The sequence below is a fragment of the Curtobacterium sp. 22159 genome (genome assembly GCF_052045775.1).
In the GTDB taxonomy this organism is placed as follows: Bacteria; Actinomycetota; Actinomycetes; order Actinomycetales; family Microbacteriaceae; genus Curtobacterium.
This window is the reverse complement of sequence record NZ_JBQEPN010000001.1, coordinates 253,577-431,884: the sequence shown is the minus strand read 5'-3', so window position 1 is coordinate 431,884 and position 178,308 is coordinate 253,577. Positions and strand designations below refer to the sequence as shown.

Sequence of the window (178,308 nt, the reverse complement as noted above, 5' to 3'; positions counted from 1 at the left end):
CATCGACTCAGCAGCCGGCGTGTCAATCCGCTGATCCTGCACCACACCCGGGTCCGAATCCTTGAGGGTGACGCGGTGCTCACCGGCCACCATGGACTCGCCCTGAGGCGTGTACTCGGTGAGGAGACGGTACGCGACGCCGAAGTTGAGTTCGTCGCCGAGCTTGCTCCACTTGCCGTCGCGGTCTGCGAAGGCGTCGATGATCGTGCGTCCGGTCTCGGTCTTGATGACCACACGCGACTCAGGCTCGGCAGTACCCGCGAACTCGATCCGCTTGGACGGCGTGTCGACGGTGGAGCCGTTCGCCGGGGTCTCGATCACGAGCGGCGCAATGTTCGACTGGCCCGGATTCACGACCACCTTCGAAGTCGTGGTGTTCGCGCCCTTCGACTTCTGGGTCGCCTCGATGGTGTTCTCACCCTTGCTGATGGTGACGGCCTTGTTCCACTTGCCGTCCTCGCTCACGGTCTCAGGCTTGCCCGCAGTACCGTTGACGGACACCACGACCTCGGAGCCCGGCTCGCCCGTACCCTGGACGGTGATCGGGGACTCGTCCTGCTCCGACTCGTTCACAGGCGACGAGATCTCGACTGCCTTGCCATAGTCGAGGCTCACGGACTTCGTGGACTCAGTCCCGTCGTCCGCGGTCTGCTTCACGGTCAGGGTGTACTCGCCGCCCGAGTCCGGGGCGTCGATCTCGACCGAGTAGTTGCCCTCGGCGTCGGTCGTCGTCGAGGCAACCTCCTTGCCGTCGGGGTCAACGATCGAGATCGCCGAGTCGGGCTTGCCCCTCCCAGAGATCACGGACTTGTCGTCGCGACCGTCCTGAAACGTCCATTCGGCCGAGAACGGCTTGATCGCTTCATGCTCACCTGCAAGCGGAACGCCCTCAACGCCAGCCTTGAACCCCGTGTGCTTGCCGACGATAGCCGGAGCTGGTGGAACACAGCTCTGGCCGACGCCGTGAGCAGTGCAAGTGTACGACGTTCCCGGGATGTTGCTTTCACCAATTCCGACGATCTTGCCCTTGAAGGTCAGATAGCCCTCCGAATACCCGAAGTGCGCGCCACAGTTGGCTCCGCCTGGGGTGAGAATTGTCGCCCCGATCGGGGAATTAGGCACATACGTTACCCAGTGCCCCTGCCCCACTGTTCCGCTGTACCATGTCTTGGTCGGTCCCGCCTCGGGAGCCACGCAGTAGCCGCCATTCTTGAGGGCGAATCGTCCGTCACCCCGACCCGAGTCAATGACTTCGTAAGTGGAGCGCGAGGCCGCTTCCTCCAACGTTGTGTAGTAGCCGACGGCATTCGAGTCCGACTTACTCACAATCTGGGAGAAGTAGCTCGGGATTGCGTATCTCGAACCGACCTTGAACACCAGCTGCATCGAACCAAGTGACTGGCCGGCTCGAGGAACGGCCGGTTCGGCTGCGCTTGCGGAAGTGGAACCGAAGGAAAGGCCGGAGGCGAGGGTCGCGACGGCGAGCGCCGACGCACCCAGGCCTTTCGCGATACGGGTCTTCTTGTTCTTGCTCATGGTTGGGTTCCCTTTCAAGGGGATCGGGGCCGCGTGCGTTTCGTCAGAGCGATCGGGTCGCCCGCGGCTCGCGGTCATCTTCTTGGCGGGTGAACCCCGCTGCACAACCAACATATCAAGTATCAACCTGAAATACAACTCTGTGCGATAGAAACCTTCTTGAGCCGTTCTGACGCAACTTTCAGCTCCCTGGGTTGACGCGCCTCCAGTCCGGAGTAGAGTTGAGTCCATCGGACGCAAGTCCGCAGACTTCCGCACCACGCGCCGCAACCGGCGCACCCTGACAGAAGGAGCACCACACATGGGACGTGCAGTAGGCATCGACCTCGGCACCACCAACTCGGTCGTCAGCGTTCTCGAGGGTGGCGAGCCCACCGTCATCGCGAACGCCGAGGGCATGCGGACCACCCCGTCGATCGTCGCGTTCACCAAGGACGGCGAGGTCCTCGTCGGCGAGACCGCGAAGCGTCAGGCGGTCACCAACGTCGACCGGACCATCGCGTCGGTCAAGCGCCACATCGGTACCGACTGGAAGGTCGAGATCGACGGTAAGCAGTACACCCCGCAGGAGATCTCGGCCCGCACCCTGGGCAAGCTCAAGCGCGACGCCGAGCAGTACCTCGGTGAAGACGTCACCGACGCGGTCATCACTGTGCCGGCGTACTTCAACGACGCCGAGCGCCAGGCCACGAAGGACGCCGGCGAGATCGCGGGCCTCAACGTCCTCCGCATCATCAACGAGCCGACCGCTGCCGCGCTCGCGTACGGCCTCGACAAGGGCAAGGAAGACGAGCTCATCCTGGTCTTCGACCTCGGTGGCGGTACCTTCGACGTCTCACTGCTCGAGGTGGGCAAGGACGACGACTTCTCCACGATCCAGGTCCGTGCGACCGCGGGTGACAACCGCCTCGGTGGTGACGACTGGGACCAGCGGATCGTCGACTACCTCGTCAAGAAGTTCAAGGACGAGCACGGCGTCGACCTCTCCACGGACAAGATCGCGAAGCAGCGCCTCAAGGAGGCCGCTGAGCAGGCGAAGAAGGAGCTCTCGTCGCAGATGTCGGCGAGCATCCAGCTCCCCTACCTGACGCTCACGGCCGACGGCCCGCTCAACCTCGACGAGACGATCTCGCGCGCACAGTTCGAGCAGATGACCTCCGACCTGCTCGACCGCACGAAGAAGCCCTTCAACGACGTCATCAAGGAAGCGGGTGTGTCGGTCAACGACATCTCGCACGTGGTACTCGTCGGTGGTTCGACCCGCATGCCCGCCGTGGCCGAGGTCGTCAAGAGCCTGACCGGTGGCAAGCAGCCGAACCAGGGCGTCAACCCGGACGAGGTCGTGGCCGTCGGTGCCGCTCTGCAGGCCGGTGTCCTGAAGGGCGAGCGCAAGGACGTCCTCCTCATCGACGTCACGCCGCTGTCGCTCGGCATCGAGACCAAGGGCGGCCTGATGACGAAGCTCATCGACCGCAACACCGCGATCCCGACCAAGCGGAGCGAGACCTTCACGACCGCTGACGACAACCAGCCGTCGGTCGCGATCCAGGTCTTCCAGGGCGAGCGCGAGTTCACCCGCGACAACAAGCCGCTCGGCACCTTCGAGCTGACCGGCATCGCCCCGGCTCCCCGTGGCGTGCCCCAGGTCGAGGTCACCTTCGACATCGACGCGAACGGCATCGTGCACGTGTCCGCGAAGGACAAGGGCACCGGCAAGGAGCAGTCGATGGTCATCTCCGGCGGCTCGTCGCTGCCGAAGGAGGACATCGAGCGCATGGTCCGCGAAGCCGAGGAGCACGCGGCCGAGGACAAGGCCCGCCGCGAGGCGAACGAGCGTCGCAACCAGGCCGAGCAGCTCGTCTACTCGATCGAGAAGCTCATCAAGGAGAACGACGACAAGCTCCCCGCGGACGTCAAGTCCGAGGTCCAGGGCGACGTCGACTCGCTGAAGTCCGCGCTCGCGGGTGAGGACGAGGACGCCGTCAAGGCCGCCTTCGACAAGCTCAACGAGTCGCAGGGCAAGCTCGGTCAGGCGATCTACTCGCAGCAGGACGCGGGCGCCGCGGCCGGTGGCGAGCAGGCCGCTGGTGAGCAGCCGGCGGACGACGAGGACATCGTCGACGCCGAGGTCGTGGACGACGAGGACGACAAGGACAAGAAGTAACGATGACGGATCCCAAGGACAACGTGCCGAACGAGGACGAGCCCCAGGTCGAGGGCGACGCCACCAACGCACAGCAGCCCGAGGACCTCATCGAGGCGGAGGGGCCGGACGTCGAGGTACCGACCGACGGCCCCGCCGCCGGCGGCCCCGAGTCAGACCTCTCCCCGGAGGACCAGGCACTGCTCGACGACGCGGCACGCGGGATGGCCGAGGACAAGCTGTCCCAGGCCGACCGCGACCTCGTCGCCGAGATGCGCGCGGACATGCTACGTGCGCAGGCCGAGCTGGTGAACTTCCGGAAGCGCGTCGAGCGTGACCGCGAGGCCAACCGCGAGGTCGCCATCGCCGAGGTCGTCCGTGCCCTCCTGCCCGCACTCGACGACCTCACCCGGGCGGAAGCCCACGGTGACCTCGCCGAGGGCCCCATGCAGGTGATCGCGCAGAAGATCCGCGGCGGGTTCGACCGGTTCAAGCTCGTGCAGATCGGCGAGAAGGGCGAGTCCTTCGACCCGAACATCCACGAAGCGATCGTGCAGCTCCCCACTCCGGGCGCCACCGGCCAGACCGTGGCGGACGTCGTCGAGCCGGGCTACAAGCTCGGTGAGCGTGTCCTCCGTGCGGCCAAGGTCGCCGTGGCGGTCCCGGCCTGATCCGCGACAGGAGGTAGGTGATCCATGGCCAGTCAGGACTGGTTCGACAAGGACTTCTACAAGGTCCTCGGGGTCTCCAAGGACGCCTCCGACGCCGAGCTGAAGAAGACGTACCGGAAGCTCGCGCGGCAGTACCACCCGGACTCCAACCCGGGTGACGCCGCCGCCGAGAACCGCTTCAAGGAGATCAGCGAGGCGTACTCCGTGCTCTCCGACAAGGAGCAGCGTCAGGAGTACGACCAGGTCCGCGCCATGGGCTCGGGCGCCCGCTTCACCGCGGGTGGCCCGGGCCAGGGCGGCGGCTTCGAGGACGTCTTCGGCGGCATGTTCGGCCAGGGCGGCGGGCAGCGTGTCCGCTTCGGTCAGGGCGGCGGCGGCGCGGGCGGCTTCGAGGACATCCTCGGCGGCATGTTCGGCGGTGGTGGTGGCTTCGGTCAGTCCAGCGGCGGGTACCGCGGCTTCGGCGGACCGACGAAGGGCCGCGACGTCACCGCGACGACGACGCTCGACTTCACGACCGCGATCGCCGGCGACACCGTCAAGCTCTCGCAGGGCAACGGCCGGCCGGTGAACGTCCGCATCCCAGCGGGCGTGGCCGACGGCCAGAAGATCCGGCTGCGTGGGCGGGGCGAACCCTCGCCCGACGGCGGCGAGGCCGGTGACCTCGTGGTCACCGTCACCGTCCGCAAGCACCCGGTGTTCGAGCGCGACGGGCAGAACCTCCGTGTGGACGTCCCCGTGACGTTCGTGGAGGCGGCGCTCGGCGCCACCATCCAGGTCCCCACCCTCGGTGGCGATCCGGTCAAGCTGAAGGTCGCGCCCGGTACGCCGTCGGGTCGCGTCCTCCGCGTCAAGGGGCGCGGCGTCACGACCAAGAACGGGACAGGCGACCTGCTCGCCACCGTGCAGGTCGCGGTGCCGTCGCACCTGTCGGACAAGCAGCGCGAGGCCGTCGAGGCGCTCGCGGCCACCCTGCCCGACGAAGACCCCCGCGAGGACCTCCTCGCCAAGGCACGCAGCTAGCGCTGCTTGCTGAAGAACCAGCCTGGGCCCACGCCGCCGGTACCCGCCCGTCGCGAAGCGGCGGGCGGGCCGTGCCGGTGGGGAGAGGCGCGGCGCGGCTTCCTGACGGACGCCCGCCGCGCCTCCAGTCTGGTTCCCGGACCACGCGAACGACGGAAAGGAACACGCCATGACCGACATGGACGAGAACTCGCCCGTCTTCGCCATCGCGATGGCGGCGGAGCTCGCCGAGATGCACCCGCAGACGCTGCGGCAGTACGACCGGCTCGGCCTGGTCGTGCCTGGGCGTACACGCGGCGGCTCGCGCCGCTACTCGATGCGCGACGTCGCGCAGCTGCGCGAGATCGCGCGGCTCGGCTCCGAGGGTGTCTCCCTCGAGGGCATCCGTCGGGTGCTCGAGCTCGAGAACGAGAACCGGGCGCTGCGCGCTCGGGTGAGCGAGCTCGAGACGGCGCTGGCCGACCAACTCATCAACCGGCCGGGCGCGCGCGTGTTCGCGGCGACGGCGTCGGGTGCCGCGATCTCGCTGAAGGCCGGGTCCAGGCCGCAGCGGAACACGCAGATCGTGCTGTACCGCGGGCCGCGCTGAGGCTCCCGACCGCGGACGCTCGGTACGCTGGCGCGATGCCACCGGACTTCGCCGACTTCTTCCGCCGTCGCGACGACGATGCGCCGGACCTCATCGCGATCGACGGCACCGACCGTTTCATCCTCGACGAGGCACCTCACGTGCACGGCGACGCGCTCCGGCAGCCCGGCGAGGTCGCGGTGGTCGACGACCGCCACGGCGTCCTGACGCTCGGTGCGATCACCGTGCACGGTGCCTCCGACGTGCGGGTCGTGCAGGACTCCCTGGTCGGTGTCCGTGCGCTCGAGGCCAACGCGGGCACGTTCGGCCGCCGAGGGTTCCACCACCCCGAGTCGCTGGAGCAGGCGTTCCGTGACGTCCGACTGGTGCTGCTGCGGCTGTCGAAGTCGAACGACCGCCTCGACGAGGTCGCCCGGGCAGTGGCGCGGTGGGCTGCGCCGGACGTCGTCCTGCTCTGCGGTGGCGTCTCGAAGCACATGAACCTGTCGCAGAACGACGTCCTCCGCCGGTACTTCGGTGAGGTCACGGCCTCACGGGGACGGGGGAAGTCGCGGTTGCTCATCGCGCAGGACCCGTTGCGCGCCTCTGCCACCCGGGCGGACACGATGAACCCGTGGCCGCGGTCCGTGCACGTCGACGAGCTCGGCATGACCCTCGTCGCGCACGGCGGCGTGTTCGCCGGCACCTCGCTCGACCAGGGCACGCGGGTGCTGCTCGGCGTCATGGACGACGCGGTCCCGACCGCGCGCACCGCGGTGGACCTCGGCTGCGGCAACGGTGTGATCGCCACGGCGATCGCGCTTCGTCGACCGTCGCTCAAGGTGATCGCGACCGACGTCTCAGCCATCGCGGTCGCCTCCACCCGCGCGACCGCGGCGGCCAACGGAGTCGCCGACCGCGTCACCGTCGTCCGCACGGACGCGGGCGACGAGCTCGCCGAGGGGTCCGCGCAGCTCGTGCTCTGCAACCCACCGTTCCACGCGGACACCACGGTGACCACCGACGCGGCCGAGGCGATGTTCCGGAACGCCGCCACGATCCTCCAGTCCGGCGGTGAACTCTGGTGTGTCTGGAACTCCCACCTGCGGTACCGGGGCGCACTGGAGCGGAGCGTCGGCACGACGCGTGAGGTCGTCCGGACGCCCCGCTTCACGGTGACGGCGTCGCGCGTTCCCTGACTCCTCAGCGGCGGTCGATGACGACGTACTCGACGATGTGGGTGTCCGGACCGGGCGCACACGGTTCGGCGCTGCAAATGACGAAACCGGTGCAACCGGCGGCCGTCTGCTCCAGCTCGACGTAGAGCGCGAGCAGCGCCGTGCCGGGTTTCCGGGGCATGAGGAACACCGCGGGCGCGTTCGGCTTCGGCTCGGAGAACGTGACCCGCACCAGTCGTTTCGAGGCCTTCGTCGAGAGACGCCACCAGACCTCGCCGAGCAGATCCGTGCCGGGGCCGCGCTTCGAGAGCTCGGCCCAGCCGCCTGACCCGATCGTCGCGTCGGGTGGGGTGACGGTCGGTGCCGTCGTCCCGGCGACGCCACCGGGAACCCGCACGGAAGTGCCGAGCTCCAGAGTGCGTTCGACGATCACGTCACGGGCGACATCGAGGTCTCGCGTGACGGAGAAGTCGCCGGCTGCTGTGGTCGCCCAGTACCGCAGCGCTACGTCGTCCGTCCTGTTGTCGACCACGCGTTCGACGCCGTTCTGGGTGCGGAACGAACAGCCGAGCACGACGGCGTCGAACGCGAACGACTCGTCGATCACGACACCGGGCGCGACGCAGTACGCGAACCGGACGCCGGTCGCGTTGAAGCCGCGACCAGAACCCGTCACGAGGATCGCAGCGGTCCGTACGGCAGAACCGCTGTGCTGGTGGAACTGCCCGCCGACGATCATGACACCGCCCTGTTGGTCGCGGACGTCGCCGCCCGGACCCGAGGCGACCGTGGCACCGGCGGGAGCGCGCTGGGCATAGCGCAGCATCGGCGCCGGAGCACCGACCAACTGCGGCGCCAGGAACGTGAGCGCACGCACGTTGCCGATGTCGACGAGCGGACCGCGGTTCAGCTCGGCGCCCGGGGTGTCGAGGGTCGACTCCACGTGGATGCCGACGAAGGTCAGGTTCGACGCCCAGTCCTGCGTGAGGTCGTCGCCCGCCCCGATCGCGAGGGCGGTGTTCCCCGAGCGCTCGATCGTGAGACTGTCGAACACGGCGAAGTTCGTGGCTCCGTCCATAGGCGAGCCGATGCGCATCGCCGGAAGGGTGTCCGTGCCGCAGAGATCCACGAACACGGTGTCCCACCGCGCGTTGTTGAGCGAGAGCACATCGATCCCCACCCCGCGGAACCGGATGACCCGGACATCGCGGAGCTGCGCCTCGAATCCCCCCTCGACCGCGATGCCCGTGCGGGCGGCCCAACTGCTGCGGTCCATCGTCGCGCCCGGAGTACGGAAGTTCCGGCCGTCGACGACGAGCCCGTCGAGGACCGCACCGCCCGGGGTCGCCGGGCCGACGAGCGTGACGAGCGGCGCCGTCGAGGCTGTGCCCACGGTCGGGACGATCGAGACTCCGCCGTACGCGCCGGCTCGAGGGTAGCGGGAGAGGCCCCCGCCCACCCCGATGAGCCGGACCTGCGCGGGAACGCGCAGTTCGTCGACAGCGTAGATGCCCGGCGGGAACAGGACGGCGCGGGGCACGGCCTCCGCGTTCGCCCAATCCATCGCTCGGCGAAGCGCATCCGTGTCGTCGTGTCCGTCACCGGCGGCACCGAAGTCGGAGACCGATCGGATCACGTCCGGCTCGGTGGCGCTCGCAGCTGACGCGGATCCGGCCGCGACGAACGCACCCAGCACTCCGGATGCCCCGCCAGCGATCCAGGACCGGCGCGTGGTCTCTCTCGACATGCGGCAAGCATGACACCGTGGCGAGACTGGCGCGCATCATTTGTATTTCACATTGTCATTTCATGTGTTATCTTGGAGGGGCCGGAGTGACCGGCCCCGACCGACAGGAGTCCTCATGAAGAAGCTCATCGCTGCCTCGATCACCGCTGCCGCCGCCGTCGCCCTGCTCGCGGGTTGCTCGAACTCCACCCCCGAGGACGCGACGACCGCGACCGCGACGCCCGAGCGCACGAAGTCCGCCGCCGCAGCGAGCAACACCTGCGAGGACGGCGTCCTGACCGTGACCGATTCGAAGGCCGCGAAGCAGGCGCTCAAGCAGGGCTGCGACACCGTCTACCTGCTCACGAGCGGCGTCGACCTGCAGCTCGGCGCCGTCAAGTCGCTCGGTATCGAGGGCAGCGACAACACCGTCGAGGTGGAGTCGCTCGACTCGATCTCCATCCTCGGCACGAAGAACACCGTGCAGCACGGTGGCGCGGCGCCGAAGGCGGACAACGTGCAGGACGGCAACACCATCACCGCCAAGTGAGCCCGAGCGGGGCCGGATCACCCGAACCCGGCCCCGCTTCCCCGTAGCACCCTCGGAACTCCTGGTCAGGAAGGCGTCCCATGCTCGGCATCGCGATCCTCATCGCTGCCCTCGGTCTCGCGCTCGTCTCGCTGCGGAACCTGCTCGTCCCGCTGGTGGGAGCGATCATCAGCTTCGTCGCGATCCCCGAGGTGAGCGTCTGGTCGATGCCGCTCCCGGTCGTGGGCGGCGTGAACGTCGGCGTGCTCGTGATCATCCTGACAGCGGCGACGCAAGTCGTGTTCCGGCTCACACGGTACGTCGCGGACGTCCTCGCGGCGCCGGTGATCTGGATCGCGCTCTCGGTCTGGATCGTCGGGGGCACCATCACCAACTTCCTCGCTGGGATCCCAGCCCCCGGCGCATGGCTCGAACTCGTCCTCGCACCGCCGCTCGCGTACCTCCTGCTCCAACGTCTCGTCGCCGAGTCCCCAGCAGCACCGCGGTCCCTCGCGCGCATCATCGTGGCCGTCGCCGCTGCAGAGGCGCTCCTCGCCCTCACGATCTGGGCGGGAGCGTTCCCCCAGCCGTTCGCCGACGCACACGCGACATTCAGCTACTGGTGGGACCCGGAGTTCACCAGGGCGCTCGGCACCCTCGACCATCCGCTCGCCCTCGCCGGGTTCATGCTCGTGGCCACACCGCTCCTGCTGACAGTCCGTCGCAACGCCCTCGTGATCGCGCTCGGCGCCCTGTTCCTCGCCACCATCGCCGCGGCCGAGTCCCGGGGCGCGCTCCTGCTCGCCGCTGTGGCGTTCGTCGTGGTCCTGGTACGGCGGCGGGTCTCCTTCGTCACCACGCTCGCCCTCGTCGGCACGGCTGCCGCCGCGGTCGTCGCGGTGCTGTCCGCCGCTCCCGAGCTGGTGAGCGGGCTGACCGAGAAGCTCTCGGATGACAACGGATCGGCCAATGCCCGAGTCCTCGGGCTGGCGGCCGGGCTGCCGAGCACGCTCGAGAACCCGGTCGTGGGCGGCGGCCAGGGAACGGCGTTCGCGACCTCGCAGGAGATCGGGCTCGGCACGAGCTTCGAGAACCCGACGGTCATGACCGCCCTCGATTGGGGGCTGGCCGGCACGGTGGCGTTCACCCTCGCGCAGCTGCTCGCGATCCGACGGGGCTTCCGTCGCGGCGGCGTCGGCGGGAGCGCGTCGGCCGGGCTCGTGCTCGCGCTGTACCTGCAGACCTACAGCTCGTACGCACTGCCGTCCGGCACGTCGATGCTGTTCTGGCTCGTGCTGGGACTCGCCCTGACGCCACGGACCGGACCGGCGTCGGACGGACACACCACGACGTGCCCCCGACCCCTCCGCACCTTGACGACGGGAGCACTCTGATGCACCGCAGTGTCCGCGACACCTTGACGAACTTCGCCGGCAACGCCTTCGCACCGCTCGCCGCGCTGGCCACCGCGCCGATCCTGGCGTCCGGACTGGGCGTCGTCGGACGGGGTGAGGTCGCCGGAGCCACCGCGCCGCTGCTCCTCGCCGTGAGCCTGGCGTCGCTGGGGTTGCCTTCCGCCGTCAACCACTGGGTCGCCCGGCACGCCGCCCACACCCGGCGTGTCGTCGGCCTCGCCCTCGCCGTGAGCGCCGCGGTCGGCGTTGCACTGACCGTGGCGATCACCTCGGTGAGTCGTGCCGTCGCGGACGGCGACGGCGTCGTGGCCGGGCTGATCGGCCTGGCGTCGGTCGCACTCGTGCCCAACCTGGCTGCCGCACTCCTGCAGGCGGTTGCCGCAGGTCGGCACGCCTGGCGTCTCGTCGCAGCAGAGCGTTTCGTCACGAACGGCCTGCGATTGGCAGCCCTCCTCGCCGCGGCACTGACCGGCACTCTCTCCGGAGAGTTCGCCGTGCTGGTCATCGCGCTGTCGCCGATCGTCGGGGCGACCCTCTACCTGCCGCTCCTCCGCCGGAGCGTGGATGCGCCTCCGGCGGAGCGTGCAAGCGCCCGCGCCGTCCTGTCGTACGGAGGCCGCGTCTGGTTCGGGGCGCTCGCGGGGATCGTCCTGACCCGCCTCGACCAGGTCCTCCTGCTACCGCTCGCCGGTGCGACCGCGCTCGGCCTCTACGCCGTCGCCGTCAGCCTCAGCGACATCCCCCTCGTGGTCGCGAACGCCGTGCGCGAGGTGACCTTCTCACGGCAGAGCACGACCACCGATCACGCCGCCCTCGCGCGGACCTCCCGTCTGACCGGGCTCGCCGTCCTGGTGGCGTGCGCCGCGGTCGCCGGAGTGCTGCCGTGGTTCATCCCGACGCTGTTCGGCCCGGAGTTCGCCCCGGCGACGACGGTCACCCTCGTCCTCCTGCTCGGCTGCGCGGTGAGCGTACCCGGGTCCCTCGCCGGCGTCGCGCTGGCGGCTGCCGGCCGCCCAGGGCTCCGAAGCACCTCGATCGCCCTCGCCGCGGTGTGCAACCTCGCCCTGCTGCTGGTGCTCACCGGACCACTCGGGGTGCACGGCGCGGCGCTGGCGACGCTCGGCGGCACCGTGGTGTCGAACGGGTTGAACCTCGTGTTCGCACGCCGCACCGTGGGCATCCGTCTCTCGACGTTCGTCGGGCTGCGCAAGTCCGACCTCGCACCGATCCGAGCGCTCCTCCCACACCTGCGGAGCGCGAACCCGTGACGCAATCGCTGTCGTGTGTTATGTTATATATGACAACTCGAACCTGAAGGGCACATGATGGACTTCCACGAATTCGTCCGCGTCATGCGCACGCGCTGGCTCAGCATCGCGTCGGTGCTCGGATTCGGCATCGCCGCGGCGGTCGCGGTGACCCTGCTCACCCCGGTGACGTACTCGGCGAAGACGTCGCTGTACATCTCCGTGCAGGGCTCCACCGGTACGGCGAGCGAGGTCGGTCAGGGCAACAGCGCGGCGCAGCAGAAGACGCGGTCGTACGCCAACGTCGTCCGGAGCGCTCGGGTACTCGACCCCGTCATCGACGAGTTCGACCTCGATGTCACGCCGGCGTCGCTCGCACGGCGGATCACGGCGGGTACGCAGCAGAACACGGTGCTGCTCACGGTCGCGGTGACCGACACCGACCCCGCGATGGCGGCGAAGCTCGCGAACGCGATCGGTGCGAGCTTCACGAAGGTCGTCTCCGAGAGCCTCGAGAAGCCGGTGAGCGGCGGCGACAGCCTCGTCCGGATCGAGACGACCGACCCCGCCACGGTGCCCGGCGCACCGAGCGGCCCCAGGAAGAGCGTGAACCTCGCCCTCGGACTCGCGGGCGGCGCGATCGGAGGCGTCGCCCTCGCCCTGCTCCGCAACGCCGTCGACACCCGGATCCGCCGCACGAGCGACATCGAGACGATCACCACCGCCCCGGTCCTCGGCGAGATCGCGTTCGACACGAAGGCCGCGTCCGAGCCGCTGATCGTGCACTCCGACCCGCGCAGTACCCGCTCCGAGGCGTTCCGCGGCCTCCGCACGAACCTGCTGTTCGTCGACCCGGACGCCCACCACGGGAAGACCCTCGTCGTGACCTCCGCGATGCCGAGCGAGGGCAAGACGACCACCACCGCGAACCTCGCGCTGACCCTCGCCGAGAACGGCGCTCGGGTGGCGCTGGTGGACGCAGACCTCCGTCGCCCGCGCATCGCCGACGTCATGGGGATCGAGGGCGCGGTGGGGCTCAGTGACCTGCTCATCGCCCGCGCCGAGATCGAGGACGTCGTGCAACCCTGGGGCACGGGGGCGCTCTCGGTCATCCCGGCAGGCGCGACGCCGCCGAACCCGAGCGAGTTGCTCGGCTCCCAGGCGATGCGGGCACTGATCGAAGAGCTGGAGACCCGGTTCGACCACGTCCTCATCGACTCGCCGCCGCTGCTGCCCGTCACCGACGCGGCCATCCTCAGCAAGCTCACCGCTGGAGCGATCGTCGTGACCGCCGCCGGCAAGTCCCGTCGCCCGCAGCTCACCCGCGCGCTCGAGGTCCTGGACGGACTCGACGCCCGGATCCTCGGGATCGTCGCCACCATGGTGCAGCGGAAGAACGCCGGCTCGTACGGGTACGGCTACGGCTACGGGTACGGCGAGACCGCGGCACCCGTGGCGCCCAACGACGATTCCGGTGCGAAGCCCGGGCGCCGCGCCAAGGCAGCAACCGCTCGCTGACGTCCGCCCAGCTCGCCTCCATCGCACCGATATCCTCGGACGGTGCGATGGAGTCGAGTGGGTTGGCCTGCGGTCGGGTACGTCTCACTCGAGGACATCGACGGCTACCCCGAGTACCTCGCACGGCTGCTCTCCGACGCGCCTCCCACCGTGGCGGCGCTCGCGTCCGTACGGTGGAGCGATGCCAGGGTCGCCGAGTGGTACACCGAGGACTCCGGTCGCCACGATGCGGCGGGTGTCGACGGGACGACGACGCAGACCGTGCACGCGGTCGTCATCGTCCGCAACGACGAGGTGCTCGACACGGCGGACGGCCTCTGGCGCCGCTGGAACCACGCGCGCGTCACGCTCCGCTTCGACCGCGCCGTGACCGAACCGGCCGATGTCGGAGAGCTGGACCTGCTCGCCGGTGACGTGCAGGTCTCCCGCGGCGAGATCGCCCACATGGACGCCGACGTCTGGGAACTGCGCCTGCTGTTCTCGCCGACCGGCGAACTCGCCGTGCACTTCCGCGACGTGTCGGTGCAGGTGCACACCGTCGCCGAGGAAGAGTGGGCGCGCCTGGAACACCGAGATCCCCACGGGTGGGCTGGCCCGGTACCGGATGGCTGGGTCGAGTGGGCCACGCCCGCCGTCCGCGCCGCGGCCCACGGCGACGTCGGAGGGCTCTCGCTCGCGCTCGACGGCATCGGAGTCGATCCCACGGACATCGACGAGCTCGATCCCCGCTGGGGGTTCGCGCCCGTGCACGCAGCGGCGTGGTTCGACCGGCGCGCGGTCACCGAGGCGCTGCTGGAGCGCGGAGCGTCCGTCGACCTCCAGGACGTCGAGGGCCGGACCGCGCTCGACCTGGCCCGGGAGCGCGGATCGGATCGGGTCGCGGAAATACTCCTGGCGCTCCAGGTGTAGTACTTGATATTCTGGTGAGGTGCAGCAGCGATCACCGGAACTCGACGGCCTCCGCGGTCTCGCCGTGGTCCTCGTCGTCGTCTCACACGTGTCGAACAGCTTGTCCCTGTTCGGAGGGATGGTCGGGGTCACGATGTTCTTCGTGCTCTCGGGCTTCCTCATCACGCGCAACCTGTTGCGGGAGCACGAGCGGAGCGGGCGGATCGACCTGTGGCGCTTCGCGGGCCGACGCCTCGCCCGACTCGCGCCGGCACTCGTGGTCGTCGTGCTCGTCGGGGTGACGCTCGCGGTGACGACTGCCGACCCCTGGGCGACGACGCTGCCGGCGGTGACCGTGTGGTTCGTGGCACCGATCGCCAACGTCGCTTCCGTCAGCGGCATCGACCTCGGTCCGTTCGAACACTTCTGGTCGCTCGCGGTCGAGGAGCAGTTCTACCTGGCGTGGCCAGTCCTCCTGCTGGTCGCGCTCCCTCGCCTGCGCGCGACGACCGCGCTGCGGTTCGTCATCGGCGTGACGGCGCTGGCGTTGGCGTGGCGGGCGTTCGCGAACGTCGCCGGGGCTCCCGCCTGGGCCACGCATGGTCTCGACACGAGCGCGTACGCACTGCTGCTCGGCGCTTCGGTCGCGTTCGTCCGGCGCCGGACGGTCGCGCAGTTGCCCTCGTGGACCGGTCTCGCCGCGGTCGTGGTCTGCGTGGGGCTGGCGGTCGGGCCGTCACTGTCCGCGATCGTGACCGCCGAACGCCTCGGCGTGTGGGTCGAACCGGTCACGGCGATGCTGACGGTGGTGGTCCTGCTCGCGGCCCCGGCGCGCCTCGGTGTCCTGCGGCTGGGGCTCCTGCGGTGGTTCGGCACGATCTCGTACGGGCTCTACCTGTGGCACTTCGTCCTGTTGACGGTCGCGCCGGGTGGCAGCGCGTCATCCGGCGTCCAACGGATCGCCGTTGCCGCCGTGAGCGTCGGCATCGCGGCGACGTCGTGGTACGCCCTCGAGCGGCCGGTGCTCCGCAGTGCGGCGCGGCGGACTGCGCTGCGCGCGTCGCCCGCTGGCACCGCGCCTCCAGTTCGTCAGTCGGCCGCGCCTCAGACGGTGAGCGCGTTCGCCGCAGCGACCCGCCCGTACCAGCGCGCCGAGTCCTTCGGCGTCCGGGCGAACGTCACCGGGTCCCACGACACGAGCCCGAACGTCGGACGGAACCCGGACGCCCACTCGTAGTTGTCGAGCAGGGACCAGTGCTGGTAGCCGAGGACCTCGATGCCGTCCTCGATGCAGGCGTGGATGCCCTCGAGGGCGCCCTGCGTGTAGGCGACCCGGCGGGAGTCGTCGGCGGTGGCGATGCCGTTCTCGGTGATCATGAGCGGCACGTGTCCGGAGAGCTCCCACGCGCTGCGGAGCCCGTCAGCGGAGGCGCCGGGGTAGAACTCCCACCCGGTCAGCGTGGTCTCGACGTCGTCGGCAACCGGCAGTGGGCCGTTCGGTCCGATGAAGGTGCGGGTGTACGCCTGGACGCCGAGGAAGTCGTCACCGGCGGCCTGCTCGAGGTACCAGTCGTCGCGCGGGTAGCCGTACTCGCGGAGCATCTCCTCGGAGCCGGGCTCGCCGTTCGGCTTGAACGCCTGTGTCGCGATGGTCCAGCCGGACTGCAGGCCGGACACCTGGGACAGGACCTCACGGGAGCGCTTGTGCGACGCGAGCAGGGCGTCCGCGACGCCGAGGTCCGGGTTCGGCAGGCCGTACGCGACCAGGTTCGACGCGTCCTCGCCGCCCGCGAGCATCGCCGCGATGTTCGGTTCGTTGATCGTGCAGACGTAGCGCACACCGTCCTGCACCACGGGGAGCGCGGCCTCGGTGTAGCGGGCGAACAGGTCGGCGGCGTCGGGGGCACGCCAGAAGCCGTCGCGCTCGAACCAGCGCGGCACGGTGAAGTGCATGAGGGTCACGATCGGCTCGACGCCGAACTCGTGGCAGGCCTCGACCATGCGCCGGTAGTGGTCGATCTCCGCGCGGCTGACGAACCCGCGCTCGGGCTCGATGCGCGCCCACTCGATGCTGAACCGGTAGGAGTTCAGGCCGAGGTCGGCGGCGATGCGGATGTCCTCGCGGTAGCGGTGGTAGCTGTCCGCGGCGTCGCCGGAGGGTTCGACGATGGTGGTGTCGGGCTCGTGCTCGTGCACCCACCAGTTCGAGTTGACGTTGTTGCCCTCGATCTGGTGCGCGGCGGTGGCGGCACCCCAGAGGAAGCCCTTCGGGAAGTCGAGCGTGGTGATGATGGGTCCTTTCAGTGCGCCGGCGTCAGTGCGCCGACAGGAAGTCGTCGAACAGCGCGAGGGTCGCGGCAGGGTTCTCGACGTGGGGTCCGTGGTAGCTCGTGGGGATCACCTCGTACCGGGCTCCCGTGTCGACGGCCATCTGCCGCTGCCACGGGATCGGCCACGCGCCGTCCCACTCGCCGTGCGCGACGAGGACGGGGAGGCCGGTGGCGCGGAGTTCGGCGGAGGAGTCGGTGTGGTCCTCGAGGATGTGTCCGCCGGCGACGACGCTGAGCGGGCTCGTGGCGTCGAAACGGTCGCGGACCATGCGGACGTCGTCGGGCAGTTCGTCGTCGGGACGGCCCGCCCAGAGTGGGTTCGTCGCATCGAAGAGCTGCCGGAGGTTCCCGCCCGTGTCGTGCAGGATCGTCAGCTCGGCGACCTTGCGGTAGGGCCAGCCGTACGGGCCGGAGCAGAACTGCACGACGTCGCGGAAGGACGACGGGGACGCGATTGCCGCCGCGCGGGCGATCACCCCGCCGAGCGAGTGCCCGATGAGGTGGACGGGCGCCCCGTCGTCGAGCAGGGCGGCGACCCGGACGACGTCGGCCGCTTCCTCGTCGAGGGTGTAGTCGGACGGGTCGCCGGGGGCTGCGGAGTCCGCCTGGCCGCGGCGGCTGATCGCCACTGCGGTCCATCCGGCGTCGCGGAGCAGGGGCATGAAGGTGCGCCAGTCCTCCTTCGAGCCGGTGTACCCGGGGACGATGAGGACGGTGCCCTTCGACTCCCCCGCGGGGACGACGCGGTAGGCGGTGAGTCGTCCGACGGGGAGGTCGATGCCGACGACGTCGACGCCCTCGGGCGTCGGGAGGTGACCGAAGGGAGCAACGGGCGGGAACGTCATGCGAGCAGTGTCCGCCGCGGGTTCGGCACCGCGTCCAGCAGCGCGACCGTGTAGTCGTCCTGCGGGTGCTGCAGCACCTCGGCCGTGTGGCCCCGTTCGACCACGGCGCCGTCGTGCAGCACCATGATGTCGTCCGTGATGAGGCGGGCGCTCAGCAGGTCGTGCGTGATGTACAGGAGCGAGACGCCCCACTGCTCGCGCAGGTCCTCGAGCAGGGCGAGCACGCCGGCGCGGAGCGTCACGTCGAGCATCGAGACGGGCTCGTCGGCGATGATCACCTGCGGGTCGGACGCCAGTGCACGGGCGATGACGACACGCTGCCGCTGCCCGCCGGACAGCTGGTGCGGGAGCTTCTGCGCGAACTGCTCGACGGGTGTCAGGCCCACGGTCTCCAGGAGTTCGAGCACCCGGCGCCGCGCGTCCTTCCCGCGCAGCCCGGTGTAGTTCACCACCGGGCGGGTGAGGATGTACTCCACGGTGTGCAGCGGGTTGAGCGCCGCGTACGGGTCCTGGAACACCATCTGCACCTCGGAGCGCAGGTCCTTCAGCCCGCGCCGGCCGAGGCGAGCGACGTCGGTGTCACCGAACCGGACGGAGCCGGAGGTCGGCTTCTCGACACCGGTGAGCATCTTCGCGATCGTCGACTTGCCGGAGCCCGACTGACCGACGAGGGCGAGCGACTGCCCGGGCTCGAGGGTGAACGAGACGTCGCGGACGGCCTGCACGGGCTGTTCGCCGCGACGCGGTGCCGGGTACGTCTTCACGAGGTGGTCGACGACGATCGGGTTGCGTGCCGCCGACCGCGACCGCGAGCCGACGGTCGCGAATGACGACGTCGTCTCCTGGCGTGAGGCGGAGCGCTGCGATCGATCCGGGAAGCCGGGCAAGGAGACGACCGAAGCGCGCGGGTCCGCGTAGTGCGACAGCAGCATCTTCGTGTAGTCGTCCTGCGGGTCACGCAGGATGTCCTTCGAGCCGCCGTCCTCGACGATGCGTCCCTCGTGCATGACGAGCACGCGCTCGGTGGCCTCGAGCACGATGCCGAGGTCGTGGCTGATGAGGATGGCGGTGAAGCCCTCGGACTGCTGCAGCTCGATGATGGTGTCCATCACGGCGTGCTGCACGAGGACGTCGAGCGCGGTGGTCGGCTCGTCGAAGACCATGAGGCGCGGTTCGAGCGAGAGCGCCAGGGCGATGGACACACGCTGGCGCATGCCGCCGGACAGTTCGCCGGGGTAGCGCGCGAGCATGGCGGTCGGCAGCTTCACCTTCTCGATGAGCTCCTGCATCCGTGCGTCCCACCGGTCGCGCGGCACGTGGCCGTGCGCCCGGAAGACGTCCACGAAGTGGTTCCGGATGGTCCGGACCGGGTTGAGGGCGTTCATGCCCGACTGCAGCACCATGGCGAAGCCACCCTGACGCTGCTGGCGGAGCTCCTCCTCGCCGAGGTCACGGATGTCGTGGCCGCCGAAGAAGATGTTGCCGCCGTTCGTCCGGGCCGGCGGCTTCTGCAGCCGCGTGAGCGCGTAACCGAGCGTCGACTTGCCGGAGCCGGACTCGCCGACCAGGCCGACGAACTCGCCCTTGCGCAGGCTGAACGACACGTGGTCGACCGCCTGCACGGCCTCCTGGCCGGCCGACTCGTAGACCACGGACAGGTCGCGGACGTCGAGCAGGACGTCGCCCTGGCCCGTACCGGACGGGAGGCGCGGGTCGGCGCCGCCACGCGCCTCCAGGCCGTCGGTGGTTGCGCCGCTCATGCGGTGACCTCCTTGCGCTTGCGGCGCGCGCCCTCGCGCAGCCGCGGGTTGGACACGGCGTCGACGCCGAAGTTGATCAGGGTGAGGCTCATCGCCAGGAGGGCGATGCAGAGACCGGGGGCGAACAGCAGGATCCACTGACCGGTGAGCAGCGCGTTGGAGTTCTGCGCCCAGTAGAGGATCGTGCCCCAGCTGACGATGGACGAGTCGCCGAGTCCGAGGAACTCGAGGCCCGCCTCGGCGAGGATCGCGCTCGTCGCCGCGCCGAAGAACGAGCCGACGATGAGGCTCGTCATGTTCGGCAGGATCTCGCGGAAGACGATGCGGGTCGCGCCGTCCCCGGAGAACTGCGCCGCCGTCACGAAGTCCCGGCCGCGGAGCGACTGCGTCTGGCTGCGGAGGACGCGGGCACCCCACGCCCAGCCGGTCACGACGATGACCGCGATGATGACCGCGATCCCGCCGTTCTGCAGGTAGGCCGCGATGACGATCATGAGCGGGAGCCCGGGGATGACGAGGAAGAGGTTCACGATGAACCCGATGACCTCGGCGATCCACCCGCGGACGTAGCCCCAGCTGAGACCGATCGCGACGGCGACGAGCGTGGACAGGAAGCCGGCGACGGCCCCGACGAGCACCGAGATCCGGGCGCCGTAGATGATCTGCGACAGGACGTCCTCGCCCGCGGCGGTGGTGCCCATCCAGTGGTCGGCGGTGGCGTCGGCGCTCCGGGGGAAGCCGTTCTGGCTCGCCCCGTAGGGCGCCAGCAGCGGGGCGAGGATCGCCACGAGGACGAACACGGCGAGGATGATGATGCCGATCCGGGCCTTCGTGTTCGACCAGACCACGCCGAACTGGCGGGCGGCGGCGAGCCACTTCGAGGGAGCTGCTTGCTCTTGGGTGCGTACTGCGATGGTGGCGTTGTTCGTCATCGGCGCGTCCTCGGGTCCAGGACGCCGTAGAGGACGTCCACGATGAAGTTGGCGATGAGCACCGACACGGTGATCATCAGGAAGAGGGCCTGCATGAGCGGGTAGTCCTGCCCGATCACGGCGTTGAACAGCAGGTAGCCGATGCCCGGGTAGCCGAACACCTGCTCCACCAGGACTGAGCCGCCGACCACGCCGCCGAGCGCCAGCCCGAAGCCGGTCAGGTTCGGCAGGATCGCGTTCCGCGCGGCGTACCGGATCGCCACGGTGCGTCCGCGGAGTCCGTTCGCCTCGGCGAAGGTCACGTAGTCGTCACCGAGGGTGTTGATCATCGCGTTGCGCATGCCGATGATCCAGCCGCCGAGGCTCGTCACCAGGATCGTGACGGCGGGCAGGACCGCGTGCTGCAGGGCGTCACCGAGGAACGCTCCGTTGAACCCCGGTGTGCTCGTCGCCGAGTAGGCGCCGGTCGTGGGGAACCAGTGCAGCACGTAGCCGAGGAAGAACAGCAGCAGGAGCGCGGTCCAGAAGTACGGGAACGTCGACATGAACGAGCCCGACAGGGTGGGAAGCGAGTCGAGCCAGGTGCCGCGCTTCCACGCTGCGCCGACGCCGATCAGGGTGCCGAGGACGAACGCGATGATCGTGACCAGGCCGACGAGGATCAGCGTGTACGGCAGGGCCTTCGAGACGAGGTCGCCGACCGGCTGCGGGTAGAAGGTGTAGCTCGTCCCGAAGTCGAGCGTGATGACCTGGTGCAGGTAGCTGACGTACTGGTCCCAGAGGTTGCCACTGGGGACGCCGAGCTGCGCCTCGATCGCCTTCTTGGTGGCGTCGGTGACCGGGCCGTTCTGGCTCAGCTTCGCGAGCGCCGCGTCGGTCGGGCTGCCGGGCATGAGCCGCGGCAGCACGAAGTTCAACGTGACCGCCGCCCAGAGCGTCAGGACGAAGAGGACGAGTTTCTGGAGGATGTACTTCACTTCGCCTCCTCCTGTTCCTTGAGGATCTTGCGTCCCGCGTCACTGTCGCGCAGCCGGAGCTTCGAGAAGATGAGCAGCGGTGCCGAGTCGTAGTTCTGCGGTGCCATGTACGGGTCGTCCGCGCTCGGCCAGCCGACGAACTTGCCGGTGTTGAACAGGCCCCAGAGCCCGCCGTAGTACATGCCGATCACGGGGAGGTCGTCGTAGACGATCTCCTGCAGCTGGTCGAGGATCTCCTGCTGCCGGGCCGTGTCGGTCGTCGCCTTGTACTCGTCGAGGAGCTTCTGCGTGTCGGCGTCCTTGTACCGCTCGTAGTTGTTCACCGTCGACTTGCCGACCGGCTGGTAGAAGTCGCTGCTGAGCAGGGAGTTGAACGCCTGGTAGACGTCGCCGTTGCCCATGCCGCCCATCGCCATGTCGAACTGGCCGTTGTTGATGTTCTGCTGGTACCCGGCCGGCTGCGGTGCCTGGATGGTCACCTTGACCCCGATGGCGGTGAGGTTCCGCTGGACCTCCTGCGCGGCACGGAGCCAGTCCGAGTACCCGTTGGCGGTCATGATCTTGATCTCGAGCTGCTTGCCGTCCTTGACGAGCTTGCCGCCCTGCTGCGTGTAGCCGGACTTCGCGAAGCTGGCGAGCGCTGCCTTGGTGTCCTGCGTGACGACACCCTTGTTCGGGATGTCCTGGTTCACGTACCGCTCCTGGTTCGGCAGGATCAGCCCGGTCTGCGCGGCCGCCTTGAGGTTGCCCTCGGTCGCGGTCTCGGCGATGTCGTCGCGGTTCAGCGCGAGCGAGATGCCTCGGCGGACGTTGACGTCGTTGTACGGGGCCTTCGTGAGGTTCGGGATGAGGCCGATCACGCCGCCCGGCGGGAACCAGTACGTGTTCGTCTTCGACGCCGCGCCCCAGGTGCCCTTCACGTCCGAGATGAACGAGTACGCCCAGTCGTAGCCGCGGGTGACGGTGTCGAGCTGCGTGTTCGTGGCCGGGAGGATGAGGTGCTTGATGGCGATCTTGTCGGCTTGCCAGTACCGCGGGTTCTTGTCCATCGAGTACTGCTGGTCGGTGTAGTTGCCGAGCACGAACGGACCGGTGCCGACGGGGTTCGGGTCACGCCAGGTCGTCGGGTCCTTGACCTTCCCCCAGTGCTGCTCACCGAGGATGTACGTCTGCCCGATGATCGTGAGGCTCGGGACGTCCTCCGACTTGAGGTGGAAGACGACGTGCTCGCCGTGCCGCTCGATGGTGTCGATGTGCTGCCAGGCACCCTTGACGTCCATCGCGGGGAACTTCTTGAGCAGGTCGAACGTGAAGACGACGTCCTTGGCGGTGAACGGTGAGCCGTCGGACCACTGCACGCCGCTGCGGATCGTCATGTCGATCGTCTTCGCGTCCGGCTGGGTCCACGAGCTCGCGAGCCACGGGTTGCGCTTGCCGTCGAGGGGGTTCACCTCGATGAGCGGCTCGTACATCCACTTGCTCGCGGTGCGGGCGTTGGCGATGTACGGGTTGAAGTTGCGGTCGCACAGCGGGTTGCCGTGGTCCGCGTTGATGAGCATCGTGTCCTTGCCGATGCTCGGGTCCGGTTGGGACCGGACCTGGATGCTGCAGCCGGTGGCCGCGAGGGCCACGACCGCGATGCCGGCGATGGCCGCGATGAGACGGCCACGCCGACCCCGGCGGGTGCCCGGGGTGCGCTGTGGGGGAAGCGTCATTGCTCGGTCGACCTCCGTGTCGAGTCGGTACGGACACAATGTATGCGCTTACATCGCGGTGTGCAAGCCGAGGTTTGTGTGTCGGGGCGGAGCACTGCGCCGTGGCGCGGGGACGAGGGCGCGTCGAGGTTGCACGACACGCCGCGTGCGTATCGCCGGCGGCGCACGACGTGCCGCCCGGCGTCACCGAGCGTGACGTTTCTGGCACGCTCGGCGCGCGGGGCCACCGCGGCTACAGGGACGGCGGGCAGCTCTCGCGCAGGAGCACCTCGACCGGCAGGCGCGTCGCCCTCGGCGGACCCTCACGCCGGTCGAGCCGGTCGACGATCGCCCGGACCGCAGCGCGCCCGAGTTCCCCCATCGGCTGGTGGACGGTCGTCAGCGGCGGCACCGAGAACCGTCCCGCGTCGATGCCGTCGAAGCCGGTGACCACGAGGTCCTCCGGCACCCGGACCCCGCGGGACGTCGCGGCGTCGAGCACGCCGAGCGCCGACTGGTCGTTCGAGCAGACGATCGCCCGCGGCACCGTCCCACCGTCGAACAGCTGCGACGCGAGCTCCCGCGCCCGCACCCGGCCGAAGTCACCGTGCACGACCCGGACCGACGACGCCGGGACGCCGTGGTCCTCGAGCGCCCGGCGGAACCCGGCGGCGCGCTCCATGTCGTCCGGCGAGTCGATCGGCCCGGCGAGGTACGCGAGCGACCGGATGCCGAGCCGCCCGATGACGTGCGAGGCGAGCGTCCGCATGCCCGCGGCGTTGTCGACGCTCACGGAGTCGAAGCCGTGCGAGCGCCGGTCGTCGGCGAGCACGACGACCGGGATGCGCCGGGCGACGTGCTCGAGCAGGTCGTCCGGGACCGTCTGCGCGAGCACGGCGAGGCCGTCCACGCGTCCGGCGACGTCGTTGACGATGACGTCCCGGGAGGAGCCGCGACCGGCGGCGACCATGAGCGCCAGGCCGCGCTGCCACGCCTCCGTCTCGGCACCGCGCAGCACCTCGTCGAAGTACAGGTTGGACGAGAACGGCTGGGTGACGTGCCGCCGGTCGTCGACCACGCGGACGCCGCCGTCGGTGACGAGGTCCGGCCGCTCGTCGGGCACGACGTCGAACCCGGGCAGCAGCAGGCCCACCACGCCCGTGCGCTTGCCCGCGAGCGCCCGCGCGTTGCCGGACGGCACGTACCCGAGACTCCGGATGGCCGCCTGGACGCGGTCCCTCGTGCCCTCGCGCACGGCGTCGGGCGTGCGCAGCACCCGCGAGACGGTGGCGATGGAGACGCCCGCCTCGGACGCGACGTCGTAGACCGTGGGAGGAGCGGTGCGCTGCTCGGCCAAGCCGTGCCTCCCGTCCGACGTCCGCTGCCTGCGTGCCGCGAGCCGCGCGGCCGGACCATCCTACGTACCGTGCGCGCCGGGACTCCTTCACGTGTGACGCGACCCCTTGCGCGCTCCGGACCGGCAGGGCCACACTGTCACGACCTCAGTACGTCCCGTGAGGAAGCGCACCGGCGGGCGGGTGCCCGCGCCGACCACGATGCCCACACGCAGGGGAAGGACGACACCATGTCGCAGTCGACCCGTTCCGGCAGGAAGTCCGCACAGCGGCTCACGAGTGACGAGCAGGAGGTCAAGGACGCACTGCTCGACCACTCGGACGGCAGCACGGCGTGGATCTTCGACCAGCTCGACGCCGCCGAGGACCGCGCGACGCCGTAGGCGGCCGTGGCGGCGTCGGCCGTTCCGCGCGATCAACCGGTCCCCGTCAGCGGGTCACCTCAGCGCTCGGTGCTCCCCACGATCGCCATGCCGGCACCGCGCAGCCGTCGTCGCTCCTGTGCGATCCACGCCAGGAGCCGGTCGTTGGTGCCCGCCACGTGCGCGGCCAGCAGCTCCGCCGCACGGTCACCGTCGCCGTCCCGCACCGCGTCGATGATGGCGCTGTGCTCCGCCCACGCGGCGTCGCGGGCCTCGGGCGTGCGCACCTCGATCCAGCGCGTCCGCTCCAAGCGGGTGAGCGCGTCGGCGATGGCGTCGGTGACGAACCGGTTGCCGCCGAGCGCGGCGAGGTCGAGGTGGAACGTGGAACCCATGCGGATGCCGGCCTGACGGTCGGGCGTCGGGCGGAGGGTGTCGAGGTGCGCCCGGACCTCGTCGAGCTGCTCGGCGGAGGCCCGCTCGACGGCGAGCCGTGCGGCCGCGGGCTCGAGGATCCCGCGGAGTTCGGCGAGCGAGGCGATCTCGTCGAGGTCGATGGGCGTGACCGTCCACGCTCGGCCCTCGTGCAGGATGAGCCCCTCGCGCTCGAGCCGCGAGAGCGCAGCCCGGACGGGCGTGCGGGAGGCGTGGAACCGCGCCTCGAGGCCGCGCTCGGAGATGCGCTCGCCGGGAGCGATCTCCAGCGTGAGGATCGCTGCCCGAAGGTTGTCGTAGAGCTGGCTCGTCTGCGACACGGGCGCTGGTTCGGTCGTCTCGGTCACGGCCATCGAGCCTAGTCGGGCTGGACCGTCGATGGTATACCGTTTTGGTATACCAATCAGTTCCAGCACCGAACGAACCCGGACGGCTCCCGTGACCACACCTCCCCGCGCCTGGACGATGCTCGGCCTCGGCGTCGCCGCCCAGGCCACGGGCACCCTCGTCGTGTCCGCACCCGCACTGCTCATCCCGTACCTCCACGCGCACGGCACCTCGCTGCCCGTCGCCGGCCTGCTCGCCGCCGCCCCCACGTTCGGCATGGTCCTCACGCTCATCGCCTGGGGCGCGATCACCGACCGGGTGGGTGAGCGCGTCGTCATCGCCGGCGGTCTCGTGCTCACCACGCTGGCGGTGGTGGGGGCGTGGGCCGCCGCCGGGAACCCGGTGCTGCTCGGGCTCGCGTTCCTCGCCGGCGGCATGACGAGCGCCTCGACGAACGCCGCGAGCGGACGGGTGGTCGTCGGCTGGTTCCCGAAGGAGCGGCGCGGACTCGCCATGGGCATCCGGCAGATGTCGCAGCCGCTCGGGGTGACGCTCGCGGCCGTCACGGTCCCGCAGCTGGCCGAGGCGGACGGCATCCGGGCGTCCCTCGTGCTGCCGATCGTGCTCTGCGCGGTGCTCGCGGCGCTCTGCGCGGTCGGCATCGTCAACCCGCCCCGTCCGGCGCGCGCCGACGCCCCGGCCGAGCACGTCGAGAACCCCTACCGGACGAACGGCTTCCTCTGGCGCATCCACGCGGTGTCCGTCCTGCTGGTCGTCCCCCAGTTCACCCTGTCCACGTACGGCCTGGTCTGGCTCGTCGGCCTCGGCTGGTCGACGGCGTCGGCGGGACTGCTCGTCGGGGTGTCCCAGTTCGTCGGCGCGGTCGGCAGGATCCTCGTCGGCGTCTGGAGTGACCGGGTCGCGTCCCGCGTCGGTCCCCTGCGCGTCGTCGCGGTGAGCGCCGCGGTCGTCATGGGCCTGCTCGCCCTCGTCGACGCCACGCACCTCGCCGCGGCCGCGGTGTTCCTCGTGATCGCGACGAGTGTGACGGTCGCCGACAACGGCCTGGCGTACACGTCCGTCGCCGAGGCAGCGGGGCCGTTCTGGTCCGGGCGCGCGCTCGGGGCGCAGAACACGGGTCAGTTCATCGCGGCGAGCGCCGTCGGGCCCGGCGTCGGGGCGCTCGTCGGGGCGGTCGGGTTCGCCGCGTCGTTCTCGATCGTGGGCGTCCTGCCGCTGCTGGCGCTGCCCCTGGTGCCCCGGCGGGACCGCTCGCACGACTGACGCCCGGAGGCCGACGGGCCCGGTGACGGACGGGAGGCGCGGTGGGGGTCGGCACCGTGCCTCCCGTCCGTCGTCGCAGACGGATCAGGCGGGAACGGCCGGCCCGACCGGCCAGCGGAGCAGCGCCGCGGCGGCTGTGCCGCCCGGCAGGGACGCCGCGTTGACGAGCACGAGCTCCGCGTCCGTGAGCACCGCTGCACGCACCAGGGCGCAGACCGCGGGCACGGCACCGATCACGGGCGTCCCGGCGGCCTGTTCCGGTGCCGTCGCCACCCACGGGGCCCCGGCGAGCGCGAGCAGGGTGCGGTCCCCCACGGCGACGGCGTCGAGCGCGACGACGGCCCCCTGCGCCTGCTGCAGCGCCGAGACGACCGACCCGAGCCCGGTGACCGCGAGTTTGTCACCGCGCCCGACGTGGGTGCGCAGCAGGTCCTCGAGGTCGTGCCGACGGGTGGCGACGACGCGGGCGAGCGCGGTCTCGACGTGCTCGACGAACGCCTGCTTCGAGGCGGTGTCGGCCCGCGGGTCACCGGGGAAGACCGAGGTGAGCGCTCGGGCCTCGGTGGACAGCGCCTTGACGAGCAGCTCCCGCGCCGTGATGTCCCCCGCGACCACGATGAGGCCCGGGCGGAGGGTCCGCACGGCCTCGTCCACGGCGGCGGCGACCTCGGCGGAGTTCTGCTTCCAGATCTCCTCGGTGTGCGCCTGCCAGTGCGGCTGCTTCCAGCCGGTGCCCGCCTTGGCGTAGTGCAGGGTGTCGTTGCGACCCTGGACGTGCTGCTCCTCCGGCGCGACCGGTGCGTGTCCGAGCCGGTAGGCGCGGAAGGCGCCGCCCTCCTTCCCGGCGTGCACGACCAGGAAGGGCAGGTCGACGGGGCGGTGGGCGACGAGTGGGACGAGGTCCGGCACGGCGCCGACGCCGACCGACTCCGGGCCGTGCAGGTGGCCCGGGAGGACCTCGCTCAGCACCACCTCGCCGTCGTGGACGAGCACGTACCGGGTCACCGGGGACGGCACGCCGGGCTCCTGCTCGAACTCCCCCGCGACCAGGTCGACGACGTCCTCGACAGCACCCTGGGCCCGGAGCGCCTCCTGGACGCCGCGGAGCTTCAGCGCTGCCTGCCGTCGGGGGTCCTCCACGTTGCCGGAGACGTCGGCGTACGCCCAGGCCCAGGTCCCACCGCCCTCCAGCCGCTGTCCCAGGATCTCGTGCAGTTCGCTCGTCGCGTTGGTCGACGTCATGGCAGCTCCTCTCGGACGGTCGCCGAGGCTGTCACGGACCCCGGCGTTTCGTGTTCGCCCACACTCCACCTCCCGGCCGGGTGGTGTCCGCGGCGCGGAGCGAACACCCAGGCCTCGGGAGGCGACGGCGCTCGGATGTGTGGTTGGGTGGAGCGAACCCCGCTCGACGACGAACCGGAGTCCTGGCAATGGCGCCATCCCCAGAACGACCGTCCATCTCCCGACGACGACTGCTGGGCTTCGGCATCGGCGCGGTGGCGAGCGGTGTGCTCGCCGGCTGCGCGGTGCCGGGCTCGACGAACGTGAACAAGGCCGCCGTCATCCCCGCCGCCGCGAGCGGCCAGAAGGTCGAGCTGACCTACTGGGCGTGGCTGAAGGACCTGCAGAAGGTCTGCGACGTCTGGAACGCGGACCACCCGGACATCCAGGTCACCGCGAACTGGATCCCCGGCGGGACGGCGGGCGGCTACCAGAAGATGTACTCCGCGCTCGCGGCGGGCGGTGGCCCCGACATCGGCCAGGTGGAGCTCCGGCAGGTCCCCGAGTTCATGCTCGCGAACGGCCTGGTCGACCTCGCCCGTTACGGCGCGAAGGACGTCGAGTCGAGGTACGACGACGCCGCGTGGGCCCAGGTCTCGTTCGTCGACGGCGTGTACGGGATCCCCCAGGACACCGGCCCGATGGGGTTCTACTACCAGACCGCGCTGCTCGAACGGGCCGGCGGCGAACCGCCTCAGACCTGGGACGAGTGGCGAGCCCTCGCCGAGAAGGTGCGGGCGACGGGCTCGCAGAACTACCTCGAGGTCTTCCCCGTCTCCGACGCCTCCCCCTTCGCCGCGTACGCGCAGCAGGCCGGCGCCCGCTGGTTCCGCACCGACGGCGACGAGTGGGTGGTCGACCTCACCGACGAGAAGACGCTCATGGTCGCCGAGTTCTTCGACGGGGTGATCGACGAGAAGCTGGTCGACACGAGCGCCGGCGCCTACTCCCCCGGGTGGTACGCCGCGGCCGCCAGCGGCAGGATCGCTGCCGTCACGAGCGCGAGCTGGGGTGACGCCCTCATCGAGAGCGTGCAGGGCGGCGAGGGCAAGTGGAAGGTCGCGCCGATGCAGCGGTGGGGCGACACGGGCTTCGGGTCCAGTGCGATCGGCGGCTCGACGGCCGCGGTCCTGGCCAACTCCCAGCACCCGAAGGAGGCGCTCGAGTTCATCACCTGGATGACCACCTCGAAGGAGGGCATCGACGCGATGATCGAGCACTGCGGCATCGGGTGGTCCCCCGCGAAGGACTACATCGGCGCACAGCGGGAGAAGCCGAGCAAGTGGTTCTCGGGCCAGGACTACAACGAGGACGTGTTCGCCCCGGCGGCGAAGGAGCAGAACGTCGACTGGTCCTGGTCGCCCGTGACGCAGTCGGCGTTCACGAGTCTGCAGAACCAGTTCCGCCGCAAGCTCACCAGCGGGCTGAAGCTCACGGACGCGGTGGAGCTCGCGCAGCGGGAGATCGTCCAGTCCTTCAGGGACAAGGGCCTCAGCGTGAGGACGGCACGATGACCACGACCACCCGGAACGGCACCACGGGCTTCCGCACGAGCACCAAGGCCACGAGCGCCCAGAAGCGCGCCCCGTGGATCCTGCTCGCACCCTTCCTGGCACTGTTCGTCCTGACGTTCATCATCCCGATCATCAGCGCGCTGTTCCAGAGCTTCACGACCGTCGACCGGCAGGGTCTGTTCGGCGAGGACGGCGTCACGGGACGCTTCGCCGGGTTCGACAACTACGTCACGGCACTGAACGACAGCGGTTTCGTCGCCTCGATCGGCCGCATGCTGCTGTTCGGCGTCGTGCAGGTCCCGGTGATGATCATCGCGTGCACGATCCTCGCGCTGCTGCTCGAGTCGGCGAGCGCTCGCTGGCCGGGGTTCTTCCGAGCGGTGTACTTCATGCCGTACGGCGTCCCCGGGGTCATCGCGACGATCCTCTGGTCGTTCCTGTACGTCCCCGGGCTGTCGCCGATCGTGTCGCTGCTGCAGTCGATCGGGTTGCAGCCGGACTTCCTCGGCGCGAACAGCGTGCTGTGGTCGATCGCGAACATCGTCACGTGGACGTACACCGGCTACAACATGCTCATCATCGTGGCGCAGCTGAAGTCGATCCCCGGCGAGGTCTACGAGGCCGCGAAGGTCGACGGCGCCAACGCGTTCCAGGTCGCGTGGCGGATCCAGATCCCGCTCATCGCCCCGGCCCTCGTGCTCACGACGGTGTTCTCCATCATCGGCACCCTGCAGCTCTTCGCGGAGCCGCAGATCCTGTCCACCGTCGCGCCCGCCATCGACACCGAGTACACGCCGAACTACGCCGCGTACACGAACGCGTTCGCCTTCAACGAGTACGGGGTCGCGAGCGCGCAGGCGGTGATCATCGCGCTGGCCGCGTTCATCCTGTCGTTCGCGTTCCTGGCGCTGACGAACCGGCCGCCGAAGGACGAGCGGGACCGCCGCAAGCGTGCGAAGCAGGACGGCCTGGAGGTGCGGCGTGCGCTCGAGACGCGCGCCACCCCCGGACAGGCGGCCACCGATCGTGCCGCGCCGCGCCTCCCGGCCGGTGCGGATCTGCAGCACGGGACGAAGGGGGCGGACGCATGAGCAGCGAAGCCATCGAGGCACCGGCCACCGCCAGGACGGCCGTGCCGGTGGACACCACGTCGATCAGCGCGCACGAGCGTCGGAAGCTGGACCGGTCCCCCGGCTCGCAGATCGTCGTGACCGGCATCCTCGTCGTCGTCGCGCTGTACTTCCTCGTGCCCCTGTACTGGGTCGTGATCGCCGCGACGAAGACGACCGGCGCACTGTTCTCCACGAACGGCTTCTGGTTCGGCGGAGAGTTCGCGCTGTTCAGCAACCTGCAGCAGGTGTTCACCTACGACGGCGGGATCTTCGTCCGGTGGATCGCGAACAGCGTGCTCTACTCGGGCGTCGGCGCGGTCCTGGCGACCTACTTCGCCGCCGCCGGCGGGTACGCGCTCGCCAAGTACGAGTTCCGCGGACGCCAGGTCGTGTTCGGCACGATCCTCGGCGGTGTGCTCGTGCCGGGCACCGCGACGGCGCTGCCGCTGTTCCTGCTGTTCTCGACGCTCGGGCTGACCGACACGTACTGGAGCGTCCTCATCCCGAGCCTCGTCTCGCCGTTCGGCCTGTTCCTCTGCCGCGTGTACGCCGCCGCGTCCGTCGACACGGCGCTCCTCGAACAGGCGCGGATCGACGGCGCGGGCGAGCTCCGGATCTTCCACACGGTCGTGCTGCGGCAGATGACGCCCGCACTCGTCACGGTCTTCCTGTTCCAGGTCGTCGGCATCTGGAACAACTTCTTCCTGCCGCTCATCATGCTGGCCGACCAGAAGCTCTACCCGATCACACTGGGACTGAACAACTGGCGCTCGCAGGTGGACCGGTTGCCGGAGTTCTACCAGCTCACCACCGGCGGGGTGCTCGTCTCGGTCATCCCGCTCGTCGTCGCCATCATCGTCCTGCAGCGCTTCTGGCGCGGGGGCCTCACGGAAGGATCGGTCAAGGGTTGACCACCACCGCACTGTCGTCCGCCGCTCTCGCCTCGACCGCGCCCGGATCGGACAGCCGACTCGCTCCACGGGCGTGGCTGCACACCGATGCGCCGTCGCTGTCCCTCGACGGGGAGTGGGACTTCCGCTGGTCGCCCGTGGCGGACGTGCCGCCACCCGGGCCGGACGACGAGTGGGGCACCATCCCGGTGCCCGCGCACTGGGTCCTGCACGGCCACGGGGCGCCGAGCTACACGAACCTGCAGTACCCGTTCCCGATCGACCCGCCGAACCCGCCCGAGGAGAACCCGACGGGCGACTACCGGCGCACCTTCGACCTGCCGTCGTCGTTCGACGCCGCCGCCCGGGTCCTGCTGCGGTTCGACGGGGTGGAGTCGCACTTCCGGGTGTGGTTGAACGGGTCCGAGGTCGGGTGGGCGACGGGCTCACGCCTCGCCACCGAGTTCGACGTGACGTCGCTGCTCCGGCCCGGCACGAACGAGCTCCGGGTCCGGGTGCACCAGTGGTCGGCGGCCTCGTACCTCGAGGACCAGGACCAGTGGTGGCTGCCCGGCATCTTCCGTGACGTGACCCTGCTCGCCCGGCCGACGGCGCCCGTCGACGACGTGTTCGTCCGCGCCGGCTGGACCTCGACGCTCGGCTCCGCTGCGACGGCGGGGACGGCGGCCTCCGGTCGACCGTCCACCGGCACGGGCACGATCTCGTTCCCGACGCTCGACGCCGTCTTCCCGGTGCGGTTCGCCGTCCCCTCGCTCGGGGTGGACGTGCTGTGGCACACACCCGACGAGGTCACCCCGATCGAGGTGGAGGGCGTCGAGCCGTGGAGCGCCGAGCTGCCGCGGCTGTACGACGCCACGGTGTCGACCGGTACGGCCGCCGGAGGCCGCGACGGCGGCGAGACCGTGTCCCTGCGCCTCGGCTTCCGGAGCATCGAGATCGTCGGCGACCGGTTCCTGGTGAACGGCGAACGGGTCGTCTTCCACGGGGTGAACCGCCACGAGACACACCCCGAGCGCGGACGCGTGTTCGACGAGGCGCACGCGCGGGCGGACATGGCCCTCATGAAGCGCAGCAACGTCAACGCGATCCGGACGTCGCACTACCCGCCGCACCCGCGCGTGCTCGACCTCGCCGACGAGCTCGGGTTCTGGGTCGTCCTGGAGTGCGACCTCGAGACCCACGGGTTCGTCTTCACCGACTGGGTCGGCAACCCCTCCGACGACCCGGCATGGCGGGACGCCTACCTCGACCGGATCGCGCGGACGGTCGAGCGGGACAAGAACCACGCCTCGATCGTGATGTGGTCCCTCGGCAACGAGTCCGGGACCGGCCGGAACCTCGCCGCGATGGCGCAGTGGGTGCACGACCGCGACGTCGAGCGCCCGGTGCACTACGAGGGCGACTACACGGGCGAGTACACCGACGTGTACTCGCGGATGTACCCGACGCTGCAGGAGACCGAGTCGATCGGGGGCGGCCCGGCGACGCCCCTGCTCGGGTGCGGCCCGGCCGAGGCGGCACGGCAGCGATCGAAGCCGTTCATCCACTGCGAGTACGTCCACGCGATGGGCAACGGGCCCGGACAGATCGCCGAGTACGAAGCCCTCGTGGAGCGGTACCCGCGACTGCACGGCGGGTTCGTGTGGGAATGGCGCGACCACGGCCTCCTCACCCACACGCCCGACGGCACGGCCTTCTACGGCTACGGCGGCGACTTCGGCGAGGTGGTCCACGACGGGAACTTCGTCATGGACGGCCTCGTGCTGCCCGACGACACCCCGACACCCGGACTCGCCGAGTTCGCGGCCGTCGTGGCGCCGATCCGGATGTCGCTCTCCGACACCACGCTGCTCATCGAGAACCGGTACCACTCGGCCTCGACCGCCGGACTGCGGTTCTGCTGGACGCTGACGCGGAACGGCGTCGTCGAGTCCTCGGGTCGGCTGGCGCCGGGGGTCATCGCCGCTCGCGCATCGGCGACGGTGCCCGTGCCCGACGCCGTGCTCGAGGCGGCGCGATCCGCCGACCTCGCCGCCGAACGCCTCGCCCCGGGCGACGAACTGTGGTTCGACGTCACCGCGGAGCTGGCGGGCCCGACCGCCTGGGCGGACACCGGCCACGTCGTCGCACGCACCCAGCGGCTCGTGGCGAGCCGCGCGGCGGAGGTGCCCCGCGCCTCCCGGCAGACCTGGGACGGCGACCGCCTCGGCGACGGGGTCTTCACGGCCCGCGGCGACCTGGTCAGCCTGAAGGGCCACGAGGTCGCCGGTCCCCGACTCGAACTCTGGCGGGCGCCGACCGACAACGACCGGCTCGCGTCGCAGGGCGGCTACGAGACGGCGGACCCGGTCCTCACGCAGGGCGTCGGGGACCCGGACGCCCCGGCATCCGCGGTGCGCTGGACGGAGCGCGGACTCGACCGGCTCACGCACCGGCTCGTGGACGTCACCCGGACGGACCACGGGCTCGTGCAGCGCGTGCGCGTCGCCGCGGCGAACAGCGGATGGGGCGTCGACGTCACGCACCGGTGGACCCTGACCGACGCGGGACTGCAGCTCCAGACCGACGCCGTGCCGTTCGGGGCGTGGGACGTCACCTGGCCGCGCATCGGCGTGCGGTTCGACCTGCCCGTGTCGTTGCTCGACGAGACCGCGACGTGGTTCGGTACGGGGCCACTCGAGTCGTACGCGGACTCGTCGCAGGCGGCCCGCGTCGGCAGGTTCAGCGCACCGTTGCGTGCACTGTCCGTCGACTACTCCAGGCCGCAGGAGACCGGGCACCGACCGGACCTGCGGGAACTGTCGGTCGGCCCGTTCACGGTCAGCACGGTCGGAGCGCACCGGGCGGGCTTCACGCTCTCGCCCTGGACGGCCCAGCAGATCGGCCGCGCCGGACACCCGCACGAGCTGCCCGTGCCGGACCACACGTACCTGTACCTCGACGCGGCGCAGCACGGGCTCGGGTCCAGGGCGTGCGGGCTCGACGTGCTACCGGAACACCAGCTGTGGCCGCGGGCGTTCTCGTGGAGCGTGGTGCTCGGGTAGGCGACGGTGGCGGCGGGGCCGCCCGCTCGGAACCACGAATGCGACGTCGAACCAACGCACGTGGCCGGTTCGACGTCGCATCCGTGGTTCGTCCGGAGTGCTGGCAGCGGGCGCGAGTGCCGGCAGCGGCGCGAGTGCCGCAGCGGGCGCCTACTCCGCCGAGAGCGCGCGCAGCGCCTCCGGGTCGCTCGCCTCGAGGAACTCCGTCAGCCGCTCGGGCTCGCCGGCCTCCCCGATCGCCTCGGCCGCCCGCCGCAGCGCGAACAGCGCCCGGAGCACCCCGCGGTTCGGCTCGTGCGACCACGGCACGGGACCGGTACCGCGCCACCCCGCCCTGCGGAGGGCGTCGAGCCCGCGGTGGTACCCCACCCGGGCGTACGCGTAGGACTCCAGCGTCGCACCGCGAGCCCAGGCCTCGTCGGCGAAGAGCGCCCACGCCAGGCTCGACGCCGGATGCGACACCACCACGCTGGCGACGGGTGCGTCCGCGGCGAGCGCGGCGGTCACCTCCGGCTCGGCGGGCAGGAGCGTCTCGGGGTTCGCGGTCGGGTTCGGCAGCAGGTTCTCCGGCATGCCACCAGCCTGTCATCCCTTGCGGGCGTCCGCAGCCCGGGTTAGCGTGGGGGTCACCTCGTCGTCACCACGAGGCCCCGGGGCGGGACGACCGACCGGCGGATCGGGTGGCGGTCACGGGGGCTCCCCGACGGAAGCGGACGCATTGCAGTCGATCACCGGATCAGCTCAGCCCACGCGCTGACACCGTGATCGTCGCGCCCCGTCGGGCGCTCCGCCGCACCACGGCGGCTCCGGTGTCGTGCGCCCAGCATCGAACACCGGGGAGGCACCCGTATGCCCATCAGTCCGTCCGTCGTCCTGAACGACGTGAGCTTCACCTGGCCCGACGGCACCGTCGCGCTCAGCCACCTCACCACCGCCTTCGGTCGCGGCCGTACCGGCCTGGTCGGGAGGAACGGTGCCGGCAAGTCCACGCTCGTCCGGCTCGTCACCGGTCGCCTCCACCCCACGTCGGGCACCATCACGACGTCCGGCCCGGTCGACCACCTGCCGCAACGCCTGCAGTCCGGGAACGACGACACGGTCGCCGACCTGCTCGGCATCCGGCCCACGCTCACGGCGCTGCGGGCGATCCTCGGCGGGGACGCCACACCGGAGCACTTCGACGCGGTCGGCGACGACTGGGACCTCGAGGAGCGTGCCGCCGCTGCCCTCGACGGCATCGGCCTCGGGATCGGTGGGGACCTCGAGCGTCCGGCGGGCACGCTGTCCGGCGGTCAGGCGGTCCTCGTCGCCGTCGCGGGCATCCGTCTGCGCGGGTTGCCGATCGCGGTCCTCGACGAACCCACGAACAACCTGGACCGCCGGGGCCGTGCGCTGCTGGTCGAGATGATCGACGACTGGCGTGGCACCCTCGTCGTGGTCAGCCACGACCGGGAGCTCCTCGAACACGTCGACGAGGTGGCGGAACTGCGGGCCGGGAGCATGACCGTGTTCGGCGGGACCTACAGCGCCTTCGAGGAGCACCTCGCCGTGCAGCAGGCGGCCGTGGAACGCGAGGTCCGCGTCGCCGAGCAGCGGTACCGCACCGAGAAGCGGCAGCGCATCGAGGCCGAGACGAAGATCGCACGGCGGGCCAAGGCGGGTGAGAAGGCCGCCCGGTCGATGCCGAAGATCCTGGCGAACGAAGCGCGGAAGAAGGCGCAGGAGACCGCGGGACGCCTCCGGGCCGGGTACGCCGACGACGAGGCGGCAGCGCTCGACACCAAGCGGGAGGCGCAACTGCGGCTCCGGGACGACGAGTCCATCCACGTGACGCTGCCCGACCCGCAGGTGCCGGCATCCAGGCAGATCGCGACGGTCACGGTCCGCGACCGGGAGACGATCGTGCAGGGACCGGAGCGCATCGCCGTCACCGGGGACAACGGTGTCGGCAAGACGACGCTGCTCGAACAGCTCGTCGAAGCGGCCTCGGCCCGGGCGCACCCGCTCCCGGGGACGGGCGCCGTCCCGCACGTGGACCGGATCGGGTACCTGCCGCAGCGGAAGGACTCGCTCGACGACCAGGCGTCGGTGCTCGACAACGTCCGTCGTGCCGCACCCCACGTCGCGCCGGCGGAGGTGCGGAACCGGCTCGCGAGGTTCCTCGTCCGCGGTGACACGGTCGATCGTCCGGCCGGGTCATTGTCGGGCGGCGAACGGTTCCGGGTGGCGCTGGCGACCCTGGTGCTGGCGGACCCGCCCCCGCAGCTCCTGGTGCTCGACGAGCCGACGAACGACCTCGACCTGACGAGCGTCGACCAGCTTGTGGACGCGCTCCGCGCCTACCGGGGTGCCCTCGTGGTGGTCAGCCACGACGAGACGTTCCTCGACCGCCTCGACCTCACCGTCCGGATCGAGCTGCGGTAGCCCCGGACGTCAGCGCCGTCGGGTCGGCCGGATCGCGAGCGACTCGACGGTGCCCCGCTCCGGCAGGTCGACCACGGTGCGGACGGCCGCGGCGACGTCCTCCGGGGCGAGGTAGTACGCGGTGTCGTACTCCTCGCCGAGCTTCGCGGTGAGCGCCCGCTGCATGTCCGAGTCCGTCCGGCCGGGGTGCACGCTCGACACCCGCACGCCGTTCGCCCGTTCCTCCTCGCGCAGCGCGTCCGCGAAGGCCCGGAGCGCGAACTTCGACGCCGCGTACACGCCACCCCCGGGCCCGGAGTGGAACCCGGAACCGCTGTTGATCGGGACGACGATCCCCCGCGCCGCGCGGAGGGCGGGGAGCGCCCGGCGGGTGAGCTCGGCGACCGCGAAGACGTTGGTGGCGAAGACCTGCTCCCACACGTCGCGCGGCGTCTCGGCGATGGTCGTGCCTTGTTCGACGCCCGCGGAGTGCACGAGGACATCGAGCCGATCGGGCAGCGGCGGGACCTCCCCCGCCCCCAGGTCGCCGACGAACGGCGCGGCGCTCGGCAATTCGGACACCAGGGCGTCGACGGCCTCCGCGTCCCGGCCGCCGACGAGGACGTGGTGCGTCCGCCCCAGGTCACGCGCGATGGCCCGGCCGATCCCGCGGGTGGCCCCGGTGACGAGTGCGGTGGGCAGGCTGACGGGAGGCGCGGTGTCGGTCATGCGCACCAGCCTACGGACGCGGCGGGGCGGGGCGGCACCGCGCCTCCTGGACCGTCAGCGGAGGCCTGAGGCCCGACGGCGACGTCGACGGACCGCCCACACGGATGCCGTGCCCGCGAGCACGAGCGCGACGATCACGACGGCCGCCCACGGTGAACCGGCGAGCGCGGCGACGACCGCCCAGAACAGCGCGATCCCGATCGTGGCCGAGACGACGGCCCACGCGACGCAGCCCGGCACCATAGCGGCCGTGTAGCGCCACCAGGGCACACGCGCGACGCCGGCCGCGGCGTTCACGATCGTCTGCAGTCCGACCGTCAGGAAGCTCACGGTCACGACCGGCAGGCCCCAGCGGGCGAGGAGCGCCGACCCCCGTCGCACCGCGGCGGAGTCGAGCCACCGGCCCCACCGCGAACGCGACGCCCCCGCCGCCGCGCCCCGTGCTGCCCAGTACGTCGCCTGCGCGCGGCAGAACACCACGACGAAGAGGGCGAGGACGAGCCACCCGAACGGGAGCCCTTCGAGGAAGGACGGCACGGCCGAACCGTACCGAGGCCGCCCGGGAGGACGCCGTCAGTGGTCGTCAGTCGCGGTCCGCGTCCTGCCGGATCCGGATGCCCTCGAGCACGTCCTTCGCGCGCTTCTCGTCCTGCTTCTCGATCTGGCGGGTGTCGCGCTCCGGGAGCTGGATGTCCTCCTCGGCCCGGATACCGGCCTGCAGTTCGCGGCCGCGTTCGATCTCGGCGTCGAACTCCGCACCGAACAGCAGCGCGTTGTTCGTGATCCAGATCCACAGCAGGAACACGATCACCCCACCCAGCGAGCCGTACGTGGCGTTGTAGTTCGAGAAGTTCCCGACGTAGAACCCGAAGCCGACGCTCGCGATGATCCAGATGAGCAGCGCCAGGATCGAGCCGCCGCTGACCCAGGTGAACTTCGGCTGCTTCACGTTCGGCGACCAGTAGTAGAGCACCGCGACGACGATGATCGCGATCGCCAGCAGGATCGGCCACTGCACGATCGACAGCACCGTCACGGCGACGTCGCCCAGCCCGATGACGTCGCCGAAGCTCCGGGCGAGCGGACCCGAGACGAGCACGAGCAGACCGATCACGAGCAGGATCACGGTCGCGAGCGTCACGCCGAGCATGGTCGGGCGGAGCTTCCAGATCGGACGGCCCTCGCGGACGTTGTAGATCCGGTTCATCGCGCGGCCGAACGCTCCCACGTAGCCGGACGCCGACCACAGTGCGCCGACGATACCGACGATGAACGTGACCGGCGCCGCGGGCGAGCGGACGAGCCCTTCGATCGGCCCGCGGAGGAGGTCCACGACCTGCTTCGAACCGATGTTGCCGATGATGTCGAGCAGCGTCTTGATCGTGTTGTCCGCCTGGCCGACGAGGCCGAGGATCGACACCACGGCGAGCAGACCGGGGAAGAGCGCGAGCACTGAGTAGTACGTCAGGCTCGCCGCGAGGTCGGTGCACTGGTCGCTCGAGAACTCCCGCAACGTCTTCTTGAGCGTGTAGACGAGCGTGGGCTTCTTGAGGTCGGTCGGGTTGTCCGGCTTCCGGGAGTCGTCCGGTGCGGGCTTCTGGTCGTCGCTGGACATCGGTCAGATCCTCTTCGCTCGCTTGGCCGCCTGCTTGCGGGCCTTCTTCGCCTGCTTCGCGACCTTCGCCAGGCGTGCGTCGCGGGCCTTGCGCTCCTGCAGCACCGGGTTGCCCTTGTCCTCCTTGCGGCTGAACGCGGGGACGCCCTTGGCCTTCCCGTCCTTGCCCGGCTTCACCGGCTTGAACACCGGGACGGGCGCCGGGGTGAGCAGCGCGTCGAACCGTGCCGCGGGCGAGTGGCGGATGCGGACGCCGACGACGATCGCGGCGATGCCCGTCGCCGCCGTCACGCCGAGCGCCACCAGCGGAGTCGGGTCGCGGTGCCAGCGCTGCCGGGCCTTCGCGATCGCGAGTCGTGTGCGCGCGGGCACGTCCGCGCGTCGCCGGAGCTCGGTGACGGTGTCGGTCATGCGCTCCCGCGTGCGGACGTTGGCGAGTTCGAGCTCGGGCAGACTGTCCTTGGCCATGCTTCGTGCCTACCAGGGCGAGTCCGTCCCCGTGCCCAGCCGGAGGCGCCTACCGTGCGCGTCATGCTCTTCCGGGACGCCGCCGAGGGGATCCACCGCCTCGAGATCGCACACACCAACACGTACCTCGTCGAGACCGGCGACCAGCTACTGGTGGTCGACGCCGGGCTCCCCGCCGCGTGGCCGCACCTGCTCCTCGCCGTGCACGACCTCGGGTACACGCCCGACCGGGTCGAGGCACTGCTGCTCACGCACGGGCACTTCGACCACGTCGGGACGGCGGCGCGGATGCATCGGGAGTGGGGCACGCCGGTGTACGTACACCCCGGCGATCGGCACCTCGCAGCGAACCCGTACTCGTACCGGCCGCAGACCAACCGGTTCGGGTTCGTCGCGGTGCACCCGGGCGGGCTGCGTCCGCTCGGTCGGATGCTCCTCGCCGGTGCCGCCACGGTGTCCGGCGTCGACGAGACCCTGCCGCTCGAGTCCCGCGGGGACGTACCCGGATCCCCGTGGATCATCGAGACCCCCGGGCACACCGACGGGCACGTGGCACTGCACTTCGCCGACCGGGACGCCGTCATCGTCGGGGACGCCCTCGTGACGCTCGATCCGTACACGGGCGGGATCGGGCCCCGGGTCGTCGCACCCGCCGCGACGTCGGACATGTCCACCGCGGTCGCGTCGCTCGACCGGCTCGTCGACACCGAGGCGCGGCACGTGCTGCCGGGCCACGGGCCGGGGTGGTCGCTGGGCGTCCGTGCGGCGGTCGCGCAGGCGCGGCGCGCTGCTGGCGCGGCCTGAGCGGCGCGCGCTTCTTCGCGGCTCGCGACAGCTCACGCGGCTGCCGGCGCGCGAACTTTCGCGCCTCGCGACACTTCACGCGAGCGTGGCCGCGTGAAGTGTCGGCCAGCACGAAAGGTCGCCGCGCGCGGCGAGCGGACGGGGGCGAGACTCGGGCAGGGCGACAACCCTCGGGCGCGCAGCCGCGAAATGTGTCGCCCAAGGCGAGACTCGGGGCCGCGCCGGCTCCGCGGGTTCTTTCGCGCCTCGCGACACTTCACGCGCGCATAGCCACGTGAACTGTCGCTGAGCGCGAAACGTCACCACGCGCGGTCGGGAGGCGCGGTTCGGCCCCGCTCCGCGCCTCCCGGCTGCCGCGATCTTTCGCGCCTCGCGACAGCGCGAAAGGTCGCTCCGCGCGGCCAGTGGCGGGGGCGAGACTCGAGCTGGGCGACAACCCTCGGGCGCGCGGTCGCGAGAAGTGTCGCCCGACGCGAGACTCGGGGCCGCGCAAGCGTTGGCTGCGGCGGTCAGGCGGGGACGACGACGTCCTCGGGGAGCCCGGACGCGGCGGACCGCCCGGCCGCCTCCATGAGCGCGAGGCTCCGCAGGTTGTCCCGGCCGCTCGTCTCCGGCCCCGGGCCGCCCTGCACCGACCGCGCGAACGCCTGCAGCCCGCCCTGCCGGTCCGTGTGCGGCAGGGTCGGCAGCTCGACGGGCACGGCCTCGTCGTCCTGCGTCCGCCGAACGGTCACCCGGTCACCCGCGACGGCGTTCGGCTCGCCCGAGCGGCTCGTGAACCAGACCTCGCCGTCCTCGCCCTGGATGCTCCACTCGCCGGCCCACGCCGTCCGGGGTGCCCGCGAGAGCCAGCTGCCGCGGTAGCTCACCACAAGGCCGCCCTCGAGTTCGATGAGCATCGACGCGACGGCCTCGTCCTGGTACTTGCTGAACGACGGGTACGACGCCCGGGCGTAGACGCGCACGGCCTCGCGACCCGTGACCATCCGGATGAGGTCGAAGTGGTGGATCGCCATGTCGTTGATCATCGCGTGCGGGAAGCGGTAGTGCGGGTGCTCCTCGAAGGCGAGGTCGTTGTCCCACTGCCGGAAGTCGATGTCGATCGACGCGAGCTCACCGACCGCGTCCGCCTCGAGCAGTTCCTGCACCACCCGCGGCGCCGGGTACCAGCGGTAGTTCTGGCTCACCTGCAGCACGAGGCCGAGCTCCTCGGCGCGACGGACCGCGACGAGCGCCTCCTCCGTGCTGTTCGCGAAGGGCTTCTCGACGAGCACGTGCTTGCCGGCCTCGAGCGCCTCGAGTGCGAGCGGGACGTGTGTCACGGCGGGCGCGGTGATGACGACCGCGTCGGCCTCGACTCCGGCGAGCGCCTCGGAGAGCGACGCGAAGGCGGTGGATGCGGGCAGGCCGAGGTCGGTGCGAACGGCCTCCAGGGTCTCCGGGACCGGGTCGACGATCCCGACCACCTCCACTTCGGTGACCTCCGGGATGGCGGTGCGGGCCCAGTTGCCGCCCCATCCTCCGAGACCGACGTGGATGATCCGGACCGTCATGCGTGCACTCCTTCGTGACCGACGCCACGACACCCGTGGCCAGCGCGCCACGACTCCCGCGGCGCGTGCCTCCAGTCTGTCAGCGCCGACCGACAGCCGTCGGACCGGCGCCGCGCGCCGCTCAGCGGGTGAACGCGTAGGCGATGAGGGCCATCGTGACGAGGAACCCGGCGAGGTAGTTGATCCAGAGGAAGCGCTTCCAGCCCGCGTTCGCCGCCTCGGCCCCGGCGTCCGTGACGTTCCACCACGGCAGCACGTTCAGCGCGTACGGCACCACGATGACGGCCGCGATCGGTCCGGGGAAGGACGAGAACAGCAGCACGACCCCCGCGACGAGGTAGGCGACGAACGCCAGTCGCACCGTGGCCCGCGCACCGATCACGGTCGCGACCGAACCGATGCCCCCGGCCCGGTCGGCGAGGACGTCCTGCACGGCCCCGAACGCGTGCGAGGCCACACCCCACAGGAAGAACGCGACGCACACCGCCACGAGCTGCGGCGTCCAGTGCGGTCCGGCGAGCCCCAGGCCGTAGACCGCCGGTGACACGAAGTGGGTCGACGAGGTGAGCGAGTCGAGGAAGGGTTTCTCCTTGAACCGCAGCCCCGGGGCCGAGTACGCGATGACCGCGAAGACGCTCACCGCCAGGACGAGCCACGACCACGGTCCGTTGCCGCTCAGCGCGCCGAGCACGACGAGCGCGACGAGGAACGGCACGTTCGTGACGACGACCGCCCAGAGCGTGGTGCGGTGCACGCTCCGGTCGAGCAGCGCCCCCTCGACCCCGCCCTTCCGCGGGTTCCGCAGGTCCGACTCGTAGTCGAAGACGTCGTTGATGCCGTACATCGCCAGGTTGTACGGCACGAGGAAGTACACGACCCCGACGACGAAGGCGACGATCGAGAACCCGTCACCCGCTCCGAGCAGGTACGCGGCGCCGAACGGGTAGGCGGTGTTCACCCAGCTGATCGGGCGGGACGACACGAACAGGGCGCGCAGGGTCGAGGGCCGGGAGGCGGTGCTCGCGTTCACTGGGTGTCCTCCGTGGGTGCAGGGGTCGGGTCGGGCGCGGGGCGCGTCCCGCCTCGGCTGCGGCCGGCAGCACGGCTCCGGCTGCCGGTCCGGTCGAACAGGACCCAGAGGCTCGGGAGCAGCACGATCGCGGCGATCGAGTACGCGAGGTCCTCCACCGGGATCGCCCCGATCTTCGCACCGCTGATCAGCGCCGGGTCGTACGCCACGATGCGCAGCGTGACGATCACGTTGTCGAACACGATCGTCATGACGAGCAGCGCGATCCCGGCGACGAGCCCCGAGAGGAGCGCGACGCGGCGCCCGGTCGACACCCGACGACCTCGGGAACGGGCGCGACGGGCGGACACGACCCCGGCGAGGAGTGCCACGACGGCGACGGCCGCGAAGAACGGGAGCGCGAGCAGCGCGTACGTCCAGCTCACCGTCGCCCCCAGCCGGGCCACCGCAGGCGCCGCGCGACGAGCGGCCGCACGAATCCGACCAGGTTCATCGTGGTGTAGCAGAGCAGCAGGAGGAAGAAGAGCTCCTCCACCGGGACGTCGGGCGCGAGGAGCACGCCGGAGAGCAGGTTCTGCGGCCCGATGAAGAAGATGCCGAGTGCGACGCCGAGCGCGTCCCAGAGCAGGAAGAACGCGACGCCGGTGACCATGACGGCGGCCGCACGCCACGGTGCCCGCCAGAAGAACAACCGGAAGCGGGCGTCCAGCACCGTCATGCCGACGAGTGACACCAGCAGCCCGGCGAGGTACAGCCCCGGCATCAGACGGAGGAGCCCTGCGGCGAGGGCGCGGGCAGCGGTGTCGGCAGGGGCTCGGTGCTCGTGTCCCCGTGGATGCGCTTGAGCAGGACCTCGGCGCTGATGAGGCACATCGGCAGACCGATCCCCGGGATCGTCGAGGCGCCGGCGTAGTACAGCCCGTCGACCTTCGCCGACGCGTTCTTCTCGCGGAAGAACGCGCTCTGCTTCAAGGTGTGCGCCGGCCCGAGCATCGAGCCGTTCCACGCGTTGTAGTCGTCGGCGAAGTCCCTCGGGCCGATGGTCCGGCGGACCCGGATCCGGTCGCGGAGGTCGGGCACCCCGGCACGCTCGGCGACGACGTCGATCGCACGGTCGGCGATCCGCTCGACCTCGTAGTCGCCGGCACCGTCGATGCCCCCCTTGCCGATGGACAGGTCGGCGGGCAGGGGCACGAGGAGGAAGAGGTTGCTCGTCCCCGGCGGCGCCACGGTCGGGTCGGTCTCCGACGGCGCGCAGACGTAGATCGACGCGGGGTCGGGGACGTGCCGGTCGGCTCCGAAGATGGCGCCGAAGTTCGCCTTCCAGTCCTCGGTGAACACGAGGGTGTGGTGCAGCAGTCCGGGCACCGGGCCGTCGACCCCGAGGTAGACGAGCACCGCGCTCGGCCCCGGGTCCCGCTTCTCCCAGTGCGCCGCCGGGTAGGTCCGGTGTTCCTTGTCGAGCAGCTGCAGCTCGGTGTGGCGGAGGTCGGCGGCGCTGACGACGAGGTCGGCGGGCGCGGTGTGCTGAACACCCCGGCGGTCGCGGTGGACGACGCCGGTGACGTGCCCGTCCTCGACGACGATCCGCTCGACCTTCGCGCCGGCGATGATCTTCGCTCCCGCACGTCGGGCGACGCGCTCGACGGCGCCGATCACCTCGGTGATGCCGCCCTTCGGGTAGAGCACGCCGTCGGCGAGGTCGAGGTGGCTCATGAGGTGGTACATGCTCGGCGCTGCGTAGGGGCTGGTGCCGAGGAACACCGCCGGGTACCCGAGCACCTGCCACAGTCGGCGGTCGCGGACGGTCGACTCGGCGAACGTGGAGAGCGGTTCGAGCAGGAGCCGCGCGAGCTTCGGCAGTCGACGGAGGACGTCCGGCGCCGCGAGCTTCGTGAGGTCCTGGAACGTCGTGTAGAGGAAGCGGCGGACCGCCATCGCGTAGGTGTCCTCCGCCGAGTCCAGGTACTTCCGGAGCTTCCGGCCGGCCCCGGGCTCGACGGACTCGAACAGTGCGATGTTGGCCTCGCGGTCGGCGCGGAGGTCGATGGGCTCGTCGTGCCCCTCGCTGTACACGCGGTACCCGGGGTCCAGCCGGACGAGGTCGAGTTCGGCGTCGGCGGAGGTGCCGAGCAGCTGGAAGAAGTGGTCGAACACCTCGGGCATGAGGTACCAGCTCGGTCCGGTGTCGAACCGGAAGCCGTCCCGTTCCCACGACCCGGCGCGTCCGCCGAGCTGCTTCCGCTGCTCGAGGACCGTCACCGAGAAGCCGTCCCGGGCGAGCAGGGCGGCCGACGCGAGGCCGCTGATGCCGCCGCCGATGACGACGGCGCGACGGGCGGGCACCTTGCGCTTCGAGGTGGGCGCCTTCGGACTGGAGGCGCGGGGCGGGGTCACGCCGCGCCTCCCGTCCGCTGGTGGGTCGCGCGGGACCGCAACGGCGCGCCGCCGGCGAGCACCTGCGCGGCCAGGCGCGCCTTCACCGCGTTCGGCACGCGCACCCGCGTGGTGACCAGGCGGTCCGCCGGTGTCGCGGCGATGCGGTCGTTGAGCTCCTGGAACAGCGCGTGCGCGAGCCCCACGGCGTTCCGCGCGTCCGCGGGCAGCAGGCGCACCGTCCGGGCGGCGCGGTCCAGGTCCGATCGGACGTCGGCGACGAGCCGGTCCTTCGTGGCCTCGTCGAACGAACGGATGTCCACTCCCGGGAAGTACGAGCGTCCGAGGACCTCGAAGTCGGCGTGCAGGTCGCGCAGGAAGTTCACCTTCTGGAAGGCCGCGCCCAGTGCCCGCGCCCCGTCGACGAGCACGGCCTCGTCGAACGTGGGCCGACCGGCGCGGTACACGAAGGCACGGAGGCACATGAGGCCGACGACCTCGGCCGAGCCGTGGACGTACTCCGCGAACGACGCGTCGTCGTGCTCGGTGCGCTCGAGGTCCATCCGCATGGACCTGAAGAACGGCTTCGTCAGCTCCGCACCGAAGCCGGTGACCCGGGCGGTGCGGGCGAACGCGTGCACGACCGGGTTCACGGAGAACCCGAGCGCCATCGCGCGCTCGGTGTCGGCCTCGAGCTCGTCGAGCACCGTCCGCGCGAGGACGTGGTCGAGCCCGGCCTCGGTGGCCGGACCGTCGACGACCTCGTCGGCGACGCGGACGAGGGCGTACACGTTCCGGATGTGCTCACGGGTGTCCTTCGCGAGCAGTCGGCTCGCGAGCCCGAACGACGTCGAGTACCGGTCGATGACGACACCGGAGGCCGCTTCGGCCGTGTCGTCGTAGAGCGGGAGCCGTCCGGGCCGATCGGGCCGGGCGGTGTGGGTCTGGGTCAACGGACGCGCTCCACGAGTTCGGTCACGAGGGCCTCCAGGCGGTCGGCGAGGTCGTACGGGAGTCCGGCGAGCTCGGCGCGGGCGAGGGATGCGTGTTCGGCGATCCGGGACTCGGCGGCCGCACGCGCACCACAGCTGACCAGGTTCGCACGGAGTTCGGCCGCCCGCTCCTCGGTGAGGTCCGGGTCGCCGAGGTACGGCGCGATCTCGGGCCAGCAGTCGGTGGTCGCCGCGTGGGCGATGAGCATGGTGCGCTTGCCCTCGCGGAGGTCCCCGAGCACGCTCTTGCCCGTCGTGCCCTCGTCGCCGAACACGCCGAGCAGGTCGTCGACGATCTGGTAGGCGATGCCGATCTCCCGCCCGAAGGCTCCGAGGGCCGTCACCACCGGTTCCGCGGCGCCGGCGAGGACGGCACCGGACTGCAGCGGTGCCTCGAACGAGTACACGCTCGTCTTCGCGCGCTCCATCCGCAGGACCTCGTCGACCGTCGGCATCACCCCGAGGGCGAGGTCGACGTCGGTCATCTCCCCTGCCGCGCTCGCGAACACGGCCTCGTCGAGCAGTTCGAGGAGCCGGGCTCGCCGCTCCCCCGTCACGCCGGCGGCCTCGATGAACCGGGGTGCCGCGGCGAGCGCGAGGTCCCCCGCGATGACGGCGGCGCTCATGCCCCGGTGCTCGGCGGTCGGCAGCGGCAGTCCGTCGGTCGTGCCCGTGTCGCGGAAGGACCCGGCGACGTTCGGCTGGCCGCGGCGGGACCAGTCGCGGTCGATGACGTCGTCGTGCACGACGAGCGCCGTGTGCAGCAGCTCGTACGCGGCCCCGACGTGCGCCGCGGCATGGGCGTCGGACCCGCCGAGGCCGGCGTAGGCGGTGAGGACCATGCGGGGACGGAAGCGCTTCCCGCCCATGCTCGCCTTGCGGAGCACGCGCCAGAGTTCCTCCGACGGACGGCCGTACCGCTCCGCACGGGCCGAGGACACGGCGAAGAAGCGCTCGAGGCAGTCGTCGACGAGCGCGAGGTCGATGTGCGCCACGGTGGCCGCTTCCTCGCTCATTGGCCTAACCTATCGAGGCAGATGAGCGCATTCCCGGAAACCGTGGTGCTTCTGGCCGACGACCGTACCCCGATCGGCACAGCGGACAAGTTCACGGTGCACACAGACCACACGCCCCTCCACCTGGCCTTCTCGTGCCACGTGCGGAACACGGACGGCGAGGTCCTCGTGACCCGTCGTGCGCTGTCGAAGAAGACGTGGCCGGGGGTGTGGACCAACACGTTCTGCGGTCACCCGGGCCCGGACGAGTCGTTCGAGGACGCCATCGCGCGCCGCGCCTCCCGCGAACTCGGCATCACCGTCCGTGACGTCGAGCTCGTCCTGCCGGACTTCCGGTACCGCGCGGTCGACGCCTCGGGCATCGTCGAGAACGAGGTGTGCCCGGTGTACCGGGCGGTCACGGACGACGTTCCGGCCCCCGCGGACGACGAGGTCGCCGAGTACGCGTGGGTGTCGGAGGACGCGCTCCGCGAGGCCGTCGCCGGCGCGCCGTTCGCGTGGAGTCCGTGGCTCGGCTGGCAGCTCGCCGAGCTGTCGGCAGCGGGCCTGCACGTCACCCGCTGAGGCGGTCCGGGCAGCGCGCTTCCAGGGCGCAGCATCGACAATGGTCGCTATGACCACGACGGAACGCGATGTCGCGCACGGGGTGCTCGAGGCGCTCCGCGACGACCCGGTGATCGCCAGCGTGAAGGACGCCTCCGCCCTCGACGAGGTGCTCGCATCGGACCGCGGCGTCGTGTTCGTCCTCTACGGCAGTGTGCTCGACATCGTCGAGATCGTGGACCGGGCGAAGGACGCCGGCAAGACGGTCCTCGTCGACGTCGACCTGCTCGACGGGTTCGCCGCGCGGGACGTCGTCGTCACCTGGCTGGCGGAGCACACGCGGGCGGACGGCGTGCTCTCCACCAAGTCCAACCTCATCCGCGCGGCCAAGCGCGCCGGACTCGTGGCGGTGCAGCGGTTCTTCCTCGTGGACTCGTTCTCGTACCACCAGCTCCCCCGCGTGGTCGAACAGGCCCGCCCGGACGCGATCGAGATCCTGCCCGGGTGCATGCCGCGCGTGATCACGTGGCTCCGCGACGACACCACCGTGCCGGTCATCGCCGGTGGCCTGGTGTGCGACAAGGCGGACGTGGTGGCCGCGCTCGGCGCCGGTGCGGTCGCGGTGGCGTCCTCCAACCGTGACGTCTGGGGCATGTAAGGACGTTCACTTGGCCCCGCCCGGTCGCAGGGGTAGTGTCGGTCGTCGGCTGCACGTGGCAGCCCACGGACGAACAGAAGGGCAGGTGAGGCGCGATGTCGGGTGACCATCCTCGATCGGGCCGTCGGTTCCTGCCCTGCCGGACCGGCACGCCCGCTTCCTGATCCCCGCCGCCCCCGACCGGGCGGTTCGCGCCTGCCTGCTCCCGACCACGAGGAGCACGCACATGGCACTGATCGACAACGCCGTCTACGTCGGAGGACGTCGCGTCGAGTCCGGGTCGACCCTGTCGCTGCCGGCACGGGGCGACCTCGCGTGGATCGGACTCCTCCGCCCGGACCCGTCGGAGCTCGAGACGGTCGCGGCCGAGTTCGACCTGCACGAGAACGCGGTGGAGGACGCCCGCAAGGGTCACCAGCGCGCCAAGCTCGAGCGCTACGGGGACACGCTGTTCCTGGTGCTCCGCCCGGCGTGGTTCGACAACCGTGCCGAAGCGGTCGAGTTCGGCGAGGTGCACCTCTTCGTCGGCGACCGGTTCGTGGTGAGCGTCCGGCACGCCGAGCGTCCGGACCTCGCCGCGCTGCGTTCCCGGGTGGAGGCAGACCCCGGGTTCCTCGCCAAGGGCTCCGAGGCGGTGACCGCCGCCGTGCTGGACGAGGTGGTCGACGGCTACGCCCCGGTCGTCGAGGTGCTGCAGGACCAGATCGACGCCATCGAGGACCAGCTGTTCGCCGGGCAGGTGGACCCGGGCGTCTCGAAGCGCATCTACCAGCTCCTCAGCGAGGTGCTCGCCTTCCAGCGCGCGACGACCCCGGTGCCGGCGATGGTGAACGGCCTGTTGCGCGGCGCCGACAAGTACGGCGTCGACGACGAGGTCCAGCACCGGCTGCGGAACGTGCTCGACCACGCCCTCCGCGTCACCGAGCGCGTGGACTCCTTCCGCGCCCTGCTCGAGAACGCACTGACGCTCCACTCCACGCTCGTCACCCAGGAGCAGAACGAGGCCATGCGCCGGATGACCAGCGCCAGCCTCGCCCAGGGTGAGGAGAGCCGGCAGCTCGCACGCGCGGCGCACCGGCAGGGCGAGGAGGTCAAGAAGATCTCCTCGTGGGCGGCGATCCTGTTCGCGCCCGGCCTCATCGCGGGCGTGTACGGGATGAACTTCGACGACATGCCGGAGCTGCACTGGAAGTACGGCTACCCGGCGGCGATCGTCGGCATGGTCCTGCTCATGACGATCCTGTGGGCCTGGTTCCGCAAGCGGAACTGGCTGTAGCCGCGACCGCCTGGAGGCGCGTCACCGGTCTCGTGGACCGGCACCGCGCCTCCAGGCGGTCACCTCGGACCGTGTCGGTCAGCCGACGATCGCGGCGGTCCGCCGGTACACCTCGTCGGTGTGCGTCGTGACGTCGGCGTGCACCGCGCGCAACGCGTCGTAGACGGGCGCCGTCCCCGGGTCCGGCGCGAACCGGTCGCGCTCGACGACCATGGCCGCCACGGCGGCGCCGAACGAGGGGTGCACCCCCGTCGCGACCGCTGCGCAGATCGCCGCACCGCGGCCCGCCGCGCTGTCACCGACCACCCGGATGGTCGGCGCCTGGAAGACGTCCGCCATCACCTGCATCATGAGGTCGGAGGAGGACCCGCCTCCCGAGACCACGACCCGCTCGTAGCGCGTGCCGAGCTCCGCACCCATCGCGTCGCCCCGCTCGCGCATCGTCATCGCGATCCCCTCGAGGATCGACCGGTACACGTGGGCGCGACCCTGCCGACCGTCGAAGCCGAGGATCGAGCCCTTCCGGAAGCGGGCCTCGGCCGGCGCGAGCCAGTCGAGCACGGTCAGCAGGCCGTCCGACCCGGCGGGGACCGTGGCTGCCTCCCGGTTGAGCCGGTCCTCGACGCGCTCGCCGGAGGCCTCCGCCGCGGCCGCCGCCTCCGGACCGAGCAGGTCGCGGAACCAGCTCACCGTCCACATCCCGCGCCGGATCCCGCCGGACTCGTACAGGTACGTGCCGGGCTCCGAGCCGAAGTTCGTCCAGAAGTCGGAGGCGTCCCGGATGTTCCGGTCGCCCACGGACATGCCCGCGATGTACGTCCCGAGGGACACCAGCAGCGTGGAGGGGTCGAGCAGCCCGCAGCCGAGCGCCTCCACGGCCTTGTCGTTCGCCGTCGCGACCACCGGTAGGCCGACCGGCAGACCCGTGGCCAGCGCGGCCTCGGGCGTGACCGTCCCGAGACGCTCCCCGGGGTCGACGAGCTCGAACAACTGGTCGCGGCGCATGCCGGTCGCGGCATACGCCTGCTCGTCCGTGCTCCAGCGCCACGTGTCGGTGTCCATCGGCCACACGCCCTGGTAGTTCGCCGCGGTGTCCCGGAAGGTGCCGGTCAGTCGGTGCGTGACGTAGCCGGACGACGTCGTCACGTAGGCGACGTCGTCGTGCTCGGCCACGAACGGGGCGCCGACGCGGGCGTCCATCCAGCTGAGCACCGGCTGCGCGAGCGAACCGTCGGCCCGCAGCACCGCCCGGCAGAACCGGATCGTGCAGAGCCCCACGCCGACGATCTCGGACGGGTCCCCGGGGAACGCCGCCATCGCCGTCCGGCACGCTGCGGCGATCGAGTCCCAGATGTCGTCGTCGGGATGCTCGACCACGCCGGGGGCCGGGGTGTGGTTCGGGCGGAGCGGCACCCGACCCTCGGCGACGACGCCGCCCCACTCGTCGAAGACGGTGACCTTCGACGACTGCGAGCCGTTGTCGATGCCGACGAGGTACCGCGTCACGGTCGGGCGTTCCCGAACTGCGTGTCCGGGTCGGCGGCGGCCGGCTGGATCGCTCCGGCGGCGGGGAACACCGTGCCCTTGTTCATGATGCCCTTCGGGTCGAACTGCGCCTTGAGCCCCGCCATGATCGCGAAGGCCGAACCGTGCTCCTCCTCGACCCACGGCGTGCGGTACTTGCCCACACCGTGGTGGTGGACCATCGAGCCGCCGTGGCGGAGCGCTTCCTCGACGATGATCGCGTTGAGGGGGATGTGGTACTTCTCGATCTCCTCCTCCGGCGAGCAGTCGATCCGGTAGTCGTAGACGAAGTACATGTTCGTGCCGGTCTGGTAGCTGTGCGACGAGTGGCCGCCCAGCATCGTGAGGTCGTCGGCGTACGGGTACTCCTCGCGGATGCGCCGCATGACGGCGTCGTACACGTCGCCGACGGCGGACCAGTCGGCGGAGACCTCGGTCGTGTAACCGAGCTGTCGGTCGCGGAGCATGACCTGCTTCTCGGCGTCGATCTTGTCCTGACCCCAGTTGAGGTTGTCGAACCACGCCTCGATCAGTGCCGGGTCGACCTTCTCGTGCTCGTGCTGGTCGAGGACGCGCTGGATCTCCGCGCTCGTCGCCCGGACGATGCCGGCCGGCCCCTCGGCGACGAACACCACGACGCACTTGCCCTTCGAGAAGTGGGAGAAGTGCTGGTTCGCGTCCTCCGGCGAGTACAGGCGGACGACGCTCGGCTTGAAGCCGTTCACGATCACCTCGCGGAGGATCGCGATCCCGGTGCGCATGTCGTCGACGAGGGCACCGTGGAACTCGTTGTTCTCCGGCTGGTACTTGAAGACCTTCACCGTGACCTCGGTGATGACGCAGAGCGCACCCTCGTTGCCGATGACGACGTGGCGGATGTCCGGACCGGCGGAACGTCGCGGGACGGCCTTGATGCGACGGACCGCGCCGCCCGGGAACACGGCCTCGAGCCCGACGACCATGTCCTCGATCGCACCGTAGAGCGTGGAGAACTGCCCGATCGAACGGGTGGCGACGAGGCCGCCGTACTGGGCGAGCGGCTTCGACTGCGGCGAGTGGCCGGTCGTCAGCCCCTGCTCGCGGAGCTGGTCCTCGAGGCGCTGGAGCGGCACGCCGGCCTGCACCGTCACCTGCATGTTCTCCTCGTCGATCCGCAGCACGGCGTCCATCCGGGAGCAGTCGAGGACGATCGTGTCGACGACGCTCGTCTCGAGGCCGCCCTCGGTGCCGGTGCGTCCCGTCCGCGGGACGATGTTGACGAGGTTGTCGTTCGCGAACGCGAGGACCGCGGCGACGTCCTCGGTGGACTCGGCGTTGACGATGGCGACCGGGGTCGGGGCGTCGTAGATGCCGTGCACCGACTGGTACTTCTTGAACCGGTCGACGCTGGCGTCCTTGAGGTGCTGGTCGTCCGTGTCGATCTGGTCGGGGCGGACGATGTCGGCGAGACGCTGCAGGATCTCGGCCCGGTCGAGGGTGGCGATCGAGTCGATCATGATGTGAGCCCTTCGTTGGTGTGTTTCTTGCTCTGGTCTTGGGGTGTGCTGCCTGGAGGCGCGGGGCGCGGCCGCCCCGCGCCTGGTGTCCGTGACGTGGCCGGGTCTACCGCACGAGGTACCCGCCGTCGACGGTCAGCGTGTGGCCGTTGACGTAGTCCGAGGCCCGGGACGCGAGGAAGACCGTCGCCCCCATCAGGTCGGCGACGTCGCCCCAGCGGCCCGCCGGGATGTGGTCGAGCACGCGCTGGTTCGTCTCCGGGTTCGACCGGGTCTGCTCCGTGATCTTCGTGGCGAAGTAGCCCGGTGCGATCGCGTTGACCTGCACGTTGTGCTGGGCGAGCTCGTCGCAGTACGCCTTCGTGAACCCGACGATGCCGTGCTTCGTCGCCGCGTAGGCGGGCGACCACTGGCCGCCGAGGAACGCGAACAACGACGCGATGTTGATGATCTTCCCGGAGCCCTGGGCGACGAAGTGCTTCGCGACCGCGTGCCCGAGGGCGAACGGTGCCGTGAGGTTCACCGCGATCATCGGGTCCCACTTGGCGCGGTCGAACGCCTCGACGTCGTCGAGGAGGCAGATGCCCGCGGAGTTCACGAGGACGTCGACCCCGCCGAGCCGCTCGGTGCAGGCGTCGACGATGCGGGCCGGGGCGTCGTCCGCGGTGAGGTCGACCTCGAGGAACTCGTAGCGGCGCCCCTCGGCCTCGACGAGCGCCCGGGTGGTCCCGTCGTCGTCGACCACGCTCGGCACGAACACGTCGGCGCCGGCCTTGGCGAGGGCGAGGGAGAAGGCCTGCCCGAGGCCGGAGTTGCCGCCGGTGACGATCGCCCGCTTGCCGGCGAGGGAGAACAGGTCCATCGAGAAGTCACGGATGTCCATGGGGGTGGGTTCCTTTCGTGGGAGGGGCGGGGATCAGGCGGCGACGACGACGTCGGCTGCCTCGCGGCGACGCACCTCGCGCCGGCGGATCCGCATGGTCAGGGTGGTGAGCAAGATGCCGAGGAGGGCTGCGCCGAGCAAGACGGCGAACATCGTCGTGAACCCACCACCCTGCTCCGGCACGCCGTTCGACGGGTCGCCGACCCACCAGGCGCCCAGGGCGGGCAGGAAGGCGTCCGGCAGGTAGGCGATGCCCGATGCCAGGCCGATCACACCACCGCGCTGGGCGAGCGGGACCTCGACCTCGCCGACCTGGGCCCAGTAGATGCCGCGGGAGGTGAACACCGCGACGCACATCACGATCATCAGTGCGACCGCGACCCAGACGAGCGCGGGGTCGTGCGGCAGGACCAGGAACCCCACCGCACTGACGGCGGCGACGACGAACGCCCAGCGGAGGAACGCGGGGGACGACTTCGTCCACCGATCGACGAGCACGCCGCCGGCCGGGCCACCCACGATCTGGAAGACGTAGGTGCGGATCACGCCGATGGCGCCGAGCAGCACGACCGGCACCGCGAAGCCGTCCTGCAGCAGCGGCGTGAGGTACCCGAGCAGCGTGTAGAAGCAGTACATGAGCATGATCGAGAACCCGATCAGCCACGTGTACTTGTTCCGTGCCGCCGCGGCGAGCTCCCGGAGCGACACGGCCTGCCGCTCGACCTGCCCGAGCGCCGCGCGGTCGGTGCGGACGACGAACAGCACGAGCACCGCGAACACGAGGCAGAGCACGCCGTAGATCCGCATCACCCAGAGCACCCCGCTCGAGTCCGCGATGGCGGCGGCGACGATCCCGGCACCGATGAACCCGACGATCGTCGAGGTGATGCCGCGGACGCCCTCGAGCCAACCGAACAGCTTGCCCTGCTCGTCCGCCGACCCGAGCATCGAGATGAGCTTCACCAGCGACGACCAGTACAGGCCCATCCCGAGCACGGCCATGAGCACGTGTGCGATCACGACCCCGGTCTCGTCCGGCACCGTCGACAGCCACAGGTCGACGAGTCCCATCCCGGCGAGGGCGACCACGATGAGGGCCTTCGGGGAGAACTTGTCGGCGAACCACCCGCCGCAGAAGTACATGAGCACGGCGACCGCGCCGAACACCGAGGTGATCTCGCCGTAGCGCTGGATCGACAGGTCGAGTGCGTGCGCGGTGTCGGCGAGGAACACGAACCGGATGTAGGCGACCTGGAAGATCGCGCCGCCGGTCATGGACAGGACGATGAAGCTCGTCAGTCTGCGTGCCTTGGTCAAGACCACTCCTTCGTGGTGGTGGGGGAGAACGTGGTGGGGGGACAAAAAAAACAGCGACACCCCAGCGCTGGTGCGCTGCGGGTGCCGCTGTTCTCTGAGGTCTGGAGCGACTGCCGCCCCGAGAGGGCGGCCGATCTGCAGTTGTGCGTTCCGGCTCGGGTGACGTGCCGGATACGACGTGAACCGTAGCCGATCGAGCCGAGGAGGACAACTCAGCTGGCGCGCATGTCGACGACGTGCATAATGATCTGGCTCGGAATGTGAACGTGCACATCGGCGTGCCACGGCCCCGGGCAGGAACGAGTAGCAATGGCGTCGACGCGGGCACAGCAACCGCGGTCGCCCAGCATCCGCGACGTCGCGCGGGTGGCAGGCGTGTCGCACCAGACGGTGTCGCGGGTGCTCAACAACTCGGACGCGATCCGGGCGGAGACCAGGGACCGTGTCCTCGCGGCCATGGAGCAGCTGCAGTACCGGCCGAACCGTGCTGCCCGCGCGCTGGTCACCAGCCGGACGCACACGATCGGCGTGCTCACCGCCCGTCGGGCGCACTACGGTCCGGCCGTCGCGCTCCAGGCCATCGAGGACGCGGCGATGGCACGCGGCTACTCGGTCACGACGGCCAACATCACCGATGCGACGGACGCCGCGGTGCGCCAGGGCCTCGGGCACCTGCTCGACCTCGACGTCGAGGGCATCGTGGTGATCGCGCCCCAGCAGCGGGTGTTCGACCTCATCGAGGAACTCGGGATCCGCACGCCGTACGTCACCATGCGCTCGAGCGTCGGCGAGGACCCGACCGCCCTGTGGGTGGACCAGATGGAGGGCGCTCGGCTCGCCACCGCCCACCTGCTCGACCTCGGCCACGAGTACGTCCGGCACATCGCGGGACCGCAGGACTGGATCGAGGCGGACGCCCGCATGCAGGGCTTCCTCCGCGAGATGTCCGATCGGGACATGCCCGTCGTGCCGCCGATCCTCGGCGACTGGACGGCGGACTTCGGCTACCACGCCGGCCGGGAGCTCCTGCGGTGGCGGGACTGCACTGCGATCTTCTGCTCGAACGACCAGATGGCCCTCGGGGTCATGCACGCGGCACGCTCGTACGGCCTCGACGTGCCCGGTGACCTCTCCGTGGTGGGCTACGACGACATCCCCGAGGCGAAGCACTTCTGGCCGCCGCTCACCACGGTGCAGGTGGACTTCGCCGAGCTCGGGCGGCGGTGCGTGGACCTCCTGCTCCCGAGCGAGGACGAACTGCTCCGGCCGATCGACATCGTGCCGCAGCTCGTCGTGCGCGGGTCCACGGGAGCCCCGCGGAAGCGCTGACGCGCCGCTGGCCGTCCGCGCCTCCCGTCCCGCCCTGGCCGCCCGCCCTTCTGGTCGCACGACTGGCCGCTCACCTCTCCGCCCGGCGGCATGTCGTGCGACCGGAACGACCGCGGGCGGCGCGTCGTGCGACCGGAACGACCGCAGGCGGCACGTCGCGCGACCGGAAGGGGCACGGGAACCCGCGGACGTCCACGCCGCGCGGCGCCCACCACCCCAACGTGGGGGGCGTCCCGGAGGCAGTTCCGCCGGATCACGCGGGCCGTTACGAAAACGCGACCAATCCGAATTGACAGCCGCGCCGATCCCGTGCGTAGTATTACCTCCGTTCCGCCGATGTGAACGGTCACATGCACCGTCACCGAGCAGGACACCGGACGCGACAACGAAGTCCACACAGCCCTTGTGTGCCTTCGGTGCCGCAGCAGAACCACCCGAACAACTGCCGCAACGACAGCGGCAGAAGGAGATGCACCGTGGCGTCAACCCCGATCGACACCGGACTCGAGACCCGGTCGATCACCGCACCCGAGACGATCCTCGAGATGCGCTCGATCACCAAGGAGTTCCCTGGTGTCAAGGCGCTGTCCGACGTCTCGCTCAGCGTCCGTGCCGGCGAGATCCACGCGATCTGCGGCGAGAACGGCGCCGGCAAGTCGACCCTCATGAAGGTCCTCTCCGGCGTGTACCCGTACGGCACGTACGACGGCGAGATCGTCTACGAAGGCGAAGAGGTCCGGTTCAAGGACATCAAGCAGTCCGAGCAGGCCGGCATCGTCATCATCCACCAGGAACTCGCGCTCATCCCCGAGCTCTCGATCACCGAGAACCTGTTCCTCGGCAACGAGCCGTCGAAGTTCGGCGTGATCGACTGGACGAGCGCCCAGCTGCGTGCGCAGGACCTCCTCGCCCGCGTCGGCCTCGACGAGGACCCGGACACCCAGATCAAGAACATCGGTGTCGGCAAGCAGCAGCTCGTCGAGATCGCGAAGGCCCTGCACAAGGACGTCAAGCTCCTCATCCTCGACGAGCCGACCGCGGCCCTGAACGAGAACGACTCCCAGCACCTCCTCGACCTCATCGTCGGGCTGAAGGCGAAGGGCATCTCGAGCATCATCATCAGCCACAAGCTGAACGAGATCGAGCAGATCGCCGACGAGATCACGATCATCCGTGACGGCAAGACGATCGAGACGCTGAACGTCAAGGGCGACGGCGTCAACGAGGACCGCATCATCCGCGGGATGGTCGGCCGTTCGCTCGAGTCCCGCTTCCCGGACCGCACCCCGAAGATCGGCGAGACGTTCTTCGAGGTCCGTGACTGGACGGTGCAGCACCCGCTCGACGCCTCGCGTCTGGTCTGCAAGGGCTCGACCTTCCACGTGCGCCGCGGCGAGATCGTCGGCTTCGCGGGCCTGATGGGCGCCGGACGCACCGAGCTCGCGATGAGCATCTTCGGTCGGTCCTACGGCAACTGGCTCGGCGGACAGATCATCAAGGACGGCCGCGAGATCAAGGTCACGAACGTCCAGCAGGCCATCGACAACGGCATCGGCTACGTCTCCGAGGACCGCAAGGCCCTCGGCCTCAACCTGCTCGACTCGGTGAAGCGCTCGACGGTGTCCGCCGACCTGCAGAAGATCTCGAAGGCCGGCGTCGTCGACTCCCTCGAGGAGTACGACGTCGCCGAGAAGTACCGCAAGCTGCTCCGCACCAAGGTGCCCTCGGTCGAGGAGAACGTCGGCAAGCTCTCCGGCGGGAACCAGCAGAAGGTCGTCCTGTCGAAGTGGATGTTCACCGACCCCGACGTCCTCATCCTCGACGAGCCCACCCGCGGCATCGACGTGGGTGCGAAGTTCGAGATCTACGGCATCATCCAGCAGCTCGCGGCACAGGGGAAGGGCATCATCCTCATCTCCTCCGAGCTCCCCGAACTCCTCGGCCTCTCCGACCGGATCTACACGATCTTCGAGGGCCAGATCACCGCCGACGTCCCCGCGGACCAGGCCGACCCAGAAACCCTCATGCGCAGCATGACCTCCGCGCGGAAGGGCGCACTCGTCTCATGAAGAACCTGAAACTGCTCTTCGGCAAGGGCAACAGCATCGGCCAGTACGGCATGATCATCGCGTTGATCGCGATCCTGATCATCTTCTCGATCGCCACGAACGGGCTCATCCTCGAGCCCACGAACATCATCAACGTCTTCCTGCAGTACTCCTACATCCTCATCCTCGCGCTGGGGATGGTGATGGTGATCATCGCCGGCCACATCGACCTGTCGGTCGGTTCGGTCGCGGCGTTCACGGGCATCATCGTGGCGCAGTCGATGTCGGTGTGGCACTTCCCGGTCTGGCTCGCGATCGTCCTCGGCCTCGCCGTCGGCGCCGCGGTCGGTGCCTGGCAGGGCTTCTGGGTCGCGTTCGTGAAGGTCCCGGCGTTCATCGTCACGCTCGCCGGCCAGCTCATCTTCCGCGGTGCGAACCAGATCATCGGCAACTCGACCTCCGTCCCGGTCCCGGACGGCTACCAGCCGATCGGCGCCGGCTACCTCGGTGACTTCGGTCCGGACTTCGGGTTCTCGAACGGCACGCTGATCCTCGGCCTCGTCACCTGCCTGGTCCTCATCTTCATGGAGGCCCGCGGTCGCCAGCGTCGCAAGAAGATGCAGGCGGAGCTCGTCCCGCTCTGGGTCTCGGTCGTCCGCACCGGCGTGCTCGTGCTCGTCACCCTCGTCGCCACGTACCTCTTCGCCGCCGGTCCCGCCGGCACGTCGATCCCGATCGTCGCGATCATCCTCGGTGTCCTGACGATCATCTACGGCTTCATCACCAAGAACACGATCTTCGGTCGCCAGGTCTACGCGGTCGGCGGCAACGCGAACGCTGCGGTCCTCTCCGGCGTCAGCGCCCGCAAGGTCAACTTCTTCGTCATGATGAACATGTCGGTCCTCGCCGCGGTCGCCGGTATGGTGTTCGTCGGCTACTCGGGTGCCTCCGGCCCCGCGGACGGCACCGGCTGGGAGCTCGACGCGATCGCCGCCGTGTTCGTCGGTGGCGCCGCGGTCGCGGGTGGCATCGGCACGATCTCCGGCTCCATCGTCGGTGGTCTCGTGATGGCGCTCCTGTCGAACGGTCTGTCGCTGATCGGCCTCGAGTCGAACCGCGTCCAGATCATCCGCGGTCTGGTCCTGCTCGTGGCCGTCGCCTTCGACGTCTACTCGAAGTCGCAGGGACGCCCGTCGCTCATCGGCGGCATGATGCGCCAGTTCCAGAAGAAGGACACGGAGCAGAACACGGTGGCAGCGGCACAGCCCCGCTCCATCGAGGACCAGCCCGAGAAGGTCAACTCCCACTAAGACGTCGCGCCCGGTGGGCACCATCCACCGGGCGCACGAACCCCCACCACCAACAGCACCACTCCTCAACGAAGAGAAAGCAATCTCATGCGCAAGAAGCTCATCGCCGGCATCGGCCTGGCACTCGTCGCGGGCCTCGCCCTCAGCGGCTGCTCGGCTCGCGGCACCGACTCGGGCTCCGGCTCGGAGATCAAGAAGGGCGCCCTCATCGGTGTCGCCCTCCCGGCGAAGACCTCGCAGAACTGGGTGCTCGCGGGCGCCGCGTTCAAGAAGTCGATCGAGGACGCCGGCTTCAAGGCCGACATCCAGTACGCCAACGCCGGCAACCCGGTTCCGGACCAGCAGGGCCAGATCCAGTCGATGGTCACCAAGGGTGCCAAGGCGATCATCATCGGCGCCGCCGACGGTTCGCAGCTCGGCACGCAGGTCGCCGCGGCGAAGAAGTCCGGCGCGACCGTCATCGCCTGGGACCGCAACATCCTGAACACGAAGAACGTCGACTACTACGTCGCGTTCAACAACTTCAAGGTCGGCCAGCTGCAGGCGCAGGCCCTCCTCGACGGCATGAAGGCCAAGAAGTCGAGCGGCCCGTACAACATCGAGCTCTTCGCCGGTTCGCCGGACGACGCCAACGCCTCCGTGTTCTTCAACGGTGCGATGAGCGTCCTCCAGCCGAAGATCGACGACGGCACGCTCAAGGTCGTCTCCGGTCAGACGAAGTTCTCGCAGGTCACCACGCAGGGCTGGCTCGCGCAGAACGCCCAGTCGCGCATGACCGACATCCTGACGAAGTCGTACACGAGCGCCCAGCTCGACGGTGTGCTGTCGCCGAACGACACGCTCGCCCGTGCGATCCTCACCGCGACGAAGGCGGCCGGCAAGCCGAACCCCGTCGTCACCGGTCAGGACTCGGAGACCGCGTCGATCCCGCTCATCATGAACGGCACGCAGTACTCGACGATCTACAAGAACACCACGGAAGAGGCCCAGGCAGCCATCGACCTCGTGTCCGACCTCGCCGACGGCAAGACCCCGAAGACGACCAAGGACAAGAACAACGACAACGGCACGAAGGTCGTCCCGGCCGTCGAGCTGACGCCGATCCTCGTCACCAAGGAGAACGCGGTCGAGGCCTACAAGGGCAACGACACCCTCGAGGCGCTCGCCAAGAAGGGCTGATCTCCCCAGCACCACGAAGGGCCCCGTCTCGCTCCGGCGAGACGGGGCCCTTCCGCGTTCCGGGCGTCCACGGAGACGGACGGGAGGCGCGGGCCGGCCGGCACCGCGCCTGCCGTACGTCACGCGCTCACGTTCCCGGCGCCTCCCGTGTCGGCCGCCCGTCCGGTCCGGTGCGCGGCCCGCAGCCGGTGCACGGCCTCGCAGAGGGACGGCACGTCCACCCGCGCCGTCCCCAGGACCACCGCTGGTGTGGTGTCGAAGTAGCGCCGGGTCAACCGCTCCCCCAGGAGCGACACCCGGGACCACGGGATGCCCGGCTCCGCCGAGGTGACCGCGCTCGGCAGCATCCGGACCGCCTCGCCGATCTCGACGAGCCGCATCCGGACGGCGTCGTACACGAGGTCCTCCGGCAGGGCGTCGTCGTCGACGTACCGCTGGATCACCCCGCACGCACGGATGACGTCGTCGAGCCGGTCCCCGACGTCACGACTCACAGCGGGACCGCGTCCCGGACCGCGTCCGCACCCATGCCCGCCGCGTCCACGACGTCGACCCGGACCCCGAGGAGATACTCGGCGCCGTCCTGGATCCGCATGAGCGCGAAGATCCCGAGCCCCGGAGCCAGGTCGACCATGAGGTCCACGTCGCTCGCCGGGCCGTCCTCGCCCCGGGCGACGCTGCCGAACAGCCGGGGGTTCCGGCCGCCGAACCGGTGCACGATCGCGAGGAGCTCCCCGCGCGCGGCCGCCACCCGATCGCGGAGCGGAGGCGGTTCCTCGACGGGGTGCAGGTCGATCGCGGTCGTGAACCCCGCAGCGAGCAGGAGCCGCTGCAGCGCGGCGAGCGACGGCTCACGGCGGCCGTTCTCGTAGGTGCTGATGACGCTCTGCGTGACGCCGGCCCGGTCGGCGAGCTGCACCTGGGTGAGCTCGGCGCGGAGGCGGGCGTCACGGATGAGGCCGGCCGCCGACACTGGCGGTGCGGGCCGAGGGAGAACTGCGGACATGCGGCCACGATACACAGAATGCGACATTTGACGAGGCACATCTGACGATTCGCAGCGCCCGTCCGCGGAGATTGCGGAGCGCGATATCGCTCCGCGGCTATGACCGGCGGGACACGTCCGTCCGCAGGAAGTTCTGCGCCGAGCGGGACGGCGTCGGCCCGCGCTGGCCCTGGTACCGCGACTGGTACTCCGCCGACCCGTACGGCTTGTCCGCGGGGCTGGACAGCTGGAAGAAGCACAGCTGCCCGATCTTCATGCCCGGCCAGAGCTTGATCGGCAGGGTCGCCACGTTCGAGAGCTCGAGGGTGACGTGCCCCGAGAAGCCCGGGTCGATGAAGCCGGCGGTCGAGTGGGTGAGCAGGCCGAGACGACCGAGCGAGCTCTTCCCCTCGAGCCGGGCCGCGATGTCGTCGGGCAGGGTCACGACCTCGTACGTCGAGCCGAGCACGAACTCACCCGGGTGCAGCACGAACGCCTCGTCCGCGTCGGTCTCGACCAGGCGCGTCAGGTCGGGCTGGTCGACGGCCGGGTCGATGTGCGGGTACTTGTGGTTGTCGAACAACCGGAAGAACTTGTCGAGGCGGACGTCGATGCTCGAGGGCTGGACGAGCGAGGCGTCGTACGGGTCGAGCCCGATCCGGCCCTCGGCGAGCTGGGCGGTGATGTCGCGGTCGGAGAGCAGCACGCCGAGCAGCCTAGCGGCCCGGCGCCCGCGTCGATAAGCTGCGAGGCTGCCCGGCGTCGGGCGGCGCGATCGCGACGAGGGGGACCACCATGACCGCGTACACCGTGCACGAGCTCACCGTCCCGGCGACGATGGACGACGACCCGGTGGCGGTGCAGGCCTTCCGCGACTGGCTGCGGGTGTCCGACGCGGCCGAGGTCGCCGTGCACGGGCTCACCGAGCTGTCCTGGCGCCCCGAGGAGTACCTCCCGCTGTGCCACGAACCCGGCGCCCCGAGCCGACTGTTCGTCGTGCGCGACGACGCCGGCACCGTCGTGGCGTCCGGCTCGTACGACACGAAGCAGGATCCGAGCACGCCGAACTGCTGGCTCGCGGTCGGGGTCGCCCCCGAGCACCAGCGCCGCGGGGTCGGGACGCTCCTCGCCGACCACCTCGAGGCCCTCGCACGCGCCGAGGGCCGGACGCAGTGGAAGACGTACGCGGTCTCCCGGCAGGTCGGCCCCGGCGTCGGCCCCGGGTACCTGCCGGCACCCACGGGCGCCGGAGCCGTCCCCGAGGACGAGGCGGGCGTCCGGTTCCTCACCGGGCGCGGGTGGCGGTTCGGCCAGGTGAACCGCATCAGCCGGCTCGCCCTGCCCGCCGACCCCTCCGTCGTGCGCGAGCTGCACGACCGTGCCATGGCCGCCGCGGGTCCGGACCACCGCGTGCACACCTGGACCGGGCGGACGCCCGAGCGGTGGCTCGACGACCTCGCCGTGCTGCAGACGCGCATGAGCACGGACGCGCCGGACGGCGACATGGAGGAGCCGGAGGACGTCTGGACCGCCGACCGTCTCCGAGCGCACGAGGACGAGCTCGCCCGGGCGCCGCGCACGATGCTCACCGTCGCCGTGGAGCACGTGCCGACCGCGGCCCTGGTCGGCTTCACGCAGCTGGCCGTGCCGCACGACGACGGCCGCGCCGTGATGCAGTGGGACACGCTCGTCCTGCGGGAGCACCGCGGACACCGCCTCGGGTGGTTGCTCAAGGTGGTGGGCATCGAGACGGTCGAGCGCGACTTCCCGGGACGACCCTCGATCGTCACCTTCAACGCCGAGGAGAACCGGCCCATGCTCGACGTCAACGAGGCGGTCGGGTTCGTCGGTGTGGGCAGCGAGGGGATCTGGGAGCGACGCGTCTCGCTCGGCGCTGCGCCCGCGGCTGGATCCTGAGAGGAGAGAGCAATGGAGATCGGACCATACACGACGATCAGTACCCGGGCAGGCCTCGACAGCCGTGATCTGGAGGTGCTCATCCTCGACACGAACGTCGCAATCGACATCGAGCGGTTCTACTTCGGGGAAGTTCGACCCTCCGCTGACCTACGCGAGCTCCTGCTCGCGTTTCCCAACCGGGGACGATTCGAACACACCGTAGACATCAACTACGGATGGGCAGTCGCCGAGGCCACCTGGAGCCGACCGAAGCGGACCGTCGACGTCCTCCGTTACCGACGTATGACGCATGCGCTCGGTACGGTCTTGGACTGGTCCCCGGACGAAGTCCGTCGTGCGTTCGAAGCGCGTGTGCCACCAGCTGATCGGGATCGGGCATGGCCCCGGAAGGTTCCTCTGCCGAGGATCGCCGACATCCCGTCGCCGGAAGCGGCGATCAGCGTCAACTACGGCGTCCTGTTGAAGACGTTGCACGTCGCATCCTCCTACAAGGGGCTGCGTGGCAAGGCTGCCGAGCGGGCACTCGGCGAGGTCGTGGATTGGACCAGGGACACCCTCGGCGTCTTCGACACGTACGGGGTTCAGGTCGCGGTGGACCTCCTCTGCGGGGACGCTCAACGGAAGGGCGCCGCGCAGCGCCTCCTGAAGCACAGCGGGCCAGCCACCGCAGCGCGCCTCCGGGAGCGGGCCTCCAACGCGGCCTGGGACCTCCTCTTCACCCGCTTGTGCGACGGCTACACGTTCGGGCTGCTGCCGATGGAACGATCCGCCACGGCGAACGTCGTCACGCGGAACGTCGACCTGCCGTACCTCAGGTCCATCGTCGAGACCCTGGCTGTGTTCGATCTCGGGCGCCGATCGGAGAAGGCTCCCATGTCCAAGATGACTGCTTCGCTCGCGTCGCACGTCGATCCGGCCGCCGTCCGCGGGATCATCGAGGGCGGCCTTGACAGTGTCGCTTCCCTGGCACGGTTCCGACGTGATCCGGAGGAGATCGCACGGCAGGCCGATGCAGCCATCGCCGACCTCGAGCGGGCGCTCGACGCAGCGTGCTGACCGGCGGCGATGGACGACCAGTCGCATTCGTGGACGCCTGCCTCTCGCGCCGCTGACGCGCCGTTCAGGAACCGGCGGCGTGGGCCCAGTCAGGGCACCTACCATTGGACGGTCATGACCGTCACGTCACCCGAAACCCAGCCAGGAGGCGCGGCGCCGGAATCCGCGCCCGTCACCGCGCGCACGTCCACCGTCGCGACGGTCCTCGTCGTCGCCGTCCCGCTCGCGGTGGCGTGCTCGATCCTCGGGATGACGCTCACCGGCGCGTTCACCGCGAACCAGCAGCTGGTCTCCGCGGGCGACCTCGTCGAGTACGGCCTGCCGGTGGCACGCGTGGTGCACGACACGATGGCGGCGCTGACGATCGGCCTGCTCGTCGTCGCGGCGTTCGCGCTGCCCGCGCAGAAGCAGGACCACGGAGCGCTCTCGAGCGTGCAGCACCGAGCGACGCGCTGGGCGGCCGCGACGGGCGCGGTGTGGTTCCTCGCGGCGATCGTCAGCATCGTGTTCACGGGGGCGAACACCCTCGGCGTGCCGCTCACCAACCCGGTCTTCGCACGCAACTTCATGCTCTTCACGTTCCAGGTGGAGATCGGCCAGGCCCTCGTGGTGTCCGCGGTGGCGATCCTCGTCGCGACCGTCGTCGCTGCCTTCGCCACCCGCGTGACGACCCTCGCGGTGGCCACGGTCGCCGGGCTCTTCGCGCTGCTCCCCCTCGCGCTCTCCGGGCACGCCGCAGGCTCCCTGGAACACGCGAACGCGGTGAACTCCCTCGCGGTGCACCTCGTCGCGGTCTGCGTCTGGGCGGGCGGCCTCGTCGCCGTGGTCGCCCTGCGCACCCGGACGAAGGGCGCCACCGGCCGGGTCGTGTCCCGCTACTCGACGCTCGCCGGGTGGTCGTTCGCTGCGGTCGCGTTCTCCGGCATCGTGAACGCCTCGCTCCGGCTCACCGGGCCGCTCGACCTCGTCACGACGACGTACGGGTGGCTCATCACCGTCAAGGCGGTGATCCTCGTGCTGCTCGGGCTCGCCGGGGTCGTGCAGCGCCGGCGTCTCGTGCCCGGGCTGCTCCGCTCGCCGCTCGACCGGAGGTCGTTCGTCCGGTTCGCCCTCGCCGAGATCGTGTTCATGGCCGTCGCGATCGGCGTCTCCGTGGCCGTGTCGCGGTCGCAGCCGCCGATCCCGCAGACCCCCGAGACCGGTGAGGACACCCGCTCCGGTCTGATCGGCTTCCCGTACCCGCCGGCGCAGACCCTGCACACGTACCTCACCCAGTGGCACGTCGACTGGATGTGGCTCGGCATCGCCGTCGTGGGTGCGGGCTGGTACCTGCTCGCTGTCCGCAAGCTCCGGAAGCGCGGGGACGGGTGGCCGGTGGGCCGGACGATCGCCTGGCTGCTCGGCTGCGCGCTCTTCGTCTGGACGACCTCGGCCGGACCGGCCGTGTACGGGATGATCCACTTCTCGTCGCACATGGTCCAGCACATGCTGCTGATGATGTTCGTGCCGTTGCCGCTCGTGCTCGGCGGACCGGTGCTGCTCGCGCTCCGCACCCTGCCCGTCCGCAACGACGGGTCGCGGGGTGCGCGCGAGTGGCTCATGCTGTTCACGCACTCGCGCTACATGCAGTTCCTGGCGAAGCCGGCCGTCGCCGGGGTGATCTTCGCCGGCTCCCTCGTGGTGTTCTACTTCACGCCGGCGTACCAGTACGCTATGCAGTCGCACGAGTGGCACGTGGCGATGGTCGTGCACTTCGTGTTCAGCGGGTACCTCTTCTTCTGGGTGTTCGTCGGCGTCGACCCGGGGCCCGCGCGACCGCAGTACCCGATCCTCATCATCGCCCTGCTCGCGACGCTGGCGTTCCACGCGTTCTTCGGCGTCGCGGTCATGACGTCCGAGTCGGTGTTCGCGCTCGACTGGTTCCACGCCCTCGGGCAGACGAACGACGCGGCACTGCTCGCCGACCAGCACACGGGTGGTGGGATCGCCTGGGGTGCGTCCGAGCTCCCGATGGTGTTCGTGGCGCTGCTCGTCGTCCGGAACTGGGTGCGGTCGGACACCCGCGACGCCAAGCGCCTCGACCGCAAGGCCGACCGTGACGGCGACGCCGACCTCAAGGCGTACAACGAGCGTCTGGCGGCGATGAACGAGCGCGACTGACGCGCGCACCCGCTCCGCGGGCACGTCGGAGCGCGCCGGCGGAGCGCTTCGGCGCTCAGTCCCCGTGGACGATGCAGACCGCGTCGAGGTCCAGCGCGGCCTCGAGCGCGGCGGAGATGCCCGACTCACCGTCGGGACCGGCCGGGGTCACCGTGTCCACCCACCACAGGGGCGTCGGGAGCGTCGGCGCGTCGGGCAGGATGCGCTCGACCTCGTCGAACGAGTCGACCCGTCGCACCCCGAGCACGGTGATGACCGGGTGGGTGGCGTCACGGCACACCTGCACCATGGGGCCGTCGTCGAGCGCCCGGACGCCCCAGCTCTCGTCGTGCAGGAGCAGCGCCTCGGCGACGTCACGCGTCTCGACCGGTCCGCGGCAGAGCAGGGTGACGTCACGGGGCACGTCGACCGCCGAACACGTGGGATTCGTCGCCGAGGTGCCCGTCGAGCGTCCCCTCGTCGTGGGCGGGGTCGAGCGGGGCGCCTCCGACGAGCTGCAGGAAGCGTTCCTCGTCGATGCGGTCCAGGAACGACTCGAGCGCTTCCCATCCGTCGTCGAACCGGACGACGAGCCCGCCTCCGCCGAAGGTCGACGTCGTGGTGCGCGGCGGCGGCCACACACCGTCGCGGTCGAGGAACTCGGTGGCCTCGGGGCCGACGACGACGGCGAGCGGCGACGGCTCCCCGTGGGACACCGCACGCACGAGGTGGTCGGCGTCACCCCGGCGCTGCATCACGACCCCGAACACCGGTTCGACGTCGTCCGCCACGCGCCGCACGGCCTCGAGCAGCTTCGTGGCGAGCGTCGGGTCGACCCCGTCCTCGGGGATGGTCAGCACGGCGGACATCGTCTCGACGACGACCCCGTCGAGCAGGTGCGCGGTCATCGTCGCCGAGAAGCCCTCGCCCACGGCGTACGACGTCGAGACGGCGGGCGCCTCGTGCTTCGCGTACTGCGTCACGACCCAGCGGTCCCACGGGACGGTCAGCGGCTCGGCCGTTCCCCAGCGGGTCGGACAGGTCCCGACGGTCTCGCAGAGCGCCTCGATCGCAGATCCGATGTCGACGGCACGCCCGGGGTGGTGTCGCAGGGTCAGGTCGATGCTGATCTGCCGGACCGAGTCGGTCGAGACGGGGTGTTCCGGGGAGGGGGTCCCGACGAGTTCGGGTCCGCGGTGCACGAAGTCCTCGACGCCGGAGGCGGCGACGCCCGTGCGTCCGTCCCGCAGCGTGCCGTCGAAGTCGGCCACGGCCCACGCCGCGCCGTGAGCGCCGAGCGCGTGCCGGAGGGCGGGGGTGAGTGCCGCCTCCCGACCGGTGCGCAGCACGACGGTGCGCCCGGATTCCGAGGCCCGACGGAGCAGGGAGGCGAGCGCCTCGGTCAGCCACACGACCGGCGACGCGGAGTCGACCACGATCGCCGGGCCGACCACGTCGTCGATGAGGGGATGTCTGACCATCCGGGTCCTCCTCGGGTTCGGGGCGCTCGATCCACCTGGACGGTACACACGAGGACGACACCTGTCCGTCAGGCTGGCGGGCTCACAGCGGAGACACGGGTGCGGTTCGGGAGGCGCGGCTCGCGTCCGTCCCGCGACGCACGGTGGGCTCCCGGCTGGCGTCCAGCGGAGAATCCGCTAGGCTTGCCACGTCCCGCTGAGCGGGGTGCGCGAGTGTAGTTCAATGGTAGAACTCCAGCTTCCCAAGCTGGTAGCGCGGGTTCGATTCCCGTCACTCGCTCCGACACGAAGGGCCGCCCGACCGGGCGGCCCTCCTGCGTTCGGCGCACGTCCAGGGCGGGACGCGAAGGTGCTGGCATGCGTCTCGCCCTGCTCGTCCCCGGCGTCGTCGCCGCCCTCGTTCTCGCCGGCTGCAGTGGCGGGACACCCGCCGCGTCGAGGACCCACGGCACCGCCGCCCCGACCAGGACGGCGGTCGCGAGTCCGACGCCGACGATCGGCCCCGCCGAACGGTCCGCCGTCTCGAGGTCGATCAGTGCCCTCGAGCAGCAGTACGCGGCGACCGTCGGGGTGGTCGCGACGGACACCAGCTCCGGTGCCACCGTGGCGTACGGAGGGGACCGGCGGTTCGGGTACGCGTCCACGCTCAAGGTGTTCGCGGCTGCACAGTTCCTCCGCTCCGTGCACGGGAGCGACCGTGACGTCCGGGTGCGGTGGACCGCGGCGGACGTCGCTGCTGCGGGGCACTCCCCCGTCACGGCCGAGCACGTCGCCGACGGTCTGACCTCCGCCCAGCTCGCAGAGGCCGCCGTGCGGGACAGCGACAACACGGCGATGAACCTCGTCCTGCAGCGCATCGGCGGACCGCAGGGGCTCGACGCCGCGTTCCGGGAGCTCGGGGACCGCACCACCGAGGTCGTGCACGACGAGCCGTCGCTCAACGACGTCCGCCCCGGCAGCACCGACGACACCACCACGGCGTCCGCGTTCGCGGCGTCGCTCGCGCGGGTCCTCGACGGTCGGACGCTCTCCGCCGCGGACACGGCCCTGCTCGAGCGGTGGATGAGCGGGAACGCCACCGGCGACACCCTGATCCGCGCCGGCGCTCCGGCAGGGTGGACGGTCGCGGACAAGTCGGGCGGAGCCGGCGGCATCCGGAACGACATCGCCCGGGTGACCCGCCCGGGCGGCGGTCCGATCGTCATCGCGGTCCTCACGAGCCGGAACGACCCCGGGGTGGCGTACGACGACGCACTCGTGGCGAAGACCGCTTCGGTGGTCCTCGGCGCGTTCGGCGCCGCGGGCTGACGTTCCCCGGCCCACCCGTCACACGCCGTCGACCCCCACTACGCTCGGGACATGTCCTCCCCCGGCGCTCCGACGGTCGTCATCGGCGGCGGGGTCGTCGGCGCCGCCGCTGCGTCCTCGCTGGCCACACGCGGTGAGCCGGTCCTGCTCGTCGAACAGCACGGCCGCGGGCACGACCTGGGGTCATCCCACGGAGCGTCGCGGATCTTCCGGCAGGGGTACGCCGACGCGGAGTACGTCGCACTGACCACCCGTGCGCTCGCGCTGTGGGAAGCGCTCGAGGCCGCCGTCGGCCACCCGCTCATCGACCGCACGGGCGCCGTCGACCACGGCCGACCCGAGGTCGTCGACGCCATCGCCGCCGCGCTCGACGACGCCGGCATCCCGCACGAGGCCCTGACACCCGAGGAAGCGGCCGACCGGTGGCCGGGCATCACGTTCGAGGGGCACGTCCTCACCCATGCCTCGGCCGGCCGGATCCGGTCCGCCGAGGCGATCGAGGCCTTCCTGACCCTCGCCGCACGGGCCGGCGCCGAGCTGCGGTTCGACACCCGCGTGACCGGGATCGAGGACCACGGCGAGGACGTGACCGTCGGGCTGTCGGACGGCCACCGCGTACGGACGCCGCACCTGGTGGCGGCCGTCGGGTCGTGGGCTCCCACGCTGGTCGGCGACCTGTTCGCCGCACGCGGGACGCGCCTCCCGGCCCTCCGCATCACGCAGGAGCAGCCCGCCCACTTCCCCAGCCTCCTGCCGGACGAGGCGTGGCCGAGCTTCGTGCACTGGGCCGAGCACGACGACGTGTACGGCCTGCTCACCCCCGGCGAGGGCGTGAAGGTCGGGTTCCACGGCACCGGTCCCGTGGTCGACCCGGACCACCGCGACCGGACCCCGGTGGCGACGGAGGCCGCTCGGCTGCAGGCGTACGTCGAACGGTTCGTCCCCGGGGTGGACGCCACGCAGCCGACCTTCATCAGCTGCCTGTACGACAACTCCCCCGACGAGGACTTCGTCGTCGACCGCCGCGGTCCGGTCACGGTCGCGACCGGGTTCTCCGGCCACGGCTTCAAGTTCGCACCGCTCCTCGGGGAGCTGATCGCCGACCTCGTCGCCGGCGGGACCCCCTACCCCCGGTTCGCCCTGTAGTCCAGCGCGCGGACCGCTACGGTGGTGGCATGCGGATCGTCGTGGCGCCGGACTCGTTCAAGGGCACCGCGACGGCGACGGACATCGCGCTCGCCGTCCGCGACGGGTGGCTCGCCGAACGTCCGGGTGACGAGGTCGTGCTCGCCCCGATGGCGGACGGCGGCGAGGGCACGCTGGATGCGTTCGAGGCCGCCGTTCCGGGCGCCGAGCGGGTACCGGTCACCGTGACCGGGCCGGCCGGCACGCCCGTCGAGGCGTCCTGGCTCCGCCTGCCGGACGGACGCGCCGTGGTCGAGCTCGCCACGACGAGCGGGCTCCCGCTGCTCGACGAGCTCCGGCCGGACACCGCGACCTCGCGGGGCTTCGGCGAGGCGATCGCCGCGGCACTCGACGCCGGCGCGACCGCGCTCACCCTCGGCATCGGCGGCAGCGCGTCGATCGACGGCGGGGCGGACATGCTCCTCGGTCTGGGCGCACTGATCTCCCTCGCGCCGGACGTCCCCGAGCACCCGCCACGGATGCGCAGCGGCGCGGAACTCCTCGACGACGTGACCGGGGTGGACACCACGTGGATGCGACGCCTGCCGCCGGATGGGGCCGTCGTGCTCACCGACGTGACCGCACCGCTCCTCGGACCGGACGGTGCGGCTGCGGTGTTCGGGCCGCAGAAGGGCGTCACCGCCGACCGGATCCCGGTCTTCGAGGCCCGACTGCGGGACTGGGCGGAGTGCTTCTGGCAGGTCGACCGGACGACGCCCGGCGCAGGCGCCGCGGGTGGTGTCGGCTTCGCCCTGCTCGCGTGGGGTGCCACGCTCACGCCGGGTGCGCACGCGGTCGCCGAGGTCCTCGGGCTGCCCGCGCTGCTCGACGGCGCCGACGTGGTGATCACCGGCGAGGGGCGGTACGACGGGCAGAGCGCGGCCGGGAAGGTGCCGTCCGTGGTCCGGCACCTCACGATCGAGCACGCTCCCGGGGCGCGCTCGATGCTCGTCGCCGGGGCGATCGAGGCGCCGCTCGACGACTACGCCGCCGCCGCGTCCCTCACCGTCATCGCGACGCAGACCACGGGCGAGCCGTCGGACGCGCTGGCCGACCCGCTCCGCTTCGCGCGGATCGCCGGCACCCGCCTGGCCCGGATGGCCTGACGAGCCGGACGGCGATCCGCAAGTCGAGGGGTGTCCCAACGCAACCTCCCTCGCGGTGGCGCGCTCCACCACACTGGGGAGCGGGCCGGAACCGGCCCGGACGCACCACCCACGAGGAGACCATTGCGCACCGTCAACGCGTACGCGGCACCGTCCGCCACGGAACCGCTCGTCAAGACCACCATCACCCGTCGTGACGTCGGCCCGCACGACGTCGAGATCGACATCGCCTACGCCGGCGTCTGCCACTCGGACATCCACACCGTCCGGGGCGAATGGGGCGAGATCCAGTACCCGCAGGTCGTCGGCCACGAGATCGTCGGTCACGTCGTCGCGGTCGGCAGCGAGGTCACCAAGCACCAGGTCGGCGACCGCGTCGGCGTCGGCTGCATGGTGAACTCCTGCGGCGAGTGCGAGAACTGCGTCAAGGGCGAGGAGCAGTACTGCCTCAAGGGCAACATCCAGACCTACGCGGGCATCGACCCCGCCGACGGCTCGATCACCCAGGGCGGCTACTCGCAGGCGATCGTCGTGAACGAGGACTTCGTGCTCCGCGTCCCGGAGTCGCTCGACATCGAGAAGGTCGCGCCGCTGCTCTGCGCCGGCATCACGACGTACTCCCCGCTGCACCACTGGGGCGCCGGCCCCGGCACGAAGGTCGCCGTCGTCGGCATGGGCGGCCTGGGGCACATGGCCGTCAAGATCGCCGTCGCTCTCGGCGCCGAGGTCACCGTCCTGTCCCAGACCACCTCGAAGCAGGAGGACTCGCTCCGCTTCGGCGCGACGGCCCACTTCGCGACGAAGGACCCGGCGACGTTCGAGCAGCTCGCGAGCTCGTTCGACCTCATCATCAACACGGTGTCGGCGAAGATCCCGATGGGTGCCTACCTCGGTCTGCTCAAGGTCGACGGCACGCTCGTCAACGTCGGCGCACCGTCCGAGCCGCTCGAGGTCCCGGCGTTCGCGCTCATCCCGGCCCGCCGCTCCTGGGCCGGCTCCAACATCGGCGGCATCCGCGAGACCCAGGAGATGCTCGACTTCTGCGCCGAGCACGGCATCCTCCCGGAGACCGAGCTCATCGCTGCCGAGCAGATCAACGAGGCCTACGAGCGCGTCCTCAGCTCGGACGTGCGCTACCGCTTCGTCATCGACGCAGCGACGCTCGCCTAGCGTCCCGCCAGACGCCACCAGGGACGGACGGGAGGCGCGGTGCGGGTCCGCACCGCGCCTCCCGTTCGTCGGACGTGTCCGCAGAACGCGAGCGCGTCGTCCGACTCCCGCAACCGCCGACGGCGGGCGCGCGAACCAGGAAGACTCGACGAATGAGCATCACGGCACCGGAGGGATCCTCCGCCCTGGTGTCGGTGGCCGGCGACGACACTGACGCCGCGGTCTCCGACCTCGCCGGGATGTACGCGGGCCGATCCTGGCACTCCGGACGGACCGACGGCGACTACTGGTACCGCTACGTCGCGATCGGCGACGACGCGATGAGCATCCGGCGTTCCCAGATGCACGGCTCGCTGCGCGGGGACGTCGCCGTCGAGGGCGAGGTCGTCGTCCAGTGGATCGACTCCGGCAGCGCCACCATCGACGTCGGCCGTGACGAACAGCAGCTGCAGCACGGCGTCCCGGTGCTGTTCCCCATCGAGCGCCGGTTCGACATGGACTACCGCGACTGGGACCAGCGACTCGTGCACCTCAGCCGCGACCTCGTGCTCGACGTCGCCTCCGAGCAGTACCTCGTCGACGGGTCCGTCGACTTCGACCGGCACGCGGCGCCGACGGCAGCGTCGGTCGACCAGTGGCGCCGCGCGGTCGCCACGTCCGTCCGGGTCCTGCGCGACGAGGGCGTCGGGTCGCTCGCGTGGCACGAGGCGCAGCGCGACACCGCCCGCGCGCTGCTCGGGATGTACCGCTTCCGCGCCGAGGCCGCCCCGACCGGCTGGGACGAGCACCGCAACGCCCGGATCCGCACGGCGGTCGAGCACATCCAGGCGCATGCCCACGAGCCCCTGACGGTGTCGGACGTCGCCCGTGTCGCCGACCTCAGCGTGCGCGGGCTGCAGGAGGCGTTCCAGCGGACCCTCGACCGGTCGCCGATGCAGTACCTCCGCGAGGTCCGACTCCGCCGCGCCCACGAGGACCTCCTGCGCGCGGAGCCGGGTCAGGTCGCGGTCGCGGACGTCGCCGCTCGGTGGGGGTTCACCCACATGGGACGCTTCTCGGGCGAGTACCTGCGCCGGTTCGGCGAGTACCCGAAGCAGACGCTCCGTCGCTAGCCGACCGCGTCCCCTGACGGCAACCCGTTGCACCAGTCGACCGAGGCTGCGGCGACGCTGGCCTCGAGGGCACCGGACGACGCGTCGACGATGCTCACCAGGGCCCCGGTCGCGGACCTCGTCGCCACGGCGGCGAACTGGCCGTTCGGCGAGGGGCAGACCGCCGTCACGCTCGCGTCCTCCGGGACGCTGTCGACCAGCGTCGAGGTGCGACCCCCGGCGACGCGCACGATCCGCTGCGCGAGCGTCCCGTCCGGGCGCACGTCCCCGACCACCCGCAGGTAGCTGTCGTCCGTCAGCTGCGCGATGCGTCCGAGGTACGAGGCCTCGGTGCTCCCCGCGGGTGTGGGCAACGCGGCACGCTCGCCGTCCGTGAGGTCGAGCCGCTCGATCCCGGTCCCGGTCTCGACGACGGCCGTGGCGCCGGTGCCGACGAAGCCGTGCAGGTACGTCGCGCTGCCGAGCCGCACCACGTCGCTGCGTCCGCTCATGTCGACGAGCAGCAGATCGTCGCTGCTCGTCCGGACGAGGGCGCTCTCGGTCCGGGGCACGTACGCCCACTGCCCGACGCTCATCGGTGTCGCACCGACCACGGGCTCGCCGCTGCTGGAGATCGCCGTGGGGAGGTGCGTGCCGGTCATGTCGACCACGTACAGCCCCACGTCGCGGGACTGCCCTGCCGCCGTGTCGGCGTACTGGAAGCCGAACGACGCACCGTCGTCCGCGGCGTGCAGGGCGGTGACGCGCCCCCGGGCGGTGGGCAGGGTGAGGTGCTCGACGGGGGCACCCTCGTCCTGCACGCCCCGGGACAACGGCACGATGTCGACGGACGAGCCCGTGGCGGTGCCGCTCACCACCACGAGGAAGCGCCCGAGTCGCGCGTACTCGGAGATGCCGGTACCGCTGTAGACGGTCGTCGTGCCTCCCGGGCCGAGCGGGCGGTCGACGATCCGGTCCTTCCCGCCGCCGGTGCCCGGCACGAGCGCCAGGACGTCGGTGGTGCCGGTGCGGATCGACGTCCGGAGGTCCGACGTGGCCCGCTGCCCCGGGGCACGGACACCCACGACGGAGATCTCGTAGGAGCGGTCGTACGCGAGCGGCCCGGCGAACTCCACCGCGATCGTGTTCCCGCTCGACGTCACGGTGTGGGCCGCTGCCGGGCTGACCCGGACGTCGTCGGGCGTGACCGCCTGCAGGGCCTGGTTCGCGGTCAGGATCACGCGCTGAGCGGGCCGTGACACGAGGCCGCTGGCGTCGTACGAGACCTCGCGCAGCCGCGGCCCCTGCTGGGAGCCGACCACGGCGGCCGTCGTCCCGACCACGAGGAACACCAGCATCGTGGCGACGAGTCGACGACGGAACCGCTTCCCGGGACGGACGCGCACATCAGTACTCATACGGGTCCTCCGGCTGGGCGATCGTCCTGATCGTGGTCGCCCGGACCACGATGCGCGCGTCGGCGGACTGGTCGCTGTTCGACGCGAGCGCCCCGGAGACGGTGACCCACCGGCCCGAGGAGGGAACGCTCCCGTCCGTGACGACCGCGAGTCCCACCGGCTGCGCGTCGACGGCGCAGCAGCTGATGACGAACCGGGTCAGGGTGAACGAGCCGGCTGCCCCCGGCACGACGAAGCCGGAGAGTTCGACCCGCCGGCCGACGAGCGAGCTCGCGTCGGTGGTCTGCCGGATGAGGGCCGCCCAGTCCTTGACCCCGTAGTGCGAGGTGTCGACGGACCCGCTGCCGAGGAGGGACACCTGCGCCCCGCTGCCGGTCGCGTCCGACAGCGTCGCCGAGTCGATGCTCCGCTGCTGCGCAGTGCGGGCGGACAGCGTCGTCGGCGGCAGGACGAGCATCGCGGCGGTGATGCCGATCGTGACGCACGCCGCGATCCAGCCGAGCGCCGCGCCGGCGTGGCGGGCCGCGCCTCCCGACCGTCGGACCGGGTGCTCGTGTGCTGCCTCGTCGTCGTGCGCGTGCCCGTGCCCACGCGCCACGGCGATCAACCCGGCGACCGAAGCGGGGACCGCGATCGCCGCGAGGACGATCGTGAACACCGCGTACCGCGGGTTGATGTAGAGGTCGAGGTGTCCGGCGAGCGCGAGCCACAGCGTGCCGAGCGCCACGGCGAGCACGGCCCCGAGCCCCACGCACGCCCGCGCGGTCTGCGGCGCGTCAGACGAGGACATTCATCACCAACCCGACGGTCGCGGCGAACGCGGTGCAGACGACGGCCAACACGACGAGGAAGCGCGCACGGAACGTCGTCCGGAGCAGGGCGATCATCTTCACGTCGATGATCGGGCCGATCAGGAGGAACGCCGTGATCGACCCCGGCAGGAACGTCGACGCGAAGGACAGGGCGAAGAACGCATCGACGTTCGAGCACAGCGACACCGTCATCGCGAGGAGCATCATCGCCGCGACCGACAGCACCGGGTTCGCGCCGACGGCGACGAGGGTGGACCGCGGCACCGCGACCTGGATCGCGGCCGCGAGGCCGGCACCGACGAACATTGCCGGCATCATCGTGGCGCTCTCCCCGCCGAACTGCGCGGCGCTCGCACGCCACCGGTTCCGGCTGGCGGGTGCACCGACCGCGGCACGGCAGCGGGCCTCGAACGCGGGGAGGAGGAGGTCCGCCGGGCGCCGGTGCGCGGCGACGATCCAGCCGACCAGGTTCGCGATCACGAACCCGCCGACGATGCGCACGGGGAGGATCCAGCCGGACCAGCCGAAGGCCTGCGCCGTGCTGACGATCACGAGCGGGTTGAGGATCGGGGCGGCGACGAGGAACGTGACGGCCTCCGCCGGCGTGAAGCCGCGCAGCATGAGACCGCGGGCGAGCGGGACGTTCCCGCACTCGCACACGGGGAAGAGCATGCCGATCAGGGAGATCACCGCACGGCGTGGGATCGGTCGCTGCGGGAGGAGCCGTTCGAGCACACCGACGGGTACCCACACCTCGACGACGATCGACAGGAGGATGCCGAGGACCACGAACGGCAGCGACTCGACGACGACGCTGATCGCGAGCGTCAGGAAGTCCTGCACGACGTCCGGCAGACCCGCCGTCCCGACGGCGGGTGAGAGCACCCGGACCGCGAGCAGCGCCACGACGGCGAGCAGCACCAGCCCCGGACCGGTGCGGGCCCGGGAACGCTGCGGCGGCGGCGCGGTCGTCGTCACGGGGCAAGGATAGGCGACGGACGTCGTGCGCAGCGGCGGCCGCGCGGTTCGGCGCTCAGCGCGCGGCGAGCCCGTCGAGGTGCCGGTCGAGCACGTCGATCGCCCACTCGCCGGTCTCCCGCGGCGCGAGACGCACCACGTGCATCGCGAGGCCGTCGATGAGCGCGTGCAGGCGGCAGGCCTCGTACTCGCGGTCGGCCTCCGGCACGCCGAGCAGCTCGAGGATCTCCTCGCTCCACTCCCGCATCTCGTCGACGACCCGGTCGAGCGCGGGCCGCAGCTCGGCGTCGGTCAGCGCGGCGTTCCCGAGCGCCAGGTAGACGTCGAGCTCGACGACCCGCTCGTCGTCGAGGGGCAGGAGCTCGAGGACGATCCGGTGCGCCCGCTCGCGCGGCGGCAGGTCGGCGGGGATCGCCTCGATGCGCTCCCGTGTCCGATCGAACACGAGCGTGATGGTGTGCTCGCGCATGCTCGACTGCGTCGGGAACACGTACCGGACCGTGCTGGGCGGCAGACCCGCCTCGGCCGCGACGTTCCGCACGCTCAGCGCGCCGAGACCGTCGCGTGCGAGGACCTGGCACGCCGCCTCGGACACGTCCCGGCGACGCTGGTCGACGTCGATGCTCCTGGCCATGCCCCCATAATCGCACGACTGTGCTACTTTCATAGTCGCACACTCGTACGACTACAGGAAGGAGCGTCGCATGGCCTGGATCGTCCTCGTCCTCTCCGGCGTGCTCGAGGCCGTGTGGGCGACCGCGCTCAGCGCCTCGGACGGCTTCAAGAAGGTGGTGCCGACGATCGTGTTCGTCGCCGGCATGGCACTCAGCATGGTCGGCCTGGCGTTCGCCATGAAGGAGATCCCCGTGGGCACCGCCTACGCGGTCTGGGTCGGGATCGGCGCGTCCCTGACGGTCGTCGTCGCGGTGCTCCGCCGGCAGGAGGCCGCCTCCGTCACCCGGCTCGCCCTCGTCCTCGGGCTCGTCGCGTGCGTCGTCGGACTCAAGGTGGTGAGCTGACGTGGCGTGGGTCGTGCTGTTCGTCAGCGCCGCCCTCGAGACCGTCTGGGCGACCGCACTCGGCGAGAGCGACGGGTTCACGGTGCTCGGGCCGACGATCGTGTTCGCCGCGACGATCGTCGTGAGCCTCGTGGCGTTCGGCTACGTGCTCAAGCACATCCCGATCAGCACGGCGTACGCGGTCTGGACCGGCACGGGAGCAGCCCTGACCGTGCTGTGGGGCATGGCGACCGGCGCCGAACCGGTCACCGCCCTGCGGCTGCTGTTCATCGCCGGGATCGTCGGGTGCGTCGTCGGGCTGAAGCTCGTGCCCGCCCGACCGACGCAGGACGCCGTCGACCCGGCCACCCGGGCCACTCGGCCCACCCGGCCCACCCGGGCGCGAGACTCGGCCTGAACGACAGGACTCGGGCTTCGGAGCGCGAGGGACGTCGTCCACGCCGAGTCTCGGCAGCGGCCGCCGGACGCGCCCACGGGACGGACGGGAGGCGCGGTGCCAGCCGGCACCGCGCCTCCCGTCCGACGCGTCGCCTGATCAGACGGACGCGCCCGTCCACTCGTCCTCGGCGGCGACGTGGTCACTGCCCGCCGTGCCGGCGGCGAGCGCCGCGGCCACGCGCGAGGCGTGCGACGGCGGGTCGGACGGCACGTCGGCCGGGCGTCCCTCGTCGTTGATCTTGCGGAGCTCGGGCACGATCTCCTCGGCGAGGATGTCGATCTGCTCGAGCACCGTCTTGAGCGGGAGTCCGGCGTGGTCGACCAGGAAGAGCTGCCGCTGGTAGTGCCCGACGTGGTCCTTCATCGCGGCGTACCGGTCGATGACCTGCTGCGGCGAGCCGACCGTGAGCGGCGTCTGCGTGGTGAAGTCCTCCATCGACGGACCGTGTCCGTACACCGGGGCGTTGTCGAAGTACGGGCGGAACTCGTTCCAGGCGTCCTGCGAGTTCTTGCGGGCGAAGAACTGGCCACCGAGACCGACGATCGCCTGGTTCGCGGCTCCGTGTCCGTAGTGCTCGAAGCGCTGGCGGTAGAGACCGACCATCTGCGCGGTGTGCTGGATCGGCCAGAAGATGTTGTTGTGGAAGAAGCCGTCACCGTAGTAGGCGGCCTGCTCGGCGATCTCCGGCGTGCGGATCGAACCGTGCCACACGAACGGCGGCACCCCGTCGAGCGGACGCGGCGTCGAGGTGAAGCCCTGCAGCGGGGTGCGGAACTTGCCCTGCCAGTCGACGACGTCGTTCTCCCAGAGCTGGCGGACGAGGGCGTAGTTCTCGATCGCCAGGTTGACGCCCTGACGGATGTCCTGGCCGAACCACGGGTACACCGGCCCGGTGTTACCGCGACCCATCATGAGGTCCATGCGGCCGTCGGAGATGACCTGGAGCATCGCGTACTCCTCGGCGATGCGCACGGGGTCGTTCGTCGTGATCAGGGTCGTCGACGTCGAGAGCGTGATGTTCTTCGTCCGCGCGGCGAGGTACCCGAGCATGGTGGTCGGCGACGAGGCGACGAACGGGGGGTTGTGGTGCTCGCCCGTGGCGAAGACGTCGAGCCCGGCCTGGTCGGCGTGCTCGGCGATCGTCAGGATGTCGCGGACGCGCTGGGTGTCGTCCGGCGTGGTGCCGGTCATGGGGTCGGTCGTGACGTCACTGACCGTGAAGATGCCGAACTGCATGATGCGCCGCCTTTCGTGAGATTGATGCGTTTGCATCGATCTGCTGGGTACAACGTAGCGCAGCTCTGGACATTCCCGCCAGTGCCGACCGCGTCATGAGGTCCTGCCCCGTTCGGGGGCGTGAACGCGGCGGACCCAGCCAGCTACGGTGTCGGCAGGGGGGAAGGTTTGGCATCACCACGGTTCCGATCGATCGGCTCGACGCTGCGAGCTGAAGACGGTCCTCGGTACGTCCGCGAGAGCGCCCTCGCCGCGGGCTTGATGGAGATCGCAGCTTCGGCCGGGGAGTCAGCCGCGGTCCTCGCTGCCGCGTCCGACATAGCGGACTCCATCGTGACGACCGCGCGCCGCCGCCCGAGCGAGAGTCGGGTGCGGATGGCTGACGCAGTGCAGCAGCTCTGGACCGGAACGGTCGATGTCGAGGAGCCGGAGCTACCGCGCGCCATCACGGTTGCCGTCGTCACGATCGGGGCAGCGCTACCACCGGCTGCCGATGCGCCCACGGACGACTCGAAACTGCGCGCCCGGCTCGTCGATCTCCGCTCGTCGGTCGACGAACTCCTCCGGAACCGGAACGCACCCGCCGTCGAGCGGACGCTGGCTCTGGGACAGACCCTTGCAGGATCCTTCGCGTGGCGGTCCGACGTGGAACTTGCACGATCGAACAAGTTCTGGGAGGTCCTCGACCGTCCGGAGTTCCTCCCGGCCTTGCTCGCCGCGCGGGTCTCCGACGAGGCCGCCGCGGACACCGAGATCGTGGTGCGTGAACTCGTCGGCACGGACTTCCCAACCGCGCAGGAGCGCTTCTCCGGGCCTCGCCGCACGGACGTCCGATCGGAGGTCGCGACGGAGATCGACTTCTCGGACGTCCTCATGCACAGCGCCGATGCTGAACCCGGGCTCCTCGACGTGAACGAGGTCACGACCGCGGTCACGACGGATGCGCTCCGGATCAGACGGCCATCCGTTCCGACCGATCATCGGATCACGGTGTACTTCGGCACGGATCGCGCCGGAGCGTCGGGGACGGACTTCTTCGACGGTCGACGTGACCCGAACGACGCCATGCACTACGGGATCGCGACGATCGACGTCCCCGAGTCCCACCGGATCGGGCGTCGCCGACGACTTTCGATCGGTTGGCGCAAACTGTCCTGGAGCGGAGCCCCACGCTTGACGAGCGTCATCCCGCTCTCGCTCGCGAGCTTCGACGCGGAGATCGACCGCGAGATCGCCGCACTCGGAGCGAACGAACGGCGGATCGTCGTCTTCGTTCACGGATTCAGGACCAGCTTCCGCAACGCGATGGTCACGACGGGCCAACTCGCTGCCGACCTCGGCATCGCTGGGGTCACGGCCGCGTTCTCCTGGCCCTCCGCGAACAAGCTGCACGAGTACCGTCGCGACCGTGCCGAGGCGAGGTCCAGCGCCGATCACCTGGTCGATTTCATCGTGGACCTCACGCAACGCACCGGGGTGGAGAGCGTTGACGTGATCTTCCATTCGATGGGCAACTACCTGTTCGCGAACGCCGCCAGTGCGCTCGTGGGAGCCCTCGCAGCCGTCGGCCGCCGCCTCGGCGCGGTGGTCCTCGCCGCGCCGGACGTCACGCCCAGCGAGTTCTCGAGCGTGGCCGGACTCCGTCCCATGCTCAGTTCCTACGGCACGATGTACGCGACCAAGCGCGACCTCGCGCTCGGACTCTCCGGTGCAGTGCGGCGCTCACAGCGCGCCGGCACGTTGCCGCCCGTCGTGACGCATCGGCACGTCGACACCGTCGATGCAACGCTCGTCAACGAGAGCTTCATCGGTCACGCCTACCACGTCGGTTCCCGTGCGGTCATCGCCGACATCTTCCACGCGATCCAGGGCGACAGCCCCACCGCGCGCTTCGGTCTTTCGCCTCAGACCTCTCCTCCGCACTGGCGGATCAAGGGCTGACCCCGCTCCGGCAGCGGCCCTGGCGGCTCAGCGCACGGCGGGGAGCGCCTCGGTGTCCGTCCTCGCCGCGTGGTGCATGCCGTCCGCGACCCACACGATCGTGACCACGGCGAGCACGCTGGCGCTCGAGGCCATGCGCCCCGCCACGAGGATCGCCGAGTGGTCGTGCGTGCCACCCGCGACCCCGTACACCAGCGCCACCACCGCCACCAGGAACGTCACGCCCGTGCCGACGAGCAGCACGGCGGTCACGAGCCGACGCGGACCACGACGGCCGTCCCGGTCGCCGCGCTCCCCCCGGTCCACCCGCGGCCCGAACGCCCGCACGACCCCGAGCCAGAACAGGGCGAGCCCGCAGGCCCCCACGATGTCGCTCACGCGGTGCCAGCCGTACACCACCGTCTGGTTCGCGACGAACACGGCGTAGGCGGCACCGATCAGGGTGACGATCGGCCGGAACCGCCTGGGCGTGACCATGAGCACGGCGAAGAGCGCCGCGAGCGCGATCGACGCGTGGCCGGACGGGAACGAGTTCGGCGTCGTCGACTGAGCGATCTCCGGGCGCTCGGCGATACGCTTGACGAGCGTCGAGCTGGCTGCCGACGCGAGCACCACGACGCCCGCTCCGAGCCCCACCGCGAGCCGACGCCGGGCGAACGCGACGGCGGCGATCACGACCACGAGCAACAGGATCACCGGCACCGAGATGACGTTCAGGGCAGTGTCCGACCCGAACAGGTCGGAGTCCCGGACACCGCCGAGCGCGGCGTCCTCGACCCGCTGCCCCACCGGCGTCAGGACCGCCGCCGCGTAGACGAGAGGCACGATCACGAACCCCAGAGCCGCCAACAGCCCCCACCGCAGCCGTCGCGAGACACTCGGTCCACGCGATTCCGGTGCGTTGCGTTCTGGCGTTCGGGTCACCGGACTGGTCCTCCTCGGGGTGCTGGTCGTCGGTGTCCTCACACGCCTGGTCACGCGCGTGCGATTCGGACGGTCGCGGTCCGACACGATACCGTTGGACCGCCGGTCGGAGCCTGGGAACCGCGGGTCCGCGACCTTCGGGACCGCTGGGCCGACCGGGTCCGCTCGGGTGAACGCACCGGCGGGCATCGCCGGATCGACGCACGGCGCGTCGGCTGCGTACGAGGAGGAGACCGAAGTGGCCATCAAGGAACCGAGCATCACCGCTTCCCCGAACCGCGGGCTCGCGCTGACCGCGGGCACCGTCCTGGCCATCTGGGGCTTCCTGGGCTTCTTCTTCGCCGGCGACGGCGACCCCGGGTTCTTCAACCGCCACGGCGGGATGCTCTGGAACGCGTTCGGCGTGAACCCGGCGACCGCGCTCGTCTGGGTCCTGCTCGCCGTCGCACTCCTGCTCGTCGGGCTCGGCAACACCATCGGCTCGCGCAACGTGAACATCCTCGTGGGCGTCGTGCTCGTCGTGTTCGCGGTGTACGGGTTCGTCTTCGTGAACACCTCCGCCAACGTCTTCGCGCTGAACACCACCGACAACGTGTTCCACGCGATCGTCGGCGTGATCCTGCTCCTCACCGCGTTCGGTGCCGACAAGGAGAACATCCGGGCACTGCGCGCCGACGCTGCTCGCGCCTGACACCACGTCCGCTCGACGCCCCGCCCGCCCTCGTGGCCGGCGGGGCGTCGTGCGTCCGGTCGTGCGCGCTCAGTCCCTGTCGCGCTCGGGCGGGGAACCGGGTGCGGCGGCGGCCTCGAGCTCGGTGGCCACCACGCGGGGCGACTCCGACATGAACCGCCGGACGTCGAGGTCGACGATGATGTCCTGCGGCCGGAGCGGGCGCGTGAGGTACAGCCCGTCGAGCGACGTCAGCCGCGACAACGCGACGTAGGTCTGCCCGGCACTGAAGACCCGGTTCCCGAGGTCCACGACGGCACGGTCGTAGGTCGACCCCTGCGACTTGTGGATCGTCACCGCCCACGCGAGGCGGAGCGGGAACTGCTGGAACTCGCCGACGGTGTCCTTCTTAAGTTCCTTCTTGTCCGGGTCGTACGAGTACTTGAACTTCTCCCACACGGACGGCTGGACCTCGAAGGACTCCCCGTCGACGTCGACCCACACGGTGTCGCGGATGGTCGTCACGATGCCGAGCGTGCCGTTCACCCAGCGCTGGTCCGGGTCGTTGCGGAGGAACATCACGTGCGCGCCCGGCTTCAGCTCGAGCGCTTCGTCCGCCGGGAAGTTCCGACCGCCGAAGTCACCGTTCACGTCGGCCCGCGCCGTCCGGACCTTGCCGGGGAGACGGTCGAGGGCGGCCTTGTTGATGCGCGCCACCGTGTCGTTCCGCGTCGCGAGGGTGATCGCGTCATCGGGTGCCGGACGTGCCCCCGCGGCGTTGAGCTGCCCGGCGACGTCGGCGGTGACGCGCCCGTGGCGGACGGCGGTGAGCATCGCGGCGAAGGCGTCGTCACGCTGCCGGTGCACGGTGGCCAACTCGACGATGTGCAGCTCGGCCTCGAGCCAGACCTTCGCGTCGAAGAACCACATGGACCGGTAGTGGTCGGTGAAGTACGCCCGCTCGTCGCCGTCGCCCGGCACCGGCGGGAGCTGGTACGGGTCGCCGAACATCACGACCTGCACGCCGCCGAACGCCTCGAACTGCCGACCGCGGGCCTTCCGCAGCGAGCGGTCCATCGCGTCGAGCAGGTCGGCGTTCACCATCGAGACCTCGTCGATCACGAGGGTGTCGATGGTGTTGAGGAGCTTCCGGGTGTCCGGGCCCTGTCGGAGCTCGGCGTCGGCGATGAGGCCGATCGGCAGCCGGAAGAGCGAGTGGATCGTCTGCCCGCCGACGTTCAGCGCCGCGACGCCCGTCGGGGCGCAGATGACGACCTGCTTCTCGGTGTTCCACGACAGGTGGTTGAGGAGCGTCGACTTCCCGGTGCCGGCCCGCCCGGTGATGAAGACGTGGTCGCGCGTGTGCTCGATGTACTCGAAGACCGCGCGCTGCTCCGCGCTCAGCTCGACGCTCATCGCGTGCCTGCGCCCGCGCCCGCGTCGGTGTCCGTACGCACGGCGCCGGCGTCGGTGCCGGTGCCGGTGCCCCGTCCGACCTCGGCACCGTCTCGCCGGGAGCGCACGAGCGCGACCGCGACGACGCCGGTGACGGCCACGACCACCGCGATGCCCGCGATGACGAACAGCACGCCCGCACGAGCCTGGTCGACGAGCGGCTCCGGACCCCACGTGCGTCCCATCGCTCCGAACCACGAAGCCTGCACGAGCCCGAGCGGCCCACGGAACGCGATGCCGAGCGACACCAGCCCGGCCCCCACGACCACCGCGCCGGCGATCCGGACGACCGCGGCCGACACCGACGGCAGACGAGCTCCGGCGGCGACCGGCGTGCAGAGCGTCGGCACGGCGAGCAGCCCCACCAGCAGGAACACGAGGTCGATCACCGTGCGACCCGTCGAGTCGCTCACCGACCACCGCAGCGCCTCGGTCGCGAAGAACGCCCACCAGATCGCCGCGAGCAGCAGGAACGCCGGGAACGGCTGCACGAGGTACCGGACGGCGGCGTTGTCCAGCAGGACGGCGGTCCATTCCCGGACGCCCGTGCTGTCGTCGTCACGCGGGTGCACGGCAGCCCGGATGAGCTGGACCGGCGCGGCCGCCCAGACCAGCGCCGGCACGACGAGTCCGAGCAGCAGGTGGGCGCCGACGTTCGCGGAGACCAGGAATCGATCGTAGGTGTGGAGCGAGCCGGAGGTGGCCACGACGAGCGACACGAGCGCGATGCCGGCGGCGATCGAGCGCCGAGCGGGCCACCGCACCCCGTTGCGCCGCAACCGCACCACTCCGGCCGCGTACGCCGCCGCGAGCAGCACTGCCGCCATCAGCCAGAACAGGTCGGTGTTCCACGCCGTGAGCCATCCCCACGCCCCCGGGTCGTGCGGCAGGGCGTCGTCCGTCAGCAGCTCCGCCGGCGACGGGTTCGTGGTCTTGCTCAGCGCGATCTGGTCGACGGGGGTGGCGGTCCGGCCGAGCGCTGCCGCGAACCCGCTGGCAACGCCCATCACGGCGAGTTCGGCGAGGACGAGCCACCAGAACGGCCCGCGCCGTCCCGGAGCGACGCTGAGGGACCGGATCGCCCGCCGCCGTTGCACCGCCCCGAGGACGCCGATCGCGATGATCGCCGCGATCTTGACGAGGACGAGCACCCCGTACGCGGTGAACAGGTTCGAGAACGACCCGATGCGGATCTGCGCGGACGCGACACCCGACACCGCCACGAGCACGAAGCAGCCGAGCGCGATGCTGGAGTACCGTCCGACGACCGCCGCCAGACGCTGCCCGCCGACCACCGGCCGCAGGAGCACGAGCATCACCAGGCCGCCCACCCAGAGCGCCGCACCGACGAGGTGCAGCCCGAGCGCGGTCACCGCGGCGTCGTGACTGGCCGTGCCGGCGGCGTGACCCTGCTGTGCGAGGGGGATCAGCCCGATCATCGCGACGCCGGCGGTCAGGGCCACCATGCCCCGCGAGCGGACGGCGAAGCAGAGCACGGTGACGGCCGCGGCGACGAGGACCGTCACGAGCCAGGCGAGCCCGAGGTCCGTGCCGGTGAGGAACACCCCCATCGACTGTCCGAACTGCTCGTCGATGCTGACCTTCGAGCCGGCGACGCTGAGGAACGTGAAGAACGTCGTGACGGCCGACGCCACCGTCCAGACGCCCGCGGCACCGGCGGCGACGTCGATGGCACGGTTCCATTCCGGCGCCGTGCGGGAGAGCCCGACGGTCGCCAGTGCGAGCCCACCGATCGCGGTGGCGGCAGAGAGGTCGACGACGAGCCGGGCGATCGGGAGACCGAAGCGGACGACGGCGCCGGGGTCGGCGATGAGCGCCGCGTTCGCCCCACCGCCGATGACGAGGGCGACCAGGAGTGAGACGAACCCGACGAGCAGCAGCACGGCGGGGCCGGCGATGCGCGCGATCCGGTTCACCCGTCAAGCCTAGGCGCTGCCCCTCCCGGGGGCGGAATCGACAGGTCTGCCCGTGGACGGCGACGCCGGCCCGGTGCCGGTGTGGAGGAGCGGCCCGGGAACGACGAAAGGGACGGCCGCAGCCGTCCCTTCCCCGTGGTGCGAGCGGTCTTACTTGACAGCAGCCTTGAGCTTCGAGCCGGCGCTCACCTTGACCGAGTCGCTCGCGGCGATCTCGATGGCGTCACCCGTCTGCGGGTTGCGGCCGGTGCGGGCGGCACGGTGGGTCTTCTCGAAGGCGATCCAGCCGGGGATCGTGACCTTGGTGCCGTCGGCGACCGAGCTCGAGACGACGCTGAACAGCGCGTCGACGACGCCGTTGACGGTGGCCTGGCTCTGGCCGGACTCGGCGGCGACGGCAGCGACGAGCTCGGTGCGGTTCAGTGACTTGTCAGCCATGGATGTCCTCCTCGGACTTCTTGCAGTATCGGTCGGACGACTTCTCGCCCGGCGCCCGGAGCGGTTGCCCCGTGCCACGGTGCCAGTGGGCCGAGGGCCCGGCGGAACCGGAGTCGAACGTACCAGCCGCCGGGGACGAAAACGGCCGACTCGCCCGGATTTCCGGGGTTGTCGAGGGACCGGCGGGTCAGATGTGACGGAAGTGACGAAGATGTCCCCCGAATCCGCCCGGAGACGACGAACGCCCCGTCACACGGTGGTGACGGGGCGTTCGGGGAAGCGGATGCTTACCAGGAGCTCTTCGTGATGCCCGGCAGCTCGCCACGGTGGGCCATGTCGCGGAAGCGGACACGGCTGATGCCGAACTCACCGAGGTGGCCGCGGGGGCGACCGTCGATGGCGTCGCGGTTGCGGTAGCGGACCGGCGACGCGTCGCGCGGGAGCTTCTGCAGGCCGACGCGGGCGGCCTCACGCGACTCGTCGGTGCCGTTCGGGTCCACGAGGGCCTTCTTCAGCTCGAGACGACGCTCGGCGTAGCGCGCGATGATCTCGGCGCGCTGGTTGTTCTTCGCGATCTTGCTCTTCTTCGCCATGCTTAGCGCTCCTCACGGAAGTCGACGTGCTTGCGGATCACCGGGTCGTACTTCTTGAGCACGAGGCGGTCCGGGTTGTTGCGACGGTTCTTCTTGGTCACGTAGGTGAACCCGGTGCCCGCCGTGGAGCGGAGCTTGATGATCGGACGGACGTCCTGACCCTTCTTGGCCATCAGATCTTCTCCCCACGGGCGAGGAGATCCTTGACGACGGACTCGATGCCGCGTGCGTCGATCACCTTGATGCCCTTCGCGCTGAGCGTGAGCGTGACGTTACGACGAAGCGAGGGCACGTAGTACGTCTTCTTCTGCACGTTCGGGTCGAAGCGACGCTTCGTCCGGCGGTGCGAGTGCGAGATGTTGTGACCGAAGCCGGGGGTGGCGCCGGTCACCTGGCACACTGCTGCCATGGTTTCCTCCTGAGGTACCGTGCGACCGGACGGCCGCACCCAAGGTCACTTGCCTGGCGCGCACGCGCTCGTCCGGGGACGAAGCGAGGGGGTTGTGCGCACCGCCCAGGCCCGCGGACCCTGTCGAAGAGGCCGTGAGCACCGCGCGACCGCGGCGTTCGCGACGGTCGGAGGGCTTGGAACAACTGGGTCCGCCGCGCGGACGCGGAGAACCAGGGGTCCACGTTACGCGAGGACCGGGCGTGTCGCAAGCGGCGCCTCCTGGCAGGGCCGGACGGGAGGCGCGGTGCGGCCCCGCCGGTGCAGCCCACCACCGGCGGACGGGCGCGTCAGCGGCGTGGCGGTCGCAGGGCCGTCGGCGCGAGGAGCAGGGAGCGCTCCTGCCGGATCCAGTACAGGCCCGTCGCACGCCGTTCGGCCCGCGTGGCGAACCGGTAGCGGAACACCCGAGCCCGCACCCACCGCGGTCGCTCCCCGTCGAACGGGTCACGCGCGAGCAACCGCAGCGTCGGTCGGTCGGCCTCGAGCAGACGGACGACGAACACCCGGAACCACCGGTCGTCGATGCCGAGCGCGAGGAACCACATCAGCCAGTCCAGTCGCAGGTGGTACGGCGCGAACTGCCCGGGTCGACGACGGGGATCGCCGGGCTTCCCCCGGAACTCGTACGGCTGCCAGTCCTGCTCGCCGGGGACCTCGGCGAGCGTCCCCTCGACGATCACCTCGTCGCGCTGCTGGGTCACGCTGCCGAACGCCCCGTACGCGTTCGCGAGGTGCCACCGGTTGAACGACGCGTTCATGAGCTGCCGCCGGGACACGAGGTTCTTCGCGGCCGGCCAGGACAGCCACGCGAGCAGGGCCCCGACCGCGACGGTGACCACGACGAAGGGCACGGGCGTCACGGCGGGACCGGACGTGGCCAGGGGGCCGAGCCACGGCAGGACGGCCGCCACCGATCGGTCGTCGACGGCCGCGAACGTGAGCACGAGCGTGATCCAGTTGAGCCAGGCGAAGTTCCCCGACACCACGAGCCAGAGCTGCGTGAGCAGCACCAGGCCGGCGGCGACCGACGCCACCGGCTGCGGGGCGAACAGGAAGAACGGCACGACGAGCTGCACGAAGTGGCTCCCCAGCGTCTCGAGCCGGTGGACCGGACGGGGCAGCAGGTGCGCGGTCCGCGAGACCGGGTTCGGCATCGGCTGCGTCTCGTGGTGGTAGTACAGCGCCGTCAGGTCCCGCCAGCTGCGGTCCCCGCGCATCTTGATCATCCCCGCCCCGAACTCCAGCCGGGACACCAGCCACCGGAGCGCGAACAGCACGACGATCGGCGGTGCGACGTCGTCGGACCCGAGGAACGCGACCGTGAAGAGCGCCTCGACGAGCAGCGACTCCCACCCGAACGCCCAGAACGTCTGACCGACGTCCGAGATCGACAGGTAGGCGAGCCAGAGCGCCAGGAAGCAGAGCATCGGCACCCACCACGGCGCACGCTGGGGCAGCCCGACGACCAGGGCGAAGGCGACCACGGCACCCCCGCCCGCGAGCCACCGGAGGCGAGCGTCCGTGTAGCGCCACCACCGCCACACGACCGGGAGCCGCCGGGCGTACGGGCGCTCCATGAACCGCGGGACCGGGAGCAGTCCGTGCTCCCCGACGAGTGCGGGGAACTGGGCGAGTGCGGAGAGGAACGCCAGACAGGCGATGGCCGCGACGCCGCGCTGGAGCACGAACCGGGCGACGTCGGAGTCGGTCGCGCCGGCCCACTGGGTCCAGACGGCGGGGTCCACGAGCCGGACGCTACGCGGGTGTCCCTGCGGCCGGAAGCGGCTCCGCTACGGCGCGGCGGTCGGCTTCGGCGCGAGGGCCTGCACCATGAGCTCGCCGAGCTCCTGCGGTGCCGTGAACATCGGCCAGTGCCCCGTCTCGAGCCCGACGATCGAGAGGTCCTCGGTGGCGACGAGTTCGGCGGCCCAGGTCTGGTGTTCGGCGACCATGGTGGCGAGGTCCGTCGCCGGGATCTCGCACGTGATCACGGTCGCGGGGATCGTGTGCCGCGCCGCGTCCGCGTAGTGGAACGGGTCGGACGTCACCGCCGCGGGCTCCGGGACGGCCCGATGCTCGAACGCTTCGCGGACCTCGGGCGTCATCCCCCGGACCGTCGGGGCCTCCCACACGTCCCACGGGGGCAGCGGCACCATGCCGTCGACGACCGGCAGCTCGTCGTTCACGCAGCCGCCCTCCGGCCCGGGGAACGTGTCGACGTAGAGCAGGTGCGCGACGAGCGAGGGACGCTGGTCCGCCGCCATGTACGCGATCGGACCGGCACCGGAGTGGCCGGCGAGGACGACGGGTTCGGACGGGGAAGCGACGTCGTCGAGCTTCGCGACGAGCGACGCGACCTGTTCGTCGAGCGTGTCACCGTCGCGCGTCACCGCTTCGACCGAGTGCCCAGCGGCGCGGAGCACCGGGGACACCTCGTCCCACGCGCTCGCGTCGAGCCAGAATCCGGGCACCAGGATGACGTGCATGTCGCGGAGGCTACTCGTCACCACCGACGCCTGCGCGGGCGGCCGTGCACGCGGCGCACTCGCCGAAGATGTCGACCACGTGGCTGGCGTTCGTGAAGCCGTTGGCCGCCGCGACGTCCTGCGCCCACCGCTCCACCGGGTCCGCCTCGATCTCGACGGTGCGCCCGCAGTTCCGGCAGATCAGGTGGTGGTGGTGCGCGTCGGTCGTGCAGGCACGGTAGAGCGATTCGCCGTCCTGCTGCAGCGAGTCGGCGTCGCCCTCCGTCGCCAGGTCGGCGAGCGCGCGGTAGACGGTCGCGAGCCCGATCGTCGAGCCGTCGTCGCGCAGGTGCTGGTGCAGCGCTTGCGCGCTGACGAACCCCTCGGTGCTCGACAGCGCGGTCCGCACGGCCTCGCGCTGCCACGTGTTCCGCTTCGGCTTCTGCACGGCGTTCATGCGGTCACTCCTTCCGTCCGGGTGGCGTCCGCGTCCGTTCCGTCGGACACCGGGCGCGGCACGCCCGGGTCGCGCTGGTCTCGGTGGGCGATCCGGTCCCGCCCCCGACGCTCGCGGCGGCCACCGACGATGCGGCAGACCACCCAGATCACGAACGAGATCGTCGTCACGTAGGGGCTGATCGGCAGCCCGCCACCGAGTGCGAGCAGGATGCCCCCGACCACGGACGCCACGGCGAACACCGTCGACAGGACGGGCACGACGACGGGGTGCGAACTGAGGCGCAGGGCAGCCGCCGCGGGGGTGACGAGGAGGGAGAGCACGAGCAACGCCCCGACGATCTGCACCGAGACCGCCGTGGCCAGTCCGAGCGCGAGCATGAACACGATCGCGAGGGTCCGCACCGGCACGCCGGCCGCTGCGGCGACGTCGGGGTCCACGGACGAGAACATCAGCGGACGCCAGATCACGAGCAGGGTCGCGACGACGATCGCGGCGACCACCACGAGGAAGGTCAGCTGCGGGTTGTCGACGGAGACGATCTGCCCGGTGAGCAGCCCGAACTTGTTCGCCGCGCGACCCTTGTACAGCGCCAGGCAGAGGATCCCGAGACCGAGCCCGAACGGCATGAGGACGGCGATGATCGAGTTGCGGTCGCGCGCCCTCGACCCGAGCAGCCCGATGAGCAGCGACGCGATCACCGAGCCGACGAGCGACCCGGTGACGACGTTGACGCCGAGCAGCAGCGATGCCGACGCACCGGCGAAGGACAGTTCGGAGATGCCGTGCACCGCGAACGGCAGGTTCCGGGCGACGACGAAGGGCCCGATGAGCCCGCCGACGACGCCGAGGACCGCACCGGCCCAGACGGAGTTCTGCACGAGCACGAGGAGCTCGCCGTAGTCCTGGAACGAGAAGACCGTCGACCAGAGGTCCATCAGATCCGCCCTTCGTCGGGTGCCGTCGCGTGCGGGTCCGGGTCGCAGTGGTGCTCGTGCGCCTCGTTCGCTCCGACGATGACGATGCGGCCCATGGTGCGGACCACGTCGACGGGCGTGCCGTACAGGTCGCTGAGGACGTCGGCGCGCAGGACCTCGTCGGGCGAGCCGATGCGGAACCGGCCCCCGGCGATGTAGAGGACCCGGTCGACGACGTCCAGGATCGGGTTCACGTCGTGCGTGACGAACAGCACCGCCGCGTCGCGCTGCCGACGCTGGCGGTCGATGAGCTCCGTCACGCCCCGCTGGTGGCGGAGGTCGAGGGAGATGAGCGGTTCGTCACAGAGGAGCAGCGCCGGGTCGGCGGCGATGGCCTGCCCCACCCGGGTGCGCTGCTGCTCGCCGCCGGAGAGCTCGGCGACGGGCGCGTCGGCGAACGCGGTCGCGCCGACCTCGTCGAGGATGCGGTCCACCCGGGCGCGTTCGGCGCGGCTCGCGGGTCGGACGCCCCACCGCGACCCGGTCACGCCCTGGGCGATCATGTCCCGCGCGCGCAGCGGGGTCCCGGCCTCCATGAGGCGCTGCTGCGGGATGTACCCGATGCGTCGGTGGCCGCGCCGGACCGGCTGGCCGAGGAACGACATCGTGCCGGACGTCAGGCGCTGCTGGCCGAGGACCGTCCGGAGGAGCGAGGTCTTGCCGGCGCCGTTCGGCCCGAGCACGGCGACGAACTCACCCGGCGCCACGTCGAGGTCGAGGTGCGACCAGAGCCGACGCTCGCCGTACGACAGACCGGCGTCGCGCATCGCGAGCACGGCGGAACCGCCACTGCCCGGGGCAGTGGCGGTCCGCGGAGGGGTCTGGACGACGGTCACTTGCTCAGCGCCGCCCGGACCGCGTCGATGTTCGCCTGCTGCCACGAGACGTAATCCTTCCCCTTCGGGAGCGTCTCCGTCACCCCGACCACGGGGATGTCGTCGTCCTGGGCGGCCTTCTTGACCTGTTCGGTCTCCGGGCTCGACGTCTGGTCGTTGTACGCCAGGAGCCGCACGGTCCCGCCGTGGAACAGGTCGAGCGTGTCCTTGAGCGCTGCCGGCGGCACGTCGTCGCCTTCCTCGATCGCCTCGGAGAACTTCTCCGGCGTGACGTTGTCGAGACCGATCGCGTCGAACAGGTAGCCCGGCACCGGCTCGGTGTAGGCGACCTCCTCGCCGTCGTACTGCTTCCGGAGGGACGCGGTCTGCGACTCGAGCGACCGGAGCTTCGCGGTCAGTGCGTCGGCGTTCCGGGAGAAGGTCGCCCGGTCCCCCGCGTCGAGCTCCGACAGTCGCTGCTCGACGTCCGCCACGAGCTTCACCATCGTCGGGTAGCTGTAGAACACGTGCTCGTTGAACTCGGCGTCACCGCCGGTGTCGAGCCCGGACAGCTTCACCACGTCGATCGTGTCGGCCTTGGTCTTCGACGCGTCGGCGAGCGTGGTCATGAAGTCGTCGTAGCCGCCGCCGTTCTCGATGAGGAGGTCCGCCTTGGACACGGCGAGCTGCGTCTTCGCGCTCGACTCGAACGAGTGCGGATCCTGCGACGGGTCGTCGAGGATGCTCGTGACGGCGACGTGGTCACCGCCGATGGCCTCGACGATCGAGCCGTAGACGTTGGTGGAGGCGACGACGCTGATCGTGCCGTCACCCGAGGCGTCGTCGGAGGCGGAGGACGTCGCGCACCCGGTCAGTGCGAGCGCGGCGGCGCCGACGACGAGGGGCAGGGCGAGGAGGCGGTTCTGCATGCTGCGAGCGTAGGGCTTGTTGATAACCGTTGTCAAAATCAGTATCAACCGCATGATGCACGGGAGGCGCGGTACCAGCTGGCACCGCGCCTCCCGTCCGTCCGTCGATCGCGTCCGCTACGCCTTCGTGAGGTCGTCGACGGAGGCCGAGGCGATCTCGTCCTCCGGCTCACGGCCGGGCGTCCGCAGGTTCCACTTCTTGATCACGAAACTGAAGAGGAAGTAGTAGATCACCGCGTACCCGAGACCGATCGGGATGAGCCAGATCGCCCCGTCCGCCTTGCCGAAGTTCAGCACGAAGTCGATCGCACCCGCCGAGAACGAGAAGCCGTCGTGGATGCCGAGCGCGTTCACGAGCGCCAGCGAGGTGCCGGTGAGGACCGCGTGGATGACGTACAGCGGCCACGCGACGAACATGAACGAGTACTCGAGCGGCTCGGTGATGCCGGTCACGAACGAGGTCAGCGCAGCCGAGAGCATGATGCCGCCGACGAGCTTCCGCTGCGACGGACGCGCGTTGCGCCAGATCGCCAGCGCACCGGCCGGCAGGGCGAACATCATGATCGGGAAGAAGCCGGTCTGGAAGATGCCGGCCGTCGGGTCACCCGCGAGGAAGCGCGGGATGTCGCCGGCGACCACGCCGTTCGGCCCGTTGAAGCTCCCGAGCTGGAACCACGGGAAGAAGTTGAGGAGCTGGTGCAGCCCGACCGGGATGAGCATGCGGTTCGCGAAGCCGAAGATGCCACCGCCGATGACCGGCTGCGCGGTGACCTGCTCGCCGACCCACGTCAGGCCGATGTCGAAGTAGCGGTAGACGAACGACATGAGCACGGCGATGACCAGGCCGGCTGCGGCGGTGAGGATCGGCACGAGACGACGGCCCGAGAAGAACCCGAGGAAGTCCGGCATCTTCGTGCGGTGGAAGCGCTGCCAGAGGCCCGCGGCGACGAGACCCATGATGATGCCGCCGAGCACACCGAAGTTGATCATCGCCTGGTTGCCCGAGGCGTCCTTCACGCCGCTGAGCACGATCGGCGACATCACCTTGAAGACCTCGTACATGACCATGTAGCCGACGACCGCGGCGAGGGCCGTGGTGCCGTCCGACTTCTTGGCCCAGCCGATCGCGATGCCGACGGCGAAGAGGAGCGGCAGCCAGGTGAAGATCGCGTTGCCCGCTGCGCCGATGACGCTGGCGCCGGTGCCGAAGCCGGGGATCGCGCCGAGCAGGTCGGGCTGACCGATGCGGTTCAGGATGCCCGCGGCGGGCATGACCGCGATCGGCAGGAGCAGGCTCCGCCCGAGTCGCTGGGCGTTGGCGAAGAACCGGGACTGTTTCTTCGGCGTCTTCTTCTCCGGCACATCCGTGGCTGTGGTGGCGCTCATCGGAGGTCCTCTCGTCATTGGGTGGAGCTGTCGGGGTGAGGTTGAGTCGTGCAGCCGGCGCCGGTAATCTCGGCGTGTCACCAGGTCCGGTCCTGTCCGGTCATGACCAGTTCCGTAGTCTGAACCGAGACCGGGCGCATGTCAACCTGGTACGAAATTCGTTAACGAGGAGGAAACGATGGCCGACATCAAGGCAGCCGACATCATCGCCGCGCTCGGCGGCGCGGACAACATCGACGAGGTCGAGGGCTGCATCACGCGCCTCCGCGTCGAGGTCGAGGACGGCGACCTCGTCGACAAGGCAGCGCTGCAGGCTGCGGGCGCGCAGGCCGTCGTCGGCGGCGGCACCGGCTGGCAGGTCATCGTCGGCCCGGTCGCGGACAACCTCGCGCAGGACATCCAGGACGAGCTGTGACGAGCGTCCGGACCCCGTTCGCGGGCCCGGTCGTCTCGCTGGCCGACGTGCCCGACCCGGTGTTCGCCGGGCAGCTCGTCGGCGCCGGGGTCGCAGTGGACCCGACCGGCGTCGAGGGAGCGGTCACCGCGGTGGCGCCCGTCGACGGTTCCATCGTGAAGCTCCACCCGCACGCCTTCGCGCTGCAGGGTGCGGCCGGCACCGACGTCCTCGTGCACGTCGGCATCGACACGGTGAAGCTCTCCGGCGAGGGGTTCGAGCTCCTCGCCGCCGAGGGCGACACCGTCGCCGCGGGCGACCCCGTCGTCCGCTTCACCCCGTCGGTCATCCAGGCAGCGGGCTACTCGCCGATCTGCCCGGTCGTGGTGCTCGGCTCCGCCCCGGACTCCGTCGCGCAGGACACCGTCGGCACGACCGTCCTCGAGGGCGACGCGCTCTTCGAGGCCTGACGGCCCGGTACCTCCTCACGCGCTGAGCGACACCTCACGGGCATCCGCGCCCGTGACCTGTCGCTCAGCGCGTGCGATCGCGACGGCGGCTGCCGCAGCGCCGCGCCATCCGATCACGCGACCGACTGCGACGCCGTGACCTCCATCTGCACGCGGTAGCGGTCCGAGCGGTACCACGAGCGGGTGTGCTCGACGGGCCGGTCCCCCGCGTACGACACCCGGTCGAACTCCAGCACCGGGGCGCCCGTCTTCGTGCCGAGCAGGGTAGCGACGTCGTCCGCCGCCGGGTTCGCGGCCACCGTCTGCTGGGCCCGGTCGATCGGGGTGCCGTACTCGGTCGCGATGATCGAGTACACCGAACCGGACAGGTCGTGCTCCAGCAGCCCCGGGAACGCGTCGGCGACCAGCCAGGCGTCGTCGATGGACACCGGTGCGCCGTCGGCCATGCGCAGTCGCTTGACGTGGAATGCTGCCGTGTCCGGGTCGAGCCGGAGGGCCGCGGCCGTGTCCGTCGGCGGCACGCGCTCCTCGCGCACGAGCACGACCGTCGTCGGGACGTGCCCCATCGCCCGCATCTCCTCCGTGAAGGACGCCAGGTGCAGCGTCGACTGCACGGGTCGGTGCGCGACGAACGTGCCCTTCCCGCGGACGCGCTCCAGGTAGCCCTCGTTGACGAGCTGGCCGAGCGCCTCGCGCACGGTGATCCGGGATACGCCGTACTCGGCGATGAGCTGCCGCTCCGACGGGATCGCCGAGCCGGGCGCCAGCCGCGACGTCACGAGGTCCAGGAGGATGCGCCGCAACTGCTGGTGCTTCGGTTCAGCACCCTCGGTGATGCGGCTCGTCATGGGTCCCTCGTGCTCCGTCGCTGGTCGTACCGGTGGTCATGCGCGGACATGACCAGTTCCCATCACAGTAGCGAGTCCCCTCGGGATCGCCAATGCGCATGACAAGATGACGCCCGTGGCAACCGTGGTGATCGTCGACGACGAGACGCTCGTCCGCTACGGCTTCGAGCTGATCCTCGGTGCCGCCGCGGACATCGACGTCGTCGCCACGACCGGTGACGTCGACGCCGTCCGGGTCATCCGCGAGCACGCGCCGGACGTCGTGCTGCTCGACGTCCGCATGCCCCGGGTGAACGGCCTGGAAGTCCTCCGCGAGCTGCAGGCCCTCGACGACCCACCTGCGGTCGCCATGCTCACCACGTTCGACACGGACGAGTACGTCGGGCAGGCGATGGAGCTCGGCGCGGCGGGCTTCCTCCTCAAGGACACCGACCCCGAGGGGCTCGCCGAGTACGTGCGGGTGCTCGCCCGCGGCGGCGTCGTGCTCGCGCCGGGCGTCGACCGGTCCCGCCTGTTCGCCGCACGACCGCCCGTCGACGTGCCCGCGTTGACGGACCGGGAGCGGGCGGTCCTGCGGCTCGTCGCCGACGGCGCCAGCAACCCGGACATCGGTCAGCGGCTCGGGGTCAGCACCGGGACGGTGAAGGAGGACGTCCGGGCCCTCCTCGCGGCGTTCGGCGTGCCGACGCGGGTCCAGCTCGCGCTGCGCGCCGCCGAGGCAGGGCTCCTCGATGCCTGAGTCGTCGCGGACGTCGCGCGTCCGCCGGGCCCTCGCCGTGACGGACGGGAGGCTCGACGGACTCGTCGACGCCGGCCTGCGCTGGGCGCGCACCCACCGGGCACCGTGGTGGGTCGTCGACGCGCTCTTCATCGCGGCCGCGGTCGCCGACGCCGTGCTCGACATCTCCGGGGCGACCGCCGTCGAGACCTGGCTCTCGCTGCTCGCCGCGGCGGCGCTGCTGCTCCGCCGGCGGTTCCCGGTGCTCGCCTTCGCGCTGACCATGCCCGGCCTCTTCGTCGGTTCAGCCGTCGTCGCCGGCAGCGTGGCGTTGTTCACGCTCGGGGAGCGCACCAGCCGACGATGGCTGATGCTCCTCGCGGCGATCGTGCAGTTCGTCGGGTTCAGCGGGTTCGTCGGACCGCCGCAGACGCTCGACGAGATCGTGGTCTCGGTCGTCTACGCACTCATCTTCGCCCTGGGGCCGCTCGCCGTCGGACTGCTCGTGCAGACCCGCGCCCGCCTGACGGAGCAGCTCGTCGAGTCGCGTCGCGCCCGCGCCGACGAACGCCGACAGGCCGCCGCCGTGGCGCTGTCCCGCGAACGGGCGCTGCTCGCGCGCGAGATGCACGACGTCGTCTCGCACCAGGTCACCCTCATCGCCGTGCAGGCGGGTGCCATGCAGATGGCCGGTCGGGACGAGGCGGAGCGCGGGTTCGCACGGACGATCCGCCAGCTGTGCGTCGTGACACTGCAGGAGCTCCGCGAGATGGTCCAGGTGCTCCGCGCCTCGGGCGGCACCGACCGCGAGATCGCCCCGCAGCCGGTGCTCGCCGACCTCCCGCGGCTCGTCGCCGAGAGCGGACTCGAGACCAGCACGACGGTCGACCTGCCGGACACCCTCGCGCAGCCGCTGCAGCGCGCCGTCTACCGTTTCGTGCAGGAGGGGCTGACGAACGTCCGGAAGCACGCTCCCGACGCCACCGTCCGGGTCAGCGGACGGATCCACGGCGACCACGTCCTCGTCGACGTCGTGAACGGACCGGCGCGGTCGGAGCGCCTGGAACTGCCGGGGTCGGGCCTCGGGCTGATCGGCCTCGGCGAACGGGCCTCGCTCCTCGGCGGGAGCATGGAGGCCGGTCCGCAGCCGGACGACGGCTTCGCCCTGCACCTGCGGCTCCCGGTGGAGCACCTCCCCGCGCCACCGCCGGTCTGACCCGCGGTCATCCTCGGAGCCAGGCCCGGGTGGCCGATCGGCCATCGGGGTTCACGCCGGGGGTCGATGACGACGGGCCCGCGGTCGGGTGGGATGAGAGCGTGGCACCTGCAACGCTCGTCGGACGTCTCCGGCGCTTCCCCGTCTCCGTCGCCGTGACCGTGGCGGCGGCCGCGCTCGTGGTCAGCGCGCGGATGGCGCACGCCGAGCCGGACTTCCCGCACCACCCTCCGGTCGCCTGCCTCGCCCTCGTGGCCGTGGTGCTCACGACCGTGCTCGCCGAGCGCTCCCTCGGCTCCCTCCGCACACTCGTGATCGGCACCGCCGCGCCCACCCTGGCGATCCTCGCGACCCTGCTCACCGTCACGATCGGTTCCGCGCTCGGCGAGGCCCACGCCGAGTTCGCGGTCGGGCAGCCCCTGTTCGCACCGTCCGTCGTGGCCGCGGCACTGCTCGGCGCCGCGTCGGCCACCATGCCGGTGCAGCGTCGCTGGCGCACCCGGACGGCCCTCTGGACGGTCGTCCTCACGCTCGTGCTGTTCGCGGGCCACGGGTCGGACCTGGCGCGCGCCCTGGCGACCCTGCTCGGCACCGTCGCCGGTGTGGTCGTCGCGCGCCGCGCCTCCAGTCCGGAACCCCGCACCACCCGCGACCCCGTCAGCCCGCGGACCGTCGTGGTGAGCGTGCTGATCGCCCTCGGGGCGGGCACGCTCGTGACGCCGGTCGTCCCGGATCCCGACGGCGTCCTGTCGCCCTTCGCGGACGCGATGAGCGACCGCGCCGTGCTCGTCGTCGGACTCCTGCTGCTCTGCGCGGCGTGGCTCGTGCAGCGCGGACGGCGGTCCGGGATCGTCCTGGCGACCGGCGTGCTCCTGACGCTCACCGCGGTCCTCGCCGACGTCTTCTTCATCGAACCGATGCAGGACGGCGACGTGCAGTGGCAGGGGCTCGGGCTGGACGCGATCGAGTGGCAGGTCACGCTCCTCGGTGCGTGGCTCGTGCCGGCGGCGGTGCTGCTGGCCGTCGTGGCGCTCCGCGGACGGCTCGTGCGCGCCCGGTTCCACTCGGCCGGGACCGGACGTGACGACCTCGTCGAGATGCTCCGCGGCGGGGACGCCGGGACGCTCGGCCACATGGGCACCTGGCGTGGGAACGCGACGTGGACCCACCCCGGTGGCCTCGGCGCCGTCGCCTACCGGGTGCGCGGCGAGGTGGCCCTCACGGTGTCGGACCCGGCGTGCGCAGCGGCGGACCGGCCCGAGGTCGTCGCCGCCTTCACCGCGTTCTGCGAGCGCAACGGCTGGGTCCCCGCCTTCACCAGCGTGCACGAGCCCGTGCGGACGATCCTCGTCGCCGACGGGTGGACCGCGCTGCCCGTCGGCGTCGAGTCGGTGCTCGACGTCACGACGTTCGACCTGCGCGGCAAGAAGCGACAGGACCTCCGCACCGCGTCGAACCGTGCCGACCGCGAGGGACTGCGCGACGAGTGGACGACCTTCGCCGCGCTCGACGACGGCCGTCGTGCCGAGGTCGAGGCGATCTGCACGCGCTGGGCCTCCGACCGACGTCTGCCGGAGATGGGGTTCACCCTCGGCGGGTTCCGCGAGCTCGACGACCCCGACGTCCGACTCATGCTCGCCGTCACGGCCGACGAGCACGTCACCGCGGTCACGAGCTGGCTGCCGGTGTACGAGCACGGCGTGCTGACCGGGTGGACGCTCGACGTCATGCGCCGCGGCGAGGACGGGATGCCCGGCGTGATGGAGTTCCTCATCGCCCGGACCGCCCTCCGCGCCCGTGAGGCCGGCCTCACCACGATCAGCCTCTCCGGCACGCCGCTCGCCGCCCACGCCGGTGCCCGTTCCCTGGTCGTCCGGGGCTCGCTGCTGCTCGCGCGGGTACTCGAGCCGGTGTACGGGTTCCGGTCCCTGCAGCGGTTCAAGGAGAAGTTCGGCGCACGCCACGAACCGCTCTGGCTGATCGTCCCGACGCCGCTGCACGTCCCGCGGGTCGCCCGAGCCCTCGCGAGTGCGTACGTGCCGGGGCTCCGGCCGAAGCACCTGTGGGCGCTCCGCCAGGCGCACCGTGCCGCGGCGGTCGAGCGCGCCACCGTCCCCAGCAGTCGGGGCGTCCGCTCGTGAGCCCGACGGAGTGGCTGCTCGCCACCCAGCTGCAGGCGCCGTCGAAGCTCGTCCCGATCGACACCGCGTTCGCGGTCCTCGCCGTCGTGGTCCTCCTGCCCGCACTGCGCCCCGCTCCGGTCGCCGCCGACGCGGACCGTGCCGAGCGGACCTGGGCGTGGCGGTCCCGCGCGGCCTGGCGGGCCGTCGGCGTCCGCGCCGCGATCGCCGCCGGAGCCGCCGTGGTCGTGCTCGCCGTGTGCTGGTTCGTCAGCGACGTCCTCGACCTCTTCGGGGTCGGGCTGAGCCCCGTGACCCGGATGTGGGTCGCGTTCGCGGCGGCGGCACTCGCCCTCGCGGTCGCCGGCATCGTGCACGGGGGGACCGGACGCCGGGTGCTCGCGGCACTGCTCGTGCCCGCTGCGCTCCTGGTCCCCGCGCTCGGCGTCAACGTCGAGTTCGCCAAGTACCCGACGCTCGGCACCGTCGTGCAGAGCGACCCCTACCCCGCGCTGGACCTGCACGCAGCCCCGGCCGACACCATGCCGGCAGCCGGCGAGGTCCGCACCGTCGACATCCCCGGCGAGCGGTCCGGCTTCCCCGCACGCCCGGCGATCGCCTACCTGCCGCCCGCGGCGCTCGTCCGTGACCCCGCACCCCTGCCCGTGGTCATCGCCTTCGCCGGGCAGCCCGGTGCACCGAGCGACATGTTCACCGCGGGCAAGATGGGCGAGGTCCTCGACGCGTACGCCGCCGCCCACCAGGGCCGCGCACCGATCGTCGTGTCCGTCGACCAGCTGTCCGCACCCGGCCGGAACACGATGTGCGTCGACTCTCGCCTCGGGAAGTCGGCGACCTACGTCACCCGGGACGTCCCCGACTGGCTGACCGCGCACCTCCCCGTCACCCCGGACCGGCGCGCCTGGGGCCTCGTCGGCTTCTCGCAGGGAGCGACCTGCGCCATGCAGTTCGTCACCGCGGAGCCGTCGTCGTACGCTGCCGTGCTGGCGATCTCCAGCGAATTGCAACCGATCGACCAGAACCCCCAGCACAGCGCCGACGAGGCCTTCGGCGGTTCCGTCGCGAGCTGGAAGGCAGCGGCCCCGATCGCGCAGATGCGGGCGCACGGCCTCCGCGGCCACAGCCTGTGGTTGACCGCCGGATCGTCCGACCGCCAGTTCAGCCGCAACGCGAAGACGCTCGGTGCCGCGGCACGCACGGCCGGGGCGACGACGACGATCGCGTTCGCGCCCGGGAGCGGGCACGACTGGAACACGGTGCAGTGGTCGCTGCGGACCGAGTTCCCGCGAGAGATCGACGAGTTGTTCGAGGCCGCCCGGTGAACCACGTCGTGCTGGTCGCCGTCGCCGTGGTCGCGGCGCTGCTGCTCAGCGTCGGACCCACGGCCGCGGCCCCGATCGCCGGCGTGCTCCTGGGGATGTGCGTGCTCGCGGCCGGTCTGTCCGCGGCGGGGAGGCGGTCTCGGCGCTGAGCGGTCGTGGGCGTCGGCCAGGCGTCGCGATCAGTGTCAGGCGTTCGCGACGAGCCAGTCCCGCTGCGCAACCGAGAGCGCACGGTCGGCCCACACCTGCCGCTCGACGCCGTCCGGCAACGCCGAGCCGCTCTCCCCCTGCCACACCAGGGAGAGGCCCGATCGACGCAGCACCGCCGCCGACGCCGGGTTGTTCGTCAGCACGCGGCCGGTGATCGGTGCGTCGGCCGCAGTGTCGTGCGCCGCGGTGACGGCAGCACGAGCGATCTCGGTCGCGTACCCGTTCCCCCACGCGGAGGGCGTCAACCGGTACCCGAGGTTCCACACCCCCGCAGCGGTCATGTCGACACCCCCGACCCCGAGGAAGGCATGGTCGGCGGCAGCGCGGACCACCCACGAGCCGAGCCCGTGGCGGACACGGCCGCCGATGGTGCGCTGGACCAGTTCGACGCTCGACGCCCGAGTGGTGTGCCGCCCGGTGGGCAGATGGGTCCACGTGCGCTCGTCGGAGAAGACCGCGTACACGTCGTCGATGTCGGCCGGTGTGAGCGGGGTGAGCAGGAGGTGAGCCGTTCGGATCTCCTGCGGGGGCATCAGGAGCTGGTGGACCATGCCACGATCCTCGCCCCACCCACCGACATCCGCGTGAACGCCGCGCGACGATTGCGGGAGTCCGCACCCGACCTGCGCTCAGTCGAGCAGCAGCGCCGGCTCCTCGATCACCGAGGCCAGGTCGTGCACGAACCGCGACGCCACGTCACCGTCGACGACCCGGTGGTCGAACGAGGCGCCGACGGTCGTCACCATGCGGGAGCGCACCTCGCCGTCCACGACCCACGGCTTCGGCTTGATGGTTCCCATCGCCACGATCGCCACCTCGCCCGGGTTGAGGATCGGCGTGCCGGTGTCCATCCCGAACACCCCGATGTTCGTGATCGTCACGGTGCCGTCGGCCATCTGCTGCGGCGTGGTCTTGCCGTCACGTGCGGTGAGCGTGAGCTCCTCGAGCGCCTGGGCGAGCTCGAGCAGCGACATGTCCTGCGAGTCCTTGATGTTCGGCACGATCAGCCCGCGCGGGGTCGCCGCCGCGATGCCGAGGTTCACGAAGTGGTGCACGATGATCTCGCGGTCGGTCCACGTCGAGTTCACCGAGCGGTTGCGGCGGACGGCCCAGATGACGGCCTTCGCGAAGATGAGCAGCGGGGAGACCTTCACACCGGCGAACGTCGGCGAGGACTTCAGCCGCTTGACGAACTCCATCGTGCGGGTCGCGTCGACGTCGACGAACAGCGACACGTGCGGCGCGGTGAACGCCGACGTGGTCATCGCCGTCGCGATCGCCTTGCGCACACCCTTGACCGGGATCGTCTCGCTGCGGACGTCGCCCCACTCGGGCGTCTCGATGTTCCGGAAGACACTCGCCTGCTTGGCGTGCCGGATGACGTCGTCACGCGTGACCTCACCCGTGAGTCCGGTCGCGACGACCTCGGCGAGCTCGACGCCGAGGTCGCGGGCGAGCTTCCGGATCGGGGGCTTCGCGAGCACGTTCGCGGCGGTGGTCGCCTTGCGCGGACGGGAGCCCTGCGACGCGACCGCGTCGGCGGTGGTGTCCTCTCCGGGGTCGGCAGCGGCTTCGGCGGCAGCGGCGGCGTCCGCACTGGAGGCGCGACTCGCCTCGGCCGCGAGCGCTGCTGCCCGGCGGGCGCCGGGCTTGCGACGCGAGGGCGACGAGGTCGCCGACCCGTAGCCGACGAGGACCGCGCCGGAGGACTCGTCGGTCCCGACCACCGACGCACCGTCGGCCACGGGCTTCCGGGTCGCGTCCGCGGACGGAGCCGGCGTCGCGTGGGTCGGAGCGGCGGGGGACGCAACCGCGGGGGCCGCAGCGGCCGCTGGGACAGCCGGTGCCGGGGCGGGAGCCGCCGGGACGGGCCGGGGCGCCGCGACCGGAGCCGGAGCCGCGGCGGCAGGGGCGGGGGCGGGGGCGGACGCGACCGCGGGCGAGGCCGGGGCGCTCTCGGTCACCGCAGCCGCGCCTCCCGGACCGCCCGTGGGCGCGCCGGACGCGACCGTGGCGTCCGACTCGACCCGGATGATCGGGCGACCGACCTCGACGGTGTCCCCCTCGGACACGAGCAGCCCCGTGACCGTCCCGGCGAACGGCGACGGCAGCTCCACCAGCGACTTCGCGGTCTCGATCTCGACGAGCACCTGGTCGACGGCGATCTCGTCCCCGATCGCGACGCGCCACTGCACGATCTCGGCCTCGGTGAGACCTTCGCCCACGTCGGGCAGGGGGAATTCGGCGACGGCCACTACGGCTCCTTCGGCGTTCTGGTCGGGCTCGGGCGGGGTGGTCAGTAGGCGAGGGCGCGGTCGACGGCCTCGAGGACGCGGTCGGCGTCCGGCAGGTGCAGGTGCTCCAGCTTCGACACCGGGAAGGGGATGTCGAACCCGGAGACCCGCAGCGGCGGCGCCTGCATCGTGTAGAAGGCCTGCTCGGCGACCGTCGCGGCGATCTCGCTCCCGACGCTGACGAAGCCGGAGGCCTCCTGCGCGATGACGAGCCGGCCGGTCTTCCGGACGGAGGCCAGCAGCGGCTCCCAGTCGATCGGGGAGATGGAGCGGAGGTCGATGACCTCGCAGCTCGTGCCCTCGGACTCGGCGATCTCGGCCGCCTGCATGAGGGTCGCGACCATGGCGCCGTGGCCGACGAGGGTGACCTCGGTCCCGGTGCGGGCGACCCGCGTCGTGTGCATCGGCACGTGCCCGTCGACGAGGTCGACCTGCCCCTTCGGCCAGTAACGGGACTTCGGCTCGAGGAAGACGACGGGGTCCTTCGACGCGATCGCCTCCTGGATCATCCAGTAGGCGTCGTTCGGGGTGCTCGGGCTGACCACCCGCAGGCCGGGGGTGTGGGCGAAGTACGTCTCGGGCGATTCCTGGTGGTGCTCCACGGCGCCGATGTGGCCGCCGTAGGGGATGCGGATGACGACGGGCAGCGACATGTGCGCCGGCAGCCGGTTCGCCATCTTCGCCAGCTGCGAGGTGATCTGGTCGAAGCCCGGCCAGACGAACCCGTCGAACTGGATCTCGACGACCGGTCGGTAGCCGCGCAGGGCGAGCCCGATCGCGGTGCCGATGATGCCGGACTCGGCCAGCGGGGTGTCCCGGACGCGCTCGGCACCGAACCGCGCCTGCAGCCCCTCGGTGATGCGGAACACACCGCCGAGGGCACCGATGTCCTCACCCATGAGCAGGACCTTGTCGTCCGCCTGCATGGCGGCGGCGAGCCCGGCGTTGAGGGCCTTCGCCATCGTCAGCGTCGGCGTGGGGTCGGTGGGGACCTCACCGGCCCCCGGGTGGGCGCGCAGGGTGTAGTCGAAGAGCTGCTCGGTGGTGCTCATGCGTGGGCGCCCCCTTCGTAGCCGGCCTCGTACCGTTCGAGCCATGCCTTCTGCTCCGCGACGAGCGGATGCGGCTCGCGGTACACGTTGTCGAACATCACGTCGATGGACGGCGGGGGGAGGGCGACGGTTCGACGACGGACGTCGGCAGCGATGTCCTCGCCCTCTTCGTCGAACGCAGCGAGCTGCTCGTCGGTCACGCCGCGGGACCGGAGGTACGCCGCGGACCGGGCGATCGGGTCACGCTCCACCCATGCGGAGAGTTCGTCGTCGCCCCGGTACCGGCTCGGGTCGTCGGAGCTCGTGTGCGCGCCGATGCGGTAGGTCTCCGCCTCGACGAAGGCCGGGCCCTGGCCGCTGCGGGCGTGGTCGGTCGCCACGACGGACGCCGTGTACGACGCGAGGACGTCGTTGCCGTCCACCCGGATGCTCGGGATGCCGAAGCCGCGAGGCCGGTCGACCAGCGGCGTCGGCGACTGGACCGACACCGGGACCGAGATCGCCCAGTGGTTGTTCTGCAGGAAGAACACGACGGGGGCCTTCGTGGACGCGGCGAAGACGTACGCTTCGTTGACGTCGCCCTGGCTCGTCGCGCCGTCGCCGAAGTACACGATCGTGCAGGCGTCGCGGTCAGGGTCACCGGTGCCGACGTCGCCGTCGAGTCGCTGTCCGAGCGCGTACCCGGTGGCGTGCAGGGTCTGCGAGCCGATCACCAGGGTCGAGATGTGGGTGTTGCCGCGTTCGTCCGGGTCCCAGCCGCCGTGCGTCTGACCGCGGTACATCGCGATGATCTCCATCGGTTCGACACCGCGGTGCATCGTGACCGCGTGCTCGCGGTAGGAGGGGAAGACGTGGTCCTGCGCGCGGAGGGCGAACACCGATCCGACCTGCGCGGCTTCCTGCCCGTGGCTCGGGACCCAGAGGCCGAGCTGCCCGGTGCGCTGCAGGTTGTGGCCGGCGTGGTCGAACCGACGGGTGAGCACCATGCGGCGGTGCATCGCCAGCAGGGTCTCGTCCGGGATCGCCCGCGCCGCAGCGGCGAACTCCGCGTTGTCGTCGGTCTCCTCGAACCGGCCCTCGGGGTCGAGGAGCCGGATGGTGGTCGTCGCGGGGGCCGCGGCGCGGAATGACATGCGGGCCAGCGTAGCGGCAGCGACTACGGCAGAACCTGGAGGTCCTCCACAAGCGAGCGAGCCGTTTCGAGGAGCGTTTCCACAGCCTCGTGCTCGCCGATCGAGATGCGGATGCCCTCCGGTGCGAACGCCCGGACGATGATGCCGGCACGCTCGAACGCCTCGGCCGCGACCGCCGTCCCCTCGCCCGTCGGCAGCCACACGAAGTTGCCCTGCGCGTCCGGCACGTCCCACCCCTGGGACCGCAACGACGCCACGATCCGGTCGCGGCGCTGGGCGAGTTCGGCGACCCGCTCGAGCAGCTCGTCCTCGCGCTCGAGGCTCGCCAGCGCGGCGGCCTGCCCCTGCGCCGTCACGGAGAGGGGGATCGCGCAGGCGCGGACGGCGTCGAGGACGTACGCCGGCCCGAGGGCGTACCCGACGCGGAGGCCCGCGAGCCCGTACGCCTTCGAGAACGTGCGGAGGACGACGAGGTTGGGGTAGCGCTCGAGCAGCGGGGCGCCCCGGACGGCGGTCGGGTCGGTGACGAACTCGGCGTAGGCCTCGTCGAGGACCACGAGCACGGACGGCGGCACGCGGTCCATGAACGCCTCGAACTCGGGCCCGGTCACCGTCGGCCCGGTCGGGTTGTTCGGCGTGCAGACGATGACCATGCGGGTGCGCTCGGTCACGGCGGCGGCCATGGCGTCGAGGTCGTGTCCACCGTCGGCCCGGTTCGGCACCTGCACGCTCGTGGCCCCCGCGACCGTCACGACACCCGGGTACGCCTCGAAGGACCGCCACGCGTAGACGATCTCGTCACCCGGGCCGGAGGTGGCCTTGGCGAGTTCGTGCAGGATGGCGACGCTCCCGGGAGCGACGTGGACCTCGTCGACCGTCGTGCCGAAGCGGTTCGCCAGGACGGCGCGGACGGCGAGCGCGGTCGCATCGGGGTAGCGGTTGAACGCCGTCTGGGCCTGGACCGCCTCGACGACGCCGGGCAGGGGCGGGAACGGGTTCTCGTTGCTCGACAGCTTGAAGGCGGAGGCCGCGGCCTGCCGTCCCTGCTTGTACGCGGGCAGCACCGCGATCTCGGGGCGGATGTGCACGCGCTCGTCAGTCACCGCCCCAGGGTACCGACACCCGCACGGGCGACGGCGGGCATCATGGGCACATGCGATTCCTCGTCCGCCTCGTCGTCAACGCCGTCGCGCTCTGGCTCACCACGCTCATCGTGAGCGGCGTCTCCGTCACACCGTTCGGCGACGGGGGCACGACCGCGACGGTGCTGACGTTCCTGCTCGTGGCGTTCGTGTTCGGCCTCGTCAACGCGGTGATCGGGACGCTCATCCGGATCGTCGCGTTCCCGCTCTACATCCTGACCCTCGGCCTCATCTCGCTGATCGTGAACGCCGTGCTGCTGCTGATCGTCGCCGGCATCTCGGACGCGATCGGCTTCGGGCTCGAGGTGGAGTCCTTCGGCTGGGGCATCGTGGGCGCGTTCGTGCTCGCCGTGTTCTCGTGGCTGATCGGGCTGTTCGTGCGCCCGGTGCTCAGCCGACCGCGCGCGTGACGCTGGCCGACGACACGGACCCGGCCGTCCGCGCGACGTCGGCCGGACGGACGACCGGCACCGTACCTCCAGTCCGGATCGCCGTCGCGGACCGGGCGTCGCTGCGCCATGATGTCCACATGAGTCCGGACGCCGACGCCCCGTTCCGGGTCTCGTTCGTGTGCAGCGGCAACATCTGCCGCTCCCCGATGGCCGGCATCGTCTTCGCACAGCTCGCCGCCGACGCCGGGCTGTCCGACCGCTTCCACGTCGAGTCCGCCGGCACCGGCGACTGGCACGTGGGCGAGCCCGCCGACGAGCGCACGATCGCAGCACTCGCAGCGCGCGGATACGATGGGAGCAGGCATCGCGCCCGTCAGTTCGACCCGGACCGGTTCCCGGACCTCGACCTGGTGGTCGCACTCGACCGATCCCACGAACGCATCCTGCGGTCGTGGGCACCGACGATGGACGACGCCGCGAAGGTGACGCTCCTGTTGCGGTACGACGACGCCTGGCCCCAGCAGACCGACGTGCCGGACCCGTACTACGCGGACCGGCACGAGTTCGACCGAGTGCTCTCGACCGTCGAGCGGGCCTGCCGGGCGCTCTTCCGACAGCTCGAACCGGCAGTCCGTCAGGGAGCCCCATGACCCCCCTTCCCCCGCAGCCGATCAGCCCGCTCGACGGGCGGTACTACCCGATCGTGCACACGGTGGGCGAGCACCTCTCCGAGGCCGGGCTCAACCGCGCGCGCATCGTGGTCGAGGTCGAGTGGCTCATCTTCCTGACCGACCACGCCATGTTCACCACGTCGCCGCTCAGCGTCGACGACAAGGCCGCGCTCCGCCAGGTCGTGGAGACCTTCGGACAGGCGCAGATCGCCGAGCTCGCCGACATCGAGGCGACCACCCGGCACGACGTCAAGGCGGTGGAGTACTTCGTCCGTCGCCGCCTCTCCGAGCTCGGGCTCGACGCCATCGCGGAGCTCACGCACTTCGCCGCCACCAGCGAGGACATCAACAACCTCTCCTACGCCCTCACCGTGCGCGACACGGTCGACCAGGTGTGGCTGCCGGCGTACAAGGCCGTCATCGCCGCGCTCCGCACCATGGCCGACGAACTGCGTGCGGTGCCGATGCTCGCGCACACGCACGGGCAGCCGGCGACCCCGACGACCCTCGGCAAGGAGCTCGCGGTCGTCGCGTACCGGCTCGAGCGTGTCCTGTCCCAGATCGAGGGCAGCGAGTACCTCGGCAAGTTCTCCGGCGCGACCGGCACCTTCTCGGCACACCTCGCCGCGGACCCCGAGGCCGACTGGCCGGCGCTGTCGCGCGAGTTCGTCGAGGGCCTCGGCCTCACCTGGAACCCGCTCACCACGCAGATCGAGTCGCACGACTGGCAGGCGGAGTTGTACGACCGGGTGCGCCACGCGAACCGGATCCTGCACAACCTCGCGACCGACATGTGGACCTACATCTCGATGGGGTACTTCACGCAGATCCCGGTCGCGGGTGCGACGGGCTCGTCGACGATGCCGCACAAGATCAACCCGATCCGGTTCGAGAACGCCGAGGCGAACCTCGAGATCTCCTCGGTGCTGTTCTCCACGTTGTCGGAGACGCTCGTGACGAGCCGGTTGCAGCGCGACCTCACCGACTCGACCACGCAGCGGAACATCGGCGTCGCGTTCGGGCACTCGCTGCTCGCGCTCGACAACCTCCGTCGTGGTCTGTCCGAGCTCGCCGTGAACGAGTCGCGGCTCGCCGAGGACCTCGACCACAACTGGGAGGTGCTGGCCGAGGCGATCCAGACCGTCATCCGGGCCGAGGTCACCGCCGGTCAGTCGAACATCGAGGACCCGTACGCGATGCTCAAGGAGCTCACGCGCGGCAAGCGGATCGGGCAGGCGGAACTCGTCGCGTTCGTCAACGGCCTGGACATCTCCTCGGGCGCCAAGGCGCGGCTGACCAACCTCACGCCCGCGACCTACACGGGTCTCGCGGACGAGCTGGTCGACCGCCTCGACGTTTGACGACACCTCACGTAGGCTGACCGCGGACACTGGGGGAACCGCGACGACGCGGAAGTGGAGACCGGGTCCGCGCCGCGTCCCGCTCGGACGTCACACCCGGAAGAACCACACCACATGCACAGAACGTCCATCGCCACCGCAGCCGCGGTGACCGCGCTCGCAGCCGCCCTCGTCGCACTCCCGGGGGTCGCCACGGCCGAGAGCACCCCGACCGCGACGACGACCACGTCGCAGCAGCAGACCATCACCGGTACGCCGGAGCAGGGCGTCGCGGCGTCCGGCGCGGCGGGGACCGGTGCCGCCAGTGCCCGCGCGGCCGCGCCGGCCGGCACCGAATGGGTCGGTGCCGCCGACGTCACCCCGTGGACCACCGGCGCCTTCCCGTCGACGTGGTTCAGCACGGGCGGCACGCCCACCTTCGGTGCGAGCGGTGCGACGCTGACGACGAACACGTTCCTCGGCCACGCCACCACCGGCAGCGCAGCCACGGACCTCACCGACGTCCGCAGCTCCGTGCGAGCGACCGACGAGGGCCTCGGCCTCGGGACGGCCGACATCGTCGCCAGCGGTCAGGCACGGTACGCGCTCGTCGTCGACACCGCCGGTTCCGCCGACAACGCACCCGCGGACACCGTCGCCCTGAGCACGACGGGCACGGGTCCGACGGCCGTCGACGGCACGTGGACCACCCCGGTCGCCGTCGGCACCATCGCGCCGAACACCCCGTCGACGCTCGCCGCGTTCCAGGCCCAGTTCGCCGCCACCGCCCCGGACGCCACGATCAACGGGTACGGAGCGGTCGTGCTGGACGGCACGGGCACCGTGACCGGCATCTCCCGCGGTCAGGACGACACCTACTTCACCCCGGAGCCGAGCGGAACACTTCGGGTGCAGACGCCCACCACGCAGTCGTCGCTGCGCGACCCGGGTGTGCAGGTCTCCGCGACCGGCTTCCTGCCGGGTGAGCGGGTCCAGGCGGAGGTCATCCTGGCCGACCTCGAGACCCAGCCCGCCGAGCAGGTCCTCACCGCGGACGCCGATGGGGCCGTCTCGGGCACGGTCACGTTCAGCGCGACGATCCCGGCGGGCGACGTCGTGATCGCGTTCACCGGCGCCGAGAGCGGGATCGCGGTCGTCTTCCCGGTGACCGTCGTCGCCGACCCGGCTGCTCCGGGGACGGACCCGACGCCGGCCCCCGCCCCCGTCGCGGTCCCGGTGCGCGGCAACGCCGCGTTCACCGGCTGACGGCCAGCACGACCAGCCCCGACGCCGAACCGGCGTCACGACGGCGCCCGGCGAGCACCACGCCGGGCGCCGTCGCCGCGTCCCGAACCGAGGAGCCCTCCCGTGCCAGGAAAGCCGTCGCGCCTCCGCCCCGGCCTGCTCGCCGCGGCCGTCGCCGTGGTCCTCGCGGTGGTCATCGTCGTCCTGACACTGCACCCCTGGGCGACACCGACCGCAGCTCGGACGGAGCGACCCTCCGCGTCCCCGAGCGCCTCGGCGACACCCCGCGCGACGCGATCGCCCGCTCCGACACCGACCTCGTCCGCGGGTCCCACCGACGCCGTGCACGCCCCGGCGACGTCGACGGTCGGAGCGGTGCGGGGCGCGTCGATCGCGGTGCACGGACGGCCGGGCGGCGCGGTGACGACCACGCTGTCGAACCCGCAGTCGTCCGGTGCGCCGCTCGTCTTCCTCGTCGTGGCCCAGCAGGAGGGCTGGGCGCAGGTGCAACTCGCGCAGCGCCCCAACGGCAGCACCGGCTGGGTGGCGTCGAGCGACCTCGAGCTGTCCTCCGACCCGTACGCGATCGTCGTCACCACGGCGACGAACACCCTCGACCTCTACGAGGGCGGCAAGGTCGTGCGCTCCTACCCGGTCGCCACGGGCACCGGTGGGACGCCCACGCCGACCGGTCGGTTCGCCCTGACCGAACTCCTGGCCCCGACGAACGCCGGGTACGGGCCCTACGCCTACGGCACCACTGCCTTCTCCGACGTGCTGAACTCGTTCGGCGGTGGACCGGGGCAGATCGGGCTGCACGGGACGGACGACTCGTCGAGCATCGGCACCGACTCCTCGCACGGCTGCATCCGCATGCACAACGCCGACATCACCGCGCTCGCGGCGCTCCTGCCGCTCGGCACGCCGATCCAGGTGCGCTGAACGACCCCTCAGCGACCCGGCGTTCAGCTCGTTGCTAGGTTGAGCGGGCATGTCAGCGGGGCGTCGCCCCAGCGACCCTCCAGGAGGAACACCCTCGTGTCTCGATCCCGCATCGTCGCGGCCGGCGTCGGCGTCGCCGCTCTCGGCATCGCCACCGTCCTCGTCCCCGCAGTGTCCTCCGCCGACCAGGCAGCGGTCGCCGCGCCGGCCGGCACCGTGCGGTGGGTCGACAGCGCTTCGGACCTCACGCAGCTCTCGGCCGACCCCTCCGCGCCGCTCGGCGACCGCTGGTACGGCGCGTCCTTCGGCACCGGTGACGGGAGCGGGAGCCTCCCGGTCCGGCCGGTCTCCGACGCGGCGACCTTCGGGCCGACCGGTCTGACGCTCGACGGCGCCTCCCCCGTCGTGCTCGCCCACGGGTTCGCGAAGCCGATGCCGGCGTCCGCGCTCCCCGCGGCGTTCGACGGTGCCGCGGTGCGGGCGACGGGCAGCAGCAACTTCGCCGTCCTGGTGCAGTTCCCGGATTCGCAGCCGATCGCCGAGTTCCCGTCGAGCAACGCGGTCTCCGGCGTCGACGGCGCGAACACGACGTGGGGGCCGGACGGCGCCTCGGTCAGCACGCAGGAGTTCGCGGACGGGCTCGAGCGGGACCACGCGACCGTCGTCGGGTACGCCGAGTACCTCGGGCTCGCGATCGAGGGCAGCGCGGGCCCGCAGTCGACGAGCACCGCTCCGTCGGCCGCGCAGCAGGGGACGCTCCTCGCTCCGGAGGCAGGAACCCCCGAACCGGGCGCGACCACGAGCGCCAGCCCCCTCGCCGCCGCACCGCGGGTCAGCCGCGCCGCCGTCCGCTCCACGCTCCAGAGCATCACCTTCGACGACGTCACCACCGACTTCACCCCGCAGTCGACCGCGCACGCGAGCGTCCCGACGACGACGCTGACACGCGCCACGGCCACGACGACCGGGACGCCGGTCAGCGGCAGCGGGTTCGTCCCGGGCGAGACCGTCCGTGTCGCCGTGGCGCAGGGGAACCGTGCCGAGGAGATCACCGGGACGACGTTCGTCGCCGACGCGGCCGGGAACGTTGCCGGCACGGTCGTCCTGCCGGCTGGGTTCGTCACCGGTGCCGGGACGTACGACCTGGTGCTGGTGGGCGACGCCTCCGCTCAGACCGCTTCGGTGGCGCTCACGGTCACGGATGACCCGGCGGTGCCGGTCGCGGCGCCGGCGACGCCGGTCCGGTCGACGGCGACGTTCACGGGCTGAGCCGGGACGCCAGACCGCGTCCGTCGGCCGGGAGGCGCGGCTCGGCTCCGCCGTCGACCGCACCCGGTCAGGCGGTGACGTCGCGCGCCTCGGCGACCAGCGCCTCCAGGACCGTCCGGACACCGGGACGGACCGCACGGTCCGGCCGCACGAGCGCCTCGATGCGCCGCCCCGCCCGGACGTCGGCGAGCTCGGCGAGCCGGAACCGACCGGGAGCCCTGGTCCCCGACGTGTAGCGGGGCACGAGCGCGACGCCGTGCCCGGCCGCGACCAGGTTCTCGATCACCGGCAGGTGGACCGTGCGGAAACCGACGCTCGGCGGGGTGTCGGCCGCGGCCGCGATCGCCGTGAGGACCCGGTCGATCGGGTAGCCCTCGGGCACGCCGATCCACGACTCCTCCACGACGTCGTCGATCCCAACGCGGGCGCGCCCGGCCAGCCGGTGGCCGAGCGGGAGGGCGACGTCGAGCGGCTCGCGCAGCAGCGGGACGGTCTCGAGCGATGCCCGTCCCGCCGGCGGGGCCCCGTCCGGGCGGTGTCCGATCACGACGTCGTGGTCGGCGGCGAGCGGGCCGAACTCGTCCTCGCTGACGTCCACGTCGACCAGGACCAGCTCGATGCCGGGGTGTGCTCGCATCCGGGTGAGGAGACCGGGGAGGAGCAGTTCCGCAGCCGACGGGAAGACCGCGAGGTCGACGCGTCCGGTCGCGCCGCCGAGGTGCTCCCGCCACGCGGCGTCCACGTGAGCGATCGCCGTCGCCACGCCGGTCGCCAAGTCCGCAAGGACCCGACCGTGCTCGGTCAACCGCACGCCACGCCCCACGCGTTCGACCAGGGGGACGCCCGCCTGCCGCTGGACGGTGCGGAGCTGTTGCGAGACGGCGCTCGGGGTGCGGTGGGTGGCCTCGGCGACCGCCGTGACGCTGCCGCGCTCACCGAGCTCCCGCAGGACCGCCAGGAGTTGCACGTCGAAGTCGACCATGCAGGGACCCTACAACGACGCTTCGGAACTCTGCGCTGGTGCTGCACGATCTGCCTGCGGGACGATCGTCCCGTGCGAACCCGTGACCGTCTCCTCGCCGTCGTCGTCGCCGTGGTGTGGGGGCTGAACTTCCCCGCGACGGCGCTCGCGCTCGGGCACTTCCCGCCGTTCCTCCTCGCGGCGCTCCGGTTCACGCTGCTGGCCGTGCCGACCGTGCTGCTCGTCCCGCGGCCGCGGATCCCGTTCGGTCGGCTGCTGCTCGTCGGGCTCGGGCTCGGCGTGCTGCAGTTCGCGTTCCTCTACCTCGGGATGGCGGCCGGTCTGCCGTCGGGGCTCGCCTCGCTCGTGCTGCAGGCGTCGGCGCCGTTCACGGTCGTGCTGGCCGGGGTGTTCCTGCGGGAGCGGCTCACCGGGCGGCAGGTGATCGGTGTCACGGTGGCGGTGTGTGCCCTCGCGGCGATCGCGGTGCACCGTGCCCAGGCCGCAGCGCTGCTCCCCGTCGTGCTCGCGCTCTGCGGTGCGCTCGGTTGGGCGATCGGGAACGTGGCGACCCGTCGGGCCGGGGCGGCGAACCCGCTGCACCTGACGCTCTGGTGGTCGATCGTGCCGCCGGTCCCGATGGCCGTGCTGTCGTTGGTCGTCGAGGGACCGGACCGCATCGGACGCGCGCTCGGCACGGCGTTCACGCCCGGGGCACTGCCCGCCGACCTCGGTCTGCTCTACATCGTCCTGGTGGCCACCCTCGTCGGCTACGGCATCTGGTCGCGTCTCCTGGCGACCTACCCGTCGAGCACCGTCGCGCCGTTCTCGATGCTGGTGCCCGTCGTAGGCGTCCTCGCCTCGTGGGCGGCGTTCGGCGAGGTGCCGGACCCCGTCGAGATCGGTGCGGGGGTCGTCGTGGTGGCTGCGGTGCTGTGGTCGTCCCGCCCGGGCCCCGTGCGGAACGGGCTCGCACGGCCCGAGGGCGTCGTCCCCCTCGTCGCCCCGCCCGTGCGGACGGTCAGCCCCGGTGCTGACGACGCTCGGCGATGATGCCGGCGAGCGCGCCGCGCAGGTCGGGGTGGCGGAACTCGTAGCCGGCCTCGACCAGGCGCGTCGGCACCACCCACCGACTCTTCAGCACGAGTTCCGTCTCGGTGCGGATCGCGAACGAGCCGAGCTCGAGCATCCACCGCCACGTCGGCAGTCCGAAGCGACGTCCGACGGCGTCGCGGATCGTCGCCATGACCGTGCGGTTGTCCGACGGGTTCGGGCTCGACACGTTCACCGGCCCGTCGAGGTCGTCGTGGTCACGCACGAACCGGATCGTGCCGAGCACGTCGTCGATGTGCACCCAGCTGAAGCGCTGCCGTCCGCGCGTGTGCCGGTCGTGGTGGTACGTCCCCGCTCGGAGCCGGGCACGTGTCGGGAACCAGGGGCCGTCGTACTGCGGTCCGCCGAGCCCGGCCTGCGCGAGCCGGAGCAGCGGCACGAGCGCGCTGCCGTCGCCGAACACGATCGCCATGCGGAGCGCCACACGCCGGGTACCGGGCAGGTCGCCGTCGAACAGGGCGTCCTCCCACGCCTTCGCGACCGAGACGGAGAACCCCTCGCCGAGCTCGCCCGTGAGCTCGTCCTGCGGCCGGTCGTCGGCATGCCGGTAGATCGTCGCCGTCGACGCGTTCACCCAGAGCGGCGGCGGATGCTCGCTCGTGCGGATCGCCTCGGCCAGCTCGAGCGTCGTGTCGACCCGGGACCGGATGATTTCCGCCCGGTTCCGCCGCCCGTACCGGCAGTTCACGCTCTTGCCGGCCATGTTCACGACGAGCGCGGCCCCGTCGACGAGTTCCCGGATCCGCAGGGTGTTGCCCCACACGGCGTCCCCGGCGCGACCGATCGTGACGACCTCGTAGCCGTCGTCCCGGAAGGCGTCCTGCAGGTACCGACCCACGAACCCGCTCGCTCCCGCGATCACGACCCGCGGCTGCTGCTCGTCCATCAACGTCCCCTCCCTCGACCGGCATCGGGCCCTCGGCGGGCGTCGGGCACGACGGCGTACCGGAACGCCCCCTCGTACCGGTACAGCGTGCCGACGACGGGCGCGCTGAGCACCAGGGACACGCGCTGCACGTCGGCATCGTCATCGAATCGTTCCACGAGCGTCACACGCGGTGTCAGGACGGCCGGGAGGCACCACCCGCGTCCCAGCGCGCGGAACGTCACGCGCGTGGAGACCAGGCGCAGGGCGCCGCGGTCCGGCCCCTCGGCGTCGACCTCCGTCCGGAGCAGGGCGCTGACGCGCCCGCGGCGCCCGAGGTGGTCGGTGAGTCCCTCGGGCTCGGCGGTGATCGCGTCCACCATGGTCCGGTCGCCCGACCGGAAGTGGAAGGTGCGGTGCGCGCGGACGGCGATCCGCGCCTCCAGGACGTCCGCCTGCCCGCGACGGACGCGAGCCGGGCGGTTCTCGACGCTGAAGGGCACGTCCCGTTCCCACACCGGGAACATCACGGCGTCGCGGGCGAACCAGGCGAGGAGTGGCCAGAGCCAGCGTCGGGGCGTGCCGACGACCTCGAAGCGTCCCTCACCGCGGCCGACGTGCCCGGTGGGCACCGGTCCGAAGTACGCACGGAGCCGCGGGTGGAGTCGGTCGAGGACCTCCGGAGCGACGCTCAGCTGGTAGGGCGACCGGGTCACGCTCCCGATCCTGGCACGGCGTCGGTGCCGCTCCCTACGATTGGGGTATGGGACACGACCACGGCCACGCACACGGGCACGCGTCCGAGCGCGCCCTGCTCGTCGCGTTCTGCATCTCGGCCGGCATCCTCCTGGCCGAGGTCGTCGGCGCCGTGCTGACCGGCTCCCTCGCGCTGCTCGTCGACGCCGGGCACATGGTCGTGGACACCGGGGGACTCGCCATCGGGCTCGTCGCCACACGGCTGGCCCGCCGCAGTCCGACCGCGCAGCGGACCTGGGGGTTCCAGCGGGCCGAGGTGCTCGGCGCCACCGCCCAGGCGGCGATCCTGCTCGCGGTCGGCGTCTACGTGATCATCTCCGCGGTGCAGCGGCTGTTCGTTCCCGCCGACATCCACTCCGGCCCCCTGCTCGTGTTCGGCGTCGTCGGACTCGTCGGCAACCTCGTCGCCTACGCGGTGCTCGTGCGGGCCTCCGGCGAGGGGTTCACCTCACGAGCGGCCCGGCTCGAGGTCCTCAACGACACCCTCGGCTCGGTCGCGGTCATCGCTGCGGCGGTCGTGCTGATGCTGACCGGATGGCAGCGGGCGGACTCCGTCGCGGCCATCCTCATCGGGCTGCTCATCCTGCCCCGCGCGATCCGTCTGCTCCGCGAGACCGCGAACGTGCTGCTCGAGTCCACGCCGCCCGGACTCGACCTCGACGACGTGCGCGGGCACATCCTCGAACTCGACCACGTCATCGCCGTCCACGACCTCCACGCGACGCTCGTGGCCACGGGCGTGCCGAACCTCACGGCGCACGTCGTGGTGGACGACCACTGCTTCTCCACCGCGCACGCACCGCGCATCCTCGACGAACTGCAGCAGTGCGTGGCCGAGCACTTCGACGTCCCCGTGGAGCACTCGACGTTCCAGCTCGAGCCGGTGTCGCACCGACGGCACGAGCACGACGTGCACGCGTAGGAGCGGGTCAGCAGCCGCCGTCGCTCGTCGGGAAGGCGGTGATGACCCGGTCGGTGGTGGCCGAGACGATCACCCGCACGAACGGCTCACGGGTCGGGTGGGAACCGTCGTCGAAGCGCAGGGGCGCGGCGTAGCAGACCTTGCCGTCGCCGGCGTCCTGCGGGTACCCCGTGCCCGGGGAGACCAGGACGCCCTGCAGCGCGGTGAGCATCGCGTCGTCCCAGTCGCGCCGAGCGTGGCCCGAGACGACGTCGTCCCAGTCGCGGGTGTGGCGGATCCGGATGTGCTCGTACCCCTGACCGGAGGTGCCGCACTGCAACACCACCGCGCCGAGCGCCGCGGTGTCGTACCGTGCCACGACGGCACGGCTGTCGTGTTCGCAGCGGTCGAGCACGGCTGTGCCGGGCAGGTCCGGGCCGGTGCGGGCGATGGTGACGCTCCCGTCGCGGGACGCTCCGTCACCGGCGGCGGCACGGGGAGTGGTGCTCGATGCGCTCCCGATCAGGGGGTCGTCGTTCCCGTGTCGTGCAGCGAGCGCGATCCCGCCAGCGACGAGTCCCGCCGCGAGCACGGCCGCGACGCCGGTGACGAGGGATCGGTTGCGCTGGGGTGCCACGCGCCTAGTATGCCGTCGCGGGGCGGCGACCCGGTGCGTGCTGCGGTGCGGTGGCGCTGGGCGCGGCGGCGCGGTGCTGTGCGGCGGCGCGGTGCTGTGCGGCGGCCTGGTGCTGTGCGGCGGCCTGGTTTCCCGAGAGCCGAAGGCGCTACGCCCGCGCGGCCAGACGCCGACCGGCGACGACCGCCAGGACGCCCACGAACACCACGTACCCGAGCAGCACCGGCAGCGTCGGCACGACGAGCAGCGCCGCACCGACCGCCACCACCGGGACCGTGAGACCGGCGTACGCGATGAGGAACGTCGCCGCGAGCACCCCGCCGCGACGCTCCGGCCCGACGAGGGCACCGGCGCTGCCGATGGACGCGCGGAACAGCAGTCCGACGCCGGCACCGGCGACCACCCCGCCGCCGATGAAGCCGGCGACCTGGAGCACGACGGCGGCGACGGCCAGGACCACGAGGCCACCGACGAGGAGGACCATCCCGAGCCGGATCTGGGCACGCTGCGACAGGCGGGCGAACACGATCTGCGACACGGCGCTGGCGGCGAACACCCCGAAGGTCGTGGCGCCCGCGGCGAGCCGGTCGGTCACGTGGAAGGTGGTCCCGAGGAACGTCGGCGCGACCGACGTGAACAGGCCCTGCACGGCGAGCGCGGCGAACGCGGCGGTGCCGGCAGCCCAGAACGCTCCCGCCTTGCCCTCCGGGGCCTGCAGGCGCTGCGGCCGGTAGGCGACGGGCTCCGCCGGGCGGTCGACGGTCTCGGGCGCGGCGAGGACCACCACGAACGCGATGACGAGCGCGACGACGAACACCACGTAGGGCACCATGAGCGGCTGGCCGACGAACTCGGCGAGCGCTCCACCGACGAGGGCCCCGAGGGACAGCCCGCCGAGGTTCACCACGCCCGCGACGACGCCGGCGCCGGCAGCGGACGAGGACGAGCCGGTCGCCCGGACCCGCAGTTCACCGAGGTGCGCGGTGGCCGTCGCGGTGAGGAGCCCCACGCCGAGACCCGTGACGAGGCGCGCGACGATGAGTCCACTGACGTCGTTCCAGAGCAGGAACAGCACGGCCGCGACGAGTTCGAGCGCGACCGACACGAGGATCAGGGGACGACGCCCGTGCACGTCGCTGAAGTGCCCGGCGAGGAACAGCGCTCCGACGACCCCGACGCCGTACGCCGCGAACACCACGGTGGTCGTGAAGGTCGGGAACCCGTCCCGCGCCTGGTAGATGACGTAGAGCGGTGCGGGGACGGTGGCGAAGGCCATGACCGAGAGGAACGCGAACGCGACGGCCCAGAAGCCGAAGCCGTGGCGTCGACGGGTGTGCGACCGGCGACCCCGGGGTGCGGGTACGCGCTCGGACGCGGCGGGAACAGCAGGGACGGAGGCCGTCGGGGTCTCGGTGACGGTTGACATGCTCCGATGGTCCCGCTCCACGGTCATCGAGTCCAACGGATGTTCTTGATGGATGCCATCGATCGGACCGATACTTGCGGTGTGGAAACGCGTCTGCTGGAACAGTTCGTCACCGTCGCGGCCGAGGGGAGCGTGACCCGCGCCGCCGAACGGCTCTGGGCCGCGCAGTCGACCGTGTCGGCGGGCATCGCTTCCCTCGAGCGGAGCCTCGGTGTCCGACTGTTCGACCGGACCGGACGGCACCTCGTGCTCACCACCGCCGGAGAGGACCTGCTCCCCCACGCTCGGGCAGTGCTCGAGTCGCTCGACCGGATGCGGGACCTGGCCACCGTCGAGGACGCCGACCTCCGCGGGCGCGTCCGGCTCGGGATCTTCACGAGCATGGACATCGTCGACCTCACCGGCGTGCTCCGCCGCTTCCGGCAGCGGCACCCGCTCGTCGCCGTCGAGTTGATGACCTCGCCGTCCGGGACCACCGGCCTCGTGCAGGACCTGGTCGCGGGTCGGCTCGACATCGCGTACTCCGGGCTCCCCTCGGTTCCCGCCGGCGTGGTCGTCGAACCGCTGCGGGAGATGCCGTTCCGCGTGTTCACGGCGGCGGACCACCGGTTCGCGGACCGAGCGTCGGTGTCGCTGGCAGAGCTCGCCGACGAACCGTTCATCGACACCGCGCACGGGTTCGGGAACCGGATCATCCTCGACACGGCACTCGAACGGCTCGGCATCCGGCGCCGCATCGTCGCCGAGATGAACGACATGCCGGCGGTGATCCGGTTCGCCTCGGCCGGCCTCGGCGTCGGGGTGGTGCCGGACTCCGGAGTGCGACACGACGGCGCCGTGCTCGAACTCGAGGACGAGGTCGAGCCGCTGCGCATCGGCCTCGCGACGCGGACGAGTCCGGAGCCGAACCGCGCCGTACGGACCCTGGCGCGGGACATCGTCGCGGCGCGCGTCGCCTGACCCGGAGCCGCTTCCCCGAGGCGACCCACGAGGCAGGGTTCCGTACCGACGGACTGGAGGCGCGGCGCGTCGCCGCCACGCGCCTCCAGGCCGTCGGTCCCCCCATCTCTTCTGCGACGGCGAACGATTCGTCCGCTGCCCTCCCCTCACCGAGAGATGTCGGGCAGGGGCCCGATCCTGACAGGAGCGCGACGAGCACACCGCCCCGGGCGTGTCGCAACCCGTCGGTCAGCCGTCGAGCAGGTGCGCGATCCCCTCGACGGACCGCTTCGCCGCCCGCGAGGTCGAGACGAACCCGACGAGCAGGATGCCCGCCCCGATGCCGACGACGATCCACCACATCGCGTGCGTCGCGACCGCGAAGCCCGCTCCGACGCTGGCCACCGCGCTGGCTCCGGTGACGGTGCCGGCGAGCGCCACGCCGAGCGACACCCCGGTCTGCCGACTCGTGGACGCGACGGCGGCAGCGGATCCGGACTGCGCGCGGGGCATGCCGGAGACCGCGGTGTTCGTGATCGGCGCGTTCACCATGCCGAACCCGAAGCCGAACAGGACGAACGCGACGACGAGGACCCACATCGGTGTCGACGCGTCGATGGTGGTGAGGATCGCCCCGGCACCGCCGACACCGATGCCGGCGAGCACGAGCGGGACCCGGGTGCCGATCGAACCGACGAGACGACCGGAGAGCGGCGACGTGAGCATGGTCGCGACCGCCGCCGGCAGCGTCCAGAGGCCGGCCTCGAACGGCGACATCCCCCGGACCTCCTGCAGGTACAGGGCGTTGAGGAACAGGAAGGCACCGTTCGCCCCGAAGGCAGCGATCGCGGTGACCACCGCCGACGAGAACGGGATGCTCCGGAAGAACCGGACGTCGACGAGGGGTTCCCGCCGACGGCGTTCGACCGCGACCAGCACCACGAGCGACGCGGCCGCGACGACGAACAGCCCGAGCGCGGCCGGCGATGCCCAACCGAGCCGCGGCCCCTCGATGAGACCGCCGACGAGGGAGGCGAGCAGGACGATGACGAGCACCTGCCCGAGCGGATCGAGTCGGCGCGGCCGGGGAGACTTCGACTCCGGAACGAACAGGAACGTCAGGACGATCGTCGCGACACCGATCGGGACGTTGATCCAGAAGATCGCCCGCCACCCGACCGTGTCCGTGAGCGCACCGCCGACGAGCGGTCCGAGGCCCATCGACACCCCGACCACGGCGCCCCAGACGCCGACCGCGCGGGCCCGCTCCTTGGCGTCGTCGAAGGTGGCGGTGATGATCGACATCGCCACGGGGTTCATCATCGATCCCCCGACGGCCTGGACCATCCGGAACACCACGAGCCACCCCACGCCGGGAGCCATCGAACAGAGCAGCGACCCGATCGTGAACAGCGCCAGGCCGATCTGGAACGTCGTCCGGCGCCCGACCCGGTCCGCGGTGGAGCCGGACAGCATGAGCAGACTGGCGAGCACCAGCGTGTACGCGTCGATCGTCCACTGCAGCCCGGAGATGGTGCTGTGCAGTTCACGCCCGATGGACGGCAGCGCGACGTTCACCACGGTGGCGTCCATCGACACGATGAACAGGCTCATGCAGCACACCGCGAGGATGAGGTACCGGTGTCGGTACCGCTGCGGCAGGTCCGGGTCGCCCTGGAACGGACGCCGCGCGGGCAGCGTGCGCGGAGCGCCCGACTCAGTGGAAGTCGTTGCCGTCTCCTTCACCCGGGGTCTTGTGCCCGCCGAGCATGTCGTTGTCGTCCTGGTCGCTCGTGGACGCGAGCTGGAGCATCGCGAGGACGACCACGACGACGATGAACGCGATGCCGAGGAAGATCAGGGCGAGCTGGAGCTCACGCGTCGAGAACAGCACGACGAGTCCGGTGAACACCGCGACGATCGCGGAGATCCCGAGGAGCTCGACCGGGCGCAGGCGGTCGCGGCGGCTGGGGGTGGTCATGCGTGTGGTGCTCCGTCCGGGGCGGCGGCCGGAGCTGCCGTTCCCCACTTGTGCGAGAGGCCGGCGATCACGTGGAAGACCGCCGTGATGGCGAGGTACGCGCCGAGCAGGCCGACGAGGACGATCGAGGCGTCCAGTGTGCCGCTGACCCGCTCTACGCCGCCGAGCTGCTGCGAGTAGTCGGGGGGCGTCAGGAGGAAGGCGACCGCCAGCAGGAGCGTCAAGCCGCCGATCGTGGTCCAGTCGCGTGCGAACGGCGATCGACCTCGGGCCCGCAGTCCCTGGGCGAGTTCGAGCGCGCCGGTCAGGACGGCGAACGCGACGACGACGGCGATGAACGCCGGCAGACCGATGCCGTTGCAGGCGATCGCGGCGACGCCGGCGAGCAGGGTGACGACGGACTGCACGATGGTGGTGCGGCGTGAACGGTCGTCACCGGGGAGGCGCCGAGCGCCGACGAGCAGCAGCACGATCCCGTCGAGCACCGCGAAGCCGCCGAACAGCAGCAGGCCGTAGCGCGCCGCGTGGTTCGACGAGAAGGTGATGACGAGGGCCACGACCGCGGCGGGCACGGCCCGGAGGACGGGGACCGGCCAGTACCGTGCGCGCTGGCCGGAGTCGTCCACGGAGTCGGACACGAGACCTCTTTCGCAGCAATATCGTCCTCCGATCCTACCGCCGGTCCGTCGAGCCCCCGACCGTCCTGGTACCCGGCCCGCTGAGGATGCTCGAACCCGGGGGCGCGTCCGAGCGGTGGGCGGGCGGACACGGTCGGCCGGGCAGGGCCGGGCGGCGTCGAACACCGCCCGGCCCTGCGGATCCCGGGCGTTGCATCCCGACTCGGATCGACTCAGGAGCCCGCCTGCTCGTCCGTCGCTTCGGCTGCCCTGCGTGCTCGTCGTCGGACCGTCCACCAGCACGCGCCACCGACCGCAGCGGCGGATCCCGCAACCGCCGCCAGGAAGCCGAGGTCGCCGACACCGGTGTAGGCGAGCGCCCCCGGACGTCGACGGCCGTCGTTCGCAGCCGCACCGTCCCCCGTGACGCTGGCCGGGCCGGCATCGCCGGGCGAGCCGTCGCCCGCTCCCCCGTCAACCGGGCCCGCGGCCCCGGACCCCTCGTCGCCGGGGCCCTCGCCGCCGGTGCCCTCGTCGCCCGGCGGGACGACGCCGATCGTGACCTCGGGTGACGGATCACCACCGTCCGGATCCGTCGGCGAGGTCGCGGTCGCCACGTTCACCACGTCCGAGCCGTCCCCGCCGTACTCCGGGTCGAGGACCGCGCGGATGCGGAACTCGACGGACTCACCCGCGCCGAGCGCTCGGCCCGAGTTGCACGTGACGCGCTGGCCGTCGGCCGTGCAGCCGTCGTCCGACCCGGCGAACCGCATCGCGCTCGGGAGATCGTCCACCGCGCCGACGTCCTCGGCGGTGCCCGGTCCGCGGTTCCGGGCGGTGACGAGGTACTCGACCTCGTCACCGGGCTCGACCCCGGACGACGGTGACACCGACTTGTCGGTCTCGACGTGCGCCTCCGGACCGGGAACGGGCTCGACGGTCGTGCTGGCCTCGGAGACGTTGTCGTCCTCGTCGGTGTCCGCCAGCGACGGCGCCGGGGCGATCCGCGCGACGCTGTCGAGGGTGCCGCTGACACCGGCGCGCAGTCGTCCGGTGATGGTCACGGTCGCCGCGCCACCACGCGGCAGGTCGACATCGGCCGCGACGTCGCCGGTCCCCGAGGGGGTACCGCACCCCGAGCCCGGGGCTGCCGTACACGTCCACGTCACGTCCTCGATCGCGTCCGGCACGTCCACGTCGAGCCGGCTGGGATCGGAGGGGTTCGGGCCGACGTTCCGCGCGGTCACGGCGTACTCGACCGCGCGACCCGCGTGGACGACGGGCGGCATGTCGTGCTCGACGGCGAGGTTCGCGGGCGCCCACACCGCGAGCGAGTCGATCTCGTGGACGTCGACGTTCTGACCGGTCGCGGCGGCGAACCCGAGTCGCAGCGTGCGGGGCAGCGGCCCCTGCCCGTCACCGTGCAGGGGCAGCCGGTCGACCACGGTGCGCATCGTCCCTGCCTGCTCGAGGCGGACGGTCATCGCCAGGGCACCGCCGGCGTCGGGCTGGACGGTCACGCGGACGCGACGAGTGGCGCCCGACTCGGTCGCGACGCCGCCGGGTGCCCGCACCCCCTCGACGTACCGGTACCCCCTGACGCCGTCGCCGGAGCCGCGCACCACGACCGATTCCGGCGTGCGCCCGGGCCCGGACCCGTTGATGGTCTGGGAGAAGTTGCCGTAGCGGTCGAGCGCGACCGCGGCGAACCCGCCCGGCACCCCGGGGAGGTCGCACGGCAGCGTCCCGCCCTCGGTCGCACTCGACCGGCAGGCGTACCCGAGGGCTGCACCGTAGGCGCCGACGCCCTGGGGAGCGGCACCGTCCGCGAGGAACAGCAGCAGTCCGTCGGCACCGACGAGGCCCAGGTCGTTGTACATCGAGTACTCGAACTCGATCTCGAGCCCGAGGTCCGACGGGAACGTGTCGTCGGTCGACCAGGCTCCCGCCTGGCCCCGCACGGAGTCGGTCAGCCGCAACCGCCCGTCGACGACCTCGGCGTCACCGTCGAGGGTGCCGCCCGCTGCGGTGTCGAAGTCGTGCGTGTACGGGAAGGCGAGGTCACCGGCAGAGGACGCCGACGGCAGGAGTGCCGGCGCGGCGAGGACGCCGAGGGCGGTGAGGACGCTCGCGGCGGCCGCGATGCGCCGAGGTGCCCGCCGGCGACGACCAGTGCGTGCGGGCGGGTGTGACGTTGCGGCCGAGCGGCCGCGTCCCGGAGTGTTGGGGTTGCTCATGCCCCGATCGTCGCGACGGGACGGTGCCGCTCGGGGCGGGGTGCGCGCATCTGTGGATCGTCGCCTCAGCGGCGGCCGATGTGGAGGGGGACGCACCCACCACGATCGCGATCAGGCGAGCCAGACCGTCGTCTCGCCCGGCAGCACGCCGTCCGCGACCGGCCCCGACGACACGATCACCGCACCCGGCGGCAGCGGCACCGGTTCCGGGCCGAAGTTCGTCACCGACCGCCAGCCGTCGTGCCGCGCGAACGCCACGACCCCGTCGGCGCCGCCCTCGGTCCAGACGAGCGACTCACCCCGCTGCAACCGTCGACGAGCAGCGAGCGCGGCCCGGTACAGCGACAGCGTCGAGGTCTCGTCGCCGGACTCCGCCTCGACCGACCACGCACCGAAGTCCGCCGGCTGGGGCAGGTGCGGTGCGACGGGTCCGAACCCGAACGACGGCCCGGTCTCCGTCCACGGGATCGGTACCCGGCACCCGTCCCGGCCCTTCACGGTGTGCCCCGTCCGGACCCACTTCGGGTCCTGCAGCAGGTCCCGCGGGATCGCCGCGGCCTCGTGCAACCCGAGCTCCTCGCCCTGGTACACGTACGACGAACCCGGCAGCGCGAGCACGAGCAGGGTCGCTGCGCGGGCCCGGCGGAGTCCGCGCTCCCGGTCCAGCGGCGGCGTGGTGCCGTCCGTCATGAGCCAGGCGTCGGTGTCGGTGCCCTCGGGCAGTCCGTAGCGGGTCGCGTGCCGGACGACGTCGTGGTTCGACAGCACCCACGTGCTCGACGCCCCCGACTGCTCGGACGAGGCGAGGTTCCGCTCGATGATCGTCCGGAACGCGGCCGCGTCGAACGGGGCCTCGAGGAGGTCGAAGTTGAACGCCTGACCGAGCTCGGTCGGCCGGGCGTAGAGGACTCGGCGCGGAGCGGGTGCCCAAGCTTCGGCGACCGCTGCACGGGGCGGGTCGTACTCGTCGAGCACCCTGCGCCACGAGGCGAAGATGTCGTGCACCTCGTCGCGGTCGTAGAGCGGGTCGGAGCCGTCGAGCGGGAGCGCCTGCTCGTTCGACGGGCGGTAGGGGGTCGACAGGTCCTTCGCGAGTCCGTGCGCCACGTCGACCCGGAACCCGTCGACACCTCGGTCCGACCAGAAGCGGAGGGTCTCCTCGAAGTCCCGGCGCACCTCGGGGTTCGTCCAGTCGAGGTCCGGTTGCTCAGGCGCGAACAGGTGCAGGTACCACTGGCCGTCGGGCACCCGGGTCCAGGCGCTGCCCCCGAAGTTCGACACCCAGTCGCTCGGCGGTTCGGCGCCGTCGGGCCCGCTGCCGTCGCGGAACACGTACCGCGCGCGCTCCGGGGACCCGGGCCCCGCCGCCAGTGCGGCGCGGAACCACTCGTGCTCGTCCGAGGTGTGGTTCGGGACGATGTCGACGATCACCCGGATGTCGTGCTCGTGGGCCGCGCGGACGAGCTCGTCGAAGTCCGTGAGCGTCCCGAGCCGTTCGTCGACGTCGCGGTAGTCAGCGACGTCGTAGCCACCGTCGGCGAGGGGTGAGGGGAAGAACGGGGACAGCCAGATCGCGTCGACGCCGAGCGACCCCAGGTACGGCACACGGCTCGTGACACCCGCGAGGTCACCGAGCCCGTCCCCGTCCGAGTCGGCGAAGCTGCGCGGGTAGACCTGGTAGACGACGGCGTCGCGCCACCAGTCCGGGTCCGTCGTGCGGGGCGTGCTGGCCGGCGTCCGAAGGGTGCTCACGCCGTCAACCTACCGACGGGCGAACCGGTCGGGAATAGTGACCGCGACGAACGCATTGGTTGTCGCTGACACCTTTCCGTCACAGAAGCAGAAGGATCCCCATGACGAACGTCCTCGCCCTCGTCGGCAGCCTGCGCGCCGAGTCGATCAACCGGAAGCTCGCCGAAGCCGCCGCCCACCACGCGCCGGAGGGCATCGAGCTCACCACGTTCGACGGCATCGTCGACCTGCCGTTCTACAACGAGGACATCGACGGCGACACCCCGCCCGCGTCGGCGGTCGCCTTCCGCGACGCCGTGGCCGCCGCGGACGCCGTGCTGCTCGTCACGCCGGAGTACAACGGCACCATCCCGGCCGTCCTCAAGAACGCGCTCGACTGGGGCTCGCGTCCGTTCGGCGCCTCGCCCCTGTCCGGCAAGCCGCTCGCGGTCATCGGGTCGGCCTTCGGGCAGTACGGCGGCGTCTGGGCGCACGACGACGCACGCAAGGCGGCCGGCATCGCCGGGGCCAAGGTCCTGGAGGACGTCAAGGTCGCGATCCCACAGTCGATCGTCCGCTTCGCGGAGACCCACCCGCGCGAGGACGCCGAGGTCACGCAGCTCGTCCAGGGTGCGCTGAGCGCACTCGCGGAGGCCGCGGCCGAGGAGCAGGCCGCCGCCTGACGGTCCTGACCACACGACGGACGGGAGGCGCGGTGCCAGCCTGCACCGCGCCTCCCGTCCGTCATCCGCCCGCGTCTGACCCGTGAGGTCCCTAGACGCTCTAGCAACGAGACGGGCTACCCTGAACGGCATGTCCACGCAGGAGATCACCGAGGCGTCCGGGTACTGGTTCCCCGATGACGACGCGACCCAGCGCGGGGTCGCCGTGCTGAACGCCCTGCGTCGGTACCGATCCGCCGAGACCGCCATGCGGCGCCGCACCCGCGACTCCATGGGGATGGGTGAGACCGACCTGCTCGCCGTGCGCTTCCTGCTGCAGGCGCAGCGCTCGGGCCGGACGGTCAGCCCGAAGGACCTCGCCGCCTACCTCAAGATCTCGTCGGCGTCCACGACGATCCTCATCGACCGCCTCGTGAAGTCGAACCACGTCCGACGCGACCCGCACCCGACCGACCGCCGTGCGCTCGTGATCACGCCGACCACCGAGACCGACGACGAGGTCCGCGCGACACTCGGCGTGATGCACCGACGCATGATGGCGATCGCCGAGGGCCTGTCGCCCGAGGACGCCCGCGTGGTGGGCGTCTTCCTCGAGCGCATGCGCTCCGCCGTCGACCAGGTCGACCCCACTCCTGCACACTGACCTCCGGCGGTCCGCTCCTCCACAGGGGGACACCGCTCTGAGCGGGCATCCTGCTCCACCGCGTAGACCAGAAGCAACACCGACGCGAAAGGAGCCGATCATGCACGCATCGGACAAGCTCGCCAAGAACCTCCAGGCGGTCCTCGTGGACCTCATCGACCTGCACCTCCAGGGCAAGCAGGCGCACTGGAACATCCTGGGCACCAACTTCCGCGACCTGCACCTGCAGCTCGACGAGATCGTCGACGCCGCCCGCGAGTTCGCCGACGACACGGCGGAGCGCATGCGCGCGCTCTACGCGGTGCCGGACGGCCGGTCCGCCACGGTCTCCGCGACGAGCCACCTCGACGCCTTCCCCGACGGCGAGATCACGACGCACGACGCGATCGACCAGATCACCCTGCGCCTGTACCAGGCGACGGGAACCATGCGCGACGTCCACGACGAGGTCGACGAAGAAGACCCGACGACGGCCGACCTCCTCCACGGCTTCATCGAGCGCCTCGAGCAGCTCGCCTGGATGGTCTCCGCCGAGAACCGCGCGCCCAGCACGCCGCTCGCCTCGGCGACGACGCCTGCGGTGGCCGACGCCTCGGCGCACGCCTAGGGGCCGCGGGTGGACCTCGGGATCCAAGGCAAGACCGCACTCGTCTTCGGCGCGGACTCCGGCATCGGCTGGAACACCGCCCGCATCCTCCTGGAAGAGGGTGCGACGGTCGTGGTCTCCGACATCGACCAGGCGCAGCTCGACAACAGCGCCGACCAGCTCGAAGCGCCCTCCGGCAAGCTGCACGCCTTCGCGGCGGACGTCCGGAGCGCCGAGAGCCTCGCGGAGCTGCACGGCAAGGTCCGGGACGCCGTCGGCGAGATCGACATCCTCGTGCAGTCCTCCGGCGTCACCGGCGCCCAGGGGATGTTCCACGAGATCGACGAAGCCGGCTGGGCGGACACGATCGACATCGACCTCATGGGGCCGGTGCGGATCACGCGCGAGTTCATCGGCGACCTGCGGCACGGCGGCTGGGGTCGCATCGTGTACCTCGTCTCCGAGGACGCGACGCAGCCGTACGACGACGAACTCCCCTACTGCGCCGCGAAGGCGGGGGTGCTCTCGTTCGCGAAGGGCCTGTCGCGTTCCTACGCGTCCGAGGGTCTGCTCGTGAACACGGTGTCGCCGGCGTTCATCCACACGCCGATGACGGACGCGATGATGGACAAGCGCGCCAAGGAGACCGGGCAGAGCTTCGACGAGGCGATCTCGAGCTTCCTCGACGAGAAGCGGCCCTACATGGAGCTCGACCGTCGGGGCGAGCCGGAAGAGGTCGCGAACGTGATCGCCTTCCTCTGCTCCGACCTCGCGAGCTTCGTGAACGGCTCGAACTACCGGGTCGACTCCGGCTCGGTCGCGACCATCTAGGAGAGCGCATGACCGACTTCCGCTACCTCATCATCGGCGGCGGGATGGTCGCGGACGCGGCCGCGCGCGGCGTCCGCGAACTCGACGCCGACGGGTCGATCGGCATCATCAGCGAGGACGTCGACCGGCCCTACGCCCGGCCGGCGCTCTCGAAGAAGCTGTGGACCGACCCGGACTTCAGCTGGGACGAGAAGGTCGACCTGCACACCGAGGAGACCGGCGCGACCTTCGTGCTGGGCACCGCGGTCACCGCGATCGACCGCGCTGCGAAGACCGTGACCACCGCCACCGGTGCGACCCACGGGTACGAGCGGCTGCTCATCGCGACCGGTGGGAAGCCACGCGAGCTGCCGGGCCTGGCCCCGTCGCCGCGCGTGCTCGACTACCGCAGCGCCACCGACTACCGACGGCTCCGCGAGCTGGCGGACGCGGGGGCGCACGTGGCCGTCGTCGGCGGCAGCTACATCGGTACGGAGATCGCGTCGGGCATTGTGCAGAACGGCGCCAGGGTGACGCTCGTCGACCCGGACGAGGTCGTCGGCGGGCGCATGTTCCCGGACGACCTCGCCCGGGCGTTCCAACAGCGGTTCGTCGACCACGGCGTCGAGCTCAAGCTGGGACGCCGGGTCGACCACGGGACCGAGCACGAGAGCGGCGTCACGCTGACCCTCGACGACGAGTCGGTCGTCGAGGCGGACGCCGTCGTGGTCGGCCTCGGCATCGAGCCGGCGACGCAGCTCGCCGCGGACGCCGGCCTGACCGTCCGCGACGGCATCGTCGTCTCGTCCACGCTGGTCACCGACGACGAGTCGGTCTTCGCCGCAGGTGACGTCGCCGAGTACCCGGACCGCATCCTCGGCACTCGTCGTGTCGAGCACGTCGACAACGCCCAGCAGCAGGGTCGGCAGGCGGGCCGCAACCTCGCCGACGCCGACGAGACCTACGACCACACGCCGATGTTCTACTCGGACGTCTTCGACATGGGGTACGAGGCGGTCGGGCAGGTGACCACGAAGCTCCGCACGCTCGAGGACTGGCAGGAACCGACGGTCACGGGTGTCGTGTACTACCTCGACGAGGACGACCTGGTCCGCGGCGTCCTGCTCTGGAACGTGTGGGACAAGACGGACGAGGCCCGCAAGGTCCTCGCCGAGGCCCACGCGCTGACGCCGGACATGCTGGTCGGCCGGATCACGCCCTGACCGCAGGTCCCCTGTCCGCACAGGAGGCGCGGCGCCGATCCCGAGGACCGGCACCGCGCCTCCTGTGCGTGTGGACGTCTCGCCGGATCAGTGCGGCTTCCGGGTCTCCGGAGCCACCTCGTCGACGACCGCTCGGCGGTCCGCCGGATCGACGGGGAGGTCGTCCCCGTCAGCCATCGCGACCGCGTGGGCGGACTTCGCGGCCTCGAGTGCCTCGTCGTCGTTCCGGGCCATCCCGGCCAGCTCGACGAAGCGCGACTTCACGAGCAGCCACGCGTCCTTCGGGCCGAGGCGTGCGAGGTCCGACGACGTCGAGTCGTCCCGGACGCGCTGCAACGACGAGACCCCGCGGTCCGGGAGCCGACCGGCGACGTGCGCGACCGCGAGCTGCGCGACCGCGTCCGCCTGCGCGTGCATGACGGAGTGCGCGCCGTCGACGACCTCGCGCAGCACCGCGTACGGGAAGACCCGCGCCAGTCGTCGGATCCAGTCGCGCGGCACCATCGCGTCGTGCTCGCCCCGGACGATGAGCGTGTGCGCCTGCACGCGGGCTGCGCGTTCCTCGATCGGGAAGGCGATCATCCGCGGCAGCACCTTCGAGAACCAGTGCCAGCCGCACAGCGCGTACGCCGTGATGCCGTGCCAGCGGACCGCCGCGGGCTCGTGCAGCGTGGACCGGAGGAACCGGATCGCCGACTGCCGCACCGTCCGTGCCCGCGAGTCCACCACCGGACTGATGAGCACGAGGTCGGAGAGGTCCGGGCGGCGGGCGGCCACCTCCGTCACGACCTGGGTCCCCATGGAGTGGCCGACGAGCACCGGGTCGACGAGTCCCAGGTCGTCGATGACGTGCTCCACCGCGTCCGCGTAGCGCTCGATCGTGACCGGCCCCGAGAAGCGCGGGACCCCGGCGAACCCGGGCAGGTCGAGGGCGTGCACCGGCCCGTTCTCGTTGAGGTGCGGGGCGAGGCGCTCGTAGTACGTCGCGGCGATGCCGAGACCGGCGACGAGGACGAACGCACGCTCGCCCGGCGCACCGATGGAGCTCACGCGGACGTACGTGCCGTCGACGGCGACGCGGTCGACCTCCACCGTGACGTCGGCGTTCTCGGCGTCGTCCAGTCGGCTCGCCGGGTCGGGTGCGGCTGCCGTGCGCTCGTCGTCCACGTGGGTCTCCTCGGTCCTGGCGGTCGCCCAGGATACCCGGGACCCCGCGGACCGGAGACCCGCGCGGCGGTCAGCCGCTGAACGTGTTCGCGGGGAACCCGTGCACGCGGGTGGGCACCGTGAACACCGCACCGGAGTCGGGAGCCTGCTCGAGCTGCTCCTCCGTCAGGTTCTCCCGTGCCGTGCCCACGAACAGCTCGGACATCTCGCCACCGCCGAACGCCACCGATGTGACGTTCGGCGCCGGGATCGGGACCGTCTCGAGGTGCGAGCCGCCCGGCGCGTACCGCTCGACCCGGCCGCCGCCGTACACCGCGCTCCAGAAGCAGCCCTCGTCGTCACGGACGAGACCGTCGTGGGCCGCCCCGACGATGAACGGCTCGAGTTCGCCGAGTTCGCCGTCGGGGCCGTACGAGGCCCGGAAGACCGTCGAGACGCTCGTGTCCGTGACGTACATCACGGAGCCGTCGTCCGACCACTCCATGCCGTTCGTCACGCCGAAGCCGCCGCGCAGGAGTCGCGTCGTCCCGTCCGGTTCGACCGAGTAGAGCGCGGCGTCGGGGGCGCCTGTCGTCAGGTTCATGCTGCCGACCAGGAACCGGCCGAACGGGTCGCACTTGCCCTCGTTGAAGCGCAGGCCCGCGGTGGCGTGCTCGACGCGGGCGATCTCCCGCTCGACGACGCCCTCGGGATCGGTGACCACGACGGAGTCCCCGAGCGCCGCGACGAACCCGCCCCCGGCGCGCGGCTGGAAGCTCGCGAGCGGCGGCGGCAGGGGGACGCTCGACAGCATCGTCCCCGTGGCGTCCGCGGTGTGCAGTGTCCCGAGGGTGATGTCCGTCCACCGGACCCGTTGCGCCTCCGGATCCCACACGATGCTCTCGGCGAGGACCGCCCGGACGTCGGAGAAGACGGAAGCGGGGCCGGTCGTGGCGTGGGAGCTCATGCCCCCGGTCTACCCACGGCGGCCTCCGCACCCGCCCAGCGGGCCGTGCACACAGAATGTTCGGTCGGTCGGGTGTCCCGCTGGCAACGTGATCCGGTTATCTGCCCACTGCACGCCTGGGGTGACGAGAGCATCCGGTCCCACGGGCTCGACGCGCCTGCGTACCTGCTCGGAGCCTCGATCGTCGACACCGACGAGGTCGACGCCACCCGCGACCTCCTGCTGGAGCTCCACTCTGGTCGGAAGAAGCTGCACTGGCGAGACCTCGACGATGCCCGGCGCGACCGGATCGCTGCTGCTCTGTCGGCGACCGCGGCGACGCACCTGACGGTCGTCGCGGAACCGATCGCCCTGCGACGACAGGAGCGGGCTCGAGCGTTCTGCCTGCGTCGGATGATGTGGGAACTCGACTGCCTCGGGGTGGTCCAGCTCACCCTGGAGGCGCGGCCGACGGAGCTCGAACGCCGCGACCTCCGACTCGTCGACGCGCTCCGCGCTCAGGGCGCCGTCGCGAAGACCTTCCGTGTCTCGCACGGGTTCCCGGATCAGGAAGCGATGCTGTGGCTGCCCGACCAGGTCCTGGGACTCGTCGGCGAATCCCTCACCGGCGACGGCCGCCGCCTCGGGATGCTCGGGGCCGCACCGACCGTGATCCACCTGAGCGGCGAGGACCTCCGCTGATGCGCGAAAGCCGGGCCCCGTCGTACGGCGGGAGTCCCGGCTTCTACTTCTCCACCCTCAACGGGGGCGAGCGCGGCCAACGTATCACAGGCGCGCGTACCGAGCCCGGAAGAAGCTGTAGACCCCGAAGGCCAGGAACCCGACGCCGATCGCCACCAGGACGACGTCCCCGCCCGGCGTGCTCCGGAGCGCGTCGAACGCACCGTCGAGCCCGGTCGCCTGGTTCGGGTCGCTGCGGAAGGCGGCCACCGCGATGAGCACACCGACGATCACCACGGCGATGCCCTTGAGGACGTAGCCGACGACCGCGAGCACCGTCACGACCCGCGAGAGCTCCCGCGGCGGTGGCACGAGGTCCTTGCGGTAGGAGCGTCGGCAGCCGATCACCACGAGCCCGACGCCGATCGCGATCGCGACACCGGCAGCGAGGAGCAGCACGAACACTCCGCCTGGCGTCGCGAGCGTCTTGGCGGCAGCACTCCGGGTGGAACCGGACGAGCTCTTCCCGGCCCCCACGGCGTACGAGGCCGCCGAGTACGCGATCACCCCGTAGACGATCGCCTTGCCGGCGTTCTTCAGTCGGCCCGCCCAGGCGCGCGCACTGTCCGAGCGGCCGCCGACGATCGCCTCGACCGCCAGCCGGATCGTCAGGGCAGCGCAGCCGACCGCCACCACCCAGAGCAGGACGACGCCCCCGGGGACGGCCGCGATCTGCTGCAGAGCTCCGGACTGGTCGGTCTCGTGACCGGACGACGAGCCCCCGATGCCGAGCAGGATCGCGAGGTACCCGATCAGCAGGTGGACGATGCCGCTGCCGACGAAGCCGGCGCGCGCGGTGGTCTCGAACCACCGGCTGTCGGCGACGCGTCGCGCTTCGCGGCCGGTCTTGCGGGCCGCCTGTTCCGCCTGCTCACTCACTCCACCGAGCCTGCCCGGTGTCGTGCCCGGTGTCCGGCGGACCGCCGCGGAACGCAGCAGCAGGCCGCAGAACGCGACGAGCCGTCGGACGGGAGGCGCGGGTCGGGCCCGCACCGCGCCTCCCGTCCGGTCGTCGCCCACGCCGAGCGCGAGCCGTCCCCGGCTCAGTCACCCTTCACGTTGACGACCTGCCGCAGCGTGTGCCGGACGGACACGAGCTCCGACGCGTCGGCCATCACCTGGTCGATGGGCTTGTACGCAGCCGGGATCTCGTCGAGGAACGCGTCGGTGTCGCGGTACTCGATGCCGACCATCGCCGCCCGGAGCTCGTCGTGCGTGAAGGTCCGCCGCGCCGCCGACCGCGAGTACAGCCGACCGGCACCGTGCGGCGACGACTCGAGCGACGGCTTGTTCCCGAGCCCCTCGACCACGTACGACGCCGTGCCCATCGATCCCGGGATGAGGCCGGCCTGACCGGCCGTCGCCTGGATCGCTCCCTTCCGGGACACCCACACGCTCTTCCCCCAGTGCGTCTCACGCTGGGTGAAGTTGTGGTGGCAGTTGATCCGCTCCTGCTCGTCGACCGCGGTGCCGAGCACCTCGGACAGCTGGCGGACGACCCGGTCCATCATCTCCTCACGGTTGAGGAGCGCGAAGTGCTGCGCCCACCGCAGCTCGGCGATGTACCGGTCGAACTCCGGCGTTCCCTCGACCAGGTAGGCCAGGTCGGGGTCGGGCAGCTCGATCCACCACCGCCGCATCATCCGCTTGGCGACCGTGATGTGCCGCTGGGCGATCTTGTTGCCGACGCCCCGGGAGCCGGAGTGCAGGAAGAGCCAGACCCGGTCCTCCTCGTCGAGCGAGACCTCGATGAAGTGGTTCCCGGACCCGAGGGTGCCCAGCTGGTTCCGCCACCCGCCGTGGGCGCCTGCGGGGTCGAAGCCTGCTGCCTCGGCCATCGTCTCGAGCTCGGCGATGCGCGGCTCGGCGGTGGCGACGATCTTCCGGTTCGAGGCGCCCGCGGACAGCGGGATCGCACGCTCGATCTGCTCACGCAGCCCCTGCAGGTCGCTCGGCAGGTCCGCCTTCCGGAACTGGGTCCGGACGGCGATCATGCCGCACCCGATGTCCACGCCCACGGCGGCCGGCATGACCGCCCCGAGGGTCGGGATGACCGAGCCGACGGTGGCGCCCAGTCCGAGGTGCGCGTCCGGCATGAGGGCCAGGTGCGGGAACACGAACGGCATGCGGGCGGTGGTGCGCGCCTGCTGCTCGGTGTTCTCCTCGAGCATCGATGCCCAGCTCAACAACCGGTCGGTGATCTTCTGCACTGTTTCGTCTCGCTTTCGTGACGGTCTTCGATGACGGTCCGAGACGGACTCCGACGGAGCACTGCCTCGTCTGCCGGCGGACGGCGAGGAGGACGGGATCGCGTGAGGAGACGCCCCGGGCCGGGTGGGCACGGGGCGTCTGGTGACGTCGCGTGCCTACGCGGGGTCGCGGAGGGACTGGTTCGCGTACTGCCGTTCGGGCAGCACGACGCTCGGGTCGAGCTGGATCTCGACTCGCTGTTCGTGGTGCTGCACGGCGCGCATGCGCGGTCCTTCCGGTGGTGCCCGGGACGGGCGGTCCTGCCGACGGGCAGGAGGACTGACAGTAGTGCGACACGCCCGGGATGCACAAGTCGGCCGGGCGTGTCGCATCCTGGAGGCGCGGCTCGGCAGGGCACGGCGGGGTACGCCCGCCTGATGGTGCCGCCACCGATCGGGGCAGTCTGGGACCATGACCGAACGGACCCGAGACACCCCCGACGCGACCGAGAACGAGGAGCGCACCGACGGGTACGTCCCGCTCCGTTCCTACGGTGCGATCGGTGACGGTCGCACGGTCGCGCTCATCGCGCAGGACGGTCGGATCGACTGGCTGCCGATCCCTTCGATGGACTCCCCGCCCGTGTTCGCGAGCATCCTCGACGCCGAGCACGGTGGCCACGTCGCGCTCCGGCCGACCGGGGACGCGACGTCCGAGCGCCGGTACGAACCGGGGACGAACGTGCTCGTGACGACGTGGACGACCGCGTCCGGGTCCTGCACGGTCACGGACGCGATGGTGACCGGGGTCGCCGGACGCCTGCCGTGGGCCGAGATCGGCCGGTGCGTGCAGGGCGTCTCGGGCGCCGTCGAGCTGGAGTGGGCGATCGTCCCCGGCACGCTGCTGGGCACCGCGGAGCCGGAGCGCCTCGACACCGTGAACGGCACGGTCATCGGCGTCGACGGCGTCACGATCGCGATGGTCGAGCAGGGTTTCGACCCGGTGCACGAGGACGGCGCGCGGTTCTCCGGCCGGTTCACCACGTCGGAGGGGTCGCAGCACATCCTGACGATCGTCGGCACGCACGACGAACCGGTCTTCCTACCCGACCCGCAGCAGAGCATGGCGGGGATCGACCGGACGATCCGCAACTGGTCGACCTGGTCCGAGGAGTTCTCGTACGACGGACCGTGGGCCGACGCCGTCCAGCGGAGCGCCCTGGCACTCAAGCTGCTCATCTACTCCCCCACCGGGGCGATCGCGGCAGCGCCGACGACGAGCCTGCCCGAGGACGGCACCGGTGGGAAGAACTGGGACTACCGGTTCGCGTGGGTCCGCGACCTGGCGTACACGGTGCACGCGCTCACCCGCTTCGGTTTGCGCGAGGAGACCCACGCCGCGGTGTCCTGGGTGATCCGGACCATCGCGGAGCACGGCGACAGCATGCCGATCTTCTACGAGCTGGACGGCTCGCAGTCCGACGGCGTGCAGGAGCGGGACGTGCCGGGGTGGCGCGGGATCGGGCCGGTGACCGAGGGCAACCGGGCTTCCGGCCAGCTGCAGCTCGGGGTGTGGGGCGACGTCTTCACGATCATGCGGCAGTACGTCCGCGCCGGGAACGTCCTCGACCGGAAGACCGCGAGGACGCTCGAAGGACTCGCCGACGACGCGTGCAAGCAGTGGGAGAAGCCCGACGCCGGCATGTGGGAGCTCGAGGACACGCAGCACTACACCACGAGCAAGATCGGCTGCTGGCAGGCGCTCGACGCCGCCATCGAGCTGCACGACGCCGGCCAGATGGACGGCTCGCGGGACCTCTGGGTGAAGAACCGCGAGCTCATCGAGGCGTGGGTGTCCGAGCACGGCTGGGACGAGGAGCTCGGCCACTACGTGATGTACCCGGGGTCGAAGGCGCTCGACTGCTCGATCCTGCTGCACGCGATGTCCGCGTTCGACCGCGGCCCGCGGATGAGCGCGACCATCGACGCGATCCGCGAGCAGCTGCAGCACGGGCCGCTGGTGTACCGGTACTCCGGGCTGGAGGACGAGGAGTCACCGTTCGTGGCGTGCTCGTTCTGGCTCGTGGCCGCCCTGGCCTGCGTGGGCCGGATCGACGAGGCCCGCGCCCTCATGGACGACGCGGTCGACCAGGCGAACGACGTGGGCCTGCTCAGCGAGATGATCAGCGAGGACGGCGCGTTCATGGGCAACCTGCCGCAGGGGCTCTCGCACCTCGCGCTCATCCAGGCGGCGCTCACGGTCGAGGAGATGGCCGCCGCGCAGGACGACGACGAGCCCGCGGATCAGGACAGCGAGATCGCCACGAGCCCGGCGACGCCGAGCAGGTAGAGCACGACCACGACGAACGAGTCCACACCCATCCCGACGATGCGCCGCTGCGGTCGGAACACGAGCCCCACGGCGTACACGAGGGTCAGCAGGACCGCCAGCGCGGTGAGGTAGACGTCGCTGGCGTTCGCCTGCGGCAGCACGGCCTTGCCCGACAGCACCGTGGCGACGAGGAACAGGACGGGGAGGAACGCGTTCCCGCCGAAGATGTCCGAGACCGCCAGGTTGTCGTCACCCTGCTTCACCGCCTGCAGCCCGGTCGAGATCTCCGGCAGGCTGGTCGCCAGGGCGAGCACCGTCGCTCCGAACAGCACGCCGGACAGTCCGATCTTGGTCGAGGCGGCGTCGCCGGCCTGTTCGAGCACGACACCCGCGACGAGCGTCGCGAGCGCGGACACGGCGAACACGATCGCCGCGCGCCGGGTGCTCATCGGCGGTTCGGCGGGCTTCCGGGTGCGGTGGCCCGAGGCGTGCGGCGCCGAGTCGGGAGCGCGCCCGTCCTCGTGCCACGGCAGGTGCTTGCCGGCGCGCTGGACGAGCAGGAGCCCGACCAGCCAGATCACCGCGATGAGCACGACGTCGGGCGTCAGCCGGGCGACGACGAGGGTCGGTGGGAGCTGGCTGCCGGCGATAACCACACCGAGGACGGCCACGACGACGATGGCCTCGAGCACGAGGGTGAGCGACGCGGCACGGTAGGTGATCGGTTCCACCCCGCGGCCACGCTTGCCGAAGGCGTCGAGCACCGCGATGACGACGGTCTGCAGGGCGATGCCGCCGAGGATGTTGCCGGCCGCCACCTCGATCGACCCGGACAGCCCGGCGCTCACGGTGATCGCGATCTCCGGCAGGTTCGTCGCGACCGCGAGCACGATGAGCCCGCCGAGCGCACTGCCGAGGTGGAGGCGGGAGTCGAGCACGTCGGTCGTCTTCGAGAGCTGGACGCCCGCGATCCAGATCACCGCGGCGCCGGCGGCGAAGACGAGCACGAGCAGCCAGAGCGGCAGGGAGTCCATGGTCCTGATCGTGGCCGCCGTCCGCCCGGAGCCCTCTCGGGTGCGCGCACGGTGGCTCGTCTGGAGGACGTCGGCGGCCCTCCGGCGCATCATGGTGTGACGATGAACGACGTCGATGCACGCATGGACCGGCTGCGACGGGCCGCCCGCTACCGGTACCAGCAGCTCGTGGACAGCGAGATCGAACGCGGCTCCCTCGACCCGGACGAGGTCCGCGAGGAACGCCGACTGCTGCGGGCCCGGGACGTCGGCCAGCACGCACGGTCCCTGATCGAGGACGCCGAACGCCGCGGGCTGTTCGAGGGCAACCCGTACCACGGCAAGCCGCTCCCGGGGAACGACGGGCACCACGACCCGGACTGGTGGATCAAGGCGAAGATCGAGCGCGAGGAGATCACGGGGATCGCTCCGCCCGCACTGGCCCTGCGGAAGGAGGACGCCGAGCTGGACGGGCACCTCGATGCCCTGTCCACCGAGGCCGACGTCCGCGACGTGCTCGAGGACTTCAACGCTCGCGTGAAGGAAGCGCGTCGGCAGCTGCTCGGCGGGCCACCCGTCGTCACCCCACTGCGCGACGTCGACGACGAGGTCGCGCGCTGGCGGGACCGACGGGAGGAACGGGCCGCGGCCGACGCGCGGGCTGCGGCCGCGCGTGCGGACGGGGCGGGAGACCGGCCACGCCGGTGGTGGAACCGACGGCGGTGAGGTGATCCGCGCCTCCCGGCGACGGTGCCCGGGAACGCGGACGACCGCAGCACCACGCGTCTGCGTGGTGCTGCGGTCTGCCCCTGGTGGTGCGGTCTTACTTGATCTTCGCGGTGATCGTCGCGACACCGACGAGGAGGTTCGCCTTGACGGCGTCCGTCTTGAAGGTGCTGTTCAGCAGCTTCGCGGCGTCGGCGGAGACGTGCACGGTGGTGCCGGTCAGGATGGCGTTGTCACCCTCGAGCTGCAGCGGCTTGAGCGTGCCACCGTGGAGCGAGAAGAGGTACGCGTTGTCGACCGCGACCTTGCCGTTGACGAGGACGTCACCGTAGAGCTTCGACGAGCCCGGGTTCACGACGAAGTTCTGGAGCGTGACGGTGGTGCTGCCGGCGCTCAGCGTGAGGCCCGAGTCGTCGTGGTTGAGCAGGCCCTGGACGTACGGGCGGTACTTGCCGTCCGGCGACCAGTAGGTGACCGAACCCGAGGTGATCGGGAACGAGACGGAGCCGTCGGCGAGCTTCGCGTTGCCAGAGACGCCCGGGGTGAGCTTGAGGGCGGTCAGCGCGTCGGTGAAGCCGGAGTCCAGCTTGACGGCGGTGTCGCCGCCGAGGACCTCCGGGACGGAGGCGACGGGGCCGGGGATCTTGGAGGAGGTGGAGGCGACGGTGTGGATCGTGCCGTCGGCCTGGGCGGCCGAGACGCCGAACGCTGCGCCGCCGAGGACGAGCGCGCCGGTCGCGGCGAGGGAGATCGTGGTCTTGGTGAGCTTGCGCATGGGTCGTGTCCTTTACCTGTGGCGGGTGCTCCGGCCGGTGGCCGAGCGGCACGCTTCTGTGCGTACGCCGAATACCGGCCGAGTTCGACCGGAGAGCGCCCTGGGCGTTTGCCCTTGTGACAGGCATTCGGCACCCCCTCTCGATCGGTTTGGAACGAATTTCTGGGATCACTCCGGCCGTGGCTCCGTACCGTGGGGGCATGGCCCCCGCAACCCCCACGAGCACCGACCGGATCCGCGCGATCGACGCCTGGTGGCGCGCCGCGAACTACCTGACGGTCGGGCAGATCTACCTGCTCGACAACCCCCTGCTCGATCGCTCGATCGAGCCCGACGACGTGAAGCCCCGGCTCCTCGGGCACTGGGGCACCTCGCCGGCACTCAACCTCGTCTACGCCCACTGCAACGCGCTCATCGCCGAGACGGAGCGCCAGCTGCTCTACATCTGCGGCCCCGGCCACGGCGGTCCGGCGATGAACGCCAACGCGCTGCTGGACGGCACCTGGGGCGAGCTGTACCCGGACATCACGCCCGACCCGGAGGGGCTCCGGAAGTTCTTCCGGCAGTTCTCGTTCCCCGGCGGGATCCCGTCGCACGCGGCCCCGGAGACACCAGGCTCGATCAACGAGGGCGGTGAGCTCGGCTACTCCCTCGCGCACGCGTACGGCGCGGCGCTCGACAACCCGGACCTCGTGGTGGCCTGCGTCGTCGGGGACGGCGAAGCCGAGACGGGCCCGCTCTCCGGCTCCTGGCAGGCGCACACCTTCCTCGACCCGGTGTCCGACGGTGCCGTGCTGCCGATCCTCAACCTCAACGGGTGGAAGATCGCGAACCCCACGGTGCTCGCACGCATCCCGGAGGCCGACCTGCAGGCCTACTTCCGCGGCCTGGGCTACGAGCCGATCGTGGTGGACTCCGCCCGGGTCGACCACGACCCCTTCGCCGTGCACGCCCTGTTCGACGGCGCGCTGCGTCGGGCGCTCGCGACGATCGCCGACATCCAGGCCGCCGCGCGGGCGCAGGCACAGCGCGCCGCGTCCGGCCTGCCCGCCGGGGCCGCCGACCTCCGTCCGCGCTGGCCGATGATCGTGCTGCGGACCCCGAAGGGGTGGACGGGGCCGAAGGAGGTCGACGGCGAACAGGTCGAGGGCACCTTCCGCGCTCACCAGGTGCCCCTGCCCGCGGTGCGGGAGAACGACGAGCACCGCCGACAGCTCGAGGAGTGGATGCGGTCGTACCGCCCCGAGGAGCTGTTCGACGACGACGGTCAGCCGATCGGCATCCTCACGAGCATCCGGCCGTCGGGCGACCTCCGGATGAGCGCGACCCCGCACGCGAACGGCGGCCGCATCCGGACGGCGCTCGACCGGCCGGGGCTGGAAGCGTTCGGCGTGCCCGTCGGCGAGGACGCCAGTGCGACGGCGACCCTCGGCCCGTGGCTCGCCGCGCTCATCGAACGGAACCCGTCGTCGTTCCGGCTCTTCGGCCCCGACGAGACGATCTCGAACAAGCTCGACGCGGTCTTCGACGTCACGAACCGTGTCTGGCGTGCGCAGCGCGGCCCCGGCGACGAGCACCTCGGTGCCCGGGGGCGGGTGACCGAGGTCCTGTCGGAGCACCTCCTCGAGGGGCTGCTCGAGGGCTACGTCCTCTCCGGGAGGCACGGGCTGCTCAACACGTACGAGGCGTTCGCCCACATCATCGACTCGATGGTCGGGCAGTACGCGAAGTGGCTCGAGTCGTCGACGGACATCGACTGGCGGGCACCGGTGTCGAACCTGTCCATCCTGCTGTCGTCGCACGTCTGGCGGCAGGACCACAACGGTTTCTCCCACCAGGACCCCGGCTTCCTCGACGTCGTCGCGTCGAAGCAGCAGGACCTCGTCCGCATCAAGCTGCCCGCGGACGCCAACACGCTGCTGGCCGTCGCCGCACACGCGATGGAGACGACCGACCGCATCGAGGTGATCGTCGCCGGCAAGCACCCCGAGCCGGTCTTCCTCTCGCTCGAGGACGCCGTCGCGCACGCGGAAGCCGGCGTCGGCACGTGGGACTGGGCCGGCACCGAGGAGTCGGTCGGCCACGTGGACGTCGTGCTCGCCTCGGCCGGTGACGTGCCCACGGTCGAGGCCGTCGCCGCGGCGGACATCATCCGGCAGCACGCTCCGGGAGTCGGCGTCCGGGTCGTGAACGTCGTCGACCTGCTCTCGATCGGCGACCCGCGCAAGCACGAGCACCCGATCCCGGACGACCGGTACGACGAGCTGTTCCTGCCCGGCACCCCCACGGTGTTCGCCTTCCACGGGTACCCGTCGCTCGTGCACCAGCTCACCTACCGTCGGCACGGGCACGACGACCTGCACGTGCACGGGTTCCTCGAGCAGGGCACGACGACGACCCCGTTCGACATGCTCATGCGGAACGAGATGGACCGCTTCGCGCTGGCGCACGACGCGCTGACCCGGGTGGACGCGTCGGCGCACGAGTCCCTGCTCGCACGGCTGTCCCAGGCGCGCGAGGCGGCACGGACCCACGCGTACACCAAGGGCGAGGACCACCCCAGCGTCGCTGGGTGGCGGTTCCACGGGTGGCCGCAGGACGAACCGACCGCGGGCGGGACCGGTGGCGACCCGGGCGCGGGCGAGACCGAGGCGGCGGCGCCCGGCAACTGACGCCGGTGTCGTCCGGGCGCCCGCGGCGCCGGGGTGCCACGCTGGTCGGGTGACCGACCTCGTCATCCCGGCCCCGTCCCTCCCGACCGTCCCCACGTCCACGGGCGGGCGGTTCCCCGTCCGGCGCGTGTTCTGCGTCGGGCGGAACTACGCGGCGCACGCGCGCGAGATGGGCCACGACCCGGACCGCGAACCGCCGTTCTTCTTCACCAAGCCCGCCGACGCGGTCGTCGTGGACGGCGCGGACACCCCGTACCCGTCGGCGACGGCACGGCTCGAGCACGAGGTCGAACTCGTCGTCGCGATCGGCAGCGCAGGATCCGACGTCACCGCCGACCACGCCCTGGAGCACGTCTGGGGCTACGGCGTCGGGCTCGACCTGACGCGGCGTGACCTGCAGGCGGAGGCCAAGCGGCTCGGGCGTCCGTGGGACGCCGCGAAGGGGTTCGACGCGTCGGCTCCGATCGGCACCCTCGTCCCCGCTGCCGGGGTCGACCCGGCGGCGGGCGCGATCACACTGCGTGTGAACGGCGACCTCCGGCAGTCCGGGGACCTCGCGGACCAGATCTGGTCGGTCGCGGAGACCATTGCCGAGCTGTCCCGGTTCGTGGCCCTGTCACCCGGGGACCTCCTCATGACCGGCACGCCGGAGGGGGTGGGGGTCCTCGACCGGGGCGACACGCTGGAGGGGACGATCGCGGGCGTCGGCTCCGTCCGGACCCGGATCGTCTGACCGCACCGCTCGGACGCCCCGGTCTGGGAACGCGCACAGGTGCGGCGAGTACCAATGGCTCGACGTCGCTGATGGGGTTCGCGACGTCTCCACCAACACGGGACACGTCGATCGCGACGGGGCGGCCGAACGTGTCCGGACAACGGAGGTGACGCCGTGCAGGAACACGACCTGCTCGCGACGTCCTGGACCTGGGCCGGCAACGAGCCGATCCGGGAGCGCATCAGCGCAGTCGGGGCCGCGGGCTTCGCAGGACTCTCGCTCACGCTCGGCGACCTGCACGAGGTGCGGGCCACCATCGGCTTCGCCGAACTGCGTCGCATGCTCGACGGTGCCGGCATCGTCTGGGTCCAGCTCGGACCGCTCGAACACTGGTGGACGTGCACGTCCCGCACCGCCGACCAGGACGCCGATCGCGGCGTGGTGCTCGAAGCCGCAGCGACGCTCAGCGCGTGGCAGGTCGTCGCACGTGCGGACACCACCCTGCCCGGGATCTCGCCGGCGGCGATGACCGACGACTGGGTCGAGCTCGCCGGTCAGGCCGCGAAGGTCGGAGCGCAGCTCGTCCTCGAACCCGAGCCGTGGTCCAACCTGCCGACCGTCGAGCGGGCGTCCCGCTTCGTCGCGGCCGCCGGCCACCCGAACGGCGGGCTCCTCGTCGACGCGATGCACGCGCTCCGTGGAGGCTCCACGCTCGCGTCGATCCGCGAGGGGGTGGCCCCGGCGACACTCGCGGCGGTGGAGCTCAGCGACGGGCTCCTGCACACGCCGTCGGGCATGACCCTGGCCGAGGAGTCCCGGGAGGCACGCCACCTGCCCGGTGCGGGCGCGTGGGACCTACCGGGGTTCGTCCGGACCGTCCGCGACCTCGGGTTCGACGAGCCGTGGGGCGTGGAGGTCCGCACCGCCGCCCACCGCGCGATGCCCGTCGCCGACGCGCTGCGGACCGCGGCAGCAGCCACCCGCGCCGTGCTCGACGCGGCCGACGCGTTCGGCGCACCCGCTGCCCCGGCGATGCCGACGACGCCCGCTCCGACCTCGGCCGTGGACTTCGAGCCACCGCTGCCCCGGGACCGCAGCGACCGTCGACGCGATGCCGACACAGGGACTCCCGCGTAACGTCGGCAGCATGACGGACCACGCAGCACACGACGACGATCTCCTCCGCCGTTCCCAGGAGTCCATCGACGAGGCGAAGGCGGCAGCAGCCGAGGTGATCGAACCCGAGGAGGACGAGCTCATCGACGAGGACCTCCCGGTGGGCGACGACGCCGAACCCGCCGACGGCCCCGCTCCGGCTCCCTGAACCGGTCGGCACCGACCACACCGCGACCGCCGTCCCCTCGAGGGGGCGGCGGTCGCTCGCGTCCGGGGGCTCGCCGACGATCTCCGATCACGGCGTGACGATCCCGCCCTCCGCTCCGTCTCATCGACGGACCCGCCGGGCGGACCCTCGTCCCGGCTCGAAGCGCGTCGTGGCCGGTCATCCCTGATACGGCCGGTCACGGCGCTCCGACGGCGGCCCGTGCGTTCCCTGATCCGGCGCACGGGTCGCCTTCCGCTGGCGGCTTGCTACTCGTCGACCTCGTCACCGAGGAAGTCGGCGTAGGTCACCTCCGACCCGGTCGGCTCGACGAGGAGCCCGCTCGGCTCGACGAGGAGCCCGCTCGGCTCGCCGGGGAGCCCGCTCGGGTCCGCCGGGACCCGTTCCGGCCGGTCCCCCTCGGCCGTGACTCGCTCCTCCGCGGTGAACGGGGGCAGGTACTTGCTCATGCTCGCGCCCTTTCGTCCCGGCGAACGTAACAGCGCCAGGCCGCGGGGCGAACCCGCACCGACGGATCGTCCCCCGGCAAGGGCGGGAACGGGGGACGGAAGTTCGCCGCGGGCTGACCCCATGCGGACGCATGCTCACGTCTCGCGGGTGACGTCCTCCGGGTCCTTGTCGGTACGCCACCCCCGCCAGGACGGTTGCCGGAGCCGACCGTCGGAGGTCCACTCGGCGAACTCGACCTCGCCGACGCGCTTCGGCGTCACCCAGTGTGCGTCGCGGGCATCCGGACGCGGGACGTCGACGAACGGGGACGTCTTCCGCTCGAGGGCGCCGAGCACCGTCCCGATCTCGTCCAGGTCGCGGTCACGGAACCCGGTCCCGACCTTGCCGACGTACTCGAGACCGTCCGGCCCCGGCACGCCGAGCAGGAGCGACCCGACACCGCCGGCGCGCCGACCGTTGCCCGGCTTCCACCCGCCGACCACGACCTCCTGCGTGGCGTGGTGCTTGAGCTTGAGCCACGCTTCCGAGCGCCGTCCCTCGGCGTACTTCGACGACCGCTTCTTCGCGACGACGCCCTCCAGCCCCTGCGCCGCCGAGTCGGACATCGCCCGCGCCAGGTCGCCCTGGTACGCCGGCGGCACGTCGATCGCGCCGCCCGGGTCCACGACCGTCTCGAGCGCCTGTCGGCGGGCGTCGTACCCGAGCCGGGTCAGGTCGTGTCCGTCGGCCTCGAGCACGTCGAACAGCAGGAACCGGACGGGGGTGCCCGCGCGGGCAGCGTCGACCTCGCGCTTGCGGGTCAGGCCCATCCGGTTCTGCAGCAGCTGGAACGAGGGACGCCCGCGGTCGTCGAGCGCCACGATCTCGCCGTCGAAGACCCCGTCCACACCTGCACGCTCACCGAGCTCCTGCAGCTCTGGGTACTGGTCGGTCAGGTCGTTGTCGTTCCGGCTGCGCAGCGTCACCCGACCGTCCCGGACGGTCGCGAGCGCGCGGATGCCGTCCCACTTCATCTCGAACGCCCAGACCGCCGGGTCGAGTCGCGGCTCGCCCTTCGCGAGCGTCGCCTGCATCGTCCTCCGGTCGGACGGAGCCGTCTCGGACGCCGCTGCACCGTCGATCCGCCGCCGCCCGTCCCCTGTCGCCTTCCGCTGTGCTTCCGGCGGACGGGAGGCGCGGCTCGTCCCCGCCGTGCCGCCACCGTCCGCCAGGCGGTCGGGTTGCTCCTTCGTGCGGTGGATCAGCCAGTTCTTCTCGTCGCCCTCGCGCCCACGTCCGCGCCCCCGGGTGTGCAGCAACGCGAGCCGGCGGACGCCGCCCGCACGACCGTGCAGCGTCACGATCACCTCTTCGCCCTCGCGCCACTTCTCGAGCTCGTACGTGCCGTCGTCCCAGATCGTCACCGTGCCGCCGCCGTACTCGTCCTTCGGGATGATGCCCTCGAACCCGCCGTACTCGAGGGGGTGGTCCTCGGTCTGGACCGCCAGGTGGTTCTTGCCCGGGTCCGTCGGCTCCCCCTTCGGGAGAGCCCAGCTGACGAGCACGCCCTCGTGCTCCAACCGGAAGTCGTAGTGGTCCCGGGTGGCGTGGTGCTCCTGGATCACGAACGTCGGCAGGCCGTCCTCCCGGACCGTCGGCGCCTCCTCGGGGACCGGCTCGGGCGTCTTCGACGCGTCGCGCTTCGCGCGGTACGCCGCGAGCCGGTCACGCGCCGGCTGCTCGGCGTCGTTCGCGCGCTGGGTCCGGTCGCTGTCCCAGTGACCGCGGTCCTTCCGCCCCACTGCCAGCGAGGCGGACGCGACCGGGTGGAGGAAGTCGCCCCGCGCCTCCAGACGTTCGAGCACCTCGTCCAGCGTGAGCTGCGCGAGTCCCCGCTCCTCCAGTTCCTTCCAGGTGCGAGGCGCGGCGACCGTGGGCCGCTCCCGACCGCGGAGCGAGTACGGGGCGATCGTCGTCTTGTTGCCGTTGTTCTGCGACCAGTCCACGAACACCTTGCCGGTGCGCTCGGCCCGGCTCATCGAGGACAGCACCAGGTCCGGTAGGTCCTGTTCGAGTGCCTTGGCGAGTTCGTGCGCGACGTCGGACACCTGTGCGGTCGTGGCACGCCCGTCGAGTGCCGCGTACAGGTGGATGCCCTTGGAGCCGGACGTCAGCGGGTAGGGGTCGAGCCCCATGCCGTGCAGGACCTCGCGCGCGGCGAACGCCACCTCGGCGCACTCGCGCAGCCCGACGCCCTCGCCCGGGTCGAGGTCCAGCACGAGACGGTCCGGGTTCTGCTGCGCACCACGCGGCCCGAACCGCCACTGCGGTACGTGCAACTCGAGCGCCGCCTGCTGCGCCATCCACACCAGCGTCGGCAGGTCGTCGACGATCGGGTACTCGGTGTCGTGCTCCTTGTGCGCGATCGTGTGGTGGCGGACCCAGTCCGGGGCGGAGTCGGGAAGGTTCTTCTCGAAGAACACCTTCCCGTCGACGCCGTTCGCCCAGCGCTTCCGGGTGACCGGGCGGTCCTTCACGTGCGGGATCATCCAGGGCGCCACCCGCTCGTAGTACTCGATGACGCGACCCTTGGTCGTCCCGGTCTCCGGGTAGAGCACCTTGTCGGTGTTGGTCAGTGCGATGCGACGGTCGCCCACGAGCGCGACGGTCTTCCGTGCCGCCGGGCTCACAGCGCGACCCCGGTCGCTCCCGCCACCGTGAGGGTCGTGCCCGACGTGTACGACGACTCGGGTCCGGCGAGGTAGACGTACGCGCTGCCGAGTTCGACGGGCTGGGCCGGGCGACCGAACGGCGTGTCCTGCCCGTACGCAGCGATCTCGTCGCCGGGGTAGCTGATCGGCTGGAGCGGCGTCCAGACCGGCCCCGGCACGACCGTGTTCGCCCGGATGCCCTTGGGGGCGAGTTGCCGGGCGAGGCCGTTCGTGTACGTGATGATCGCGGCCTTCGTGGCTGCGTAGTCGATCATCCGGTCCTGCGGCTGGTACGCCGACACCGAACTCGTCGTGACGATCGCGCTGCCCGGGGCCATGTGCGGCACCGCGGCACGGACGAGCCAGAACAGCGAGTAGAGGTTGACCTTCATCGTGCGGTCGAAGTCCTCCGTCGACTGCTCGGTGACGTCCTCGTGCACCTGCTGGTGCCCGGCGACGAGCACCAGGGCGTCGAGTCCGCCGAGCTCGCTCACCGCGTCGCGCACGAGGACGTCGCAGAACGCCTCGTCGGTGAGGTCACCCGGCAGCAGGACGGCCTTGCGCCCCAGGTCCCCGACGACGTCACGCACCGCTTCGAGGTCCTCGCGCTCCTCGGGCAGGGCGTTCAGTGCGACGTCGGCACCCTCCTTCGCCATCGCGATCGCGGCAGCGCGTCCGATGCCGGAGTCGGCCCCGGTGACGAGCACCCGGTAGCCCGGCATGCGCCCCGTGCCGAGGTAGCTCGTCTCCCCGTGGTCGGGCACGGGGTCCATGGCGCCGGCGAGCCCCGACCCCTGCTGCGTCTGCGCCGGGAACGGGGGACGGGGGAACTGCGAGCGCGGGTCCTGCTTGTCGAGCTGGCTCATGCGCCCATCGTGCTCGCACCGGACACGGACGGTCTCAGTTCGTCGCGCTCAGTCCGTGACGGCCGGCAGCGTCGCGGGTCGACGTGCGGACGCCAGCAGGCGGTCACTCGCGGCACGTCCCCCGCGGTCCCGCAGGGAGTTCGTGACGGCGAGTACTGCCCAGACCGCGACGATCACCCACTCACCGGGTTGGTCCGTCACCGCGAGGACCCCCCAGAGGACCGCGAGCGCCGCACTCACCCACGCGCTGATGCGCCGCCGGAGCAGGTCGGCGGCGAACTGTCGGACCCGCGGGCGCCACAGTGCGTCCGGCACGTCGTCCGGCACACGGCCGGCGCGGACCCACCCCCGCGTGGCGCGGACGGCGCCGAAGCCCCCGCGACTCCACCACGTCCGCAGCTGCGCGACCGGCAGGACCACGGCGAGCACGATCGCCATGCCGACGACGACGAACCAGGGCAACGGCCTGGTCCCCAGTCCGCTCACCGCGAGGGGCAGCACCGCCCCCAGCACCGCGAGACCGGCGAGCTGCCACCAGCCGGCCGGGTCCAGTCGGTCGTCCTCGTCGGCGGTCTCCCGCTCGCGAGCACCCCCGGTCGTGCCGTCATCCACGTCGATCACGTCAGCCTCCCCCGACTCGACCGCACTCTAACCCCTCCGACGCCCGACACGCCTGTCGATCCGCCCAGAACTGGGACCCGGCTGACGGTCGCCGGGCATCATGAGCGCATGAGGTCGATCTGGAAGGGCTCCATCGCGTTCGGGCTCGTCAACGTGCCCATCAAGGTGTACGCGGCGACCGAGACCCACGACGTGTCGCTGCACCAGGTCCACGACGAGGACAAGGGCCGCATCCGGTACAAGCGCGTGTGCGAGTTCGGGCACGAAGTCGAGTACGCCGACATCCAGCGCGCCTACGACGACGGTGACAAGACGGTCGTCCTCACCGCCGACGACTTCAAGAAGCTCCCGGAGGAGCAGTCCCACGAGATCGAGGTCCTCGAGTTCGTGCCCGTGGAGCAGGTCGACCCGATGATGTTCGAGAAGTCGTACTACCTCGAACCCGACTCACGCTCCCCGAAGGCGTACGTGCTGCTGCGGGAGACGCTGGCGAAGACCGACCGGCTGGCGATCGTGCAGTTCACGCTCCGACAGAAGACCCGGCTCGGGGTGCTGCGCGTCAACGACGACGTCATCCTCCTGCAGGGGCTGCTCTGGGGCGACGAGGTCCGCGCGGCCGACTTCGCATCGCTCGACACATCGGTGAAGGTCAGCGCCAACGAGTTGAAGATGTCGTCCTCGCTCGTCGACAGCATGTCCACCGACTTCGACCCCGACCGGTACACGGACTCGTACCAGCAGGAGCTGCAGCAGCTCATCGACGCCAAGCTCGAGGCTGGTGACGACGTCGACACGTCCGAGACGTTCGGCGAGCAGTCGGACGACGACGAAGGCGAGGGCGGGGACGTCATCGACCTGATGGCGGCACTGCGGGCGTCGGTGGACAAGAACCGGTCGACCCGGTCGTCGTCGCGCTCGTCGTCGTCGAGGTCGTCGTCGTCGCGCTCGTCGACGTCGCGATCCGACGACGGGGACGGGGCGGAGCAGGCACCGGCGAAGCGGACGCCCGCGAAGCGGACCCCGGCGAAGAAGACCCCCGCGAAGAAGACCTCCACCGCGGAGAAGACGCCGGCGGCGAAGAAGGCCACCACCGCGAAGAAGCCCGCCGCGAAGAAGAAGGCCAGCTAGTCGCCCGGACGGTTCAACCGTCCCTCCGGGTGCGGCGGAGGCCGATCGGGATCGACACCCAGAGCAGCGCCGTGCCCACGAACACCACGACCCCGCCGACGAGTCCCCCGACGTCCCCGACGACCACGTCGAACACGAACAGGACCGTGCCCGCGAAGAGCAACGCGCTCGCGATGAGCGCCGCGATGAGGATGACGTTCCCGACCCGGACGAGGTCGTGCTTCTGCCGTTGCCGGAACACCAGCCGGTGCGACGCAACCGCCGACAACGCCGTGACGGTGACGAGCACGGCCAGCACCACGAGCACGAGGTAGATCGTCACCTGCCTCGCGCTCAACGTGCTGAACCGCTGCTGGAACGGCAGCGTGAGCAGGAACCCGGCGAGGATCTGCGTCCCGGTCTGCACGATGCGGAGCTCCTGCTGGATGTCGGTCCAGTTCCGGTCCCACCGCTCGGTCGGGGTCTCGTGGCGTCCCCGCTCGGTGTCGTGCGCGTCGCCGCTCGCCTCGCTCATGCCCCGAACCTACCCAGCCGTCACGAACCGGAAACACGGCTCGGCGACACTGGGAGCATGACTCCACAAGAGCCAGGCAGACTGCAGTCGTCATCCGTGACCGCAGGGCCGCCCGTCACCGTGTCCATCACCCGACTCGTCGAACCCGACCGCATCCCGGACGCCACCGCGTGGGTGCAGTCCGGGGTCAACCTGGCGAACCGCTACCCGGGCTTCCTCGGCTCCGGGTGGGTCCGCTCGCACGCCAGCAGCCGCGAGTGGCACATGCTCTACCGGTTCGCCGACCACGAGCAGCTCGCCACGTGGGAGAACTCCGACGACCGGCTCCGGTGGCTCGACCTCGGCCGCGACCTGGTCGTCGAGTCCCGCGTCGAGAAGCGGACCGGCATCGAGGGCTGGTTCGACGCGCCGCAGGACACCCCGGCGTCGAGCGCACCGCCGCGGTGGAAGCAGGCGGTGAGCATCTGGCTCGGGTTCTTCCCGGTGAACCTGGCGTTCACGTTCCTGGTCGGCTGGCTCGTCCCGGCGTTCGGCTCGCTGCCGGTGCTCCCCCGCGTGCTGATCACCACGCTCGTGCTCACCCCGATCATGACGTTCTGGGTGCTCCCCTTCGTGACCGGCCTGATCCGCCCGTGGCTCCTCGCCCCGCCGCGATCCCGAGGACGATCAGCCGATGCGTGAGCCCGGGGCGGCGAGGAGCACGTCGAGCACCAGGATGAGCACGAACACGGCGACCACCGTGCTGAGGAGCCACCCGATCCCGAGGATGTGCTCCACGAGCGCCCGCCGGAAGGAGTCCGCGGGCGCTGGGACCAGGGCCCGCGTCCGGCCGGTGTCCCCGGTGCCGACCGGGCTGCCGACGACGAGCGCCCGGCACCGCCGGTCGACCACGATCATCCCGTGCACGGTGCCGACGTTCGTCCACACCCGGAACCGCACGAGCAGCGCACCCGGCACGCGGACGCGGCGCGGTCCGATGAGTGTCACCGCCCGGAGGTCGTCACCATCGCGGCGGACCATGGACGACGGGGTCGCGAGACCGGTGAACCACTGCCACCCGATGCCCAGGACGAACGCGCAGAACAGTGCGGCGTTCGGGAGTGCGGCACGGGGGAAGCCGTCGTCGTCGTAGCCGAACCGCTCCCAGGCCGGCCGGTCGACCACCGCGAGCACGATCACGAGCACCACGAGCACGAGGGCGCCGCGCACCGTCCACAGCCCCGCACGCGCCCAGGGCTCCCGGAGCCCGAACGTCTTCGGTGCGTCCGCCGGGGCGTCGGCGGCGTGCCGGCCCACGTCAGCCGAGTACCGACAACTGGTCGAGCCGCTCGAGGATGACGCCCTCGCGGAGCGCCCACGGGCAGATCTCGAGCGCCGGCAGGTCGAAGATGTCGAGGCACGCCTCGGCGACGAGCGCTCCCGGCACGACCTGGTGCGCCCGGCTCGGGGACACACCCGGCAACGACGCGAGTTCGTCGAGCGACATCCGCAGCAGCCCGGGCAGCTGCCGCCGGAGCTCGCCGCCGTCGAGCGATCGTGGGACGAGGGGCCCGGCTCCGGAGGGGGCCGCACCGCAGATCCGGGCGATCGACCGGAACGTCTTCGAGGTCGCCACGGCCCGGTCCGGTCGCCCCGCGCGGAGCAGGAGCCCGGCGTCACGGGCGATCTCGACGCGGATCTCGTGGCGGATGCGCCGGACGTCCTCGTCGGTGGGGGTCCCCGCCGCGAAGTACGATCGCGCGAGCCGGGCGGCGCCGATGGGCATCGACCACGCGACGTCGGGCGCCTCGTCCGCGCCGCCGGCGATCTCGAGCGAACCGCCACCGATGTCGAACACCGCCAGCCGCCCGGCTGACCAGCCGAACCAGCGCCGGACGGCCAGGAACGTCAGTCGTGCCTCGTCCTCGCCCGAGAGCACGGCGAGCTCGACGCCGGTCGCCGCCTGCACGTGGGCGAGCACCGCCTCGGAGTTCACGGCGTCACGGACGGCCGAGGTGGCGAAGGCGAGCATGTCCTCGCACCCGCGCTCCTCGGCGACGCGGACGCTGTCGGCGACGAACGCGTTGAGGGCGTCGACGCCGGCGTCGGTCACCGCGCCGGACTCGTCGAGGTGCTCGGCGAGCCGGAGCGGCTGCTTGAACGACGACGCGGGCAGGGGCGCCGCTCCGCCGTGGGCGTCCACCACGAGCAGGTGGCCGGTGTTGGACCCGATGTCGAGGACTCCGACGCGCATGTCCACAACGCTAGTGGGCGTCGGACGGGAGGCGCGGCCTACGCCCGCAGGAACGCCTCGAGTTCCGCGGTGGTCGGGTACGAGGCCTGCGCGCCCGGCTTGGTCGCGGCGTACGCGCCCACCCCGACGGCGAACCGCGCGGCGTCGGTGAGGGAGTCGCCGGCCGCGAGCCGCAGCGCCACCGCCCCCATGAAGGCGTCGCCACAGCCCGTGGTGTCGACGGGGTCGACCCGCACGGCGTCGACCGCCACCGGTGCTGCGTCGCCGTCGTGCACGACGCAGCCCTCGCCGCCCCGGGTGACGATCGACCGCCGGACGCCGTGGTCACCGAGCTCGGCCGCCTCGTGCTCGTTCACGAGCAGGACGTCGGTCAGCTCGAGCAGCTCGGCCGGCACGTCCCCGAACGGCGAGAGGTTCGTCAACACGGTGACGCCCGCGGCACGGGCGGCACGGGCGGCCGCGAGGACGACGTCGATCGAGACCTCGAGGCAGAGCCCGAGCACGCCGGCGCCGTCGAACGCGTCGGCCGGGACGTCCTCGGGGGTCAGGGTGCCGTTCGCTCCGGCGGAGATCACGATCGTGTTCTCACCGGCGGCGTCCACCGTGATGACGGCGGTGCCGGTGGCGACGCCCTCGCGGACGGCGACGTGCGTCGTGTCGACCCCGGCAGCCGCGACGGAGTCGCGGAGCAGTCGACCGTTCCCGTCGTCGCCGACCGCACCGATCATGCGCACGGTGCCCCCGAGCCTCCCGGCTGCCACCGCCTGGTTGGCGGACTTGCCGCCGGGCAGGATCGCGAGGTCCGACCCCTGGAGGGTCTCACCGGGCTTCGGGAAGCGCTCCGTACGGACCACGAGGTCCGCGTTGAGGCTGCCCACGACGACGATGCCGGTCATGCGGCGGCTCCTGTCTCGGCCGAGGCCGGGCGCGGGATGAGGAAGGACGTGGCGAGGGCCGCGCAGGTGATCACGGCACCGAGCAGCATCCCACCGGAGTAGCCGGCGGTCCCCGCGGACCCGCCGGTGCCGAGTGCGATCTGGAGCGCCGGCAGGACGGCGAAGCTGATGCCCGCGCCGAGGTTGAACGCGCCGGCGTTGAGGCCGGGCAGGAAGCCGGGGTTCGACTCCGGCGAGAGCACGATGCCGAGTCCGTTGAGGATGATGTTCGCGATGCCGGCGTACGTGATGCCGATCAGGACCGTGGCCGCGATGAGCACCGGCAGCGAGTGCACGCCGACGAACGCCATCACGAGCGTCGCGACGATGCTCCCGACGAGCCCGAACCGCAGCACGGCACGGTAGCCGAGGGTCGGGGCGAGTCGGCCCGCGAACGGCCCAACGACCCAGCCGACCAGCGCGTACGGCGTGAGGAACGCGAGCGAGGCGAGGTCGGCCTCCATCCCGAAACCGGCGTCGTGGTTCTGCGCGAGGCTCGTGACGAGCCCGTTGACGACCGCGAAGACGCCCGTCATGGTGAGCAGGGTCGTGACGAGCAGCGCCCACGTCGCCCGGCGCTTGAGGAACCGCGTCTCGACGAGTGGTTCGCGCACCCGGGACTCCACGGCCCAGAAGACCCCGAAAGCCACGAGCGCGAGCACGATGCCGCCGACGACGAGCGCCCAGTCGGCGGCCGCGAGCTTGCCGGCCTCGTTGAACGCGGTGAGCAGGGCGCCGACGCTGACGACGAGCGGGAGCACGCCCCACCAGTCCATCCGGGTGCCGGCGGACGGCTTGGACTCGACGCCCCACGCCGCGACCATGATCGCCGCGACGACGGTGACGACCGCGATGACCCAGAAGATCCCACGGAACCCGAAGTGCGTCGCGATCCACCCGCCAGCGAGTGCGTCGACGCCCGCGATGCCGCCGTTGACCGCGGTGAGGAGGCCGAGTGCGGCGCCGTACCGCTTCGGGTCGGCGATCTCGTTGCGGAGGATGAGCAGGCCGATCGGGACGACCGGTCCGGTGACGCCCTGGATCATGCGGCCGACGAACAGCATCGGCACGTTCACCGCGAGCGCGGCGACGATGCTCCCGACCAGCATCACCACGAGCATCCCGAGCAGGACCCGCTTGCGGCCGACGATGTCGGACAGACGCGGGAGGAACAGGGAGAACAGCGCCGCGAGGGTGAAGAACAGCGTCTGCGACAGGCCGATCGTGGCGTCGTCGGTGTGCAGCTCGCGGGCCATCGTGACGAGCGCGGGGCTGAGCATGCTCGCGTTGAGCTGGAACGCGATGCACGCCGCCAGCAGCGCGGCGGTGAGGGCGGCGATGGACCGCTTCGGCGTGGTCGACTTCGTCGTCGAGGTGGTGGTCATGGGGGTCAGTGCTCCGGGGTCGTGGTGGTGCCGCTCTCGACGGCGGTGGCGGCGGACCGCGGCGTCCAGCCGGTGTCGGGGGTCTCGCCGATGCGCTCGAGGGCGTCGACGACGAGGTCCCAGAAGCGGCCGTGGTCGAGCTCCATCGCGGCGCTCGTGCGGCAGTCGTCCGGCGCGGGTGCACGGAAGTCCGCGACGGTCATGCCGAGCGTGAGGGCGCCCTGGGTCTCGATGTGGATCGGGACCTTCACGGCCCGGACCACCGTCGGGTCGATGACGTACGCGACGGCGCACGGGTCGTGCACGGGCGGGGCGTCGAAGCCCTGCGCGTCCTTGTAGGTCTGTCCGAAGAAGTCGAGCAGCTCCCCGACGAAGGCGGCGGGCGCGGTGCCGACGGCGGCGATCCGCGCGGCGACCTCCGGTGTGGCGAGCGCCTGGTGGGTGAGGTCGAGGCCCACCATCACGACGTCCCAGCCCGCCTCGAACACGATCGATGCCGCTTCGGGGTCGATGACGATGTTGAACTCGGCGACCGGGCTCCAGTTGCCGACGTGCACGCCGCCGCCCATGAGCACGACCTGCTTGACGCGCTCGACGATGCGGGGCTCCTTGCGCGCGGCGAGGGCGATGTTCGTCAGACCGCCGGTCGGCACGAGCGTGACGGTACCGGGCTCGTGCGCCATCACGGTCTCGATGATGAGGTCCACCGCGTGCCGCTCGTCGAGCGCGAACGACGGCTCGGGGAGCATCGGCCCGTCGAGGCCGCTCTCGCCGTGGATGTCCGGCGCGACCTCGATCTCGCGCAGCAGCGGCCGGTCGGCGCCCGCGGCGAAGGGCACGCCGGTGATGCCGGCGATCCGCGCCACGGCGAGCGCGTTGCGGGTGACCTTCGGGAGCGTCTGGTTGCCGACGACGGTCGTGACGGCGAGAAGCTCGATGTCCGGGTTGCCGTGGGCGAGCAGGATGGCGACGGCGTCGTCGTGGCCTGGGTCGCAGTCGAGGATGATCTTCTCGGGCACGCGGGGCGCTCCACTTCTTCGGGGACGAGGTCTGGGCTCGACGTGGTGGGGATCCGCGGCGGAGGATCAGCTCCCGCGGCACGTCAAGCGTTTGACATCACAGCGCATCAAGCGCTTGACGTCAAGTCGACCCGCGCTTCTCGGTAGGCTCGCAACGTGCCTGCACCCGCCCCGGTCCCACGTCGTGTCACCGCAGCGATGGTGGCCGAACGCGCCGGGACGAGCATCGCGACGGTGTCCCTCGTCGTGAACGGCAAGGACCGCGGCCGGGTGTCCGCGCCGATCGCCAGCCGCGTGCGCGACGCCGTCGAGGAGCTCGGCTACGTCGTCGACCACGCGGCGAGTTCCCTGGCCCGCGGCAGCGGCGACCTGGTCGTCCTCATCGCTCCGGACCTGTCGAACCCGTTCTTCGCCGAGGTCATCCGGGGCGTCCGTGACACCGTGGGCGACCGGTTCCAGCTCGTGCTCTCGGTCACCGAACGCGGCGCGCAGCCGGTCGCCGACGACGTCCGGCGATTCGAACGGCTCCGTCCCGCGGGCATCCTCGTGGACGCTCCGGCCGCCGGCGAGGCGATGACCGCCACCGTGCCGGTCGTCCTGCTCGACGCACCGGGCGGTGCCGAGGCCGTGAACTACGACCTCTCCCCCGGCGTCCACGACCTCGTGGAGCACCTGCACGAGCAGGGGCACCGCCGCGTCGGGTACCTCGACGGCACCTCCCGCGCGACGACGTTCGGCGTCCGTCGTGCGCTCTTCGAGCAGGCGTGTGCGGCCGCGGGCATCGCGGTCTCCGAGGTCACCGCGCGGGCCGACCTCACGGTGGATGCTGCGGCGTCGGCCACCGAGCACGTCATCGAGGCCTGGCAGGAGGACGGGGTCTCCGCCGTGGTCGCGGCCGCCGACACCCTGGCGTACGGGGTGCTCCGGGTCGCGGTCCAGCTCGGGATCGCCGTACCCGGCGACCTCGCGGTCGCCGGCTTCGACGACCTGCCGTCGTCCTCCGTCACGGCACCGGCGCTGACGAGCGTGGCGCTGCCGGGCGCCGACCTCGGCCGGGCGGCGGCGCTCCGGCTGCTCGCGACCCTGGGCGGCAGCGTTCCCGAGCCGGCCGCACTGCCCGCCCGCCTGGTCCGGCGCGCGAGCACCGGCGCGGAGCAGGCGAAGCCGGTCCGCCCGGCCCGAGTCTCGGGCTGAGCGACACTCCTCGCGCTCCCGAGCCCGTGATCCGTCGCTCAGACCGAGACTCGCCCTGCCGCTGACGGCGGACGGGAGGCGCGGTGCGGGGCTGCACCGCGCCTCCCGTCCGGCGGAGGTCGCGTCAGGGTCAGCGCTCGGACGGCTCCTGGGCAGCGCCCGCTCCGGCATCCGCCGCCTCGGCGGGACCGTCCGCCACGCGACCAGCGCGCTGCGCACGCTCGAGCTCGTCGGCCTCCGCGCCGCCGATCGCCTCGCCGCGGGCGACCATGCCGGCCGTGTCCGAGAGCGTGATCTGCGGCAGGAACAGGGCGAGCAGGAAGGCCACCGCGATGAAGGGCAGCAGGTACCAGAACACCGGCGCCAGGGAGTCGGCGTACGCGTTCACGATGCCGTCCTGCACCGCCTCCGGCAGCTTCGCCACCGTCGAGGGGTCGATGCTGCCCGCCGACGCCGCCGCATCGGTCGCCGAGCCGCCGGCCCCGCGGAACACGTCGGTCAGCGAGGTCGTCAGCCGCGCCGTGAAGAGCGCTCCGAAGACGGCGGTGCCGAGGGAGGCGCCGACCTCACGGAAGTAGTTGTTCGTCGAGGTCGCGGTGCCGACCTGCTCCGCGGGCACGGCGTTCTGCGCCACGAGGACGACCACCTGCATGATCAGGCCGAGCCCGGCGCCGAAGACGAACAGGTAGGCACAGATCAGCCAGATCGGGGTGTCCGCCGCGAGCCGGGTCATGGCGAGCATCGCGAGCGCCACCAGAACGGTCCCGATGATCGGGAACACCCGGTAACGGCCGGTCTTCGTGATGAGGTTGCCGGAGAGGATTGAGGTCCCGATCAGGCCGACCATCATCGGCAGCATGAGGAGCCCCGAGACCGCCGCCGAGGTGCCGGAGGCCATCTGCAGGAACGTCGGCACGAAGCCGATCGCCGCGAACATGCCGATGCCGAGCACGAGGCCGATGCCGGTCGCCAGCAGGAACGTGCGGTTCCGGAAGAACGAGAGCGGGAGCACGGGGTCCTGCGCACGCGACTCGACGAGGACGAGCAGGGCGGCCGCGACGACGAGGCCGGCGAACCACGCCCAGGTCTCCGGGACGTCCCACCCGTGGTCCTTGCTGCCGCCGAACTCCGAGAAGAAGACCAGGCACGTGGTCGCGGCGGACATGCACAGCACCCCGAGCACGTCGATCCGCTTCGTCGCCTTCTTGCTCGGCAGGGTGAGGGCGAACCAGGCGACGAAGAACGCCGCGATCCCGACGGGGATGTTGATGTAGAACGCCCAGTTCCAGGTGAGGTGGTCGACGAAGAACCCGCCGAGCAGCGGGCCGCCGATCGCCGAGAGGCCGAAGATCGCGCCGAGCGGCCCGAGGTACTTGCCGCGCTCGGAGGCGGGGACGATGTCGGCGATGATCGCCTGCGACAGGATCATCAGGCCGCCGCCGCCGAGCCCCTGCACGGCGCGGAACACGACGAGCTGGGTGAAGTCACCGGCGAATGCGCACCCGGCCGAGGCGATGGTGAAGAGCGCGATCGCGATGAGGAACAGGTTGCGGCGACCGAGGACGTCACCGAACTTCCCGTAGACCGGCATGACGATGGTGGAGGCGAGCAGGTACCCGGTCGTCAGCCACGCCTGGTGGGCGACACCGCCGAGCTCGCCGACGATGGTGGGCATCGCCGTGGAGACGATGGTCTGGTCGAGGCTGGAGAGCAGCATCCCCGCGATGAGCGCGGAGAAGATGATCCAGATCCGGCGCTGCGTGAGGAGCAGCGGTCCGTCGGAGCCTGGGCGGGCACGCTTGGTCGTGCCCGGCGCGGTGGCGCTCATGCGGTGTGGTCCTGTCCGGTCGTGATGGCCGCCCTGAGGAGGCGGAGGTTCTCGGTGAGCAAGGCGTCGAACGCCGGGCCCGTCCGCTCGTCGAACGCGTCGTCGAAGTACGTCGCTGCCGTCACCTTGAGCAGGCCGGCGGCCGCCTCGACGACGAGCCGGGGGCGTCGGTCGCCGGGGTCGGTCCAACCGAACCGCTCGCTCAGGGCGTCGGTGACCTTGGCGAGCTGGACGTCCGTCGCCGAGAGGAACCGTGCGACGAGGGCGGGCTCCCGCTCGAAGACCCGGCGCACCAGGGCCTCGTCGGCGCGGTCGATGCCGACGAGGTGGACCTGCTCGATCGCCAGCGCCACGATCGACCCGAGGGGGTCGAGGTCGGCGGGGACGCCCCGCCCTGCGGCGTACTCGACGAGCACGTCCTCGTTCGCGTGCAGTTCGACGCCGAGGACGACGTCCTCCTTCGACGCGAAGTGGTTGAAGAACGTGCGGCGGGACACCCCCACGGTCTCGCAGAGCTGCTCGATCGTGAAGCCGTGCAACCCGTGCTCGACCGTCGCTCGACGTGCTTCGACGATCATGCGTTGGCGCAGCGCGCGGGTGCGTTCGGTGGTGCTCACCGAAGAAGAATTGCACTCTCAAGCTGAAAGTGCAACGAGTGTGCGGCCTAGAGGGCCTTCTCGAAGCAGAACGACCACGGCATGGTCTCCGCGTACGGCTCGTACACGGGGATCGGGGTCCAGCCCGTCTTCCGGTAGAGCGCGACCGCCTCGGGCTGCTTGTCACCGGTCTGCAGGATGAGCCGAGGGGCGCCCTGCTCCCGCGCGACCTGCTCCCCCTCGGCGAGCAGCGCGGTCGCCGCACCCTTGCCCCGCGCTGCGGCGAGCACGATGAGGCGCTTCAGCTCGATCTCGTCGCCGAGGCGTCGGACAGCGATGTGCCCGAGGGCCTCGCCGTCCTCGTCGATCGCGAGCACGGAGGTGATGATCGTCGCGGGATCGACGGCGAGCGCACGGTCCCGTGCAGCGGTCACGCTGGGGTCCTCGTCCGGTCGGGAGGCACCGTAGCGCTCGTGCATCTCATCGTCCATGCGGGCGCGGAGCGCCACTCCCCGGGGGTCCTCCCACGGGACGCGTTCGATCGTGATCACGGTGGTCAATCCTGGCACGCCCCACCGACGGCGTCAGGACAGGCGGGCGATCGGCCCCTCCCCGTCGGTGAGGGCCCGGAGCACCGCGGCCGCGTCGTCGTACACCTCGGCGGCGCCAGCACCGCGGAGCTCGTCCCCGCCGATCCCGCCGGTCATCACGGAGACACACGGCACGCCGACCTTGCCGGACGACTCGACGTCCCACATCGCGTCGCCGACCATGACCGCGTGGTCCGGTGCCACGTCGACCTTGTCCAGGGCGACCTGGATGATCCCGGGCGCGGGCTTGGCATCCTCGACGTCCTCGGAGCTCGTCACCGCGGTAATCCACTCCTCGGCGTCGAGCAGTTCGCGCAGCCGGGTGAGTTCGGACTCGGGTGCGCTCGTGGCGAGGACGACGGCGTGCCCGGCCTCGGCGACCGCCCGGAGCAGGTCCCGCGCGCCGGGGAGCAACCGGAGTCGGGGCATGTGCTCGGCGTAGTACGCGGTGTGAAACTCCTTCGCGGTGGAGCGGACGTCGTCGCTCTCGTCGGGGAGCAGCGACTCGAGCAGCATCGCTGAGTCCATGCCGATCGCACGGTGCACGCGCCAGGCGTCGACGGGCGCGCCCGCTTCGCGGCAGGCGCGCCACCAGGCGTCGACGTGGGCGTAGTTCGAGTCGACGAGGGTCCCGTCGATGTCGAAGAGGACGGCGGTGGCGGGAGCGTCGGACATCCCCCCACCTTGCCCTGGAGGCGCTGTGAGCGGCTCCACCCGGCGTCGCCATCCTGACTTCGCTCCGTGTCGTCCGGCGCCCCGAACGGACCGCTTGCTCGACGGCGGATGCCCTGGTTCCGACTGCTCCTCGGGGCGTATCTCGATCGCCAGGGCGATGGCCCGCGCCGCTCGGGTTCGTAGGCTCGCACCGTGACGGACTGGGACTCCTGGGGCGACGAGGACGATTGGGACCCGTCGGGCAGGCGCAGACGCGGCGTCCGAGAGCAGGCGCCGCGCAGGGGCCTGAACTGGCTCGCCGTCGCCACGCTCACCGCACTGCTCAGCTGGGTCATCGCGATGGTGTTCGCCGGTCTGTACGCACGATCGGTCGGCTACCCACCGATCAGCTTCGACCACGACCTCGACTACGTCGCCCCGACCGACCTGCAGAACCGCGTCAAAGGAGCGTGGGGCACGCTCGAGATGCTCTCGCTCCCTGTCGCCGTCATCGCCACCGCGCTCTCCGGCACATCGTTCGCGCTTCGCCGGGAGCGTGTCACTGCGGCCATCGCGCTCGGAGTCTCACTCGCCGCGACGGCGGCGGCTGTCCTCGTCGCCGTTCATGGTGCGGTCGACTTCGTCTTCCGCGACTGACCCCGCGCACGTGCCCGGATGAGTGCGACCGCGAAGAGCACATCGTGGAGAGCGACCCAGGGCGGCCGGCGAGCGCCGCCCACTCGATGCCATCGGCGCTCAGCGCAGTGGGCAGTCAGTCCTCCACCAGCGTGAGGACGAGGTCGTGCCCTTCGTCGGGATCTCCGATCGTGAACTGGATTGCCGGCCGACGACCCGCTCGGTAGACCGCACTCATACCCGAACCTTCGTACGTCCCCGGACGGATACCGGTGCTGCCGTAGAACCGCAGGTCCAACGCACCATCGGGACGATCCGTGGCGGACCATTCGATCGGGCCGGTCACCGGCTCGCCGGCGCCGAGTACCGCCTGCGCCGGGATGTCGAGGAACCGCCCCTTCCCGTCGCGCTCGAGTTGCACTTCCACGCCGCCTCTGCCCCGGTACACGCCGACCGTTGCGTGGGGAGGCGCTTGTGCAGCGCAGCCGGCGAACGTCAGAGTGGCCACGACCGCGAGCGGCAGGAGACGATTCCGAGAGGCAACACGCGACATACGGTCTCCAGCCCGTCAGACGGTGACCGTCTCGCCCGCCGGGAGGATCGTGGTCGGCACACCGCCGAGCCCGTCCGTCCCGAGCATGCGCACGTTCATCTGCTGCCCGGCGTCGCTGAGCAGCAGCTCGTGGATCTGGATCGCACGCTCGGGCGCGACCTCCCGCACGTAGTCGATCGCAGCGGCGGTCTGCGCCCACGGGCCGCTCGTCGGGACGAGCAGCGTCCGGACCGGGACACCCGGCACGAGGTACGCGTCACCCGGGTGGAACAGCGCGCCGTCGACGAGGTATCCGACGTTCGCAATGGTCGGGATGTCCCGGTGGATGACGGCGTGCTGCTCGCCGAACACCTGCACGGAGAACGGTCCGACCTCGAACGAGTCACCCGCCCGCACGGCGACGACGCGGCCGTCGTGATCGCCCAACTGCTCGACGACCGGGGCCGGTCCGCGCACCACGAGCGAGTCGTTCGCGGCGAGGCCGGCGCGGACGGCGTCGACGTCGAAGTGGTCGGCGTGCTCGTGGGTGATGAGCACCGCCGTGGCCTGCCGGACGAGGTCGGCGGCCTCGGGCGTGAAGGTGCCCGGGTCGATGACGAGGGTGGTGCCGTCCTTGTCGAGGACGACGGTGGCGTGGTTGTGCTTCGTCAGCTCCATGTCGACAAGTGTACAACCGTGTTGTACATATTCGTGCGGGAACGGCATGAGAACCCGCTCACCGTTCCAGGCGGGCCGCGATGCGGTGGAAGAGCTCGGGGACCTGTGCGAGCACGGCACGTTCCGCGGCGGAGAGGTCGTCCTCGATGACGGATGCGAACGTGCCAGCTCGGGCACGACGCTCGCGCAGCAGAGCAGTGCGCCCGTCGTCCGTGAGCCGGATGACCGACACCCGACGGTCGCCTCCCGAGACGCCCCGCCCGACGAACCCGCGCTCCTCGAGTTCCCCGACGGTCCTCGACTGCCCCTGGTGCTTCACGCCCCGTGCACGGGCGAGCTCGGCGATGCTCATCGGCCCCTGCCGTTCCAACAGGCCGAGCGTGGCGCTCTGCGCCTGCGGCAACTCGTCGGTGAGCGCCCGCGTGGCACGCACGATGCGGCCGATCGACTCGCGGAGTTCCTCGGCGAGGGCATCCGGCGTCGGCGTCATGTCCCGACCGTACCGCCAGACGGACGGGAGGCGCGCTGCCGACCGGCACCGCGCCTCCCGTCCGCAGGTTGGTGCGTCAGCTGTTGCGCACGTCGTCAGCAGCACCACGCGCGTGGTCCTGCACGTCGGACGCGGCGCCCTGCGCCTCGTCCTTGACGGTCTGGGCAGCGTCCTGTGCGGTGTCCTTGAGGTCCTGCGCATGCTCCTTCGCCGCGTCCCCGAGCTGCGAGCCGACGTCCTTCGCCTGCTCCTTGACGTCCTCCACGAGGGGTACGGCGCGGTCCTTCAGCTCGCCGGCCAGCTCCTCCTCCTTGTCCGAGGTGGGGATGAGCGACGACGCCAGCCATCCGGCGCCGAACGCGATCAGGCCGACGGCGAGCGGGTTGCCCTTCGCCTTCTGGACCCCGCGGTGCGCGACGTCCTTCGCCTGGCCGGTCACGTCCGAGGCGGACCCGGAGGCGCTCGACCGTGCCGAGTCGGCCGCGCCCATCACGGACTCGCGGACGCCCTGGAAGCGGCTCTTCACGCGTTCGGTCTGACGGTGTGCGATCGCCGACGGGCTGACCTTGTCCGCGAGGGCGTCGACGTCGGAGCCGAGTTCGCCGCGGGTGCGCTCGATGTCGGCGCGGATCTCGTCTGGGGTGCTCATGGCTTCCTCCCGGTGTTGGGCTTGAGTGTCTCGGGGACTTCCTTGACGGTCTCGACCGTCTGCGGGGCGCCTTGGATCTCCTTGATCTCCTTGCGACCGCGGAGGGCGAGGATCGCGGCGATGATCGCGTAGACCACGGCGATGACGACCGCGGACCAGGCGTTGCCGATGAGGTACCCGAGACCCCACCACGCAGCGATCGACAGGAACAGCAGGGCGAACAGCGCGGTGAGGCCCGCGCCGCCGAACATGCCGCCGGCCTTGCCCGCCTTCTTCGCGGAGTCGGTCAGCTCGGCCTTCGCGAGGGCGACCTCCTGCCGGAACAGGCTGGAGAGGTCACGCGAGACGTCGGAGAGCAGTTCCCCGAGAGGCGTCGTCGCGGCGCGCTCCTCCGGGGTCGGCTCGCCCAGCGGTGTTGCGCCGGGGACGGAGTGGCTCATACGCCGCTCCCGGTCCCCGTCGACGGTCCGTCGGCTTCCTTCTCGTGCTTGATCTCGGTCGCGAGCGCCTTCGTGAGGCGTCCGGCCAGGATGCCCGCGCCGGCGGCGATGGCGATGAAGGTGCCCGGTCGCTTGGCGGCGAAGGACTTGACCTCGTCGAGCAGCGAGCCCGGGTCACGTCCCTCGAGGTACCCGGCGGCGGAGCCGGCGCGGTGCGACAGGTCGCGGACGACCTTCGCGGCGATCCCCTGCTCGTCGTCGTTGTCGGCCATGCGGCCGAGCTGGTCGCCGAGGCTGCGGAGCCCGCCGGCGGCGCGCTGCTGCTGGTCGGCCGCCTGCTCCTTGAGCGTCTCGGTCGCCTGCGAGTAGAGCTGCTTCGCGTGGTCGGTCGCCTCGGACGCGACGTTCGAGGCCTGCTCCTTCGCAGTGCCGGCGACGTGCGACGCCTTCTCCTTCGCGTCGCCTGCGACGTCCTGGGCTGCACCCTTCGCGGCGTCCGCCTTGCCCGAGCCGCCACCGTCGTGGCTGGGCGCGGGCGGGAGCTGCTCGTCGGCGGGGATCGCGTCGAGCGGCGCGTCGAACGGGACCTCGGCCACGTCCTCGCCGTACGGGTCGTACGTCTGCGCGACGTCCGGGTCGGTGGGCCCTGCCGCCGGGGTGCCGGTCGCGAAGGACGGGACCGTCACACCGGGACGGACCTCGTGTCCCTCGGACGCTGCGGTGCGGTCGTGGATGGGCGTCCCGGAGTCGTTCCCGGGTGGGTTCGTGGTCATCGTCGGCCTTCCGGTTGTCGTCGCCACCGACGTGCGCCGGTGGCGTTGCGTCACCGACCGTGCGCCCACCGCACTGAGCCGGGGCACAGGAACGTCGGGAAGCGCGGATCCGAAGTCCGTTCAGCGCGCTTCCGGTTGGATCGGGGGATGCCCTCCGTGTCGGTCGTCGTGCCCGTCCTCGACGACGCCGACCACCTCCGCTGCTGCCTCGACGCGCTCGCCGAGCAGACCCGGCGCCCGGACGAGGTCATCGTCGTCGACAACGGCAGCCACGACGACAGCGTCGCCGTGGCGCAGGCCGCGGGGGCGATCGTCCTCACCGAGCGGGTACGCGGCATCGCCCGCGCCTCGGCACGCGGGTACGACCGGGCCACCGGGGACGTGATCGTGCGGCTCGACGCGGACTCCGTCCCCCCGCCCGACTGGGTCGCCCGGGCCGTCCGGATCCTCGAGGACCGTGCCGCCGTCGCCGTGACCGGTCCCGGGCGACCGCACGACGGGGGCCCGATCGTCCGGTTGGTCTGGGGCGCCGTGTACATGCGTCCGTACTTCGCCCTCGTGTCGGCGGCGCTCGGTCGACCGCCCCTGTTCGGCTCGGCGATGGCGATGCGTCGGGACACCTGGCTGGCGATCCGCGGTCGGGCGCACCGGGAGGACCCCGAGGTGCACGACGACGTCGACCTGAGCATGCAGCTCGACCCGGCATGGCGGGTGGTGGCCGACCGTGCGCTCGCGGTCCAGGTGTCCGCGCGACCGCTGTCGGGTCTCCGGTCCGCGTTCGTGCGGACGCGCCGTGCCTTCCACACGTTCCGGGTGAACGGGCGCCGCGCCAACCCGGTGCGACGGTGGGCGCGCCGGGCTCGGGTGGCGGTGCGCGAGCGCGCATCGGCGGGCTGGATCCACCGCTGAGGGTCCCGGCGGACCGGACCGTCGGCGAGTGCCTCCGCGGACGGCACGGTCTCAGCGCATGGCGACCCAGACCGGGAACGCCGCCGCTGCACTCCACGCCTGCGGCCGGCAGGCGGCCGGGTAGGGCGCCGGACGGGTCACGTCGGTGGCGGCGTCCCCGGCGTGCAGCTCCGGCATCCGGAAGTCGAACGCGACCGCGGCGGCGAGGAGCTGCTCGGAGAGCTCCCGGGCCTCCTGGTGGTGCCCCGAGCGTGTCAGCCCGGCGACCACCACGGCGGTGTCGTGCGCCCAGACGGTGCCGCCGTGGTAGCTCAGGGGCCAGAACCCGGCAGCGGTCGTGGACAGGGTCCGCAGGCCGAAGCCGCTCGCCATGTCGGGCGCGACGACCCGCGCGGCGACGACGGACTCCTCGTCCGGGCAGAGCAGGCCGGTGCCGAGCAGGTGACCGATGTTGCTCGTGGGCGAGTCGACGGGACGCTTCGCGGCGTCGAGCGCGATCGCCGGGTACGGACCGATGTCGTCCGACACCCAGAAGGCGGCACGGAAGCGCTCCGCGAGCCGGGCCGCCCACGCACGCCAGTCGTCCCCGCCGGGCCGACCGAACGCGTCCAGCAGGTCGGCGCCGTGCACCGCCGCCTCGTGCGCGTAGCCCTGCACCTCGCACAGTGCGATCGGACCGTCCGCGAGCGTCCCGTCACGCCACTGCACGCTGTCGCCGGAGTCCTTCCACCCCTGGTTCGCCAGACCGCGACCGGACTCGTCGACGTACTCGAGGAGTCCGTCCCCGTCGGCGTCGCCGTGGTCGCGCATCCACGCGAGCGCCCGTTCGAGCGTCGGCAGGAGGGCCTCGACCTCGGCGTCGGGAAGGCCCGCTCGCCAGGCGTCGTGGAGCAGGCAGACCCACAGCGCGGTCGCGTCGACGGTGCCGTAGTACAGCGGCGGCAGGGAGATCTCGTCGTTGTCGACGGGCAGGGACGCCTGGCGGAGTTCGTGCATGATCTTGCCCGGCTGCTCCGCCGTCGTCGGGTCGGTGGTCGTGCCCTGCAGCGCGGCGAGCACCCGGAGGGTCCCGCCCGCGATGCTCGTGTCCACGGGGAGGAGGAATCGGGCGGCCCAGATGGAGTCACGGCCGAACAGCGTGAAGAACCACGGGGCGCCGGCAGCGAGGAACTCCCCCTCGGGCCGTGCGAGCCGGAGGGCGTCGAGGTCGTCGGTCGCCCGTTCGAGCCACCGACGCAGCCGGTCGTCCTGCACACCGGTCGGGGCGTCGAACGGACGCGGGGTCGTCACGCCGGAGACCACGGCGTCGGGAGTCTCGACGGTGCAGTCCCAGCCGAACTCGGCCTCCCGAACCCGGGCGGTCCGCCACCGCAGCACCACGTCTGCGCCGTCCGCGATCACCTCGGCGCCCGGCGCATCGAGCCGCACGCGGACGGACCCCGCGGTCCACGACGCACACGATCCGTCGGCGTCCGGGATCACCGGGTCGGTGCCGAGCCCGGCCTTGACCGCGTCCATCCCGGAGGCGTCCGGGGTGATCCGCACCGTCACGACGAGCTGCGAGGCACCGGCCGCCGCGCCGTGCAGACGATCGGTGATGCGCAACCGCTCCTGCACGCCGTCGATGCGGACGCTGCGGCGGTGGTCGAGTCGGACGTCCGGGTCCGCACCGGCAGCGTCGAGACCGCGGAGGAGCCCCGTGAAGACGACCTCGCGGGCACCGACGGGCACGACGGCGACGGGCTCGACGTCGGTGCCCGCGACCGCCACGTGCACCGCGGACACGAACCGCTGGTCGCCCGTCCAGTACCCGTGCACCGGGTTGCTCCCGAGCGAGCCGTCCCGGCCGGACCACGCCTGGGTCGGGGCCGCGACGACGGCGACCTCGTCGTGGAGGAGCGGCTGCAGCGGGACGGTCGGGGCGTTCGTGGCGGTGGGCGTGGCGGTGGTGGTGGAGGTCATGCGGTCTCCTCGTCGACGGGATCGGGGGACGGGGTCCAGGTCGGGTGCCAGCCCGGCTGGGGCGGCGGGGTGGTGGGCAGTCGGCGGACGGGGAGCGCCTCGGTGCGGACGCCGGTGGGCGTGCCGGGAGCGCGGAGCACCCGGACGGCACGGCCGCCGTCGTGGTCGGTGACGGCTTCGACCAGCGAGGCCGAGCGGCCGCGGAGCACGATCCCGACACCCTCGTCCAGCTCGACGCCGTCGGGCAGCGCACCCGCTGCCACGGCGGCGCGGAACACGGGCGAACGCTCCGGGTCCGAGTCGGTGTGCACGCCGAGTGAGCCGGCGGCGAAGCCGAGTCCGTCCGCCACGACGGCAGGACGGGGACCGTGGCTCTGGGTGACGCCGCCCGCGTGCCAGCAGAGCGCGCCGGCGGATCCGCCCGCGAGCACGACACCGGCCTCCCACGCCGCGCGGAGGACGTCGTCGAGTCCGTGGGCGCGCCAGACCGCGAGCAGGTTCACGACGGACCCGCCCGAGACCCAGACGACGTCGGCACCGAGCACGGCGTCCCGGAGCGACGGGACGTTCCGCCGCGGGAAGAAGCGCAGATGGGCCGCCTCCACCCCGACCGCGCGGGCCGCCGCGAGTTCGGCGCCCTCGACGCTGCGCTGGTCACCGCCCGCCGTGTTGACGTGCAGCACGCGGGGCGGCCGCCTCTCCGGCACGCGGGCGAGTCGGATCGCCTCGAACAGCAGCGGACCGTACGCGGAGTCGTCCCAGTCGCCCTCGACGAGTCCGCCGCACGTGGCAAGGATCGTGGGCTCGGACGCGGTCACTCCTTCACCGCGCCCTCGCTCGAGTTCATGATCCGCTTCTGGAACACGAAGAACGCGACGGCGACCGGGATGGTCATGACGAACGCCGCGGCGAGCTTGATCGGGAACTGGTTCCCGGCGCTCAGTCCGCCGGACGCCAGGGACGCGACCCCCTTGGTGAGGGTGGTCAGGCCCGGGGACGACGAGGACACGATGAAGTGCGCCAACTCGTTCCACGAGCCCTGGAACGACAGGATCGTGATCGTCACGACGGCCGGCCGCGCCATCGGGAGCACGATCGACCAGAACGTGCGGAAGGTGCCGGCGCCGTCGATCTTCGCCTGCTCCTCGACGCTCACCGGGATGGACTCGAAGAAGTTCTTCATGATGAACACCCCGGCGGCGTCCACGAGCAGCGGCACGATCATGCCCGAGTACGAGTCGTACATGCCGAGCTGGTTGATGACGAGGAACTTCGGGATGAGCAGCACCACCCCGGGGACGGCCATCACGGCGACGAGCGCGGCGAACACGGCCTGCCGCCCGCGGAACCGCAGTCGTGCGAGCGCGTACCCGGCGAGCGAGTCGAAGAAGATCCGTCCGAGCGTGACGAACACCGCGACGATGACGGAGTTCATCGCCCAGACGCCGAAGTCGGAGCGCTGGAACAGCGACTCGAACGCCGCCGTCGTCCAGGTCCCGGGCAGCGCCAAGGGGTGCAGCGAGGCGTCCTGGTCGGTCTTGAACGAGTTGACGACCGCCACGTAGAACGGCAGCAGGTACACCACTGCGATCACGACGCCGACGACGAGCAGCGCGATGCTGCGTGGCGTGGGCCGCGCCCGCCGCCGGCGCGGGGCGGGTGCCCGCGTGACGGTGGCGGCGCGGACGTCCGGCACCGCGCCTCCAGGCTGGGCGGACGTCGGGGTGCTGGTCATCGCACCGATCCCTTCTCGATCCAGCGCATGCGGCGCCGCGACACGGGGCGCTCGCGCAGGGCCCAGCGCTGCACCAGCGTGAACGCGACGATGATGGCGAACAGGATGAACGCGATCGCCGCGCCGACGCCCCACTGCTGGCTCCCGAAGGCCGACGAGTACGACAGGTACGCGGGCGTCATCGTGGTGTTCGCCGGGGCGCCCTTCGTGCCGGTGTAGATCTGGTCGAAGATCTGCCAGGTCCCGATCAGCCCGAGGGTCAGCACCGTGAACAGCGTCGGGCGCAGCTGCGGCAGCGTCACCCGCCAGAACCGGGTCCACGCGCCGGCGCCGTCGATCATGGCTGCCTCGTCCACGTCCGCCGACAGGTTCTGCAGGGCGGCGAGGAAGAGCAGCATGAACGTGCCGCTCGTCGTGAAGACCGCCAGCAGGATGAACGCGGTCATGGCGACCGACGGACCCGCGAGCCACTCCCACCACGAGATGCCGAGCATCGTGTGGTCGGCGAGCAGCGGCGGCGGGTCGCCGGCCCCGAGGTGGAACAGGCCGGTCGGTTCGTTGAACCAGTTCGGCCCGTGGACACCGACCCAGCTGATGATCTTGTTGACCGCGCCGGTGGACGAGAACAGGAACAGCCAGACGACGGTGATGGCGACGGAGCTCGTCACCGAGGGGAAGTAGAACGCGGTCCGGAAGAAACCGCGCCCGCGCAGGGCCCGCCCGTTCACGAGGAGGGCGAGGCCGAGCGCGACGGCGGTCTGGAGCGGCACGACGAACACGACGTACCAGAGGTTGTTCCGCAGGGCCGTGCCGAAGTTCTGCTCGTCGAGGCCTCCGCCGCCGAGGATCTTCGCGTAGTTCCGGCCGCCGACGAACGAGACGTCGGAGGAGAACGGGCTGCCCACTCCGTGCCAGTCGGAGACGCTCACCCACGCCGCCATGAGCACCGGCACGGCGAGGAACAGGCCGAGCACGATGATCGTCGGCGCGGTGAACAGCCAGCCCGAGACGGCCTCGGCGCGGTTCTTCCGGGACACGCGTCAGCCCTTCAGCGCGGCGGCCATGTTCTTCTGGACGCCCTCGAGCAGGGTCTTCGTGTCGGTCTTCGCGAGGCCGCCGAGCTTCGAGTCGAAGTCCGCGATCACGTCGGCGGTCCCCGCCTTGTTCGGGACGCCCTTCGCGCTGTCGGCCTCGTCGAGGAACGCGGCGTACTGCGGGTACTCCTGCTTCCACTTGCTCGCCGCGGACTCGACGGACGGCATGACGCCGAACTCCTTCGCGAAGGTCAGCTGCTGCGACGTGCTCGTCATCTTCTCGACGAAGGCGAGCGCGGCCTTCTGGTTCGGCGAGTCCTTCGCGATGCCCCAGCAGTTCGTGAACTGGAGCGTGCCGGCACCCTTCGGGCCCTCCGGCAGCTGGACCACCTTGTAGTCGACGCTCGGGTAGCTGGCCGACATCGCGCCGGTGAGCCAGTTGCCCTCGACCGTCATCGCGGCCTTGTCCTTGCCGAACGCGTCACCGCCCCAGCTCTCACCGAGGTCGCTCGAGAACTTCGTCGAGCCGTCCTGCAGCAGCCCCTTCACGTAGTCGAGGGCCTTGACGTTCGCCGCCGAGTCGACGGTCGCCTTCGTCTGGTCGGCGTTGGTGAGGGAACCACCGGCCTGCGCCATGAAGGCACCGAGCCGCTCGTACTGCGGGCTCATCGTGAGGCCGACCCGGCCGTCCTGCGTGAGCTTCTCGGCGACGGAGGCGAGGTCGTCCCAGGTCTTCGGGACGTCGCTGTCGGTGAGGCCCGCAGCCTTCCAGTCCTTCGTGTTGATGAAGAGCGCGAGGGTCGAGAAGTCCTTGGGCGCGCAGTAGAGCCTGTCGTCCACGGTGAACGAATTCGTGAGCGTCGGGTAGAAGTCGTCCTTGTTCGACAGCTGGTCGCCGTACGCCAGGAGCGACCCGTTGGACGCGTAGCCGGTGAGGGCCGAGGTGCTGACGTAGAAGACGTCGGCGGGCTTGCCGGACGCGAACCCCTGGGCGAGCTGCTGGTCGAGGTTGTTGGCGGCCTGGACGGAGACGCCGGTACCGGAGGACTTCGACCACGAGGCGGCGGCGCTCTTCACGGCGGCGGTCTCGGCGTCGCCCGAGGAACCGATGAGCACCGTGAGGTCCTTGTCGCTGGAGGTCAGCTTGCCGGCGCCGGAGCCGGAGGACGACCCGGATCCGCTGAAGCCGGAGCCGCAGGCGGACAGGGTCAGGGCTGCGGTGAGCGCCATCGCTCCCGCGGTCAGCATGCGTGCTGGGCGTCGTTGCATCGGGGGACTCCTCGTCGAGTGTCGGGCTTCGATCGTTCAAATTTGATCGATCAAACGAGTCGACCATACACCGCCGAGGCGCTACGGTGAACCCCATGTCGCACCCCGCCACCGTCGCCGACGTCGCCCTCGCCGCGGGCGTCTCCCGGCAGACCGTGTCGAACGTGCTCAACCGGCCCGAGGTCGTCCGACCCGCCACCCTCTCGCGGGTCCAGGCCGCGATCGAGGACCTCGGGTACCGCCCGCACGCGTCCGCCCGACGCCTCCGCACCCGGCAGAGCTCCACCCTCGGCGTGCGGCTCGAACCCGTGCACGGCATCTCCGGCGCCGTGCTCGACCGCTTCCTGCACGCCCTGGTCGACAGCGCCGATGCCCGGGGGATGCGGATCCTCCTCTTCACCGCCACCGACGTCGCCGACGAGCTCGCGCACATCGAACGGCTCGTCGAGGGTTCGGACGTCGACGGGTTCGTCCTCACCTCCACGTTCCACGACGACCCGAGGCCCGGCTGGCTCGCCGACCGCGAGGTCCCCTTCGTGCTCTTCGGCCGGCCGTGGGGACAGCCGGAAGACCGGATCGAGACGCTGCCGTGGGTCGACGTCGACGGACGAGCCGGACTGCACGAGGCGACGGCGCACCTCGCCGCGGCCGGACACCGACGGATCGGGTTCCTCGGCTGGCCCAGCCCGTCCGGTCAGGGCGACGAGCGACGGCACGGCTGGCAGGACGCGCTGGCCGAGGCCGGACTCGCGACCGAGGACCCGGTCGCGCTCGTCTGCGAGGACGACGTCGCGGCCGCCACCCGGACGGTCGCCCGGGCCGTCGCCGAGGGAGCAGCCGTCGACGCCCTCGTCTGCGCCTCCGACACCCTCGCGCTCGGGGCACGGTTCGCCCTGGGGGCGTCCGTGCCCGTCGTGGGCTACGACGACACCCCCGTGGCCGAGGCGCTGGCGATCTCGAGCGTCGAGCAGCCCCTCGCCGCGGCAGCGGGGGCCGCACTCGAACTCCTCATGGGGAGCGGCCGGTCGGTCCTGCCCGGTCCGACCGGACACCACCTGCTCACCCCGCGCGTCGTCTGGCGCGAGGACGTCGGAGTCCGGCCGGTCACGGATCGGTGACGCATCGCTGACGGCCGGTCATGGCTCGCGGGTCCGGTGGCCGACGGCGACACCTCCGTCACCGGCGGCGACGTCGGCGTTCACATCCCGCAGTCGAACGTCCCGAAAGACGGCCTGCTCGCCGACGTGACGGCACACGCCATCGGGACGGATGCTCATCCGGCGGGGCGCGACCGCACGTGCGCCCGCTCCCCCTGCGGGCCGTACAGGCAGAGCACCTCGGTGACCTCGTCGGTGGTGTTGCCGACCCAGTGCGGGGTGTGCGTGTCGAACTCGACGACCTCGCCCGGCCCGAGGTCGAAGTCCCGGTCGCCGAGCAGCAGGCGCAGCCGTCCGGACAGCACGTACAGCCACTCGTACCCCTCGTGCGTCTTGAGGCTGCGGTCGCGGTTCGGCGGCTCGGGAGGGATGAGCTGCTTGAACGACCGCACCCCGCCGGTCCGCTTCGTCAACGGGATCACGACGCGTCCGCCGTGCCGTTCGGCCTTGAGGTGCACCCGGGGATCCCCGGTCTGCGGCGCCCCGACGAGGTCGTCGAGCGGCACCTGGTACGCCCGGGCCAGCGGCAGCAGGAGTTCGAGGGTCGGTCGACGCTGGCCGGACTCGAGGCGCGACAGGGTCGACACCGAGACACCGGTCTCCGCGGCGAGCGCCGCCAGGGTCACGTTGCGCCGTCCGCGCAGGGAACGCAGTCGCGGGCCGACCGCGTCGACGACCTCGGCGGTCGTGGGTGGGGTGATCCGTTCCTCCCGGCTGTGCACCATGGCGACCATGTTGCCAGACCGGCAACGATCGTTGCCAGTCCAGCGATCGCATGCGCAGGATGCAGGCATGCGAGATCACTACGACGTCATCGTCATCGGCGGCTCTGCCGCCGGTCTGTCCGCCGCGCTCGTCCTCGGACGGTCGCGGCGCTCCGTCCTCGTCGTCGACGCCGGCGAGCCCAGGAACGCCGTGGCCGAGGGCGCTCACAACTACCTGGGACGCGAGGGCGTCGCCCCGAGCGAGCTGTACCGGATCGGACGCGACGAGGTCGCGGCCTACGGTGTGGAGGTGCAGCCCGGGAGGATCGTGGCGGCGTCCCCGACGGACGGTGACGGTGTCGACCCGGTCGGCTTCTCGGTCACGCTCGACTCGGGCCGGGTCGTCGCGGCGCGCAGACTGGTGGTCGCCTCCGGCGCCGTGGACGTGCTGCCGAAGGTCCCCGGGCTGGCGGAGCAGTGGGGGCGCGGTGTCGTGCACTGCCCGTTCTGCCACGGGTGGGAGGTCCGCGACCAGCACATCGGTGTGCTCGTGACCACGCCGAACGGGGTCCACCACGCGCTGATGTTCCGGGCGCTGAGCGACCGCGTCACGGCGTTCGTCACGGATCCGACCCTCGTCGACGACACCGCCCGGGAGGGTTTCGCAGCCCGAGGCATCCGGGTGGTCGACGACTCGGTGCGTCGGGTGCGGTCCTCCGACGGTGTGCTGACCGGCGTCGAACTCGGGTCGGGCGAGGTGGTCGCGCTGGATGCCCTCGCGGCGGCGAGCACCGCCGAGGCCCGCGTCGACTTCGCTGCCGGGCTGGGGCTGACCGCGTCCGACGTCGTCGTGAACGGCTTCCGGTTCGGGAGCGCACTCACGGTGGACGCTGCGGGGCAGACAGCGGTCCGCGGCGTGTACGCGGCCGGGAACGTCGCGGCTCCGATGGCGACCGTCATCGCGTCCGCCGCGGCGGGGGTGCAGGCGGGGGTGGCGGCGCACGGCGACCTCGTGCAGGCCGACCTGGCCGCGGCGCTCGCGGGCGCCGCGGCGGGGTCCGGCGCGGCGGCGGGGTCCGGCGCGGCCCGAGTCTCGGGCTGAGCGACAGTTCTCGTGCCCCCGAGCGCGAGGACTGTCGCTCACACCGAGTCTCGGCACGCCTCCTACGAGTCTCGCCGCACCGCGACCGAGTCTCG

At 71.4% G+C, this 178,308-nt stretch carries 170 protein-coding genes, 1 tRNA gene and 2 pseudogenes; 74 read left to right on the top strand and 99 right to left on the bottom strand.

What is annotated here, in order from left to right:
- Positions 1–1,536 (bottom strand): Ig-like domain-containing protein (locus tag ACTJKO_RS02155; protein ID WP_440685190.1); only part of this gene is annotated, 1,536 nt, incomplete at its 3' end.
- 301 nt (positions 1,537–1,837) lie between these two features.
- Between ACTJKO_RS02155 and dnaK the strand changes: the two genes are divergently transcribed.
- The 5 genes from dnaK to ACTJKO_RS02130 all read left to right on the top strand — a co-directional run bounded on the left by dnaK (position 1,838) and on the right by ACTJKO_RS02130 (position 7,140).
- Positions 1,838–3,700: a molecular chaperone DnaK gene (gene dnaK / locus ACTJKO_RS02150; protein ID WP_440685188.1), complete on the top strand. Its 1,863-nt coding sequence runs from the start codon at positions 1,838–1,840 to the stop codon at positions 3,698–3,700.
- 2 nt (positions 3,701–3,702) lie between these two features.
- The gene (locus tag ACTJKO_RS02145; RefSeq protein WP_440685186.1) at positions 3,703–4,350 is read left to right on the top strand and encodes a nucleotide exchange factor GrpE; all 648 of its coding nucleotides are present in this window, start codon (positions 3,703–3,705) and stop codon (positions 4,348–4,350) included.
- Between the two features lie 24 nt (positions 4,351–4,374).
- Positions 4,375–5,373, top strand: coding sequence for a DnaJ C-terminal domain-containing protein (locus ACTJKO_RS02140; protein ID WP_440685184.1), 999 nt, complete (start codon positions 4,375–4,377; stop codon positions 5,371–5,373).
- A gap of 178 nt (positions 5,374–5,551) precedes the next feature.
- Entirely contained in the window at positions 5,552–5,962 is a 411-nt protein-coding gene (locus ACTJKO_RS02135) for a heat shock protein transcriptional repressor HspR (protein ID WP_079239144.1), read from the top strand.
- Between the two features lie 35 nt (positions 5,963–5,997).
- Positions 5,998–7,140, top strand: coding sequence for a class I SAM-dependent methyltransferase (locus ACTJKO_RS02130; protein WP_440685182.1), 1,143 nt, complete (start codon positions 5,998–6,000; stop codon positions 7,138–7,140).
- 4 nt (positions 7,141–7,144) lie between these two features.
- Here the strand turns inward: ACTJKO_RS02130 and ACTJKO_RS02125 are convergent, their stop codons facing one another.
- Positions 7,145–8,866, bottom strand: coding sequence for a glycosyl hydrolase family 28-related protein (locus ACTJKO_RS02125; RefSeq protein ID WP_440685180.1), 1,722 nt, complete (start codon positions 8,864–8,866; stop codon positions 7,145–7,147).
- Positions 8,867–8,981: 115 nt separating this feature from the next.
- Between ACTJKO_RS02125 and ACTJKO_RS02120 the strand changes: the two genes are divergently transcribed.
- The 6 genes and pseudogenes from ACTJKO_RS02120 to ACTJKO_RS02095 all read left to right on the top strand — a co-directional run.
- The gene (locus tag ACTJKO_RS02120) at positions 8,982–9,395 is read left to right on the top strand and encodes a DUF3060 domain-containing protein (RefSeq protein WP_440685178.1); all 414 of its coding nucleotides are present in this window, start codon (positions 8,982–8,984) and stop codon (positions 9,393–9,395) included.
- An 80-nt stretch (positions 9,396–9,475) separates the two neighbouring features.
- Positions 9,476–10,768 carry an O-antigen ligase family protein gene (locus ACTJKO_RS02115; protein WP_440685176.1) on the top strand — a complete coding sequence of 431 codons (1,293 nt, stop codon included), beginning with the start codon at positions 9,476–9,478 and terminating at the stop codon, positions 10,766–10,768.
- Positions 10,768–12,057, top strand: a complete 1,290-nt coding sequence (locus ACTJKO_RS02110; protein WP_440685175.1) for an oligosaccharide flippase family protein — start codon at positions 10,768–10,770, stop codon at positions 12,055–12,057. The genes ACTJKO_RS02115 and ACTJKO_RS02110 overlap by 1 nt, the downstream gene beginning before the upstream one ends.
- A gap of 57 nt (positions 12,058–12,114) precedes the next feature.
- Complete coding sequence (locus ACTJKO_RS02105; RefSeq protein WP_440685173.1) at positions 12,115–13,554, top strand: polysaccharide biosynthesis tyrosine autokinase; 1,440 nt, start codon at positions 12,115–12,117, stop codon at positions 13,552–13,554.
- Between the two features lie 42 nt (positions 13,555–13,596).
- Positions 13,597–14,463 (top strand): ankyrin repeat domain-containing protein, encoded by an 867-nt coding sequence (locus tag ACTJKO_RS02100; RefSeq protein ID WP_440685172.1) that lies wholly within the window; start codon positions 13,597–13,599, stop codon positions 14,461–14,463.
- Positions 14,464–14,482: 19 nt separating this feature from the next.
- Positions 14,483–15,409: pseudogene (locus tag ACTJKO_RS02095) on the top strand (acyltransferase family protein); the annotation flags it as partial.
- 137 nt (positions 15,410–15,546) lie between these two features.
- Here the strand turns inward: ACTJKO_RS02095 and ACTJKO_RS02090 are convergent.
- The 7 genes from ACTJKO_RS02090 to ACTJKO_RS02060 form a co-directional block, all read right to left on the bottom strand.
- Positions 15,547–16,734 carry a glycoside hydrolase family 1 protein gene (locus ACTJKO_RS02090; protein WP_440685204.1) on the bottom strand — a complete coding sequence of 396 codons (1,188 nt, stop codon included), beginning with the start codon at positions 16,732–16,734 and terminating at the stop codon, positions 15,547–15,549.
- A gap of 22 nt (positions 16,735–16,756) precedes the next feature.
- On the bottom strand, positions 16,757–17,617 hold the full coding sequence (locus ACTJKO_RS02085) for an alpha/beta fold hydrolase (protein ID WP_440685170.1): 861 nt from the start codon (positions 17,615–17,617) through the stop codon (positions 16,757–16,759).
- Positions 17,614–19,377 carry an ABC transporter ATP-binding protein gene (locus tag ACTJKO_RS02080; RefSeq protein WP_440685168.1) on the bottom strand — a complete coding sequence of 588 codons (1,764 nt, stop codon included), beginning with the start codon at positions 19,375–19,377 and terminating at the stop codon, positions 17,614–17,616. The genes ACTJKO_RS02085 and ACTJKO_RS02080 overlap by 4 nt, the downstream gene beginning before the upstream one ends.
- A complete protein-coding gene (locus tag ACTJKO_RS02075; protein ID WP_440685166.1) occupies positions 19,374–20,309 on the bottom strand; it encodes an ABC transporter permease in 936 nt (311 codons plus the stop codon). The genes ACTJKO_RS02080 and ACTJKO_RS02075 overlap by 4 nt, the downstream gene beginning before the upstream one ends.
- A complete protein-coding gene (locus ACTJKO_RS02070) occupies positions 20,306–21,286 on the bottom strand; it encodes an ABC transporter permease (RefSeq protein ID WP_440685164.1) in 981 nt (326 codons plus the stop codon). The genes ACTJKO_RS02075 and ACTJKO_RS02070 overlap by 4 nt, the downstream gene beginning before the upstream one ends.
- Positions 21,283–23,001 (bottom strand): ABC transporter substrate-binding protein, encoded by a 1,719-nt coding sequence (locus tag ACTJKO_RS02065; protein ID WP_440685162.1) that lies wholly within the window; start codon positions 22,999–23,001, stop codon positions 21,283–21,285. Before ACTJKO_RS02065 ends, ACTJKO_RS02070 begins: the two co-directional genes overlap by 4 nt.
- A 232-nt stretch (positions 23,002–23,233) precedes the next feature.
- Positions 23,234–24,337 carry a LacI family DNA-binding transcriptional regulator gene (locus ACTJKO_RS02060; protein WP_440685160.1) on the bottom strand — a complete coding sequence of 368 codons (1,104 nt, stop codon included), beginning with the start codon at positions 24,335–24,337 and terminating at the stop codon, positions 23,234–23,236.
- Between the two features lie 228 nt (positions 24,338–24,565).
- On the opposite strand from ACTJKO_RS02060, the gene ACTJKO_RS02055 reads away from it, so the two are divergent.
- Positions 24,566–24,718, top strand: a complete 153-nt coding sequence (locus ACTJKO_RS02055) for a hypothetical protein (RefSeq protein ID WP_440685158.1) — start codon at positions 24,566–24,568, stop codon at positions 24,716–24,718.
- A 59-nt stretch (positions 24,719–24,777) separates the two neighbouring features.
- On the opposite strand, the gene ACTJKO_RS02050 is transcribed toward ACTJKO_RS02055, so the two are convergent.
- The gene (locus tag ACTJKO_RS02050) at positions 24,778–25,485 is read right to left on the bottom strand and encodes a GntR family transcriptional regulator (RefSeq protein ID WP_440685156.1); all 708 of its coding nucleotides are present in this window, start codon (positions 25,483–25,485) and stop codon (positions 24,778–24,780) included.
- Between the two features lie 112 nt (positions 25,486–25,597).
- Between ACTJKO_RS02050 and ACTJKO_RS02045 the strand changes: the two genes are divergently transcribed.
- Positions 25,598–26,743, top strand: coding sequence for an MFS transporter (locus tag ACTJKO_RS02045; RefSeq protein ID WP_440685202.1), 1,146 nt, complete (start codon positions 25,598–25,600; stop codon positions 26,741–26,743).
- Positions 26,744–26,827: 84 nt separating this feature from the next.
- Here the strand turns inward: ACTJKO_RS02045 and ACTJKO_RS02040 are convergent, their stop codons facing one another.
- A complete protein-coding gene (locus ACTJKO_RS02040) occupies positions 26,828–27,985 on the bottom strand; it encodes a baeRF2 domain-containing protein (RefSeq protein WP_440685154.1) in 1,158 nt (385 codons plus the stop codon).
- Positions 27,986–28,173: 188 nt separating this feature from the next.
- Here ACTJKO_RS02040 and ACTJKO_RS02035 point away from each other — a divergent pair, with 188 nt between their 5' ends.
- The 4 genes and pseudogenes from ACTJKO_RS02035 (at position 28,174) to ACTJKO_RS02020 (ending at position 34,605) form a co-directional block, all read left to right on the top strand.
- Entirely contained in the window at positions 28,174–29,538 is a 1,365-nt protein-coding gene (locus tag ACTJKO_RS02035) for an ABC transporter substrate-binding protein (protein ID WP_440685152.1), read from the top strand.
- Positions 29,535–30,458 (top strand): annotated as a pseudogene (locus tag ACTJKO_RS02030) (carbohydrate ABC transporter permease); the annotation flags it as partial. The gene ACTJKO_RS02035 and the pseudogene ACTJKO_RS02030, both read left to right, overlap by 4 nt.
- Positions 30,459–30,625: 167 nt before the next feature.
- A complete protein-coding gene (locus ACTJKO_RS02025; RefSeq protein WP_440685150.1) occupies positions 30,626–31,561 on the top strand; it encodes a carbohydrate ABC transporter permease in 936 nt (311 codons plus the stop codon).
- Complete coding sequence (locus tag ACTJKO_RS02020) at positions 31,558–34,605, top strand: glycoside hydrolase family 2 TIM barrel-domain containing protein (protein WP_440685148.1); 3,048 nt, start codon at positions 31,558–31,560, stop codon at positions 34,603–34,605. Before ACTJKO_RS02025 ends, ACTJKO_RS02020 begins: the two co-directional genes overlap by 4 nt.
- Positions 34,606–34,755: 150 nt before the next feature.
- On the opposite strand, the gene ACTJKO_RS02015 is transcribed toward ACTJKO_RS02020, so the two are convergent.
- Positions 34,756–35,178, bottom strand: coding sequence for a DUF3151 domain-containing protein (locus ACTJKO_RS02015; protein ID WP_440685146.1), 423 nt, complete (start codon positions 35,176–35,178; stop codon positions 34,756–34,758).
- A 276-nt stretch (positions 35,179–35,454) separates the two neighbouring features.
- On the opposite strand from ACTJKO_RS02015, the gene ACTJKO_RS02010 reads away from it, so the two are divergent.
- A complete protein-coding gene (locus ACTJKO_RS02010) occupies positions 35,455–37,029 on the top strand; it encodes an ABC-F family ATP-binding cassette domain-containing protein (RefSeq protein ID WP_440685144.1) in 1,575 nt (524 codons plus the stop codon).
- A 9-nt stretch (positions 37,030–37,038) separates the two neighbouring features.
- Here the strand turns inward: ACTJKO_RS02010 and ACTJKO_RS02005 are convergent, their stop codons facing one another.
- The 4 genes from ACTJKO_RS02005 to ACTJKO_RS01990 are packed head-to-tail and all read right to left on the bottom strand — an operon-like array spanning position 37,039 to position 39,820.
- Complete coding sequence (locus ACTJKO_RS02005; RefSeq protein WP_440685142.1) at positions 37,039–37,737, bottom strand: SDR family oxidoreductase; 699 nt, start codon at positions 37,735–37,737, stop codon at positions 37,039–37,041.
- Positions 37,738–37,791: 54 nt separating this feature from the next.
- Complete coding sequence (locus ACTJKO_RS02000) at positions 37,792–38,274, bottom strand: DedA family protein (RefSeq protein ID WP_440685140.1); 483 nt, start codon at positions 38,272–38,274, stop codon at positions 37,792–37,794.
- A 46-nt stretch (positions 38,275–38,320) separates the two neighbouring features.
- Positions 38,321–39,352 carry a YihY/virulence factor BrkB family protein gene (locus tag ACTJKO_RS01995; RefSeq protein ID WP_440685138.1) on the bottom strand — a complete coding sequence of 344 codons (1,032 nt, stop codon included), beginning with the start codon at positions 39,350–39,352 and terminating at the stop codon, positions 38,321–38,323.
- 3 nt (positions 39,353–39,355) lie between these two features.
- Entirely contained in the window at positions 39,356–39,820 is a 465-nt protein-coding gene (locus tag ACTJKO_RS01990) for a hypothetical protein (RefSeq protein WP_440685136.1), read from the bottom strand.
- Between the two features lie 63 nt (positions 39,821–39,883).
- On the opposite strand from ACTJKO_RS01990, the gene ACTJKO_RS01985 reads away from it, so the two are divergent.
- The gene (locus ACTJKO_RS01985) at positions 39,884–40,624 is read left to right on the top strand and encodes an MBL fold metallo-hydrolase (protein ID WP_440685134.1); all 741 of its coding nucleotides are present in this window, start codon (positions 39,884–39,886) and stop codon (positions 40,622–40,624) included.
- A gap of 509 nt (positions 40,625–41,133) precedes the next feature.
- Here the strand turns inward: ACTJKO_RS01985 and ACTJKO_RS01980 are convergent.
- The 7 genes from ACTJKO_RS01980 to ACTJKO_RS01950 form a co-directional block, all read right to left on the bottom strand.
- Positions 41,134–42,177, bottom strand: a complete 1,044-nt coding sequence (locus tag ACTJKO_RS01980; protein ID WP_440685132.1) for a Gfo/Idh/MocA family protein — start codon at positions 42,175–42,177, stop codon at positions 41,134–41,136.
- A gap of 121 nt (positions 42,178–42,298) precedes the next feature.
- Positions 42,299–43,207 carry a prenyltransferase gene (locus tag ACTJKO_RS01975; RefSeq protein ID WP_440685129.1) on the bottom strand — a complete coding sequence of 303 codons (909 nt, stop codon included), beginning with the start codon at positions 43,205–43,207 and terminating at the stop codon, positions 42,299–42,301.
- Positions 43,204–43,632: a lycopene cyclase domain-containing protein gene (locus ACTJKO_RS01970; protein WP_440685127.1), complete on the bottom strand. Its 429-nt coding sequence runs from the start codon at positions 43,630–43,632 to the stop codon at positions 43,204–43,206. Before ACTJKO_RS01970 ends, ACTJKO_RS01975 begins: the two co-directional genes overlap by 4 nt.
- On the bottom strand, positions 43,629–43,970 hold the full coding sequence (locus ACTJKO_RS01965) for a lycopene cyclase domain-containing protein (RefSeq protein WP_440685125.1): 342 nt from the start codon (positions 43,968–43,970) through the stop codon (positions 43,629–43,631). Before ACTJKO_RS01965 ends, ACTJKO_RS01970 begins: the two co-directional genes overlap by 4 nt.
- On the bottom strand, positions 43,970–45,604 hold the full coding sequence (gene crtI / locus ACTJKO_RS01960) for a phytoene desaturase family protein (protein WP_440685123.1): 1,635 nt from the start codon (positions 45,602–45,604) through the stop codon (positions 43,970–43,972). The genes ACTJKO_RS01965 and crtI overlap by 1 nt, the downstream gene beginning before the upstream one ends.
- The gene (locus tag ACTJKO_RS01955; RefSeq protein ID WP_440685121.1) at positions 45,601–46,536 is read right to left on the bottom strand and encodes a phytoene/squalene synthase family protein; all 936 of its coding nucleotides are present in this window, start codon (positions 46,534–46,536) and stop codon (positions 45,601–45,603) included. Before ACTJKO_RS01955 ends, crtI begins: the two co-directional genes overlap by 4 nt.
- Complete coding sequence (locus tag ACTJKO_RS01950) at positions 46,533–47,591, bottom strand: polyprenyl synthetase family protein (RefSeq protein WP_440685119.1); 1,059 nt, start codon at positions 47,589–47,591, stop codon at positions 46,533–46,535. Before ACTJKO_RS01950 ends, ACTJKO_RS01955 begins: the two co-directional genes overlap by 4 nt.
- 21 nt (positions 47,592–47,612) lie before the next feature.
- Here ACTJKO_RS01950 and idi point away from each other — a divergent pair, with 21 nt between their 5' ends.
- From idi to ACTJKO_RS01935, 3 genes are all read left to right on the top strand, one after another.
- A complete protein-coding gene (gene idi / locus ACTJKO_RS01945; protein WP_440685117.1) occupies positions 47,613–48,155 on the top strand; it encodes an isopentenyl-diphosphate Delta-isomerase in 543 nt (180 codons plus the stop codon).
- 49 nt (positions 48,156–48,204) lie between these two features.
- A complete protein-coding gene (locus ACTJKO_RS01940) occupies positions 48,205–48,792 on the top strand; it encodes a glycerol-3-phosphate responsive antiterminator (protein ID WP_440685115.1) in 588 nt (195 codons plus the stop codon).
- A gap of 226 nt (positions 48,793–49,018) precedes the next feature.
- Positions 49,019–50,068 (top strand): magnesium and cobalt transport protein CorA, encoded by a 1,050-nt coding sequence (locus ACTJKO_RS01935; protein ID WP_440685113.1) that lies wholly within the window; start codon positions 49,019–49,021, stop codon positions 50,066–50,068.
- 78 nt (positions 50,069–50,146) lie between these two features.
- Here the strand turns inward: ACTJKO_RS01935 and ACTJKO_RS01930 are convergent, their stop codons facing one another.
- The 4 genes from ACTJKO_RS01930 to ACTJKO_RS01915 form a co-directional block, all read right to left on the bottom strand.
- Positions 50,147–51,574: an FGGY-family carbohydrate kinase gene (locus ACTJKO_RS01930; RefSeq protein ID WP_440685111.1), complete on the bottom strand. Its 1,428-nt coding sequence runs from the start codon at positions 51,572–51,574 to the stop codon at positions 50,147–50,149.
- Positions 51,571–53,088 carry an FAD-binding oxidoreductase gene (locus ACTJKO_RS01925; protein ID WP_440685109.1) on the bottom strand — a complete coding sequence of 506 codons (1,518 nt, stop codon included), beginning with the start codon at positions 53,086–53,088 and terminating at the stop codon, positions 51,571–51,573. Before ACTJKO_RS01925 ends, ACTJKO_RS01930 begins: the two co-directional genes overlap by 4 nt.
- Positions 53,089–53,194: 106 nt before the next feature.
- Positions 53,195–53,971, bottom strand: coding sequence for an SDR family oxidoreductase (locus tag ACTJKO_RS01920; protein WP_440685107.1), 777 nt, complete (start codon positions 53,969–53,971; stop codon positions 53,195–53,197).
- Positions 53,972–54,004: 33 nt separating this feature from the next.
- A complete protein-coding gene (locus tag ACTJKO_RS01915; RefSeq protein WP_440685105.1) occupies positions 54,005–55,288 on the bottom strand; it encodes an MFS transporter in 1,284 nt (427 codons plus the stop codon).
- Positions 55,289–55,597: 309 nt separating this feature from the next.
- On the opposite strand from ACTJKO_RS01915, the gene ACTJKO_RS01910 reads away from it, so the two are divergent.
- The 4 genes from ACTJKO_RS01910 to ACTJKO_RS01895 all read left to right on the top strand — a co-directional run bounded on the left by ACTJKO_RS01910 (position 55,598) and on the right by ACTJKO_RS01895 (position 61,154).
- Positions 55,598–56,617, top strand: coding sequence for a LacI family DNA-binding transcriptional regulator (locus tag ACTJKO_RS01910; protein WP_440685103.1), 1,020 nt, complete (start codon positions 55,598–55,600; stop codon positions 56,615–56,617).
- Positions 56,618–57,162: 545 nt separating this feature from the next.
- Positions 57,163–58,686, top strand: a complete 1,524-nt coding sequence (gene mmsA / locus ACTJKO_RS01905) for a multiple monosaccharide ABC transporter ATP-binding protein (RefSeq protein WP_440685200.1) — start codon at positions 57,163–57,165, stop codon at positions 58,684–58,686.
- Positions 58,683–59,975, top strand: a complete 1,293-nt coding sequence (gene mmsB, locus ACTJKO_RS01900) for a multiple monosaccharide ABC transporter permease (RefSeq protein ID WP_440685101.1) — start codon at positions 58,683–58,685, stop codon at positions 59,973–59,975. The genes mmsA and mmsB overlap by 4 nt, the downstream gene beginning before the upstream one ends.
- Before the next feature lie 87 nt (positions 59,976–60,062).
- Positions 60,063–61,154, top strand: a complete 1,092-nt coding sequence (locus ACTJKO_RS01895) for a substrate-binding domain-containing protein (RefSeq protein ID WP_440685100.1) — start codon at positions 60,063–60,065, stop codon at positions 61,152–61,154.
- 119 nt (positions 61,155–61,273) lie between these two features.
- Here the strand turns inward: ACTJKO_RS01895 and ACTJKO_RS01890 are convergent, their stop codons facing one another.
- The 3 genes from ACTJKO_RS01890 to dcd form a co-directional block, all read right to left on the bottom strand.
- Positions 61,274–61,648 (bottom strand): HepT-like ribonuclease domain-containing protein, encoded by a 375-nt coding sequence (locus ACTJKO_RS01890; RefSeq protein ID WP_440685098.1) that lies wholly within the window; start codon positions 61,646–61,648, stop codon positions 61,274–61,276.
- A complete protein-coding gene (locus ACTJKO_RS01885) occupies positions 61,645–62,160 on the bottom strand; it encodes a helix-turn-helix domain-containing protein (RefSeq protein ID WP_440685096.1) in 516 nt (171 codons plus the stop codon). The genes ACTJKO_RS01890 and ACTJKO_RS01885 overlap by 4 nt, the downstream gene beginning before the upstream one ends.
- Before the next feature lie 97 nt (positions 62,161–62,257).
- The gene (dcd, locus tag ACTJKO_RS01880; RefSeq protein ID WP_440685094.1) at positions 62,258–62,845 is read right to left on the bottom strand and encodes a dCTP deaminase; all 588 of its coding nucleotides are present in this window, start codon (positions 62,843–62,845) and stop codon (positions 62,258–62,260) included.
- 89 nt (positions 62,846–62,934) lie between these two features.
- On the opposite strand from dcd, the gene ACTJKO_RS01875 reads away from it, so the two are divergent.
- From ACTJKO_RS01875 to ACTJKO_RS01865, 3 genes are all read left to right on the top strand, one after another.
- Entirely contained in the window at positions 62,935–64,056 is a 1,122-nt protein-coding gene (locus tag ACTJKO_RS01875; protein ID WP_440685092.1) for a GNAT family N-acetyltransferase, read from the top strand.
- A gap of 75 nt (positions 64,057–64,131) precedes the next feature.
- Positions 64,132–65,115 (top strand): hypothetical protein, encoded by a 984-nt coding sequence (locus ACTJKO_RS01870; RefSeq protein ID WP_440685090.1) that lies wholly within the window; start codon positions 64,132–64,134, stop codon positions 65,113–65,115.
- 114 nt (positions 65,116–65,229) lie between these two features.
- Positions 65,230–67,275 carry a cytochrome c oxidase assembly protein gene (locus ACTJKO_RS01865; RefSeq protein ID WP_440685088.1) on the top strand — a complete coding sequence of 682 codons (2,046 nt, stop codon included), beginning with the start codon at positions 65,230–65,232 and terminating at the stop codon, positions 67,273–67,275.
- A gap of 55 nt (positions 67,276–67,330) precedes the next feature.
- On the opposite strand, the gene ACTJKO_RS01860 is transcribed toward ACTJKO_RS01865, so the two are convergent.
- The gene (locus ACTJKO_RS01860) at positions 67,331–67,678 is read right to left on the bottom strand and encodes a hypothetical protein (protein WP_440685086.1); all 348 of its coding nucleotides are present in this window, start codon (positions 67,676–67,678) and stop codon (positions 67,331–67,333) included.
- On the bottom strand, positions 67,668–68,735 hold the full coding sequence (locus tag ACTJKO_RS01855) for a DUF6177 family protein (RefSeq protein WP_440685084.1): 1,068 nt from the start codon (positions 68,733–68,735) through the stop codon (positions 67,668–67,670). The genes ACTJKO_RS01860 and ACTJKO_RS01855 overlap by 11 nt, the downstream gene beginning before the upstream one ends.
- Before the next feature lie 209 nt (positions 68,736–68,944).
- Between ACTJKO_RS01855 and ACTJKO_RS01850 the strand changes: the two genes are divergently transcribed.
- The 6 genes from ACTJKO_RS01850 (at position 68,945) to ACTJKO_RS01825 (ending at position 74,616) form a co-directional block, all read left to right on the top strand.
- Positions 68,945–69,015 (top strand) — tRNA-Gly (locus ACTJKO_RS01850).
- A gap of 77 nt (positions 69,016–69,092) precedes the next feature.
- Entirely contained in the window at positions 69,093–70,043 is a 951-nt protein-coding gene (gene bla, locus ACTJKO_RS01845) for a class A beta-lactamase (protein ID WP_440685082.1), read from the top strand.
- A gap of 51 nt (positions 70,044–70,094) precedes the next feature.
- Entirely contained in the window at positions 70,095–71,189 is a 1,095-nt protein-coding gene (locus tag ACTJKO_RS01840) for an FAD-dependent oxidoreductase (protein WP_440685080.1), read from the top strand.
- A 29-nt stretch (positions 71,190–71,218) separates the two neighbouring features.
- Positions 71,219–72,334 carry a glycerate kinase gene (locus ACTJKO_RS01835; protein WP_440685078.1) on the top strand — a complete coding sequence of 372 codons (1,116 nt, stop codon included), beginning with the start codon at positions 71,219–71,221 and terminating at the stop codon, positions 72,332–72,334.
- Positions 72,335–72,457: 123 nt separating this feature from the next.
- Positions 72,458–73,504 carry an NAD(P)-dependent alcohol dehydrogenase gene (locus tag ACTJKO_RS01830; protein ID WP_440685076.1) on the top strand — a complete coding sequence of 349 codons (1,047 nt, stop codon included), beginning with the start codon at positions 72,458–72,460 and terminating at the stop codon, positions 73,502–73,504.
- Positions 73,505–73,656: 152 nt separating this feature from the next.
- Complete coding sequence (locus ACTJKO_RS01825) at positions 73,657–74,616, top strand: helix-turn-helix transcriptional regulator (protein ID WP_440685074.1); 960 nt, start codon at positions 73,657–73,659, stop codon at positions 74,614–74,616.
- Here ACTJKO_RS01825 and ACTJKO_RS01820 read toward each other — a convergent pair.
- From ACTJKO_RS01820 to ACTJKO_RS01805, 4 genes are read right to left on the bottom strand one after another with little or no spacing between them, the layout of a single operon-like run.
- A complete protein-coding gene (locus ACTJKO_RS01820; RefSeq protein ID WP_440685072.1) occupies positions 74,613–76,001 on the bottom strand; it encodes a hypothetical protein in 1,389 nt (462 codons plus the stop codon). The genes ACTJKO_RS01825 and ACTJKO_RS01820 overlap by 4 nt on opposite strands.
- Position 76,002: 1 nt before the next feature.
- Positions 76,003–76,803, bottom strand: a complete 801-nt coding sequence (locus ACTJKO_RS01815; protein ID WP_440685070.1) for a TIGR03943 family putative permease subunit — start codon at positions 76,801–76,803, stop codon at positions 76,003–76,005.
- Positions 76,790–77,803 carry a permease gene (locus tag ACTJKO_RS01810; RefSeq protein ID WP_440685068.1) on the bottom strand — a complete coding sequence of 338 codons (1,014 nt, stop codon included), beginning with the start codon at positions 77,801–77,803 and terminating at the stop codon, positions 76,790–76,792. The genes ACTJKO_RS01815 and ACTJKO_RS01810 overlap by 14 nt, the downstream gene beginning before the upstream one ends.
- A 55-nt stretch (positions 77,804–77,858) precedes the next feature.
- Positions 77,859–78,437: a TetR/AcrR family transcriptional regulator gene (locus tag ACTJKO_RS01805; RefSeq protein ID WP_440685066.1), complete on the bottom strand. Its 579-nt coding sequence runs from the start codon at positions 78,435–78,437 to the stop codon at positions 77,859–77,861.
- Positions 78,438–78,507: 70 nt separating this feature from the next.
- Between ACTJKO_RS01805 and ACTJKO_RS01800 the strand changes: the two genes are divergently transcribed.
- Both ACTJKO_RS01800 and ACTJKO_RS01795 read left to right on the top strand, forming a co-directional pair.
- Positions 78,508–78,822: a DMT family transporter gene (locus ACTJKO_RS01800; RefSeq protein ID WP_440685064.1), complete on the top strand. Its 315-nt coding sequence runs from the start codon at positions 78,508–78,510 to the stop codon at positions 78,820–78,822.
- Position 78,823: 1 nt separating this feature from the next.
- Positions 78,824–79,219 carry a DMT family transporter gene (locus tag ACTJKO_RS01795; protein WP_440685062.1) on the top strand — a complete coding sequence of 132 codons (396 nt, stop codon included), beginning with the start codon at positions 78,824–78,826 and terminating at the stop codon, positions 79,217–79,219.
- A 138-nt stretch (positions 79,220–79,357) separates the two neighbouring features.
- Here ACTJKO_RS01795 and ACTJKO_RS01790 read toward each other — a convergent pair whose 3' ends face one another.
- On the bottom strand, positions 79,358–80,497 hold the full coding sequence (locus ACTJKO_RS01790) for an LLM class flavin-dependent oxidoreductase (protein WP_440685060.1): 1,140 nt from the start codon (positions 80,495–80,497) through the stop codon (positions 79,358–79,360).
- Positions 80,498–80,872: 375 nt separating this feature from the next.
- Here ACTJKO_RS01790 and ACTJKO_RS01785 point away from each other — a divergent pair, with 375 nt between their 5' ends.
- On the top strand, positions 80,873–82,438 hold the full coding sequence (locus ACTJKO_RS01785) for an alpha/beta hydrolase (protein ID WP_440685058.1): 1,566 nt from the start codon (positions 80,873–80,875) through the stop codon (positions 82,436–82,438).
- Between the two features lie 27 nt (positions 82,439–82,465).
- Here the strand turns inward: ACTJKO_RS01785 and ACTJKO_RS01780 are convergent, their stop codons facing one another.
- On the bottom strand, positions 82,466–83,263 hold the full coding sequence (locus tag ACTJKO_RS01780) for a phosphatase PAP2 family protein (protein ID WP_440685056.1): 798 nt from the start codon (positions 83,261–83,263) through the stop codon (positions 82,466–82,468).
- 337 nt (positions 83,264–83,600) lie between these two features.
- Between ACTJKO_RS01780 and ACTJKO_RS01775 the strand changes: the two genes are divergently transcribed.
- On the top strand, positions 83,601–84,053 hold the full coding sequence (locus tag ACTJKO_RS01775; RefSeq protein WP_440685054.1) for a DUF4383 domain-containing protein: 453 nt from the start codon (positions 83,601–83,603) through the stop codon (positions 84,051–84,053).
- A 69-nt stretch (positions 84,054–84,122) separates the two neighbouring features.
- On the opposite strand, the gene ACTJKO_RS01770 is transcribed toward ACTJKO_RS01775, so the two are convergent.
- The 13 genes from ACTJKO_RS01770 to ACTJKO_RS01710 form a co-directional block, all read right to left on the bottom strand.
- Entirely contained in the window at positions 84,123–85,448 is a 1,326-nt protein-coding gene (locus ACTJKO_RS01770) for an ATP-dependent DNA helicase (RefSeq protein WP_440685052.1), read from the bottom strand.
- Positions 85,445–87,424: a cytochrome c oxidase assembly protein gene (locus ACTJKO_RS01765; protein ID WP_440685050.1), complete on the bottom strand. Its 1,980-nt coding sequence runs from the start codon at positions 87,422–87,424 to the stop codon at positions 85,445–85,447. Before ACTJKO_RS01765 ends, ACTJKO_RS01770 begins: the two co-directional genes overlap by 4 nt.
- Positions 87,425–87,574: 150 nt before the next feature.
- The gene (locus ACTJKO_RS01760) at positions 87,575–87,862 is read right to left on the bottom strand and encodes an HU family DNA-binding protein (RefSeq protein WP_017886454.1); all 288 of its coding nucleotides are present in this window, start codon (positions 87,860–87,862) and stop codon (positions 87,575–87,577) included.
- Positions 87,863–88,149: 287 nt separating this feature from the next.
- A complete protein-coding gene (gene rpsN, locus ACTJKO_RS01755; protein WP_022908192.1) occupies positions 88,150–88,455 on the bottom strand; it encodes a 30S ribosomal protein S14 in 306 nt (101 codons plus the stop codon).
- 2 nt (positions 88,456–88,457) lie between these two features.
- Complete coding sequence (gene rpmG, locus ACTJKO_RS01750; protein ID WP_022908193.1) at positions 88,458–88,628, bottom strand: 50S ribosomal protein L33; 171 nt, start codon at positions 88,626–88,628, stop codon at positions 88,458–88,460.
- Positions 88,628–88,864 (bottom strand): 50S ribosomal protein L28, encoded by a 237-nt coding sequence (gene rpmB, locus ACTJKO_RS01745; protein WP_022903747.1) that lies wholly within the window; start codon positions 88,862–88,864, stop codon positions 88,628–88,630. The genes rpmG and rpmB overlap by 1 nt, the downstream gene beginning before the upstream one ends.
- Before the next feature lie 329 nt (positions 88,865–89,193).
- Positions 89,194–90,651, bottom strand: a complete 1,458-nt coding sequence (locus ACTJKO_RS01740; RefSeq protein WP_440685047.1) for a lipase maturation factor family protein — start codon at positions 90,649–90,651, stop codon at positions 89,194–89,196.
- Positions 90,652–90,696: 45 nt separating this feature from the next.
- Positions 90,697–91,392 carry an alpha/beta fold hydrolase gene (locus tag ACTJKO_RS01735; RefSeq protein ID WP_440685045.1) on the bottom strand — a complete coding sequence of 232 codons (696 nt, stop codon included), beginning with the start codon at positions 91,390–91,392 and terminating at the stop codon, positions 90,697–90,699.
- Positions 91,393–91,402: 10 nt separating this feature from the next.
- Positions 91,403–91,828 carry a Fur family transcriptional regulator gene (locus ACTJKO_RS01730; protein ID WP_440685043.1) on the bottom strand — a complete coding sequence of 142 codons (426 nt, stop codon included), beginning with the start codon at positions 91,826–91,828 and terminating at the stop codon, positions 91,403–91,405.
- Complete coding sequence (locus tag ACTJKO_RS01725; RefSeq protein ID WP_440685041.1) at positions 91,825–92,766, bottom strand: metal ABC transporter permease; 942 nt, start codon at positions 92,764–92,766, stop codon at positions 91,825–91,827. Before ACTJKO_RS01725 ends, ACTJKO_RS01730 begins: the two co-directional genes overlap by 4 nt.
- Entirely contained in the window at positions 92,766–93,572 is an 807-nt protein-coding gene (locus ACTJKO_RS01720; RefSeq protein WP_440685198.1) for a metal ABC transporter ATP-binding protein, read from the bottom strand. The genes ACTJKO_RS01725 and ACTJKO_RS01720 overlap by 1 nt, the downstream gene beginning before the upstream one ends.
- A 65-nt stretch (positions 93,573–93,637) precedes the next feature.
- On the bottom strand, positions 93,638–94,549 hold the full coding sequence (locus tag ACTJKO_RS01715; protein ID WP_440685039.1) for a metal ABC transporter solute-binding protein, Zn/Mn family: 912 nt from the start codon (positions 94,547–94,549) through the stop codon (positions 93,638–93,640).
- A gap of 117 nt (positions 94,550–94,666) precedes the next feature.
- The gene (locus tag ACTJKO_RS01710; RefSeq protein WP_440685037.1) at positions 94,667–95,935 is read right to left on the bottom strand and encodes a PTS transporter subunit EIIC; all 1,269 of its coding nucleotides are present in this window, start codon (positions 95,933–95,935) and stop codon (positions 94,667–94,669) included.
- 178 nt (positions 95,936–96,113) lie between these two features.
- On the opposite strand from ACTJKO_RS01710, the gene ACTJKO_RS01705 reads away from it, so the two are divergent.
- Both ACTJKO_RS01705 and ACTJKO_RS01700 read left to right on the top strand, forming a co-directional pair.
- Positions 96,114–96,350, top strand: a complete 237-nt coding sequence (locus ACTJKO_RS01705) for a PTS transporter subunit EIIB (RefSeq protein WP_213142111.1) — start codon at positions 96,114–96,116, stop codon at positions 96,348–96,350.
- Positions 96,347–96,799 carry a PTS sugar transporter subunit IIA gene (locus ACTJKO_RS01700; RefSeq protein ID WP_440685035.1) on the top strand — a complete coding sequence of 151 codons (453 nt, stop codon included), beginning with the start codon at positions 96,347–96,349 and terminating at the stop codon, positions 96,797–96,799. The genes ACTJKO_RS01705 and ACTJKO_RS01700 overlap by 4 nt, the downstream gene beginning before the upstream one ends.
- A 113-nt stretch (positions 96,800–96,912) precedes the next feature.
- Here the strand turns inward: ACTJKO_RS01700 and ACTJKO_RS01695 are convergent, their stop codons facing one another.
- Positions 96,913–97,647: a GntR family transcriptional regulator gene (locus tag ACTJKO_RS01695; RefSeq protein WP_440685033.1), complete on the bottom strand. Its 735-nt coding sequence runs from the start codon at positions 97,645–97,647 to the stop codon at positions 96,913–96,915.
- 106 nt (positions 97,648–97,753) lie between these two features.
- Between ACTJKO_RS01695 and ACTJKO_RS01690 the strand changes: the two genes are divergently transcribed.
- The 5 genes from ACTJKO_RS01690 to ACTJKO_RS01670 all read left to right on the top strand — a co-directional run bounded on the left by ACTJKO_RS01690 (position 97,754) and on the right by ACTJKO_RS01670 (position 103,193).
- Positions 97,754–98,386 carry a response regulator gene (locus ACTJKO_RS01690; protein WP_440685031.1) on the top strand — a complete coding sequence of 211 codons (633 nt, stop codon included), beginning with the start codon at positions 97,754–97,756 and terminating at the stop codon, positions 98,384–98,386.
- Positions 98,379–99,581, top strand: coding sequence for a sensor histidine kinase (locus ACTJKO_RS01685; protein ID WP_440685029.1), 1,203 nt, complete (start codon positions 98,379–98,381; stop codon positions 99,579–99,581). Before ACTJKO_RS01690 ends, ACTJKO_RS01685 begins: the two co-directional genes overlap by 8 nt.
- A gap of 101 nt (positions 99,582–99,682) precedes the next feature.
- Positions 99,683–101,722, top strand: coding sequence for a bifunctional lysylphosphatidylglycerol flippase/synthetase MprF (locus tag ACTJKO_RS01680; RefSeq protein WP_440685027.1), 2,040 nt, complete (start codon positions 99,683–99,685; stop codon positions 101,720–101,722).
- Complete coding sequence (locus ACTJKO_RS01675) at positions 101,719–103,044, top strand: alpha/beta hydrolase (RefSeq protein ID WP_440685025.1); 1,326 nt, start codon at positions 101,719–101,721, stop codon at positions 103,042–103,044. The genes ACTJKO_RS01680 and ACTJKO_RS01675 overlap by 4 nt, the downstream gene beginning before the upstream one ends.
- Entirely contained in the window at positions 103,041–103,193 is a 153-nt protein-coding gene (locus ACTJKO_RS01670) for a hypothetical protein (protein ID WP_440685023.1), read from the top strand. Before ACTJKO_RS01675 ends, ACTJKO_RS01670 begins: the two co-directional genes overlap by 4 nt.
- Before the next feature lie 36 nt (positions 103,194–103,229).
- Here ACTJKO_RS01670 and ACTJKO_RS01665 read toward each other — a convergent pair whose 3' ends face one another.
- The 5 genes from ACTJKO_RS01665 to ACTJKO_RS01645 form a co-directional block, all read right to left on the bottom strand.
- On the bottom strand, positions 103,230–103,805 hold the full coding sequence (locus ACTJKO_RS01665; RefSeq protein WP_440685021.1) for a GNAT family N-acetyltransferase: 576 nt from the start codon (positions 103,803–103,805) through the stop codon (positions 103,230–103,232).
- A gap of 78 nt (positions 103,806–103,883) precedes the next feature.
- On the bottom strand, positions 103,884–105,509 hold the full coding sequence (locus tag ACTJKO_RS01660; protein ID WP_440685019.1) for a dihydrolipoamide acetyltransferase family protein: 1,626 nt from the start codon (positions 105,507–105,509) through the stop codon (positions 103,884–103,886).
- A 41-nt stretch (positions 105,510–105,550) separates the two neighbouring features.
- Positions 105,551–106,510 carry an alpha-ketoacid dehydrogenase subunit beta gene (locus ACTJKO_RS01655; protein WP_440685196.1) on the bottom strand — a complete coding sequence of 320 codons (960 nt, stop codon included), beginning with the start codon at positions 106,508–106,510 and terminating at the stop codon, positions 105,551–105,553.
- Positions 106,511–106,596: 86 nt separating this feature from the next.
- The gene (locus ACTJKO_RS01650; RefSeq protein ID WP_440685017.1) at positions 106,597–107,733 is read right to left on the bottom strand and encodes a thiamine pyrophosphate-dependent enzyme; all 1,137 of its coding nucleotides are present in this window, start codon (positions 107,731–107,733) and stop codon (positions 106,597–106,599) included.
- Positions 107,734–107,756: 23 nt separating this feature from the next.
- Entirely contained in the window at positions 107,757–108,836 is a 1,080-nt protein-coding gene (locus ACTJKO_RS01645; protein WP_440685015.1) for a histidinol-phosphate transaminase, read from the bottom strand.
- Positions 108,837–108,886: 50 nt separating this feature from the next.
- On the opposite strand from ACTJKO_RS01645, the gene ACTJKO_RS01640 reads away from it, so the two are divergent.
- The 6 genes from ACTJKO_RS01640 to ACTJKO_RS01615 all read left to right on the top strand — a co-directional run bounded on the left by ACTJKO_RS01640 (position 108,887) and on the right by ACTJKO_RS01615 (position 114,734).
- A complete protein-coding gene (locus ACTJKO_RS01640; RefSeq protein ID WP_440685013.1) occupies positions 108,887–109,285 on the top strand; it encodes a phage holin family protein in 399 nt (132 codons plus the stop codon).
- A 119-nt stretch (positions 109,286–109,404) separates the two neighbouring features.
- A complete protein-coding gene (locus tag ACTJKO_RS01635) occupies positions 109,405–109,917 on the top strand; it encodes a low molecular weight protein-tyrosine-phosphatase (RefSeq protein WP_440685011.1) in 513 nt (170 codons plus the stop codon).
- Positions 109,914–111,299 carry an adenylosuccinate lyase gene (gene purB, locus ACTJKO_RS01630; RefSeq protein WP_440685009.1) on the top strand — a complete coding sequence of 462 codons (1,386 nt, stop codon included), beginning with the start codon at positions 109,914–109,916 and terminating at the stop codon, positions 111,297–111,299. Before ACTJKO_RS01635 ends, purB begins: the two co-directional genes overlap by 4 nt.
- A 114-nt stretch (positions 111,300–111,413) precedes the next feature.
- Positions 111,414–112,544, top strand: coding sequence for a hypothetical protein (locus tag ACTJKO_RS01625; RefSeq protein WP_440685007.1), 1,131 nt, complete (start codon positions 111,414–111,416; stop codon positions 112,542–112,544).
- Positions 112,545–112,646: 102 nt separating this feature from the next.
- A complete protein-coding gene (locus tag ACTJKO_RS01620; RefSeq protein WP_440685005.1) occupies positions 112,647–113,465 on the top strand; it encodes a L,D-transpeptidase family protein in 819 nt (272 codons plus the stop codon).
- Between the two features lie 96 nt (positions 113,466–113,561).
- Positions 113,562–114,734, top strand: a complete 1,173-nt coding sequence (locus ACTJKO_RS01615; protein ID WP_440685003.1) for a hypothetical protein — start codon at positions 113,562–113,564, stop codon at positions 114,732–114,734.
- Between the two features lie 67 nt (positions 114,735–114,801).
- Here ACTJKO_RS01615 and ACTJKO_RS01610 read toward each other — a convergent pair whose 3' ends face one another.
- Complete coding sequence (locus ACTJKO_RS01610) at positions 114,802–115,716, bottom strand: LysR family transcriptional regulator (RefSeq protein ID WP_440685001.1); 915 nt, start codon at positions 115,714–115,716, stop codon at positions 114,802–114,804.
- A gap of 72 nt (positions 115,717–115,788) precedes the next feature.
- On the opposite strand from ACTJKO_RS01610, the gene ACTJKO_RS01605 reads away from it, so the two are divergent.
- A complete protein-coding gene (locus ACTJKO_RS01605; RefSeq protein WP_440684999.1) occupies positions 115,789–116,748 on the top strand; it encodes an EamA family transporter in 960 nt (319 codons plus the stop codon).
- Here ACTJKO_RS01605 and ACTJKO_RS01600 read toward each other — a convergent pair.
- Together ACTJKO_RS01600 and ACTJKO_RS01595 are read right to left on the bottom strand one after the other, a co-directional pair.
- Entirely contained in the window at positions 116,717–117,694 is a 978-nt protein-coding gene (locus ACTJKO_RS01600; protein ID WP_440684997.1) for an epimerase, read from the bottom strand. The genes ACTJKO_RS01605 and ACTJKO_RS01600 overlap by 32 nt on opposite strands.
- Positions 117,694–118,389 (bottom strand): DUF4166 domain-containing protein, encoded by a 696-nt coding sequence (locus ACTJKO_RS01595; protein ID WP_440684995.1) that lies wholly within the window; start codon positions 118,387–118,389, stop codon positions 117,694–117,696. Before ACTJKO_RS01595 ends, ACTJKO_RS01600 begins: the two co-directional genes overlap by 1 nt.
- Positions 118,390–118,436: 47 nt before the next feature.
- On the opposite strand from ACTJKO_RS01595, the gene ACTJKO_RS01590 reads away from it, so the two are divergent.
- Positions 118,437–119,351 (top strand): cation diffusion facilitator family transporter, encoded by a 915-nt coding sequence (locus ACTJKO_RS01590; protein WP_440684993.1) that lies wholly within the window; start codon positions 118,437–118,439, stop codon positions 119,349–119,351.
- Positions 119,352–119,358: 7 nt separating this feature from the next.
- Here ACTJKO_RS01590 and ACTJKO_RS01585 read toward each other — a convergent pair whose 3' ends face one another.
- Both ACTJKO_RS01585 and ACTJKO_RS01580 read right to left on the bottom strand, forming a co-directional pair.
- Positions 119,359–119,967, bottom strand: coding sequence for a hypothetical protein (locus tag ACTJKO_RS01585; RefSeq protein WP_440684991.1), 609 nt, complete (start codon positions 119,965–119,967; stop codon positions 119,359–119,361).
- Positions 119,968–120,115: 148 nt separating this feature from the next.
- On the bottom strand, positions 120,116–121,393 hold the full coding sequence (locus ACTJKO_RS01580; protein WP_440684989.1) for an MFS transporter: 1,278 nt from the start codon (positions 121,391–121,393) through the stop codon (positions 120,116–120,118).
- An 81-nt stretch (positions 121,394–121,474) separates the two neighbouring features.
- Here ACTJKO_RS01580 and ACTJKO_RS01575 point away from each other — a divergent pair, with 81 nt between their 5' ends.
- A complete protein-coding gene (locus ACTJKO_RS01575) occupies positions 121,475–122,353 on the top strand; it encodes a LysR family transcriptional regulator (RefSeq protein WP_440684987.1) in 879 nt (292 codons plus the stop codon).
- Between the two features lie 228 nt (positions 122,354–122,581).
- Here the strand turns inward: ACTJKO_RS01575 and ACTJKO_RS01570 are convergent, their stop codons facing one another.
- The 5 genes from ACTJKO_RS01570 to ACTJKO_RS01550 all read right to left on the bottom strand — a co-directional run bounded on the left by ACTJKO_RS01570 (position 122,582) and on the right by ACTJKO_RS01550 (position 128,919).
- Positions 122,582–124,078, bottom strand: coding sequence for a DHA2 family efflux MFS transporter permease subunit (locus ACTJKO_RS01570; protein WP_440684985.1), 1,497 nt, complete (start codon positions 124,076–124,078; stop codon positions 122,582–122,584).
- On the bottom strand, positions 124,050–124,313 hold the full coding sequence (locus ACTJKO_RS01565; protein WP_440684983.1) for a hypothetical protein: 264 nt from the start codon (positions 124,311–124,313) through the stop codon (positions 124,050–124,052). Before ACTJKO_RS01565 ends, ACTJKO_RS01570 begins: the two co-directional genes overlap by 29 nt.
- Entirely contained in the window at positions 124,310–124,951 is a 642-nt protein-coding gene (locus tag ACTJKO_RS01560; protein ID WP_440684981.1) for a DUF308 domain-containing protein, read from the bottom strand. The genes ACTJKO_RS01565 and ACTJKO_RS01560 overlap by 4 nt, the downstream gene beginning before the upstream one ends.
- Positions 124,952–125,163: 212 nt before the next feature.
- Positions 125,164–127,167 carry a hypothetical protein gene (locus ACTJKO_RS01555; protein WP_440684979.1) on the bottom strand — a complete coding sequence of 668 codons (2,004 nt, stop codon included), beginning with the start codon at positions 127,165–127,167 and terminating at the stop codon, positions 125,164–125,166.
- Positions 127,168–127,278: 111 nt separating this feature from the next.
- Positions 127,279–128,919, bottom strand: coding sequence for a glycoside hydrolase family 13 protein (locus tag ACTJKO_RS01550; protein WP_440684977.1), 1,641 nt, complete (start codon positions 128,917–128,919; stop codon positions 127,279–127,281).
- 101 nt (positions 128,920–129,020) lie between these two features.
- Between ACTJKO_RS01550 and ACTJKO_RS01545 the strand changes: the two genes are divergently transcribed.
- The 5 genes from ACTJKO_RS01545 (at position 129,021) to ACTJKO_RS01525 (ending at position 132,843) form a co-directional block, all read left to right on the top strand.
- On the top strand, positions 129,021–129,581 hold the full coding sequence (locus tag ACTJKO_RS01545; RefSeq protein ID WP_440684975.1) for an NAD(P)H-dependent oxidoreductase: 561 nt from the start codon (positions 129,021–129,023) through the stop codon (positions 129,579–129,581).
- A gap of 130 nt (positions 129,582–129,711) precedes the next feature.
- Positions 129,712–130,224, top strand: coding sequence for a MarR family winged helix-turn-helix transcriptional regulator (locus ACTJKO_RS01540; RefSeq protein ID WP_440684973.1), 513 nt, complete (start codon positions 129,712–129,714; stop codon positions 130,222–130,224).
- 100 nt (positions 130,225–130,324) lie between these two features.
- Complete coding sequence (locus ACTJKO_RS01535) at positions 130,325–130,831, top strand: Dps family protein (protein ID WP_440684971.1); 507 nt, start codon at positions 130,325–130,327, stop codon at positions 130,829–130,831.
- A gap of 9 nt (positions 130,832–130,840) precedes the next feature.
- The gene (locus ACTJKO_RS01530) at positions 130,841–131,641 is read left to right on the top strand and encodes an SDR family NAD(P)-dependent oxidoreductase (RefSeq protein ID WP_440684969.1); all 801 of its coding nucleotides are present in this window, start codon (positions 130,841–130,843) and stop codon (positions 131,639–131,641) included.
- An 8-nt stretch (positions 131,642–131,649) separates the two neighbouring features.
- The gene (locus tag ACTJKO_RS01525) at positions 131,650–132,843 is read left to right on the top strand and encodes an NAD(P)/FAD-dependent oxidoreductase (RefSeq protein WP_440684967.1); all 1,194 of its coding nucleotides are present in this window, start codon (positions 131,650–131,652) and stop codon (positions 132,841–132,843) included.
- Between the two features lie 87 nt (positions 132,844–132,930).
- On the opposite strand, the gene ACTJKO_RS01520 is transcribed toward ACTJKO_RS01525, so the two are convergent.
- Entirely contained in the window at positions 132,931–134,010 is a 1,080-nt protein-coding gene (locus tag ACTJKO_RS01520) for an alpha/beta fold hydrolase (RefSeq protein WP_440684965.1), read from the bottom strand.
- Positions 134,011–134,080: 70 nt separating this feature from the next.
- Positions 134,081–134,956, bottom strand: a complete 876-nt coding sequence (locus tag ACTJKO_RS01515; protein ID WP_440684963.1) for an SMP-30/gluconolactonase/LRE family protein — start codon at positions 134,954–134,956, stop codon at positions 134,081–134,083.
- Positions 134,957–135,028: 72 nt separating this feature from the next.
- Here ACTJKO_RS01515 and ACTJKO_RS01510 point away from each other — a divergent pair, with 72 nt between their 5' ends.
- Entirely contained in the window at positions 135,029–135,637 is a 609-nt protein-coding gene (locus ACTJKO_RS01510; protein WP_440684961.1) for a hypothetical protein, read from the top strand.
- A gap of 84 nt (positions 135,638–135,721) precedes the next feature.
- Here the strand turns inward: ACTJKO_RS01510 and ACTJKO_RS01505 are convergent, their stop codons facing one another.
- Positions 135,722–136,555 (bottom strand): DUF1206 domain-containing protein, encoded by an 834-nt coding sequence (locus tag ACTJKO_RS01505; RefSeq protein WP_440684959.1) that lies wholly within the window; start codon positions 136,553–136,555, stop codon positions 135,722–135,724.
- A 164-nt stretch (positions 136,556–136,719) separates the two neighbouring features.
- Entirely contained in the window at positions 136,720–137,886 is a 1,167-nt protein-coding gene (locus tag ACTJKO_RS01500; RefSeq protein WP_440684957.1) for an RtcB family protein, read from the bottom strand.
- 451 nt (positions 137,887–138,337) lie between these two features.
- Between ACTJKO_RS01500 and ACTJKO_RS01495 the strand changes: the two genes are divergently transcribed.
- Positions 138,338–140,215, top strand: coding sequence for a glycoside hydrolase family 15 protein (locus tag ACTJKO_RS01495; protein WP_440684955.1), 1,878 nt, complete (start codon positions 138,338–138,340; stop codon positions 140,213–140,215).
- Here the strand turns inward: ACTJKO_RS01495 and ACTJKO_RS01490 are convergent.
- A complete protein-coding gene (locus ACTJKO_RS01490) occupies positions 140,170–141,231 on the bottom strand; it encodes a sodium:calcium antiporter (protein ID WP_440684953.1) in 1,062 nt (353 codons plus the stop codon). The two genes, ACTJKO_RS01495 and ACTJKO_RS01490, sit on opposite strands and share 46 nt — an antisense overlap.
- A 102-nt stretch (positions 141,232–141,333) precedes the next feature.
- Between ACTJKO_RS01490 and ACTJKO_RS01485 the strand changes: the two genes are divergently transcribed.
- Complete coding sequence (locus ACTJKO_RS01485; protein ID WP_440684951.1) at positions 141,334–141,936, top strand: DUF1992 domain-containing protein; 603 nt, start codon at positions 141,334–141,336, stop codon at positions 141,934–141,936.
- Positions 141,937–142,033: 97 nt separating this feature from the next.
- Here the strand turns inward: ACTJKO_RS01485 and ACTJKO_RS01480 are convergent, their stop codons facing one another.
- On the bottom strand, positions 142,034–142,711 hold the full coding sequence (locus ACTJKO_RS01480) for a hypothetical protein (protein WP_440684949.1): 678 nt from the start codon (positions 142,709–142,711) through the stop codon (positions 142,034–142,036).
- Positions 142,712–142,911: 200 nt separating this feature from the next.
- Between ACTJKO_RS01480 and ACTJKO_RS01475 the strand changes: the two genes are divergently transcribed.
- The 4 genes from ACTJKO_RS01475 to ACTJKO_RS01460 all read left to right on the top strand — a co-directional run bounded on the left by ACTJKO_RS01475 (position 142,912) and on the right by ACTJKO_RS01460 (position 147,422).
- The gene (locus tag ACTJKO_RS01475; protein ID WP_440684947.1) at positions 142,912–145,383 is read left to right on the top strand and encodes a phosphoketolase family protein; all 2,472 of its coding nucleotides are present in this window, start codon (positions 142,912–142,914) and stop codon (positions 145,381–145,383) included.
- A gap of 49 nt (positions 145,384–145,432) precedes the next feature.
- Positions 145,433–146,116, top strand: coding sequence for a fumarylacetoacetate hydrolase family protein (locus tag ACTJKO_RS01470; RefSeq protein WP_440684945.1), 684 nt, complete (start codon positions 145,433–145,435; stop codon positions 146,114–146,116).
- Between the two features lie 156 nt (positions 146,117–146,272).
- Positions 146,273–147,235 (top strand): sugar phosphate isomerase/epimerase family protein, encoded by a 963-nt coding sequence (locus ACTJKO_RS01465; RefSeq protein WP_440684943.1) that lies wholly within the window; start codon positions 146,273–146,275, stop codon positions 147,233–147,235.
- 10 nt (positions 147,236–147,245) lie between these two features.
- Positions 147,246–147,422 (top strand): hypothetical protein, encoded by a 177-nt coding sequence (locus tag ACTJKO_RS01460; RefSeq protein ID WP_440684941.1) that lies wholly within the window; start codon positions 147,246–147,248, stop codon positions 147,420–147,422.
- A gap of 266 nt (positions 147,423–147,688) precedes the next feature.
- Here the strand turns inward: ACTJKO_RS01460 and ACTJKO_RS01455 are convergent, their stop codons facing one another.
- The 4 genes from ACTJKO_RS01455 to ACTJKO_RS01440 form a co-directional block, all read right to left on the bottom strand.
- Complete coding sequence (locus ACTJKO_RS01455; RefSeq protein WP_440684939.1) at positions 147,689–147,889, bottom strand: hypothetical protein; 201 nt, start codon at positions 147,887–147,889, stop codon at positions 147,689–147,691.
- A gap of 135 nt (positions 147,890–148,024) precedes the next feature.
- Positions 148,025–150,559: an ATP-dependent DNA ligase gene (locus ACTJKO_RS01450; protein ID WP_440684937.1), complete on the bottom strand. Its 2,535-nt coding sequence runs from the start codon at positions 150,557–150,559 to the stop codon at positions 148,025–148,027.
- Positions 150,556–151,446: an SDR family oxidoreductase gene (locus ACTJKO_RS01445; RefSeq protein WP_440684935.1), complete on the bottom strand. Its 891-nt coding sequence runs from the start codon at positions 151,444–151,446 to the stop codon at positions 150,556–150,558. Before ACTJKO_RS01445 ends, ACTJKO_RS01450 begins: the two co-directional genes overlap by 4 nt.
- A 48-nt stretch (positions 151,447–151,494) precedes the next feature.
- Positions 151,495–152,067 (bottom strand): hypothetical protein, encoded by a 573-nt coding sequence (locus ACTJKO_RS01440; RefSeq protein WP_440684933.1) that lies wholly within the window; start codon positions 152,065–152,067, stop codon positions 151,495–151,497.
- Between the two features lie 108 nt (positions 152,068–152,175).
- Between ACTJKO_RS01440 and ku the strand changes: the two genes are divergently transcribed.
- Positions 152,176–153,195 (top strand): non-homologous end joining protein Ku, encoded by a 1,020-nt coding sequence (gene ku, locus ACTJKO_RS01435; protein WP_440684931.1) that lies wholly within the window; start codon positions 152,176–152,178, stop codon positions 153,193–153,195.
- A 13-nt stretch (positions 153,196–153,208) separates the two neighbouring features.
- Here ku and ACTJKO_RS01430 read toward each other — a convergent pair whose 3' ends face one another.
- Entirely contained in the window at positions 153,209–153,709 is a 501-nt protein-coding gene (locus ACTJKO_RS01430; RefSeq protein WP_440684929.1) for a DUF6328 family protein, read from the bottom strand.
- 57 nt (positions 153,710–153,766) lie between these two features.
- Here ACTJKO_RS01430 and ACTJKO_RS01425 point away from each other — a divergent pair, with 57 nt between their 5' ends.
- Positions 153,767–154,390, top strand: coding sequence for an antibiotic biosynthesis monooxygenase (locus ACTJKO_RS01425; protein WP_440684927.1), 624 nt, complete (start codon positions 153,767–153,769; stop codon positions 154,388–154,390).
- Here ACTJKO_RS01425 and ACTJKO_RS01420 read toward each other — a convergent pair.
- Genes ACTJKO_RS01420 through uriH form a run of 5 tightly spaced genes read right to left on the bottom strand, consistent with a single transcriptional unit; the run spans position 154,376 to position 159,281 of the window.
- A complete protein-coding gene (locus ACTJKO_RS01420; RefSeq protein WP_440684925.1) occupies positions 154,376–155,005 on the bottom strand; it encodes a hypothetical protein in 630 nt (209 codons plus the stop codon). The two genes, ACTJKO_RS01425 and ACTJKO_RS01420, sit on opposite strands and share 15 nt — an antisense overlap.
- A 1-nt stretch (position 155,006) precedes the next feature.
- Positions 155,007–155,942: a Ppx/GppA phosphatase family protein gene (locus ACTJKO_RS01415; RefSeq protein ID WP_440684923.1), complete on the bottom strand. Its 936-nt coding sequence runs from the start codon at positions 155,940–155,942 to the stop codon at positions 155,007–155,009.
- 38 nt (positions 155,943–155,980) lie between these two features.
- Complete coding sequence (locus ACTJKO_RS01410; protein WP_440684921.1) at positions 155,981–156,838, bottom strand: ribokinase; 858 nt, start codon at positions 156,836–156,838, stop codon at positions 155,981–155,983.
- Entirely contained in the window at positions 156,835–158,262 is a 1,428-nt protein-coding gene (gene uriT, locus ACTJKO_RS01405; protein ID WP_440684919.1) for a uridine transporter UriT, read from the bottom strand. The genes ACTJKO_RS01410 and uriT overlap by 4 nt, the downstream gene beginning before the upstream one ends.
- 5 nt (positions 158,263–158,267) lie before the next feature.
- Entirely contained in the window at positions 158,268–159,281 is a 1,014-nt protein-coding gene (gene uriH, locus ACTJKO_RS01400; RefSeq protein WP_440684917.1) for a uridine-preferring nucleoside hydrolase UriH, read from the bottom strand.
- Positions 159,282–159,437: 156 nt separating this feature from the next.
- Here uriH and ACTJKO_RS01395 point away from each other — a divergent pair, with 156 nt between their 5' ends.
- A complete protein-coding gene (locus ACTJKO_RS01395; RefSeq protein WP_440684915.1) occupies positions 159,438–160,475 on the top strand; it encodes a LacI family DNA-binding transcriptional regulator in 1,038 nt (345 codons plus the stop codon).
- Positions 160,476–160,605: 130 nt separating this feature from the next.
- On the opposite strand, the gene ACTJKO_RS01390 is transcribed toward ACTJKO_RS01395, so the two are convergent.
- From ACTJKO_RS01390 to ACTJKO_RS01375, 4 genes are read right to left on the bottom strand one after another with little or no spacing between them, the layout of a single operon-like run.
- The gene (locus ACTJKO_RS01390) at positions 160,606–162,303 is read right to left on the bottom strand and encodes an MDR family MFS transporter (protein ID WP_440684913.1); all 1,698 of its coding nucleotides are present in this window, start codon (positions 162,301–162,303) and stop codon (positions 160,606–160,608) included.
- Positions 162,300–162,920 carry a TetR/AcrR family transcriptional regulator gene (locus ACTJKO_RS01385; protein ID WP_440684911.1) on the bottom strand — a complete coding sequence of 207 codons (621 nt, stop codon included), beginning with the start codon at positions 162,918–162,920 and terminating at the stop codon, positions 162,300–162,302. The genes ACTJKO_RS01390 and ACTJKO_RS01385 overlap by 4 nt, the downstream gene beginning before the upstream one ends.
- A gap of 47 nt (positions 162,921–162,967) precedes the next feature.
- Complete coding sequence (locus tag ACTJKO_RS01380; protein ID WP_440684909.1) at positions 162,968–163,450, bottom strand: GNAT family N-acetyltransferase; 483 nt, start codon at positions 163,448–163,450, stop codon at positions 162,968–162,970.
- Between the two features lie 33 nt (positions 163,451–163,483).
- Entirely contained in the window at positions 163,484–164,164 is a 681-nt protein-coding gene (locus ACTJKO_RS01375; protein WP_440684907.1) for an HAD family hydrolase, read from the bottom strand.
- A 192-nt stretch (positions 164,165–164,356) separates the two neighbouring features.
- Between ACTJKO_RS01375 and ACTJKO_RS01370 the strand changes: the two genes are divergently transcribed.
- On the top strand, positions 164,357–164,800 hold the full coding sequence (locus ACTJKO_RS01370) for a hypothetical protein (RefSeq protein ID WP_440684905.1): 444 nt from the start codon (positions 164,357–164,359) through the stop codon (positions 164,798–164,800).
- Positions 164,801–164,915: 115 nt separating this feature from the next.
- On the opposite strand, the gene ACTJKO_RS01365 is transcribed toward ACTJKO_RS01370, so the two are convergent.
- From ACTJKO_RS01365 to ACTJKO_RS01340, 6 genes are all read right to left on the bottom strand, one after another.
- Positions 164,916–165,287 (bottom strand): hypothetical protein, encoded by a 372-nt coding sequence (locus ACTJKO_RS01365; protein ID WP_440684903.1) that lies wholly within the window; start codon positions 165,285–165,287, stop codon positions 164,916–164,918.
- A 60-nt stretch (positions 165,288–165,347) separates the two neighbouring features.
- Positions 165,348–165,989: an MBL fold metallo-hydrolase gene (locus ACTJKO_RS01360; RefSeq protein WP_440684901.1), complete on the bottom strand. Its 642-nt coding sequence runs from the start codon at positions 165,987–165,989 to the stop codon at positions 165,348–165,350.
- Between the two features lie 58 nt (positions 165,990–166,047).
- Entirely contained in the window at positions 166,048–166,479 is a 432-nt protein-coding gene (locus ACTJKO_RS01355) for a MarR family winged helix-turn-helix transcriptional regulator (RefSeq protein WP_440684899.1), read from the bottom strand.
- 76 nt (positions 166,480–166,555) lie between these two features.
- On the bottom strand, positions 166,556–167,128 hold the full coding sequence (locus ACTJKO_RS01350; RefSeq protein WP_440684897.1) for a DUF3618 domain-containing protein: 573 nt from the start codon (positions 167,126–167,128) through the stop codon (positions 166,556–166,558).
- A complete protein-coding gene (locus ACTJKO_RS01345) occupies positions 167,125–167,568 on the bottom strand; it encodes a phage holin family protein (protein WP_440684895.1) in 444 nt (147 codons plus the stop codon). The genes ACTJKO_RS01350 and ACTJKO_RS01345 overlap by 4 nt, the downstream gene beginning before the upstream one ends.
- Positions 167,565–168,341 (bottom strand): hypothetical protein, encoded by a 777-nt coding sequence (locus ACTJKO_RS01340; protein WP_440684893.1) that lies wholly within the window; start codon positions 168,339–168,341, stop codon positions 167,565–167,567. Before ACTJKO_RS01340 ends, ACTJKO_RS01345 begins: the two co-directional genes overlap by 4 nt.
- A gap of 147 nt (positions 168,342–168,488) precedes the next feature.
- Here ACTJKO_RS01340 and ACTJKO_RS01335 point away from each other — a divergent pair, with 147 nt between their 5' ends.
- Positions 168,489–169,250 carry a glycosyltransferase family 2 protein gene (locus ACTJKO_RS01335; RefSeq protein ID WP_440684891.1) on the top strand — a complete coding sequence of 254 codons (762 nt, stop codon included), beginning with the start codon at positions 168,489–168,491 and terminating at the stop codon, positions 169,248–169,250.
- A 51-nt stretch (positions 169,251–169,301) separates the two neighbouring features.
- Here ACTJKO_RS01335 and ACTJKO_RS01330 read toward each other — a convergent pair whose 3' ends face one another.
- The 5 genes from ACTJKO_RS01330 to ACTJKO_RS01310 are packed head-to-tail and all read right to left on the bottom strand — an operon-like array spanning position 169,302 to position 175,250.
- Entirely contained in the window at positions 169,302–171,212 is a 1,911-nt protein-coding gene (locus ACTJKO_RS01330; RefSeq protein WP_440684889.1) for an amylo-alpha-1,6-glucosidase, read from the bottom strand.
- The gene (locus ACTJKO_RS01325; protein ID WP_440684887.1) at positions 171,209–172,030 is read right to left on the bottom strand and encodes a Type 1 glutamine amidotransferase-like domain-containing protein; all 822 of its coding nucleotides are present in this window, start codon (positions 172,028–172,030) and stop codon (positions 171,209–171,211) included. Before ACTJKO_RS01325 ends, ACTJKO_RS01330 begins: the two co-directional genes overlap by 4 nt.
- Entirely contained in the window at positions 172,027–172,947 is a 921-nt protein-coding gene (locus ACTJKO_RS01320) for a carbohydrate ABC transporter permease (protein ID WP_440684885.1), read from the bottom strand. The genes ACTJKO_RS01325 and ACTJKO_RS01320 overlap by 4 nt, the downstream gene beginning before the upstream one ends.
- Positions 172,944–173,984, bottom strand: coding sequence for a carbohydrate ABC transporter permease (locus ACTJKO_RS01315; protein ID WP_440684883.1), 1,041 nt, complete (start codon positions 173,982–173,984; stop codon positions 172,944–172,946). The genes ACTJKO_RS01320 and ACTJKO_RS01315 overlap by 4 nt, the downstream gene beginning before the upstream one ends.
- A gap of 3 nt (positions 173,985–173,987) precedes the next feature.
- Complete coding sequence (locus ACTJKO_RS01310; RefSeq protein ID WP_440684881.1) at positions 173,988–175,250, bottom strand: extracellular solute-binding protein; 1,263 nt, start codon at positions 175,248–175,250, stop codon at positions 173,988–173,990.
- A gap of 95 nt (positions 175,251–175,345) precedes the next feature.
- Here ACTJKO_RS01310 and ACTJKO_RS01305 point away from each other — a divergent pair, with 95 nt between their 5' ends.
- Positions 175,346–176,368: a LacI family DNA-binding transcriptional regulator gene (locus ACTJKO_RS01305; protein ID WP_440684879.1), complete on the top strand. Its 1,023-nt coding sequence runs from the start codon at positions 175,346–175,348 to the stop codon at positions 176,366–176,368.
- 155 nt (positions 176,369–176,523) lie between these two features.
- On the opposite strand, the gene ACTJKO_RS01300 is transcribed toward ACTJKO_RS01305, so the two are convergent.
- On the bottom strand, positions 176,524–177,132 hold the full coding sequence (locus tag ACTJKO_RS01300) for a helix-turn-helix domain-containing protein (protein WP_440684877.1): 609 nt from the start codon (positions 177,130–177,132) through the stop codon (positions 176,524–176,526).
- Positions 177,133–177,199: 67 nt separating this feature from the next.
- Between ACTJKO_RS01300 and ACTJKO_RS01295 the strand changes: the two genes are divergently transcribed.
- A complete protein-coding gene (locus ACTJKO_RS01295; RefSeq protein ID WP_440684875.1) occupies positions 177,200–178,213 on the top strand; it encodes an NAD(P)/FAD-dependent oxidoreductase in 1,014 nt (337 codons plus the stop codon).
- Positions 178,214–178,308: the final 95 nt, after the last annotated feature.

Excerpts from the sequence above, each read along its gene's own strand:
- dnaK (WP_440685188.1), top strand. The coding sequence starts at position 1,838 with ATGGGACGTGCAGTAGGCATCGACCTCGGCACCACCAACTCGGTCGTC.
- ACTJKO_RS02145 (WP_440685186.1), top strand. The coding sequence starts at position 3,703 with ATGACGGATCCCAAGGACAACGTGCCGAACGAGGACGAGCCCCAGGTC.
- ACTJKO_RS02140 (WP_440685184.1), top strand. The coding sequence starts at position 4,375 with ATGGCCAGTCAGGACTGGTTCGACAAGGACTTCTACAAGGTCCTCGGG.
- ACTJKO_RS02135 (WP_079239144.1), top strand. The coding sequence starts at position 5,552 with ATGGACGAGAACTCGCCCGTCTTCGCCATCGCGATGGCGGCGGAGCTC.
- ACTJKO_RS02130 (WP_440685182.1), top strand. The coding sequence starts at position 5,998 with ATGCCACCGGACTTCGCCGACTTCTTCCGCCGTCGCGACGACGATGCG.
- ACTJKO_RS02125 (WP_440685180.1), bottom strand. The coding sequence starts at position 8,866 with ATGTCGAGAGAGACCACGCGCCGGTCCTGGATCGCTGGCGGGGCATCC.
- ACTJKO_RS02120 (WP_440685178.1), top strand. The coding sequence starts at position 8,982 with ATGAAGAAGCTCATCGCTGCCTCGATCACCGCTGCCGCCGCCGTCGCC.
- ACTJKO_RS02115 (WP_440685176.1), top strand. The coding sequence starts at position 9,476 with ATGCTCGGCATCGCGATCCTCATCGCTGCCCTCGGTCTCGCGCTCGTC.
- ACTJKO_RS02110 (WP_440685175.1), top strand. The coding sequence starts at position 10,768 with ATGCACCGCAGTGTCCGCGACACCTTGACGAACTTCGCCGGCAACGCC.
- ACTJKO_RS02105 (WP_440685173.1), top strand. The coding sequence starts at position 12,115 with ATGGACTTCCACGAATTCGTCCGCGTCATGCGCACGCGCTGGCTCAGC.
- ACTJKO_RS02085 (WP_440685170.1), bottom strand. The coding sequence starts at position 17,617 with ATGACGTTCCCGCCCGTTGCTCCCTTCGGTCACCTCCCGACGCCCGAG.
- ACTJKO_RS02080 (WP_440685168.1), bottom strand. The coding sequence starts at position 19,377 with ATGAGCGGCGCAACCACCGACGGCCTGGAGGCGCGTGGCGGCGCCGAC.
- ACTJKO_RS02075 (WP_440685166.1), bottom strand. The coding sequence starts at position 20,309 with ATGACGAACAACGCCACCATCGCAGTACGCACCCAAGAGCAAGCAGCT.
- ACTJKO_RS02065 (WP_440685162.1), bottom strand. The coding sequence starts at position 23,001 with ATGACGCTTCCCCCACAGCGCACCCCGGGCACCCGCCGGGGTCGGCGT.
- ACTJKO_RS02055 (WP_440685158.1), top strand. The coding sequence starts at position 24,566 with ATGTCGCAGTCGACCCGTTCCGGCAGGAAGTCCGCACAGCGGCTCACG.
- ACTJKO_RS02050 (WP_440685156.1), bottom strand. The coding sequence starts at position 25,485 with ATGGCCGTGACCGAGACGACCGAACCAGCGCCCGTGTCGCAGACGAGC.
- ACTJKO_RS02045 (WP_440685202.1), top strand. The coding sequence starts at position 25,598 with ATGCTCGGCCTCGGCGTCGCCGCCCAGGCCACGGGCACCCTCGTCGTG.
- ACTJKO_RS02040 (WP_440685154.1), bottom strand. The coding sequence starts at position 27,985 with ATGACGTCGACCAACGCGACGAGCGAACTGCACGAGATCCTGGGACAG.
- ACTJKO_RS02035 (WP_440685152.1), top strand. The coding sequence starts at position 28,174 with ATGGCGCCATCCCCAGAACGACCGTCCATCTCCCGACGACGACTGCTG.
- ACTJKO_RS02025 (WP_440685150.1), top strand. The coding sequence starts at position 30,626 with ATGAGCAGCGAAGCCATCGAGGCACCGGCCACCGCCAGGACGGCCGTG.
- ACTJKO_RS02015 (WP_440685146.1), bottom strand. The coding sequence starts at position 35,178 with ATGCCGGAGAACCTGCTGCCGAACCCGACCGCGAACCCCGAGACGCTC.
- ACTJKO_RS02010 (WP_440685144.1), top strand. The coding sequence starts at position 35,455 with ATGCCCATCAGTCCGTCCGTCGTCCTGAACGACGTGAGCTTCACCTGG.
- ACTJKO_RS02005 (WP_440685142.1), bottom strand. The coding sequence starts at position 37,737 with ATGACCGACACCGCGCCTCCCGTCAGCCTGCCCACCGCACTCGTCACC.
- ACTJKO_RS01995 (WP_440685138.1), bottom strand. The coding sequence starts at position 39,352 with ATGTCCAGCGACGACCAGAAGCCCGCACCGGACGACTCCCGGAAGCCG.
- ACTJKO_RS01990 (WP_440685136.1), bottom strand. The coding sequence starts at position 39,820 with ATGGCCAAGGACAGTCTGCCCGAGCTCGAACTCGCCAACGTCCGCACG.
- ACTJKO_RS01985 (WP_440685134.1), top strand. The coding sequence starts at position 39,884 with ATGCTCTTCCGGGACGCCGCCGAGGGGATCCACCGCCTCGAGATCGCA.
- ACTJKO_RS01980 (WP_440685132.1), bottom strand. The coding sequence starts at position 42,177 with ATGACGGTCCGGATCATCCACGTCGGTCTCGGAGGATGGGGCGGCAAC.
- ACTJKO_RS01965 (WP_440685125.1), bottom strand. The coding sequence starts at position 43,970 with ATGCCGGGGCTGTACCTCGCCGGGCTGCTGGTGTCACTCGTCGGCATG.
- ACTJKO_RS01950 (WP_440685119.1), bottom strand. The coding sequence starts at position 47,591 with ATGAGCGAGGAAGCGGCCACCGTGGCGCACATCGACCTCGCGCTCGTC.
- idi (WP_440685117.1), top strand. The coding sequence starts at position 47,613 with ATGAGCGCATTCCCGGAAACCGTGGTGCTTCTGGCCGACGACCGTACC.
- ACTJKO_RS01940 (WP_440685115.1), top strand. The coding sequence starts at position 48,205 with ATGACCACGACGGAACGCGATGTCGCGCACGGGGTGCTCGAGGCGCTC.
- ACTJKO_RS01935 (WP_440685113.1), top strand. The coding sequence starts at position 49,019 with ATGGCACTGATCGACAACGCCGTCTACGTCGGAGGACGTCGCGTCGAG.
- ACTJKO_RS01925 (WP_440685109.1), bottom strand. The coding sequence starts at position 53,088 with ATGATCGACTCGATCGCCACCCTCGACCGGGCCGAGATCCTGCAGCGT.
- ACTJKO_RS01920 (WP_440685107.1), bottom strand. The coding sequence starts at position 53,971 with ATGGACATCCGTGACTTCTCGATGGACCTGTTCTCCCTCGCCGGCAAG.
- ACTJKO_RS01910 (WP_440685103.1), top strand. The coding sequence starts at position 55,598 with ATGGCGTCGACGCGGGCACAGCAACCGCGGTCGCCCAGCATCCGCGAC.
- mmsA (WP_440685200.1), top strand. The coding sequence starts at position 57,163 with ATGCGCTCGATCACCAAGGAGTTCCCTGGTGTCAAGGCGCTGTCCGAC.
- mmsB (WP_440685101.1), top strand. The coding sequence starts at position 58,683 with ATGAAGAACCTGAAACTGCTCTTCGGCAAGGGCAACAGCATCGGCCAG.
- ACTJKO_RS01895 (WP_440685100.1), top strand. The coding sequence starts at position 60,063 with ATGCGCAAGAAGCTCATCGCCGGCATCGGCCTGGCACTCGTCGCGGGC.
- ACTJKO_RS01885 (WP_440685096.1), bottom strand. The coding sequence starts at position 62,160 with ATGTCCGCAGTTCTCCCTCGGCCCGCACCGCCAGTGTCGGCGGCCGGC.
- ACTJKO_RS01875 (WP_440685092.1), top strand. The coding sequence starts at position 62,935 with ATGACCGCGTACACCGTGCACGAGCTCACCGTCCCGGCGACGATGGAC.
- ACTJKO_RS01865 (WP_440685088.1), top strand. The coding sequence starts at position 65,230 with ATGACCGTCACGTCACCCGAAACCCAGCCAGGAGGCGCGGCGCCGGAA.
- ACTJKO_RS01855 (WP_440685084.1), bottom strand. The coding sequence starts at position 68,735 with ATGGTCAGACATCCCCTCATCGACGACGTGGTCGGCCCGGCGATCGTG.
- bla (WP_440685082.1), top strand. The coding sequence starts at position 69,093 with ATGCGTCTCGCCCTGCTCGTCCCCGGCGTCGTCGCCGCCCTCGTTCTC.
- ACTJKO_RS01840 (WP_440685080.1), top strand. The coding sequence starts at position 70,095 with ATGTCCTCCCCCGGCGCTCCGACGGTCGTCATCGGCGGCGGGGTCGTC.
- ACTJKO_RS01835 (WP_440685078.1), top strand. The coding sequence starts at position 71,219 with ATGCGGATCGTCGTGGCGCCGGACTCGTTCAAGGGCACCGCGACGGCG.
- ACTJKO_RS01825 (WP_440685074.1), top strand. The coding sequence starts at position 73,657 with ATGAGCATCACGGCACCGGAGGGATCCTCCGCCCTGGTGTCGGTGGCC.
- ACTJKO_RS01815 (WP_440685070.1), bottom strand. The coding sequence starts at position 76,803 with ATGTCCTCGTCTGACGCGCCGCAGACCGCGCGGGCGTGCGTGGGGCTC.
- ACTJKO_RS01805 (WP_440685066.1), bottom strand. The coding sequence starts at position 78,437 with ATGGCCAGGAGCATCGACGTCGACCAGCGTCGCCGGGACGTGTCCGAG.
- ACTJKO_RS01800 (WP_440685064.1), top strand. The coding sequence starts at position 78,508 with ATGGCCTGGATCGTCCTCGTCCTCTCCGGCGTGCTCGAGGCCGTGTGG.
- ACTJKO_RS01790 (WP_440685060.1), bottom strand. The coding sequence starts at position 80,497 with ATGCAGTTCGGCATCTTCACGGTCAGTGACGTCACGACCGACCCCATG.
- ACTJKO_RS01785 (WP_440685058.1), top strand. The coding sequence starts at position 80,873 with ATGGCTGACGCAGTGCAGCAGCTCTGGACCGGAACGGTCGATGTCGAG.
- ACTJKO_RS01770 (WP_440685052.1), bottom strand. The coding sequence starts at position 85,448 with ATGAGCGTCGAGCTGAGCGCGGAGCAGCGCGCGGTCTTCGAGTACATC.
- ACTJKO_RS01760 (WP_017886454.1), bottom strand. The coding sequence starts at position 87,862 with ATGGCTGACAAGTCACTGAACCGCACCGAGCTCGTCGCTGCCGTCGCC.
- rpsN (WP_022908192.1), bottom strand. The coding sequence starts at position 88,455 with ATGGCGAAGAAGAGCAAGATCGCGAAGAACAACCAGCGCGCCGAGATC.
- rpmG (WP_022908193.1), bottom strand. The coding sequence starts at position 88,628 with ATGGCCAAGAAGGGTCAGGACGTCCGTCCGATCATCAAGCTCCGCTCC.
- rpmB (WP_022903747.1), bottom strand. The coding sequence starts at position 88,864 with ATGGCAGCAGTGTGCCAGGTGACCGGCGCCACCCCCGGCTTCGGTCAC.
- ACTJKO_RS01735 (WP_440685045.1), bottom strand. The coding sequence starts at position 91,392 with ATGCACGTCATCCTGGTGCCCGGATTCTGGCTCGACGCGAGCGCGTGG.
- ACTJKO_RS01730 (WP_440685043.1), bottom strand. The coding sequence starts at position 91,828 with ATGAACGCCGTGCAGAAGCCGAAGCGGAACACGTGGCAGCGCGAGGCC.
- ACTJKO_RS01725 (WP_440685041.1), bottom strand. The coding sequence starts at position 92,766 with ATGGACCTCTGGTCGACGGTCTTCTCGTTCCAGGACTACGGCGAGCTC.
- ACTJKO_RS01720 (WP_440685198.1), bottom strand. The coding sequence starts at position 93,572 with ATGCGCGACGCCGGTCTGTCGTACGGCGAGCGTCGGCTCTGGTCGCAC.
- ACTJKO_RS01715 (WP_440685039.1), bottom strand. The coding sequence starts at position 94,549 with ATGCAGAACCGCCTCCTCGCCCTGCCCCTCGTCGTCGGCGCCGCCGCG.
- ACTJKO_RS01710 (WP_440685037.1), bottom strand. The coding sequence starts at position 95,935 with ATGAGCGCCACCACAGCCACGGATGTGCCGGAGAAGAAGACGCCGAAG.
- ACTJKO_RS01705 (WP_213142111.1), top strand. The coding sequence starts at position 96,114 with ATGGCCGACATCAAGGCAGCCGACATCATCGCCGCGCTCGGCGGCGCG.
- ACTJKO_RS01695 (WP_440685033.1), bottom strand. The coding sequence starts at position 97,647 with ATGACGAGCCGCATCACCGAGGGTGCTGAACCGAAGCACCAGCAGTTG.
- ACTJKO_RS01690 (WP_440685031.1), top strand. The coding sequence starts at position 97,754 with ATGACGCCCGTGGCAACCGTGGTGATCGTCGACGACGAGACGCTCGTC.
- ACTJKO_RS01685 (WP_440685029.1), top strand. The coding sequence starts at position 98,379 with ATGCCTGAGTCGTCGCGGACGTCGCGCGTCCGCCGGGCCCTCGCCGTG.
- ACTJKO_RS01665 (WP_440685021.1), bottom strand. The coding sequence starts at position 103,805 with ATGGTCCACCAGCTCCTGATGCCCCCGCAGGAGATCCGAACGGCTCAC.
- ACTJKO_RS01655 (WP_440685196.1), bottom strand. The coding sequence starts at position 106,510 with ATGGCGAAGGCCCTCAACGCCGGGCTCGCCGCCGCCATGCAGGCGGAC.
- ACTJKO_RS01650 (WP_440685017.1), bottom strand. The coding sequence starts at position 107,733 with ATGTCATTCCGCGCCGCGGCCCCCGCGACGACCACCATCCGGCTCCTC.
- ACTJKO_RS01640 (WP_440685013.1), top strand. The coding sequence starts at position 108,887 with ATGCGATTCCTCGTCCGCCTCGTCGTCAACGCCGTCGCGCTCTGGCTC.
- ACTJKO_RS01635 (WP_440685011.1), top strand. The coding sequence starts at position 109,405 with ATGAGTCCGGACGCCGACGCCCCGTTCCGGGTCTCGTTCGTGTGCAGC.
- purB (WP_440685009.1), top strand. The coding sequence starts at position 109,914 with ATGACCCCCCTTCCCCCGCAGCCGATCAGCCCGCTCGACGGGCGGTAC.
- ACTJKO_RS01625 (WP_440685007.1), top strand. The coding sequence starts at position 111,414 with ATGCACAGAACGTCCATCGCCACCGCAGCCGCGGTGACCGCGCTCGCA.
- ACTJKO_RS01610 (WP_440685001.1), bottom strand. The coding sequence starts at position 115,716 with ATGGTCGACTTCGACGTGCAACTCCTGGCGGTCCTGCGGGAGCTCGGT.
- ACTJKO_RS01600 (WP_440684997.1), bottom strand. The coding sequence starts at position 117,694 with ATGGACGAGCAGCAGCCGCGGGTCGTGATCGCGGGAGCGAGCGGGTTC.
- ACTJKO_RS01590 (WP_440684993.1), top strand. The coding sequence starts at position 118,437 with ATGGGACACGACCACGGCCACGCACACGGGCACGCGTCCGAGCGCGCC.
- ACTJKO_RS01580 (WP_440684989.1), bottom strand. The coding sequence starts at position 121,393 with ATGTCAACCGTCACCGAGACCCCGACGGCCTCCGTCCCTGCTGTTCCC.
- ACTJKO_RS01565 (WP_440684983.1), bottom strand. The coding sequence starts at position 124,313 with ATGACCACCCCCAGCCGCCGCGACCGCCTGCGCCCGGTCGAGCTCCTC.
- ACTJKO_RS01555 (WP_440684979.1), bottom strand. The coding sequence starts at position 127,167 with ATGAGCAACCCCAACACTCCGGGACGCGGCCGCTCGGCCGCAACGTCA.
- ACTJKO_RS01545 (WP_440684975.1), top strand. The coding sequence starts at position 129,021 with ATGACGAACGTCCTCGCCCTCGTCGGCAGCCTGCGCGCCGAGTCGATC.
- ACTJKO_RS01540 (WP_440684973.1), top strand. The coding sequence starts at position 129,712 with ATGTCCACGCAGGAGATCACCGAGGCGTCCGGGTACTGGTTCCCCGAT.
- ACTJKO_RS01535 (WP_440684971.1), top strand. The coding sequence starts at position 130,325 with ATGCACGCATCGGACAAGCTCGCCAAGAACCTCCAGGCGGTCCTCGTG.
- ACTJKO_RS01525 (WP_440684967.1), top strand. The coding sequence starts at position 131,650 with ATGACCGACTTCCGCTACCTCATCATCGGCGGCGGGATGGTCGCGGAC.
- ACTJKO_RS01515 (WP_440684963.1), bottom strand. The coding sequence starts at position 134,956 with ATGAGCTCCCACGCCACGACCGGCCCCGCTTCCGTCTTCTCCGACGTC.
- ACTJKO_RS01495 (WP_440684955.1), top strand. The coding sequence starts at position 138,338 with ATGACCGAACGGACCCGAGACACCCCCGACGCGACCGAGAACGAGGAG.
- ACTJKO_RS01490 (WP_440684953.1), bottom strand. The coding sequence starts at position 141,231 with ATGGACTCCCTGCCGCTCTGGCTGCTCGTGCTCGTCTTCGCCGCCGGC.
- ACTJKO_RS01485 (WP_440684951.1), top strand. The coding sequence starts at position 141,334 with ATGAACGACGTCGATGCACGCATGGACCGGCTGCGACGGGCCGCCCGC.
- ACTJKO_RS01480 (WP_440684949.1), bottom strand. The coding sequence starts at position 142,711 with ATGCGCAAGCTCACCAAGACCACGATCTCCCTCGCCGCGACCGGCGCG.
- ACTJKO_RS01475 (WP_440684947.1), top strand. The coding sequence starts at position 142,912 with ATGGCCCCCGCAACCCCCACGAGCACCGACCGGATCCGCGCGATCGAC.
- ACTJKO_RS01460 (WP_440684941.1), top strand. The coding sequence starts at position 147,246 with ATGACGGACCACGCAGCACACGACGACGATCTCCTCCGCCGTTCCCAG.
- ACTJKO_RS01455 (WP_440684939.1), bottom strand. The coding sequence starts at position 147,889 with ATGAGCAAGTACCTGCCCCCGTTCACCGCGGAGGAGCGAGTCACGGCC.
- ACTJKO_RS01445 (WP_440684935.1), bottom strand. The coding sequence starts at position 151,446 with ATGAGCCAGCTCGACAAGCAGGACCCGCGCTCGCAGTTCCCCCGTCCC.
- ku (WP_440684931.1), top strand. The coding sequence starts at position 152,176 with ATGAGGTCGATCTGGAAGGGCTCCATCGCGTTCGGGCTCGTCAACGTG.
- ACTJKO_RS01430 (WP_440684929.1), bottom strand. The coding sequence starts at position 153,709 with ATGAGCGAGGCGAGCGGCGACGCGCACGACACCGAGCGGGGACGCCAC.
- ACTJKO_RS01425 (WP_440684927.1), top strand. The coding sequence starts at position 153,767 with ATGACTCCACAAGAGCCAGGCAGACTGCAGTCGTCATCCGTGACCGCA.
- ACTJKO_RS01415 (WP_440684923.1), bottom strand. The coding sequence starts at position 155,942 with ATGCGCGTCGGAGTCCTCGACATCGGGTCCAACACCGGCCACCTGCTC.
- ACTJKO_RS01410 (WP_440684921.1), bottom strand. The coding sequence starts at position 156,838 with ATGACCGGCATCGTCGTCGTGGGCAGCCTCAACGCGGACCTCGTGGTC.
- uriT (WP_440684919.1), bottom strand. The coding sequence starts at position 158,262 with ATGACCACCACCTCGACGACGAAGTCGACCACGCCGAAGCGGTCCATC.
- ACTJKO_RS01390 (WP_440684913.1), bottom strand. The coding sequence starts at position 162,303 with ATGAGCGCCACCGCGCCGGGCACGACCAAGCGTGCCCGCCCAGGCTCC.
- ACTJKO_RS01375 (WP_440684907.1), bottom strand. The coding sequence starts at position 164,164 with ATGTCCGACGCTCCCGCCACCGCCGTCCTCTTCGACATCGACGGGACC.
- ACTJKO_RS01360 (WP_440684901.1), bottom strand. The coding sequence starts at position 165,989 with ATGGAGCTGACGAAGCACAACCACGCCACCGTCGTCCTCGACAAGGAC.
- ACTJKO_RS01355 (WP_440684899.1), bottom strand. The coding sequence starts at position 166,479 with ATGACGCCGACGCCGGATGCCCTCGCCGAGGAACTCCGCGAGTCGATC.
- ACTJKO_RS01350 (WP_440684897.1), bottom strand. The coding sequence starts at position 167,128 with ATGAGCACCCCAGACGAGATCCGCGCCGACATCGAGCGCACCCGCGGC.
- ACTJKO_RS01345 (WP_440684895.1), bottom strand. The coding sequence starts at position 167,568 with ATGAGCCACTCCGTCCCCGGCGCAACACCGCTGGGCGAGCCGACCCCG.
- ACTJKO_RS01340 (WP_440684893.1), bottom strand. The coding sequence starts at position 168,341 with ATGACCACGAACCCACCCGGGAACGACTCCGGGACGCCCATCCACGAC.
- ACTJKO_RS01335 (WP_440684891.1), top strand. The coding sequence starts at position 168,489 with ATGCCCTCCGTGTCGGTCGTCGTGCCCGTCCTCGACGACGCCGACCAC.
- ACTJKO_RS01330 (WP_440684889.1), bottom strand. The coding sequence starts at position 171,212 with ATGACCTCCACCACCACCGCCACGCCCACCGCCACGAACGCCCCGACC.
- ACTJKO_RS01320 (WP_440684885.1), bottom strand. The coding sequence starts at position 172,947 with ATGACCAGCACCCCGACGTCCGCCCAGCCTGGAGGCGCGGTGCCGGAC.
- ACTJKO_RS01310 (WP_440684881.1), bottom strand. The coding sequence starts at position 175,250 with ATGCAACGACGCCCAGCACGCATGCTGACCGCGGGAGCGATGGCGCTC.
- ACTJKO_RS01305 (WP_440684879.1), top strand. The coding sequence starts at position 175,346 with ATGTCGCACCCCGCCACCGTCGCCGACGTCGCCCTCGCCGCGGGCGTC.
- ACTJKO_RS01300 (WP_440684877.1), bottom strand. The coding sequence starts at position 177,132 with ATGGTGCACAGCCGGGAGGAACGGATCACCCCACCCACGACCGCCGAG.
- ACTJKO_RS01295 (WP_440684875.1), top strand. The coding sequence starts at position 177,200 with ATGCGAGATCACTACGACGTCATCGTCATCGGCGGCTCTGCCGCCGGT.